Source organism: Neorhizobium sp. PAMB6716 (assembly GCF_058242805.1).
Map to the genome: position 1 here is coordinate 1914549 of NZ_CM177835.1, position 225288 is coordinate 2139836.

The following is a 225288-nucleotide window of genomic DNA, read 5'->3' on the forward strand; positions in this document are numbered from 1 at the left end:
CGTGGCGAAAAACGCCAGCGACACCAGAAGCAGGCAGACACTGTAGAAACGGTTGGCGGCCAAGGGCGTTACGCTCGCGGATGGTTAACAATCTGTTAACGGCCAATGTAGGCCTTGCCGTGCCCTAAGCAACGCAAACCCCGCGACATGGTTAATCGCGGGGCGAAGACTGTGGACAACAGGGGTTTTGGAAGCCGGCAGGCTGGTCAGTTCGCCGCCGGATAAAGCAGGTCGACGATGTAGGAGGCATCAAAGCGCGAATCGAGCATGCCATAGGTGGCGCGCCAGCCGCCGGCGAGGCGCGTTTCGAGAAACGCATCGGCAATCTTGCCTGCACCCAGCCGGAACAGTTCGGCAGCACCGGCCGCCAGCGCCAACTGCTCGACCAGAAGACGCGAGGCACCCTCGTCGCGTTCGGCAAGCGCCATGGCGGCCCGCAGCACGTCGGTGGTCTTGCGCCCGCTCGGGCCGAGATCCCGCTCGATGCCTGCAAGAACCAGATCGAACAGATCCTTGCCGCGCCCGAGAACCCGGAGCACATCCAGCGCCATCACGTTGCCGGACCCTTCCCAGATGGCATTGACCGGGGCCTCCCGGTAATGGCGCGCCAGTGGGCGCTCTTCCACATAACCGTTGCCGCCAAGGCATTCCATCGCCTCGTAGATCAGCGATGGCGCAATCTTGCAGGTCCAGTATTTGATAACAGGCGTCATCACGCGGGCGTAAGCCGCATCGGTCGGGTTGCTGCCGGCCTTGTCGAAGGCTTCCGCCAGACGATAGGAGAGTGCCGTCGCAGCCGCCACATCGAGCGCCATGTCGGCGAGCACCCGCGTCATCAGCGGCTGGTCGATGAGGTTCTTGCCGAACACCGAACGGCCCCGGCAGTGATGCACCGCTTCGGCAAGCGAGGCGCGCATGATGCCGGAGGAAGCGAGCGCGCAATCGAGCCGTGTCAGCGTCACCATGTCGAGAATGGTGCGCACGCCGCCGCCAGGCTCGCCGAGCAGATAACCGAACGCATCGGTGAACTCGACTTCCGAAGAAGCGTTGGAGCGGTTGCCGAGCTTGTCCTTCAGCCGCTGGAACTGCAAGCCGTTGGCGGTACCGTCTTCCAGAAGGCGCGGCACGAGAAAGCAGCCGATGCCCTCATTGGTTTTGGCGAGCATGATGAAGCCGTCGCTCATCGGCGCCGACATGAACCATTTGTGGCCGGAGAGGCGGTAGACGCCCTCGCCCACGCGCTCGGCGGTGGAACGGTTGGCGCGCACATCGGTGCCGCCCTGCTTTTCCGTCATGCCCATGCCGATGGTGATGGCATTCTTCTGCATGGCAGGCCGGTTGGACGAATCATATTTGCGCGAGAGAACGCGCGGCGCCCATTCCTTGTGAACCCGCGGCGAAGCCATCATCGCAGCCACCGATGCGCTCGTCATGGTGAGCGGGCACAGATGCCCGCATTCCAGCTGCGATGTGAGATAAAAGCGGGCAGCGCGGGCGCGGTGCTGGGCATTGCGTGATTCGGGTGCGTTTTCCCAAATCGAGGAATTCAGCCCCGTTGCCATCGAGCGGCGCATCAGCGCGTGCCAGGCCGGATGGAATTCCACCGTGTCCAGCCGCTCGCCGCGCGGTCCGTGCGTCTTCAGCTTCGGCGGGCTTTCATTGGCCATCCGCGCCAGTTCCTGCGCCTCGGGCGAGGTGACGTAACGGCCGAGCACGTCGAACTCCTCGCGCACGGTGCGGTGCAGGCCGGCCGTCAGATCCACCATCAGCGGATCGGTGCGATAGGCGTTGATGCCGGACCAGAGGCTTGGCTGGTTCAGCTCGGATAAGGTGTCGTCGGTCCGGGTGATCTGATTCATAGGGTGCTTCTAATCGAATTTTTGGCAAATTGCATGGGGATCGGAATTTCTGGTCGCCTGCTCCGCTTGCTCCCCGCGCGCTCGTTCTCTATAGACCGCGTGAAACCAGCGGAGGACAATTTCGTGGTCTTCTTTCCCCACCGCCATCTCCTCGGGATCAAGGGCCTGACCGAGCAGGACATTACGTTCCTTCTCGACAAGGCAGACGAGGCGGTCAAGATCAGCCGGCAAAGAGAAAAGAAAACCTCGACGCTGCGCGGTCTGACCCAGATCAATCTTTTTTTCGAAGCCTCAACCCGCACACAATCGTCTTTTGAACTGGCAGGCAAGCGTCTTGGCGCCGATGTCATGAACATGTCGGTCGGAAACTCGTCGGTCAAGAAGGGCGAAACGCTCATCGATACGGCGATGACGCTGAACGCCATGCGCCCGGACGTGCTTGTCGTGCGCCATTCATCAGCCGGCGCTGCAGCGCTTCTCGCGCAAAAGGTCGCCTGCTCGGTGGTCAATGCCGGCGATGGCCAGCATGAGCATCCAACGCAGGCGCTTCTCGATGCGCTGACGATCCGGCGTGCCAAGGGCAAGCTGTCGCGCATCATCGTTGCCATCTGCGGCGATGTGCTCCACTCGCGTGTCGCCCGCTCCAACATCCTGCTCTTGAACGCCATGGGCGCAAGGGTCCGGGTCGTTGCCCCTGCAACGCTGCTTCCCTCCGGCATCTCCCAGATGGGTGTGGAAGTCTTCCACTCCATGGAAGAGGGCCTGAAGGATGCCGACGTGGTGATGATGCTGCGTCTGCAGCGTGAGCGCATGTCGGGCTCCTTCGTGCCGTCGGTGCGCGAATATTTCCACTTCTACGGTCTCGATGCTGAAAAGCTGAAAGCCGCCAAGGACGATGCGCTTGTCATGCATCCGGGACCGATGAACCGCGGCGTCGAAATCGCCTCGGAAGTCGCTGATGGCCCGCAGAGCGTCATCGAAAGCCAGGTCGAAATGGGCGTTGCCGTGCGCATGGCCGTGATGGAAACGCTTCTGGTCTCGGAAAACCAGGGCCCGCGCAGCGAGGGATGGGGCGCATGAACACTTCGCTTGTCTTGAAAAATGCCCGCATCCTCGATCCCTCCCGCAACCTCGATGAGATCGGCACCATCATCGTCGGCGCCGATGGCGTGATCCTTGCCGCCGGCCGCGACGCCCAGAACCAGAGCGCTCCAGACGGCGCGACCGTTCGCGATTGCAGCGGCCTCATCGCCGTGCCCGGTCTTGTCGATGCTCGCGTTTTCGTCGGCGAGCCCGGCGCCGAGCACCGCGAAACCATCGAATCGGCCAGCCGCGCGGCAGCCGCCGGCGGCGTCACCAGCTTCATCATGATGCCCGATACCGATCCGGTGCTGGATGACATCGCGCTGATCGAATTCGTCAAGAAGACGGCGCGCGATAAGGCGCTGGTCAATGTCCATCCGGCCGCCGCCCTGACGCGCGGCCTGAAGGGCGAGGAAATGACCGAGATCGGCCTTCTGTCCAAGGCCGGTGCCGTTGCCTTCACCAATGGCCGCCATTGCCTTGCCGATACGCAACTGCTGCGCCGTGCCATGACCTATGCGCGCGAATTCGGTGCCGTGGTCTCGCTCGAAGCCCGCGACCCCTACCTTGCCGTCAACGGCGTGATGAACGAGGGCCTGTTTGCCAGCTGGCTCGGCCTCTCCGGCGCTCCCAAGGAAGCAGAACTCCTGCCGCTCGAACGGGACCTGCGCATCGCGCAGCTCACCGGCGCCGATTATCACGCAGCAAAGATTTCCGTGCCCGAATCGGCAGAAGCCATGCGGCTTGCCCGCCAGCGTGGCGCCAAGGCCACCTGCGCCATCTCGATCAACCACCTGTCGCTCAACGAAAACGACATCGGCGAATACCGCAGCTTCTTCAAGCTGTCGCCGCCGCTGCGCACCGAAGATGATCGTCAGGCCATGGTCGATGCGCTCGCCGACGGCACGATCGATATCATAGTCTCCTCGCATGATCCGCAGGATGTCGACACCAAACGTCTGCCGTTCGCCGATGCCGCCGATGGCGCGATCGGTCTTGAAACCATGCTGGCGGCCGCCCTTCGGCTGCACCATGCCGGCCGCGTGCCGCTGATGCGGCTGATCCACGCGCTCTCGACCCGCCCTGCCGAAATTTTTGGCCTGCCCGCGGGCACGCTGAAGCCGGGCGCGAAGGCCGATATCACGCTGATCGATCTCGATGAGCCGTGGCTCGTCTCCAAGGACACCATCATCTCGCGGTCGAAGAACACGCCATTCGAGGATGCGCGCTTCAGCGGCCGGGCTGTCGCGACCTATGTCGCCGGCCGGCTCGTCCATCAGCTTTAAGGAGCGCCATCATGACAGACCTTCTGACCTGGCAGATCACGGCGCCGATTGCGCTGGCAGCCCTTGCCTTCGGTTACCTGCTCGGCTCCATCCCCTTTGGCCTTCTGCTGACGAAGGCGGCCGGCCTTGGAGATATCCGCTCCATCGGCTCCGGCAATATCGGCGCGACCAATGTGCTGCGCACCGGCAACAAGAAACTGGCCGCTGCAACGCTGCTGCTTGATGCCTTCAAGGCAACAGTCGCCGCCCTTCTCGTTGCGGCCTATTTCGGGTCGGAGCTTGGGGCGGAAGCTGGCGTTCTTGCAGGCTTTGCTGCCTTCCTTGGCCACCTCTTTCCCGTCTGGCTCGGCTTTAAGGGCGGCAAGGGCGTGGCGACCTATATCGGCACGCTGCTCGGCGTGGCGCCTGCCATGGTGCTGGTCTTTGCCTTCGTCTGGCTGACGATTGCAAAACTCAGCCGTTATTCCTCGCTTGCCGCACTGGTTGCAACGCTTGTCATTCCGGTTGCATTGTGGATAGTGGGCGAACAGAAGATCGCGCTGGTGATGGCCGTGATGACGCTGATTTCCTACTGGAAACACAAGGCGAACATCGAGCGGCTGATCAACGGCACCGAAAGCAAGATCGGCCAGAAGGGATAAACATCCAATGCCATCCGACAGCGCAAGACGACAGGGTATTGCGCTATCGGACAAACAGAGGATCGCCTGGCTGCGGCTGATCCGCAGCGACAATGTCGGCCCCTCCACCTTTCGCGACCTCATCAACCATTTCGGTTCGGCGGAAGCGGCCCTTGCAGCGCTTCCGGAACTGTCGCGGCGCGGTGGCGCTGCCCGCGCCATCCGCATCGCCTCCGCAGACGAGGCCGAACGCGAGCTGGACCGCGCCCATAAACACGGCGCCCGCCTCGTCGGCATCGGCGAGCCGGATTATCCCCCTGCCCTTCGCCAGATCGATGGCGCCCCGCCGCTTCTGGCCATGAAGGGTGCCTTCACCTCTGCCACGCCACCTTCGGTCGGCATTGTCGGCTCGCGCAATGCCTCGATTGCCGGCGCCAAGTTTGCAAGCCTGATTGCCCGCGATTGCGGCCGCGCCGGTTATACGATCACCTCAGGCCTTGCCCGCGGCATCGATACGGCCGCCCACCGCGCAAGCCTCGAAACCGGCACGATTGCCGTTCTCGCCGGCGGCCTCGACAAGCCTTACCCGCCCGAAAACATTGCCCTTCTGGATGAAATCACCGGCGGCAACGGCTTGGCCGTCAGTGAAATGCCCTTCGGCTGGGAGCCGCGGGCGCGCGATTTTCCGCGTCGAAACCGATTGATTGCAGGCATTTCGCTCGGCGTTGTCGTTATCGAAGCGGCTGAACGCTCCGGTTCACTGATTACCGCACGCCTTGCCGGCGATTTCGGCCGTCTCGTTTTTGCCGTGCCCGGCTCGCCGCTTGATCCGCGCTGCCACGGCACCAACGGTCTTTTGAAACAGGGCGCCATCGTCACCACCGGCCCGGCCGATGTCATCGATGCGCTGGCGCCCCTCTCCCAGCTTGACCTTCTCGACCAGTCGGTGATCGAGGAACCGGGTGGCGAGCGCACCCCCGCCGATATGCTGCCGCCCGATGACAGCGACCGCGAGCGTATCGCCTCCTCGCTTAGCCCCACCCCTGTCGATATCGACGACATCATCCGCCACACCGGACTTGCACCAGCAACCGTTTACCTGGTGCTCCTGGAACTGGATCTCGCCGGCCGGCTACATCGGCATGTCGGCGGGCTTGTGTCCCTGTCCATGCTGGATTGAAAGGCCGCGACGCCCCTGCTGCAGGTCGCCCGCCTCCACGAAGGCCATCTCGATGAGGTAACACAGCATGTCGGCGCCCTCGGTGTGGGCGACGTGGCGCAACTCGCCGAGCATCTGTCTGATATAGGCGATATTGGCCTTGGTCTGCTCGCTGCTTCTGAAATTGGCGCTATCCGAAACCATCGTCCCCAACTCATCCCACTGGCAGAGTTTCATCCTCTGCGTGTAAATAATAATCAACACTCGCAAATCTACATTGTTTATCCTTGATTGCAATACTGATTAGGACTTGCATGGGTTGCAGTGCCGGGATTGGAGAAAATGAGGCTTCCCCCTTGACCGCGAGGCAAACGCCCGCCATGTCGGGAGGTCAGTTTCCCGGTGAAGGCGTGTTGTGACAACGCCGTTTTGCCCGCTTTAGAGAACAAAGATGAATGTTGTAGTTGTAGAATCTCCGGCAAAAGCCAAGACGATCAACAAGTATCTTGGCCCAGGCTACAAGGTTCTCGCTTCGTTTGGCCACGTCCGTGATCTTCCCGCCAAGGATGGATCGGTGCTTCCCGACCAGGATTTCGAAATGTCCTGGGAAGTGGATCCGGCATCCGCCAAGCGCATGAAGGACATTGCCGATGCCGTGAAGGCCTCCGACGGTCTCTTCCTCGCGACCGACCCGGATCGCGAAGGAGAAGCAATTTCCTGGCATGTGCTCGATCTCCTCAAGAAGAAGAAGGTGATCGGCGACAAGCCGGTGAAGCGCGTCGTCTTCAACGCCATCACCAAAAAGGCCGTGCTCGATGCCATGGCCAACCCGCGCGATATCGATACGCCGCTGGTGGATGCCTATCTTGCCCGCCGCGCGCTCGATTATCTCGTCGGCTTCAACCTTTCGCCGGTGCTCTGGCGCAAGCTGCCGGGCGCCCGCTCGGCCGGCCGCGTGCAGTCGGTCGCCCTTCGTCTCGTCTGCGACCGCGAAAGCGAGATCGAACGGTTCGTCCCCGAAGAATACTGGAACATCTCCGCCCTCCTGAAGACCCCGCGCGGCGATCAGTTCGAGGCCCGCCTCGTCTCGGCTGACGGGAAGCGCGTGCAGGCGCGCGGCATCAAGAACGGCGAGGATGCCGGCCGCATCAAGGCGATACTGGAAGGCGCTGCCTATAGCGTCGATACGGTCGAGGCAAAGCCCGTCAAGCGCAATCCCGGCCCGCCCTTCACCACTTCGACGCTGCAGCAGGCCGCCTCCTCCAACCTCAGCTTTTCGGCGTCGCGCACCATGCAGGTGGCGCAGCGTCTTTATGAAGGTGTCGATATCGGCGGCGAAACCGTCGGTCTCATCACCTATATGCGTACCGACGGCGTGCAGATGGCGCCGGAAGCCATCGATGCTGCCCGCAGTGCCATCAACGGCCAGTTCGGCCCGCGTTACCTGCCGGAAAAGGCCCGCTTCTATTCCACCAAGGCGAAGAACGCGCAGGAAGCGCACGAAGCGATCCGCCCGACCGATTTCAACCGCACGCCGGACCAGGTTCGCCGTTATCTCGATGGCGATCAGCTGCGCCTTTACGAACTGGTGTGGAAGCGCGGCATCGCGAGCCAAATGGCCTCTGCTGAAATCGAACGCACCACGGTCGAGATCCTTGCCGCCAATGGCGCAGATCGCGCCGGCCTTCGCGCCGTTGGCTCCGTCGTCCGCTTCGATGGTTTTCTCGCAGCCTATGTGGACCAGCGCGAGGAAGGCGAAGGGGGCGATGACGATGAAGACGGCCGTCTGCCGGAAATCAACGCCCGCGAAAAGCTCGACAAGAACAAGGTGAATTCCAGCCAGCATTTCACCGAGCCGCCGCCGCGTTATTCGGAAGCCTCGCTGATCAAGAAGATGGAAGAGCTGGGCATCGGCCGCCCGTCCACCTATGCCGCGACGCTGAAGACGCTGAGCGACCGCGAATATATCGTCATCGACAAGCGCAAGCTGATCCCCCATTCCAAGGGACGGCTGGTGACGGCCTTCCTCGAAAACTTCTTCACCAAATATGTGGAGTATGATTTCACCGCCGACCTCGAAGCCAAGCTCGACCAGATCTCTGCCGGCGAGCTGAACTGGAAACAGGTGCTGCGCGAGTTCTGGGACGATTTCTTTGCCCAGATCGAGGACACCAAGGAACTGCGTGTCACCAACGTGCTCGATGCGTTGAACGAAGCACTGGCGCCGCTGGTCTTCCCGAAACGCGACGATGGTTCGGATCCGCGCATCTGCCAGGTCTGCGGCACCGGCAACCTCTCGCTGAAGCTTGGCAAATACGGCGCCTTCGTCGGCTGCTCGAATTACCCCGAGTGCAATTTCACCCGCCAGCTCTCCTCCGATGGCAATGAAGCGGAAGCCTCGGGCCTCAGCGAGCCGAAGGCGCTCGGTGCCGATCCGATGACCGGCGAGGAGCTGACACTTCGCTCCGGCCGTTTCGGGCCCTATATCCAGCGCGGCGATGGCAAGGAGGCCAAACGCTCCTCACTGCCCAAGGGCTGGAAGCCCGAGGATATCGACCACGAGAAGGCGCTCGCCCTCATCAGCCTGCCCCGCGATGTCGGCCAGCATCCGGAAACGACCAAGATGATTTCCGCAGGCCTTGGCCGTTACGGACCCTTCCTGCTGCATGATGGCACCTATGCCAATCTGGAAAGCATCGAGGACGTGTTTTCGATCGGCCTCAACCGCGCCGTGACCGTTCTCGCCGACAAGCAGTCGAAGGGTCCCGGGCGCGGTCGTGCGGCCGCGGCCCTGAAGGAGCTTGGCGAACATCCAAGCGGCGGTGCCATGACGGTGCGCGAGGGCAAATACGGCCCTTACGTCAACTGGGGCAAGGTCAACGCCACGCTTCCCAAGGGCAAGGATCCGCAGAGCGTCACCGTCGAGGAAGCGCTCGCCATGATCACCGAAAAGGCCGGCAAGGCGCCGGTCGCCAAGGGCAAGGCGAAGAAGCCGGCCGCCAAGGCTTCCGCCTCCGCCGAAGGTGCCGAGAGCGCGCCAAAAGCCCGCAAGCCTGCGGCTAAGACGGCGGCCAAAACGGCCACCAAGACGAAATCCGCCGCCAAGCCCAAGGCGGCCCCCAAGGTAAAGAAGACAGGCACGTGACGAGAGAACCGCGCGAAGGCAAACGCATCAAGGCCGGTGGCCGAACCCTTTCCCTTCGTGCGGAGAAATCCGCACCGACCGAGCGGGCGACCATCATCCAGGGCGTCGTGCCGCCGCGTGACGTGCTTCTGGAATTCATCGCCGACAATCCCGAGCGCGCCTCCAAGCGCGAGATCGCCAAGGCCTTTGGCCTGAAGGGCGAAACGCGCGTCGAGTTGAAGGACGTGTTGCGCGATCTCGAAGACGAAGGCCTTCTGCAGAAAAGCCGCAAGACGCTGACGCGTCCCGGCGCGCTGCCGCCGATGACCGTGCTCGACATCACCACCCGCGACAAGGATGGCGATCTGATCGCACGGCCGACGGAATGGCCGGAAGATGCAGGCGTCGCCCCCGCCGTCCTGATCCGCCAGTCGTCTGACGCCCGCAGCAAAAGCAAGGCACCGGCCGCCGGTCTTGGCGACCGGGTGCTTGCAAAAATCTTTCCGAACAAGGACCGCGCCGGCCCGGCCTATACTGCCCGCGTCGTCAAAGTCATCGACAAGCGCCGCAATGCCGGCCTCGGCGTCATCCGCCTGATGCCGGAGGGTGGCGCGCGCCTGATGCCCATCGACCGGCGCGGCGAAGAAATGCAGATTGCCGCCGGTGATCTCGGGGATGCCAAGGACGGTGACCTGATCGAGGCTGACGTCCTGACCGGCGCCCGCTTCGGCCTGCCGCGCGCCAAGGTTTTGTCCGTCGTCGGTTCGGTCGCCTCCGAAAAGGCGATCTCGATGATCGCCATCTATTCGCACGGCATTCCCCATATCTTCCCGCAGGCGGTGATGGATGAGGCAGACGCTGCAAAGCCCGCCAGCATGGCCCATCGCGAGGACTGGCGCCACGTGCCGCTGGTCACCATCGACCCCGCCGATGCCAAGGACCATGACGACGCGGTCTATGCCGAGCCCGACCCCTCGCCCGACAACGAAGGCGGCGTCATCGTCACGGTCGCCATTGCAGATGTGGCCTATTATATCCGCACCGGCTCGCCCATCGACCGCGAGGCGTTGAAGCGCGGCAATTCGGTCTATTTCCCCGACCGCGTCGTGCCCATGCTGCCGGAGCGTATCTCCAACGATCTCTGTTCGCTGCGCGAAGGTGAAGACCGTCCCGCACTTGCCGTGCGCATGGTGTTTTCCAAGGATGGCCGCAAGGCAAGCCACACCTTTCACCGCGTGATGATGAAGAGTGCCGCAAAACTCTCCTACCAGCAGGCACAGGCCGCTATCGACGGGAAGCCCGACGACAAGAGCGGCCCGCTTCTGGAGCCCATCCTGAAGCCGCTGTGGAGCGCCTACGAGATCATGAAGCGCGGCCGTGACCGCCGCCAGCCGCTTGAACTTGATATGCCCGAGCGCAAGATCAAGCTGAAGCCGGATGGCACTGTCGATACCGTCATCATTCCAGAACGCCTCGATGCCCACAAGCTGATCGAGGAAATGATGATCCAGGCCAATGTCTGCGCCGCCGAAACGCTGGAAAAGAAACGCCAGCCGCTCGTCTACCGCATCCACGATGCGCCGACCCTCTCCAAGCAGGAAGTGCTGCGCGAGTTTCTGGCAACGCTTGGCATTCCCATGGCCAAGGGTGGCCAGATGCGCTCCAACTCGTTCAACGGCATCTTGGCGAAAGCGCAGGATACGCCGCACCAGATCATGGTCAACGAGATGGTGCTGCGCAGCCAGAGCCAGGCCGTCTACAGCCCCGACAATATCGGCCATTTCGGCCTCAACCTGATGAAATACGCCCATTTCACTTCGCCGATCCGCCGTTACGCCGATCTTATCGTGCATCGGGCGCTGGTCGGTTCGCTGGGGCTTGGCGAAGGCGCCATCACGCCGGAACAGGAAGCCCAGCTCGAAGATATCGCGGCTGAAATCTCCACCTTCGAGCGGCGCGCCATGGCCGCCGAGCGCGACACCATCAACCGGCTGATCGCCCATCACTTGGCAGAACGGGTCGGCCAATCCTTCGAGGGCCGCGTGTCGGGCGTCACCAAGGCGGGACTGTTTGTCGCACTGCCCACCTATGGCGCCGATGGTTTCGTGCCCATATCTACGCTGGGCACCGATTATTTCCATTATGACGAAAGCCGTCAGGCGCTGGTCGGTGACAGAACGGCCCTCGGCTTCCAGTTGGGCGATACGGTGGACGTGAAGCTCGTGGAAGCCATTCCGCTTGCCGGTGCGCTCCGGTTCGAGATGCTGAGCGAGGGCCAGAAAATGGGCGTTGCCACGCGGTCCTTCCACAAGTCGGGCCGCAGGGCCGGCCAGCGGAGCGGCAAGATGCCGGGAACGCGCCCCCCACGCCGCGGGCGCTAGGAGACAGCGACATGACAGCCAAGATCGCAGCATCGGGTGAGGACACCAATCCGGTCCGCTATGGGCAGGCCGAAAAGCCCGAGCGTCCGCTTGGCCGCTCCATCTGGCGCGGCCTCTGCTGCACTTGTCCGTCCTGCGGCGAGGGAAAGCTGTTCCGCGGCTTCCTGAAGCCGGTGGACCGCTGCGCCGCCTGTGGCGAGGATCTGCACCACCAGCGGTCCGACGACCTGCCGCCCTATCTGGTGATCTTCCTCATCGGCCACGTCACCGTTGGTGGCTTCATGATGACGGATATGGTGTGGCAGTTGTCCATCTGGACACATCTCGCCATCTGGACACCGATCACCATCGCGACGGCGCTTTTATCCATGCAGCCGATCAAGGGCGGCGTCATCGGCCTGCAATGGGCGCTGCGCATGCACGGCTTTGGCGATGAGGATGAAAACTTTGATCCCGGCAGGGGTGGTCCCATCGAATGATCGAGGGCCATGGCCGTCCGCCGACCGGTGGAGAGAAGCCTTTGCGGCAAGCCCCCCTGCGAGGCCTGCGGCCACGCCCCTCCGCATCGCTTATCCTGATCGACCGCTCCAGGCAAAGCCCCCGCATCCTGGTCGGCCGGCGCGGCAGTGGCCATGTCTTTATGCCCGATGTTTATGTGTTTCCAGGCGGTCGACGCGACCCGCGTGATTTTGCCTTGCCTTTTTCAAAGGATCTCGACCCGGCCGTCCTCCAGAAACTGCAGGCGGGATCGTCCGCTCCCGTATCCACGGCCGGTGCCCGCGCTCTGGCACTCGCCGCCGCACGCGAGCTTTACGAGGAAACCGGACTGACACTCGGTCGCCCTGAGACGGCAGCCGAATACGGCGCCGATCTCTCCAGCCTGCGCTACATCGCCCGCGCTGTCACGCCACCCGGTGCCATCAGGCGCTTCGACAACCGGTTCTTTGCCACATTTATCGATGAAGCTGGTATCGATACCGGCCAGTTGCGGGAAAGCGACGAACTCAGCGACTTCCACTGGCTCGATCTTGACGACTTGCGCGCAGTGAAACTGCCGGAAATCGTCTTCGCCGTGGCCGATGACTTGAAAATATCACTTGAGTCCGGTCGCTGTTTGCCGTTTGGAAGCGATGTCAGCGTATACACTCATCGCAACGGTCAGTTCCTGCGTAGTCGGTTGTAAGAAAAATGGATATTCATACCAAGGATGGCCCTATGCCCGATGTGGCGGGTGGCAGTTGCCGCCACCCCGAAGAGATCCATTGGCCGTCTCTCATCGCCGCGATATCGGCGATCAGTGCCGTCGGCATTGCCATCGGTCTTGGCCTGCCGCTGCTCAGCGTCATCCTGGAAAAGCGCGGCATCTCGTCCACGCTGATCGGGCTGAATTCAGCCATGGCCGGCGTCGCGGCGATGATTGCCGCCCCGATCACCACCCGGCTTGCCCATGAATTCGGCGTTGCCCGCACCATGCTGTGGGCCGTGGTACTGTCTGCCATCAGTGCGCTCGGCTTCTATTATGCCACCGATTTCTGGATGTGGTTTCCGCTGCGCCTCGTCTTCCATGGCGCCACCACCACGCTGTTCATCCTGTCGGAATTCTGGATCAATGCGGCCGCACCGCCAAAACGGCGCGGTCTGGTGCTCGGCATCTACGCAACAGTGCTTGCCATCGGCTTTGCCATGGGGCCGCTCATATTTTCGGCCATCGGCAGCGAGGGCGTTCTGCCCTTTGTCATCGGCGCCTGCGCCATCATGCTCGCCTTCGTGCCGATCTATATTGCCCGCGCCGAAAGCCCTGACCTGGACGAGAAACCGCAGAAGCATTTTCTGCGCTACGTCTATCTGGTGCCGACGGCGACCGCGGCCGTTTTCGTTTTCGGTGCGGTGGAGGCCGGCGGCCTGTCGCTGTTTCCGGTCTATGCCAACCGTTCCGGCCTTCCCGAATCGAGCGCAGCCCTGCTACTGACGGTCATGGGCATCGGCAACATGGTCTTCCAGATCCCCTTCGGCATGATTTCCGACCGTCTGAAGGACCGCCGCCCCATGCTGTTCCTGATGGCGCTGACGGGGCTTGCAGGCGCCCTGGCGCTGCCCTCGCTGATGGGCAACTGGTGGCTGATGGCGGGCCTGCTGCTCGTCTGGGGCGGCTGTGTGTCCGGCCTCTACACCGTCGGCCTTGCGCATCTGGGCTCGCGACTCACCGGGGCAGACCTTGCAGCGGCCAATGCGGCCTTCGTTTTCTGTTATGCGATCGGTACGGTTGCCGGCCCGCAAGCCATTGGCGCTGCCATCGATATCAGCGGAAATGACGGCTTTGCCTGGGCCTTGGCCGGCTTCTTTGCCCTTTATGTGCTGATATCCATCGGCCGAATGGTTTTCGGACGAGATCAGGCTTGACTTTTCGGGCGCGATTTGTAGTTTCGCGCCAGATTTGGCCGTGGACCGCGTGAGGCGTCCGCGGCATGATTTTTATTTAGAGGCAGGAAGACCATGGCGAAAGCTACGACCATCAAGATCAAGCTGCTGTCGACGGCCGATACCGGTTTCTTCTACGTCACGACGAAGAACAGCCGTACGATGACCGACAAGATGACCAAGACCAAGTACGACCCGATCGCACGCAAGCACGTCGACTTCAAGGAAACCAAGATCAAGTAATCCTGATCTTTTTCCTTTCATCAAAAGGCGCGGCGCCCCTGGCACCGCGCCTTTTTTCATGCGCGCCCTTGCCGGATCATGCTCTGCTCGGAGCGTTTCACAGGCACGACCAGACCGAATACGACGACAGCCGCCGGACCGGACCTCCCCTCGCCCAAATCTTTCATGAACTGCCGCAGCCAATGCGCAAACGCCCGGTTCAGGGTGGACGGCACCGGCCGCCTATAGTTGGCGGCCCAGAGGGCATGGAGCTGCCTTGCAGGCGCTCTGGCGGGCCACAGGCGTGGATGAACGCGCCGTGCCGGCGCTGCCTCTCCCGGGCCAACCTCCGGTCATTGCCAAAAGCCTGGTATCAGGCCGGCTTCGCCCATGCCTGCCTCCCGACGAGGCAGAGGTTGCCTATCGCATGCGCACATCGGTGGCCGTGCCCCGCTTACCGTGGGCATACCGTTTTATCATTCACAGGGGAGAGGTTTAGGGGGTCGGTCGGCGCGCAAAGCGGCACGAGGAACCGCGTGATATGCGAACCGACCGACCGACCCCACGACCCAGGAGATGCGGCGGACCTGAGCATCATGGGGTATCTGAGTTCCCGCACCCCTCGAAAGGAGGCAGAAACAATCTGGCATGTGCTAAACTTGCCTAGTTCAGAAATAAAATCAACCTATTCTTAACCAGCCAGCGGTTTTCCACATGACATGGTTAAAAACAACAAGGCCATTGCTATATGCGCAGACAATATCGGTAAGTAAATTCTTGCCGGTTCTTGACGCGTTCGGCACCGGTCAAAGTTCATCCATGGCTGGGAAAAGTGCTGGAAAGCAAGCTTTGCAGCTCACAAGCGTTGAACGAAGGTATTCAAAAAACAGAATAATACACGCGAGCGCGGAAACCTGTCTACCTTACATATTTTAGCTTGGCATAACCTGATGCACAATATTTTGGCCTTCTCGACGGCAGTCCTGCCGGATATTGAGGCGAATCACTACGCTGCGGCGGCAACCACGCGATTGCGCCCACCGGTCTTGGCTGCATACAGCGCGCGGTCGGCCTGTTTCAGCAATTGCTCGGGCGTCTCGATGCCTTGCGTATTGGTGGAAATGCCGAGCGAGGCGGTTATGGCAAGGCGCAGGCCGGAGCGTTCCAGCACGAAAGGTTCGTTTTCGATACTGGCGCGCAGCCGCTCGGCAATCGCTGCCGCAGACGTCGCATCCGTATCCGGCATCACCACGACAAACTCCTCGCCGCCGTAGCGACAGGCAAGGTCAGCCCCACGCACCGTGGAGCGGACGCGCCGCGCAAACTCGCGCAGCACCTCATCGCCCACATCATGGCCATAACTGTCATTCACCTGCTTGAAGCGATCGATATCGGTCATGCAGACCGAAAGCGCCCTGCCGCGCGTTGCTGCCCGGGTAAACAGCACCTTCAACTGGTTGTCGAGGTAACGGCGGTTGTTGAGGCCGGTCAGGCCGTCGGTCACGGCCAGCTCAATCGTCTGGCGCACATTGGCGCGCAGACGGTCATTGTAACGCTTGCGCTTGATCTGCGTCAGCGTGCGGGCCACCAGTTCGTTGGGATCGATCGGACGCACGATGTAATCGTTAACGCCGAGATCGAGCGCCCGCACGATCACGTCCTCATCGCCAAGCTCCGTCACCAGCAGCAGCGGCAGGAAGCGGGTACGCTCCAGAAGACGCAACTGCGCGCAGAGCCGCAGCGGATCATAATCGTCGCCGGTGCCGTTGATGATCACCATGTCGACGGGGTTTTCCGCTGCTTCAAAGAGCGCCGCCTGCGGATCGGACATGGCGATGACTTCTGCAACGGGCTTCAGTGCCCTGACGATGCGCTCCTGCGAGCTTGCGCGGCTATCGACCAGCAGTACCTGTCCCGGCCCTTCCATCGCATCCAGCCGCAGCGGCTCGTCCATGCCCATGGTACGCGCGGTTTCGGCACGCAGGCGCAACTCGTCGCCCAGTGTCTTCAGCCGCACCAGGCTCTTGACCCGCGAGATCAGTTGCAGGTCGTTCACGGGTTTGGTCAGAAAATCGTCGGCACCGGCTTTGAGGCCGCGCACGCGGTCTGCCGGCTGGTCCAGCGCCGTCACCATCACGACAGGGATATGGGCGGTGCGCGGATCGGTCTTCAGCCGCTCGCAGACCTCAAACCCGTTCATGCCAGGCATCATCACATCAAGCAGGATGATGTCCACATGGGTTTTCTGCACGATATCGAGCGCCTTGAAGCCGTCCTCAGCCGTCAGCACGTCGAAATATTCGGCAAGCAGCCTGGCTTCCAGCAGCTTCACGTTCGCCGGAATGTCATCAACCACCAGGATCCGTGCCGTCATCTGTCAAAAGTCCCGTTCAGGCGTCGCCCAGATATGTCTTGATGGTCTCGATAAATTTCGGCACGGAAATCGGCTTGGAGACATAGGCCTCGCAGCCGCCCTGGCGAATGCGCTCCTCGTCTCCCTTCATCGCAAAGGCGGTGACGGCAATGACCGGAATGACGTGCAGTTCGTCGTCTTCCTTCAGCCACTTCGTCACCTCCAGCCCCGACACTTCCGGCAGCTGGATATCCATGAGGATCAGATCCGGTCGATACTTTCGAGCCAGATCCAGCGCTTCCATGCCGTTGCGCGTCTGGATCGTCGTATAGCCAGAGGCTTCGATCAGATCGCGGAAGAGCTTCATGTTCAGCTCATTGTCTTCGACAATCATGACCCTTTTGGGCATAACATCATCCCTATCCAGCCTTGCAAGCTTCACCTTGAGATATAAGCTCGCATCATGGCCGATTCCATTCATTCGGCAGGATGGAGACTAAAGGCATTTGGTTGAAGAAAAGGTAATTTATAAACATATGCGCCTCGACACGGGAAAAACATCGGCATTGCCCAAGCCGGAGGAAACGGCCGCTGCCGTTCTTCAATGGCTGGCGGAGGAGCCGGACATGTTCGGCCGCTTTCTGGCGCTCTCCGGCCTGCAGGTGGACCAGCTGCGCAATGCCATCGGCGACCCTGGTTTTCTGGCCGGCATGATCGATTTCATCATGGCGCATGAACCGACGCTTCTCGCCTTTTGCGAAGCACGCCAGTGGAAGCCGGATGCGGTGGTGGCGGCCTGGCATCACTATTCCGGGCCGGGCCTTGCCTCGGGAGATTACGAGTGAGCGAGATTGTCGACCTCGATCATGTGCACCTCACCGACCGACCGCTGGCCGTCTGCGACGTGGACGACGTGGTGCTGGAATTCCTCACCCCGTTTGAAAGCTACCTGACGAGCCTCGGGCACCGGCTGGTGCCGCGCTCCTACCGGCTGCAGGGCAACATCGTCTCGGCGCTTGATGAGGCACCGGTCGAGGATGCGCTGGTGAGCAAGCTGATCCTCGATTTCTTCGAGGCGCAGGAGACCTGGCAGGTTCCCTTCGGCGATGCCGTCTCGGCGCTGCAGCGCATCGGCGAGACGGCCGACGTTGTGTTTCTGACAGCCATGCCGCCGCGCTACACGCAGATGCGCCGCCGCCTGCTCGACCGGCTGGATCTCACCTTTCCGCTGCTCGCCACCGAAAGCCCCAAAGGCCCTGTCATCGAGCGCCTGCACGGCAACCGCTCCCTGCCCGTCGCCTTCATCGATGACATGGCGCATAACCACGTGTCGGTCGCAGACAGCGTGCCGGAATGCCTGCTCGTTCACCTGATGCCCGCAAGCGAGATGCACCGCCACGCGCCAAAACCCGGCCCGCATGTGGTGCAGGCCAGCGACTGGGCCGATGCCGAAGGCCATATTCTTCGCCATTTTCAGACCGTCTAGCCGGCCAGATCGGATTCAGTTGCCGCCATCCACAAGCCTGTCGCTAAACGTCCTCTGGCAGTGCTTGTGCGCGGGGCTTGCCACACGTATGGTGCAGATGTTCAACATTTGTTCCCGGCCATGACCCAACCTGCTGCCCATGATCCCGGCTTCTGCCGCGACTGCCTGACCGGCCAGCCGGCCGGCAACCGGCGTTGCCGCGCCTGCGGCAGCCCGCGCCTTGTCTACCATCCGGAACTCTACGACCTGACGCTGGCCCATATCGATTGCGATGCCTTCTACGCCTCCGTGGAAAAGCGCGACAATCCTGATCTCGCCGACAAGCCTGTCATCATCGGCGGCGGCAAGCGCGGCGTCGTTTCCACCGCCTGTTACATTGCCCGCATCAGCGGCGTGCGCTCGGCCATGCCGATGTTCAAGGCGCTGGAGGCCTGTCCCGATGCGGTGGTCATTCCCCCCAACATGGAAAAATACGGCAAGGTGGGCCGCGAGGTGCGCACGCTCTTTCAGGAACTGACGCCGCTGGTGCAGCCGATTTCCATCGACGAGGCATTCCTCGATCTCTCCGGCACGGAACGCCTGCACCACGATCCACCGGCACGCATTCTGGCAAGGCTTGCCAAGCGCGTGGAACAGGAAATCGGCATCACGCTGTCGGTCGGCCTCTCCTACTGCAAGTTCCTCGCCAAGGTCGCCTCAGACCTCAACAAGCCGCGTGGCTTTTCGGTGATCGGCCAGGCGGAGGCCGTGGCCTTTCTTGCGCCCCGCCCCGTCACCACCATCTGGGGTGTGGGACGCGCCCTTGCCACCACGCTGGAGGCCGATGGCATCCGCACCATCGGGCAGCTGCAGGTGATGCAGGAGGCCGACCTGATGCGCCGTTATGGCGCCATGGGTCAGCGGCTGTCGCGCCTTTCCCGCGGTATCGATGAGCGCACCGTGCATGCCAATGAAGCCGCAAAAAGCGTTTCCGCCGAAACCACCTTTTTCGAGGATATCTCGCGATTCGAGGATCTGGTGCCGATCCTGCGCCGTCTCTCCGAAAAGGTGTCGGCCCGGCTGAAACATCAGGAGATTGCCGGCCAGACAGTGGTGCTGAAGCTGAAGACCGCCGATTTCAAGAGCCGCACCCGCAACCGCCGGCTTGAAGACCCGACTCAGCTGGCAGACCGGATCTTTCGCACCGGTCTCAGCCTGCTGGAAAAGGAAACCGACGGCGCGAAATTCCGCCTGATCGGCATCGGCGTGACCGACCTCAGCGACCCCACGCGGGCCGATCCGCCCGACCTTGTCGATGAGCAGGCGGGGCGGCGGGCAGCGGCGGAAGCGGCGATGGACAAGCTTCGCCAAAAGTTCGGCAAGACCGCCGTCGAGACGGGTTACACATTTGGTGCCGTGCGTCCAAAACGCTGATGGCGTGTTCCATCACCGCAACGTGATGACGACGTCCACACTCCAGCCAAACGACCGCCGGCTTTTCTAAAACTTCGTTAAACTTGTCTGCATAGGCTGCTTCTCTGTTTACTGCGTAAAGAGGTTTGCCATGTTGAGATCCGCCGCAATCGCGCTTGTGCTGATGTCAGGGGCGGCCCTTCCGGCAGTGGCGGCCGATGAGGCCCGTACCCTGCAGATCATCGTCTCCACCGACAGCCAGCGCCTGACGGTTTATGACGGCGATATGATCGTCGCGACCTCGAAAGTATCCACCGGCAAGCCGGGGCACGACACGCCAACGGGCATTTTTTCCGTGCTCGAAAAACGCAAGTACCACGAATCCAACATCTATTCGGCAGCCCCGATGCCGTGGATGCAGCGGCTGACCTGGTCGGGCATTGCGCTCCACGAATCAAACAGCGTGCCGAACTACCCCGCATCGCACGGCTGCGTGCGGATGCCGGCGGAGTTTGCCCGCACGCTTTACCGCATGACGAGCCGCGGCGTGCATGTCATCATCAACGACACAGCCGTTGCGCCGCAACCGGTCAGCCACCCCGCACTGTTTTCTCCCCTCGCAGAGCAGCCACCCCGCGAACTCCTGTCCGACGTTCCGCTGCGCCCATCCGCATCCCACGGCGGTGCGGGCGAGGTTCAGGTGGCGATGGCCATGCCATCCCCGCCGGTCACCGCCACACCGCCGGGCAACACAGACAAGAGCGGCAATCCGCCAAAGGTCGGCAAGGCCCCACAGGCTGCGGCAGACAGCGAACCGGCGCCTCTACGAATTCTGATAACCCGCCGGGACCAGCGCGATACGGTGCGCGACGTGCAGGACATGCTGACCGAACTCGGCTTTGACGCGGGCGCTGCCGATGGCATCATGGGGACGACGACGCGCAGCGCGCTCGCCGGGTTCAAGCGCTGGAAGGCGCTGCCGGCCAAGGGGCCGCAGCTGACGCCCGACCTCATCGCTGCCCTCTATGCCTCTTCCGGCCGCACCCCGCCGCCGGCGGGCCAGATACTGGTGCGACAGGGTTTTGAAGACATTCTTTCCGAGCCGGTGGCCTTCAAGGAACCCGAAAAGGCGCTTGGCACCCATTTCCTCAGCGTGATCGGCATCGACAGGGACAAGGGCGATGCGCAATGGCGCGGCCTTTCACTGCCGAACGATCTGTCTGACGCCGACAGAAAACGCCTCGGAATCACGCAAGGAACCCTTGAGGGGCCGAATGCCTTGAACGCGGTGCTCGACCGGATCAGCATTCCCGAGGACGTGCGGATGAAGATCAGCACAACGATGTCGACGGGGACGTCGCTGACGATCACCGATACCGGTACCGGCCTTGAGACGACCGCTGGCACCGATTTCATTACCCTGACCCACCGCGGCCCCCGCGCCTGACGAGAGGCTACTCAAGGCGTCGACAGGGCTGCCAGACCGATCATGACACCGGTCAGACCAGACAAGGCCCGGCAGGACGCCGAGCGACGAGCATCAGACCAGTTCGACATCCAGCACGCCGGGGGCGGCGCGAAGGGCTGCGGCGATTTCCGGGGAGATGCGGTATTTTTCCGTCAGTTCCACCTCGATCTCGCGCCGGCCGTCATCCTTGATGACGACAAAGGAGACAAGGCCATCGCCGCGGGCGTTAAGATGACGGGCGACGGTTTTAAGCGGACCGGAATCGCGCACATAAACCCGCAGCGCCTTCTGCATCTGCACCGACTTTTCCTCCAGCGATTGCGCTGTCTGGATGCGAAGGCCGATGCCTTCCGGCCGCTCGTCGGCCTGCACGGTGATGACAAGCGATTTGCCGGGCTCCAGCAGGTCGCGGTACTGGGCAAGCGCTTCGGAAAACAGCACCGCCTCGAACTGACCGGTGGCATCGGAAAAGGTGACGATGCCCATCTTGTTGCCGGTGCGCGTCTTGCGTTCCTGTTTACCCGTCACCGTGCCGGCAAGGCGTCCGGCATTGGCGCCGGCTTTGACGGCGGCGGAGAACTCGGCAAAATTCTGCACCCGCATCTTGGCCAGCACATCCTTGTAGCTATCAAGCGGATGGGCCGAGAGATAAAAGCCGAGCACCTGATATTCGCGCATCAGCATTTCCGACGGAAGCCAGGGATTGAAGGCGGGAAGGCTGAGGCGCTCGGGCGAGGCGCTGCCGCCGCCGGAGCCAAACATGTCCGACTGGCCGCTCGTCTTGTTTTCCGCCGCCCGCTGCGCATACCCCATGATGCGCTCCAGCCCGCCGATCAGTTCGGCGCGGTCGCGGCGGAAACAATCGAAGGCGCCGGCTGAAATCAGGCTTTCGAGCACACGGCGGTTGACCTGTTTCGGATCGATGCGCAGGCAGAAATCCTCGATGCTCTCGAAGGGTTTTTCGCCGCGCACGGCAACGATGTGTTCCACCGCCGATTCGCCGACACCCTTGATGGCGTTCAACGAATAGAAGATGCAGGCATCGCCGGTTTCGAACATGCGAAACGAAGTCTGGATGGACGGCGGCACGACCTTGATGCCGAGGCGCCCGGCATCCTGACGGAAATCGTTGAGCTTTTCGGTGTTGGCCATATCGTAGGTCATCGAGGCCGCGAGAAACTCGACGGGATAATGCGCCTTCATATAGGCCGTCTGGTAGGAGACGATGGCGTAGGCTGCGGCGTGCGATTTGTTGAAGCCGTAATTGGCGAACTTGGCCAGAAGCTCGAAAATGTTCTTCGCCTGCGGCTTCGACACGCCGTTCTTCACGGCGCCATCGATGAAGCGCTCGCTCTGCTGGTCCATCTCCGCCTTGATCTTCTTGCCCATGGCGCGGCGCAGAAGATCGGCTTCGCCGAGCGAATAACCGGAGAGAACCTGGGCGATCTGCATCACCTGTTCCTGGTAAACGATAACGCCCTGCGTTTCCTTCAGGAGATAATCGATGGTCGGGTGGACCGATTCGATCTCTTCCTCGCCGTGCTTGCGGGCGTTGTAGGTGGGGATATTCTCCATCGGGCCGGGGCGATAGAGCGCCACGAGCGCAATGATATCCTCGATACAGTCAGGCTTCATGCCGATGAGGGCTTTTCGCATGCCCGCACTTTCCACCTGGAACACGCCGACCGTTTCGCCCCTCGACAGCATCTCATAGGTCTTGGTGTCATCGAGCGGGATGGTGGCGAGATCGACATGGATGCCGCGCTTGGCAACGAAATCCACTGCAGTCTTCAAGACGGTCAGCGTCTTCAGGCCGAGAAAGTCGAATTTGACGAGGCCGGCCTGTTCGACCCATTTCATGTTGAACTGGGTGACCGGCATGTCCGAGCGCGGATCGCGGTACATCGGCACCAGTTTTGACAGCGGCCTGTCGCCGATCACGATGCCGGCGGCGTGGGTGGAAGCGTGGCGATAAAGCCCTTCGATCTTCTGGGCGATATCGAGAAGGCGGGCGACAACAGGCTCCTTGTCCGCCTCTTCCTGAAGTTTCGGTTCTTCCTCGATCGCCTTCGACAACGGCGTTGGCGCGGCTGGATTGTTGGGCACGAGCTTGCAGATCTTGTCGACCTGGCCATAGGGCATTTCGAGCACGCGGCCGACGTCACGCAGCGCCGCACGGGCCTGCAGCGATCCGAACGTGATGATCTGCGCCACCTGCTCGCGGCCGTATTTCTGCTGCACGTAACGGATCACCTCTTCGCGGCGATCCTGGCAGAAGTCGATATCGAAGTCGGGCATCGACACGCGTTCCGGATTGAGGAAGCGTTCGAAGAGAAGCGAGAAACGCAAGGGATCGACGTCGGTGATGGTGAGCGCATAGGCAACCAGCGAGCCGGCACCCGAACCACGGCCCGGGCCGACGGGGATATCGTGCTGTTTTGCCCATTTGATGAAGTCGGCAACGATCAGGAAGTAACCGGGGAACTTCATGCGCTCGATGACCGACAGCTCAAAATCCAGCCGTTCGCGGTATTGTTCCTCGGTATAACCCGGCGCCATGCCGAGTGCCTTCAGACGGCTTTCCAGACCTTCGATGGACTGGCGACGCAGTTCGGCCGATTCGGCGCGTTCCGCCTCTTCCGCATCGTCGGTGGCGCCGGTGAAGCGTGGCAGGATCGGCTTTCGTGTCTTCAGCACGAAGGTGCAGCGGCGGGCGATCTCGATGGTGTTGTCAAGCGCTTCCGGCAGATCGGCAAACAGCTTTGCCATCTCGGCGCGGCTTTTCAGGTAATGATCCGGCGTCAGGCGAAAGCGGGTGTCATCGGAAACGATGGCATTGTGGGCCACCGCCATCAGCGCGTCATGGGCATCGTAATCGGACTTGGCCGGGAAAAAGGCCTCGTTGGTGGCAACGATCGGCAGATCATGGGCGTAAGCGAGATCGAGCAGCTTGCGCTCGTGGCGGCGGTCGTAATTGCCGTGGCGCTGAAGCTCGACATAAAGCCGGTCGGTAAAGACGCCGCGAAGCCGCAGCAGACGCTGTTCTGCCTGCGCCGTGTGGCCATCCTTCAACAGCGGGTCGATGGGACCTGAGCTGAAGCCGGTGAGCGCGATGATACCGTCTGCACCGCCCTCCTCCAGCCAGGACATGCGGATATGCACCGCCTGATTGCCACCTTCGCCGCTCAGATAAGCGCGGCTGACAAGATCCACCAGCCGCTCATAACCCACGGCATTGGCGGCCAGCAGCACTAGTGACGGCAGCTTGACGAGGCCGTGGTTCGGGCCGCCGCGCTTTTCATCGCCCTGATCTTCCATGTCGATGGAGACCTGGCAGCCGATGATCGGCTGGATGCCATCGCCAACCGCCTTTTCGGAAAATTCGAGCGCGACGAAGAGATTGTTGGTGTCGGTAATGGCAATCGCCGGCTGGCTGTCAGAGGTTGCCTTGCCGAGGATCTTTTTGAGCGGCAGCGCGCCCTCGAGAAGCGAGAAGGCCGAATGCACGCGCAGATGCACGAAGTGTGGCGTTGTTTCCGCCTGCCCGCCCGTTTCCGTCATTGCGCCCAAGTCCGCCATGTCTTGCCGTCTCGCATTTCTGAATCGGCGTGATTGTCGGGCGGTGGCGTCCAAGAGTCCAGTAAAGCTTCAGACCATCAACGGAAAACGGCTTCTGGTCACATCGCCATGACGAGAATACCGAGGCTTGCGACAAAGGTCATGATGGAGGCGAAGGCTGCGACATCGCGGAGGAAATCAGTCATGATAGTGTCTCCTTTTCCGTTATGTTTTCTATTTGTTCTTATTTTGTTTTCGTTGTCAACAGCATTTTGTAAACAAGCAAAACGCGATACTTCAAAGAGGTATCAGCTTTTACGGGTGCCGCCTGATGCCAGCCTTCGCGGCGGCCGGCAGGCGGACAACGGGTTTTATCCGGGCGGCGTGAACGCTCCCGGTTTTGGATGACAGATGGACCGGACGCTGAAAGCTGCCGGATTGGGGGTAGAATTTTATGACACCTTTCAGCGCCCTGTTCGGCGGTTTTTGCTCGCGCGTGGGGTCCCTCTGCCTGACGGAAGTTTTTTAGGTTTTTGCCATCGCCGCACTCCCAAAAGCCGGGAGCAGACAGCGGGCGATGAAACCCAAAAATATCCTGCCCCATGTGTGCCGCACAGACACGCCCGGCGCGCTTGCTGGGAATGAAACGGCAAAGCCTGTCCGGGGCCTGCCATTTCCCCCTTGTCGCCGGAGGGAGACCAATTTCCGCGAGCCCGGAGCATGAGGTTTTGCGTCGCCCCCTCATGCACCGCGCCGGCCCCGCATCGCCAGAACGCCTTCTGGTGTATCCGCTGCGAGACGGGGCTATTGTAGGCCGGGCTTTGCGGGGTGGGGATGGGAAAAAGCTAACCCGTTGATCTCACAGATGCAGGGCGTCTGGATATCCCCGCCTTGCCCGGCTGCGGGAAGAAACCACCGTTTACATCCCGGCCCGCCTCGCCTACTGCAGGGGCCGATAAAAACCACAACAGGCGAGCCCCGAAAAACATGTTGATCAAGCAGAGCGACTACCAGCGGATATACCGCGTCATCAACAGCCTGCTGATCAACGAGAACGCCGATCCATCCACCGCCGCCATGTATTTTTCCACCTTCGGGGCCTTCATCCTGAAGCAGCATTTTGGCGTGAGCGCCACGCCGAAGGGCGGGCTTGCGGCCTATAATCTCGGGGGCACTGTTGTGCTGTTTGCCGATCACCGCGAGGATGGGTTCGTGACCGGCGCCGGTGAGAACTTTCACTGCTGGGTGGAGGCCGACGGCTGGGCCATCGACTTCATGGCGCCGGCCTTTTCGGAACGGGCCGCAGGTTTGGCCGTGCCGTCAAAGATGTTCCAGAAGCCGCTCGCCACCATGGCCGGCTCCATCAACGATTTGAGCCAATCGGGCGATTTCTTCTACCAGTCGGAGCCGCAGGCGACGGCCGCCCGATTTGCCACCTGGCGCAACCAGGCGATGATCGGCGATCTCGCAACCGTTGCCGCACAATGGTTCCGCAAGTCGCCGAAGCAGATGCAGGCGGCGCTTTCCGTGAGTGACCGGAGTGGGGCGAAGCGGAGCATTCCTCTGGTGGGGAATGGGTTGTCCGGGAGCTGGTGAGGTTTGGGCGGCGGGAGTAATAAGGGCCCTCTCTGCCCTGCCGGGCATCTCCCCCACAAGGGGGGAGAATCGCAGAACTGGAACGGTGTTCCGCTCACATTGGCTGTCGGTACGCGAACATCACATATGAAATGTAGGGCTCTGCAATCAACCGCTCTGCGGTCTCCCCCCTTGTGGGGGAGATGGCGGCAGCCAGAGAGGGCCTTACTTCATAGCCCCAAAGCCCACTCTCAGAACTCGACGATCCTGCCGCCTTCGATCGTCACGCGGCGGTCCATGCGCGACGCGAGGTCGTGGTTGTGGGTGGCGATGAGGGCGGCAAGGCCGGATTGGCGCACCAGCGCTTCCAGCGCATCAAAGACGTAGGATGCGGTTTCCGGATCGAGATTACCGGTGGGCTCGTCGGCCAGAAGCAGAAGCGGTGCGTTGGCAACGGCGCGGGCGATGGCCACGCGCTGCTGTTCGCCGCCCGACAGTTCCGAGGGGCGGTGCGTGCCGCGATGGCCGATGCGCATGTAATCGAGAAGCTGGGCTGCCCGTTCCTGCGCATCCTTTTTGGACAGGCCACCGATCAGTTGCGGCATCATGATGTTTTCAAGCGCTGAAAACTCCGGCAGCAGGTGGTGGAACTGGTAGACGAAGCCGATATCGCCGCGGCGGATGGCCGTGCGGCGCTCATCCGGCAGATTGCCGCAGCTTTCACCATTGATAAAAATTTCGCCGGCATCGGGATGTTCGAGCAGGCCGGCCAGATGCAGAAGCGTCGACTTGCCGGTGCCTGACGGCGCGACCAGCGCGACGATCTCGCCGGCGCGCAGCTCGAAATCCGCCCCCTTCAGGATCGACAGCACGGTATCGCCCTGACCATAATGACGGTCGACGCCGGAGAGCTTCAGAACTGTTTTGCGTGCCATGGATTTAAACGGGATCCTATTCGTAACGCAGCGCCTGCACCGGATCGAGCCGGGAGGCCCGCCATGCGGGGAAGATGGTCGCGATGAACGACAGGACAAGGGCCATGATGACGACGGTGACGGTTTCGCTGAGACTCATTTCGGCCGGCAGCTGGCTGAGGAAATAAAGCTCCGGGTCAAACAGCACGGTGCCGGAGACCCAGGAGAAGAACTGCCGGATCGATTCGATGTTGAGGCAGACGAGTACGCCGAGTGCCACGCCGGCAAAGGTGCCGACAATGCCGATGGCGGCCCCTGTCATGAAGAAGATGCGCATGATGGCACCCGCTGTCGCCCCCATGGTGCGCAGGATGGCAATATCGCTGCCCTTGTCCTTCACCAGCATGATGAGGCCGGAGATAATGTTGAGGGCGGCGACCAGCACGATCAGCGTCAGGATCATGAACATCACGTTGCGCTCCACCTGAAGGGCGGAGAAAAAGGTCTGGTTGCGCTGGCGCCAGTCGGTGATGAAGATCTGGCGACCGGCCGCCTCCTCCACCTTCGGGCGCATCTCATCCACCGATTCCGGATGGGTGAGGAACAGCTCAATGGACTGCACGAGGCCATCGGCGTTGAAATAGGCCTGCGCTTCGGCAAGCGGCATGTAGACGATGGAGGAATCATATTCCGACATGCCGATCTCGAAAATGCCTGAAATGACATAGGATTTGACGCGGGGGCTGACGCCCATCGGCGTGACATCGCCTTCCGGCGAGACCAGCGTGATGCGGTCTCCGGCGGCAAGGCCAAGCGAGGCTGCCATGCGCGAACCAACGAGCACACCATCGCCGGTAGCAAAACCGGTGAGATCGCCCGAGCGGATATTGGTGGAGACTTCCTTCAGCTTTTCCAGATCCTCGGCGCGGATGCCGCGCACCAGAGCGCCGGAGCCGGCGCCCTGCTTGCCCGATGCGAGCGCCTGGCCTTCGACCAAGGGCAGCGCCATGGTGACGCCGGGAATGGCGGAGAAGCGCTTGGCAAGATCGGCGTAATCATTCAACGGCTGGTCAATCGGCTGGACGATCATGTGGCCGTTGATGCCGAGGATGCGCGAGATCAGCTCGGTGCGAAAGCCGTTCATCACGGCCATGACGATGATGAGGGTGGCGACCCCCAGCATGATGCCGACAAAAGAAAAGCCGGCAATGACCGAGATGAACGCTTCCTTGCGGCGCGAGCGCAGATAGCGCCAGGCCACCATGCGCTCGAAGGCCGAGAAGGGCCCGGCGGAAGGAATGACTTCCGCCTGCTGTTCCGTTCCGGTCACCTTTGCGGCCTTGGCCATTGTCGCTCCTGTCGCTCCCGCCTCAGGCGGTGTTGTCGTCCTGGCCTCAGGCCGCCGTCAGGCGGTTGAGGGCTGCTTCGACGGTCATCGTCTCGCGCTGGCCGGTCTTGCGATCCTTGACCTCCACCTCGCCGGTGGCGGCCGAACGCGGACCGACGATCAGCTGCACCGGCACGCCGATGAGGTCGGCCGTTGCGAATTTTGTTCCGGCACGATCATCCGTATCGTCGTAGAGCACATCTTTTCCAGCCTTGCCGAGACCGGCATAGAGGCCGCCGCATATGCGGTCACAGTCTCCGTTGCCCGGTTTCATATTGATAACTACAACATCGAATGGCGCGACCGAGGCCGGCCAAATGATTCCGTTCTCGTCATGCGAGGCTTCGATGATGGCGGGAACAAGGCGCGTCGGGCCAATGCCATAAGATCCCATGTGGACAAGGTGTTCCTTGCCATCCGGTCCCTGCACCTTTGCGCCCATCGGCTCGGAATATTTGGTTCCGAAATAGAAGATATGGCCGACTTCGATACCACGGGCAGAAATCCGAGCCGCGTCTGGTATCGCGTTATACGTTGCTTCATCGTGCATTTCTGATGTTGCGGCATATTCAGATGTCCAATCGTCGAAGATTTCTTGCAGTTCGCCGACGTCATCAAAATCGGTGTTTTGACTAGGCACTTCCCGATTAAGGAAACTCCGATGGCAGAACACTTCGGATTCACCGGTGTCAGCTAGAATGATGAACTCGTGGCTGTGGTTGCCGCCAATCGGGCCGGTATCGGCGCGCATGGGGATGGCGCGCAGACCAAGCCGGTCGAAGGTGCGGAGGTAGGCGGCGAACATCTTGTTGTAGGAGTGGATCGCGCCTTCCTTGGTCAGGTCGAAGGAATAGGCGTCCTTCATCAGGAATTCGCGCGAGCGCATGGTGCCGAAGCGCGGACGGATCTCGTCGCGGAATTTCAGCTGGATATGGTAGAGGTTGAGCGGCAGGTTCTTGTAGGATTTGACCGACGAACGGAAGATATCGGTGATCATCTCCTCGTTGGTGGGGCCATAGAGCATGGGGCGCTCCTGGCGGTCCTTGATGCGCAGCATTTCCTTGCCGTAATCGTCATAACGGCCGCTTTCCTGCCAAAGCTCGGCCGATTGCAGCGTCGGCATGGACAGCTCGATGGCGCCGGCGCGGTTCTGTTCCTCGCGCACGATGGCGTTGACCTTGTCGAGAACCCGCTTGCCGAGCGGCAGCCACGAATAGATGCCCTGGCTCTGCTGGCGGATCATGCCCGCACGCAGCATCAGGCGGTGCGAGACGATTTCCGCTTCCTTGGGATTTTCCTTCAGGATCGGCATGAAATAGCGGGATAGACGCATCACGGGTTCCAGGGCTGAGGCCGTTCCTGTGGGGTGAGGAATCGACGCATGAATGGCTGACAATGGGCTGGCTTCATAGCGGTTTCGAAGCTCCAAGGGAACCCGCATCCGCAGATGGTACACGCGCCATCCCACCGCTTCGCCAGGGAACGCCACCCGGATTGCGCCGTGATTGTGACAAGAGGGGATTTTTTTCCGTCAACAGAATAATTTTAGCGAAGTGTAGCAAAACTGCCAATTTTGAGGGTGACAAAGCCCAAACGTTAAGCTAGTTTCGGCTCATAAAAGAGGCAGGGAGTTCAAATTTCTGCCATTCGCGGTCAAGTCTTGGGAGGATCAGATCTTAGGCGCGCACGCACGCTGCCCCGGCAACGGTTAAGGATCACGCGACATTTAAAACAAGGCTGCAAAGCCTTGTTTTTTTTTGTTTATCACAGACCCAACCAAGCGATTGATCGGTCTTTGAAGGCGTCAAGTGCGGCCGAAATCGGGCACGATGCGCGGCAGCGAATTCATCGAGAATCCGTAGTAATTGGACAGTACGAACCAGGCGCCATAGATGAGCGCCGAAGCGACGGTGGTCATCAGAACCACCCGCCCGCCGCGAAATTTCGCCGGCGCACTTTCAACGGTTCCCAGCACCACCTCCTGCTCATCACCTTGCGTCCGCAAGCCGATCGGCAGGATGAGAAACAGCGTGATCCACCAGATCACGAAATAGACGGCGAAGGCCGATAAAAACTGCATTTTTGAAAATCTCCTGCCCGCTGATCTCTAGCACGAGGCAGAGAGGTCGCGAAAGGGCGCATGGCCGGACGCGGTGTCACACCTGCGTCAGTCCCTGGTGTCGATCACACCTCTTCCAGTTCCACCAGCGTGCCCAGAAAATCCTTGGGGTGGAGGAAGAGGACCGGTTTGCCATGGGCGCCGATTTTTGGCGTTCCATCGCCGAGCACGCGGGCGCCGGAGGCGACCAGTTGATCGCGAGCAGCCAGAATATCGGCGACTTCGTAGCAGATGTGATGCATGCCGCCCGCGGGGTTCTTGGCGAGGAAGGCTGCGATGGCAGATTGTTCGCCAAGCGGTTCCAGCAGTTCCACCTTGGTATTCTCAAGTTCGACGAAAACGACGGTGACGCCATGCTCCGGCAGTGCCTGCGCCTGCGAGACGCGCGCGCCGAGCACGTCGCGATAGACAGTGGTGGCGGCGGCCAGATCCGGGACGGCGATGGCGATGTGATTGACGCGGCCGAGCATGGTGTTTTCTCCCTGGAATCCGTTGGTTTAGGCGTCGGAGTGCAGCCAGCCCCTACTCTGCCAAACTTCCCCGCCCTTACAAGGTCAAGTCAATCGATAGGAAGAAAGGCCCCTCCCAAACCCTCCCCACAAGGGGGAGGGCTTAACCCGGCCGCACCCTCTGATGCGGGAACGGGGATGCGGGAACGGGACGCTTGCCGCGCTTTTTCTCCCCCCTTGTGGGGGGCCCGAAGGACGGGGCGAGACCCGTGGCTCGACCCCGGTTGGCCCGGCAGGGCAGAGAGGGTCTTTTTTCAAATGCGATAGCCCCCACACGGGAGAAATCAGACGGGGTAACGCCCTCACCTATCCCATCGGCGACGAAATCAGACCTTTGAAACGAACACCGTTACGATCGGCTTCTTGCCCCAGGCGATATTGGCCGTGGAGCGGATGGCGCGGCGGACGGCTTCCTTCAGCGTGGCCAGATCCTTGCGGCGGCTGCGCGGAATGCTTTCGACGGCACCCAGCACGGCATCATAGAGCGTATCGGCCATGTCCTCGCCCTCGTCATCGAATTCCGGCAGGCCAAAAGGTTCGACATCGGGATCGGCGAGGAAATCATACTTGGCGTCGAGCAGGATATTGACCGAGACATGGCCAACATAGGCCAGTTTCTTGCGGTCGGATATTCCCATTTCGTCGATATCGCCGATGAGCTTGCCATCCTTGAAGACGCGGCCGTGCGGCACGTCATCGATGACCTGAACCGGGCCGGGGGCAAGCCGCAGCAGGTTGCCGTTGCGCACCTTCGGCACGGTCTTGATGCCGGCCGACAGCGCAAGTTCGGTCTGCGCCGTCAGATGCGCTGCCTCGCCATGGACGGGCACGAGAACTTCCGGGCGAACCCAGTCATACATCTGCAAAAGCTCGTTGCGGCGGGGATGGCCCGACACGTGCACGAGGCCCTGTTGGTCGGTGACGATCTTGACGCCCTGCTCGATGAGGCCGTTCATGATTTCGAGGATCGGCTTTTCGTTGCCGGGAATGGCGCGCGAGGAAAACACCACCGTATCGCCGGCGGTCAGCGCCACATGGCGCATCTCGTCGCGGGAGATCTTGGCAAGCGCTGCACGCGCCTCGCCCTGGCTGCCGGTGAGGATGATGACGACCTTGTCGCGCGGGATATAACCGTACTCGTCTTCGGCGATGAAGGGTTTGAGGCCTTCCATGATGCCGATATCGCGGGCAACGCCGACGACGCGCTTCAGTGACGAGCCGAGCAGCAGCACTTCGCGGCCGGCCGCTTCCGCAGCTTGGGCAATCGACCGGATACGCCCGACATTGGACGAGAAGGTGGTGATCGCGACGCGGCCTTCGGCGCCCTCGATGATCTGGCGCAGGCCTTCCGAGACTTCCTGCTCCGACGGCGACACACCTTCCCGCATGGCGTTGGTACTGTCGCACATCATGGCGAGCACACCCTCTTCGCCCACGGCGCGGAAACGCGCTTCGTCGGTGAGCGGCCCGAGCGACGGATCGGCATCGATCTTCCAGTCACCGGTATGGACGATATTGCCGAGCGGCGTGCGGATGACCAGCGACATCGGCTCGGGGATCGAGTGGTTGACGCCGATCGCCTCCACCTCGAACGGGCCGATCTTGATGCGGTCTCCGGCATTAAACAGCGTGATCGGGATTTCCGCGCGCGAGCCTTCATAGTTACGCTTGGATTCCAGCATGCCGGCGGTAAAGCGCGAGGCAAAAACCGGCACGTTGAGGCCCGGCCACAGATCATTCAGCGCGCCATAATGATCTTCATGGGCGTGGGTGATGATGATGCCCTTCAGCCGGTCGCGCTGCTTTTCGAGAAAGCGGATATCGGGCAGCACGAGATCGACGCCCGGAAGATCGAGCCCCGCGAAGGTGACACCGCAGTCGACCATGATCCACTGGCGCTGGGAGGCTGGCCCATAGCCATAGAGTGCGAGATTCATGCCGATCTCGCCAACTCCGCCCAACGGCAGAAAAACCAGTTCGTCCTGTTTGGCCATTCACATACTCATTTCGAATTCAAAGGAAAAAGACATCGCCGGCCGCAATGGGCATCATGGCGTTTCCAGTATCGAGTATCAGAAGTCCTCGATCATCGATACCGGCAAAACGCCCCTCGATGGAGCGATCCGGCAGATTGACGCGGATCGGTTCCCCGATACCACAGGCGACACTGCGCCAGCGGGCGGTAACATCGGCCACGGCCCGGCCCTCGTCCCAGAGGTTCAGAACCTCCGTCATCTCCCGGTAGAGATGGGAGAACAATTCCTCCGGCGAGATATCGCAGCCCTGCTCCTGCAGCGAGGTGACGCCATAGGGGCCGTCCTCCGGGCGATGGCGCATGTTGATGCCGATGCCGGCGACCAGCGCGCGGCGGCCATCCGATAGCCCCTCGCCTTCCAGGAGAATGCCACAGGATTTTTTCCGGCCGATCAGTACATCGTTCGGCCACTTGATCTCCAGCTTTTCGGCGCTCTGCGGCAGCACCGAGCGCAGCGCGCCATGGACGGCAAGTGCCACGGCAAGCGGCAGGGAGGCCAGTTGCTCCGGCGGCGCCGGATCGATGAGGAGAAGCGATGCGTAGAGATTGCCGGTCTCAGACGTCCAGGCACGGCCGCGGCGACCACGACCGGCCGTCTGGCGCCGTGCGGTGACCCAGAGATTGCCCGGGTCACCCTGCCTGGCGCGCGCCAGGCATTCGGTATTGGTGGAGGTCACCTCGTCCAGTGCCTCGTGACGGAACGTGTCGAGGGAGTAACGGCCCCCTCGCCTTGTCGTGCTCAAAAGAACGCCCTTGCGGCAGCCGTTGCTGCACTGCCGACCGGGCCGCCGAAGAGGACATAACCGGTGACGAAGAGGCCGGAGAGGCCGAACACCAGCCGCAACTCGCCGGCCGTGCGGCCGAACTCGCCTGTCGGCGCATCGAACCACATGACCTTGATGACGCGGATGTAGTAGTAGGCACCGACGACCGAGGCGAGCACGCCGATGATGGCGAGCATATAGAGCTTGGCTTCAATGGCGGGCAGGATCACGAACCACTTTGCCCAGAAGCCCGCAAACGGCGGAATGCCGGCCAGCGAGAACATCAGCGCGGTCATGACCAGCGCCATGAACGGGTTGGTGGAGGAGAGGCCCGCGAGATCATCGATATTTTCGACAGCCCCACCATCCTTGCGGCGCATCGCCATGATGCAGGCAAACGTGCCGAGCGTCATGACCATGTAGATGAGCATATAGAGAGCAACGCCGGAAATGCCGGTTTCGGTGCCGGATGCGAGACCGACAAGCGCATACCCCATGTGACCGATGGAGGAATAAGCCATCAGTCGCTTGATGTTTCGCTGCCCGATAGCGGCAAACGAACCGAGCAGCATCGAGGCAATCGAGATGAACACGATAACCTGCTGCCAGTCATGGAAGATCGGCATGAAGGCTTCGGTCACGACGCGCACGAGAACCGCCATGGCGGCGACCTTCGGGCCGGAGGCGAAGAAGGCGGTGACCGGGGTCGGTGCGCCCTCGTACACATCCGGCGTCCACATGTGGAAGGGAACGGCCGAGATCTTGAAAGCAAGGCCGGCCAGCATGAAGACGAGGCCGAAAACGACGCCGAGCGAGCGGGTTTCAGCCGTCAGCACGGCAGCGATGTTATCGAGGCCGGTATTGCCGGTGAAGCCGTAGATCAGCGACATGCCGTAGAGCAGCATGCCCGAGGACAGCGCGCCGAGGACAAAATATTTGAGGCCCGCTTCCGTGGAACGCAGGCTATCGCGGTTGATGGCGGCAACGACATAAAGCGCCAGCGACATCAGCTCGAGGCCGAGATAGACGGCAATCAGGTCGTTGGCCGAGATCAGCAGCATCATGCCAAGCGTGGCCAGAACAAGCAGGACCGGGAATTCGAACCGATCAAGCTGTTCGGAGCGCGCATTGCCGACCGTCATCACCATGGCGGTGATGGAGCCGATCAGCGCGATCACCTTCATGAAGCGGCTGAACGGATCGAGGATAAAGACGCCGCCAAAGGCTTCGCCTTCCACGGGCACGAGAACGAGCCAGAGGCCCGCGGCAATGAGAATTGCCACGGCAAGGCCGGTGACCGTCGGCGCCGACCGGTCACCCGAGAAGACGCCGATCATCAAAAGCGCCAGCGCGCCGACCGCAAGGATCAGTTCGGGCGTCGAGATCTGCAGGCTCGCAAGCAGGATTTCAGCAGTCATGTCCAGTCGTGTCCCGTCTCAGTGCACCAGGAGTGCAAGTTTCTCGGCAGCCTGCAGGGCAGCGGAGTAGTTATTGATCAGCATGTCGACCGAAGCGGCAGTGGCATCGAAGACCGGTGCCGGATAGACGCCGAAGAAGATGGTGAGCGCGGCCAGCGGATAAAGAATGATCTTTTCGCGGGTCGACAGATCGAGCAGGCCCTTCAGGCTTTCCTTTTCGAGCGCACCGAAGATGACCCGGCGATAGAGCCAGAGCGCATAGGAGGCCGACAGGATGACGCCGGTGGCGGCAAAGAGAGCCACCCAGGTGTTGACCCGGAAGACGCCGATGATCGTCAGGAATTCGCCGACGAAACCGGAAGTGCCGGGAAGGCCGACATTGGCCATGGTGAAGATCATGAAGGCGACGGCATATTTCGGCATGTTGTTGACGAGGCCGCCATAGGCCGCGATGTCGCGGGTGTGGAGACGGTCATAGATCACGCCGACGCAGAGGAAGAGCGCACCCGACACGATGCCGTGCGACAGCATCTGGAAAATGGCACCCTGCAGACCCTGCTGGTTTGCCGCAAAGATGCCCATCGTGACGTAACCCATGTGGGCGACGGAGGAATAGGCGATCAGCTTCTTGATGTCTTCCTGCATCAGCGCCACCAGCGAGGTGTAGATGATGGCAAGAACCGAGAGGCCAAAAACGAAGGGCGCGAAATAATCAGACGCCAGCGGGAACATGGCAAGCGAGAAACGGATGAAACCGTAACCGCCGAGCTTCAGCATGACGCCGGCCAGAATGACCGAGCCTGCCGTTGGCGCCTGCACGTGCGCATCCGGAAGCCAGGTGTGGACAGGCCACATCGGCATCTTCACCGCAAACGAGGCAAAGAAGGCAAGCCATAGCCAGGTCTGCAGACCGGCGGGGAAGCCGAACTTCAACAGTTCGGTCATGTCGGTCGTGCCGGCCTGCCAGTACATGGCCATGATGGCGACCATCATCAGCACGGAGCCGAGCAGCGTATAGAGGAAGAACTTGTAGGAGGCGTAGACGCGATCCTTGCCGCCCCAGACGCCGATGATGATGAACATCGGCACGAGTGTGGCTTCAAAAAAGACGTAGAACAGAACGATATCCAGCGACACGAAGACGCCGACCATAACCACTTCCAGAAGCAGGAAGGCGATCATGTATTCCTTGAGGCGCTTCTCGATCGATTCCCAGCTTGCCAGCACGCAGAACGGCATGAGGAAGGTGGTGAGGATGACGAACAGCATGGAAATGCCGTCGACGCCGAGATGATAGGAAATGCCGGTGCCGAGCCAGGAGTGCTTTTCCACCATCTGGAAACCGGGGTTGGAATTGTCAAACCCGATCCAGATGGACAGCGAGACGACGAAGGTGAAGACGGTCGTCAGCAGCGAGACGTTCAGAATATTGCGGCGGCCGAACGGGCCGTCCTCCCGGGTGAGCAGGAGAAGCACCACACCGACGAGCGGCAGGAAGGTGACCGTGGAAAGAATAGGCCAGTCGGTCATCAGATTGAACTCCCGAGCATCATCCAGGTGACGAGGGCGGCGATACCGATCAGCATCGCGAACGCATAATGATAGAGGTAACCGGTCTGCAGGCGGACCACACCGCGGGTGATGTCCGCGACGCGTGCTGCAATGCCGTTTGGTCCGTAGGTGTCGATGACGCCGACATCGGCCTTCTTCCAGAGGAACTTGCCAAGCGCCTTGGCCGAACGCACGAAGAGGAAATCGTACAGCTCGTCGAAATACCACTTGTTCAAGAGGAACTGGTAGAGGACGCGATGGTTTTCAGCCAGGCGCTTGGGCGTGGAAGGCGACTTGATGTACATGTACCAGGCGGTGACGAAACCGGTCAGCATGGCAATGAACGGGCTCCACTTCACCCAGACAGGCACGTGGTGGAACTCTTCGAGGATCTCGTTATGCGCACCCGTAAACAGCGCGCCCTTCCAGAACTCGGCATATTCCTCGCCGAAGAAATGGCCCTCGAAGACGACGCCCGCGAATACAGCACCGATGACCAGGACGACCAGCGGCAGAAGCATGATCATCGGGCTCTCATGCACGTGATGCATGACATCCGAGGAGGCGCGCGGCTTGCCGAAGAAGGTGAGGAAGGCCAGACGCCAGGAATAGAAGCTGGTGAAGAGCGCAGCAATCACAAGCAGCGTGAAGGCAAAACCCGACAGCGCCGAATGCGAGGCGTAAGCCGATTCGATTATGACGTCCTTGGAGAAGAAGCCGGCAAAACCGAACATCGTGCCTGGGATGCCGACACCGGTCAGCGCCAGCGTGCCGATGGTCATCGCCCAGAACGTATAGGGGATGTGCTTCCGGAGACCGCCCATGTAGCGCATGTCCTGCTCGCCATCGACCGCGTGGATGACGGAGCCGGCGCCGAGGAACAGCAGAGCCTTGAAGAAGGCGTGCGTGAAGAGGTGGAAGACGGCCGCACCGTAAGCACCGACGCCGAGCGCCACGAACATGTAGCCGAGCTGCGAACAGGTGGAATAGGCGATGACGCGCTTGATGTCGTTCTGCACGAGGCCAACGGTTGCCGCAAAGAAGGCGGTGATCGCACCGATGAGGGTGACGACGAGCAGCGCGTTCGGCGACAGTTCGAAGATCGGCGACATGCGGGCGACGAGGAAGACGCCAGCGGTGACCATGGTTGCGGCATGGATGAGGGCCGAGACAGGGGTCGGGCCTTCCATCGCGTCCGGCAGCCAGGTGTGCAGCAGGAACTGCGCCGACTTGCCCATGGCGCCCATGAAGAGCAGCAGGCAGACGCCGGTGATCGCGTGGCCCTTGTCGAGCTGCATGCCAAAGAGGTTGATGACGGCCTGGCCGGCATCGGCAGCCCCTTCCGCCGGCAGGTAGATCGCGGCAGAGGCAAAGATCGTGTCGAAATTGATCGAGCCGAACAGCACGAAGACGCCGGAAATGCCAAGCACGAAACCGAAGTCACCAACGCGGTTGACGATGAAGGCCTTCATGGCGGCAGCAGAAGCCGACGGCTTCTTGAACCAGAAACCGATGAGCAGGTAGGACGCAAGGCCCACGCCTTCCCAGCCGAAGAACATCTGCGCCAGGTTGTCCGACGTGATGAGCATCAGCATGGCGAAGGTGAACAGCGACAGATAGGCAAAGAAGCGCGGCCGATGCGGATCGTGGTGCATATAGCCGATCGAATAGAGATGGACGAGCGTCGAGACCGTGTTGACGACGACGAACATGACCGCCGTCAGAGTATCAATGCGGAAGGCCCAGTCGAATTCGAGGCCGCCGGACTGCACCCAGCGCAGCACCGAGACCTTGATGACCTCATGGCCTTCGCCGCCATGGGCGAGCGCCACGTTGAAGAAGACCACCCAGGAGAGGATGGCCACAACGATCATTAGACCGCTGGTGACGTATTCCGATGCCTTGGCGCCGATCTGGCGGCCGAACAGGCCGGCAATCAGGAAGCCGATCAGGGGAAGAAAGACGATAGCCTTGTAGATCATGACCTGATCAGCCCTTCATCATATTGATGTCTTCAACCGCGATGGAGCCGCGGTTGCGGTAGAAGACCACGAGAATTGCAAGACCGATGGCAGCTTCCGCCGCAGCAACGGTCAGAATGAACAGCGCAAAGACCTGGCCGGTGATATCGTTGAGGAAGGACGAGAACGCGATCATGTTCAGGTTGACCGAGAGCAGGATGAGTTCCACCGACATCAGGATGATGATGACATTCTTCCGGTTGAGGAAGATGCCGAAGACGCCGAGCGTGAAGAGGATGGCGCTGACGGTCAGGTAGTGAGAAAGTCCGATTTCCATATTCGCTGTTCCTTGATCGCGCTCAGATGCCCTGGCCCGGCTTGACCTTGACCACCTCGACAGCCGTTGCCGGCGTGCGGGCGACCTGCTTGGAGATATCCTGGCGCTTGACGTTTTCCCGGTGACGCAGCGTCAGCACGATCGCGCCGATCATGGCGACGAGCAGCACGAGGCCGGAGACCTGGAAGAAATAGACGTAATGCGTATAGAGCACATCGCCGAGCGCTGCCGTATTGGTGCGCACCGCCGGCGACGGAATGGGCATGGTGATCGACTTTGCCGCTTCCGGGGACATGACGCTGCCGCCGATGACCAGCACCAGTTCGGCTGCGAGAATGAGCCCGATCAGCGCACCGACCGGCGCATATTGCAGGAAGCCCGAGCGCAGTTCGGCGAAATCGATGTCCAGCATCATCACGACGAAGAGGAAGAGAACCGCCACCGCGCCGATATAGACGACGAGCAGGATCATCGCGAGGAATTCAGCGCCGGTCAGCAGGAAAAGGCCTGCGGCGTTAAAGAAGACCAGGATCAGGAAGAGCACGGAATGCACCGGGTTCCTGGCCGAGATGACCATGAACGCCGACGCCACCGCGACGAAGGCGAACAGATAAAAGAAAACAGCCTGCAAACCCATAGTGGTGCCTTTTCGTCTTCCCCGGCAAGGCTCTTGTCCCCGCCGTCAAAACCCGGCGGTCGCATACCAGCCAGGTCTCATGCTTGTGGTCGATCCGGCACCTTTTTCAAGCGCCGGCAGTGTCAATCAGAACCGCGATCGGGCGATCAGCGGTAGGGTGCATCGATCGACAGGTTGCGCGCGATTTCGCGCTCCCAGCGGTCGCCATTGTTGAGCAGGCGTTCCTTGTCGAAATACAGCTCTTCGCGGGTTTCCGTCGCGAATTCGAAGTTCGGGCCTTCAACGATGGCATCCACCGGGCAGGCTTCCTGGCAGAAGCCGCAATAGATGCATTTTACCATGTCGATATCGTAACGCACCGTGCGGCGCGTGCCGTCATTGCGGCGCGGACCGGCTTCGATGGTGATCGCCTGGGCAGGACAGATCGCCTCGCACAGCTTGCAGGCGATGCAGCGTTCTTCGCCGTTGGGATAACGACGCAGCGCATGCTCGCCGCGGAAGCGCGGAGAGATCGGCCCCTTTTCGAAGGGATAGTTGATCGTGGCCTTCTGCTTGAAGAAATAGCGCATCGAGAGGAAAAACGCCCCGACGAATTCCTTCAGAAACAGCGAACTGACGGATTGTGCCAGACTTGCCATGTTAGTCTCCAATTCAGCCGGGAGGCAGCGCCCAGATCAGGCGCCGGCCGTCAGCTTCAGAACGAATGCAGTAATGATGACCATGACCAGCGAGAGCGGCAGGAAAACCTTCCAGCCGAGACGCATCAACTGGTCATAGCGATAGCGCGGAACGAAGGCCTTCACCATGGCGAACATGAAGAAGATGAAGGAGGCCTTCAGCAGGAACCAGATGATCCCCGGAACCCAGTTGAGGAACCAGACATCCACCGGCGGCAGCCAGCCCCCGAGGAAGAGAATGGTGGTCAGCGCGCACATGAGCAGGATGGCGGCATATTCGCCGAGCATCAGCATCATGTACGGGGCCGATGCATATTCCACCATGTAACCGGCAACCAGTTCCGATTCGGCTTCCGGAAGGTCGAAAGGCGGACGGTTGGTTTCGGCAAGGGCCGAGATGAAGAAGATGATGAACATCGGGAACAGAACGAGCCAATGCCAGTCGAGGAACGACGACGGCAGGCCAACCATGGTGCCGATGCCCGACTTCTGGGCGAGCACGATATCGGTGAGGTTCAGCGAACCTACGCAGAGCAGAACGGTGACGATGACGAAGCCGATCGAGACTTCATAAGACACCATCTGGGCGGCAGACCGCAGCGCGCCGAGGAACGGGTATTTCGAGTTCGATGCCCAGCCGGCCATGATGATGCCGTAGACTTCGAGCGACGAGATGGCGAACACATAGAGGATGCCGACATTGATGTTGGCGATCACCCAGTTTTCGTTGAGCGGGATGACCGCCCAGGTGGCAAGTGCAAGCGTCACCGATACGAGCGGTGCCAGCAGGAACACGCCCTTGTTGGCGCCCGACGGAATGATCGGCTCCTTGAAGACGAACTTCAGAAGGTCTGCGAACGACTGGAACAGGCCGAAGGGGCCAACCACGTTCGGGCCGCGGCGCAGCTGGACGGCAGCCCAGATCTTGCGGTCGGCCAGAAGGATATAGGCGATGAATACCAGGAGGCAGACGAGCAGCAACAGGGACTGACCGATCATCACGATCGCCGGCCAGAGATAGGTCGAGAAGAAAGAGTCCATGATTGTGCCTTTACTCTGCCGCAGCCTGGAAATTGTTGCGGGCCAGTGCCGAACACTCCGCCATCACCGCCGAAGCGCGTGCGATCGGGTTCGTGAGATAGAAGTCTTTGATCGTTGACGCAAACCCGGACTTGCCCAAGCTCACCGGTTTTTTGGCAAGCGTTGCAATATCATCCGCGGATCCTGCGGCAATGCCGTCGAGATCGGCGAAATGCGGGTATGCGGCATAAAGCTTGGCGCGCAGCTGCGACAGCGAATCAAACGGCAGCTTCTTGCCGAGAACATCCGAGAGCGCCCTGAGGATCGCCCAGTCTTCGCGGGCTTCACCCGGTGCAAACCCGGCACGGTTGCCCATCTGGACGCGGCCTTCAAGGTTGACCCAGGTGCCGGACTTTTCCGTGTAGGTCGCGCCGGGCAGGATGACGTCGGCATGGTGCGCGCCGGCATCGCCGTGGCTACCGATATAGACGGTGAACTTGGCGTGCTTGGACGTGAATTCCATTTCGTCTGCGCCGAGCAGGAAGAGAACATCCATCGAGCGCAGCATGGTCGCGGCATTCGAGCCGTTCGGGCCCGGCACGAAGCCGAGATCGAGACCACCGACGCGCGAGGCTGCCGTGTGCATGACGCCAAAGCCGTTCCACTCTTCCGAGACAGCACCGACGGAGGCAGCAAGGCTTGCAGCGGCGGCGAGAACGCCTTCGGCATCATCGCGCACCAGCGCGCCCGAGCCGACGATGATCATCGGCTTCTTGGCACTGCGCAGCTTTTCAAGGAAGCCATGCGATCCGTTGACGAGATCCGACAGCGTATCCGTGCCGGCGCCGAGATATTCGTAACCGTAACGCATGTCGCCCCCCTCCCCGATCACGCCGATCGGGAAGTTGCCGCGACGCCAGCGCTTGCGGATGCGGGCGTTCATCACGGCCGCTTCGTAACGCGGGTTGGCGCCGATAAGGAGAAGCGCGTCGGCCTGCTCGATGCCTTCGATTGTGGGGTTGAAGATGTAGCTGGCGCGACCAAGCGACGGATCGAGTTTGGCGCCATCCTGGCGGCAGTCGAGATTCTGCGAACCGAGCGCGGTCAGCAGTTCCTTCATCGCGTACATTTCTTCGACGGAGGCGAGATCACCGGCGATTGCGCCGATGCTGTTGCCGTTCGTTGCCGACACGGCCGTCTTGATGGCGGCGAAGGCTTCGCTCCAGCTGGCCGGCTGAAGGCGGCCGTCACGGCGCACGTAAGGCCGGTCGAGGCGCTGCGTCTTCAGGCCATCCCAGATGAAACGGGTCTTGTCGGAAATCCATTCCTCGTTCACCGCCTCGTTGACGCGCGGCATGATGCGCATGACTTCGCGGCCACGGGTATCGACGCGGATGGCGGAACCGACAGCGTCCATGACGTCGATCGATTCGGTCTTGCCAAGCTCCCACGGACGCGCCGTGAAGGCGAACGGACGCGAGGTGAGCGCACCGACCGGGCAAAGGTCGATGACGTTACCCTGCAGTTCCGACGTCATGGCATGTTCGAGATAGGTGGTGATCTCGGCATCCTCGCCACGGCCGATGAGGCCCAGCTCCGAAATGCCGCCGACTTCGGTGGTGAAACGAACGCAGCGTGTGCAGTGAATGCAGCGGTTCATCACGGTCTTGACGAGCGGGCCAATATACTTGTCTTCTACGGCGCGCTTGTTTTCGGTGTAGCGCGAGGCATCCATGCCGAACGCCATCGCCTGGTCCTGCAGGTCGCATTCGCCGCCCTGGTCGCAGATCGGGCAATCGAGCGGATGGTTGATGAGGAGAAACTCCATCACCCCTTCGCGCGCCTTCTTGACCATCGGCGTGTTGGTGAAGACTTCCGGCAGTTCGCCGTTCGGGCCACCGCGGACGTCGCGCACACCCATGGCGCAGGAGGCAGCCGGCTTCGGCGGTCCACCCTTCACCTCGATCAGACACATACGGCAGTTTCCGGCCACCGAAAGGCGTTCATGGAAACAGAAGCGCGGCACTTCGGCGCCGGCTTCCTCGCACGCCTGCAACAGCGTGAAGTGATCCGGAACCTCGATCTCTTTACCGTCAACCTTGAGCTTTGCCATCGTCACTTACGTCCTGTTTCCAGTCCCCTGCCCTCATAACGAAAAGGCAGCGACACATTCGTCACCGCAGCAGGTTTTTTGCCTGCGCGATCCAACCATCTTTCGCAATGCGGCCATCGAGCTGAAGCTCCTGGTCGAAATGCTCTACATCCTTGTCCGTCCAAGCGGCGATATGCGCAAACCGCGTCACACCCATGCCGTTCAGCAGGTCTGCCAGTTTCGGGCCGATGCCGGTGATCGTCTTCAGATCGTCGACGGCCTTTTGTCTCTTCGGCTGTGCCTTTGCGGCAGCCTTTGTCGTTGCCGGCTTTGCAGCCTTGGCGGGAGCAGCCTTTGCAGGCTTGGCCGCCGTCTTCACCGGTTCAGCCTTGACGGGCAGAGCGCCGGTATCAGCGCTTGCGGCCTCAGGCTTTACCTTTGCAATCCTTGCCGGCTTTGGCTTTGCCGGGGCTTTCGCCGTCTCAGCAACCTTGGCGGCCGGCTTTTCAGCCTTCTTGACCACGGCAGGCTTTAACTCGGCAGGTGCTGCCTGCGGGGCAGCCTCCTCTTGCGCCTTGGATGCGGCTGCCGCCTCAGTTTTTACGTCCGGCTTCACGTCCGGCTGAGGTGCCTTCTCCGGTGCTGCCGTTTTGGCCTCCGGGGTCGGCCGTGTCGCCGCCTCCATCGAGGCCTGCATCATCCCGAAGAACGCCTGGGCAAACTGGGCGCCGATCGCCATGCCGGCGGCCGTTGCTGCAGCCATGGCCGCCATCGGATTGTGGAGTGACTTGGCAGAGGTCTCGTCGGCAAAAGGCAAAGTGAAACCGAGCGGCGGTTTCTCCGCAGCCTGATCCTTGTCCTTGTTGTCCGATCCGCTTGCCATGATGTTACTCCGCAGCCTCCAGAACAGCACCCTCGCGGGTGGCATTTGCCGAATACTGATCGATGCGCGCTTCAATTTCCGGACGGAAATTGCGGATGAGGCCCTGGATCGGCCAGGCCGCGGCATCGCCCAGCGCGCAGATCGTGTGACCTTCGATCTGCTTCGTCACCTGCAGCAGCATGTCGATTTCGCGCTTCTGGGCATTGCCCTTCACCATGCGCTCAACAACGCGCATCATCCAGCCCGTGCCTTCGCGGCACGGCGTGCACTGACCGCAGCTTTCATGCTTGAAGAAGGCAGCGATCCGCCAGATTGCCTTGATGATATCCGTCGACTTGTCCATGACGATCATGCCGCCGGTGCCGAAGGAGGATTTCACCTCGCGCATGCCGTCGAAGTCCATGATGGCATCCTTCATGTCCTCGCCCTTGACGACAGGACAGGACGCGCCACCGGGGATGACGGCGAGAAGATTGTCCCAGCCACCGCGGATGCCGCCGCAATGATGCTCGATGATCTCACGGAAGGTGAGGCCCATCTGCTCTTCGAAGGTGCAGGGCTTGTTGACGTGGCCGGAGACCATGAACAGCTTGGTGCCGACATTGTTCGGGCGGCCGAAGGACGAGAACCAGGAAGCGCCACGACGCAGGATGGTGGGTGCCACGGCAATCGATTCGACGTTGTTGACGGTGGTCGGGCAGCCGTAGAGGCCCATGTTCGCCGGGAACGGCGGCTTCAGGCGCGGCTGGCCCTTCTTGCCCTCGAGGCTTTCGAGAAGGGCTGTTTCTTCGCCGCAGATATAGGCGCCGGCGCCGTGGTGAACGTAGATGTCAAAGTCCCAGCCGCACTTGTTGTTGGCGCCAAGGATGCCCGCATCATAACATTCGTCGATGGCAGCCTGCAGGGCTTCGCGTTCGCGCATATATTCGCCGCGCACGTAGATGTAGGCGGTGTGGGCACCCATGGCGAAACCGGCGATCACGCAGCCTTCGATCAGCGTATGCGGATCGTGGCGCATGATTTCGCGGTCCTTGCAGGTGCCAGGCTCCGATTCGTCGGCGTTGACCACGAGATAATGCGGCCGGCCATCCGATTCCTTCGGCATGAAGGACCATTTGAGACCGGTCGGGAAGCCGGCGCCGCCGCGGCCGCGCAGGCCCGACGCCTTCATCTCGTTGATGATCCAGTCACGGCCCTTTTCGATGATCTCGTTCGTGCCGTCCCAGTGGCCACGGCTCATGGCGCCTTTCAGCGACTTGTCCTTGAGCCCGTAGATGTTGGTAAAGATGCGATCCTGATCTTTCAACATGACCTATTCCACCAGTCCGCCGCCACATCGGGTCGGCTTGTCAATTCCGTGATGCGCCCGGATGCCGGGCGCGGTGCAAGGCTTTTTAAAAACCTTACGCTTCGTCTTTCCCAGGCTTTTCCGTGCCGGCAACAGCGCTGCCTTCCGCGGGTGCGCCTTCGGCCGTGCTGCCGACAGCCTTCGGATCCGGCTCGCTCTTTTTCGTCGCCGATCCTGCTTCCGCAGCCTTGTCATTGGCTTCCGACGCGGCCGGAGCCGTGACCGGCGTCTTCACCGACGGATTGGTCTCAGTCGCGGTATCCTTGGGACGCGCCGCTTCCGCCGGCGGAACGGACGTGCCTTCGGCTGCGGGTGCTGCCGGCTGCGGATCAAGATTGGTGCGCACCGGCTTGATCTCGTCGTTCAGCGTCACCGGGCCACCTTCAGGTGCCGATGTCAGGCGGTCGATCTGCGGGCCGGTTTTGACTTCGGCGCCCTTGCCTGCCTCGAACGCATCGATGATCTCTTCCAGACGCTCCGGCGTCAGGTCTTCATAGGCATCCTTGAAGATGATGACCATCGGCGCGTTGACGCAGGCGCCCTGACATTCCACCTCTTCCCACGACAGCGTGCCCGCCTCGTTGCGGTGCAGCGGATCGTGATGGATCTTGCGCTTGCACACATCCATCAGCGCTTCCGAACCGCGCAGCATGCACGGCGTGGTGCCGCAGACCTGGATATGGGCCTTGGTGCCGATCGGCTTCAGCTGGAACTGGGTGTAGAAGGTCGCCACTTCGAGCACCCGGATATAGGGCATCTCGAGCTTCTGCGCGACGAATTCGATCGTCGCACGGGTGACCCACCCTTCCTGTTCCTGCGCGCGCATGAGCAGCGGGATGACCGCCGATTGCTGGCGGCCTTCGGGATATTTCCGGATCGTCGCCTCAGCCCACGCGGCATTATCCGCAGTGAAGGCAAAGGCTGCCGGCTGGAACTGATCTTCGGCTAGTCGACGAACGGACATTCTTTCTCACGCCTTATCAATTGACAGAACCGCACCGCGATTTCGTGAGGGTCACGAATTCGCAGGCATAGGCAGATGCACCCTTTTGCAGGAAAACGATGAACTTCGTTCCATTGGGCACGGCCGCCTTGATTTCATACTCTCTGGAAACGAGTTCCGCCATGGTCGCCGTCGATCTGCCTGACGATGTCGACGGCTGTTCCGCCGTCTGCGCAAGCGCAGACGGGGCAACAGCCACAAGACAGGCGATGATCGACAGGCGTCGCATCAGCGGTCCACCTCTCCAAACACGATATCGATAGAGCCGAGGATGGCCGAGACGTCAGCCAGCTGGTGGCCGCGGCAGAGGAAATCCATCGCCTGAAGATGCGCATAACCTGGCGCGCGGATCTTGCAGCGATACGGCTTGTTGGTGCCGTCGGACACCAGATAGACGCCGAACTCGCCCTTCGGCGCCTCGACGGCCGCATAGACCTCGCCTTCCGGCACGTGGAAACCTTCGGTGTAGAGCTTGAAGTGGTGGATGAGTGCTTCCATCGACCGTTTCATCTCGCCACGCTTCGGCGGCACGACCTTGCCATCCAGCGCCGATACCGGGCCGGTCTTGGCATCCGACAGCAGGCGGTTGACGCACTGCTTCATGATCTTCACCGATTCGCGCATTTCAATCATGCGGATCAGGTAACGGTCGTAGCAGTCGCCGTTCTTGCCGATCGGAATGTCGAAATCGAGATCCGCGTAACATTCGTAAGGCTGCGACTTGCGCAGGTCCCAGGCAGCGCCCGAGCCGCGCACCATCACACCGGAAAAGCCCCAGGCCCAGCAGTCTTCGAGCTTCACCACGCCGATATCGACGTTACGCTGCTTGAAGATACGGTTGCCGGTGATCAGGCTGTCGATGTCATCAAGGGCTGCCGGGAAGGCATCACACCACTTGCCGATATCCTCGACCAGTTCCACCGGCAGATCCTGGTGGACGCCGCCGGGACGGAAATAGGCAGCGTGCATGCGCGAGCCGGAAGCGCGCTCATAAAACACCATCAGCTTTTCGCGCTCTTCGAAACCCCAGAGCGGCGGCGTCAAGGCGCCGACGTCCATGGCCTGCGTGGTAACGTTCAGAAGATGCGACAGGATGCGGCCGATTTCGGAATACAGCACGCGGATCAGCTGGCCCCGGATCGGAACCGTGATGCCGAGCAGCTTTTCCACCGCCAGACAGTAGGCATGCTCCTGGTTCATCGGCGCGACATAATCGAGCCGGTCGAAATAGGGCAGCGCCTGCAGATAGGTTTTCGTCTCGATCAGCTTTTCGGTGCCGCGATGCAGCAGGCCGATATGCGGATCGACACGCTCGACGATTTCGCCGTCCAGCTCCAGCACAAGACGCAGAACGCCGTGGGCCGCCGGATGCTGCGGACCGAAGTTGATGTTGAAATTGCGAACGTCGTGTTCAGTCATCAATGCGCTCCGCGCCTGGGGCCAATAGCCAATAGGCAATAGGCAGTAGGGCTTTAATCAGTGGTTCGACCATTGCGTTCTTCCTGCAGGCTTCGGATCAGCGCACGCAACATTTTTCCGATTTCCTCGCTCATCGTCAAAACGATCTGGATTCTGTCTCTGGAGACGAACCCGAGGCGGGAACTGAGAATAAAATGCGTCTCCAACTCCTTCAGAGAACCCTGAGCGATTTTCAAATGCTGGACATAGGCGCCCGTCGCATTTCGACCGTGACCTTCCGCGATGTTGGCGGGAACGGAACTTGCCGACCGCCTGATCTGCGAGATGAGGCCATATACCTCTTCTCGCGGGAAGCTCTTGGTTACCTCATAGCCCTCCACTGCAAGATCCATAGCGCGTTGCCACACTTTCAGATCCTGGTAGGAGTTGATCGTCGTCGGCCTGATCCTTCTCGTCTATTGGCTACTGCCTATTGCCCAAATCCTACTTCGCCGCCTTCTCATCCCCCGGAAGCACGTAATCCGTGCCTTCCCAGGGGCTCAAGAAGTCGAAGCTGCGGAATTCCTGTCGCAGTTCCACCGGTTCGTAGACAACGCGCTTGGCGCTGTCGTCGTAGCGAACCTCGACGAAACCGGTCGTCGGAAAGTCCTTGCGCAGCGGATGCCCCTCGAAACCGTAATCGGTAAGGATGCGGCGCAGGTCCGGGTGGCCGGTGAACAGGATGCCGTAGAGATCCCAGGCTTCGCGCTCGAACCAGTCGGCACCCGGAAAAAGACCGGTCAGCGACGGCACGGCGACGTCTTCGGCGGTTTCCACCTTGATGCGCACACGCATGTTCTGGCGCGGCGACAGGAAGTGGTAGACCACATCGAAACGCTTTTCGCGCTTGGGCCAATCGACGCCGCAGATGTCGATGAAATTGATGAACCCGCACTGCACGTCGTCACGCAGGAAGGTGACGAGCGCGATCAGCTTGTCGGCATCGGTCTTCAGCGTCAGTTCACCATAGGCAACCGACGAGGACGACACGAGACCCGGCCGCGCTTCGGCAAGGTATGCGGCAAATTCGTTCAGGGCTTCACTCATGATCTGTCCTTGCCCTCAACGTTCGATCGTGCCGGTGCGGCGGATCTTTTTCTGCAGCAGAAGCACGCCGTAGAGCAGCGCTTCGGCCGTGGGGGGACAGCCGGGAACATAGATATCCACAGGCACCACCCGGTCGCAGCCACGCACCACCGAATAGGAATAGTGGTAATAGCCGCCACCATTGGCGCAGGAGCCCATGGAGATCACGTAACGCGGCTCCGGCATCTGGTCATAGACCTTGCGCAGAGCCGGCGCCATCTTGTTCGTCAGCGTGCCAGCAACGATCATCACATCGGACTGGCGCGGCGAGGCGCGCGGCGCAAAACCAAAACGCTCCACGTCGTAACGCGGCATGGAGACCTGCATCATCTCGACCGCACAGCAGGCAAGACCGAAGGTCATCCACATCAGCGAGCCGGTGCGCGCCCAGTTGATCAGCTCATCCGTCGAGGTGACGAGAAAGCCCTTGTCGGCCAACTCGTTGTTGATCTCGCCGAAGAAGGCATCGTCGCTGCCGATGGGCTTGCCGGTATTGGGATCGATGATCCCCTTCGGGCTTGGCGCGATCATGGTCGTGTTGTTATCCACTACTCCCATTCCAGCGCTCCTTTCTTCCACTCATAAATGAAGCCGATGGTGAGGACGCCGAGGAACACCATCATGGACCAGAAGCCGAACCAGCCGATTTCACCGAAGGACACGGCCCAGGGAAACAGGAAGGCGACTTCCAGATCGAAGATGATGAACAGGATCGACACCAGGTAAAAACGAATGTCGAATTTCATGCGCGCATCGTCAAATGCGTTGAAACCGCATTCATAGGCCGACAGCTTTTCGGCATCGGGCGCCTTGTAGGCCACGGCAAACGGCGCAATCAAAAGCGCCAGGCCGATCACAAGGGCAATACCGATAAAAATCGCGATCGGGACATAGGAACTGAGGAGTTCTGTCATGGTATTCGATCCCTGCTTGCCAAGCAGTGCCCGGGCGGCACTTAAGCGAATGCGCGGCAAGCGAACGTGCATTGCAACAAGCCGTGACTAGCGCAGCCAAGAGCCGCGCGCAAGACTTTTGACGGCCACACCTCGAACCAAAACGGGACAAAATGCCGCCACCGAACGGTGTTGATTTAGACTCAACTTCCGGCGCGCCGAACAGCAACCATTTTTACGACGGCGAAAATAAAGTTGATCTTTTTCATCAAGATAGACCGCAGCAGCTGAGCTGCAACTGATATGCACGCCGACCCCGGCGACAGCACCCGATCCAAAACCCGCCCGCGGGCGGCGTCGAAGCTCATTTAGGGTCCGGCCACACCGGTTTCAACGCGGTTTGCAATATATTATTAGCTTTTTCTTGAGGACCTGTGCCCGCCCTGGCGCGCGCGAATGGCGCAGACGCCCGGCACCTTCCGGCAACGGTGGTCTTCGCGTTAACAGATGAACAACACAGAAAACCGCAAAGACAGGATCACGAGAAAATGACTGGCAGCCGCACCGGCCGGGGACACGCAACACCGACGCCTCAAGGAGTGACGTAACAGCGACAAACCAGTGCAGGAGGCCACTTGCGCCGTGCGACACAGCAAGCGGCAGAACAGTCGGCGCGCATCGCGACATGATGCAGCGCAGCAAAATTGTTTTCCACAGCCCTCCCCCGCCACAAGGGCCGGATGACGCAGCAATGGGAAAGCACACCGGCAAACGCCACCGCCTGCCAGAGGCAGAAGACGGCGCAATGACGGGCGCCTTTACGGCGCCACACACTGCAAAAAATATTGGAGGAGAAATGAAAAATGGCGCGAGTGACGGGGCTCGAACCCGCGACCTCCGGCGTGACAGGCCGGCACTCTAACCAACTGAGCTACACCCGCGCATTTTTCGTAATGCCGTTCGGCATTCGTCGGCCCGAAGGCCTGTTTCTTTTTTATCAGGAATGGCGCGAGTGACGGGGCTCGAACCCGCGACCTCCGGCGTGACAGGCCGGCACTCTAACCAACTGAGCTACACCCGCTTATTCCTGAGAGAGGAAGAAACTTCCCCGTCGACCGGCGTAACCAGTCGATGAGCGGCTCTCTAAGGGGTTCTCCAAAGGGTGTCAAGCAGGTTTCAAGACAAAACCGTGACGCAGCGAAATTTGTCTGCCTTCCCACCGCGACCACCAACCACTCCTGTGGACGGTTGATCATGACCATCTGCTCAAATAGCCGGATTCTAAAGGGTTTTGGCTTCTTCTCTTCCGGTCGCGGCAAAAAAAATCAAAAAAACTTCACAAACACTCTTGCGTCTTTTCCGCGATCCGCATAGATCACGGCCACCGACGCAGCGGACACAAACCGCGGGGACGTCAGGGCGATTAGCTCAGTTGGTAGAGCGCCTCGTTTACACCGAGGATGTCGGCGGTTCGAGTCCGTCATCGCCCACCATTTTCCTTTTTTTTTAAATTTTGTTGCGGTCGCTGGCGCTTTTACGCGTTGCTTGGGTGCCGCTTGTCCGTGCGCGGAAGCGCGTGCGGCCCCCTCACCCTGCCTCCGCTTTGCTCGGCAGACCTCTCCCCGAGGGGAGAGCGACTGTCTTTGCAGTCAAGCGTTTTGCCATGGTTTTTGGTCCCGGATGATGGCGTTGAGCATGGTGAGGAGTTTGCGCATTGTTGCGACGATGGCGACGATCTTGGGTTTGCCGGCTGCGACGAGACGGTCACGAAAGGCTTTGAGCACGGGGTTGTGCCGGCTGGCGACGAGGGCTGCCATGAACAGCACGGCCCGCACTTTGCCCCTGCCGCCGCCAATGAAGCTCTTGCCTTTCCACGTGCCCGATTGTCGGGTAAAGGGTGCCAGACCCGCCAGCGATGCGATCTGACGTCGATCGAGACTGCCCAGTTCCGGCATCTCGGCGAGCAGCGTGCGAGCGGTGGCGGCCCCCACCCCCGGCACCGATGTCAGCAGCTGCTCGCGCACCCGCCACAGCGGCGACCTGCGGATATGTTCATCGAGATCGGCGTCGAGACTTTCCAGCTCGCGCTTGAGGGCTTTCAGCAACCGCGTAATGCTCTTCTGGGCCTCTTTCGCCAGAACCATGCGCGCCCGGTTTTCCTCGGCCACGATCATCTGGACGATCTGCCGCCTGCGGGCCACAAGTGCCGACAAAGCCTGGGTTTCCAAGTCTTTGAGCGGTCTCAGCTCTGGCTGGGTCGCAATCACGAAAGCGGCAATCACTGCCGCATCGATCGGATCTGTCTTGGCGCGACGGCCGATCGCATTGGCATAAGAACGCACCTGCGCCGGATTGACCACGAGGACGGCAAAGCCCGCCGAAGACAGCGCCGCCACCGCCAGCATCTCAAACCCGCCGGTTGCTTCCATGGCAACGGCATCGGCTTTGATCGATTGCAGTCGCGAGACCAGATCTTCGACGCCCGCATGCGTATTTTCCACCGCAAACGTCACACCGGATGGCGCCACGGCGATATCCAGACGATCCTTCGAAACATCGATCCCAACAACGATATCCATCTTTTCCCATCCTTGCCTAAACGGACTTTGCCTGCGCAAGCGGTCCTGGCGACTGTTCGGGTTCGATGGAACGGCGGACGGAGACCCTTGCTCTCCCACGGGCTTGGTGTCCCAAAGGTTTGTCGGTCTCCCATCCGCCACCGCATCGGGCAGTACACACCCAAATGCGGCTATTGGGAAGTTACAAGGGGATCACTGGCGCCGCGGTGCTGTCCCATCTTTTGTTTGTCACCGGAAGAATTACAGGTCCCACGCCATTAGGCCCGCGAGAGAATCGCAGGGCGCGTCACAGCTCCCCTTCTCCCCAGCGGGGAGAAGGTGCCGGCAGGCGGATGAGGGGGCGGCCCGGCGTTTCGCGTCAATCAGCGAGCCCCCAACACACACCTCTGGACACCCTGCCCCGCCTCTGGCACAAGCGCGCCAGAACGCGACTGCCGTTATCTTTAGAACGGGGTCGGGCGGCAGATTGACGTCACGCTGCTGCCACGAGGATACGTGGCCGTTCTTTTTCCCTGAAATTTTTTGATTCGATTCGACCCGCAGAGCCGCCACCGGCGACCGCTCGATGACGCGATGGCGGCTTTACAGCTGTAAAGCTGCCCGATGTTCGACATACCACTCGACAAAGGCCCGCACGCCCTCTTCCAGGCAGATCTCGGGCTTCTGACCGGTCAGTGCCACCAGAAGGTCCGGACTTGCGTAGGTGCGCGGCACGTCGCCCTGCTGCATGGGCAGCATTTTCTTGGCGGCGGGTTTTCCCATCACCTTTTCGATCGTATCGACAAAATCCATGAGGCCGATCGGCTGGCCGCCGCCGATGTTGACGACGCGGAACGGCGCCTGGTGCGACAGCGTGTCCTCGATGCCTGAGGTCGTGACACGGTTATCTTCGGACGGCACCACATGCGACAGCCCGATGATACCGGAGACAAGGTCGTCGATATAGGTGAAATCGCGACTCATCAGGCCTTCGCCGTAAATCTCGATTTCCGCGTCTTCCAGCATCGCCTTGACGAACTTGAACAGCGCCATGTCCGGCCGGCCCCAGGGGCCGTAGACGGTGAAGAATCGAAAGGCGGTCGTCGGCACCTTGTAGAGATGGGAATAGCTGTGCGCCATCAGCTCCATCGCCTTTTTGCTGGCGGCATAAAAGGTCAGCGGCTCATCGGCCTTGTCGCCTTCGCCGAACGGGATCTTTTCATTGGCGCCGTAGACCGATGAGGTGGAGGCGAGCATCAGGTGGCGCACGCCGGCATTCTTGGCCAGTTCCAGCACGTTCCATGATCCGACAAGGTTCGAATCAAGATAGGCTTTGGGGTTTTCCAGGCTGTAGCGCACGCCCGCCTGGGCCGCGAGATGGATGATCACTTCCGGCGCCCCGACATCCGCAGAGGTTTCCAGCGTGCTCTCCAGCAGGCGCTGGTCCTCCAGCATGCCGATGACCGGGCGAAAGGCGGGAAACTGCGAGAGCGCCGCGTGGCGGGCTTCCTTCAGGTGCAGGTTGTAATAGGGCGTCATGCCATCAAAGCCGGTAACGTGGTGCCCCTCCTCCAGAAGACGGCGGGCAAGATGAAAGCCGATGAAGCCCGCGGTTCCGGTGATGAGGTAATGCATGAGGTCACTCCAGTCTGTGGCGGCGGATAGAAAAGCATTCGCCGCCGATATGCAACCGCATCGGTCATCTTGTCGATGCCCGACAGGGTGTCAGGCCGACCTGCGCTCAGCGGGCGGGTTTATTGCGGCCTGGATTTGTCCCGCTCGCCGCGCGCCTCCTTCAGCATCAGCGTCAGCGAGGCCGACAGGATCAGCAGCGCGCCGATCCATAGCGAGCCGCTGGGCGCATAACCGAAGACAACAAAACCGGCGAGCACGTTAAGCGGCAGCTTCAGATCGTCAAAGGGCTGCACATAGGCCGCATCCGCCGCATTATAGGCAAGGGTCAGCAGATACTGGCCAAAGGCCGTCAGCAAGCCCGCCAGAAGCAGCAGCCAGAAGACCGGGCCGGTCGGCACCACAAAACCTTCCGCCAGCGCCAGGCCCGCATTGATGGGCGTCAGCAGCACCAGCAGCCAGACGGTGACGGTTTCGGCACTCTCGTAGCGCGTCAGGTTCTTCATGATGAGCGAGGACCCGCCCCATAAAAGCGCCGAGAGGATGGGCAGGAGCGCTTGCGGCGAAAACTGGTCCGACCACGGCTGCAGGATGATCATCGCGCCACAGAAGCCGGCAAGCGTGGCAAGCCAGCGATGCAACCCCACCTGTTCGCCGAGAAACAGCCGCGCACCGACGATGACGAAAAACGGCGAGGTCATGACCAGCGCAATGGCCTGCCAGATCGGCACCGTGGCAAGCCCCATGATCCAGGCCTGAACGCCAAGGGCTGCCAGCACCACGCGCACCGCATGGCGGCCGGGATAGGCCGTGCGCATGGCCGACAATCCAAGGCGCCGCAGCAACGGCAGAGACAGCAGAAGCGCCAGGCCATATTGCCAGAAGGCGATGGAAGCCGGCGCCACGGCAAGACGCATGGAGAGCCACTGCGTGACGACGTTCAACGCCGCAAAGGCAATGCCTGCCGCGACCATAAAGGCGGCGCCAGCAAAGGCCCTTGAGCGGACAAGGGAGGTAAATTTCGACGTGCTCATGCCATTCCTCTTCGAACCTGCTGGAAAACGCCAACAGGGACGGCGGGGACGACAAGGCGATGCGCGCCGCCTCTTCATGAGACAGACGCGCACGTCTTGCGGCCGCCACACCGGCAGATGCCGATGCAACAGCCGGGCACAGCCCAGCGCAAACCGCATGGGCTGGCCTTCCCCGCTCTCTTTCATCCGGACTGTGACCGTCGGCTCCGGCATCTGACCGGATCTGCTGACCCCGCATGGCGACAAGACACCGTGCGGGCGCTCGCGGGCTTGAAGCATCATGCTTCCTACCGCCGGTGGGGAGTTTCACCCCGCCCCGAGAACGTTGCCGGAGAACCGGCACTGTCATGGTTAAGCGCCGCAACAGAAGATTGCAAGGTTGCCTATCCTGCGGGCAGACGGGCCGGCGCAAATCTTGGCCGTTTTCGAAACAGCCGTCGTATAAAAAACTTCGGCCCAGGAACGGAAGAACCGATCCTGGGCCGAGGGGTATTTCTAGGTTTGGCGAGGCGCTGGCCGTACGACCGGAACGATCGCGGGCGGGCCTTGCCAAAGAGGCGGCCGGGGCAGACGCCACCGGCGACCGCTGTCGACAGCTTAGCTGTTGACGGCGTCCTTCAGGCCCTTGCCGGCCGAGAACTTGGGAACGTTGCGGGCCGGAATATCGACTTCGGCGCCGGTCGAGGGGTTACGGCCCTTCGAAGCTTCACGGCGGGAGACGGAGAAGCTGCCGAAGCCGGCGAGGCGGATATCGCCACCGTTCTTCAGTTCGCCCTGGACCGTCTCGAACACGGCGTCAACAGCAGAAGCTGCATCAGCCTTGGAAAGACCGGCCTTTTCAGCAACAGCAGTCACCAACTCGTTCTTGTTCATGTTTCCACCCCTTTCAATGGTTTCACACAATGGATCTGACGGGGCGACAACGGAACGCCGACCCCTTCGCAAACCCAAAAGCTCCGCGATCGCCTGAAAAACAAGGGGCTTTAGCGAATTTGCACAAAAAAGGCCGGCGTTTTGCCGGCCTTTTTTTCGTTCTGCAGTGGTTTTGCACAGGTTGGCGCCATCAGTGGGCGACAGCTGCCCCGGTCTCGTCCACCCCGTCCACCGTGGCGATGACAGGCGTTTCCACCGTGCCGTCCCATTCGATGGGCTGTGGTTCGCGAACCAGCGCGTGGCGGATGACTTCACCCATGCGCGAGACCGGGATGATTTCCATGTTGTTCTTCACGTTATCCGGAATCTCCGCCAGGTCCTTGGCGTTTTCTTCCGGGATCAGCACCGTCTTGATGTTGCCGCGAAGGGCAGCCAGCAGCTTTTCCTTCAGGCCACCGATGGGCAGCACGCGGCCGCGCAGCGTGATCTCGCCGGTCATCGCGACATCCTTGCGAACAGGAATGCCGGTCATGATCGACACGATGGCGGTTGCCATGGCAACGCCGGCCGACGGTCCATCCTTCGGGGTTGCCCCTTCCGGCACGTGAACGTGGATATCCGACTTATCGAAGCGTGGCGGCTCAATGCCGAAATCGACGGCGCGCGAGCGGACATAGGATGCCGCTGCCGAAATCGATTCCTTCATCACTTCCTTCAGATTGCCCGTCACCGTCATACGGCCCTTGCCGGGCATCATTACGCCTTCGATGGTCAAAAGCTCGCCGCCGACTTCCGTCCAGGCAAGACCCGTGACAACACCCACCTGATCCTCGCCCTCGGCTTCGCCGTGGCGGAAGCGCGGAACGCCCAGATAGTCGTTGATATTGGTCGCAGTCACCTCGATCGATGTCGACTTGCCCTTGATGATCTCGGTCACCGCCTTGCGGGCGAGCTTCATCAGTTCACGCTCGAAGTTACGCACGCCGGCTTCGCGGGTGTACTGCTGGATGATCACCATCAGGGCCTCGTCCGTCACCGAAAATTCTTCCGGCTTCAGGGCGTGTTCCTTGATCGCCTTCGGCAGCAGGTGACGCTTGGCGATTTCGCGCTTTTCGTCTTCCGTGTAACCGGCGATGCGGATGATTTCCATGCGGTCCATCAGGGGCGCCGGAATGTTGAGCGTGTTGGCCGTGGTGATGAACATCACGTCGGACAGGTCGTATTCCACTTCAAGGTAATGATCCATGAAGGTGGAGTTCTGCGCCGGATCGAGCACTTCGAGCAGTGCAGACGACGGATCGCCGCGGAAATCCTGGCCCATCTTGTCGATTTCATCGAGCAGGAAGAGCGGGTTGGACTTCTTCGCCTTCTTCATTGACTGGATGACCTTGCCGGGCATCGAGCCGATATAGGTGCGGCGATGGCCGCGGATTTCGGCTTCATCCCGCACGCCGCCAAGCGCCACGCGCACATATTCGCGGCCGGTTGCTTTAGCGATCGACTGGGCAAGCGAGGTCTTGCCGACGCCCGGAGGGCCAACGAGGCACAGGATCGGGCCCTTGATCTTGGTGGCGCGGGCCTGCACGGCCAGATATTCGACGATGCGTTCCTTGACCTTGTCGAGACCGAAATGATCCAGTTCCAGGACCTTTTCGGCGCTGTTGAGGTCGGTCTTGATCTTCGACTTCTTCGACCACGGAATGGTCAGCAGCCAATCGAGATAGTTGCGCACGACGGTGGCTTCCGCCGACATCGGGCTCATCTGCTTCAGCTTCTTCAGCTCGGCATCGGCCTTTTCCTTGGCTTCCTTGGAAAGCTTGGTCTTGGCGATGCGGTCTTCCAGCTCGGCCATCTCGTCGCGGCCGTCCTCGCCGTCGCCAAGCTCCTTCTGGATCGCCTTCATCTGCTCGTTGAGGTAATATTCGCGCTGGGTCTTTTCCATCTGGCGCTTGACGCGCGAGCGGATGCGCTTTTCCACCTGCAGAACGGAAATCTCGCCTTCCATGAAGCCGAGCGCCTTTTCGAGGCGCTGCTTGACGCTCACGGTTTCCAGCATTTCCTGCTTTTCGGTGATCTTGATGGAGAGATGCGAGGCTACCGTATCGGCAAGCTTCGAATAATCCTCGATCTGGCTGGCAGCGCCGACGACTTCTGGAGAAATCTTCTTGTTGAGCTTCACGTAGTTCTCGAATTCCGAGACGACGGAGCGCGACAGGGCTTCCACCTCGACGGCTTCATCCTCGGGTTCTGCGAGAACGTCGGCGTGGGCTTCGTAAAATTCCTCGCGGTCGGTATAGCTGCCGATTTTTGCGCGGGCGCGGCCTTCGACCAACACCTTCACAGTGCCATCGGGCAGCTTCAGCAGCTGGAGAACATTGGCAACCGTGCCGACCGTGTGGATCGCGGACGGTGCCGGATCGTCGTCGCCGGCATTGATCTGGGTGACCAGCATGATCTGCTTGTCGGAACCCATGACTTCTTCCAGCGCGCGAATGGATTTTTCGCGTCCGACGAACAGAGGTACGATCATGTGGGGGAAGACCACAATGTCGCGCAAAGGCAGGACCGGATAGGTATCACCGCCAGGTGCCGCAGACGTTGTATTCGTCATGTCATTTCCTTTCACTCGTCCCGCTTTTACGGGATCTGGCCCAGAAACAAATCTGGACTCATCTTGTCCCTCCAAACGTGGAGGTTTCGAATGGAGTTTTCAAGCCTTGAACATCTGCACAATCGCGACGACGTCCAAGCAATCAACTGTAGAACGGGATGCTTACGCGTAACTGTAGGCTGTCGTGCCGTCTTAAGAGCGGGCCTCGGGTGTCCGGACCATTGACCGGATCTGCAGCGCTACAGGAAAAGAACAGGAGCCACCGGTCCGGGGCTCGCGTTTCCACCTGATCCTGCCGCATCGGCCAGAGCAAGGCGGAGCGGGAAAGGAGAATAATCCCCTTCCCCGGCAATCGTCGTTATCAGGCCGAAACGTTGGCCTTCTCGTCCTGGCGGTCGGCATAGATGTAGAGCGGACGGGCAGTCCCGCGCACCACTTCTTCCGAGATCACCACTTCGCGCACGCCTTCGAGCGTCGGCAGTTCGAACATGGTGTCGAGCAGGATCTTTTCCATGATCGAACGCAGGCCGCGCGCGCCGGTCTTGCGGGTGATCGCCTTCTTGGCGATTTCGCGCAGCGCGTCCTCGTGGAAGTTCAGTTCCACGTCTTCCATCTCGAACAGGCGCTGGTACTGCTTGACGAGCGCGTTCTTCGGCTCCGACAGGATCTGGATCAGTGCATCCTCATCGAGATCCTCGAGCGTTGCCAGAACCGGCAGACGACCGATGAATTCAGGAATGAGGCCGAACTTGACCAGATCTTCCGGCTCCAGTTCGCGCAGCACTTCGCCAACGCGACGATCATCCTCGGCCTTCACCGTGGCGCCAAAACCGATCGAGGTCTTTTCGCCGCGTGCCGAGATGATCTTGTCGAGGCCGGCAAAAGCGCCGCCGCAGATGAACAGAATGTTGGTCGTATCCACCTGCAGGAATTCCTGCTGCGGATGTTTGCGGCCACCCTGCGGAGGAACGGAGGCAACCGTGCCTTCCATGATCTTCAAAAGCGCCTGCTGCACGCCCTCGCCCGACACGTCACGGGTGATCGACGGGTTGTCGGACTTGCGCGAGATCTTGTCGACTTCGTCGATATAGACGATGCCGCGCTGCGCACGCTCGACATTGTAGTCGGCAGCCTGCAGAAGCTTCAGGATGATGTTTTCCACGTCCTCGCCGACATAACCGGCTTCGGTGAGCGTCGTCGCATCAGCCATGGTGAAGGGAACGTCGATGATGCGGGCCAGCGTCTGGGCAAGATAGGTCTTGCCGCAGCCGGTGGGGCCGACGAGCATGATGTTCGACTTCGCCAGTTCCACGTCGCCGTTCTTGGAGGCGTGTGCGAGGCGCTTGTAATGGTTGTGGACGGCAACCGACAGGATCTTCTTGGCCTGTCGCTGACCGATCACATATTCATCGAGAACCTTGATGATATCCTGCGGCGTGGGAACGCCGTCACGGGACTTCACCATGGAGGTCTTGTTCTCTTCGCGGATGATGTCCATGCACAATTCGACGCATTCATCGCAGATGAACACCGTCGGTCCGGCAATCAGCTTGCGGACTTCGTGCTGGCTCTTGCCGCAGAACGAACAATACAACGTATTCTTGGAGTCGCCGCCGTTGCTGCCGCTGACTTTGCTCATATCACTTCCCTTCCAGCACACCGCTCGCCCGTCATCGGGGCGCGGACACTTCTTTCGCCGGCTGGCAGGCTTCCGCCGGAAGACCTGCCTGCTTCGCTCTTGAGGGTACTCTGCCGGTTGGGAACCAGAATGTCCCCGGCCCGGCGGCAACGAACCCCTTCCAGACCGATGCTATGTCATAAGAGTTCAACACAGCATTAATATCAACTCTTAGCGCTTTCCTCGCGAGATAAAACCCCTGTTTTCGGTCACAACGGGGTGAAGCTTCGCGCGGCATGCCCGCCTCAGGCGGCGGGAGCGCCTTCCAGTTCAAGCCTGGAGGTCAGGATCTTGTCGACCACGCCCCAGTTCAGAGCTTCCTCACTGTCCATGAAGTGGTCACGATCGAGGGTTTTTTCAATCTCCTCATACGTGCGGCCGGTATGCTTCACGTAAACGTCGTTCAGACGTTTTTTCATCTTCAATATGTCACGAGCGTGGCGTTCGATATCCGAGGCCTGGCCCTGGAAACCGCCCGACGGCTGGTGAACCATGATGCGCGAGTTCGGCATGGCAAAACGCATGCCCTTTTCGCCGGCTGCCAGGAGCAGCGAGCCCATGGACGCAGCCTGGCCGATGCACAGCGTCGACACGGCCGGACGGATGAACTGCATGGTGTCGTAGATCGACATGCCGGCCGTCACAACGCCGCCCGGCGAATTGATGTAAAGCGCGATTTCCTTCTTCGGGTTTTCCGATTCGAGAAACAGAAGCTGCGCGCAGACCAGCGAAGCCATGTGATCTTCCACAGGCCCCGTCAGGAAAATGATCCGCTCCTTCAGGAGGCGCGAATAGATGTCATAGGAGCGCTCGCCGCGATTGGTCTGCTCCACGACCATCGGCACCAGAGCCATGGCGGTATCAACGGGATTTCTCATGTTGTTCCTTTGTTTCATCGGGCGCCCGACGGCGTTGCCGCGCCAGGAATCGTCTACACTTGCTCAACTCCCTACATAGAGTGTGCAAGGGCCGCACTTCAAGACGCGCTAGCGGATATCCTTAATCCCTCCCCGACGAAGCTAACAATTCGAAAATGCCCCGACCCGACCTTTTTTGATACAAGGGCTTCTTAATTGATAGCCGATTATGTTACCCAAGGAGAAGTTCGCGCAGGGGTTTTACTTGGATATCAAAACGGCAATGCTACTCTGGGCAGTGGAATCCCTCACGCTTTCAGTATTGCTGATTGCGATGTGGCTCCATGACCGTGCGCAGAAAGTGGTTCTCGCCTGGGCTCTTGGGTTTGCGGCGCATGGTATTGGCATCGCACTTGTCGGCGCCCGTGGACTGGTGCCGGACATACTGTCGATCATGGTGGGAAACCAGCTGATGCTGCTCGGCATTATCTGCTGGTGCGCCGGCATGCGTCTTTATGATGGTAAAAAACTGCACGCCTTGCTTCTGGCGCCTGTCATCATCTGGCTTTCTGCCATGCAATGGCCTCTGTTCAACGCACAATTCTGGACGCGCGTGCTGGTTTTCCAGATGTGTGGTGCTCTATGCTATATCATGCTCGCATACCTGATGCTGCGGGGCGCACCACAGCCGCGCGGCCCGCGCCGCGTTTTTGCCGGCGTCTGCGCGCTCCAAGCGACGACCATGTCCCTGACCGCGCTGTCCAGCCCCATCGTGCGCCCGCAGAATTTCAGCGAGTTGCCGAACCTGACGCTCTATACGGTGATCGGCATATTTTGTCTTGTTTCGGGAATCCTCCTCGGGGCGCGGCTCTTGATGGTGCGCGGCGAGGAAAGGTTGCGGCAGCTTGTCATCTCCGATCCGCTGACGGGCGTCCTCAACCGGCGCGGCTTTCTGGAACAGTTCGAGACCATGCGCAGCCACCCTCCGGCGGGCAAGCTGATGCTGGCGCTCGCCGTCTTCGATCTCGACCATTTCAAAGACATCAACGACCGCTTCGGCCATACCTGTGGTGATGCGGTTCTGGTGACCTTCTGCCGGGCAGCCCAGCAGTGCATCGGCACCCGCGGCACATTCGGGCGTATCGGTGGCGAGGAGTTTGCCGGTCTTCTGCACGTGGCAAGCGCCGAGGAGGCCGTGCAGATCACCGAATCGGTGCGGCTTGCGCTGATGCGCCAGGCCATCGAGACAGGCGGCATCGAGCCTGTGGTCACGGCAACGGTCAGCGCCGGCATCATGCTCGCACCTGTGATGTCGGCCGGCATAGACCATATGCTGTCGGTGGCGGATCGGGCGCTTTATGCCGCAAAAAGTGCCGGCCGCAATGCCACGGTACTGGACGACGGGATGACCATCACGGTGATCGGGGCAACGGAAACGCGCCAGGTGCAGGACACGTTTGTCGATACCGGCCAGACCGTGACGCCCTTCCCGCCCCAGACGCTGTCAGCCTGACGCATAGGCGGCGATTTTTTCCAAAAGGCCCAATTCCGGTTTCCGGGATTTTGCAGTAGACCGCGTGGCATGACCGAGATTTCCCCTTCCCCCGCGCCCTTCGCCCCGGATGTCCTGAAGCTTGATGCAGCCGCGCGCCGGGTCCGCCTTGACGGGCGAAACCCCGCCTTCTTTTCGCAGCCGAACGCCGTTTACGCAGCACTTCATGCAAACTGTCCGACCTTCTACTGGGAAGACCAGCGGCAGTGGTTTTTTACCGGCTACGACCACGTCAATGCGTTGTTGCGCGACCGTCGTTTTGGTCGGCAGATCCTGCATATCGCCAGCCGCGAGGAACTGGGCCTGCCGGAGCCTTCCGCCCACACGCAAAATTTCGATCTGGCCGAGCGCCATTCGCTGCTGGAGATCGAGCCGCCGGAACATACGCGGCTGCGCACGCTGGTTAACCGCGCCTTCGTCTCGCGCCATGTGGACAAGATGAGTGGCGAGATCGAGGCGCTGGCCAACCGGCTGATCGACGGTTTTGAGGCGGATGACGAAACGGAACTGCTGTCGCGTTTTGCCGACATCATTCCCGTCACCATGATTGCCCGCATGATCGGCATTCCCGAAGAGATGGGGCCGCAGCTTCTGAAGTGGAGCCATGACTATGTCGGCATGTACATGTTCAAGCGTTCCCGCGCCGACGAGGAGGCCGCCGACCGCTCGGCAAAGGAATTTGCCGATTACGTCAAGACGGTGATCGCCGAGCGGCGCCAAAACCCGCGCGACGACCTGTTGAGCCACATGATCCACACCGAACACAAGGGCCAGTATCTAAGCGACGACGAGCTGGTCTCGACCACTATCGTGCTCTTGAACGCCGGCCATGAGGCAACCGTTCACCAGATCGGCAATTCCGTGCGGGTGATTCTGGAGAGCGGGCTCGATCCGGCCGTGATGTTTGCCGATGCCAAGGCGACCGAGCGCACTGTGGAGGAAACGCTGCGCATCTGCGCGCCCGTCCACATCTTTCAGCGCTGGGCTCTGGAGGATGTCGAGGTGGATGGCGTCAGCCTGAAACGCGGCGACAAGGTGAGCCTCATCCTTGCCGCGGCCAATCTCGACCCGAATAAATTTTCCGATCCGCTCACCTTCAAGCCGGATCGCAACGAGGGCGCCAACCTCTCCTTCGGCGCCGGCATCCATTTTTGCATCGGCGCGCCGCTGGCAAGGCTCGAACTGAATATCGCACTGCCGCTGCTGTTCCGCCGCCTTCCCGGGCTTCGCATCGCGCGACCGCCGGTGGTGAAGGACGTCTATCATTTCCACGGGCTGGAACGGCTGGATCTGGCCTGGGGCTAAAGCCGGATGACGTAATCCTTGCGAGTCGTTTCAAGGACTTCCCAGCTTCCCGTGAAGCCGGGCCTGAGGATCATGCGGTCACCGGCTTTCAGGTTATGTTGCGTGCCGTCCTCTTCCGTCACGATGGAATAACCTTCGAGAATGGAAAAATATTCCCATTCGTCATAGGCGATACGCCACTTGCCGGGGGTTGCTTCCCAGACGCCCGCATAGATGCCGCCCTCGGCCTCCTCGACACTCCAGGTGCGAAATTTCGGGGTGCCGGAGATGACCCGGTCGGGTGCGGGGGCGCCGTCTTCCGGTTCGATGGCCGAAAGATCGAAAGCAAGCGCGTGGAACATCGCAGTCTCCTCATGTCGGCCGGGCAAATCACGGCGCTTGTCGGTGGGCTGGCAAGTGATGGGCCGGGCGTCTCAAAACGCCCCTGCCCGCCCTTGTGCCTCAGCGGAGGCTTTGCAGCCAAGATTATTTTTCACCGGGATACTGGTTGTCTTTCAAGAGTGCGGCGAGATGCACCGTGTTGCGCGCCAGCATGTCGACCGCCGTCACCACGACCTCCGGCACCTCCTCCAGATCGACGAAATTGGTGCTGCCCATCGCTTCCCCGACCCAATAGGCAACTGCGTTGGCGGGAATGGTAAAGCCGACATCGCTCAGCGCCTGGTAAAGCTCCGCAGACACGTGATGCGCGCCGTCTTCATTACCGACCACGGCAACCGCTGCCACGCGCCCGTAGCACACCATACGGCCGGCATCATCGGTTTCCGACAGGAAGGCATCCATCCGCTCCAGCGCACGCTTCACCACGCTGGACGGCTGCCCCATCCAGATCGGCGAACCAAGCACAAGGATATCGGCATTCAGTACCGTGCGGCGGATCGCGGGCCAATCATCGCCGGCTCCCTCGTCGGATGAAACGCCCGGCAGGATATTGTGGTCGGCAAGACGGATCGTTTCGGTCTGAACGCCCTCTTTAGCCATCGCCTCGGCAATCAGGCCCAGCATGCGATCGGTGGAAGACGGGTCGCCGCCGCTGCGTTTCAGGGTGGCATTGAGGGCAACAGCCTTCAATGCCGTTTTCGTGTCCGTCTGCGGGGCCATGAACATCTCCTCGTATCGCGCGCCTTGAGGCGTCGGTTGGGCAAAGGGTGGAGACTGCCCAACCCGATACGAGGTGCCGTTGTTCCGCAAGACCCGCGCCGGCGGATCAGACCTTGGCCAGCGACTGCTCGAGATCGGCGATGATATCGGCGATATCCTCGATGCCGACGGAGAGGCGCACGACATCCGGGCCGGCACCGGCCGCCACCTGCTGATCGGCCGTCAACTGACGGTGCGTGGTGGAGGCCGGGTGGATGACCAGCGAGCGGGTGTCGCCGATATTGGCAAGATGCGAAAAGAGCTTCAGCCCCTCGACAAAATTCTTGCCCGCCTCATAACCGCCCTTCACGCCGAAGGTGAACACGGCACCGGCGCCTTTGGGTGAATAGCGGGTCTGAAGCGCATGGTTCGGATCGTCGGCCAAACCGGCGTAATTGACCCAGGACACCTTGTCATGGCCCTTCAGCCATTCCGCAACGGCGGCCGCATTGTCGCAGTGGCGCTGCATGCGAAGCGGCAGGGTTTCGATGCCGGTCAAAATCATGAAGGCGTTGAATGGCGAGATCGCCGGACCCAGATCGCGAAGGCCGAGCACGCGGGCGGCAATGGCAAAGGCGAAATTGCCAAAGGTCTGGTGCAGCACGAGGCCGGCATATTCCGGCCGCGGTTCCGACAGCATGGGATAACGCCCCGACGCCGACCAGTCGAACGTGCCGCCATCAACGAGAATGCCACCCATGGAATTGCCGTGACCGCCTAAAAACTTGGTCAGCGAATGGATGACGATATCGGCACCGTGTTCGAGCGGGCGCAGCAGATAGGGGCTTGCCATCGTGTTGTCGACGATGAGCGGCAGGCCATGGGCCTGCGCCACCTCGGCAATGGCTGCGATATCGACAAAGGTGCCGCCGGGATTGGCCAGGCTTTCGATGAAGATGGCTTGCGTGTTCTCATCCACATGCGCGGCAAAACCTGCCGGATCTGCCGGATCGGCCCAGCGCACCTCCCAGCCAAAATTCTTGAAGGCATGGCCGAACTGGTTGATCGAGCCGCCGTAAAGCCGCTTGGCCGCGACGAAATTGGCGCCCGGTTTCATGATCGTGTGGAAGACCAGCATCTGCGCCGCGTGGCCAGACGCGACGGCAAGGGCTGCCGTTCCGCCTTCGAGCGCTGCCACCTTCTCTTCCAGCACCGCCTGCGTCGGGTTCATGATGCGGGTGTAGATATTGCCGAATTCCTTCAGGCCAAACAGGGCGGCGGCATGATCGGCATCGTTGAAGACAAAGGACGACGTCTGGTAGATGGGCGTTGCGCGGGCACCGGTTGCCGGATCGGGCTTGGCGCCCGCATGGATGGCGAGTGTGGAAAAGCCCGGATGTTTCGTGGTCATGTCTGTCCTCCCGAAAATTCTTGATGCCTGCTCCATTGGTCAAAGGCCGGCAGGTCAGGCTGGACTATAACCCGCACCCTGCGGTGGCAACAGCCTCTGGAACAGCCAAGTCGCGCCTTGGCAAAGAAGGATTTTGCGGCAAGCGGGCATCGGTTGCAAAAAACAGCTCCGACTTTCGCCGTCCCGTCCCGAAAGCTTGATCCGGATCAATGCGGCGATGCCAATCCGTTTTCATCCTGTTTTCCAGCTGAAGGGAGAACGGCCATGAAAGCCTTGACGACGGCCTCGACACAGACATCTGCGGGATTTGCCGCCCGCCTTGCCCATCTTTACGGCAATATCCGCAACTGCTTTTCGAGCGATGACGAATTTCAAAAGCTCGACCGCGATCTTCAGCGGCAAACGGCACTGGATCTTGGCATGGCACCGGAGCGGCTCGCCGCCATCAGCCGCAAGGGCGAACACGGCGCGGACGAGATGGAGGCGCTGATGCATGCGCTGCACATCGACCCGGTGGAAGTGCGCCTGCTGCAACCGGCCGCCTACCGCGACATGCAGGCCAGTTGCGCGCTCTGCGCATCGAAAGAGACCTGCCGGCACGATCTTGGCGAGGGCAAGGCCGCCACGCACTTTGCCGGTTATTGCAACAATGCCGTCCCCATGAACGGCCTGCGCGCCGAGCCGGACCTGCTGGAAGACTGAAAAACCTTCGGCTCTCAGAGATGGCTGCGCAGCCGCGGATATTCCATCGCCGGGCACCGGTTCATCACAACCCTGATGCCGGCAGCCTCCGCCTTTGCCGCGGCCGCATCGTCGCGCACGCCAAGCTGCATCCAGAGAACCTTCGGCAGTTTGTCCAATGCCAGCACCTCGTCGACGAGAGCCCCGACATGGGCCGAGGCCCTGAAGACATCGACCATGTCGATCGGTTCGGCAATGTCGGAGAGATGCGCAATCACGGTCTGGCCGAGGATGACCTTGCCCGCCTGCCCCGGATTGACGGGAATGACGTGATAACCCTTCGCCAGCAGAAAAGCAGAGACACCGTGGCTGGGCCGCGAGGGATTGATGGACGCGCCGACCACGGCCACCGTCTTCACGGTCTTCAGGATGTCGGCCAGATAACCGTCGTCATACTGCTCATGGTTCATCGTATTTCCTCCCGGCGCAACACTTGGCCGTCAACGGAGTGTGCGCTAGTTACGTTCCCGGAGCTTTAAAAGGGAACAGACAATGCGAAAGATTCTTGCCCCTGCGACCCTTGCCTTGCTGGGTGTCAGCCTCCTCACCGGGACACAGGCGCAGGCGATTTCGCGCTACAATTCCACGGGCATGTCCTGTGCCGCCGTGCAGGATGCTATTTCCCGCGAGGGGGCCGCCATCCTGCGTTATCCCGGCCGCACCGGCGTTACCCTCTATGACCGTTACGTTGCCTCCGGCCGCCTTTGCGCATCCGGCGAATTTGCCAAGGCCTCCAGCGTGCCGACGAAGGATTTGCGCAATTGCCCGGTGCGCCACTGCGAGCGCCGCCCGGACCCGGAGGATTGCCATAACTTCCTCGAGCCCGGCTGTTTCGGCCTCGATTGAAGCGTTTTCGGCACGGGAAAGACCGTCCAGGGTGGCGATATTTTGTGGTATCACGAAACCACACTCTTAAGCCATTGAATTACATGAAGAATATTTCAGACCCTGCCAATAGCCCTTCTTGACGCTTGCCGGCGCCATCCGTATAAGCCGCGCCAGGAAGCGGATCCTATCGGGATGCGCAGCCTTGGGCGTGAAAACGCCTTTTCCAAACAAGCAACAAGAAACGCCTGGGGCTGGGGCTTGCTCCGCCCGGGATTATCGAGAAGAGAGCAACATATGTCTACCTTCGTTCAGAAGCCCGCTGAGGTGGAGAAGAAGTGGGTGCTGATCGACGCCGAAGGTCTCGTCGTCGGACGCCTCGCTACCATCATTGCTACCCGCCTGCGCGGCAAGCACAAGGCCACCTACACCCCCCACGTTGACGACGGCGACAATGTCATCGTCATCAATGCCGACAAGGTGGTTTTCACCGGCAACAAGTACAACGACAAGAAGTACTACTGGCACACCGGTTACCCGGGTGGCATCAAGGAGCGCACCGCGCGCGCCATCATCGAAGGTCGTTTTCCGGAACGCGTCGTTGAAAAGGCTGTCGAGCGCATGATCCCGCGCGGCCCGCTCGGTCGTCGCCAGATGAAGAACCTGCGCGTTTACGCCGGCTCGAACCATCCCCATGAAGCACAGCAGCCCGTCTCGCTTGACGTCGCCTCGCTGAACAGCAAGAACGTAAGGAGCGCCTGATCATGGCCGATCTCTCCTCCCTGAAGGATCTCGCTTCGGCGACCGAATCCCAGGCTCCGGTTCACGTCCGCAAGGTCGATGCACAGGGCCGCTCCTACGCAACCGGCAAGCGTAAGAACGCCGTTGCCCGCGTATGGGTCAAGCCGGGCTCCGGCAAGATCATCGTCAACGGCAAGGAATTTGCGGAATATTTCGCACGTCCGGTTCTGCAGATGATCCTGCAGCAGCCGCTCGTTGCCGCTGCCCGCACCGGCCAGTTCGACATCATCGCAACGGTTGCCGGTGGCGGTCTTTCCGGCCAGGCCGGTGCCGTTCGTCACGGTGTTTCCAAGGCCCTCACCTACTTCGAGCCGGGCCTGCGCCCTGTTCTGAAGAAGGGTGGCTTCCTGACCCGCGACAGCCGCGTTGTCGAACGTAAGAAGTACGGCAAGGCAAAAGCCCGTCGTTCGTTCCAGTTCTCCAAGCGTTAATCCGCTCGGATCTCTTGCAGATATGGAAAAGGCGGAGTTTCGGCTCCGCCTTTTTTTATTGCCTGAATTTTTCGTCCCCTTCAGCCCAGAAACTCGACCGTACCGGTGTCGAGGTCGTAACGGCCGTAGACGACCTTCACCTTGCCCTCGTGTACGAACTCGGCAACGATCGGGCTTTCGGTAGCAATCTTCTGCGCGGTGCGGCGGGCGCTTTCCTTGACGACATTATCGACAAAGTCACCCGGCTTGCCGAGAAGGTCGCGGGCGGCAGGAACCATCGCTTCGACCATAGGGCCGATGGAGCCGGGTAGTTTCGTACCCTTTTCCGCCACTTCGCAGGCCGCCGAAATGGCGCCGCAGCGTTCATGGCCGAGCACCAGGATCAGCGGCGAGCCGAGATGTTCGACGCCGTATTCGATCGAGCCCATCACCGCCGTATCGGCGGTATTGCCGGCATTGCGGCAGACGAAAAGTTCACCCAGATTGACGCCGCCGAACAGAAGTTCCGGCGACAACCGGCTGTCGGCGCAGGTCAGCACCGTCGCCCAGGGTTTTTGGCCCTTGGCGACCGTCGTGCGCGTGGCACCGATATCGGCCGCGCACAGTTGCGGGGCGGAGACGAACTTGGCGTTGCCGGCCTTCAGCCGCGCCAGTGCTTCGTCCGGCGACAAGCCCTTTGCCGCCTCGGTCGCGACAGCCGGCCGGCCAAGACCACCGAATAGCGCAAGCCCCAGGCCCGCCGCCCCTGCAACCGTCATCATGCGACGACGGCTCATCGTCATACAGTCAAGACACATGGAATTTCCCCCGGATTACATCAGCAGACCCCAAAATCTCTCCGCCAACACATCGAGTTTATTCCGACTACAGCCCATGTAAATCTGTTTTTTCTAATAGATAGTTTCCGCTTCCTTTCTTGTGTCACGGCGCTTCATTCGAATTTCTGAAAGTAGAGTGAGTGTAATTTTATTTTACAACACCGTTTCTATATTTCAGACGGCGCAGGTTTTTCGCAAGTTTCTGATGCAGAATCATGTTCAACGGACAGTGCGGCGCCCTGGACCAGGATAAAGCCCGGATGCTGCCTCTCAAATAGGCTGGCAATTGCCGAAGCCCCTCTTTCGGGATGCGGATGGCGCGGCTACAACCGGTTTGCCTGCGCTTGCAGCAGGCCATCGTGACGCGCCCCTGAAGGATACCGTTATGGCCAGCAAAACCATCGACCACGCCTTTTCCGCCACCGGCAACCGGGGGGCTGCGACCGACCCGACCTATGCCGGCGCCTTGTCTTTCATGCGCCGGCGTTTTTCCAAGGATTTGACCGATGTCGATGCGGTGGTGCTGGGCATTCCCTTCGATGCGGCCACCTCCAACCGGCCCGGCGCCCGCTTCGGGCCACAGGCGATCAGGCGTGCCTCCGCCATCTTCGACAATGACCCGCAGTACCCGTTTGCGCGTGATCTGTTTCAGGACATGGCGGTGATCGATTACGGCGATGTTCTCCTCGACTATGGCAATCACCAGACGACGCCCGGCCGCATTCAGCAGGAGGCGGAGCACATCCTTGCCTCGGGTGCCTACCTGCTTGGGCTCGGTGGCGATCATTTTGTCACCTGGCCGCTCCTGAAGGCGCATGCGGCAAAACACGGGCCGCTGGCGCTGGTGCATTTCGACGCCCACCAGGACACCTGGGAGGATGACGGACAGCGCATCGACCACGGCTCGTTTGTGGCACGCGCCGTGCGCGAAGGTGTGATCGATGCCAGCCGCTCGATCCAGATCGGCATCCGCACAGAGGCGCCGGAGGATTTTGGCATCCGCATTCTCAAGGGCGATACGGTGGAGGACATGAGCACGACCGAGATCGCAAAAACGATCCTCGACCATGTCGGCACTGCCCCCTGTTATCTCACCTTCGATATCGATTGCCTCGACCCCGCCTTTGCGCCGGGCACCGGCACGCCGGTTGCAGGCGGCCCGTCTTCGGCAAAGATCCTCTCGGTGCTGCGCAAGCTCGGTCCCCTTGATATCAGGGGCTCCGACGTGGTGGAGGTGGCGCCGGCCTATGATCATGCCGATATCACCGCCATTGCCGGTGCGACGGTCGCCATGTATATGCTGGGGCTGCGAGCCGAACGATTGGCGGGCGGCTGTTAACAAACTGAATCAAGAGCCAGGTAAACTGAATCCGGTTCTTCTTCCAACGCACTGATTTCACGGGTAGATACAATGAGCGCGAAAATCTTCATCGATGGCGAACACGGCACCACGGGGCTGCAGATCCGCACCCGCATGGCCGACCGCCGCGATGTGACGCTGCTCTCGATCCCCGAGGCCGAGCGGCGCAATGCGGCGCTCCGCGAAGAGCTGCTGAACAGCGCCGACATCGCCATTCTGTGCCTGCCCGACGAGGCCTCGAAAGAGGCCGTGTCGATGCTCTCCGGCAACAACAATGTGCGCATCATCGATACCTCGACGGCCTATCGTGTTGCCGAGGACTGGGCCTATGGCTTTGCCGAGATGGATGCAGCGCAGGGCGACAAGATCCGCTCGGCACGCTCAGTTGCCAATCCCGGCTGTTATCCGACCGGCGCCATCGCCCTCATCCGGCCGCTGCGCGAGGCTGGCATCCTGCCTAACGGCTATCCGGTCTCGGTCAATGCGGTCTCCGGTTATACCGGCGGCGGCAAACAGTTGATCGCGCAGATGGAAGACCAGAACCATCCCGAGCATCTGGCTGCGAACAATTTTCTCTACGGCCTGCCGTTGAAGCACAAGCACGTGCCGGAGATGACCGTGCATGGCAAGCTCGATCGCGCACCGTTGTTTGCCCCTTCCGTTGGCCGGTTTGCCCAAGGCATGATCGTGCAGGTGCCGCTGTTCCTCGACCATCTGGCTGAGGGCACGACGCTGGAGACGATCCATGCCGCCCTCGTTTCGCATTATGCCGGGCAATCTGTGGTGAGCGTGGTGCCGCTTGAGGACAGCGCAAAACTGCCGCGCGTCGATGCGGAAGAACTGGTGGGCCGCGACACGATGAAACTTTACGTGTTCGGCACGCCCGGTGGCGCGCATGTGAACCTCGTGGCCGTGCTCGACAATCTCGGCAAGGGCGCGTCGGGCGCTGCCGTGCAGAACATGGACCTGATGCTCTCGGCCTGAGCATTCACGCAAGGAGGAGGATGCCGCATGCTGGATCATATCGGTCTTTCGGTGGCAGACCTTGCCCGCTCCCGCACCTTCTATGACGCGGTCATGCCGACGCTCGGTGCCGCCTGCCAGATGGCGGTGACGGCCTCGGAGACCGGCGGTTATGAGGGTTTTGGTTATGGCATGGCGGGCAAGCCGTCTCTCTGGATCGGCAATGGCGGCCGCACCAAGGGCAGCCTGCATATTGCCCTCGTTGCGCCTGATAGGGCGGCTGTCGACGCCTTTCATCAGGCGGCCCTTTCGGCCGGTGGAATCTGCAACGGTGCTCCGGGGCTGCGCCCGCATTATCATCCGAACTATTATGCCGCCTTCGTGCTTGATCCCGACGGCCACAATGTCGAGGCCGTCTGCCACCGGCCGCCGGACGGCGCGTAAGCATGGACGACAGGCCCCAGTCAGATGATCCGCTGCTGCGACCTGACCTGCTGGCCGGCTGGAAGCTCGGTGCGCCGCGCCTTCTCGCCGATACGCATTCCAGCCGCCTCTACCGCGTGGCGCGCGCAGATGGCAGCGACGCCATCCTCAAGCTTCTGAAGCCGGAGGGCCTTCGCGAACGTGCCGGCTTTGCCTATCTCGCCTGGCGCGACGGCCAGGGTGCCGTGCGACTGCTGGAGCAGGCGGACGATGCCTGCCTTCTCGAAGATGCCGGCGCGATCAGCCTCGCCGACCTGCACAGGATGGAGGGCGATGCGGCAGCAACGCCGATCCTGTGCCAGTTGTTGCCGCTCCTGCACGCGCCGTCTGACCGGACACCGCCCCCGCACCTGATAACGCTGGAGCGGCACTTCCGCTGCCTGTTCGAACTGGCGGAACGGGACGGCCCGCACCGGGAGATGGCCATCTGGGCGGCAGCGGAGGCGCGCGACCTGCTTGGCCGCCAGACGCGGCAGATCCCCCTGCACGGCGATCTGCACCACGACAATGTCATGAAGGACGCACACGGCACCTGGCGCGTCATAGACCCACAGGGCCTGATCGGCGATCCCGCCTATGAGGTGGCCAATGTCTTCGGCAATCCCGGTGGCGCTCACCTGTTCGAACCGGCCCGCGTGGTGCGATTGGCGAAGGCCTTCGCCCTGGTTCTGGGCTGCAGCCCGCTCACGGTGCTGCGTTATGCCGGCGCGCATGCCATGCTCTCGACCGCCTGGTCGCTGCGCCCGCCGGAAAGCGCGGATGCGGCCGAAAACATCCGTGAGCGCACGGCCGTCGCCAGCTTCATTCGTTCACTAATTGCACAACAATCTGTTTAATATTCGACGGATAGTGTGAACAATCGACTGTTGTTATGATGGCTCAACAATCAGAGAGCACGTTCATGCCGCAGACACGGTTTCCCGTCTATTTCATCCCCCATGGCGGCGGCCCCTGGCCCTTTATGGAGTTCCCAAGGGATAGCGAGGGCAAGGGCCCCTGGGACGCGCTGGGCGCTTTCCTGCGCGGGCTCGATGCCGAGATCGGCCGGCGTCCTAGGGCGGTTCTCGTCATCTCCGGCCATTGGGAAAAGGAACCGGTGCCGACGCTCAGCACCGCGCCAAAACCGCCGATGCTGTTTGACTATTACAATTTCCCACCGCACACCTACGAACTGTCCTACCCGGCCGAAAACTCGCTGGCGCTTGCCGCACGCACCCGTGCGGTTCTGTCGGAGGCTGGCATTGCCTCTGCGGAAGATGACACACGCGGCTTCGACCACGGTGTCTTCGTTCCCTTCATGCTGATCTATCCGGATGCGGATGTGCCGATCACCATGATGTCGCTGAAAAATACGCTGGACGTCGAAAGCCATGTGGCGATCGGCAAGGCGCTGGAACCGCTGCGCGATGAGGACGTGCTGATCATCGCGTCCGGCATGACCTATCACAATATGCCAAAGTTTCGGAAGGCCGATGCCGAGCATGTGGCCGAGGCGGTGCGTTTCGACGACTGGCTGGCCGATGTGATTTCCGATGCCGATCCAGAGGCGCGGGCCGAGCGTCTAGCAACCTGGGAGGACAATCCCGATGGACGGGCCTGCCATGTACCCGATCATGACCATCTGGTGCCGCTGTTTGTGGCAGCAGGAGCTGCCGGCAACGACCGGGGCGCCCGCATTTTCACCGCGACATATCTCGGCAAGCCTTATTCCGGCTACCGCTTCGGCTAGGATTTATCCGCGTGCGGACACGGCTTCGTCACGCGGAAACTCGCCATAAAAGCCGCGCCAGTGGCTGATGGCATAGGCGAGCACGATGAGGCCGCCGGCCTGGTGCAGAAGCCCCGCCTCGATCGGCACATGCGTCAAGAGCGTGACGATGCCGATCACCGCCTGGCCGCAGACGAGGCCGAACAGCATCATGGCGCCCTTGGCATGCGTGCTGCCGGGCGTCTTGTTGACCGAAACGATCATGTGGATGAAGGTCAGCGTCAGCAGAAGATAAGCGCCGCAGCGGTGGACGAACTGCACGGTCTTCGGGTTTTCAAACAGGTTGATCCACCACGGGTTATGGGTGAAGAGATCGCCCGGCACCAGCGCGCCATCCATCAGCGGCCAGGTATTGTAGGAAAAGCCGGCATCGAGACCCGCCACCAGCGCGCCGAGATAGATCTGGAACAGCACGAGGAAGGCAAGGCCGGCAGCTGCCAGATGCGAGCGGGACGTCGGCGGCACATCGACCTTCTGCGGTGTGAGACCGCGCATGATGAAGGTAGAGGCGGCAAAGATCAGGCAGGCGATGGTGAGATGGGTCGCCAGCCGGTACTGCGAGACGTCAACCCGCTGCGTGAGGCCGGATGACACCATCCACCAGCCGATAAAACCCTGGAAACCGCCGAGCGCCAGAAGCCCGACCAGCGGCCAGCGCAGGCGACGCTCGACGCGGCCGGTCAGCCAGAAATAAGCAAGCGGCAGAGCAAAAACGAGGCCGATGGCGCGCGCCAGCAGCCGGTGCGCCCATTCCCACCAGAAGATCGTCTTGAACTCGTCCAGCGACATGCCGCGATTGATCTCCTGGTATTGCGGGATCTTGCGGTAGAGAGCGAGTTCCTCTTCCCATTCGGCAACCGAGAGCGGCGGGATGACGCCGTGGATCGGCTTCCATTCGGTGATCGACAGGCCCGAATCGGTGAGACGCGTGGCCCCGCCGACCAGCACGAGACAGAAGAGCGTGAAAAGAACGACCTGCAGCCAGCGCCGCAGCAGGGTGCGATTTTCCGCCACGCGTGCATGGGCGCCGCCAAGGCTCGTCTGATCCAAGATCACCATTTGCTCTCCTGACATTTATCAACAATGTCTGCTTTGCGTTGATTTGCCCGAGGCGCCCGTGCAAAACAAGCCCTCAGGGTTTGCGGCATGCCGTCGCGGCCTTGCAGACTGTTGCGATTTCGGGAGGATAACGATGCCCCTGCGGCTCAAGAAGTTCATCGGCACGATCCTCATCATCATCCTGGTGCTGACCTATGCGCTGCTGGCCACCACGATTGCCTCGCTGACGCTCGCTACCTCGCCCTGGTGGGTGCATCTGCTCTATTTCCTCCTGAGCGGGCTCTTGTGGATCCTGCCGGCCATGCTGATCATCAAATGGATGGCCGGCCCGCGCCCGCGAACCTAAACACACTGCATCAGCGACACCTTATATTAACCACACGTAACGGATGGGCGCGTCAAACCAGTGTGATTAACTGTCTTGTTTCGACCACGCCGCTAGGCTGTCCCGGATGTTTGAGGACAGCAGGCTGGAAGGGTGTCGACGAATGCAGGTACAGGACATTGTGCGAGACGCGCGCGCGCAAACCGGAGATCGCTCCCTCGAACGGTCAGACAAGCCGGCGGCACCGGCCCTTGCGATGGACAGGATGGAGCTTTTCGTTGTCCCCGACATGGCCGCACTAGAGCCGGTGTGGCGGCAATTGCAGGCACTGCCTCGCAATTCCCTGCATCAGGGCTATGACTGGTGCAAGGCCTGGGTGGACAGCCACAAGCCGGACCTTGCAGTTGTCGAGGGCCGGATCGATGGCCGTACCGTGATGATCCTGCCGCTCGAGATCGAGCACCGCGCCAGCATCCGCACCGCCTATCCGCCGGCGCGTGGCCATAATAACCTGAACAGCGGCCTGTTTTCACACGATTTTGCGCTGACGGCGGAAGGACAATCGCTGTTTTGCCAGAAGCTGGCGGCCTGCCTGAAGAACCGCGTCGATCTGGTGGTGATCGATACGGTGCCGCTGGTCTGGCGCGGTCTCAGCCACCCCTTTGCCGGCCTCACCGCCGTCGCCCATCAGAATCACTCCTTCCAGCTGCCGATCCTCGATACGTTCGAGAAGACGATTGGGCAGCTGAACGCCAAACGCCGGCGCAAGAAATTCCGTGTCCAGGTGCGGCGCATGGAAGAGGCCGGCGGTTACGAACACTACATCCCGCAGACGCGTGAAGAGCGTCATGCGCTGCTGGAGACCTTTTTTGCCCAGAAGCGGGCGCGATTTAAGGCGCATGGCCTGCCCGATGCGTTTGGGCGAAAGGGAGTGCGAGATTTCTTCCATGCTCTGCTCGATGTGCCCCCGTACGGACATGACCAGCCGCTTTTCCTGCATGCGATCCGCCTCTCGGGCGAGCCGGGAAAACCGGTGGTCGGCATTTCCGGCATGTCGCGCAAGGGCGATCACCTGATCTGCCAGTTCGGCTCCATCGATAGCGTGCGCGTGCCGGAGGCAAGTCCAGGCGAGCTTCTTTACTGGCTGATGATCGAACAGGCAGGGGTTGAGGGCATCAAGCTGTTTGATTTCGGCGTCGGTGACCAGGGTTATAAACGCAGCTGGTGCCCGATGGAGACACCGCTGTTCGATATCCTCATTCCGCTGACGCCGAAGGGACGGATTGCCACCCATGTCTATGCGGGTCTCGTGCGCCTGAAGACGCGCCTCAAGCACCAGCCAAAACTTTACCGGCTGGTGCAGCGCCTGCGCGCCGGCCGGAACCGGCTATCCGCTGAGGAATAATGTTGGCCGGTCAGGCCGCTGTCTGGCGGCCCCGCGGTGGCAGATAACCGGAGAGGTCGGCCGTCATGATAAGCGCATCGGGATAACCGGCTTTCTCATATTGCACCTTCGCCTGCTCAATCCTTTCAGCTGAAGCGCCACCCATAGAAAGAACGATCTGCGCCTGATGGGCGCGCATCAGGCGGTCGAGATTGTCGGTCTCGGTCGCCCCGCATTCCACCAGCACGATCTCATAGGCGCCGGCGAGCGCATCGATGATCATGCCGAGCCGGTCGGCAGCGCGCATGGCGTCTGTCGGATCAGCCTGGCCTTTGGGAACGATATGGGCGCTGGACAGCCGGTCCGGGTGAATGGTTTCGCCGAACGCCGCTGAACCGCAGAGAAGGTCGGTAATGCCGGCCTGTTGCAGCGTCTGCGCCATCAGGCGTGTCGGACAGGCGGTGGCCGAGAGATCGAGCAGCACGACGGACCGGCGCTGCCCGGCAAGCTCACGCGCCAGGATGACGGTGGCCGTCGAACCGTCGTCCCCTTCAGGCGAAACGATGATCGCCACCGCATCTCCGCGCCGCATCAGATATTCCCGCACGGGGGCGAGCCCCGGCAGCGGCCCTTGCGGGTTCAAGAGTTCCGTACGCCGCTCGGCCGCTGCAACGGCACCGGCGTCGGGCAGAGCGGCAGGCTGCGATACCGGCTGCGGCTCGACAGATACGCGCTCGTCTGCGGGGCGAAGGCCACGCCCGGAAAACAGCGCCACGACGATCAAGCCGACGGCCTGCAGGATGAGACTTGCCAGCACCAGAACGATGGTGATCGGGATGACCTTCGGGAAATACGGTTCGGCCGGTTCGATGGCCGTGGAAACGATACGCGCATCGGCCGGCATGGCATTGCCCTCGACGCGTGACGCCGCCTCGCGGTAGCGCGCCAGATAGGTTTCCAGCAACTGGCGTTCGGCGGCTGCCTCCCGTTGGAGCACGCGAAGCCCCACTTCCTCCTCCCCGGCGCGGGCCGAATCGGCCTTCAATCCGCCCAGCTGCTGCATCAGCTGCTGTTCACGCAGGCGCGCCACCGATGCCTCGCTTTCAATGCTTGCAAGGATCTTGCGGCTTTCGGTCTCGATCTGCCGGCGGATGCCGGACAGCTGCGCCCGAAGCGCCTTCAGGCGCGGATGGCCTTCCAGAAGCGTGATGGAGGCCTGCGAAATCTCGCCCTCCACCAGCGACTGGTTTTCCTTCAGCCTCTGGATCATTGCCGAGCCGACAATGTCACCCATCGTATCGTAACCGCTGCCCTTTTCCAGAGCGGCGCGCACATTCTGCGCCCGTGCCTCGGCATTCGCCCTCTCGCCGCGCACGCGGGCAAGCTCGCTCGACATGCCGCTCAGCTGCTGGGCCGAAAAGCTGGTATTGTCGCCCGACTGGAAAAGCCCGGCGGAACTGCGGTAATCGGCCACCTTGCGTTCGGCCTCAGCCACCCTTGTGCGCAGCGCAGCAATTTCCGGCTCCAGCCAGCCCGCCGCCTCAGACAGCGTGTCGCGTTTGGATTTGCTCTGCATGGAAAGGTAGACATCCGCCATGCGATTGGGGATCTCGGCCGACAGCTTCGGATCTGCCGAGCTGAATTCTACCGCGATGACGCGTGAGCCCTCCAGCGGATAGACCTGCAGCTTTTCGCGAAATGCCTTGAGGACCCGGTCTTCCGCCGGCAGGTCCAGCGGGTTCTGCTTGAGGCCGAGCAGCACCAGAAAATCCGGCAGCAAGGCAGAGGCTTCCGGATCAAACTCCTTACGCGCTGACAGATTGAGGTCGCGTGCGATCTGGCGGATGAGATCGGCCGATTGCAGCAGTTGCACCTGGCTTGCGATGTTGAACTGGTCGAGCACCGGCTCATTGGCGCCCTGCGCCGGCTCGCCGGTGCCGCTGCCGCGCGCCTCGATGAGGACACGCGTTTCGGCCTTATAAGCGGGCGTCATCAGGCTTGCGCCGGCAAAGGCAAACACGGCCACCAGCGCCGTGGTGGTGAGAATACGCCGCCGCCGCTCCCACACAGCACCGAACAATTGCCCGATGTCGATATCCGCATCCTGATTGGCGCCCATGCCGGACATCGCCCACTCCTCTTGTCTCTCGTGGGTCAGAAACTAGGCGAACATGGTAACCCGACCGTTAATGAGAGAGCCTGAATGTTCGTGGGGGCTGACGCTTTATCGACACATGCCCAAAACCTGCACAGCCTCTTTACCGGCCATTAACCATGATCAGCGGATAAGGATGACACTTGCTTTTTCCCAGCCGGAGTTTCGCGCGAAATGTGGTTCGCACGACCAAGACCTGTTCTGACCATGGCTCTTGCAGCCTGCATTTCGGCAGGCCTTGCCAGTTGCTCGTCCTATGCGCCGGCGCCAAAGGCCTTTCACGAGGCGACCATCCAGCCCTACCGGCTGGACAGCGGAGACCGATTGCGGGTGGCCGTATTCGAACAGCCGAGCCTCTCCAACACCTATACGGTCGATCAGGCCGGTTATATCTCCTTCCCGCTCGTCGGGCAGGTGCCGGCGCGTGGCCAGACCATCGCAGCGCTTGAGGGGGCCCTCGCCACCAAACTCAAGAAGGGATACCTGCGCGATCCCGATGTGACCATCGAAGTGGACCGCTACCGTCCCGTCTTCGTGATGGGCGAAGTGGGCCGCCCCGGACAATATGCCTATGTGCCCGGCATGACGGCGCAGAATGCCATTGCCATTGCCGGCGGCTTTACGCCGCGCGGCAACCAGCGCGATGTGGATGTGACCCGCAAGATCAACGGAGAAGTGCTGACAGGCCGCACCACGATTTCAAGCCCGGTTCTGGCCGGCGATACGCTTTACGTACGTGAACGGCTGTTCTGAACATGGATGCGGGCCGGCCTCTTCGGATCATTCACTGCTTTCGCTCGCCGGTTGGCGGCATTTTCCGGCACGTGCGCGATCTCGTGGAGGAACATCATGCCGCCGGCCACGAGGTCGGTATTCTCTGCGACAGCTCGACGGGCGGGGCGCATGAGGAAAAACTGTTCGAGACGATCCTGCCCAAGCTTTCGCTGGGCCTGACGCGCCTTCCCATACGCCGCTCGATCAGCCCATCGGATCTCGCGGCGCTCTACAGAAGTTATAGTCATATCAAAAGTTTGCGGCCGGATGTCTTGCACGGTCACGGCGCCAAGGGTGGCGTTGTCGCAAGGCTGATCGGCTCATTGCTGCGGGTGAACAGGTATTGCGTAGCCCGCCTCTATTCGCCGCATGGCGGCAGCCTGCATTACGACCGGAAAAAGCTGTCCGGCCAGGTGGTGCTGCGCCTCGAGCGATTGCAGGAACGGTTGACCGATAATCTGGTCTTCGTCTGCGATTATGAAAGACGCACCTATGCGGAAAAGGTCGGCACGCCGAGACCGCCGGCGCGGGTGATTTATAACGGGATCCGGGACCGGGAGTTCAAACCGGTTCCGCTCGCGCCGGATGCTGCCGATTTTCTCTATATCGGCATGATGCGCGACCTGAAGGGTCCCGACGTGTTTTTCGACGCCTTTGCCCGCACTGAGCGCGCGCTGCAACGGCCGCTTTCGGCCGTGATGGTGGGCGACGGCCCGGACCGCGATCGTTACCGTGAGAAAATTACCGAACTCGGGCTTGGCCGGCGTATCCGTATGCTGGATGCCATGCCGGCAACGGATGCCTTTGCGCTGGCCCGCACCGTTGTCGTGCCCTCGCGCGCCGAAGCCATGCCCTATATCGTGCTGGAGGTTCTCTCAGCCGAAAAGCCGCTGATCGCCACCCGCGTCGGCGGCATTCCGGAGGTGATGGGGACCGACAGCGCTGCACTTGCAGCCCCCGGCGACGCGAATGATCTTGCCGCCCGCATGGTCGAATCGATGACGGATGCAAAATGGCAGGAGCGGGTCATGCCGAAACCGCATGCATTTCGCGCAAAATTTTCCGCAAGCGTGATGGCGGGTGACATGCTGGCGCTCTACCGCGAGCTGACGGCACAGCGCCCGGGCGCATAACCGGCGCAAACCTTTCTTAGCATCTTGCTGATATTGCTCGCATCAACGCGCAAGGGCCGGTGTTTGCCCTTAAGCCAGCGACGGGCGGGATCAGAGACGATGAGCGGGCCGGTACAGCAGGATGAGTTGAACGTGGAGGCGCTGCGCCAACGGGTTTCCTCCCCGCCGTCGATGGAGACGCCTGCAGGGGCAGACACTGACGCCGGAGCGTACATCACCAGCTCCTCCGTACCTGTCGAACTCAATCCGTTTGCGCGCGAGATCGCCGAGCAGTTTCGCCACCAGACCATGGCGCCTGCCCTGCTGATAGGCCAGTTCCGGATCCTCGAACTGCTTCTCCTGCTGGTCCTCGGCCTCGGCATCGGTTTCCTGCATGGCTTTGCCGAGAACAGCGCGTTCCCCGTCTATTTCCTCGTCACCACGGCCTCATCCACGCTCACCGTGCTTCTGCTGCAAATGGCGGATGCCTATCTGATCCCGTCGCTGCGGGCGCCCGCCCGCATGGCGCGGCGCGTGGTGGTGGCCTGGGGGCTGGGCTTTCTGGCGCAGGTCGTCGCCATGCATCTGTTGCACGACCTCACCTTCCCGCCGTCGACGCTGGTGGTCTGGGCCATTGCAGGCGCCGGGCTTCTCATGGCAACCCGATACCTGACGGCCTTCGGTATCCGCCACTGGGCGCGCAACGGCACGATGGAGCGGCGCGCCGTGATCGTCGGTGGCGGCAAGCCTGCCCGCGATCTCGTGCGGGCGCTCGAACGGCAGGCCGACAACGACATCCGCATCTGCGGCATCTTTGACGATCGCGGCGATGCCCGATCGCCCGATGTGGTGGCCGGTTATCCGAAACTTGGCACCTTTGCCGAACTGGTGGAATTTGCCCGCCTTGCCCGCATCGACATGCTGATCATCGCGCTGCCGGCAACGGCCGAGGAGCGCATCCTGCAGCTGGTGCGCACGCTCTGGGTTCTGCCGGTGGATATCCGCCTTGCCGCCCATGCAAGCCAGCTGCGGTTTCGCCCGCGCGCCTATTCGCACGTTGGCAGCGTGCCGATGCTCGATATTTTCGACAAGCCGATCCGCGACTGGGATCAGGTTGCCAAGCGCATTTTCGATATCGGTTTTTCCCTGCTGGCGCTTGCCCTTGCCTGGCCAATCATGCTGGCGGCGGCGATTGCCGTGAAGACAACCTCGAAAGGCCCGGTTCTTTTCGTGCAGAAGCGCCATGGCTTCAACAACGAGGTGATCCACGTCCTGAAGTTCCGCTCGATGTATACGGAACTGTCCGATCCCACGGCCAAGCGCGCCGTGACGAAAAACGATCCGCGCGTCACCCCCGTTGGCCGCTTCCTGCGCAAATCATCGCTGGATGAACTACCGCAGTTCTTCAACGTGCTGCGCGGCGAACTGTCGCTCGTCGGCCCGCGCCCCCATGCGGTGCACGCCCAGACCGGCGACCGGCGTTATGTCGATGTGGTGGAGAGCTATTTTGCCCGCCACCGCGTCAAGCCCGGCGTCACCGGCTGGGCGCAGATCAACGGCCTGCGCGGCGAGCTTGACAGCGACGACAAGATCCGCGCCCGCACCGCCTTCGATCTCGATTATATCGAGAACTGGTCGCTGCTGCTCGATCTGAAGATCCTGTTCCTCACCCCCATCCGGCTGCTCAACACGGAGAATGCCTATTGAGCGCGCTTGCCGCACAACAGCCGTTCCACCCGCAAAGGGCAGAGCTGCGGCTGATGGGCTCGGCTATGGTGGCGATCGGTGTGTTTCTCTCCGGCTTCGTGATTTCGGAGCCGGCGCCTTACGAACTGATGCTGGCGGTGCAGATCGGCCTGTTTTTCCTGCTCGGCCTGAAGATTTCCAGGGCGGTCGGGCCCCTTCTCATCCTGCTCCTGCTGTTTAACGTCGGTGGCATGCTGTCGCTGACTGTCATGGCGGATCTCTCCGGCGCGCCGATGTATATGGCGGTCTCGCTGTTTTTGGCGCTTACCTCCGTGTTTTACGCCGCCATCATCGAGGATGACCATCGGCGGCTGGGGCTGATCTTCCGGGCCTGGGTGGCGGCTGCGGTGATCACGGCACTTCTGGGAATTCTCGGTTATTTCCACGCCTTTTCCGGCTCCGAGGTCTTTACGCTTTATGACCGGGCCAAGGGTGCCTTCCAGGATCCGAACGTGTTTGGGCCCTATCTGGTCGCGCCGGCGCTTTACCTGATGTACCGGCTGCTCAGCGGATCGCTTGCGGCAGCCCCGCTTGCCCTTGCAGGGCTTCTGGTGCTGACGCTTGGCATCTTCCTGTCGTTTTCCCGTGCGGCATGGGGGCTTTACCTGTTTTCAGCCTTGGCGCTCGTCATCGTGATGCTGCTGAAGGAACGCACGGCGGCCTTTCGCCTCAAAATCTTCATGCTGACGCTTGCCGCCCTTGTTCTGTTGATGCTGGCGCTTGGCGGCGCCATGCAGTCGAAAAAGGTCTCCGACCTTTTTCTCAACCGCGCCAAGCTGGTGCAGGATTATGACGGCGCACGACTCGGCCGCTTCGAGCGCCATAAGATCGGTTTCCTGATGGCCATGGAGCGACCGCTAGGCCTTGGCCCGATGGTGCTCGGAAAAATGTTCGGCGAGGACGAGCACAATATCTGGCTGAAGTCGCTCACCACCTATGGCTGGCTCGGGTTCGTGTCGTACATTCTGCTGATCTGGTCGACCCTTGCCATCGGCTTTCGGGCCTTGCTGCGCGATCGCCCCTGGCAGCCGTATCTGATGATCGCCTGGATCGTGCTCGCCGGCCATGCGATGATCGGCAATGTCATCGACCTTGATCACTGGCGCCATGTCTACCTGCTGTTCGGCGTGATCTGGGGCTGTTTTGCGCTGGAACAGCGGCATCGTCGCAGCGCTCGCGCAATTTCCATGCCTTGACATCACCGCGACCTGTGCCACTTTTTCCCGTATGATGACAGCAGAACAAATTCGCGCCGCACGCGCCATGATCGGTCTTTCGGTGGACGAACTGGCAGCAGAGAGCGAACTTTCCAGTGACGAGATCGAGACGATCGAGCGCGGCGGAACCGCCGGTGCCGGACGTCTGCGACAGTGCCTTGAACACCGCGGCATCGTGTTTCTCGCGGCCGGGGAAGACGATCCCGGTGTCGGCCCGGGGATCCGCCTACGCCATGCGTCCTCGGACGAAGGCATGCGGCCGGAAAACCTCAATGCCGACAACGACGGCTGACAATCCCGATCCCGGCCGCGCCCACACAGCCTGACGCTTTTATGACAGCCCCCTGATCGCACAGTGATGCGACTATCCCGCCGGTGCGCGCCCTGCCCGCCCGCGCGGGCCGCTTCTCCTGTTGTGTGCAGCCAACAATCACGGAAATTCCCGGGAACAAAATCGCCCTTGCGTCGTTGTCGGGCGCAATCACGCAAAGGAATTTTCATGGCCCGCAGCAACAGCCTTTATTTCGTCATCGGCGCCCTCGTCATCGCAGTCGCTGCTCTTGGCGTTTACGTCATCCGCGAAGAAACGAAGCCAAAGGGCGTCGAGATGAGCATCACTGGAAACGGCGTCAAAGTGGAACAGAATTGACGTCGATCAATGAAACCCCGTTTGCGAACATGTCTATATTCGGATATACAATCTGACGGGGAATAAAAGAAAGCCTTACGCGCTTTCAAAAAAGAGGGTGGCAGATGAGCAAACATATCGACCAGCAGGCGACGGAAAAGTCCGGTTTCAAAAAAGTCTGGAACGTCAGCGAATTTGCGCGACGTTACCGGCTGGATGCCCGCGAAGAAAACCGTCTCCTGAAGCTGCTCGGTCCGTTTGCCTCCGAACAGGAGCTTCTGATGAATGCCACCCGCACGCCGATGTTTCGATAGGCATTCTTTCCACAGCAACCCAATTTGTTCTTGCGCCCTGCGCGGCAAGTCAGTAATGAGGGCGTGCTTCGAAAGAAGCGGGTCGGGGCGTAGCGCAGCCCGGTAGCGCACTTGACTGGGGGTCAAGGGGTCGTCGGTTCAAATCCGGCCGCCCCGACCATTTAAAATCCGAACCGCCGCATCCCCCAGATGCCGGTTCACTCTCTCCCACGATTATGAAGACTTGAAGTCGCAGGCACCGGTTTGGGTGTTGAAGCGTACGAGGCCACATAGCAGGCTGTTTCGCTGCATGAGATAACCGGCGCGCACCTGCAAGCGCCAACGACGCGCGCACGCGCCGAGCCCTCCCCCGCACAGAAAAACAATAAAAGAGAATCAGCGAACCTGATCGAGCAGGCGCTTGCATTCCAGGAGGTCGAACAGCGCCTCCTGCAGAAGCGCGCGGTCTTCCTTGGCAATCGAGCTTTTACCAAGCGACACTTCCAGCCCGTCATCCTCTGCTCCGCCGCCGAAGCCGAAAAAGCGGCCGCTGGGCTTGGCCTTGGGACGGCCGACGATCTGGTCGTCCTCGGGGTTTGCCACCTTGGGCTCTGCCGGCCGGTCGGCATTGGCAGCCATGATGGCTTCCATCGTGGCGAGATCGCCGGATGCGATGGCCGAGACGAACTTGTTGCCATTGGTGCGCAGCAGCTTCTGCACGCCCTTGATCGTATAACCATGGTCGTAGAGCAGGTGGCGGATGCCCTTGAGGAGATCGACATCTTCCGGGCGATAATAACGCCGGCCGCCGCCACGCTTCATCGGCTTGATCTGCGGAAACCGAGTTTCCCAGAAACGAAGCACGTGCTGCGGCAGATCGAGGTCGTCGGCAACTTCGCTGATCGTGCGAAAGGCGTCCGGGCTCTTGTCCACGTCTTCATCTCCAACAGTCTGCGACTCAACGCGACGTCACGGGTATTCGATAGACCGTATTTCAACGGTTTGCGGCGTCGAACTCAAGCGGTTTGAGAGAGAATGAACAGCTAACTGGCTGGCCGTGCCACGCCATGCGGACGAAAATACCGTCCGGGCAACTTCAGGTGGCAGGGTTGGCCGGCTTGGTCTTGGCCTTGCGCTGCAGGTGCGACTTCAGGATACGCTGTTTCAGCACGTTGGAGGCCTTGAACGTCATCACCCGACGCGGCGAGATCGGCACTTCCTCACCGGTCTTCGGATTGCGGCCGATTCGCTCGTTCTTGGAGCGCACCTGGAAGGTGGCAAAGGACGAAAGCTTGACCATTTCGCCGCGCACGATGGCGTTGCAGATTTCGTCAATCACCGTTTCGACAAGCTCGGCCGACTCGGTTCGCGAAAGCCCGACCTTGCGAAATACCGATTCCGCCAAGTCTGCGCGTGTCACTGTCTTGCCGGCCATGGACCCCGCCCGTCAACGTTCGATTTCTAACGAGTGCAAACTCTATGTCCCTTGGTCTTTCGGGTCAAGCACTTGTAAACGCGAGATTACCAGCGAATCAGCAGGGCGCCCCAGGTAAAGCCGCCGCCCATGGCTTCCAGCATCACCAGATCGCCCTTTTTGATCCGCCCGTCGGCGGCGGCAACCGAAATTGCCAGCGGAATGGAGGCAGCCGACGTGTTGCCATGCAGGTCCACCGTCACCACAACCTTCTCGGGGGGAATGCCGAGTTTCTTGGCGGACCCATCGATGATGCGGCGATTGGCCTGGTGCGGCACCAGCCAGTCGAGATCGTCAGCCGTCGTGCCGGTGGCGGCGAATGCCGCCTCGATAACGTCGGTGATCATGCCGACGGCATATTTGAACACTTCCCGGCCTTCCATGCGCAGATGGCCGACCGTGCCTGTGGTGGACGGGCCGCCATCCACATAAAGCTTGTCCTTGTGCGAGCCGTCCGAGCGCAGGTGCGCGGTCAGCACACCGCGGTCAGCGATGGTGCCTTCGCTTTCCTGCGCTTCCAGAACAAGCGCGCCCGCGCCATCGCCGAAAAGAACGCAGGTGGTGCGATCCGTCCAGTCGAGAATGCGGGAGAAGGTTTCAGCGCCGATCACCAGCGCACGCTTGGCAAGGCCGGCCTTCAGATGCGCATCGGCCGTTGCCATGGCATAAACGAAGCCCGTACAGACCGCCTGCACATCGAATGCATAACCATGCGTCATGCCGAGCCGGTTCTGGATGTTGACGGCCGTTGCCGGGAACGTGTTGTCCGGCGTCGATGTCGCGACGATGACGAGGTCGATATCGGCAGGTGTCAGGCCTGCATTGTCGAGCGCGGCACGGGCCGCCTGCTCGCCGAGCGAGGCGGTGGTTTCCCCCTCGCCGGCAATGTAGCGCTGACGGATGCCCGTGCGCTGCACGATCCAGTCATCGGAGGTTTCCACGAGGCTTTCGAGTTCCTTGTTGGTGACCTGGCGCTTTGGCAGCGCCGCCCCGAAACCCAGAACCACTGATCGGATCATGCGCGTCATTCCTGCTTCCTTACGCCGCTTCTTCCGGACCTGCCGGCGGCAGGTGGCGGGCATGATAATCTTTGAGATCCTGCAGGATCTTGTCGTTCAGCTGATTGCGCACCATGTCGTAGCCGACGTCGATGGCCGAGGCATAACCTTCCGCATCCGTGCCGCCATGGCTCTTGATGACAATGCCGTTCAGCCCGAGGAAGACCCCGCCATTAACCTTGCGCGGGTCCATTTTTTCGCGCAACCGGTCAAACGCGCCCTTGGCGAAGAGATAACCGATCTTCGACATCAGCGTGCGTGACATGGCAGAGCGCAAAAGCTCGGCCATCTGCTTGGCGGTGCCTTCGGCTGTCTTCAGCGCAATATTGCCGGTAAACCCTTCGGTGACCACCACGTCGACCACGCCGCGGCCGATATCATTGCCCTCGACAAAGCCATGATAGGCGATGGTCGACAGGTTCGCCTCGCGGATCATGCGGCCCGCCTCGCGCACGTCTTCCTGGCCCTTGACCTCCTCGACGCCGACATTGAGGAGGCCCACGGTCGGGCGCTCGATCTCAAACAGCGAGCGGGCCATGGCCCCGCCCATCAGGGCGAAATCCAGAAGCTGGCGGGCATCGGCCCCGATGGTGGCGCCGATATCCAGCACGATGCTTTCGCCGCGCAGCGTCGGCCAGATGCCGGCAATCGCCGGGCGTTCGATGCCAGACATGGTGCGCAGGCAAAACATCGCCATCGCCATCAGCGCGCCGGTATTGCCGGCAGAGACCACCACATCGGCGTCGCCGGTCTTTACCGCATCGATCGCGCGCCACATGGACGAGACATGGCGACCGCGCCGGAGTGCCGCGCTTGGCTTTTCGTCCATGGTAATGGCGACGTCACAGTCATGAAAGACGGTCTTGGCGGCAAGCTTGGGGTATTTGGCAAGAAGCGGCTCGCACAGCGCCTTCTGGCCGAAAATGAGGAAAGTCACATCGGGGTGACGGTCCATCGCCTTGGCAGCGCCGGGAATGACGACTTGCGGACCGAAATCGCCACCCATGGCATCGAGAGATATCCTGATCACGCGTTCCTGATCCTTCTGTCCCGCGCTTGGCGAAATCGCGGCCAAAATACTGTTTCTGCCGCCGCATACAACTCATTACTGGGGAAATGCAAACGCTATTCCTTGGTTTTCCAGTCCTTGAGCACCGCAAAGGGGTTTGGTTTGCCCCCGTTGGGCGTCTCGTCGGCCTCGATATGATCGGTGAATTCATGGCCGGCCTTGCGCGGATAGGGATTGATCGCAAGCGCTGCAAACTCCGCCACCACGGCGCCGGCATCGATCGTATCGCCGACAAAGGTCTCGGGAAGATCCGGTCCATCGGGATCGAGCACCATTTCAGCGGTATCGCCAGTGATCATGCGGGCAAGCTTGGAACCCTCCGGCACGAAGATCTGTTCCAGCTCTTCGTCGATATCGGCTTCCACCGGATCCAGCGAAACAACGCAGGCCTGAACGATATGCGCCTGGACGCGGCCCTTCAGCCGTACGCCATCCTTTTTCCAGCGCGCAATCTGCAGCTCTGCCTTCAGCGAACCGACCGAGACCACCTGCCAGAGTTTGGCAAGGGCTTCGCGCTCACGCTCGTCTGCCTCCACACGCACAGTGACGGCATTGGCCGAGATATTGCCGACCTTTACCGGATAGGAGAAAGGCGGTTTTTCCTTGTGGTCGAGGGGTGTATTCATGACTGTTCTCCCTTTCCGGGCTCGGGCAACATCAGCATGCCGCGTGCGATGTCGTCTTCGGAGACCGCTGCAAGCGCTTCCTGCGCCTCAAGCATCCAGCGTCCGAGACCGTCCATCGTCGGGGCTTCAGCGCCAGACGGATAAAAATTGCGCCGCAGGGCGGCAGACAAAGCCGGTTCATCACCGACTTCCAGGGCGTTTCCATAAGCTTCCAGCCGGCCGTAAAACATGCCAGCCAGTTTTTTCATGCGCTTGGGCACGGCCTGATCGCCAATGCCCAGTTCCCGGATCGAATGGTCGATGTCCTGGAAAAACGCATCAACAATCTCTTGCGCCAGTTCCTGACCGCTGGTGCCCGATTTCGCAGTGCGGCGGAAAAACAGGATCATGACAGCCGACAGCATCTCGAAGCGGCCCATGACGGTATCAGGCACATCGAGGTCTGTATAAAAGAAAGGAATGCGGGCAGCCGCCGTCAAGGTCGCATATTGCCGATCGACAATGGCGCGGTTTTGATTTTTCTGACGGAAAAGACCGAAGATCATGAAAGCCTGCACTTCTTGGCCGCCAAAGCGGATGCTGGTCAAGCCAGCCGTGTTGCATGGAAACGAAAGCTGGTTTACCGAAGCAGGCACGAATTGCAATGCCGTTCCGGCGTCGCAGCGATGAGGCAGGCGGATTTCAGGCCCTCGCCGACTGAAACATGCCGGTGTTCGCGGAATAGCCACAATGCTATCGCAGCAACGGTCGGATTGGTTGGTGGGATGGAACACATGAGGACAGGGTGTTGAAGAAGCGGGTGTTTGGGTCTCATTTTGATAGGGCCGGCAAGGCTGCGATCGTGGCGGTCACCGTCACCCTTGGTCTGTCCGGCTGCACGACAGGGATCGGCGAAACGCTCCACAACGGCTATGTGCTGGACAAGGATGCGCTGGACCTGACACCGGAAGGTTCGAGCCGCGAGCAGGTTCTGCTCTCCATGGGCACGCCCTCCACGACCGCGACCTTCGACGGCGAAGTGTTTTATTACATCTCGCAGAAGCGCGAGCGCCCCGTTGCTTTCATGAAACCGCAGCTCGTCGAGCAGACGGTGGTCGCCTTCTACTTCAACAAGGAGGGTGTCGTTGCCCGTCGCGCGGTCTATACGCTGAAGGACGGCCAGGTTTTCGACACGATTTCGCGCACGACGCCGACCGGCGGCCGCGACCTCACCTTCCTGCAGCAGCTGCTTTCGGGCGGCGGTGGTGCCGGTGGAGCAGCCTCGACCTTCCGCAACATGATGGGCGGCGGCAATACCACGGGCGGCTACTGACGCCTCCAGCCCCTGCCCGTGCGGCAGACGGATCATTCGAAAAGGCCCGCGGCATTTTTGTGCCGCGGGCCTTTTCCGTTTCGCCAAAAGTTAGTCCTAGCGGTCAGGCGGCAAGCACCGCCAAGAGCAGGAGCGCCACGATATTGGTGATCTTGATTGCCGGATTGACGGCAGGGCCTGCCGTATCCTTGTAGGGGTCGCCCACAGTATCGCCTGTCACGGAAGCCTTGTGCGCATCCGAGCCCTTCATGTGGCGATGGCCGTCCTTGTCGACAAAACCGTCCTCGAAGCTTTTCTTGGCATTGTCCCAGGCGCCGCCGCCCGATGTCATGGAGATCGCGACAAAAAGGCCGTTGATGATGACGCCGAGGAGCGAGGCGCCAAGCGCTGCAAAGGCCGAGGCCTTGGAGCCGGAGATGAGCAACACGCCGAAATAGACCACGACAGGTGCCAGCACCGGCAGAAGCGACGGCACGATCATTTCCCGGATGGCAGCCTTCGTCAGAATATCGACGGCGCGGCCGTAATCCGGCTTTTCGGTGCCGAGCATGATGCCGGGATGGTTGCGGAACTGGGCGCGCACCTCTTCCACGATGGAGCCCGCCGCGCGTCCGACGGCCGTCATCGCCATGCCGCCGAAGAGGTAAGGAATGAGACCGCCGAAGATGAGGCCGGCGACGACATACGGATTGGCAAGGCTGAAGGAGATTTCGCCGACATCGGCAAAATAAGGATATTGCGCACCGTTTGCGGCAAAGTAAGCCAGATCGTTCGAATAGGCGGCAAAGAGCACGAGCGCGCCAAGACCGGCAGACCCGATGGCATACCCCTTGGTGACGGCCTTGGTGGTGTTGCCGACCGCATCCAGCGCATCGGTGGACTTGCGCACTTCCGGCGGAAGGCCCGCCATTTCCGCGATGCCACCGGCATTATCCGTGACGGGGCCGAAGGCATCAAGCGCCACGATCATGCCGGCAAGGCCAAGCATGGTGGTGACGGCAATGCCGGTGCCGAAGAGGCCGCCGAGCTGATAGGTGGTGATGATGCCGCCAACGATGACGATGGCCGGCAGCGCCGTCGATTCGAGCGAGACGGCGAGGCCCTGGATGACATTGGTGCCGTGGCCGGTGACAGAAGCCTGGGCGATGGAATTGACCGGGCGCTTGTTGGTGCCGGTGTAATATTCCGTAATCACCACGATGAGCGCGGTGACAACGAGGCCAAGGATGCCGCAGAAAAACAGGTTGGTGCCGGTGATATCCATGCCGGCGACCGTGCCGATCGAGCCCCAGCCGATGGTGAAGGATGTGGCGACCGCAAGGCCGACGATCGAAAGTGCGCCGGTGGCGATCAGCCCCTTGTAGAGCGCGCCCATGATCGAGCCGTTGGTGCCGAGCTTCACGAAGAAGGTGCCGGCAATCGAGGTGAGAATGCAGACCGCGCAGATGGCGAGCGGATAAACCATGATGACGCCAAGCGCCGGTACACCGGCAAAAAAGATCGCCGCAAGCACCATGGTTGCCACAACGGAGACGGCATAGGTTTCGAAAAGGTCTGCCGCCATGCCGGCGCAATCGCCGACATTGTCGCCGACGTTATCGGCGATGGTCGCGGGGTTGCGCGGATCGTCTTCGGGAATACCGGCTTCGACCTTGCCGACGAGATCGCCGCCGACGTCTGCGCCCTTGGTGAAGATGCCGCCGCCGAGACGGGCGAAGATGGAGATGAGCGAGGCGCCGAAGCCGAGCGCCACCAGCGCATCGATGACATGCCGGCTGCCCGGCGCATTGCCGAGACCGTGGACCAGGATGGCGTAATAGATGGAGACGCCGAGAAGCGCGAGGCCGGCCACCAGCATGCCGGTGATGGCACCGGACTTGAAGGCGATATCAAGGCCTGCAGCAAGGCTATGCGAGGAGGCCTGTGCCGTGCGCACATTGGCGCGCACCGAGACATGCATGCCGATAAAGCCGGCCGCCCCTGAGAGAACCGCGCCGATGACGAAACCGATGGCCGCAAGCCCGGACAGAAGCGCCCAGGTGCCAACGGTGACCACAGCGCCGACCACGGCGATGGTCATGTACTGGCGCGTGAGATAGGCCTGTGCGCCCTCCCGGATATAGCCGGCAATTTCCTGCATACGCGCGTTACCCTGATCGGCCGCCAGCACCGAGCGCGTCGCCCAGGCTGCATAAGCGATCGACAGGAGACCGCAAACGATCACACCCACTATCACTGTCATACGATGTTCCTCTCCCAAAATACCGGCCGCAGCATTTGCGCCGGACGAGAACCACGCGCCTCCCCTCCCAAGGAGCCTGTGACGTGATCCAGAGCCCAAGAGTGCGGCGATGACGAAATGGCGTCAAGGGCTTACCCGGCAAGGGTGGCCCTTCAGCCTAACTTCGTCTGTATTTGAAGGATGTGAGGCAGATCAAACGGTCTGCGCGCGGTTCTGGCGCAGAATCAGTGCGCCGATGAGGCTCAGGCAGAGGATGGCGACCGGCCAGATGGCAAGGTTGATGAATGACCAGCCATAAGAGGTGAACACCTTGCCGGAGGAAAACGACGACAGCGCCACCGAGCCGAACAGCACGATATCATGAAACCCCTGCACCTTGTCGGCCTCATGCGGCCGGTAGGTGGAGGCGATGATGGCGGTGGATCCGATGAAGCCAAAGTTCCAGCCGATGCCGAGCAGCACCAGCGCACCCCAGAAATTCCACAGCTCGATGCCGAGATGGGCAATGATCGCGCAGGCCATCAACGTGACGAGACCGAGCGCCACGACCCGTTCGGCGCCAAGGCGGGCAATGATCATGCCGGTAAAGAAGCTCGGCCCGAACATGGCAAGCACATGCCACTGGATGCCAAGCGTGGCGAGTTCCGTTGGAAAACCGCAGCCGACGACCATGGCCAGCGGCGCCCCGGTCATCACAAAGGTCATCAGCGCATAGGTGCCGATGCCGCAGACCATGCCGGTGGCGAAACGCTGCGTGGTGATGATCTCGCGCAGCGGCCGTGCAGCCCCGCTCTGGGCCGTGACCTTGGCCGGCTGCGGCAGCTTCAGGAAGGCAAGGATGGCGATGGCGATGAGGCTCAAGGGCAGGATGGCGAGAAACGTGCCGGCAAAGGTGACCGGCTCAAAAACATCCTTTGCCCAGATGGCAAGCTGCGGCCCGATGATGGCCGAGACAATGCCGGCGCCGAGGATCCAGGAAATGGCCTTGGGCTTGAACATAGACGGCGATGCATCGGCTGCGGCAAAACGGATTTTCTGGGTAAAACCGCCACTGATGCCGATCATCATCAGGGCAAAGGCAAACAGCCAGAAATTACCCTGGAAAAGCGCAATCGCTGCCAGCACGCCACCGGTGGCACCAACGAGTGCGCCGGTCATGAAGGCAGCCTTGCGCCCAAGGAAACGGGAGACAAGGGCAATGCCGATGGCACCGAGCGCCGTCCCGACATTAAAACCGGTCACGGGAGCGGTTGCCAGCGACTTGTCGGCGGCCAGAAGCTGGTAACCGGCAAGCGCGCCGACAGAGATGGATAATGGTGCCGCAGCACCCAGCACGGCCTGCGCACCGGCCAGCAGGAAAACATTGCGCCGCGCGGCGGAAAGCTGCCGTTCCAGTCCCTCGCCGCCGACACGATCCATGGTTCTTCCGCCTACTTCTTGATCTCGACGCGGACCTGCTTGGCAATGCGGTCGAGAACCGCATTGACGATCTTGGGTTCTTCACCGTCGAAGAAGGCCTGGGCGATCTCGACATATTCCGTGACGATGACGGCGACCGGCACATCCTTGCGCTCGACAATCTCGAACGTGCCGGCACGCAGGATGGCGCGCAGCGTCGAATCGAGACGGGACAGCGGCCAGCTTTCGAGAAGCGAGGCGCGCACCAGCGGATCGATCTTCGTTTGGTCGCGCACGACGCCCGCAACGATGGAACGGAACCAAGACGGATCGGCCTTCAGATAGGTTTCGCCGTCAAGCTCCTGGCCGAGACGATGGGCCTCGTATTCGGCCACGACCTCCAGCACACCGGTGCCGCCGATATCCATCTGGTAAAGCGCCTGCACGGCGGCAAGCCGCGCCGCGCCACGCTGGTTGGCCGGTTTTACCGGCTGCTGCAGATCCTTCGCCATGGCTCAGGCGCCCAGCTTTTCGCGCAGTTCGATCATGGTGAGCGCAGCGCGGGCGGCAAAACCACCCTTGTCCTTTTCGCTCTTCTTGATGCGGACCCAGGCCTGTTCATCGTTTTCAACGGTCATGATGCCGTTGCCGATGGCAAGCGATTCCGACACGGCAAGATCCATCAGCGCGCGCGAGGATTCGTTGGAGACGATGTCGAAGTGATAGGTCTCGCCACGAATGACCATGCCGAGCGCAACAAAACCGTCGTAGTTGACGCCGCCCTGCTCGGCAGCATCGAGCGCCATGGCAATTGCCGGCGGGATTTCGAGTGCACCGGGAACCGTGATGACGTCGAAGGTCGCGCCCGCTTCCTTCAGCGCCGAAGTGGCGCCATCGAGCAGCGCGTCGGCCATGTCGTCATAAAAACGGGCTTCGACAATGAGGAGGTGAGGCTTCAGAGAATCGGTCATGGGTCGTCCTGGTCGCAATTCTGCGAAATGATCTGTTGGGAATTGCGGCGGTCAAACCACGCCACGCGCGCCTTGGCAAGCGATTTTCGAAAAGACACGCTGTTCAGGGCATTGCCAAGCCTTATAGAAAGACGGGAAACCCCGCCACGGTTCAATCGGAATGCAGACCATGAAGCCCATCCCGACCATCGAAACACCCCGCCTGAGGCTTCGCGCCTATCACGTCGATGACTTCGAGAGCTTCTTTGGCCTCTGGGCCGATCAGGCGGTGGCGCGTTATGTCGGCGGCAAGCCCGCGACGCGCGAAGAAGCATGGCAGAAACTGATGCAGCGCGCCGGCATGTGGCACCACATGGGCTTCGGCTTTCTGGTGATCGAGGAGAAGGCAAGCGGCCTACTGGTCGGCGAAGCCGGTTTTCACGAGGCCATGCGCCCGATTAGCCCCTCCGTCGAGGGCACGCTCGAAACCGGCTGGATGGTTTCGCCCGGCCATTGGGGAAAGGGTTATGCGAGCGAAGCGGTCGCCGCTCTCATCGGCTGGGGCGAGCAGCATTATCCGGCCATGGACATGAGCGCGCTTGTTCACCCCGAAAATGCGGCCTCGCTTGCGGTGGCGCGCAAGGCGGGATTTTTCGAAATTGCCCGCACCGAATACAAGGGCCCCTGCTTGGTGCTGCTGCGCCCACGCCGGGAAGCGGCCGCCTGAGAGGCGGCCACGCAGAAACATGCCTCAGCGCGCTGCGGGAAACTCCGCAAGACGGGCAGCATAACGCGCCATCGTATCCACTTCGAAATTGACGAAGTCGCCGGCCTTGAGGTCGCCCCAGGTGGTGACCTCGAGTGTGTGGCGGATGAGAAGCACGTCAAAATCGGTGCCATCGACGGCATTGACGGTGAGCGACGTACCATCGAGCGCGACGGAACCTTTTGGCGCAACGAAGCGGGCAAGCGCTTCGGGCGCGCGAAGACGAATACGCACCGCCTCGCCTTCATGGGTGATAGACAGCACCTCCGCCTTGCCATCGACATGGCCGGAGACGATATGGCCGCCGAGTTCGTCGCCGATTTTCAGCGCGCGTTCCAGGTTGATGCGGCGGCCGGTCGTCCAGGACGAGATGGTGGTCAGCCGCAGCGCCTCTTCCCAGGCTTCCACCTCGAACCAGCGCTCGTTGCTGCCCTCGTCCGGCAGCTTCGTCACGGTGAGGCAGACGCCGGAATGCGAGATGGAGGCGCCGATATCGATGGTTTTCGGATCATAAGCGGTGTTGACGCGCAGGCGCACGCCTTCATCCAGCGGCTTCAGGTCAGCCACGGTGCCGACATCGGTCACGATACCTGTAAACATTGAAATTCCCTCTCGTAATCGGAGCAGCAGTCATCGCCGAAGCGAAGCCGGCGGACGGGCGTGTAATCTCTCGGGATATCGGTGCGGGAGAGCGGCGATTCAATGCCGTCGCCACCGATCTCGCCCGGTCCTTCGAACAGAAGAATGCGATCCACCAGCCCGGCATCGAGGAAGGAGCGGGCAACCGTGGCGCCGCCCTCCACCAGCACGGAGGAAATGCCGCTCGCGGCAAGCTGCGTAAGGAGTGCTGCGAGATCGTCGGCCTCAAGGATTTCCAAGCCGGCTTGCGTCAAATGCTGGCGGCGGGTGGAAAGGTCCTGCTCGGTGACAGAGCCTCTCGTCGGCGCAGAAGGGGGTGTGCGCAGCATGGCCACGATCACCGGCACGTCACGCGCGGTCTTCACCAGCTTCGACGTCAGTGGCAGGCGCAGATGCCGGTCGAGGATGATGCGGATGGGCGAGCGATCCTTCAGCCCTTCAAGTCGCACCGTCAGTTCCGGATCGTCGGCGATGGCAGTGCCGATGCCGACGAGGATGGCATCCATTTCCGCGCGCAGCGTATGCACCTGCGCCCGCGACAATGGCCCGGTGATCGCCACTTGCCCTGCCCCCTTGCGGCCGATCATGCCGTCCCGGGAGACAGCAAGTTTCAGCGTCACATAGGCGCGACCCTTGGTCTGGCGCATCAGGTAGGCGGCAAGTGCCCGGCGCCCTTCAGCCTGCAGCACGCCGGTCTCCACGGTGATGCCCGCCTCGCGAAGGATCGCAAGGCCGCGGCCGGAGACACGCGGATCGGGATCAGGAAGGCAGACGACAACGCGGGCAATGCCTGCAGCGACCAGCGCGTTCGCGCAGGGCGGCGTGCGGCCATAGTGGGAACAGGGTTCCAGCGTCACGTAGGCGGTCGCCCCGCGCGCAGCGTCGCCGGCGATATCAAGCGCCTGCGTTTCCGCATGCGGGCGCCCGCCGCGCGCGGTGACGGCGGAGGCCAGAATAACGCCGTCCTTGACGATGAGGCAGCCGACGGAGGGGTTGGTGCTGGTCTGGCCGGTATGGTGGCGCGACAGGCGGATGGCGGCGGCCATGAAACGCTGGTCTTCGGAAAAACCGTCCTCAAGACCCTCGCCATCAGGCAGGCACATATCGGCTGCCCCGCCCACGGCTCAGGATTCCACGATGGAATCGCGGCCGATGCGGGCGCTGATCTCGGCAATCACCTTCTCGAAATCTTCCGCATGGGAGAAATCGCGGTACACCGAAGCATATCGCACGAAGGCGACGTCATCGAGGCTCTTCAGCGCTTCCAGAACCTGGAGGCCGATCTGTTCGGACGAAATTTCGCTTTCGCCTGAACTTTCCAGCCGGCGCACGATGCCGGACACCGCCCGCTCGATACGGTCGTTATCAACCGGCCGCTTGCGCAGCGCGATCTGGAACGACCGCACCAGCTTGTTGCGATCAAACGGCACCTTGCGGCCGGTCTTCTTCATCACCATGAGTTCGCGCAGCTGCACGCGCTCAAACGTGGTGAAGCGACCGCCGCAATCCGGGCAGATGCGCCGCCGGCGGATGGAGGTGAAATCCTCGGCCGGACGCGAATCCTTGACCTGCGTGTCTTCGGAACCGCAATAGGGGCAGCGCATACCAGTATCGGCCTCTTACATATAAGGGTACATCGGGAAACGATCGGTGAGCGTGACAACCTTGTCGCGCACCGAGGCTTCCACGGCGGCATTGCCTTCGTCGGAATTGGCAACCTTCAGGCCATCGAGCACTTCCACGATCAGATTGCCGATCTCGGCGAATTCGGCTTCCTTGAAGCCGCGCGTCGTACCGGCCGGCGAACCGAGACGGATGCCAGAGGTGACGAAGGGCTTTTCAGGATCGAACGGAATGCCGTTCTTGTTGCAGGTAACGAAGGCGCGGCCAAGGGCTGCTTCCGCCCGCTTGCCGGTGGCGTTCTTCTTCCGAAGATCGACCAGCATCAGATGGTTGTCGGTGCCGCCGGAGACGATATCGAGATTATGGCTGATCAGCGTATCGGCGAGAACTTTTGCATTCTTCACCACCTGAGCGGCGTAATCCTTGAATTCCGGCTGCAAAGCTTCACCGAAGGCGACGGCCTTGGCGGCAATCACATGCATCAGCGGGCCGCCCTGCAGGCCGGGGAACACGGCCGAATTGAACTTCTTCGCCAGCGCCTCGTCATTGGTGAGGATCATGCCGCCGCGTGGGCCGCGCAGCGACTTGTGCGTGGTGGTGGTGGCCACATGGCAATGCGGGAACGGCGACGGATGCACGCCACCGGCGACGAGACCGGCGATATGCGCCATGTCGACCATCAGATAGGCGCCAACGGAGTCGGCGATCTCGCGGAAACGCTGCCAGTCCCAGATACGGGAATAGGCGGTGCCGCCGGCGATGATCAGCTTGGGCTTATGTTCTTCCGCCTTGCGGGCGACTTCGTCCATGTCGAGCTGGTGGTCTTCCTCGCGCACGCCGTAAGAGACGACGTTGAACCACTTGCCGGACATGTTGACGGGCGAACCATGGGTCAGGTGACCGCCGGAATTCAGATCGAGGCCCATGAAGGTGTCGCCCGGCTGCAGGAGCGCCAGAAACACGGCCTGGTTCATCTGGGACCCGGAATTGGGCTGCACATTGGCAAAGCCGACGCCGAACAGCTGCTTGGCGCGCTCAATCGCCAGTTCTTCAGCGATATCGACGAACTGGCAGCCGCCATAATAACGCTTGCCCGGGTAACCTTCGGCATATTTGTTCGTCATGATCGAGCCCTGCGCTTCCAGAACGGCGCGCGAGACGATGTTTTCCGAAGCGATCAATTCGATTTCGTGACGCTGGCGACCCAGTTCCTTCTCGATCGCGCCAAAGATATCCGGATCTGTATCGGCGAGCGAACGGGAGAAGAATGCATCTCTATGCGACATGTCGGGGCTCCTGGAAGAAACTGATGCGATGGCGTCTTAGCGGCACGCCTTCATAAGGGCAATACGCAGCGTAATATTTGCAGATCAATCCGCAGTGTCGGGCTCTATCAAAGCCAGTTTCCCGCCCGATTGCGACACTATGCCCGCGCCGCCTGCGCTTTTCCGCCAAAAGCAGGCGAGCCGTAACGGAAAACGGCGGCCTCTCTGCAAAGAGGCCGCCGCAAGAGAGGGGCTGCGGGCTAAAGCCTGCACAATTTTATTGCGGCAGCAGATCGTCGTCGATGGAACCGGCCGGCTGTTCGATGCCCGTCTTGGTCTGAAGCGCAAGTTCGGTTGCGCCATCGCGCTGGTAGATGTCGTCGCGGAACTGCACGACACCGTCCTTTGCCGACCAGGCGGTGATGTAGACGAAATAAACAGGCACTTCCTGCGCAAGCTTGATCGGGTTGTTCTGGCGAAGCGCAATCACGCGCTCGATCTCCTGACGGGTCCACGGCGCGGTGTCGCGCAAGAGCCAGGTGATGAGGTCGCGCACGTTCTGCACACGCACACAGCCGGACGATTCAAACCGCATCAGCTTGTTGAACAGGCCCTGCTGGGGCGTGTCGTGCATATATTCGTTGTTCGGGTTGTGGAAGTTGATCTTGGTGGACGCCATGGCGTTGTTCTTGCCAGGATCCTGGCGGAACATCAGGTTGGGGGCCTTCGGCGCATTCCAGTCCACCGCTTCCGGCGGCACTTCCGTGCCCTTGCCATCGAACAGGCGGATATTGTTGCGCGTGAGGTAGGTCGGGTCCTTGCGCATCAAGGGCACGATGTCCTTCTCGATGATCGAGCGGGGTGCCGTCCAGTACGGGTTGAGGATGACTTCGTAGATCTTCGAGTTGATGATATGCGTCGGACGGTCAATGCGGCCAACGACGGCGGTGTTGCGCAGCACCACGCGGTCGCTTTCCACGGCTTCGATCGAGGCGGCAGGAATGTTCACCATCACATGGCGCAGACCCAGATCGCCCGACATCGACTGCAGGCGAACCAGGTTCGTCTGCAACTGACCAAGGCGGGTTTCGGCCGGAATATTAAGCGCCTTCAGCGTGTATTCTCCAAGAACGCCATCCGTCGGCAGGCCGTGGCGGGCCTGGAAACGCTTGACCGCGCTATCGACATAGCTGTCGAAGGAGGAGGACATGCCGGCCGACTGCGGCAGGTCGCCCACCACCATCAGGCGCTGGCGAAGCTGCTGTACGACCGGATCGGCATTGCCGATGCGCATGCCGGCCTGGCCCGGCGTGACCTGTGGCCAACCGCCATTGGCGACGATATTCTGGTATTCGAGAATGGCCTGCTGGATATAGGCAGGTGAGCCCTGCCCCAGCACCGGATTGTTGGACATGACGTTGACGGCCGAGCGGGAGGAGGCATTGGCGTCGAACTGATCATCCCAGGTGCCGCGCTGCGGCGCGGAAATGATATCCTGCAGGGCGCTTTGGGCCAGCACCGGTGCGGCCAGAGACACGGCCCCCAGCGACACCGCCGAGCGCAGAACGGCGCGGCGGGACAAAAATTCGGATTCGCTCTTTTTCGACATCATTCGATCCACGTTATCCGTCATCACTTCAGGCCAAAGTGACTACAAGGATATGGTTAATAAAGCGTCGCGGACCTCTTTTCATCCACACGCACCCGGCGGCCCGGCCAGGCCTTCGACAAAAGCTTTGAGAGCCGGATTTTCCCACCATATTTAGGCTTTGCGGTCCCATAGCAATATGGCCAATTCTTGTCAGCAGCCATGCGCTCACAGCAGCGTGTATCAACGTGACTTTTTCGCTTCAGTTGCAAACGCGGCAAAATAAAGCCAGCCGCAACGGAAAAACCGGACGCGCGGGAGCGCATCCGGTTTTGAAGGCGACTGGAGGGGTGCCTGTCAGGGGAGAGCCGCAAGGTCCGGTGGATCAGAGCCTTGAGCTGCCGAAAGGTTTTTTAGAGGCGATACATGATCTGGTCGTTCCAGAAGCGGTCGAGGCGCTGAAGCAGCTTGTTCATCTGGGCAAACTCGCCCTCGCCGATGCCACCGACCTTTTCGATCGAACCGATATGGCGCTCGTAAAGTTTGGCAACCACTTCGGCGATATCCTGGCCGGTCTTGGTCAGGCTGATGCGGACCGAGCGGCGGTCGATGCGCGAACGCTGGTGATTGATGAAGCCGAGATCGACCAGTTTCTTGACGTTATACGAAACGTTAGAACCAAGGTAGTATCCACGGGAGCGCAGTTCACCGGCAGTCAGCTCGGAATTTCCGATGTTGAACAGCAGGAGGGCCTGCACGGCATTGACGTCGTCGCGACCCTGGCGGTCGAACTCGTCCTTGACGACATCGAGAAGGCGGCGGTGAAGACGTTCCACGAGGTGGAGCGATTCCATGTAAAGGCCGCGGATGGTTTCGTCCTGAGCGTCGGCTACCGTTGCAGCCTGCGGCTTGATCTTGGTGTTCAACATGTCTGCCTCACTGTTTGTTTGGCGGTGTGTTTGTTGTCTCCCGCCTTGTGAGTGACACTACCCGGAGCCCATAAAATTCGACTTAAAACATAGGGCTAACGGTGGCTTAACAGGATAAACCCTGTGCCGGACGGCCAGTTCAAGCCTGTCGATTCCATAGATCGGATTCAGCGATTTCAATGACTTAGGTTGGGAAATTGCGTCGAATATCCGCTAAAAAGCGTGGGAATCAGGGTAAATCAACCCTTACCCTCTCTTCCATCTTGCGGCGCTCATCGAGGAAGATGGCCAGCCGGAAGACGAGATAGAGAGCCGCGACCAGCCCATGCATCAGCGGCACCAGAATGTTATGGCCAAAAACCTCCGGCCAGACCTGGTACATGAGCAACTGGCAGCCGGCGGCGATAACCCAGAGCACCGGCCCCCAGGAGACGGCAAGCCAGAGCCCAAGTGCTGCCACCGGAAAGACCACAGCAAGAACCGAGGCCGCCGACCGCCAGGGCAGGTTCAAAAGATCAAAGCGCGCCCGCCCATCAAAGGAATATCCGACGAGCATGGCCCAGTATTGCAGGCCGAACCACAGGCACACGCCCGCAATCAACCGCAGGAAGATCACGAACAGGATTTCGGTGAGGCTGAGTTTTGGCTGGGCGAGTGAATCAGGTTCCATGCCGGTAAGGATAACCCGGTTCGACGCCCCCCGCCAGACACGCACCGCACGCATCGCCTGCGGCAGCCTGACCCTTCGCAAATTTTGTCGCGCCGTGTTAAGCCACGGCAAAATCCAGATGCAGAAAGCGAGACCCGCCATGACCGACAAGACCCATCTCGTGGACGAAATCACCGGCCACCGCCGCATGCGCCGCAACCGCAAGGCCGACTGGACGCGCCGGATGACGCAGGAGAACCGGCTGTCGGTGGATGACCTGATCTGGCCGATCTTCATCGTGCCCGGCGAAAACATTGTCGATCCCATCCGCGCCATGCCCGGCGTCAACCGCATGAGCGTCGACAAGGCTGTCGAGGCGATCCGGGAAGCCGCCGATCTCGGCATTCCCGCCATTGCCCCCTTCCCCGACGTGGAGATGGACAAGCGCGACGCAACCGGCTCGCAGATCCTTGATCGCGACAACCTCATCAACCAGTTTACCCGCGCCGTCAAAAAGGCCGTGCCGAATATCGGCCTAATCACCGACGTGGCGCTCGATCCGTTTACCAGCCACGGCCATGACGGCATCTTGCGCGACGGCGTCATCGTCAATGACGAGACCGTGGATCAGGTGGCGCGTGCCGCGGTAATGCAGGCCGATGCCGGTGCCGATATCATCGCGCCGTCTGAAATGATGGACGGGCGCATCGGCGCCATCCGCCGCGCGCTTGATGCGGCCGGCCATCAGGATGTCGGCATCATGTCCTATGCGACGAAATTCTCGTCCGGTTTCTATGGCCCCTATCGCGAGGCGATCAACACCGGCGGCCTGTTGAAGGGCGACAAGAACAGCTATTACATCAGCCCGGCCAATGGCACGGAAGCGCTGCGCGACGCGGCGATGGACGTGGAGGAAGGCGCCGACATGCTGATGGTGAAACCCGGCATCGCCTATCTCGACATCTGTTGGCGCATGAAGGAAGCCTTTGGCCTGCCCACCTTCGCCTATCAGGTGTCCGGTGAATACACGCAGATCAAGGCGGCGGCGATGAACGGCTGGATCGACGGCGAACGGATCATGATGGAGACGCTTCTCTGCTTCAAGCGCGCCGGCTGCGACGGCATCCTGTCTTATTTCGCCGTAGAGGCCGCCCGCAAGCTGAAGGGCGTGTAGACCGAGCCCCGGCGGCACCGTCTCAAAAAGCCGGCGCCGCAGACGGCGGGCCCATTGTGAAGACGGCCGGGATCTCCCATATTGTGTTGGGAACACAAAGGAGAACCCAAAAATGTCGTTCGACAACACACCCGCCGTTGCAGCACCGGAAGACTGGCGCGCCTATAGTGGTGTGCTGTCGCGCCGGATCTTCGCCTTCATTATTGACTATATGATGGTGCTGCTTTTGTGCATTCCGGCCGCTGTCGTGGTGTTCTTCCTCGGCATTATCACGCTGGGGCTAGGCTTCTTCCTTTACCCGATCCTTTTCGTCATCGTAGCGCTTCTGTATTTCGGGTTTTCGCTCGGCGGCGCTGCCCAGGCAAGCCCCGGCATGCGCATGATGGGCATTGCCATGGCCCGGCTGGACGGTCGGCGGATGGATTTCATGACAGCGCTCGTCCACATGGTGCTGTTCTGGATCCTCAACTCCGTGCTGACGCCGCTTATCCTGCTGGCTGGTCTTTTCATCGATCGGTCTCGCCTGGTGCATGACCTTTTGCTGGGCACGGTGGTGGTGCGCACCACCTGAGTTGCTGCGATTGCATCTCGACATGGTTGACGTTTTGCGAACTTGCGCCATGCTATTCTTTAACCGGCGACGCAGTTTGCAACAGGTGCGCACGGCCAGACCAGCCTTATCCCTTGCAGCGAAGGTCCATTTGCGCGGATGAACACCCAGGCGACGCCATCTCCGCAGTTTTATCTGACGGCACCGGCTACGTGTCCTTACCTTCCCGGCGAGTTGGAGCGGAAAGTCTTTACCCATCTGGTCGGCCAGCGTGCCGCCGAGATGAACGACCTCCTGACGCAAGGCGGCTTTCGTCGCTCGCAGAACATCGCCTATCGTCCCGCCTGCGAGGGCTGCCGCGCCTGCGTTTCGGTGCGCATCCTCGCTGGCGAATTCGAGCCGGGGCGCACGATGCGCAAGTTGATGGCCACAAATAGCGACCTGATCAGCACCATGATGCCGCCGCAGCCATCGACCGAGCAGTTTTCCCTGTTTCGCCGTTATCTCGATGACCGCCACCAGCGCGGTGGCATGTCGGACATGTCGGCGCTTGATTATGCCATCATGGTGGAAGACACCCACGTCAACACACGCCTGATCGAATACCGCGTCCGCGTGCCCGGCGCCGGCATCGGCGATAAACCAAAGGGCGAACTGGTCGCGGTGGCGCTCACCGACATGATGACCGACGGCCTGTCGATGGTCTATTCCTTCTTCAACACCAAGCTGGAGAAACGCTCTCTCGGCACCTACATGATCCTCGACCATATCAAGCGTACCCAGACGCTTGGCCTGCCGCATGTCTATCTCGGCTATTGGGTCAAGGGTTCGTCCAAGATGAACTACAAGACCCGCTACCAGCCGCAGGAACACCTGACACCGCGCGGCTGGGAGCGTTATCGCCCCGACGAACAGGAAGATATCGCGTTTTTGCGGTGATTGCAGCGTGCAACGCGCCATGTTATAACGCCGTTACAACATGGAGGTTCAGATGAACATCATCGTGCGTAAAATCGGCAATTCCGAAGGCATCATCATTCCGAAGGAAGTTCTGGACCGCGTTGGCGTGCGCGCCGGCGACAGCCTGGAACTGCGCGAGGAGGACGGGAAAATCGTTCTCGTCTATCAGGATGCGGATCTGGCGGAGCAGCTGAAGGCTGCCCGGATTGGCATGGAGAAGTATAAGGTCGCATTGCGCGAGCTTGCCAAATGAACGAGATCCGTTGGCTGAGCCGCGACGCGGTCGAGCGGATGCACGACGAGCAGCTTGCCGAACATGGAGGCCTTCCCGGGCTGAAGGACGACAACGCGCTGGAAGCAGCGCTTGCGAGGGCGCGTCACAAATATGCCTATGGCGAAGAGGATGTGGTGACGCTCGCCGCCGCCTACCTGTTCGGGCTGGCGCGTAATCATCCGTTTTCGGATGGCAACAAGCGCATCGCCTTCCTGGCAGCCTTCACGTTTCTCTACCTCAACGGCTTCCTCTTGGAGGCGGAGCAGGCCGATGTCATCGCCTTCGTGCTTGCCGTTGCAGCCGGCGAGATCGACGAGGACGGCGCCACGCGCTTTCTGCGCGATCATATCGTGCCGCTCGGCGCCTGACGGGGCCGAGCGGGCAAAACGTCAGCCGCTGAACTTGCCGCTGCGGGGAAAGCCCTTTGGCACGGCGCGGCCGGCGGTAGCGCGGTCGCCCAACCATTCCAGCAGTTCGTCCTTGTTGCGGGTGAACACCCGTCCGGCGGTATCTTCCCACGTCAGGCCACCTGCCAGCACAAAGCATTTTACGTCGGAAATGCCGCCATCCTTGTAGCGTTGCAGGCGCACACCCTTGCCGCGCGTCATTTCCGGCAGCTGCGACAGCGGGAAGACCAGAAGCTTGCGGTTTTCGCCAACCACGGCCACATGATCGCCGGCGACGGGGATCACCAGCTTTGCCTCGTCGGGCATCGCCACATTCATCACCTGCTTGCCCTTGCGGGTATTGGCCACCAGCTCGGTTTCGGCCACCACAAAGCCGTTGCCGGCGGTGGAGGACAGGATCAGCTTGCGCTGCGGATCATGCACGAAGGCGGTCAGCACATCCTGATCGTTTTCCATGTCGACCATGATGCGGATCGGCTCGCCATGGCCGCGCCCGCCGGGCAGCTTGTCAGCGCCGAGCGTGTAGGCCTTGCCGCCGGTGGTGAGCAGCAGCAGTTTGTCTGTCGTCTGCGCCGGGAAGGCCAGCCGCATCGCATCGCCTTCCTTGAAGGTCAGCGTCGAGGTATCGGCGATATGGCCTTTCAGCGCGCGGATCCAGCCCTTCTGCGAAATGACGATGGTGACCGGTTCCTTCTCGATCATCGATTGCTGGATGGCATCGAGATCAGCTTCCGGGGCATCGGCAAACTGCGTGAGGCGCGCAAACGGCTTGCCGCGACCCTTGGCGAATTTCTTGCGTACGTCCTGGATTTCGTGCTCGACCACCTTCCACTGCTTCTCGTCGGAAGCGAGCAGCGATTCGATATCGGCCTTCTCCGCCGTCAGCGCGTCGAATTCCTTGCGGATCTCGAATTCTTCCAGCTTGCGCAAATTGCGCAGGCGCATGTTGAGGATGGATTCGGCCTGCACGTCGGTCAGCTGCCACTTGGCAATCATCACCTGTTTAGGCTCATCCTCCTCGCGGATGATGCGGATCACCTCGTCGAGGTTGAGATAGGCAATCAGCAAGCCGCCCAGAATTTCCAGACGCCGGTCGATGGCGGCCAGACGGAACCGCGAGCGGCGGATTAAAACGTCCTTGCGGTGCGCCAGCCATTCCAGCAGCACCTCGTTCAGCGCCATCACCTTTGGCACGCGCCCCATTGAGAGGACGTTCATGTTGAGCGGGATGCGGTTTTCCAGTTCCGTGAGCCGGAACAGCGATTCCATCAGAAGCGTCGCGTCCACCGTGCGGCTCTTCGGCACCAGCACGACGCGGATGTCTTCCGCCGATTCGTCGCGCACGTCTTCCAGAAGCGGCAGCTTGCGGGCAATCAGCAGTTCGGCGATCTTTTCGATCAGCCGCGACTTCTGCACCTGATAGGGAATTTCGGTGATGACGATCTGGTAACCGCCGCGCCCGAGATCTTCCATCTCCCACTTGGCGCGCACGCGAAAACCGCCGCGGCCGGTGCGATAGGCCTCGATGATCGACTCGCGGTTGTCGATGATGATGCCGCCGGTCGGCAGATCGGGGCCGGGAATGAAGTCGACAAGCTTTTCGATCGTCGCATCCGGATGGCGGATGAGATGAAGGGCTGCGTCGCAGAGTTCATGGGCATTGTGCGGGGGTATGGAGGTGGCCATGCCGACCGCAATGCCGGACGCCCCGTTGGCGAGCAGGTTCGGGAACGCCCCCGGCAGAACCGTCGGCTCCTCGTCTTCCTCGTTATAGGTGGCGCGAAAATCCACCGCATCCTGATCGACGCCTTCCAGAAGGAGGGCCGCGACTTCCGTCATGCGGGCTTCGGTGTATCGATAGGCAGCCGCACTGTCGCCGTCGATATTGCCAAAGTTCCCCTGCCCGTCGACGATCGGATAACGCTGCGAAAAATCCTGCGCGAGGCGCACCAGCGCATCATAGACCGACTGGTCACCATGCGGGTGGAACTTACCGATGACGTCACCGACGATACGGGCGCATTTCTTGAACGCCGAGTTGGGGCGGATGCCCATCTCGCTCATGGCGTGGATGATGCGCCGGTGCACAGGCTTCAACCCGTCGCGCACATCCGGCAGAGCACGGTGCATGATGGTCGACAGCGCATAGGCGAGATAACGCTCTTCGAGCGCCGCCTTCAGGTCAATCGGCAGGATATTGTCGCCGCCATCGTCACCGGGCGGAGGTGTCAGATTTTTTCCCATGGCTCTTGACTACCGGAAAGCCTGATTCCCGGCAAGAAATCAGGGCAAAGCGCCTGTGGATGAAGGCCCCTTATAGGTGTCCGGCTGACGATTTTCGTCTTTGAAAAGCCGTGGACGTTGACCACCCTATGCATATAAGAACTTTTGCGAATGAACAGCGGCTGCACGGCAGGCCGTAAGGAGGACACCTGATGACATTGAACAACTCCACCCGCATGCTGCTTGCCAGCGCCGTGATGGCAATTGCGACCACGCCGGCCTTTGCTCTCGATGGCAACGACCTGCTGCGCAAGCTTTCGGCGGCCGCCAATCTGCAGCCGGGCAATCTGGAGGTGGCGGGCGTGGATGTCACGGGCTCCACCGTGACGCTGAAGGGCCTTTCGATCGGTGACGGCGACCCCGCCAAGCGGGTCACCGTGGGTGACGTCGCACTTCAGGGCGTCGTTGAAGAGACGGATGGCAGCTACACGATCGAAAAGGCGGTTTTTCCCGATATCAACCTGACGGAAGACAAGACCGTCATCACCGCGTCGGACATGTATCTCTCGGGCATCGTCGTTCCGGCCGAAGCTGGTGGCACTTCGCTCGATTCGATGTTCTTCTACGAAGAAGCCCATGCCGGACCGATGAAGATTGCCGTCGAGGGCCGCGACGTTGCCTCCATCAACGAGGTCCTTGCGACCATGGAGCGCACCGAGGACAATTCGGGGCTCAGCTTCGACGCCAAGGTCGACGGCTTCTCGGCGGATCTGTCCATCGTGGATGATCCGAAATCGCGCGAGGCCATCGACAGCCTCGGTATCCAGACCCTCAAGGGCACGATGACCATGAAGGGCAGCTGGGAAGCAGAACCCGGCACGGTCGACCTGGAGGAATACGCCATCGATCTCGACAAGATCGGCCGCCTGAACCTGGCAGCCAGCCTGTCGGGTTACACGCCGGCCTTTATCAAGTCGATGCAGGAAACCACGCGCGCAATGGAGGCCAGCACCAACAAGGAAGCGGCCCAGCAGGCGCAGATGCTGGCGCTTTTCGGCCTTCTGCAGCAGCTGAACTTCAACAGCGCCGAATTGAGCTTCACCGACGCCGGCATCACCAAGCGCGGCCTGTCCTATGCCGGCAAGCAGCAGGGCGTCAACGGTGACCAGATGGCCATGATGCTGAAGGGCATGGTGCCGCTGGTGGTGGCGCAGTGGAACATTCCCACGCTGCAGAACAGCCTGTCTTCGGCGCTGAACAGCTTCCTCGATAACCCGAAGAGCTTCACCGTGACGGCTGCACCACCGGCACCGGTGCCGCTGCCGATGATCCTTGGTGCAGCGCAGGCGGCTCCGAACACGCTGCCGGACGTTCTGGGCGTGACCGTCTCCGCCAACCAGTAAGGTTTGAAGGCTTCCAGCGCCGCAGAAAACACGGCGCTGAGTACCTGTTTCAGGTTGGGCGAACAACGAAGGCCGGATACGGACGGACTTCAGCAGACAGTTTCTGGCAAGCGCTGCGGCACGGCCTGCTCTTCAAGCAGCATAGCCTCCAGTCCTGCCGCCGGCAGCGGCCGGCTGTAGAGATAACCCTGCAATTCGTGACATCCATTGGCATGGGCCCAATCAGCGGCACATTGCGTTTCGATACCCTCGGCCACGATCGTGACCTGCATGAACTTGCACATGGCAATGACGAGCCGGACAATTTCCTCGTTGCGCGGCAGGCCGCTCACCAGGCTGCGGTCGATCTTGATACAGTCCACGGCCATTTCGTTGAGGCGGGCGAGATTGGAATAACCGGTGCCGAAATCATCGATGGCAATACGGATGCCGAGCGCGCGCACCTGTTCCAGATTGTCATGCACTGTCGGATTGCTTTCGAGCAGCAGCGTTTCCGTCAGCTCCAGCTCCAGCATGGCCGGGTCGCAGCCGTAAAAGGAAAGCAGGCGCCGCACCATGCCGGCAAAATCCACTTCGCACAGCTGGCGGATCGAGACGTTGACGGAGACGGCGATATGGAAGCCCTTGGCCGCCCATTCACTTTGCTGGCGGATCGCCTGTTCGAGCATACAGGCGCCGATCTGGTTGATCAGCCCCGCCTTTTCGGCCAGCGGAATGAAAATCGCCGGCGATACCATGCCGCGTTCGGGATGCACCCATCGCGCCAGCGCTTCTGCAGACACGATGCGTTGCTCACTCGGTGAAACGCGCGGTTGGTAATGGGCTTCGATCTGTCCGCGGCGCAAAGCTTCGCGCAGATCCGCCAGCATTTCCACCTCGTCTTCACGCCGGTTGCGCATGCCGTCGTCATAGATGCGGTACTGGTTGCGCCCGTCAGCCTTTGCCTCGTACATGGCCAGATCCGCCCGCTGCATGAGGATCTGCACATCTGACCCGTGTTCGGGAAAGCTTGCGATGCCGACGCTTGGCGTCACCATCAGCTTGCGACGCTCGGCCTGCACAGGCACGGCAAGCCGCTGCAGCATGCGCACGGCCAGCGCCTCTATGCGGCCTTCATCGCCTTTTTCTTCGGTCGCCAGGAACAGGAACTCGTCGCCGCCCAGGCGAATGACCGCATCGTCCTTGCCGCGCAGTTCGAACAGCCGGCGCGCGACGTCCATCAGCACCGCATCCCCCTGGAGATGGCCAAGCGTATCGTTGATGACCTTGAACTGATCGAGATCGATGAACAGCACACCGATGCGCGCGCCGGTGCGTTCCGACTGGCGCAGAAGGCGCTCGAACAGCGCGGGCATGGCAAGGCGGTTCGGCAGGCCGGTCAGAGGATCGTGATTGGCGCGCATATGCGCCAGCGCCTCCGCCTCCTTCAGCCCGCTGACATCGGTTTCACTCACCAGCACGGATGGCCGCCCCGATGCCGGATCATGGCAGGAGCGGGCCGTCAACTCATGCCAGCGAACACCCTTCGACGTGTAGACCTCGGCAATCAGGCTGATTTCGCCCGTCGCACGAATGGCCTCCATCAGACGGCGGAAATCGTCCTTCGCCACGAAGCGCGAGGCCAGGTGGTCATTGCCTTCAAAGCTTGCCCGCGCGGATGGATTGCAATAGAGCGTGCATCCTTCGAGATCATGTAGCGAAATCATCAGCTGTGTGTGCAAAAGTGCATCGGCGCTGCGGATTGCTTCCGGCTGCTGGCCGGTTTCGTCGCTCCCCTCGCACAGCATCGCCATGCGGCCATCACTCAGCCGGATGCCACTGAAACGGACCCGCAACGGACGTGGCACGCCGCGCGGATAAAGCGTCCACATCTCGGTAAAGGTCGCGTCGCGCTCGATGAAATCCGTCTGGTACTGTTTCAGGCGCCGCGCGACGGCGGGCGACATGTCGGGCTTCATCGGGCGGGCACGCAGTTCCTCCACCGTATCGGCCGCCCATATGTCGAGTGCGGAGGCATTGGCCCAGACGACCAACGCCGCGTCGATGTCGAAAATCCACACAGCCGTACTGAGCCGGTCGAGCATCCACCGGCTGCTCTCGGACGCGCCACAGCCAGGCGTGACGTGGTCGTCCAGCGGCTGATACAGAGTGTTGGTCATGCAGCATGCTCGTCTGCCAGAAAAGGCCGCGCCCTGTCACACAGCGCCGATAGCGGCACGAAGCCCGGCGTCTGGCGCACCCGCTCGATCCAGGCCACGACGTTCGGGAAAAGGTGCATATCGATGCCGGCCTCGTCGGACACATGCACATAACCGAAAAGCGCGATATCGGTGATGCCGTAACGGTCGCCCAGCATGAAATCGCGATTGCTCAGATGCGCATCCAGCACGGCAAGGCCGGCGCTGGCCTTGTCGCGCCAGGCGATGATGTCGGCCTCGCGCCCGACGCCCAGATGTGGCGCAATGCGACCGAGGAAACGGGCGGGGGAGATGAACGGCTCAAGCCTGGACTGTTCGAAGAACATCCATTGCAGGCTCTGCGCCCGCAAAAGCGCAGTCTGCGGCATCAGCCCGGAGCCATCCGCCAGCAGCCACAGCATGGCATTGGACTCACCGACGCCAACACCGGGCTCTGTGACAAGGTAGGGAACCGCACCGGCGGGATTGATGGCGCGAAAGGCTTCGCTGCGTGTTTCGCCGCGGAGAACATCAACGTCAAGAACATCGAACCCGATGCCAAGCTGACACATAGTTACGAACGGTTTGAAGCAGTTGCCGGAACCTTTTGTCGCGTAAAGCCTGTACATTCCCAATCTCCCGCGGAATGATTTTTTAGACTATACACGGAGCCAATTGAACATTCATTGTTAAATATCGTCGATCACATCTAAGCGTTTTGAGGGATTATTAAGATTTTCAAGACCGATAGAAGACCAATATACAGATTTACATAAACAAAAAGATCCCACGGAGGCCAAGCCGCCGTGGGATCTTTCTCGGGGCCCTATCCGAGACCCGACGGTTCAGTGGCTGGCGACGCTCATCACCGCATGGTCCTTGTCGTGCAGGGCGTAGCGGTCGATCATGCCGGCGCTTGCATCATTGAGGCCGATGACATCGACGGCAACGCCGTGGCGGCGGAATTTCAGCACGACTTGATCGAGCGCACCGACCGCCGAAATATCCCACAGATGCGCATCCGACACGTCGAGCGTCACCCGCTGAAGCCGTTCTGCAAAATCGAACGAGGCGACCAGCCCTTCCGTCGAGGCAAAAAAGATCTGGCCATCGATGCGGTAGGTGCGATGCGTAGCGTCTTCGCTGAGCGTCGAGCGCACATGGAAAAGCTTGGCCACCTTGCCGGCAAAGAAGATGCCCGACAGGAGAACGCCGGCGAGAACCCCGAGCGACAGGTCGTGCGTGGCAACCACGGTGACGACAGTTGCCAGCATGACGATGGAGGAGGACAATGGATTGCGTCTCAAATCCGGGATGGAACGCCATGAGAAGGTGCCGATCGACACCATGATCATGATCGCCACGAGCGCTGCCATCGGAATGATCTTTACGATATCATCCAGCACCAGGATGAGGAAAAGCAGGAAGGCGCCGGCGACGAAGGTGGAGAGACGGCCACGGCCGCCCGATGTGACGTTGATGACCGACTGGCCGATCATGGCGCAGCCGCCCATGCCGCCGATGAGGCCGGCTGCAATGTTGGAAGCCCCCTGCCCGATGCATTCCTGGCTCTTGCTGCTGGTCGTGTCCGTCATGTCATCGACGATACGCGCCGTCAGCAGCGATTCGAGCAGGCCGACGGCCGCTAGCGCTGCCGAATAGGGGAAGATGATCTGCAACGTTTCCCAGGTGAACGGCAGGTCCGGCAGCGAAAAGATCGGCAGGCTGGATGGTAGTTCGCCGAGATCGCCGACGGTGCGCAGGTCAAGCCCTGAATACACCGACACCAACGTCAGTGCGACGATGGCGACAAGCGGCGACGGGATGACTTTCGTGACGTAGGGGAAAAGGTAGATGATCGCCAAACCGGCTGCGATCATCACATAGGTTGCAACCGGCACCCCGATGAGTTCCGGCAGCTGCGCCATGAAGATGAGGATGGCAAGCGCATTAACGAAGCCGGTCATCACCGATTTCGACACGAAGCGCATGACGCGGCCGAGCCTGGCCAGGCCGGCCAGGATCTGCAACAGGCCCATCAGCAGCGTTGCGGCAAACAGATATTGCAGGCCGTGTTCCTTGACCAGCGTCACCATCAGCACGGCGGTGGCAGCCGTTGCCGCCGAGATCATGCCCGGGCGACCGCCGACAAAGGCGGAAACGCAGGCGATGGCGAAGGAGGCAAACAGCCCGACCTTCGGATCAACGCCGGCGATGACCGAAAAGCCGATGGCCTCAGGGATCAGCGCCATGGCAACGACAATGCCGGAGAGAATATCCCCGCGAATATTGGAAAACCATTCGCGGCGGTAGGTGGAGAAAGACATCATGATTTTGAGATTTTTCGCAAACTGAACGCATTGGCCGGGAATGAACCAGGTCTGAAAAGGGCCAATGCTTTGCGTTGTCCGGCGGATCGGCGGCCGGAAGAGCCACCCGGGGATCGCACCCGGGTCCTTGTGATAGGCCAGTTCATAGCCCCAGAATTGACGCAAGGCAATATAAGCAGCGCAAAACTTCAATCGCCGCCATTAGGGCTTCCTAGGCACAAAAAAGGGGCAGCATACGCCGCCCCTTTCTTTCATCCTGTCAGTGCAGACAAAAATCAGTCGAGAACCTGGATCACTTCGCGGGTCTGCGGATCGACCACGACGCGGCGCTGGTTAACGACGGTGTAGGCGTAATCGCCATAACCATCGACGACATGCACTTCCACATCCTGCGGAAGAACGCGGCCGACGAGAACGTCACCTTCATAAGGCACGGACTGGACGTCCTGCTCCATCACATAGGTGCGCACTTCGCGCGGCATTTCGCGCACGATGACAGCGCCCGGCGGCGGCGGGGCCGGCTGTTCGGTGACGATGACGGTCGACTGCGCAAAAGCGGTGGTCGAGATGAAAATGGCCGCAGATGCGGCCATGAGGGTCTTCAGCATAATGCTCTCCTCGGGGGCGTGATTGCTGGGCAGACAATGCCCGGCCCCGAAGAAGGTTCCCGCCCGCAAAACCGGGCGGGAGGAGAGATCAATCCTTTTTCAGCGGCGGCAGAACCCGAAGCGACAGTTCCATCAACTGCTTCGGCTGGGCCGGTGCCGGCGCGTTCATCAAGAGATCCTGTGCCTGCTGGTTCATCGGGAACAGCGTGATTTCACGCAGGTTCTTGGCTCCGACCAGAAGCATGACCACGCGGTCGATGCCGAACGCGCAGCCGCCGTGCGGAGGTGCGCCATACTGGAAGGCACGGTACATGCCGCCGAAGCGCTCTTCCACGTCCCCCTTCGACAGGCCAACCATTTCGAACGCTTTGACCATCAGTTCCGGCGACTGGTTACGGATGGAGCCCGAGGCAATCTCGAAACCGTTGCAGACGGCATCGTACTGATAGGCCTTGATCGTCAGCGGATCCTGCGTTTCCAGAGCCTCAAGTCCACCCTGCGGCATGGAGAAGGGGTTGTGGGCAAAATCGAGCTTCTTGTCTTCGTCGCTCCATTCGAAGAACGGGAAATCGACGATCCAGCACAGCTCGAACCGGTCGCGATCGACAAGGTTCAGTTCTTCGCCGGCGCGGGTGCGGGCTTCGCCGGCAAACTTGTAGAATTTTGCGGGTTCGCCCGCGACGAAGAAGCAGGCGTCACCGGCTTCAAGGCCAAGCTGGGTGCGCACGGCTTCGGTGCGTTCCTCGCCGATGTTCTTGGCAAGCGGGCCGGAGCCGGCAATCTTGCCGTCCTCTTCCTTCCAGAAGATGTAGCCGAGGCCCGGCTGGCCCTGACCTTGAGCCCAGGCGTTCATGCGGTCGCAGAAGGCTCTGCTACCACCGGTCTTGGCCGGGATCGCCCAGATCTCGACCTTCGGGTTCGACGCGATCATGCCGGCAAACACCTTGAAGCCGGAGCCGGCAAAGTGTTCCGTGACATTTTCCATGACGATCGGGTTGCGCAGGTCCGGCTTGTCGGAGCCGTATTTGCGGATCGCCTCGTCATAGGGGATGCGCGGCCAGTCCTTGGTGACAGGCTTGCCATCGGCAAACTTTTCAAACACGCCGGTGATGACAGGCGCCATCGTGTTCCAGACGTCTTCCTGCTCGACAAAGCTCATTTCGACGTCGAGCTGGTAGAATTCGCCCGGCAGGCGGTCGGCACGCGGGTCTTCGTCTCGGAAGCAGGGCGCGATCTGGAAATAGCGGTCGAAACCGGCCACCATCAAAAGCTGCTTATACTGTTGCGGCGCCTGCGGCAGCGCAAAGAACTGGCCGGGATGGATGCGGCTCGGCACGAGAAAGTCGCGCGCGCCTTCCGGCGACGAGGCGGTGAGGATCGGCGTGGTGTATTCGGCAAAACCGATTTCGTTCATGCGGTTGCGCATGTCCGACACGATCTGCGTGCGCTTGACGATGTTCTTGTGCAGCGTATCGCGGCGAAGATCGAGGAAGCGGTATTTCAGGCGCACGTCTTCCGGATACTCGGGCTCGCCGAACACCGGCAGCGGCAGTTCCTTGGCAGCGGACAGAACTTCGATCTCCTGCGCGTAAAGCTCGATCTCGCCGGTTGCCATCTGCTTGTTGATGGTATCTTCCGAACGGGCCTTGACGACGCCATCGATGCGGATGACCCATTCGCCCCGCACGGTTTCGGCCACCTTGAAGGCAGGGCTATCCGGGTCGGCCACGACCTGCGTCATGCCGTAATGGTCGCGCAGATCGATGAAGAGAACGCCGCCATGGTCACGGACGCGATGAACCCAGCCGGACAGGCGGACGGTCGCGCCGACATCGGACTTTTTCAGGGCGGCACAGGTGTGGCTGCGGTAACGGTGCATGTCGAAATCCTGGAATCACATGTGCCGGCACAAGGCGCTGGTGTCCCGGCCGGCAAGGGGAAAATCGGGCGGAAAAGCGCATGGCCTGCCGGCTTTGTCAAGGCTGGCGGCAGGTTGCACGGTTTTTCGGCGGATTTCGACTGTTTTTCATCGGCCGCTTGGTTAGACTGGCGATACGGTTCGCCCTTCGATGGATCGCCCCACCTTTCCCGTCGTTGCGGCCCCGGCCGCCGGATATCCCCGCATGAGCCAGATCCGCCCGCTGATTCCCCTTCTCGTCACCGCGGGCATCCTGATCGGCGGCAATGGCTTGCAAGGCACGTTTATTGCGCTGCGCGGCACGGCGGAAGGGTTTTCGCCTTCCACCATCGGGTTGATCGGTGCCGGCTACAGCATCGGTTTTGCCATCGGCTGCCTTTATGTCACCCGCATCCTGCGCGCCATCGGCCATATCCGCACCTTTGCCGCCATGGCCGCCATTGCCGCCTGCTGTTCCATCCTGATGCCGCTCATCACATCGCCTTTGTTCTGGGCGCTGATGCGCTTCATCATCGGCATATCGGTCGCAAGCCTGTTCGCCGTGGTGGAAAGCTGGATCAATGCCAAGGTCACCAACCAGAACCGGGCGCGCACCCTCTCCATCTATCGTCTGGTGGACCTCAGTTCCGTGACGGCTGCTCAGTACCTCATCCCGACCGTCGACATCGAGGGACCGGTGATCTTTTCGCTGGTGGCGATGGCCATGGCGCTGTCGCTGGTGCCGATTTCCGTTCTCGACCGGTCAAGCCCTGCCCCGCCGGAAGCGATCAGCACCGATATCCGCGCCGTCTGGCGCATCTCGCCGCTGTCGGTCGTCGGCGTCATCGCGGTCGGCCTCAGCATGGCGGCCTTTCGCAATATCGGGCCGATCTATGCGCAGCAGATCGGCATGAGCGTGACGGCGATTGCCACCTTCATGAGCGCCGGCATTATCGGCGGCGTCGTGCTGCAATATCCGCTCGGGCTTTATTCCGACCGGCTGGACCGGCGAAAGGTGATCATCTGGGCAACGATCGGCGCAATCCTCACCGGCGGCTACCTGTCGTTTTTCGCCGGCACGGATGAGACCGCCAATATCATTGGCATTTTCGTCTATGGCGCCTTTGCCATGCCGCTTTATTCGCTGTGTTCGGCCCACGGCAATGATTTTGCCAAACCCGGCGAACATGCGCTGGTCTCGGCGGGCCTTCTGTTCTTCTGGTCCATCGGCGCCACCATCGGGCCGCTTTTGGCCTCCGTGCTGCTGCAGTTCATCGGCCCGCAGGTGTTCTTTATCTACACCTCGTTCATTTTCATGGGTTTCCTGTTTTATACGGTGGTGCGCATGCGCACACGGCCCGCCGTGCCGCCGGACGCACGGCCGGGGCGGTTTCGCGCGCTGCTGCGCACATCCGCCTATTTCAACCGCATGGCGGGCGCACCCGGCGATGAGCGCAAGGATGGCCGCACCGACCGGCGGTAGCAGCCTGCGGCAATATCGCGGTTCGCGCCGTATTGCTGATCAACTTTCTCAGGTTTAAGCAGGATCAGGAACAACAGCCGCCAGAGCATGCCCATGGTCCAGATGTCGCGCCGAACCCTTTTGAAGACCGCCGCCGGTTTTAGTGGCGCCTATGGGCTGGGCCTTGGGGCAGCCGGCCTGTTCGGCGGTCCCGCGTCTGCGGCAAACGCCGTTCATCTGGAAGCGAGGACCACCGATGCGCTGCTCGACGGCCAGCACCTGACGCGCGGCGTGATGAGTTATGGCATGGCCGGTTCCCCCGGCACCGTCATGCCGCCAACACTTCGCCTGCGCCGTGGCGAGCGGATCGACGCCAAACTCACCAACCGGCTGGACGAGCCGACGACCGTTCACTGGCACGGTCTTCGCATTGAAAACCGCATGGATGGCGTGCCCTTTCTCACCCAGCCTTACGTCTATACCGGCGATACGTTCGACTACAGCTTTACCCCGCCCGATGCCGGCACCTTCTGGTATCACCCCCATTGCAACACGCTGACGCAGATGGGACGCGGCATGACCGGGCTGCTGATCGTCGAGGATCCGAAGGACCCGGTGTTCGACGCCGAAGTCGACATCAACCTGCGCGACTGGCGGCTTGGCGGCGACGGGCAGTTCATCGAGCAGTTCAAGCCGCGCGATGCCGCCCGCAACGGAACCTTCGGCACCGTGCGCGGCGCCAACTGGCAGGTGGAGCCGGCCTTTGATGCGCCAAGCGGCGGGCTGGTGCGCGTGCGCATCGCCGACACCGACGTGACGCGCCTCTACCAGCTGTCGTTGTCGGGCGCCAAGGCCCTCATCGTGGCGCTCGACGGACAACCGCTGCCGCAAGCCATTCCCCTCGACAGCCTCGTCATCGGCCCCGGCCAGCGGCTGGATCTCGTTCTGCTGATGCCGGAGAGCGAGGGAGAGATCGTGACGCTCACCGACACAAGACCCTCCACCGCCAAGGCTGTGGCGACCTTTCGAAGCGTCGGTGCAAACCTGAAGCGCAGCCTTGGCGACGTGCCGCCGCTGGCGCAAAACCCCTTCGAAAAACCGGACCTTTCATCGGCTGAGGAAATTCCGCTGGTGTTAAGCGCCACCGCCGAAAATGCGGCGCGTGATTCGATCTGCGGCACGCTTGGTTATTCCTTCTGGGCGATCAACAAGGTGCCATGGCCGGGTGACACTGCCGATCCCTCCGCGCCGCTGGCCGAGATGAAGCTGGGCAAAACTTACGTGTTCAACCTCACCAACAACACGCCGCACCTGCACCCGATCCATTTGCATGGCATGAATTTCCAGGTGGTCGCGTCGTCCGCGCGCGCGGTCACTCCGCTGATATCAGATACCTATCTGGTGGCGCCAGACGAAAAGGTGCAGCTTGCGCTGGTGGCCGACAATCCCGGCGACTGGGTTCTGCATTGCCACATCATCGAGCACCAGAAGACCGGCATGACGAGTTATGTCCGGGTTGTCTGATCCCTGTCTCCAAGCCTGTGGATGCCGCCATGACGGACCTCTGCGCCACCCTTCGCATACTCGAGCCCTATCCGGGCCTGTTTGCCTATTATGACGGCCGTATCGCCGGCAAGCGCCTGCACGGGCCGGAGCGCAACTGGCTGGATGACGGCGCCTATGCGTTGGGGATCGCCAGCTACGCGCTCGTTTCGGGCAACGAGGCGCTCGTCTACGATACGCATATGTCGCTCGAACACGCCCGTGCTATCCGCAGCCATCTCGAAGGGCGCGGCGTCTCCCGCCTCACGGTGATCCTCAGCCACTGGCACACCGACCACATTGCCGGAAACGCCGTTTTTGCCGATTGCGACATCATCGCCAACCGGCTGACGCTGCAGGCCATAACCGATAACGAACAGGCGCTCGCCGCCAAGGACCCGCCGATCCATCCGGTGGTGATGCCGAACCGCATCTTTGACGACAGGCTGGAGCTTCGGCTCGGCGGGCGGTCGGTGCATCTCCTGCAGTTCGATATTCATAGCGCCGATGGCACCGTGCTGTGGCTTGCCGACGAACAGTTGCTGCTGGCCGGCGATACGCTGGAAGACACGATCACCTATATCTCCGAACCTTTGGGCATTGCCCGCCATATCGAGGAACTCGACCGCCTCTCAAAACTGCCGATCAGGCGCATCCTGCCCAATCACGGCAGCGAGGAACGCATTGCAGACGGCGGATACGGGCCCGCGTTGATCGACGCCAACCGCGCCTATCTCAAGCGGCTGCTGGAACGGATCGCCGATTCTCAGATCGACACGATGCGACTTGAAGAATTTGTGGCGCCGGAAATCGCAGAGGGTTGGATCGACTATTTCGCGCCCTACGAGATCGTTCACCGCGACAATATCGAGGCGCTGCGTACCGGCCGGTCGGATGAGGATGCCCCGGTTACCGCGGAATAATTGCTGCGACTTTGCAATGATGGTGCGCAAGACTTCCGTCTCTGTTGACATCGGCAGGTGAAAGGGAAAGGAAGGTTAAACGATCTTTCCTCTGTGCCTGACGACCGAAGCTGATGATTGAAACAACTGCCGCTCTTCAAGATGCCTGCCGCAAGCTCGCCCAATCCGAATTCGTCACCGTCGATACGGAGTTTTTGCGCGAAACCACCTTCTGGCCGATTCTCTGCCTCATCCAGATGGCAAGCCCGGATCTCGAAGTCATCGTCGATCCGATGGCCAAGGACATCGATCTGACGCCCTTCTTCGAGCTGATGGCCGATACATCTGTTGTCAAGGTGTTCCATGCGGCGCGCCAGGATCTGGAAATCGTCTATCACCTCGGCAAGCTGATCCCGCATCCGATCTTCGATACGCAGGTCGCCGCCATGGTCTGCGGTTTTGGCGATTCGATTTCCTACGACCAGCTCGTCCAGCGCACCAAGAACGTCCAGATCGACAAATCATCGCGTTTTACCGACTGGAGCCGCCGGCCGCTGTCGGACAAGCAGCTGGATTATGCGCTGGCCGACGTCACCCATCTGCGCGACATCTATCTCAGCCTCAAGGCAAAGCTCGAAAGCGAAGGCCGCACCACCTGGGTTGCCGAGGAAATGGCGGTTCTCGAATCGACCGAGACCTATGACATGCATCCCGACGATGCCTGGCTTCGGCTGAAATCGCGCCTGCGCAAGCCGCAGGAACTGGCGGTGCTGAAATATGTCACGGCCTGGCGCGAACGCGAGGCGCGCAGCCGCAACGTGCCGCGCTCGCGCGTGCTGAAGGACGACGCAATCTTCGAAATCGCCCAGCAGCAGCCTCGGGACAGCGAGGCTCTCGGGCGCCTGCGCACCATTCCCAAGGGCTGGGAACGTTCGTCGTCGGGCACGGCGATCCTCGATGCCGTCAACACCGCCCTTGCGCTTCCGAAAACCGACATGCCACAGGCGCCAAAACATTCGCATACGCCGGAAGGCGCGCAGTCCGCTGTCGAGCTTTTGAAGGTGCTGCTGCGCCTGATCTCTGAAAAACATGGCGTGGCGGCAAAAGTCATCGCCAACAGCGACGATCTCGACAAGATCGCCACCGAAGGCGAAAAGGCCGAGGTGCCGGCCCTTTCCGGCTGGCGGCGCGAACTGTTCGGGGAACCGGCCCTGAAACTCATTTCCGGCGAGGTCGCCCTGCGCTTCATCGACAAGAAGGTCGAGACCGTGGACATGGCTGCCGGATCGGTGCCAGCCTGATCCCGCCCGGCCTGTTCAGGGCCGGCAAACTGCCCGCATGACCCAGTTGGCCAGGCAAGCGGTTCTGTCATTGAAATTTCATCGGAATTTCAATCAGGCGTGATGGTGGCGTCATCTGCTGCACGTAGGAGGAGATTGTTCTCTTCTCTCATGCACAGGTGTTCCATGATCCGAACTCTCCTTGCCTCCGTCGCACTGGTTGCCGTTTTGGCGGTACAGTCCCACGCCGAAGAAAAGGCCTTTCCGGCCAAGCTCGTCTCGCAGGCCGTGCTGCCGGCCAACACGATGATTGCAGCACCCGCCGATGCTCCGGCAACGCTCAAGACCTCCGGTAAGTTCACCACCGCCGACCGCAAGCGCACCGAAAAACTCGCCAGCATTCCCGGCAAGGACGGCGTGCGCCTCACCGGTCTTTCGCTGCCCTTCGATGGCCAGCCCCTGCAGGGTTTTTCCGGCATCAAGACGATGGCCGACGGTACGTTCTGGACACTCTCGGACAACGGTTTCGGCTCGAAAAACAATTCGAGCGACACCATGCTGATGCTGCATCACATCAAGATCGACTGGGCCGCCGGCAAGGTGGAACGTCTCGGCACCGTGTTCCTCTCAGACCCGGACAAGAAGGCCCCCTTCCCCATTGCCATGGAAGGCGCTGACAAGCGTTATCTCACCGGCGCCGATTTCGACGTCGAATCGATCCAGCCGGTGGCAGATGGCTTTTTTGTCGGCGAAGAATTCGGCCCCTACGTGCTGAAATTCGACATCGAGGGCCGTCTGACCGATGTCATTGCAACCGTGGTTGATGGCAAGCCGGTGACCTCGCCCGACAATGCACTGGTGAGCCTGCCGGCCAACCCTGCGGCAAAAATGCCGGTGTTCAACCTGAAGCGCTCCGGCGGCTTTGAAGGGTTTGCGATGTCGAAGGATGGCGCCAAGCTTTACGGCCTGCTGGAAGGTCCGCTGTTCCTGGAAGACGGTTCGGTGGAAAAGACCGACGGCCAGACGGCACTGCGCATCATCGAGCTGGATGCCGCCTCCAAGGCCTGGACCGGCCGCAGCTGGCTTTATCCGCTGAGTGAAGGCGGCGTTGCCATCGGCGATTTCAACATGGTGGATGCCACCACGGCCCTCGTCATCGAACGTGACAATGGCGCCGGCTCCCCGTCCAAGGCCTGCGCCGACCCGAAGAAGCCGGAGCCGACCTGCTTTGATGCACCGGCCAAGCACAAGCGTATCTACAAGATCGAGATGTCGGATGAAAACGTCGGCAAGGCCGCCCGCAAGATCGGTTATATCGACCTCATGAACATCGCCGATCCCGACAAGAAGGCCATGCAGGGCAGCGAGAACGGCGTCTACACCATGCCCTTCGTGACGATCGAGAATGTCGATGTGGTGGATGCCACCCACATCATCGTCGGCAATGACAACAACCTGCCCTTCTCGGCCGGCCGCGCGCTGGACAAAGCCGACGACAACGAATTCGTGCTGCTCGACGTCGGCACGTTTCTGACGGCCAAGTAAGCCTCTGGAAAGACTGACAATGGGCGCTGCCTGCCGGCGCCCATTTCTGCACTTGCGCGAACCGGCCGGTCCCTTATCGTGGCGTGACCGGCGTCGACCTCACAGTGGGATCCCGCCCGAGGGAGACCGTGCCACGGGAGGCTCATGCGCGAACCTGTCAAAACAAGCGTGCACGGGAGGCCGTTGTTTCGGGTCCTGCGTTGGACACTGCTGATCGCCATCATCGCCTGTACGGGCGTGATCTACATCCTGCTGTTTGAAGCGCGGGGCCCGCTCTATATCGGCTCCATCTATGCACTGGCCTGCAGCCTTCCGCTCATTGCCTTCGAAAGCGGGCTGCTGATGCCGCGACTGCTGGAACGTGTGCGGCGACTGGCCACTCCCGCTTACATCCTCTCCAGCCTTGGCCTCTTTTTCATCCTGTCCGGCAGCGGCTTTGCCTTGACCGGCGCATTGATGAAGACACTTGGGCTGCTCGACGCCGGCTGGAAGGATGTGCTTCTCATTCGCCCGCCGGCGTTTCTTTACACTCTGGTCATGTTCTTCTTCGGCATTACCGTCCTGCGCATCCGCCAATTGCTGGGGCGCCGTGTGTTTCTGAGCCTGCTGACCGGCCGTTACCGGCACCCGGTCGAGGAGGAGCGGGTGTTCCTGTTTCTCGACGTCGTGGGCTCGAGCGCCTATGCCCGCCAGTTCGGCGACCTCAAGGCGCAAGCCTTCCTCGGCGCGGTGTTTGCAGCCCTTGCCCAGCATGTCCGGCACCACCAGGGCGAGATTGACGATTATGTCGGCGACTGCGCCATCGTCACCTGGGCGATGAAGGAGGGTGTGGAAGAGGCACGCTGCGTGCGGTGCCTCTACGACATGCTCGACGAGATCGACCGTGACCGCGACTGGTGGGTGGAGAAGTACGGCCTTGTTCCGCAACTGTCGGCAGCGCTGCATGGTGGCTCTGTCGTGACGGCAGAGATTGGCGTCTTCCACCACAAGATCACCTATTTCGGCGATGTCGTGAACACGACCTCCCGCATCGAGAGCCTCTGCAAGACGCTGAAGCAACCGCATCTGGTGTCGGCTGATCTTCTTCAGCGGCTGGTCTTGCCGCCGGATGTGGTGGCAGAGCCGCAAGGGGAACATATGGTCAAGGGCCGCGACGAGCCGGTCGGCGTTCTGGCCTTGCGGCGGATGACAGCTGGCGCAACAGGCGCGGACCTGCCCCGCGCCTCCTGACCGAACCGGCGTCTATTCGAAGACGAAGGCCAGCCGCTTGCCGGTCAGCTTCGAGAGTTGCTGCAACCGGCCATCCAGCCGCTCGCCGGCAAAATCGGCATGCTCGTGCGGCACGACAAATTCCAGATCGAGATCCGGATTGCTGGACCGGCGGAACGACAGATGGTCGACGATGCCGGGCATCGAGGCCGAGAAGAGATAAACGACGCGCAGCAGGCCGCCGAGCAGTTTTGCAAGGCTGAGCAGGCGCGGCGTGGAAATCTGCGACAGCGGGCCGGTGGCGCCGTCGTCGTGCAGGCCTTCGAAACGGTAATAATTGGCGAGCGCCAGATAGGCCCGACCGGGATGCGTGATGCCGGCAAGCGAGGAATGGGCAATCAGGTTCAGCGCCTGCAGGCCCCGGTAATCGGGATGTGCGCGCCAGCTGATATCGGCGAGAAGGCAGGCCGCCTGGCGATAGCGGGTTTCTTCCTCGGTTTCCTCGATGCCGAAATGGGCGACCATGCGGCCGGTCCAGTCGGCAAGCTCGCGGGCATGTTCGGGTGAGCGGGCACGCAGGATCGCCAGCTGGTCTGCCGCCACCAGCAGCGGGTCCAGCTGCTGTTCGTCATCCGGCAGCTGCGCGTAGAGATAACCTTCGCGCACGCCTTGCGCGGAAAACACCACGCGGGACGGCTTCATGGCGGACAGCACTTCCTGCATGGCAATCGCGCCGAAGGGCAGAAGCGCCCGGCGGTTCTTGGACACCGACTGCCAGGCACCGTCCTTGCTGTCCCTGGCGGTCAGCACCAGTTCGAGGAAATTCTGCATGTCGGCCAGCGGCAGCTCATAACCCTGCATCATGTGCAGCGGATACTGCGTCATTTCCATGTGCAGCTTGGCGATGTTGCGCCACGTGCCGCCGACGGCATAAAAGATGCGCCCCTCGCCGCGCGAAAGAAGCTTTGCATCCTTCAGCTGGGCGCGCGCCAGCGTGCGCGCCTTGGTGAGCGAGCCGCCGGATGTTTCCGACAGGCGAAGCCCGCCGAGCGGAAGCGTGATGCCCTTGCCGCATTCGCGGCCCTTGACGTCAATGAGTTCGAGCGAGCCGCCGCCGAGATCACCGGCAATACCATCAACGCCGTTGAAGCCGCTGATGACGCCGAGCGCCGAATAATAAGCCTCTTCCTCACCGGAGAGAACCTGCACGGGCTGGCCGAGAATGGATTGCGCCTCGGCGATGAAGGCCGCGCCATTGCTTGCCTCGCGGGCAGCAGCGGTTGCCAGCACGAAGATCCGCGTGGCCCGCGCCTGATCCGACAGCGCACGAAACCGATGGAGGGCATGCAGCGCGCGCGCCACCGCCTCCTCGTCCATGCGCCCGTTGGAGCCGAGCCCCTTGCCGAGACCGCACAGAACCTTTTCGTTGAACAGAACGGCAGGCGCGCGCGACAGGTCTTCGTAAACGACCAGACGGACCGAGTTGGAGCCGATGTCGACAACGGAAACAGGAGCGCTTCCGGGGAGACGCCCCTGAGCTTCAGATCGTACCATGCATCACTATTTCTTGCGTCCGGACATGACGCCGGCAATGAGCTTCGGCGCACTTGACTTCAGGGCTTCCCCACGCCCCGAAAGGCTGGGATTGGTCATAAAATAGTGTTGCGCGTTGAAAGGTTCCTCGCCCTTTCGGACTTCCATACGGCGCGACGTTCCATCGGCCAATATCTCGTAGCTCTGCTGGTTGTCAATCAGGTTGCCCAGCATGATCTGCGACAGCACCTGCTCATGCACAGTCGGGTTGATCAGCGGCACCAGCGTTTCGACGCGCCGATCGAGATTGCGCGGCATCATGTCGGCCGAGCCGATATAGACGAGCGCGTTTTCCGACGGCAGGCCCTGACCATTGCCGAAGCAGAAGATACGGCTGTGCTCGAGGAAACGCCCGACGATGGATTTGACCCGGATATTGTCGGACAGGCCGGGCACCTGCGGGCGAAGGCAGCAGATGCCGCGGATGACGAGATCCACATCAACGCCGGCGCGGCTTGCCCGGTAGAGCGCATCGATGATTTCCGGATCGACGAGCGAGTTCATCTTCATCCAGATCTGCGCCGGACGGCCCTCCTGCGCATGCACGATCTCTTCCTCGATGTGGCGAAGGATGCGCGGGCGCAGCGTATAAGGCGAAACGGCAAGTTTCATGCTTTCGGCCGGCTCGCCGTAACCGGTGATGAAGTTGAAGATGTTCGACATGTCATGGGCAATCTTCGGATTGCAGGTGAAGAAGGACAGGTCGGTATAGATCTTGGCGGTGACCGGGTGGTAATTGCCGGTGCCGAGGTGGCAATAGGTGCGCAGCTTGCCGTCTTCGCGGCGCACGACCATCGACATCTTGGCATGGGTCTTCAGCTCGATAAAGCCGAACACCACCTGCACGCCGGCACGCTCCAGATCGCGTGCCCAGCGGATATTGGCCTCTTCGTCGAAGCGCGCCTTCAGCTCCACCAGCGCCGTCACCGACTTGCCCATTTCGGCGGCATCGATCAGCGCACGCACGATCGGGCTGTCGTTGGAGGTGCGGTAGAGCGTCTGCTTGATGGCGAGCACATCCGGGTCGCGAGCGGCCTGGATCAGGAACTGCACCACCACGTCGAAACTTTCGTACGGATGATGGACCACCATGTCCTTTTCGCGGATGGCGGCGAGGCAATCTCCGGCGTGTTCGCGCACACGTTCGGGAAATCGCGCATTGTAGGGCTCAAAGCGCAGGTCGTCGCGCGGCGCCTTGGTGATTTCAGACAGCGTGTTGAGGGCAAGAAGCCCCGGCAGGACGGCGACGCGATTGTCCGGCACGCCGAGTTCCTGCACCACGAACTGGCGCAGCGATGCCGGCATTTCCGAATCGGTCTCGATGCGGATGACCTTGCCGCGACGGCGGCGCTTCAGCGCCGTCTCGAAGAAGCGCACGAGATCTTCCGCCTCTTCCTCGACTTCCAGATCGCTGTCGCGAATGATTCGGAACGTGCCGGCACCCTTGACCTCGTAACCGGGGAAAAGCCGGTCGATGAACATCGAGACCACATCTTCCAGCGTGATGTAGCGGATCGTCTGGCCTTCGTCGGGCAGGCGGATGAAGCGATCAAGCGCCGTGGGCATGCGCAGAAGGCCGGTCATCGGCTCGCGACCGCTCTTGCTGTCGAGCTGCAGGCCCATGGTGAAGCCAAGATTGGGAATGAACGGAAACGGATGCGCCGGATCGATGGAGAGCGGCGTCAGCACCGGGAAGATATCGTCCTCGAAATCCGTGGCCAGCCAGTTGCGGTCCTCGTCGGAGAGCGCTGCCGGGCGCACGATGAGAATGTCTTCCTTGGCCATGTACTGCTGGAGAACGGCGAGCGACGCCTGCTGCTCCATCTGCAGGTTGTCGATTTCCTTCAGGATGTCTTCCAGCTGCTCAGCCGGCGTCTTGCCATCATGGCTGCGCACGACGATGCCCTGGCGCACCTGTCCCTCAAGACCCGCGACGCGCACCATGAAAAATTCATCGAGGTTGGCTGCGGAAATGGAGAGGAAGCGTACGCGCTCCAGAAGTGGATGCGCGGTGTTGAGCGTTTCCTCGAGAACGCGGCGATTGAACTGCAACCAGGAAAATTCGCGATTGATGAACCGCTCGGGGCTGTTCAGCAGGTCGACGGTGTCAGCTGCGGACTCTGTCGGCTGCGTTTCGGAAATCTGGTCCATCAATACCCCCTGTTGAGCCGGGCTGCGGCGTGGCCGGCAACTGCATGGCCCCTATAACTTTTCAACGACGAAACAATGACAGTCAATCATCGCCCTCGTTTCTGGCGAGGCTTTCCATCACTTCGGCTGCAAGCGTGCGCGTGATGCGCGTGCCGCGCGCCAGCGCCAACCGATCAAGACGATCGACCACCCCTTGCGCTGCCTCCATCGAGCGTTCCATGCGCTGGACGATATAGGCAACGATCCGGTCGTCGATATTGAGCTGACGGTCGGCAAACAGCTTTATGATGACCTGGCCGAGCAGGTCCTCGTCCGGCTCGCCGATTTCAACGACGGTTGCCGCCTTCAGACGCGAGCGCAGGTCCGGCAGGCTGACCGACCAGGACATCGGCCAGAGCCGCGCCGTCATCAAAAGGCTGGTGCGGTTTTCCTTGACGCTGTTGATGACGTGGAACAACTCGTTCTCGTCAAAGCCGCGCCGGTCGGCATCTTCAAACAGCACCGGGCCGGCAGCCGCCTGCATTGCTGCATCGGCACCCGCTTTCGGATGAATGGCGGTTGCGCCGGATTTTTCCCGCCAGATGCTGGCCAGATGCGATTTACCGCTGCCGGCCGGTCCCGTCAGGATAACCACCGGCGAGGGCCAGTGCGGCCAGGCATCGATGATGGCGACGGCAGCGCTGAGCGGTGCTGCAATCAACAGGTCATCGCGACCGGTGGCAGCATCATGGGTCAGCGCCAGCGGCAATTGCTCCGCGCGCTGACGCTTCAGTTTTTCAAGCGTTTCAGTCATGAGATTTTCGGGGGCTCGTCACGCTCACTCAGAACCTTTGCCTCCACACTGCGCTTGTCGTCCCAGGGCAGTTCGGAGGAATGGCCGAAATAGATGTCGCTCTGAAGATACCGCGAGATGGCGAACCGAACAAGCACGCCGACGACGGCCGCCGCCGGCACGGCGATCAACAGGCCTACGAAACCGAACATGGCACCAAAAGCCAGAAGCGCAAACATCAGCCAGACCGGATGCAGGCCGACACTGGAGCCGACGAGCTTGGGCTGCAGGATATTACCCTCGATGAACTGGCCGAGGAAAAACACGCACATGGTGGCAATCACCCAGCCATAGTCCGGCCAGAACTGCATCAGCGCCACGCCAACCGACAGAACCAGCCCGACCAGCGAACCAATATAGGGGATAAAGCTGATCATGCCGGCAACGAAACCGATGAGCAGGCCGAAATTGAGCCCGACCAGCGACAGGCCGACCGCATAAAAAATGCCGAGGATCAGGCAGAGCGACCCTTGGCCTCGAATAAAGCCGGAGACCGCCTGATCCATCTCATGCGCCAGCTGGCGCACGGTTGCCACCTGATCGCGCGGGATCCAGCTGTCGACCTTGGACACCATACGGTCCCAGTCGAGCAGAATGTAGAAGGCAACGACCGGCGTCACGACCAGCAGCGAGATCACATCCACAATGGTCTTGCCGGAATTCCAGATCTGGTTGAGCAGGCTGCCGAGAAAGCCGGCGCCTTCGGTCATCAGGCTTGAAAAATTTTCCTTCGCAGCTTCGATCTGCGTCACCATCCACTTGGGCAGGAAGGAGTTTTCGGGGCTTGCGATCAGTTGCTGCAGCTGCGTCACATATTGCGGCAGGCTCTGGGCGAACTGGTTGAACTGGCTGATGATCAGCGGGATCAGTACCATCAGCGCCACGGTGAACATCAAAACGAAGCTGATGAGGATGACGACGGTTGCCATCAGGCGGCTGAGGCCCCGCCGCTCCAGCCAGTCGGCCACCGGATCGAGGAAATAGGCGAGCGCCATGCCCGCCACGAAGGGCAGAAGAATGGTGCGGAAGGCCAGCAGGAAGATGATGAAAGCGACGAGCGCGAAAACCCAGAAAAGCACGTAACGTCGCAGGCTCGCACCACTGATATGATAGGCCATTGCATCCGTCCCTTTGCGTCAGTTCAGTAGGAAGTGGGATAGGACGGTGCCCAAGGCAAGGTCAAGGCGGTTGCGACCCCGCGTGGCAATCACGATTGGACACCTTGGAAAACAGGGGTTTCCCCGGCCAGACGCTTGCATCTGGCCGCGTGCCGTGCAATGGCGACCGCTTCCGGGCAGATCCCGCGACCGGCCGGCGTTTGCGCGCCTGGCTTCCGGAGGCGGAATGCCTTTGTTTATTGGCGCAGGTTCTTGTCGCACCCGCGAGCGCTGCCTTTAAGAACCTGCCGGGCACGAGCGGAGACAGGCGATGAGCGAAGCAGGCAAAAACGGTCTCACCTACAGCGATGCGGGCGTCGATATCGATGCCGGAAACCTGATGGTGGAAAAGATCAAGCCGGCCGTGCGCTCGACGCGCCGCCCCGGCGCCGATGGCGAAATCGGCGGTTTTGGCGGGTTGTTCGACCTGAAGGCTGCAGGTTTTACCGATCCGGTTCTGGTGGCCGCCAATGACGGCGTCGGCACCAAGCTGAAGATCGCCATCGACGCCGACCGCCACGACACCGTGGGCATCGATCTTGTCGCCATGTGCGTCAACGATCTGGTCGTCCAAGGTGCCGAACCGCTGTTCTTCCTCGATTATTTCGCAACCGGCAAGCTTAACCCGGAACAGGGTGCCGCCATCGTGCTCGGCATTGCCGATGGCTGCCGCCAGGCAGGCTGCGCGCTGATCGGTGGCGAGACCGCCGAAATGCCCGGCATGTACCGCGATGGCGATTACGATCTGGCGGGTTTTGCCGTGGGTGCTGCCGAACGCGGCCAGCTTCTGCCGACCGGTGACCTTCAGGCTGGCGACCTCATTCTCGGCCTTGCCTCCTCGGGCGTGCATTCCAACGGTTATTCGCTGGTGCGCAAGATCGTCGAGCTTTCGGGCCTTGGCTGGGATGCGCCGGCACCGTTCATCGAGGGCAAGACGCTCGGCGAAGCGCTGCTGACACCGACCCGCATCTATGTGAAGCCGCTCTTGAAGGCGATCCGCGAGACGGGCGCGCTGAAGGCGCTCGCCCATATCACCGGCGGTGGTTTTCCCGACAATATTCCGCGTGTCCTGCCGGATCATCTGGCGGCCGAAATCGATCTCGACAGCATTCCCGTGCCGCCGGTCTTTTCATGGCTTGCCAAAACCGGGGGCGTCGAGGCGCATGAAATGCTGCGCACCTTCAACTGCGGCGTCGGCATGATCGCTGTCGTTTCGCCGGAGCATGCGGCAACCGTGACCGAGGTTCTGAACGCCGAAGGCGAGATCGTCGTGCCGCTCGGGCGCATGGTGGCGCGCACGGAAGGGGCAGCCGGCACGATCTACAAGGGCACGCTTTCCCTATGAGCCCGGTCCGTAAGCGCGTCGTCGTTCTGATTTCCGGCGGCGGCTCCAACATGCTGGCGCTGGCGGAGGCGATGGCGGCTGCGGATTTTCCAGCCGAAATCGTCGGTGTGATCGCCGACAAAAAAACCGCCGGCGGCCTTTCGAAGGCCGAGGCGCGCGGCATAAAAACCTTTGCCTTCGAGCGGCGCGATTTTGCCGACAAGGCGGCGCATGAGGCGGCGATTCTTTCAGCACTTGCGGGGCTTCAGCCGGATCTCGTCTGCCTTGCCGGTTATATGCGGCTTCTGTCCGCCGATTTCATCCGGCCCTATGCCGGGCGGATCCTCAACATCCACCCTTCCCTCCTGCCGCTGTTTCCCGGCCTGCACACGCATCAGCGGGCGCTCGATGCCGGCATGCTGATCACCGGCTGCACGGTGCATTTCGTCACCGAGGGCATGGACGAAGGTCCGGTCATTGCCCAGTCCGTGGTGCCGATCCTTCCCGGCGACAGTGCCGAAACGCTGGCGGCCCGGCTGCTTGCCGTCGAACACCGCACCTATCCGCTGGCGCTGAAGCTTGTGGCAGAGGGCCGCGTGCAGATGCTGACGGATGGCAGCGTCCGGCGCGACGGCGCCGTGGTGGATGCCGGCGCAAGCCTGATCAGCGCCTGAGAAAACCTCAGGCGCCAAGCGCGCCGAGGCTGCGATAGATCACATAGGCGGCAACGACAAAGATGACGCCGGCAAAGATACGGTTCAGCACGTTTTTGTAGGTGCAGAGCCAGGTCGACGCGATTGTGCCGATGACACCTCCGATCACGCCGCCCAGAATGAATTCGCCGGCAAGAGGCCAGTCGACAAGCCCCGAGAGCGAGTAATTGCCGGCCGTTGCAAGGCCGAACGCCGTTACCGCCATCAGCGACGTGCCGATGGCATCGATCATCGGCATGCCCGTTGCAAACATCAGCGCCGGAACAATCAGAAAGCCGCCGCCGATGCCGAAGAAGCCGGAGGCTGCCCCGGTTGCGACGGCCACGACCGCCGTCAGCGCGCAGGTGGCAAGGTCATCCTTGCGCACAACGGTATCCACCGCGACAGCGCGCTTGCGCAGCATCACCACGCCGACGACAATCATGACGAGGCCGAAAAGCAACAGAAGCTTCGAGCCGTCTATGGCCTTGCCAAGCGTCGAGCCGCCAAAGGCGCCCGCCACGCCGAACACCGAAAATATCAGCCCGCAGCGCCAGCGGACATGGCCCTTCATGGCATGGTTCAAAAAATTGGCAGCCGCGTTGACGGCAACCGCCAGCGCGCCGGTGCCGATTGCCACATGCGGCGAGGTCACCCCCACGACGTAAAGCAGGAGCGGCGTGGCAAGGATCGAACCTCCACCGCCGAGAAGCCCGAGCGTGAAACCGACGAGACTGCCCGAGCCGATGGCGGCCACCAGCATATCCGACATTACACGCGTCCCGCCAAAAGACGGTCATGGATGACCATGCCGGCGACCATGGAGAGAACGAAGACGGCAACCGGCATGAGGCCGAGAGAAAGCGCTGCAAGCGCCGGCCCCGGGCAGAGGCCACCAAGCCCCCAGCCAATGCCGAAGATTGCCGAGCCGAGAACCAGCGGCCGGTCGATCGTCCGGTTCGTCGGGATATGAAAGCTGTCTGAGAGCACCGGCTTTGCCATACGGCGCACCAGAACCATGCCGGCCATGGCCACAGAAACGGCACCGCCGAGCACGAAGGCAAGGCTTGGATCCCAGGCACCGAAAAGATCGAGAAAACCTTGGACGCGGGCCGGATCGAGCATGCCCGACAGCGAAAGCCCGAAGGCAAACAGGGCGCCGCAGCCAAGGGCGGCGAGAGGTTGGCGAAAATCGATGCTCATCCGATGATCCTCAACAGGGTGACGGTTGCGATACCGCTTGCAAGGAAGGTGGCGACGGCGACCATCGACCGTGGCGAGAGCCGGGCAAGGCCCAAAACGCCATGGCCGCTGGTGCAGCCGGAGCCCATGCGCGAGCCAATGCCGACGAGAAGACCGGCAACGATGAGAAGTGGCGTGGAGGCGACGAGCGTGACCTGCGGGAGCGCGCCAAACACCAACGCATAAATCAAAGGCCCGGCCATCAGGCCAACGACAAAGGCACCGTTGACGAGAACCGAATGCCCGCCGGCCAACCGGCCCAAAATGCCGCTGATGCCGGCGATACGGCCGGTCAGGATGAGATAGGAGATGGCGGACAATCCGATCAGCAGGCCACCGGACAGGGAAGCAAGATAGCCGGTCATGGCGCAATCTCCTCGGCGCAGAAGATGGTGAAGAGAGCGGCGATCAGTTGTGCCGTCTTTGCCTCCGTCAGGCGATAGAATACCTGCTTTCCTTCCCTGCGGGTTTCCACAATGCCGGCTTCGCGCAGCACGGTCAGCTGCTGGGAGAGTGTCGGCTGATGCAGATCGAGCTTTTCCTCCAGCCGACCAACCGCGTGTTCCCCCTCGATCAGGGTGCAGACCAGCATCAGGCGGGCCGGATGGGCGAGCACCTTCAGATGGCCGGCCACTTCCGTGGCGCGCGCCTCCATGGCCTGCGGCGTCATGCCGGACATGGCCTTCAGGGTTGAGAAATCCATCACCATGCGGCCCCTTCCAGTGTGTTGAGCGGGATCTTGAGGTAGCGTCGGCCGTTGTCCTCCGGTTCCGGCAGACGCCCGCCGCGCACATTGACCTGCAGTGCATGCAGGATAAGCTTGGGCATGGGCAGGGTGCGGTCGCGCGCATCCCGCAGCGCCACGAAGGCAGCCTTGTTGATGCCGGCCAGATGCGGGTTCTGCGCCTTTTGTCGGGCAACCGTGCTTTCATAACGCAGATGGCGCCCGCCCGGCTGGTAGTCATGGCCGGTAAACAGCCGCGTCTCATCCGGCAGCGAGAGGATCGCGGAAATCGAGGCAAACAGCGCCTCCGCACTGCCACCCGGAAAATCGGCGCGGGCCGTGCCACTGTCGGGCATGAAGATCGTATCGTGGATGAAGGCGGCATCGCCGATGACATAGGTGATGGAGGCGAGCGTATGGCCGGGCGAAAACAGGACCCGCGCCGAAAGCGTGCCGATGGAAAAGGTTTCACCGTCGCCAAACAGCCGATCCCATTGCGAACCATCCGTGGCGAGAGAAGGCCAGTTGTAAAAACCCTTCCAGAGCTTTTGCACCTCGACCACATGATCGCCGATGGCAGACGGCGCGCCGGTTTTTTGCTTCAGGTAGAAGGCTGCGGAAAAATGATCGGCATGCGGATGCGTGTCGAGGATCCACTCTACCGTCAGCCCTTCGGCGCCAATGTAGGCCAGGATACGGTCGGCGTTTTCGGTCGAGGTCTGGCCGGATTTTTCGTCATAGTCGAGAACCGGATCGATGATGGCGCAGCGGCGGGTCGCGGGATCGGAGACGACATACTGGACGCTCCAGGTACGAGGATCGAAGAAGGCCTTGACCCGGGGGCTCTTGCCGGCACGGTTTTGCAGCCAGTTGACGGCAGGCGAAAGGTCGAAACCATGGCTCTCGCCAAAGGCTGTAACCTCCTCCAGCGCCATGCGCCCGTCGATCACCTCGACCAGAACATAAAGCAGAAGCGCCCGCATGCCGCTTTTGCAATGGGCAAGCACCGGCCCCTCGCTCTTTGCAAGGGCTGTGCGAAAGGCATCGACATCAGCTTCAGTCAGATCGGCAACGGTCACGGGAATGAAGCGGTAGTTGAGGCCTGAATCATCGGCCACCCGCTTTTCCGCCTTGCTGCCGGGCGCACCCTCCTCCGCATCCGGCCGCAGGTTGATCAGGCAACGGGTGCCGTTTGCGCCAAGGTCTGCAATCTCCGCCAGCGCCGGCTGGTCGGAAACGCTAAAGCGTGGATTGACGACAATGGTCTTCATGGCGGCGTCCTCAATATACATTATATAATTTCATATAACATATATCGAGGTGAAGAGCAACCCCGATGTCAAACGGAAGCGGCCCGCCTCAAGGCGAGCTGCCAGACCGCTGACAAAGGGCCGTGACCCTTCTTCCGTCATGCTCGGGCTTGTCCCGAGCATCTACAACGTTCTGATTTTATTGGGTCCTCGTAGATCCTCGGCACAAGGCCGTGGATGACGCCGCGCTGGAAGACAACTTTGTCATCAAGCTGATGGTGGACCGCACCGCTGGCAACTGGCGTTTTCCGTACCGTGCCCGGTTCAGGCAAACATCTGGCGGTTCAGCATCAGCCAGTGGATGAGCATGATGGTCTTGCCGTCGCAGATCTCGCCGCTCTCGATCATCGAAAGCGCCTGCGAGACCGGCACTTCCATGACTTCGATATCCTCGTTCTCGTCGTCCAGGCCGCCACCTTCGGCAACCCGGTCGCTGGTATCGATGGCGGCGGCGAAGAAATGCACCAGTTCGGTGACGGCACCGGGAGACATGAAGCACTTGAACAGGAATTTAACGTCACGCACCTGATAGCCGGTTTCCTCGATCGCCTCGCGGCGGATCGCCTCTTCCGGCTGGTCGCCATCGAGAAGGCCGGCCGGCGTCTCGATCATCCAGCCGGAATGGCCGTTGAGGAAGGCGGGCATGCGGAACTGGCGCACCAGCACCACCACATCGCGCCTGGGATCATAAAGCAGGATCGTGGCGCCATTGCCGCGATCATAAACCTCGCGATCAAGCCGGTGAGTGCGGCCTTTGGCATCGGTGTAATCGAAGGTGACCTTGTTCAAAAGATACCAGTTGTCGGAAAGAAGCTTCTTCTCGACGATCTCGATCTTCACCTTATTCTCATTGGTCATGCAGTGTCCTTTGAAAGCCAGACGCGATTGTCATGCACCGCAGCTCCACCATAAGGGGCCACCGGATCGGCGCCGGTCAGGATATTGATGCCCTCGCCGTCGAGATGCGCCTTGTTCGGCCAGAGCCCTTCGGCCACCAGCACGCCACGTCGGGCGCCTGATGTCACCTTCGCATGGAGCCGCAGGGAACCGCGGGGATTGCCGATGCGCACGATGTCGCCCTCTTCAATCAGAAGCGCGGCGGCATCGTCGGGATGCACCATCACCTCCGGCCGTCCCTCCTTGTCGCGCGAGGTTTTTGTTTCGGCAAAGGTGGAGTTCAGGAAGTTGCGCGCCGGCGACGTGGCAAGGCGGAACGGATACGCCTCGTTTGCCACCTCGATCACGTCCACCTGGTCGGGGAATGGCGGAAGCTGGTCGTAGGGGCCAAGTGCCCCAAGGCTTGCCGGCGTCTTGTTCGGAGAGGGACCATTTTCCCAGTCGGGCCGGAAGCGGAACTTTCCGTCCGCATAACCAAAGCCGTTGAGATAATGCGCATCCTCGAAGGCCGGCTGACAGTCGATCCACTTGTCGACAAGAAGCTGGTCATAACCCGGATAACCGTTCGGCAGCAGCATGCGGTCGATATGCTCCCGCTCGCTCAGGCCAAAGCCCGGATAATCCGACACGCCAAGGCGCTTTGCCAGTTCCTCGATGACAAAAAGATTGGTGCGCACCGTCTCCGGCGGCTCGACCAGTTTCGGGCCGAGAAGAATGTGGTTCTGGCCGCCGGCGCGGTAGAGATCGTCATGTTCGACGAACATGGTGGCGGGCAGCACGATATCGGCCATCTCGGCCGTTTCGGTCATGAAATGTTCGTGGACGGCGGAAAACAGGTCCGGCCGGGCAAAGCCCTCGCGCACCAGCCGTTGTTCCGGCGCAATATTCATCGGGTTGGTGTTCTGGATGAGAAGCGCCGTCACCGGGCCGCGATGGCGAAGCGCCACCGCATCACCGGTCAGCACGCGGCCGATCTGCGACTGGTCGAGCATACGCACATCCGGGTCCATGTAGGACGTGCCCATCAGCTCGCGTTTGTCGAGCTTGAAGATTTCGCCATTGTTATGAAAGGCGCCGCCGCCTTCATATTGCCAGGAGCCGAGAACGGTGGCGACAGACAGCGCCGCATGCATGGCGACGCTGCCGTTGCGCTGGCGGGTAAAGCCATAGCCGAGGCGGAAGAAGGTCTTTTTCGTTGCGCCGACCAGCCGGCCGAACGCCTCGATCTCTTCCACCGAAAGCCCTGTTATAGCCGAGGCCCATTCCGGCGTCTTCGTTTCCAGATGCGCTTCAAGCCCTGCCGGATCGTCGGCGAATTTTTGCATATAGGCGCGGTCGGCATAGCCGTCGCGGAAGGCGATATGCATGAGCGCGCAGGCAAGCGCGGCATCCGTGCCGGGCTTCAGCACGATTCTGATGTCTGCCTGCTTCATAGTCGGGCTGTCATAGACATCGACCACGACAATCTTTGCGCCGCGTTCCTTGCGGGCCTTGATCGCGTGGGTCATCACATTGACCTGGGTGGCCACGGGATTGGTGCCCCAGATGACGACGCAATCGGATTTCGCCATTTCTCTGGGATCGGGACCGCGAAGCGCGCCGGTTCCCATCACATAACCGGTCCAGGCCATGTTGGTGCAGATCGAGCCGAAGAAACCGGAATAGTGCTTGGCGTGGCGCAACCGCTCGATGGAATCGCGCTGCACCTGCCCCATCGTGCCGGCGTAGAAATAGGGCCAGATGGCCTCTGCCCCATGGGCAGCTTCGGCCTTGACGAAGGCGTCGGCGATCTCGTCGAGGGCCGCCTCCCACGTCACCTCCTGCCAGGCACCCTCGCCCTTTGCGCCAATGCGGCGCTTGGGTGTCATCAGGCGGCCGGGATGGTAGAGGCGCTCGGCATAACGGGCGACCTTGGCGCAGATGACGCCCGCCGTATAACTGTTGGCATTGGCACCGCGCACCCGGCCGATGCGGCCATCGGGCGTCAGATCGACATCGAGCGCACAGGCGGAGGGACAGTCATGCGGGCACACCGTATGACCAATGGCAGATTTGGCGGAGATCGGGGTCGTCACGTTCATGCCTTTCCTATAGGACAGGACAAGCGTCGCCAAAAGCGCATTTTGCGATGCATCAATTCTATTGACGCGACCCAGCAGGCTTTCTCATGAACTATCGGCATATCTATCACGCCGGCAATTTTGCCGATGTCCTCAAACACGCGGTGCTGTGCCTTCTGGTGCGCCACATGCAGAAGAAGGACAAGGCCTTTCGCGTGCTCGATACCCATGCCGGCATCGGGCTTTACGACCTCTCATCGGAAGAAGCCCAGAAAACCGGCGAATGGCGTGATGGCATCGGGCGCCTGATGGCGGCAGAGCTGCCGGCACCGGTCGCTGCCGTTCTGTCTCCCTATCTCGACGCCGTGCGCGAACTCAATCCAACCGGCGACATCTCTCGTTATCCCGGCTCGCCGAAACTGGCGCGCATGCTGTTTCGCCCGCAGGACCGGCTGGCGGCGATGGAACTGCACCCCGACGATTACGGCCGCCTGTCGCGCCTGTTCGAGGGCGATTATCAGGTGCGGGTCACCGAGCTGGATGGCTGGCTGTCGCTCGGCGCCCACCTGCCGCCGAAGGAAAAGCGCGGCATCGTGCTGGTCGATCCGCCCTTCGAGATCGACGGCGAATATGACCGGCTGGTGAACGGGCTTGCGACCGCCTATCGCCGTTTTCCCGGCGGCACCTATTGCCTGTGGTATCCACTGAAGAAGGGCGCACCGATCCGCCGCTTCCACGAGGATCTGCAGGCGCTGGAAATTCCAAAGATGCTGTGTACGGAACTTGCGGTGAAAAGCGACCGCGATGGCACCGGTCTCTCCGGTTCGGGCCTTGTCATCGTCAACCCGCCCTTCACGCTGAAGGCCGATCTGCACACGATCCTGCCGACACTGAAGGACGTGCTGGCGCAGGATCGCTACGCCTCGCAGCGCGCCTTCTGGCTGCGCGGCGAAGAGGCAGCCGAAGAGACCTGACCGGGTGACTTGACTGGGTGTGACTTGACTGGTGACTTGACCGGGTGGCCCGGCCTGGGACATGGTGCCGGCATCTCTGGGGAGGCTTATCCATGATCCGCCGTCTCGTTTCCGCTCTGCTGATGGCGCTTTCGCTTGCAGCAGCCCCCGTTGCACATGCGCAGGATCGCCCATCCGGCTTTGACTTTTACGTGTTGTCTCTGTCCTGGTCGCCGACGTTCTGTGGTTCGGCCAAGGGCAAGAACAGCAAGGAGCAATGCGGGCCGGACAAGAAGTTTGCCTTCATCGTGCATGGCCTCTGGCCGCAGAACGAAAAGGGCTATCCGGAAACCTGCGCCACCACCGAACCGCGCCGCGTGCCGGAAGAGCTTGGCCGCGCCTATTTCGACATCATGCCGTCGATGGGCCTGATCGGTCATGAATGGCGCAAGCACGGTTCCTGCTCCGGCCTCTCCCAGAAAGCCTATCTCGACACCACCCGCGCCGCCTTCGAGCGCATCAAGCTGCCCGCCGACATTCTGGCCGCCGACAGTGCAAAGACCTTTACGGCAGAAACGATTGAACAGAGCTTCATCGCCGCCAATCCGGAGCTTCGCCCGGAGGGTATTGCCGTTGCCTGCGAGGGCAGCCGGCTCGAAGAAGTGCGCATCTGCCTTGCCAAGGACCTTTCCTTCCGCACCTGCCCGGAAGTGGACGCCAAGGCCTGCACGCTCAAACGGATCACCGTGCCACCGGCACGCTGACTTTAAGCCCCCACAGGAACACACCCGATGAAACTGCTCTATTCCCCCGCCTCCCCCTATTCGGCCAAATGCCGCATGGCCGCCCGCCATCTCGGCATTACGCTTGAGGAGGTGAAGACCGATACCGGCGCCGAACCTGCCGACCTTCTCGACAACAACCCGCTCGGCAAGATCCCGGTGCTGATCCGCGACGGCGAAAGCCCGGTCTATGACAGCGTCGCGATCATGCATTACCTTGACCGTGTCTCGGAGGGAAAACTCTATCCGGCAAAGGACGATAAACGCACGGATGCGGAAGTTCTGGAAGCGCTCTGCGACGGCATCACCGATTGCCTGCTGGCCATCGTCTACGAGCGCCGCGCCCGGCCGGCCGAGATCGTCCACCAGCCCTGGATCGACAAGCAGTGGTCAAAGGTGCTGCGCGGGCTGGATTACCTCGAAAACAACCTGCCGAAGACGGAAAAGAAGCTGAATGGCGGCCATTTCGCGCTCGCGGCCCTCATCGGTTATCTCGACCTGCGTTTTGCCGGACAATGGGCAGACGGCCGACCCCAGCTTGCGGCCTGGCCGCAGAAATTCGCACAGCTGTTTGCTGATTACGACAGCATGAAGTCTGTCGCATAAGAGACGCACCGCGTCTCTCAAGGGGTGCCCAGGTTTTCCCGGTGCCCCCATATCTCCCGATTTCGACATCCTCAGGGGAAAGGCAGTGCGCGACATTGCCTTTCACACCTGCACAAAGCACCTCCCCAACGGGAGCTGCACAACCGCGCGCAACCCAAATGGCACAAAAAACCTCAGTTGCGGCAGAAGATCGGCCCGCCTCTGTCGGATCTTGATACACGCGACGCAGCCATTCTTGACGCAAGTATTATTCCGAAACATCCGCCTATATTTTAATAAATATTCCGCACTGCACAATAAATTCAAATAATCACGGAACTCCACAAGTAAAACTGTGTTTTATTTAAAAACACTGTATTCGCCTTGGCATACGCAGTATATAAGAGAAGGCAGAACAACAATTGCCAGGATCGTGTCGTGCGTCTTCTCTACACCCCTTCTTCGCCATTGTCGGCAAAATGTCTGATGGCAGCCCGCCATTTGAGGATTGCAGTTGCGGAAGTGAATGCAGCCGTTTCCGCGCCGCCGCCGGAACTGATCGGGAGCAATCCGCTTGGCAGGTTTCCCATGCTGATCCGCGATGGCGAACTGCCGCTCTGCGATAGTGTCGCCATCATGCATTTCTTTGATCGGCTGACGGAGGGGCAACTTTATCCGCGCAACCCGATGAAGCGGGCAGAGGCCGACATGCTGGAGGCGCTTTGCGACGGCATTACCGAAAGCCTGATGCTCATCACCTATGAGCAGCGGTTCCGCCCGGAAGAGAAGGTTTACCAGCCCTGGCTCGACCGGCACTGGATCAAGGTGGCGCGGGGCCTCGATTTTCTGGAATGCCACGTGCCGAGAACCGACAAGAAGCTGAACGGCGGTCATTTCGCGCTGGCAGCCCTCATCGCCTATCTGCATGTGCGCTACGTCGGACGATGGGATGTCGGGCGCCCTCAGCTTGCGGCCTGGCCACGCGCGTTTTCGCGACTGATCAACGAGCGCATCAAGACCGCTGCCTGACGCGGGCAGCATCGATGGCGGCAGCCGGACATGAAAAAAGGCCGGAGGTTTCCCCCCGGCCCTTTTTGACTATCTGACGATCGAAGATCAGAACTTCACGCCGATGCCGAGCTTGACCGACTGGTCATCGAAGCCGCGCGATACGTTGGTGCCACCCAGGTTGTAGTCCTTGTCCTGGTAGTCGGTGTAACGGTATTCGACGCGTGCGGTGATGTTCTTGGTCACCATGGTTTCGACACCGGCGCCGACCGTGTAACCGACCGAGGTGTTGTTGTCGGAACCGGCAGCACTGGAGACCTTATGGTCTGCAATGGCCACACCGCCCGTGCCGTAGATCATGAAGGGGTTGAAGTCGTAACCGAGGCGGGCGCGAACCGAACCGTTCAGCTTTTCTTCGCCGGTGATGCCGTTCGACGTGCCCTTCTGGTCGTTGTAACCGAGGTCGGCTTCCGCACCGTATACGATCTGGCCGCTCTGCCAGTTGTAACCGCCGTAGACGCCACCGCCCCAGCCGTCAGCGCTCGGCTCGCCGGAGCCGCCCTTGACCTTGCCCCAGTCGTAGGAGCCGGTGCCGCCGAGGTAGAAGCCGGACCAGTTGCTGACGGCAACCGGGGCGTCATAGGCAGCCGGGGCTTCCGGGATCTGGGTGACAGCGTCGGCTGCATGTGCCGATACGGCAGCAAGGCTTACGGCAGAAACCATCAGGGTCGCAATGAGAGTACGCATACTTTTTCTCCTTTTCGATGCCGGCCGGGAGGCGCCTTTTCACTCAATGACAGCGCCATTGCTCCCTGCTCGTTGAGGAGGAATTTGGTGGGCAATTGAGGAATTGAAAGTACCGAATTGTGAATTGATTGCGGCAACGCGATGGCTGAATCTGGATGTTGCTTCACAGCCACAGGCAGTTTGTTAACCCTACCGAAAGCTTAACGTCAGTATAAAAATGCGAATAGTTCTCACGCCGACGTGAATACATAAATACGATTGCGTGATGAAAAGGATCGGCATAACGGCCAATCCAGCCCCTTGATCTTCCCGTAAAGCACTTGCAAGCAATGGCGCCGGCGCAACAGGCTAATAAGCAGGATAGAGCATGGAACATTCCCCGACCGTACTTGTGACCGGAGCCGCGCGCCGCATGGGACGGGCCATTGCCGAGGATCTCGCCCGCAATGGCTATGGCGTTGCCATTCATGCCGACCGCTCGTTTTCCGAGGCCGAGCAGCTTGCGGCGGCTCTGCGCGCCGAAGGACACCGGGCGGCAGCCGTAAAGACCGATCTTCTCGATTCGCAGGCGACCGATGCCTTGATCGATGAGTCGGCGGCATTGCTCGGGCCGATCACCGGTCTTGTCAACAATGCCTCGCTGTTTGTCGGCGATACCGCAGACGTGTTCGACGCGCAGTCGTTCGACCGGCACTTCGCCATTCACGTGCGCGCACCCTCTATCCTGTCGGCGGCCTTTCTGCGCCAGTTGCCGGAAGCTGCCAACGCCCTCATCGTCAACATCATCGACCAGCGGGTGTGGAAGCTGACGCCGCAGTTTTACTCCTACACCTTGTCCAAATCGGCACTGTGGACGGCGACGCAGACGCTGGCGCAGGCCTATGCACCGCGCGTGCGCGTCAACGCCATTGGCCCCGGCCCCTCGTTCAAAAGTGCGCGCCAGTCGCCCGAGGATTTTAAGGGTCAGATCGAAGCGCTGCCGCTGAAACGCGGTCCCGCGCCGGATGAATTCGGCCGCACGATCCGATTTCTTTTTGACACTCCGTCCATCACGGGCCAAATGATAGCCTTGGATGGAGGCCAGCACCTGGCCTGGGAAACGCCGGATGTGGCGGAGATCATTGAATGAATGGAACGAAACTGCCTGACGGCGGCGTTCTTTATGACGAGACGGATGAGGATGACGACGAGGTTGTAGCAGCCCCTGGCGATGCCGCACGCATGCTCTCCGGCATCGAATGGAACGCCGGCCTTCGAAACGAAAGCGGCCTCAAGGGCGCTGACCTGATTGCCGAATTCGTCAAACACCTGCCGAACGCGCCGGGCGTCTATCGCATGTTCAACGAGGCGGGTGACGTGCTTTACGTCGGCAAGGCCCGCAGCCTGAAGAAGCGCGTGACGAATTATGCGCAGGGGCGCGTGCATTCCAACCGTCTGACGAAGATGGTGCGCGAAACCGCGCAGATGGAATTCGTCACCACCCGCACCGAGACCGAAGCGCTGCTGCTTGAGGCAAACCTGATCAAGCGCCTGCGCCCGCGCTACAACGTGCTGCTGCGCGACGACAAGAGTTTTCCCTATATCATGCTGACCGGCGACCACCGGGCTCCCGCCATCTACAAGCACCGCGGCGCGCGTGCCCGCAAGGGCGATTATTTTGGCCCGTTTGCCTCGGCAAGCGCCGTCGGGCGCACGATCAATTCGTTGCAGCGCGCCTTTTTGCTGCGCACCTGCACCGACAGCGTCTTTGAGGCGCGCACGCGGCCCTGCCTGCTCTACCAGATCAAGCGCTGTTCCGGGCCCTGCACGCACGAGATTTCGGATGCCGATTATGCGGGGCTGGTGGGGGAGGCCAAGGATTTTCTCTCCGGCCGCAGCCAGGCGGTGAAGGCGACGATTGCCCGCCAGATGACGGAAGCCTCCGACGACATGGATTTCGAACGCGCCGCCGTCTACCGCGACCGGCTGTCGGCGCTGTCGCATGTGCAGAGCCACCAGGGCATCAACCCGGCCGGCGTCGAGGAAGCGGATGTGTTTGCGATCCACCACGAGGCGGGCCTTACCTGCATCCAGGTGTTCTTCTTCCGCGCCGGGCAGAACTGGGGCAACCAGGCCTATTTCCCAAAGGCCGATCCGCAACTGACCGGCGCCGAGGTGCTGAACGCCTTCCTCGCGCAGTTTTACGACGACAAGCCGGTGCCGCGCCAGATCCTGCTGTCGGAGACGGTGGAGGAGCAGGAGTTGCTCAGCCTTGCGCTGTCTGAAAAATCGCCCACCAAGATCACCATTCAGGTGCCGCAGCGGGGCGAGAAGAAGGATCTGACCGACCATGTTCTGGCCAATGCCCGCGAGGCACATGGCCGCAAGCTTGCAGAAACCGCCTCGCAGGAACGCCTGCTGAAAGGTTTTGCCGAAACCTTTGGCCTCACTTACGTGCCGCGCCGCATCGAGATCTACGACAACTCCCACATCATGGGCACGAATGCCGTGGGCGGCATGGTGGTGGCGGGGCCGGAAGGTTTTGTGAAGGGCCAGTATCGCAAGTTCAACATCAAATCGACCGACATCACTCCCGGCGACGATTTTGGCATGATGCGCGAGGTGATGACGCGGCGGTTTTCACGCCTTCTGAAGGAGGAAGGCCTGCCGGACCGCAGCGCTGCGGCCACACAGCCGGCGGACGGGCCGGACGAGGTGATCGAAAGCGGCTTTCCCGCCTGGCCTGACGTTATCCTCATTGATGGCGGACAGGGGCAGATGTCGGCGGTTCGCAAAATCCTGGACGAGTTGGGCATCCGCGACGTGGTGACCGCCATCGGCGTTGCCAAGGGCGTTGACCGCGATGCCGGCCGCGAGCGATTTTTTGCCGACGGCCGAAGCGATTTTTCGCTGCCGCCGCGTGACCCCGTGCTCTATTTCGTCCAGCGCATGCGCGACGAGGCGCACCGTTTTGCCATCGGCTCGCACCGGGCACGACGCAAGAAGGAAATGGTGAAGAACCCGCTCGACGAGATTTCCGGCATTGGGCCGGGAAGGAAACGGGCGCTTCTGCAACATTTCGGCACCGCCAAGGCCGTTTCGCGCGCCGGCATCTCTGATCTGATGGCTGTCGAGGGAATTTCAGAGACGGTGGCAAAGCAGGTCTATAACCACTTCCACGAAAACCGCAGCGGCTGAGAATACAAAGCCGCCACATTTCACGTCGAGGGTGTTGACGCTTCGTCTCTGGCGTATCACTTAACAGCACACATCAGGGTAAGGTCCGTCATGGCATCGCGCGCATACAATATTCCCAATCTCCTGACCTATGCGCGTATCATTGCCGTGCCGATCATCGTCGGCTGCTTCTTCATCGAGGGGCAGCTGGAAAGTTCGGATGTGGCGCGCTGGACAGCGCTTGTGCTGTTTGCGGTCGCCTCGATCACCGATTATCTCGACGGATACCTCGCCCGCATCTGGAACCAGACCTCCAATATCGGCCGCATGCTGGATCCGATTGCCGACAAACTGCTGGTGGCGGCCGTGCTTCTGCTGCTGGCCGCAGACCAGACGATTGCCGGCTGGTCGCTCTGGGCGGCCATCACGATCCTCTGCCGCGAAATTCTGGTGTCGGGCCTGCGCGAATATCTGGCGGCGCTGAAGGTTTCCGTGCCTGTGACGCGTATTGCCAAGTGGAAAACGACGATCCAGATGGTCTCGATCGGCTTCCTGCTGGCAGGCCCCGCCGGCGACAAGGTTTTGCCCTACACGACTGAAATGGGCATCGTTCTTCTCTGGTGTGCGGCCATCCTGACATTCTACACCGGCTATGATTATTTCAAGGCGGGCGTCAAACATCTGGCGGACGACGAATGAGAGTGAAAATCGTTTATTTCGCCTGGGTGCGCGAGCGCATCGACAAGCCGCAAGAAGAGCTGGACCTGCCCGACACGGTGGTGACGGCCGGCGACCTGCTCAACCACCTGAAGACCCTGGGTGAAGGTTATGAAGCGGCGTTGCAATATCCGCATGTCATCCGTGTTGCCGTGAACCAGGAGCATGTCGACCACGACGAACCGATTGCCGGCGCCCGCGAAATCGGCATTTTTCCGCCGATGACGGGTGGCTAAACCATGGACGTCGCGGCAAAGAACACCATCGCTTCGAGCCGACAGGTGAGGTTATCCGTGTGACAAACCCCGCCCCCACCATCCGCGTCCAGAGCGAAAATTTTGACCTGCAGACGGAAATCCACGCGCTGACGACGGGGCGTGCTGATATCGGCGCGGTCGTGACCTTCACCGGTCTTTGCCGGGACGAAGGTTCAAGCCTTGATGCGCTGGAACTGGAACATTATCCCGGCATGGCGGAGGCGGAGATGCAGCGTATTGCAACGCTTGCCATCGAGCGCTTCTCGCTGCTGGGGCTGACCGCCATTCACCGCTATGGCAGGATCCTGCCGGGGGAAAACATCGTTCTCGTCATCGCCTGCGCCCCGCACCGGCAAGCGGCTTTCGACGGCGCAAACTTCGTCATGGATTTTTTAAAAACCGCCGCTCCCTTCTGGAAGAAGGAACATCTGGCAGACGGCTCCATCGGCGGCTGGGTCTCGGCCAAGGACGCCGACGATGCGGCGCGGGAGAAGTGGACAAAAGACTGAACCGGCTCAAACCAGAACCCGTTCCCGCCGGCCCAACACCAGCAGTGCGGTGAGCGCGCAAAGCATGACTGGATCGCGCCAGACCACCGGGCCGTAGCCGCTCCACAGCGTCTCGCAAAGACCAAACAGGGCCGCACCGGCGGCTGATCGCAGCGGATGAGCATGCCCTCCCGCAGCGGCAATCAGCACCACTTTCAGGCCAAATACCACACCCGCGCCAAAATCCATCGTGCCGTAATGGGCGGTGGCAAGAAGGCCGCAGAGAGACGCAAAAAGTGCCGCAAAACCATAGGCGCCGGCGCAGATGCGGGCGGATGGCACGCCGCACAGTTCGGCGGCCAGGGGATCATCGCAGACGGCGCGCCAGTTGCGGCCCCATCGACTGGCCGCCAGAAACCATGCGCCGCCGACCACCAGGAAAACAAGAATGGCGCTGTTGAGAGCCTGCAGGCGCGTGAGGCTTGCTGCGCCGCCAAAGAGCGTGATCGGTGCATTGAGAAAGGGCGGCAGCCAGAGTTGGCGCGTGCCCGAAAGAAGCCGTGCCGCCTCCATCAGCACCAGCAGCAGCCCGAGCGACGCGACGGTGAGCGCGTTTGGCGAGACGCGCGACAAGGGCGCCACCACCCGCCGCCCGATCAACACGCCGCCCCCCGCCCCCACCATGACGGCGAGAAGTGCGCCAAGCGCAAGCGCTGCCGGGAAAATCAGGAAAAGCCGGTCCCACCCCCAGTGAGCGCCCAGCAGAAACACGTGGCCGGAAAAGGCAAAGAGCGCACCATAGGTGATATCCGCCCGCCGGGTGACGGCAAAGGCAATCGCATAACCAAAGGCCAGCGCTGCATAGAGGCTGGCAATCGGCACGGCGTTGAGCAGCTGTTGCAGGGCGTAGGACATGGCACCTCCACGCCTGCAATATAACTGGCAAAACCGTTTTTACCAGTTATATTGCGGCATGACCTTTTCCTGGACCCCTCACCGTTTTGCCGGCGGCGCGCTGGCGCTCGATGTCGCCAACAGCGTGATCCTGCGGTTTGACCCTGCCCGCAGCATCGACCGGTTTGCCGATCCAGCGCATTTGCAGGCCTTCCCGCAGGCCGCCTCAGCATTTTCCGCCGAACGGGCCCTGTTTGGTGACCTGAAACCGATACATCCTGCCAGTCGCGAAACCTTCCTTTCGCTGCGTGAAGCTATCGACCGGCATTTTCGCGCTGAGGTGCAGGGGACATCACACCCGCTTCTTCTGGCCGATCTGCTGGACAACGCCGCCCGCCTGCTGCGGCAGAACCCCGATCCAGACGGGCTTGAGGCGGCCACCGTGCATTCGGCGCTGCGGCTGCTTTCCCTTCCGGAAAAGCAGCGCCTGAAAATCTGCGGGCATTGCGGCTGGCTGTTTGTCGACCGTTCCAAGAACAAGAGCCGCTTCTGGTGCGACATGACTGTATGCGGCAACCGCGCCAAGGCCGCCCGCCACTACAAACGAAAAACGACAGGAGGAACTGCAGGATGATGAAAGGAACCTTTAAGGCCAGAGCAACGGGCCTTGCGCTTTGCGTGGCAACCCTTGTCGGCTGCCAGCGCGAAGCGGCAAACCTTGCGGAGTTTTCCGGCCATATCTTCGTTTTCAACTACCGGCTTTCCCGGGCCAATTACGTGGTGACGCTGCGCCCGACCGCGCCTCTTCCCGAAGGCGGCGTGGCGCTTGCACGGTTTGACAATCCGCAGGGCGGCGCGCCGCTGATAACGCGACAGGCACTTTACCCGAAGATGGACAAGGTGGTGCTGGAAAGCCCGGACGTGCAGTGCGTGCGCGAAGGCCAAAGCTACGGCGTCCATATCGAGCTTGCCGATCGCGATGGCAAAGTGCTGCAAGAGCTGGAAACAAGTGTGCTTGCCACCATCGACCAGAGCATCCTGCCCGCCAATTCCATCGTGGTCGGCCCGGCCTATGACATGAACCCGAAAGTGTTCAAGGCGGGTGGCGTGGTGGATCTTTCACCGGTCCCGTGCCCGACATAAGGCGCTTCACGACGCCCCGGTGCGGTGTTACGACTTGGGTCAAGCCGTAACCGAGGATGCATTATGCTGCGTGGTCTTTCCGCCTTCCCGCCCACACCGACCGACATGCACGGCGCCGTTGATGCGGATGCGCTGTCCCGGCTGATCGAACGCCTGACGAGCGCGGGCGTCGATTCCATCGGCCTCCTTGGCAGCACCGGGGGCTATGCCTATCTGACGCGCGCTGAACGGCGCCGCGCCGTGGCAATTGCCGCCGAAACCCTTCAGCGCCGCACGCCGCTCATCGTCGGCATCGGCGCACTGCGCACCGATGAGGCGCAGGCTCTGGCACACGATGCGGCAGAGGCTGGTGCAGATGGCCTGCTTCTGGCGCCTGTCTCCTACACGCCGCTCACCGAAGACGAGGTGTTTGCGCATTTTTCCGCCGTCTCCGGCGTCACCGATCTGCCGCTCGTCATCTACAACAATCCGGGCACGACGAAATTCACCTTCAGCCCGGATTTGATCGTCCGCCTGGCGGACCTGCCCAATATTGCGACCGTGAAGATGCCGCTGCCGGTGGATGCCAGTTTCGAGGCGGAAATGGCCTCGTTGCGCGCGCGCCTTCCGAACAGGTTTCCCATTGGCTACAGCGGCGATTGGGGTGCAGCCGAAGCGCTGCTTTCAGGCGCAGATGCCTGGTACAGCGTCGTCGCCGGGCTCCTGCCCGCCCCCGCGCTGGCGCTGACCCGCGCAGCCCAGGCCGGAGATAATGACGAGACCCACCGGCTGAACGAGCGTTTCCAGCCGCTCTGGGCGCTGTTTCGCCAGTACGGCAGTTTTCGCGTCATGTATGCGATCGCCGCCGAACTCGACCTGTTTCATGCCGCACCGCCCCGGCCGGTTCTGCCAATCCCGGCTGAGGCGATACCGCGGGTGGTTGATGCGCTGGCGGCTCTCGACGCCTGATTTTTCGTGAGCAGGCGGATGGGCCCTGCCCTTAGCCGCCTGCCCACAACTTCACGCCCGCCTCAAAACCCTTCCAGCACGATCTTGCCGCGCGCCTTGCCGCTTTCGAGGATGGCATGGGCTGCTTTCAGATTTTCCGCATTGATCGGCTGCAGAACCTCGGTGACGGTGGTGCGGATGCGGCCGGCATCGATGAGCGCCGAGACGTCATCCAGCAGCTTGCCCTGCGCATCCATGTCGGGTGTCTGGTAGAGCGAGCGGGTAAACATCAGCTCCCAGTGCAACGAGACGGATTTGCGCTTGAAGGGCATGGCGTCCAGCACGGCGGGATCGTCGATCAGGCCGAAGCGGCCCTGCGGCGCAATGAGATCGGCGATGTCTGCGAGGTGCAGATGCGTTTCCGTGGTGGAAAACACGAAGGCGGGCGAACCGAGCCCCAGTGCTTCCACCTGCGGGGCCAGCGGCTGTGCGTGATCGACCACGTGATGGGCGCCCAGTTCGCGCACCCAGGCCTGCGTTTCCGGCCGTGAGGCGGTGGCGATAACCGTCAGATCGGTCAGTGCCCGCAACAACTGGATGGCAATGGAGCCGACGCCGCCGGCCCCGCCGATGATGAGCACGGCGTTTGCCGCCCCCGCCACCTGCCGGCGCACATCCAGCCGTTCGAACAGCATTTCGAAGGCGGTAATCGCCGTCAGCGGCAGGGCAGCCGATTGGGCATCCGACAGCGTCGCCGGCTTCTTGCCCACCAGCCGCTCATCCACCAGATGAAACTGGCTGTTGGCGCCCGGCCGGTCCAGCGCGCCGGCATAAAACACCTGATCGCCGGGCTTGAAGCGGGTGACGGCTTCGCCGGTCTCGGTCACTTCGCCGACGGCATCCCAGCCGAGCACTTTCCAGCCATCGGGAGCTGCGGACACGCCGCGGCGGATTTTCGTATCGACGGGGTTTACCGAGATAGCGCGGACGGCAACCAGCAGGTCCCGCCCCTTGGCCATCGGCTTTTCCTGTTCGATATCGACGAGTGCTTCTGGCCGATCGAGCGCACCTGCGGCCTGATATGCAACTGATTTCATCGGGTGGTTCCCTTTCAAAGCGTTGTGTCACCCCTCATATGTTTCTATGCTGCGAAAAAGCTATACGCACAAAATTAGCCTATAGTGTCGAAAAGGATACCATCATGGCCAAGGCCCGCCATTCCCGCTTCGATTGCAGCCCCGGCTGTGCCGTGGAGGCAGCCGTCGGCCTTATCGACGGCAAATGGAAATCGGTGATCCTTTACCATCTGCTGTCCGGCACGCTGCGCTTCAGCGAGATCCGCCGCATCATCGCAAACGTCACGCCGCGCATGCTGACGAACCAGTTGCGCGAGTTGGAAGAGGATGGGCTGATCATCCGCACAGTGTATGCGCAGGTACCGCCGAAGGTGGAATACAGCCTGTCGCCGCTCGGGCGCAGCATGGAGCCGGTGCTGGTGGCGCTGAAAAGCTGGGGCGATGCCCATATCGGGCTTTACGGCAAGCCGAAGGGGCATGATCCGCGCGAGGCGGATGAGGCAGCCTGAAAGGCAGGCCTCAAACGCAAAACGCCCGCGACAGCATGTGTCACGGGCGCTTTGGAATTCCTTGCAGGCGCCTTTTGGAAGGCGCCCAAAGGTCAAAAAATTCAGCCGACGATTTCGGTTTCAGCGAACCAGTAGGCGATTTCCTGGGCAGCGGTTTCCGGAGCATCCGAACCGTGAACCGAATTTTCGCCGATGGAGAGCGCAAACGTCTTGCGGATGGTGCCTTCGTCAGCGTTGGCCGGGTTGGTCGCGCCCATGATTTCGCGGTTCTTCAGGATGGCGTTTTCGCCTTCGAGAACCTGAACGACGGTCGGGCCGGATGTCATGCCTTCAACCAGTTCGCCGAAGAAGGGGCGTTCCTTGTGAACGGCGTAAAAACCTTCGGCTTCGCGCTGGCTCATCCAGACGCGCTTGGAAGCGATGACGCGCAGGCCATTCTCTTCAAAAACCTTGGTGATGGCGCCGGTCAGGTTGCGCTTGGTTGCGTCGGGCTTGATCATGGAGAAGGTGCGTTCGATCGCCATTGCCAGAAATCCTTGTTTTCTAGGGATAAGTGGGCGGTGTTTAGCCGCCCCGAATCACGAAGACAAGAGGGCCTTTTCGAATTTCACGCCGCTGTCATGTTGAAGCCTTGGCCTGATCAGGCCACCGCGCGGGCCATGGCGCCGTGGAGATCAAGGCATCGCTCGAACCAGAGATTGACCGGATCGTCCGCCCCCAGCGCTTGAAGCCCGGTTGTGATGCGCAACCATTGCAATGCGCCGAACAGGATATAGTCGGCAAACAGCGGGCTTTCGCCACCAAGGAAGGGCTGGAACTTCAGCATATAGCGCAGCGGCTCCAGCCGGGCTGAGAGAACGGCGATCTCCGCCTCGCGTTCAGCCTCGAAATCCTCGAGCTTGCGCCCGAGGCGCGGCTCGCGGCTCTCGCGGAAATAGATCTGGTCGGTTTCGGCCAGCATGTCGTGGATGTTCTTCACCGCAAGCTTGGTCAGCACCGGATGCACCAGCGTTTGCGAGACACCTTCCACAAAGCGCGACAGCGCCTTGCCACCCTCCCCGCCAAACAGCGTCGGATGGTCTGGATAGGTGTCTTCCAGATAGAGCGCGATATCAAAACTGTCGCGCACCAGCATCTGGCCATCGCGCAGGATCGGCACGGTTTTCGAAAAGCCGTTTTCGATTTTCGGCACGTCTGTAAACGGCACCGGCTTTTCGACGAAATCCAGCCCCTTATGGGCCAGCGCCATCGACACTTTCCAGCAATGGGGCGAAAACGGGCGGTGCTCATCACGGCCGCAGAGCGAATAGAGAATTCTGGTCATCGGGATCCCTCATTGCAAACAGCATCCATTGAACCCTTCGCACTGCCAAAGATCAAATCAGGAAATTTCATGGAAGCGATCACCCCCTTTTGCGTTTGGGCGTCATAAGATCCGATTTAACGAAGGACTGGAGAAACCCATGGCCCAGCATTTCCGCATGTTTGCCGATTACAACCGCTGGGCCAACGCCCGCGTTTACGAGGCCTGCGGGCTCTTGAGCGACGAGGAGTTTCGCGCCGACAAGGGTGCCTTCTTCGGCTCGGCACAGCGTACCCTGAACCATCTTCTCGCCGCAGACCGGATCTGGCTCAAGCGCTTCACCGGCGAAGGCGTCGTGCCTGCTTCGCTTGATGCCCCGCTCTATGAGACGTTTGACGACTTGCGCGCTGCCCGTGTCGCAGAAGACCAGCGCATCACCGACTGGGTGGATACTCTGACCGAGGCCGACCTTTCGGCGATCATTTCCTATAAACCCGTCACAATGCCTGACAAAATCGAGCTGCCGCTTGGTCCGATCCTCTCCCATGTCTTCAACCACCAGACCCATCACCGTGGGCAGGTTCACACCGTCCTGACGGCGCTTGGACGCCCTTCGGTGGTGCTCGATCTCGTCTATTTCCTGCTTGGAGACGGCAAGCGCTGGCAATAGGCGCCCGTCTCTCTTGCATCGCAGCAGGACTTCGGCCAAAACGCCCGCATGATCACCATCACAGACCTTTCCGCGCGCATCGCCGGCCGACTTCTTCTCGACCACGCCAGCATCAGCCTGCCGACGGGCATCAAGGCTGGCCTTGTCGGCCGCAATGGTGCGGGTAAATCCACGCTGTTTCGCGTCATCACCGGCGATCTCGGCTCCGAGAGCGGATCGGTGTCGCTGCCCAAGGCCGCCCGCATCGGCCAGGTGGCGCAGGAAGCGCCGGGCACGGAAGATCCGCTGATCAACATCGTGCTTGCCGCCGACAAGGAACGCACCGCCCTGATGGCGGAAGCCGAGACGGCAACCGACCCGAACCGCATCGCCGATATCCAGATGCGGCTTGTCGATATCGACGCCCATTCAGCCGAAGCCCGCGCGGCAAGCATTCTCGCCGGTCTCGGTTTTGATGCCGAAGCCCAGCTCCGTCCGGCGTCTGCCTTTTCCGGCGGCTGGCGCATGCGCGTGGCGCTGGCAGCCGTGCTGTTTGCCGAGCCCGACCTGCTGCTGCTTGACGAGCCCACCAACTATCTCGATTTGGAAGGCACGTTGTGGCTGGAAGATTATATCCGCCGCTATCCGCACACCGTCATCATCATCAGCCATGACCGCGACCTTCTGAACAATGCCGTCAATGCCATCGTGCATCTCGACCAGAAGAAGCTCACCTTCTATCGCGGCGGCTATGACCAGTTCGAGCGCCAGAAGGCCGAGAACGACGAATTGCAGATGAAGTCGAAGGCGAAAAATGACGCCGCGCGCAAACATCTGCAGAGCTTCATCGACCGGTTCAAGGCGAAAGCCACCAAGGCCAAGCAGGCGCAGAGCCGCGTGAAAGCGCTGGAGCGCATGGGAACGGTTGCCGCCGTCATCGAAGACCACGTGCAGCCGATCACCTTTCCGGAGCCGGAAAAGCAGCCGGCCTCGCCGATCATTGCCATCAATGGCGGTGCCGTCGGTTACGAGCCGGGCAAACCGATCCTCAAAAACCTCAACCTGCGCATTGATGCGGATGATCGCATCGCGCTTTTAGGCTCGAACGGCAACGGCAAGTCCACGTTTGCCAAATTCATCTCCGGCCGTCTGCCGCCGGAAACCGGCGACCTCAGGCTGGCCCCGAGCCTGAAGATTGGCTTTTTTGCCCAGCACCAGCTGGACGATCTCGTGCCGGAAGACACGCCGGTGGAGCATGTGCGCCGCCTGATGCCGGCAGCGCCGGAAGCCAAGGTTCGCGCCCGCGTGGCGCAGATGGGCCTAGCAACGGAAAAGATGAACACGGCGGCCAAGGATCTTTCCGGTGGCGAAAAGGCCAGGCTTTTGATGGGCCTTGCCGCATTCCACGCACCAAACCTGCTGATCCTCGACGAGCCGACGAACCATCTCGACATCGACAGCCGTCGCGCCCTGATCGAGGCGTTAAACGACTATGACGGCGCCGTCATCCTCATCTCGCATGATCGGCACCTGATCGAGGCGACCGTCGACCGTCTCTGGCTCGTCAACAACGGCACCGTCACTACATTCGAAGGCGACATGGAGGAATACCGCGATCTCATCGTCTCCTCGGGTAAAAAAAAAGAAGAAAAAGTTGACCTAGCTGCCGACGCCGGAAAAAAGGCCGAGCAGCGCAAGGCGAATGCCGAAAAGCGCGCCTCGTTGGCGCCTTTGAAGAAAAAGATCAACGAAGCCGAGGCCTTGACGGCGAAACTGGAAAAACTGATTCAGGCTCTTGATCAAGAGCTTGCAGATCCGGTGCTCTACGAAAAATCTCCGGCGAAGGCTGCGGAAAAGGTCAAGCAACGTGGTGAGGCAGCTGCCAAACTGTCGCAAGCGGAAGAGCAGTGGCTGGAGCTTTCGGCCGAATATGAAGAGGCGATGGCCGGCTGAGCCTTGCTTGTAGCAGGGCTGAATATACACTATCGTGGTGACGTATATTCAAACGGGTGACGCCATGCCGCTTTACGTGCGCGATGAACAGGTGAACCAGCTCGCCGAGCAGGCCCAAAAAATCCTGAAAGCCCCAACCAAGACCGATGCCATCCGCCAGGCGCTGGAGCGCGTGGTGAAAGAGGAAGAGCAACGCCCGCCGCTCGCCGAACGGCTGGAGAAGATCAAGCAGCGTTACCAAGGCATGGGCACCGCTAATCCTGAATTCGACGAGAAGGCCTTTCTCGACGAGATGTGGGGCGACACGTGATGTTCCTCGATACCTCCGCCATCATCGAATATTTTATTGAAGGCCCCGATTACGAGCGGATATCGGCGGCATTGGCAGATCCGACGTCACGGTTTTTCGTCTCGCCCACGGTGATTTTCGAGGCGACGGTGGTGCTCGCAGGAAAACGCCAGATCGGTGTCGATGATGCGACAAAGGTGATCACTGATTTTCTCGCCGAACTGAACGCCGATATTCTGCCGGCCACCCGCGATACAGCGCTCACCGCCCTTGATGCGTTCTCCCGTTATGGCAAGGGCCGCCATCCGGCGCGCCTCAATTTCGGCGACTGCTTTTCCTATGCAGGCGCCAAGGCTGCCGGTGCCGCCCTCCTTTATGTGGGCGAGGATTTTCGCCGCACCGATCTCGCCTGAACGACTACACATCAGAATACAAAAGGAGCAGCGCCATGGATCTCTTTCTCGAAAAGGACGACGATCCCCAGACGCTGGCCTATGTCGCCGCGCGCAACGCCGCTTCGCAAGAGGCGCTGACGACGCCCGCCATGGAGGCCGATGCGGCAGCGCTTCAGGCGATGATGGAGCGCCAGGACAGGCTGATCATCCCCACCCGGCGCGGCAACTGGCTGTTTGATTTCAACCGCTCCCGCGACAACCCGCTCGGCGTGCTGCGCCGCCTGCCGGCAGATCTTGCCCCGCGCGCCGATGCCCCCTGGGAAACGGTATTCGACGTCGATAAGTTCTGCGCAAGCGAAGGCAAGCGCTGGATCTTCGGCGGCTCCGTTACCTGCCCCTTCGAGCCGACGCGCGTGCTTTTGCGCCTGTCGGACGGCGGCTCGGACCTGACGCGGTTTCTGGAATTCGATCTTGAGGCCAAGGAGATCGTTAAGGGCGGCTTCGATACGCCGGCTGTACGCGCCCACGCCAACTGGCTGAGCCGCGACGAGATTGCCTATTTCGGCTCGATCGACGCATTTTCTGCCACGCAATCCGGCTGGCCACGGGTTGGACGGCGGCTGCGGCGCGGCGAAGAGCCGGCAGAGGCCGAGGTGATCTTTGCAGCCGCCGAAACGGATGTGACCGGCTATGGCTTCATCATCGACCCTGAACTTGGCGGTTACGAGGGGCCGGACAAGCGGCAGATCCGCGTGTTCGGCATAAGTCACGAGATCGGCAAGGTCAGCGTGCAGGTGGAGGACGCCGCGGGTATCGCCCGGCGCCTGCCGCTTCCCACAGAGATCGGTTTCGACCTCAATCACAGCCATTGCCTGTGGCTCGCCAAGAACGATGAGCAGGTGGCAAGCGGCAGTCTTGTGCTGCAGGCGTTGACGCCCTTTGGCGAGGAGCCGCTTTCCCCCACGCGCCGCATTCTGGTGGAACCGGCACCGGGACGCGCCGTGCATCATTTCGCGCTGCTGCGCCATTTCGCCGTCTATTCGGTGGATGACCGCCTGTCACCATCGCTTTACGTGCTGGATCTGACGCGGCCGGAGGCGGAGCCCCAGCGCATTGCTCTGCCTGAGGGCGTCGAAGCGCTTTATTTCACGCCTGTTTATGCCGACTTGCATCTGGGCGATGACACGCTGTCGGTGATCGGCTCCGGTTTCCTGGTGCCGCCGACCCGGTATACGCTGTCTCTGTCCGACAAGGACCGGCGTCCGATCTCCGCCCCGCCGGTTCTGGTGGCGGAAGATACCTCGCCCGCCTATTTCGATGCTGAGGGCATGACGAGCGAGCTTCTGGAAGCGACCTCGGAAGATGGCACCAAGGTTCCGTATCACCTTGTGCTGCCGAAAGAGTGGACCAAAGGCGAGCTGCCGGTGCTGATCTATGGTTATGGCGGCTTTTCCGCTTCGCTTGCCCCGCATTATTCCGGCACCACCGGCCGGTTTCTCGAACAGGGCGGCGCTTATGTGCAGGCCTATATCCGCGGTGGTGCAGAGCTTGGGCCGCAATGGCACACACCCGCCAAGCGCCACGGCCGCCACAAGGCGTATGAGGATTTCGTCGCCATTTCCCGCGATCTGGTCAAGCGCGGGTATTCGAAACCGTCGCGCATTGCCTGCACCGGTGGCAGCAATGGCGGTCTTCTGACGGGCGTGATGCTGACGCGTTATCCGGATGATTTCGGCGCCATCTGGTGCCGTGTGCCGGTCATCGACATGACGCGCTTCCACCTGTTTCCCGCCGGAAAGGCCTGGATGGACGAATATGGCAACCCGGATGACGAGGCCGACCGCGCCTATCTCCTCAGCTATTCGCCGCTGCACCAGATCAAACCGGCGGCAGAACAGGCTTACCCGCCGCTCTACATCGAAAGCTCCAGCAATGACGACCGGGTGCATCCGTCTCACGCGCGCCGCTTTGACAAGGCGCTTGAAGAGGCCGGCCACACGCCCCTGTTTCATGAATATGGCTCCGGTGGTCACGGCGGCGCCGGCAATTCTGCCGAAATGGCAAGGCGCACAGCGATGGGCTACAGTTTTCTGCGCCAGACCATTTTGAAATGACCATCCGCCTGCGACCCCACCATCTCCTTTGCCTGCTAACCTATGCAGGCAAAGGATACAGCGCGCCCTTTGTCGCCAATTACGATCGGATCGCTGCGCGCCTGTCGCAAGGTGAGGATATTTTGATCGTCGAGGGGCCGGACGACATCTGTGCGACGCTACTAGGCGAGGCTGATCCGCATTGCGGACGAAAAAGCGTGCGCGAACGCGATGAGAAGGCAGCGCATGACGTGGGCGAACTGCTGAACCATTCGATTAAAGCCGGTTCACGCCTCAGCATAGATGAAGCGTGGCTGCACCAGATGCGCGGCGCGTTTACAGAAGGTCGAACGCGCCAAGCGTGCGCAGGCTGCGAATGGTCTGACCTGTGCAGCGCAATTTCGGCCGAGGGTTACTGCCAGGTACGCATCAGGCCACCGGCCTGACGCAGTTTTGCATCTCCTCCCGCGGCCCTGCCCCTCTGTCTTCGATAGAAGAAGGGGTCGCGAACCTTCAGTTTAGGCAGCAGCCAGAGCTTTTTCGATATCCTGGATCGAATGGCCGGTCAGGTCCTTGTCGAGTTCACCGATCAGCACGTCGGACAGTGACTTGTGGTAACCCTTGCGCATTTCGCCAAGCGTGCGGGGCGATGCGACAATGACGAGGCTCTTGATCTTGCCGCTGAGAACATGGCTGTTCAGCATGGAAATCACCCCGGAACCAAAGGCATCCTCGTTCTGCTGGCTGTCATCGGGATTGGCAGCACTGCTGGGATGGCGGGCACCGGATGAGATGACCGAGTCATCGATGACGTCCGAATCCATGGCCTTCAGCTTCGGATTTTGCGCATCGCCATTGTTCTGGAAAAGGCTGAGCTTTTCGCCGTCGGCGACCGCAATCACAGTGTTCTGGGGAAGTTGCATCTGGGTTCTCCATGTTCAGCAAGGCCTGTCCCGTTCGGGAGGCTTTTGCCGCGTGCAGTTGCAACTGTAATCCTTGGGACAGCGATCCGTTCCTTGCGGCAAGCGGTTTCCTTCGCGGGTGGCGGTTGAACAAGGCAGGGGCGTTGGTCGCCGGCTTCGGAACGGCTGACGTTCCAATGAGCGAAAATGCCGGCAGCGTTGGCGCAGACCGAAGCCGTTTTGGCCGGCCCGGACGCGGATGGAAAACCGGAAAACGGTTTTCCATCCGATCTCATCGGTCCATGATCTCGTTGACGATCCGGATCAGGCTTTGAAGGCGCCGTGGACGGCAAGCGTATCGAGCGGCTGGCGCGGGCTTGGCACTTCGCGGGCCTGAAGCGCTTCCGGCAGGAGCGATGCCTCCCCTTGCGTGCCGATGGCAACGGCTGCGTGCAGCACATGGTCTTCGGGCAGGTTCACGGCCTTGGCCATGGCGGCCTTGTCAAAACCGGCCATGGCATGGGCGGCATAGCCGGACATATGGGCCTGCAGGGCAAGATAGCCCCAGGCGGTGCCGGCATCAAACGTGTGGCTGCCGTTATCGCTGGCTTCCGTCTTGCCGGGCGCTGTAAATTTCGTCGCGCTGGCGATGATGACAAGCGCCGAGGCGTTCTTGGCCCAGGACTGGTTGAACGGCATGATGGCATCAAGGATCGGCTGCCAGCCGGCATCGCCACGCAGCGCATAGATGAAGCGCCAGGGCTGGGCATTGAAGGCAGACGGCGCCCAGCGGGCGGCTTCCAGAAGGACAAGCAGCTTTTCTTCGCTCATCGTCGCATCGGTAAAGGCGCGCGGCGACCAGCGGGCGGGAAAGACATCTGCGACCGGATGGTCGGCGGTGCGGGTATTGACCGGGGCGTTCGCGTTCATGGCATCCAAACTCCGAGTTTCGAGGATACCTACCGCTAGCAAGGCATGCTGCGATGCACAAGTAGCCGTAGCGAGAGCAGACTGGCTGGCGGCATGCAGGGCGTGTCGCTCACGCCTTCTTGACCCAGCGCCCCTCTTCAGACTGCTGCCAGTAGGTGAGCTGGTGACCTTGCATCTTCAGCTGCTTCCAGTGCCCCCGCGCGCCCTCCAGCTGGGCAGCGTCATAACCATCGAACATGAAGACCACGCGCTCATAGGGCGAAAGATCGGCCGGCTCGGCGCCATCCACCATGAAGCGAACCGTGGCGCCGTTCGCATTGGCGCCGGTGACCGTCAGAAGCACCGGCTGGTGTTCCGCCATATCCCCCTGATCGGTGCCATGCGGGAGGAAACTTTCCTCCCGATAGGTCCACAAATGAAGGTCGAGCGCATCGCGGCGCGCCTCTCCCACCGTCTGAAGCACAACGCGCCAGCCCCGCTCGACGCTTTTTTCGAGAAGCGCCGGCAGCGCCTCCTCAAGCTTCGATTCGGTCAGATGGTAGAAGAGAACCTCGGTCATTCAGCCGTCACGCCTCGTAGCGATCGCGCACCAGCTGGTCGAGCAGGCGAACGCCGTAACCGGAACCCCAGGACTGGTTGATCTCGTTGAAGGGCGAGGCCATGGCGGTGCCCGCGACATCCAGATGCGCCCAAGGGGTTTCACCAACGAAGCGCTTCAGGAACTGGGCAGCCGTGATCGATCCGGCATAACGCCCGCCGCTGTTCTTCATGTCGGCAAACTTCGAATCGATGATCTTGTCGTACTCCTTGCCGAGCGGCATGCGCCACAGCTTTTCGCCACTTTCCTCGCCGGCGACAAGAAGGCCGTTGGCCAGTTCGTCATCGTTGGAGAAGAGGCCCGCCTGCAGATTGCCGAGCGCCACCAGAATGGCACCGGTAAGCGTGGCCAGATTGATCATGAAGCGCGGCTTGAAGCGTTCTTTCGTATACCAGAGCGCATCGGCCAGCACGAGGCGGCCTTCCGCATCGGTGTTGATGATCTCGATGGTTTGGCCGGACATGGAGGTGACGATATCGCCGGGGCGCTGGGCATTGCCGTCGGGCATGTTTTCCACAAGCCCGATAATGCCGATGGCATTCACCTTGGCCTTGCGGGCGGCAAGCGTGTGCATGAGGCCGGTGACGGCAGCCGCCCCGCCCATGTCGCCCTTCATGTCTTCCATGCTGGCGGCCGGCTTGATCGAGATGCCGCCGGTATCGAAGACGACGCCCTTGCCGACGAAGGCGAGCGGCGCCTCGCCGGCTGTTCCGCCGTTCCACTGCATGATGGCCATGCGGGCCGGACGCGACGAGCCTTGAGCAACGCCGAGCAGCGCGCCCATGCCGAGTTCACTCATTTCGGTTTCGGTGAGAATTTCCACCTCAACCCCAAGCGATTCGAGCGCCTTGGCACGATCGGCAAATTCGACGGGGCCAAGCACGTTCGGCGGCAGGTTGACGAGTTCGCGGGCAAGATTGACGCCGCCGGCGACTGCCTCAGCCGAAACGAGTAGCTCTGTTGCCGCCTGATGGGCTGATGTGACGATGGTAATCGTGACGGCTTTTGCCGCCTTGTCCTCGTCGTCCTTCTTTTTTGTCTTGTAGGCATCGAAACTGTAGGCGCGCAGCAGAAGGCCGGTGGCAAAATCCACAGCCTTCTCAGGCGTGATCTCAGTGCCCGGTGCATCGAGGAACACGGTTGCGGTTTCGGCGCGCTTGATCACGCTGGATGCCTTGCCGCCGGCGCGCAGCCAGTCATAGGCCTTCAGTTCGTCCGGCTTGCCAAGCCCGATCACCACCACGCGGTCGAATGGAGACTGGTGCGGCGCCAGAAGCTCCAGCACACCCATCTGCTTGGCCGAAAAGCCCGAAATCCCGGCGGCGCGCGCAATCACACCTGCCGGATCGGCGACCGAAAGCCCTGCAGGCGCATGATCGCCCGACAGCTGCAGGGCAATGGCAAGGCCACCATCGGCAGGTGCGGATGGTGCGAAACGGATCGTGTACTGAACAGACATTTTATCTCCGGATGCAGAGGATGTGGTAATACGTCAGGGCCAATCTGGGACAATGGCACTTGAACGGCAAGGGTGGCGGCACAAAGGTTCCACACCAGCGTCGCAATATTGTCATTGAGCACTCTTAACGGCTAAAGTCACCTGCACCGCTCACCGAAGGCTTAACCGTTTTGGCATACACGTTCCAGTCACGCGGTCAGTTTTCCGGGCGCCGCGCCCGGGTTCTCTTTCGCCGTCCAGCGACGTGGCTGATCACGCTCATGGGCGCCTGGTGGTTGCTGCTTGCAATCTTCTATGTCTTTCCCGGCCTCGACATCGATGTCGCGCGGACCTTCTTCCGGGAAACGGCCTGTGGCGCAGAGCTTGCGGCGGGCCGCATCTGCGGGCTGTTTCCCTATTCGCAGCAATGGCTGCTGGTGATGATCCGCAAGTTCTTCTTCTATCTGCCGGTCTCCGTTGCCGGGGTGATCCTGATCCTGCTGATCCGCAACCTCCAGCACCATGGTGCGACCTACAGTGCAGCTGCCACGCGCCGCTACTCGATTGCACTCATTTCCTTCGTCGCCGGCCCCTATGTGCTGGTGAACCTTGTGCTGAAGACGATTTCCGGCAGGCCGCGCCCCTACCAGACGGATCTTTTCGGCGGACCGGATCTCTTTACCGCCGCCGGCACGCTGGACGGCGCCTGTACAAACAACTGCTCGTTCATTTCGGGCGAGGCGGCGGGCGCCGGGTGGCTCGTCTGCCTGATCGTGCTTCTGCCGCCGCCGCTTCGACCGATCCTCGGGCCGCCGATGTTTGCCATCTGCCTCATCCCGCCGGCGCTCAGGATTTCGTTCGGCGGGCACTATCTGTCCGATGTGATGCTGGGCTTCCTGTCGTCCTGCGTCGTTTATGCCGCGGTTGCCACATACTTCCAAATGACACAGCCGGAAAAAAAACAGTGACCACAAACAGTTTTGTGAAAAAGTCACTGTCGCCATGGCGCGGCAAATTGCATAGAACGCCAATCGTGGCCGCAGTGAAGCGACGTACCGGATCAGAATGAAGCTCCTCGAACTCTACATATTGCGGCGATCCTTCCAGATGTTCCTGGTCACCCTCGTTCCGGTGCTGACCATCATCTGGACCATACAGGTGCTCGGCCGCATCAATCTGGTGACCGACACGGGCCAGTCGATCGGCTCGTTTGCGACGCTTGCCACCTTCATCCTGCCCACCATCATCCCGGTCGTTCTGCCGTTTGCTGTCGTCATCGGCATCACGCAGACGCTGAACGCGATGAACAACGATTCGGAAATGGCCGTCATCGACGCCGCAGGTTCGCCCCGCATGGTGCTCTACCGGCCGGTGATGATGATGGCGCTCGGCCTTGCGGCGCTGTCCTTCCTCATCAGCAATTTCGTCGAGCCTGCGTCACGCACCAGTGCGCGCGAAATGGTGGCGGAAGCCTATGCCGACCTGCTCTCCTCCGTCATCGAGGAAAAGACCTTCCGCAGCATCGAGGACGGGCTTTATGTGCAGATCTCGGAGCGCCATTCGGGCCGTGTGCTGAAGGGCCTGTTCCTGGTCGATTATCGCGACCCCAACTGGGACCTCATCTATTACGCCCGCGAAGGCTCCATCGACGACAGCGGCACGACGCTGACCATGCGCGACGGCGAAGTTCACCGCAAGGCAAAGGACGGGCGCATTTCCGTCGTCAAGTTCCTCTCCTATGCCTTCGATCTCTCGACCATGACCGAATCGACCGGCAATGCCACGATCTATGCTGGCGACCGCAGCCTTGGCTTCCTGCTCAACCCAGACCCGACCGACAAGGCATTCCTCGCCTCGCCCGGCAGTTTCCGGGCGGAAATCCATCGGCGCCTGTCGGACTGGATGCTGCCGGTGGTGTTTGCGCTCGTGTCCCTGGTGGTGGCCGGCAGTGCCCGTTCCAGCCGCCGCGCCCGCCTGCATCCCATGGTGTCGGCGCTGATCATCGCCTTTGCGATCCGCTGGCTAAGCTTTTATGTGTCGAACGGTTCGAAAAACGATGCGAGCTTCGTGCCGCTCGTCTATCTCGTGCCGATCGGTTCGGGTCTCATCGCCATCTTCATGCTGGCCACCAACCGGCAACTGCGGATGCCCTCTTTCGTGGCGAATTTTGCCGGGCACTGGATGAACCGCGCCGAACGGCGCCTGGCACGGGTGACGGCGGGCAAGGGGAGCGACAGCCCATGATTTCGCGCACCCTCAGCTGGTACTTTTTCAAACGCTACATCGTGACCGCCGGCTGGTTCTTCCTCGGCGTCTGCGGCATCATCTTTCTCGCCGATTTCTCCGAGACGAGCCGGCGCATGTCGAACTTCGTCGGTTATACGGTGCCGGGCGGCCTGCTGATGAGCCTGCTTCGCCTGCCGCTGATCTTCCAGCAGACCATCCCGACGCTCACCCTCTTCATCGGCATGACGACGCTGATCACGCTCAACCGCCGCTCCGAACTGGTGGTGGCGCGCGCGGCCGGACTTTCCGTCTGGCAGTTCATCATGCCCTTCGTCGCCGGCGCCTTCATGATCGGCCTGTTTGCCACCATGGCCATCAATCCGCTGGCGGCCTGGGGACAGAATCAGGCCACCAATATCGAGACCGACTGGCGCAAGGCGAGCAATGCCGAACGCGGCTCCAACTTCCTGCCCTGGCTTCGCCAGATCAGCAAGGATGACGACACGATCATCGGTGCCAAGAGCTATACCAAGGGCGGCAGCGAACTGAGCGACGTGGTGCTTTTCCACTTCGACCAGAAGGGTCGCGTCATTCTGAGACAGGACGCAACGAGTGCGACCTTGGAGGATGGTTACTGGAAGCTTAACAACGTTCTGGAAACGCGCACCGATGCACCACCGTCACGCAAACCGGAAGCCGAAGTGCCGACCAACCTTCGAAAAGAGTTCCTTCAGGAATCCCTCTCGAAGCCGGATAGCGTTGCTTTCTTTGACATTTTAAGAAAAATTGATGTAGCCCGCACGTTTGGTATTTCCACCAAGCCGCTGGAAACGCAGTTTCACTCGCTTCTGTCGATGCCACTTCTTCTGGTGGCAATGACGTTGATCGCTGCAACCGTTTCTCTCCGTTTCAGCCGCATGGCGCAGTCGCGCTCGGTGATTCTGGGTGGAATCGTCTGTGGCTTCGTGCTTTATGTTGTAACCGTGCTCGTAAGGGCATTCGGGAGCAGCGGAGTTGTTCCGCCATTCGTCGCCGTCTGGATTCCAGTCGTCGTCGCCATGGCGCTCGGAGCAACAATTTTGCTTCATCAGGAGGATGGCTAGTGGCGGTAATTGACCGCGGGAATATCAGACGGCTTTTTGCGGCCCTGCTGACAAGCACGGCTGTAGCACTTGTTGTCGTTGGCCCCTCACCTGTTCTGGCCCAGAGCGCACCTCTGGCGCCTGAAGTCGCCGACGGAGCGAAAATGCTCCTGCGCGCCAATGAACTGACCTATAACCAGGATATCGAGCGTGTCACCGCCGTCGGTGGCGTGCAGATCTATTACAATCGCCACCGCATGGTCGCCCAGCGCGTGGAATACGATCAGAAGACCGGTCGCGTCATGGCGACGGGCAATATCGAACTGATCGAGCCCGACGGCGCGCGCATCTATGCCGATTCGATGGACGTCACCGACAATTTCGGCGAAGGCTTTGTCAATTCGCTGCGCGTCGAGACGACGGATAACACGCGCCTGGCCGCCGAAAGCGCCGAACGCCTGCCCGACGACAAGATGGTGCTGAACAATGGCGTCTACACCGCCTGTCTGCCCTGTGCCCAGCGACCCGACAAGGCACCGCTCTGGCAGGTGAAGGCGCAGCGCGTCATCCGCGACGGCAAGAACCACACGATTCGCCTGGAACATGCCAAGTTTGAACTGTTCGGAATGCCGATCGGTTATGTGCCTTTCGTCACGGTTCCCGACGAAACGGTCGAACGCAAATCGGGTTTCCTGTTTCCGCGCATGAGCCTGACCGACAAGCTCGGCTTCGGCACGACCATACCCTACTATCAGGTCTTCTCGCCCAGCATGGACGCGACGATCAGCCCGACCTACTATACCAAGCAGGGTCTGCTGTTGCAGGGCGAGATCCGCAACCGTTTCGAGACGGGCGATCACATTTTGCGCTTTGCCGCCATCGATCAGCAGAGCCGCAGTGCCTTTGACGCCGGGACAAGCGACGAACGCGCCAGCACGCGCGCCATGGTGGCCTCCAAGGCACATTTCCAGATCAATCCGCGATGGACCTTCGGCTGGAACGTGATGCTCCAGACGGACAATAATTTTTCCAAGACCTACCGGCTGACCGGCGTCAATTCGACGCCCTTCACCAACGACATCTACCTGACGGGCCTTGGAAACCGCAATTCCTTCGATCTGCACAACTACTATTTCGACGTGCAGGACAACACCGCTTCGCGGCTGGCCGAAAAGCAGCAGGCGATCGTCTACCCGGTCATCGACTACAAATATTATGCCCCGGAGCCGGTGTTTGGCGGGCAGTTGTCGATCACGTCGAACTTCACCAACCTGTCGCGTCGTGAAGATGATTTCTACTCCGAAGGTGGCGCCACCCGCTTCCGCGGCCTGGAAGGCAGCTATAGCCGCTTCACCACCGAGGCCGAGTGGGAACGCACCTTCACCACCGACGAAGGCCTGCTGCTGACGCCGCTTCTGGCGGCGCGCGGCGATGCGCTTCGCGCCACGGGCTCGGACGCGCCAAGCTTTACCAGCAATGGCATTACCACCAACTATGACGGTGACTTCAGCGGTGGCAATGCCGATACACGCTACATGCTGACGGCCGGTCTGGAGGCGCGTTACCCGATCCTCCTCAGCACCGACAACAGCACGCATGTCTTTGAGCCGATCGCGCAACTTTACGTGCGCCCCGACGAACAGATGGCCGGCGGCCTGCCGAACGAGGATGCGCAAAGCTTCGTTTTTGACGCGACCTCGCTGTTCGACCGTGACAAGTTCTCCGGTTACGACCGCGTCGAGGGTGGCACGCGCGCCAATGTCGGCATCCGCTACAATGGCTCCTTCGACAATGGCATCGGTCTTCGCGGCATCGTCGGCCAGTCCTATCAGCTGGCGGGCCTCAACTCGTTCTCGACGCCTGACCTGGTTAATGTCGGCGCCGATTCGGGCCTTGAATCGGACGTCTCCGATTTTGTCGGCATGGCCGCCATCGATCTGCCCAAGGGTTACAGCCTTTCAGTGCAGGGCCGGTTCGATGAAAAATCGCTCGACCTTCGCCGCGCCGATGTGGGCTTCAACTACAACCTGGCGCGCACGAGCGGCTCGCTGGTCTACACCAATATCCAGCCACAGCCGGAATACGGGTCGGTGGACAAGGGCGAATACCTGAAGTCCAGCAACAACCTGCGCGTCAACGAAAACTGGTCTCTGGCGACGTCTGCGACCTGGGACATGAACAAGCAGGAAGTCATCCGGCGCGGCATCGGCATGACCTATGCCGACGAATGCACGGTGTTCACGGTGGCCTACAGCGACGAGCCGGCCAATACCGATCCGAACGACTGGACGGTGACGGCCCGCCTCACCTTCCGCACGCTCGGCGAAATCGCCATCGGTTCGGAAGACAGCAGCGACAATTGAACGGATCTGGCACTGACCGGAGCTTTTGCGGAGCCTGCGGGCGAAACGCAGGCGCTCCGGCTTGCCGGCCCTTGCGAAGGTCATTGTTTCGCCGCATGAATTATGCAATCGAACGCGATGTACATTACCGGATGAGCGGGTGACCCTTGAAGGTGACGCCCCACCGCAGGAGGAACGAATGATGTTTGCCAGCATAGCCTTGCGCCGGGCGGCCCTTGCCGCGACCGCACTCGCTGTCTCCTTCGTCGTGACACCGGCACCGCAGCAGGCCTTTGCCGCAAGCCAGGTGGTGGCGGTGGTCAACAAGACGCCGATCACCAGCACCGACATCACCAAGCGGGTCGCCTTCCTCAAATTGCAGCGCAAGACAGGCAACCTCGAGAAGATGGCCCGCGACGAACTGGTCGAGGAAGCCCTGAAGCGCGAGGAAATCGCGCGCGTGCGCATGTCGGTCAGTACCGACGAGGTGGACAAGGCTTTTGGCCGCTTTGCGGCAAGCAACAAGTTGTCACCTGACCAGATGGCACAGATCCTCGACAAGGCCGGCGTCGGCGTCGATCATTTCAAGGCCTTCATCGCCATTCAGATGAGCTGGCCGCGCCTCGTCAACGCGCGTTATGGCTCTGGCGGCAAGATGTCGTCGGAAGAGCTGGTGAAGCGTATGATGCAGAACAAGGAAAAGCCGGTTACCACCGAATATTTCCTCCAGCAGATCATTTTCGTTGTGCCACCGGCCAAGCGCGGGGCAATCCTTGGCAAGCGCAAGGCGGAAGCCGAATCCTCGCGCTCGCGTTATCCGGGCTGCGACCAGGCAAAGGATTTTGCCAAGACCATGCGCGATGTGTCCGTGCGCAGCCTCGGCCGCGTCATGGAGCCGGAACTTCCCCCTGAATGGAAACCGTTGATCGAGAAGGCGTCTGCCAATGGCACGACGGCAACCCGCGAGACCGAGCGCGGCATCGAATTCCTGGCGATCTGCACCAAGCGCCAGGTATCTGACGATACGGCCGCCGAAGTCGTCTTCCGCGCCGAAGATATCGGCAAGCAGGAAAAGAACAGCGAGAACCCCAACGACGCCAAGTATCTTGAGGACCTGCGCAGCAAGGCGCAGATCGTCTATCCTTGAGCGGCCTTCGGGACGTCTCCTCGACCGGTCTTCATGGCGATGATCGCCCGCTGGCGCTGAGCCAGGGGGATCCGGCCGGCATTGGCCCGGATATCGCCCTTGCAGCCTGGGCAAAACGCCGGCAGCTTGGCCTGCGGCCCTTCCTCTACATCGGTGATCCCGCAGTCATTGCCGCGCGCGCGCGTCTGATCGGCCTCGACGTGGCGTTTCGCGAGGCGGATACGGATACGGCATCCGCGATCTTTGCCGATGCCTTCCCTGTTCTGCCGGTTGCCATCGGCGCGGAAATCGAGGCCGGGCGGCCGCATGTGGCCTCTGCCCGCAGCACGATTACCGCCATCGAAACGGCCGTCGCACTCTGCCTTGCCGGCAAGGCCTCTGCAGTCGTCACCAACCCGATTGCGAAATCCGTGCTCTACGAAGCCGGTTTCGGCTTTCCCGGCCATACCGAATTTCTGGCTGATCTCGCGGCGAAGGCAACCGGAACGTCCTTTACACCTGTCATGATGCTGGCTGGCCCCAAGCTGCGCACAATCCCGGTCACCATCCACATTCCGCTGAAGGATGTCGCGACGGCGCTGACGCAGGAGCTGATCATCGAGACCTGCCGCATTGCCGACCATGACCTGCGCACGCGCTTTGGCATGGCGCATCCGCGTCTCGCCGTTGCCGGCCTCAACCCGCATGCGGGCGAAGACGGTGCCATCGGCCTTGAGGACCGCGATCTGATCGAACCCGCCATCAGCACACTGCGCCAGCACGGCATCAACGCTTTCGGACCGCTGCCCGCCGACACCATGTTCCATGACGAGGCCCGTGCCCGTTACGACGTGGCGATCTGCATGTATCACGATCAGGCGCTGATCCCGGCGAAGGCGCTCGGCTTTGACGATTCGGTCAATGTGACGCTTGGCCTGCCCTTTATCCGTACTTCCCCCGACCATGGCACAGCCTTCGGGCTTGCCGGACAGGGTGTAGCGCGTGAGACGAGCCTCGTTGCCGCATTAAAGCTTGCCGCAAGCCTTGCCGACACGGCCAGGGACGCATCCTGACCATGGCGACACTTGACGGTCTTCCGCCGCTGCGCGATGTCATCGATCGCTTTGGTCTTGATGCGAAAAAGGCGCTCGGGCAGAACTTTCTGCTCGACCTCAACCTCACCCAGAAGATTGCCCGCACCGCAGGGCCGCTGGAGGATGTGACCGTGATCGAGGTCGGCCCCGGCCCCGGCGGCCTCACGCGCGCTATCCTGTCGCTGGGGGCAAAGAAGCTGATCGCCATCGAGCGTGATGCCCGCTGCCTGCCGGCGCTGGCCGAAATCGGCGATCATTATCCAGGTCGCCTCGAGGTGATCGAGGGCGACGCGCTGAAAACGGATTTCCAGTCGCTTGTTCCTGAGGGCCCGGTGAAGATCATCGCCAACCTGCCCTATAATGTCGGCACGCAGCTGTTGATCAACTGGCTGCTGCCGCCGGTCTGGCCGCCCTTCTGGCAATCGCTGACGCTGATGTTCCAGAAGGAAGTCGGCCAGCGGATCGTCGCCAAGGGCAATGATGACCATTTTGGCCGGCTCGGCGTGCTCTGCGGCTGGCGCACGGAGGCGCGTATGGCCTTTGACGTGCCGCCGCAGGCCTTCACCCCGCCGCCGAAGGTCACCTCCACCGTGGTGCATCTGACGCCGCGCGAAACGCCGATGCCCTGCGATGTGGCAAAGCTGGAGCGGGTAACGCTTGCAGCCTTTGGCCAGCGCCGCAAGATGCTGCGCCAGAGCCTGAAACCGGTCGGAGGCGAAGCGCTTCTCAACCGCGCCGGCATTGATCCCGCCCGGCGGGCCGAGACGCTGTCGGTCGAGGAATTCGTCACGCTCGCCAATCTCATCTGACGGCACCGAAACCATACGAAAAGGGCACCGCATCCAAAGATGCCGGTGCCCTTTTGTCTGTTGGCGAATGATGCTTCAGGCGCGGGCGGAAAGCTCCGGCTCTTCCTGCAGCAGGTTCTCGACAAAATCGAACAGGCCGTAACGACGGTCACGGCGGATGCGTTCGGCATTTACGATGCAGCTGACATGGCCAAAGGCCTCGTCGAGATTGTCGTTGACGATGACATAGTCGTATTCGCGCCAGTGGGCGATTTCCGAACGGGAATTGAGAAGGCGCGTGCGGATGACCTCTTCGGTATCTTCGGCGCGCCGATGCAGGCGCGACTGCAGTTCCGTCATCGATGGCGGCAGAACGAAGATCGAGACGATGTCCGCCTCCATCTTGTCCTGCAGCTGCAATGCGCCCTGCCAGTCGATATCAAACAGCATGTCGCGGCCGTCCGCCATCGCTGCTTCCACCGGCTCGCGTGGGGTGCCGTAGAAATTGCCGTGGACTTCCGCCCATTCCAGCAGTTCGCCATTGTCACGCATCCGCTCGAACTGCGGGATGGTGATGAAATGATAGTGCTTGCCGCCGATCTCGCTCGAGCGCTTGGCGCGCGTGGTGACGCTGACGGAGATTTCGAGGCTATGATCGTCACGCAGCAGGTTGCCGGCAATGGTGGATTTGCCCGCGCCTGAGGGCGAGGACAGGACCAGCATCAGGCCCCGACGGGCGATTTTGACGGGCGATGACGGCGCCGGGCTCATGCGCTACTCCAAATTCTGGATCTGTTCTCGGAACTGATCGATGACCACTTTCAGCTCTATACCAGCAGCCGTGACCTGAGCCGAGTTGGATTTGGAACAGATCGTGTTGGATTCACGGTTAAATTCCTGGGCCAGGAAATCCAGCCGCCGGCCGATGGGTCCGCCCTTGGCCAAAAGCTCGTCGGCGGCAGCCACATGCGCTTTGAGCCGGTCCAGTTCCTCGCGCAGATCCGCCTTTGTGGCAAGAAGTGCCGCCTCTGCATATAGCCGGTCGCGGTCCAGCCCACCTGCCCCATCGATGAGGAGCGCAAGCTGCGCGGAAAGCCGCCGTGCCGTCTCTTCCGGTGTGCGCGAGGGATCCTGTTCGATCACCTGCGTCAGCTGTTCTATGGTGCGCACCTGCTGGTCGAGGATAGCGGCAAGGGCTGCCCCCTCGCCAAGCCGCATTTCAACGAGATCGTCGAGCGCTGTTTCAAGCCCCGCCATCACGGCTGCATTGCGCGCCTCGGCAGCCTCTGGCCCGTCTTCGGCTTCCTTGATCTCCACCAGGCCGCGGATAGACAGAAGGCTGTCGAGCCTCAGCGGCGCCGGGTCCACGAGGTCACCCAGTTGCTGCCGCAGCGCCAGCACCGCATCCAGCGCATCGCGATTGACGACCGCTTCCACGCGCGCCTCGGCAACCGACAAAGACAGGCTTGCCTGGATGTTGCCGCGGTTGAGGCGCGCCGCAACCTGCTTGCGGATGTCGTTTTCGAGAAGCTCGAGACCGGGCGGCAGGCGCAGGCGCATGTCCAGACCCTTGCCATTGACCGAGCGTAGTTCCCAGGCAAAGCGATAGCGCCCGACGACGCCCTCATGCCGGGCAAAGCCGGTCATGGACTGAACGTTCATGCCACATTCCTCAAACGCTGACGGCTGCCGGACGGCAGCCGCGACCTTAATTGTTGTTGGCCGGCTTTTCCGCCTCGGCGCCGCCCGGCTGGCCGTCGATCACTTCGGAATCAGCTGCACCACCTGCGGGACGCTGCGCCTCGATCTGGCGCCAGCGGCGCACATTGGCGTTGTGCTCGTCCAGCGTTGCCGCAAAGGCGTGGCCGCCGGTGCCGTCGGCGACGAAATAGAGATCCTTCGTGCGCCACGGATTGGCAACGGCCTCAAGCGCAGCGCGGCCCGGATTGGCGATCGGCGTCGGCGGCAGGCCCTTGATCTGGTAGGTATTGTACGGCGTCTGCTTGTCGAGGTCGGCGCGGGTGATCGGACGGTCGGATGGCTTTCCGGCGCCGCCGAAAATGCCATAGATGATCGTCGGGTCCGACTGCAGGCGCATGCCCTTGTTGAGACGGTTGATGAAGACGGATGCGACATGGGCGCGCTCGTCATCCTTGCCGGTTTCCTTCTCGACGATGGAGGCGAGGATGATAAATTCCTGCTTCGTCTTGATCGGCAGGTCCGGATCGCGCTTTTCCCAGATCTGGTCGATCAGCCGCTCCTGCGCGGCGCGCATCTGCGACAGGATTTCGGTCCGCTTGGTACCGCGCGAGAACTTGTAGGTATCAGGCCGCAGGCTGCCTTCCACCGGCTTTTCCTGCGGCAGGTCGCCTTCCAGCACCGGATCGTCGGAGAGGCGCGCAAACATCTGCTGCACGGTCAAACCTTCCGGCATGGAGACCGAATAGAGGATGGACTTGCCCGATTCGAGCAATGCCGCCACTTCCTTCATCGAAGCGCCCGCCTTGATCTCGTATTCGCCGGCCTTCAGCGTCTTGGTATCGCCGAGATAGGTATCGGTGACGTAACGGAAGATGCGGGCATCCGAGACGATGCCGTTGCGCTCCAGCGTCTGGGCAATCTCGACCAGACCGGCCCCCTGGCGGATGATGACATGGCTGTTGGTTTCAAGCGGCCCGGGCCGCTGATAGGTGGTGATGACATAATAGAAGCCGGCGACACCGACGACACAGGCAAGCACCACCATCGTCATCAGGAAGTTGAGGAAGATGACGATCTGGCTGCGGGCTTTTTTGGAACGACGCGGCGGTTCAGGCACGCGTTCCGGCTTCAGCGCCTCGTTGGGCGATTTCGGAATGAAGGGGCCGCCGCCGGATGAACCGGTGCCGCGGCCCGAAGCCATGTCGCTGCTGTTGTTCGTGTCGGTCACCGGCACTCCTTCTGAGACTTGCGTATTGCTTGCGCTTTTGCTCAAGCAATACGGCAAAAACACGGTTCAGAAGACGACAGCCCGGCACAGAAGCCCGGCAGACCCGTCTGTCGTTCAGCCTTCGTAGCGGCGCAGCACGAGGGAGGCGTTGGTGCCGCCGAAACCGAAGGAATTGGAAAGTGCCACGTTGATCTCGCGCTTGCGCGCCACATGCGGAACGAGGTCAATTTTCGTTTCGACATCCGGGTTGTCAAGATTGAGCGTCGGCGGCGCGATATTGTCACGAATGGCAAGCACGGAGAAAATTGCCTCGATAGCGCCCGCGGCTCCCAGAAGATGGCCGACGGCCGACTTCGTGGAGGACATGGAGACCTTGGAGGCGGCATTGCCGACAAGACGCTCAACCGCGCCAAGCTCGATGGTATCGGCCATGGTGGAGGTGCCGTGGGCATTGATATAGTCAAGATCAGCCGGCGTGAGGCCTGCCCGCTTGACGGCAGCGCTCATGCAGCGGAAGGCACCATCGCCATCCTCGGATGGAGCGGTGATGTGGTAGGCGTCCCCCGTCAGGCCGTAGCCGACGACTTCCGCATAGATCTTGGCGCCACGCGCCTTGGCGTGCTCAAGCTCTTCCAGAACCACGATGCCGGCCCCCTCGCCCATGACGAAACCGTCGCGGTCGCGGTCATAAGGGCGCGAGGCCTTGGTCGGATCGTCATTGTGCTGGGTGGACAGCGCCTTGCATGCGGCAAAGCCGGCCAGCGAAATGCGGCTGATCGGGCTTTCGGCACCGCCGGCCACCATCACATCGGCATCGCCGAACGCAATGAGGCGGCTTGCGTCACCGATGGCGTGCGCGCCCGTCGAGCAGGCGGTGACGACCGAATGGTTCGGACCGCGCAGCTTGTGCTTGATGGAAACATGGCCGGAAACGAGATTGATCAGGCGTCCGGGAATGAAGAAAGGCGAAATGCGGCGCGGGCCCTTGTCGCGCAGCGTATAGCCGGCGTCCACAATGCCTTCGATGCCGCCAATACCCGAGCCGATCAGCACGCCGGTGGCGCACTGGTCTTCATAGCTTTGCGGATGCCAGCCGGCATCGGCCAACGCCATGTCGGCAGCGGCAATGCCATAAACGATGAATGGATCGACCTTGCGCTGCTCTTTCGGCTCGACCCAGTCGTCGGCAATAAAAGCGCCTTCCGTTGCGGGATCCGTGGGGATGCGGCAGGCGATTTTGGCAGGAAGATCTTCGGTTTCGAATTCGGTAACGCGGCGCGCAGCATTATGGCCAGCGATCAGCCTGGACCAGCTGATTTCCGTGCCGCAGCCAAGAGGAGATACCATTCCGGTACCGGTGATAACGACACGCCTCATGCCAGCGTCCCACCCCGCATGTATTATGTTATATCACAATATCGAAGCGGCCCGAGCATGCCGGGCCGCTCATGAACAATCACCCGAAGGGCGTGTTCGTCAGATATCGATCGAAATCAGGCCTGGGCCTTCTCGATGAACTTGACGGCGTCGCCGACCGTCAGGATCGAGTCAGCAGCGTCGTCAGGAATTTCAACGCCGAATTCTTCTTCGAAGGCCATGACGAGTTCGACGGTGTCGAGCGAGTCGGCGCCCAGATCGTCGATGAAGCTCGCGCCTTCGACAACTTTGTCGGCATCGACGCCGAGATGATCAATGACAATTTTCTTAACGCGCTCTGCGATATCGCTCATGTCGGTTTCCTCGACCTTTATCTTTCCGGATTGCCTCACCGGCATCCGCACCCTGTTGAAACCCTTGACCGCCTTTTTTTTGAAGAGGCCGGCTTAAGGGCAAACTCGCTCACCCGAAACAAGACTGTAAACTTTAGATGCGCAAATTGCACCAAGTCCATCAATATTCGGGGTGACTGTTCACAGTCAATGGCCCGCTTAACACGGTTTTATCGTGTCGCAAAGCCAGAAATTGTCCCGCCACCCCGCCACCAACAGGCAATACTGCTGGAGGGCGTGGCGGACCCAACCCATTCAGATCATTGCCATGCCGCCGTTGACGTGCAGCGTCTGGCCCGTAACATATCCGCCTTCATTGGAGGCGAGGTAGAGAACGGCAGCGGCGATATCGGCACCCGCCCCCATCCGCTTCATCGGGATGGCACCGAGAATGCCGTCCTTCTGCTTGTCATTGAGCTTGCCGGTCATCGCGCTTTCGATGAAACCCGGCGCCACGCAGTTGACCGTGACGTTGCGGGACGCGATTTCCTGCGCCAGCGACTTCGAAAAACCGATCATGCCGGCCTTGGAGGCACAGTAATTGGCCTGGCCCGGATTGCCGGTGACGCCAACGATCGACGTGATGTTGATGATGCGGCCGAAGCGGCGGCGCATCATCGGATGGGTCAGCTCGCGCGTCAGGCGGAAGGTGGCGGTGAGGTTCACTTCCAGAACCGCATCCCAGTCGTCGTCGCTCATGCGCACGAAAAGGCCGTCCTTGGTGATGCCGGCATTGTTGACGAGAATGTCGACGCCACCCATGTCGGCTTCGGCCTTTTCGCCCAGCGCCTTCACCTCGGCGCGGTCGGACAGGTTGGCCGGAAACACAAAAACGCGCTCGCCAAGCTCCGTGGCCAGCGCCTGAAGCTTTTCGGCGCGGGTGCCGTGCAGGCCAACGGTTGCGCCCTGCTTATGAAGCATGCGGGCGATTTCCTCGCCGATGCCGCCGGTGGCGCCCGTTACCAGGGCCTTGCGGCCGGTCAGATCAAACATGGTGTATCCCTTTGCATTCAGCCGAGGAGTGTCTTCAAAACGGTGTCGATATCGGCGGGCGTATTGACGGCAATGCCGGTGACCGACTTGTCGATGCGGCGCGCCAGGCCCGTCAGCACCTTGCCGGTGCCGATCTCATAAAGCGTGGTGACGTCGTTTGCACCAAACCACTCGACGGTTTCGCGCCAGCGCACCTGGCCGGTGGCCTGGCTGACGAGCAGCTGGGCGATCTCGTCGGCATCACGAACGGGCGCGGCGCGCACATTGGCAATGAGCGGCACGACCGGATTGTGTTTTGCCACCTTGTCCAACGCGTGGCTCATGGCGTGGGCGGCCGGCGCCATCAGGTCCGAATGGAAGGGAGCAGAGACCGGCAGGATGATGGCGCGCTTGGCGCCCTTTTCGGTTGCAAGCGCTGCTGCCTTTTCGACAGCCGCCTTGGAGCCGGAAATGACCAGCTGGCCGCCGCCATTGTCATTGGCGATCTGGCAGATGCCGCTATCGCGGGCGGCAAGGCAGACCGCTTCGACATCGGCATGTTCAAGCCCGATGATGGCAGCCATGGCGCCTTCACCGACGGGAACCGCCGACTGCATGGCATCGCCACGGGTGCGCAGCAGGCGCGCCGTATCGGAAAGCGAGAAGGTGCCGGCAGCACAGAGCGCCGAATATTCGCCAAGCGAATGGCCGGCGACATAAGAGACCTTGTCGGCAAGCGACAATCCGCCTGCTTCCAGCACGCGCATGACGGCCATGGAGACCGCCATCAGCGCCGGCTGCGCATTGGCCGTCAGTGTCAGGGCCTCTTCCGGACCGTTCCACATGATGTCGGTCAGCTTCTGGCCCAGTGCCTCATCGACTTCGTCGAAGACGGCACGGGCTTGCGGAAAGGCGTCCGCCAGATCCTTGCCCATGCCGACGGCCTGGCTTCCCTGGCCGGGAAATGTGAATGCAATGCTCATGGGATGTAATTTCCTTCCCTTTTTTGCCTTTCCATTCACATTCTCTGCGCCCAAGTCAAGGCCGGGCGCCATTTCCGCCCTATGCGATGAGCCCGATCACCTCGTTGATGCACAGGACAATGAACAGAAGAGCGGCAATGCCGAGCAGTCCGTTCGACAGCCAGCCGCTGCGCCACTCTGCCGGAACGCGCGACGAATTCAACAGCCAGATCAGGGTGAGCGCCAGAAACGGCATGAAGAAGGCGCCGAGCGCGCCATAGATGATGACCAGCAGGAATGGGCGGCCAAAATAAAGCAGCACCATCGGCGGGATCGTCAGCCAGAACAGGTAGAAGCGGAAGGCCGGCGTCTTCTCAAGACCGGCCCGCGTGCCCGTTTCGCCCTGGATATGGTTGCGCACGAAATCGGCAAACAGCAGCGATACGCCATTCCACACACCAAGGATCGACGAGACGGACGTAGCGAAGAAGCCGACGAGAAACAGTTTCGACACGAAGGGGCCAAACCGCTCTTCCAGAACCCGGTCGAGATCAAGCAGGCCCCGGTCACCGGATGACAGCGCGATCTGCGCGGAATAGAGCATTTCGGCGCCGATGATCAGCATGGCGATGACAAAAATGCCGGTGACGACATAGGCGACGCGGTTATCGAGCCGCATGACGCCCATCCAGGCCGGCGTGCGCCAGCCCTTGGCGTTCACCCAATAGCCATAGGAGGCCATGGTGATGGTGCCGCCAACGCCGCCGATGAGGCCGAGCGTATAAATGGCCGAGCCTTCCGGGATAGTCGGGATGAGACCGGTCAGCGCATCGCCGATATTGGGACCCACCATGATGGCCACACCGACAACGATGACGAACATGATGCCGATCAGCACCTTCATGACGTTTTCGAACATTTCGTAGCGATTGAGCGCCACGAAACTGGCGCAGGCCAGACCGGAAATCATCGCCCAGGCCCAAAGCGGCAGGATGGGAAACAAAGCAACCAGCGGCAGCGCCGTGGCGCTCATTGCCGTTGCGCCATAGACGAAACCCCAGACGAGGATGTAGATGCCGAAATACCAGCTGGTCCAGCGGCCGAGCGAGCGCCAGCCGTCGAGCATGGTCGAACCGGTGGCGAGATGATACCGCGCCGACCCTTCAGCCAGCGCGATCTTGACGATACAACCGATGACGGCGGCCCAGAGCAGCGCATAACCAAACCGCGATCCGGCAATCAGGGTGGCCACAAGATCGCCGGCGCCAACACCGGTGGCGGCCGCCACGATGCCGGGACCGATGAGCTTCCACTGCCCCCGTTTCGGCGGCACGCCGGCATCTCTCACCTGTTCGCCCATCTCGCCCGGTTTCGTCACATCCGTCATCCAGTCCTCCCATCCTCTTCAAAAGGCCACGCTTTTGGCTAAAAAAGACAGAATGTTCCCGGGCAGGATTGGTTGCATGAACCGGCCGGCTCATGCTTTGCCGCGCAATAGCGGTATTCCGTGCTTGTTTGTCTTGCGTTGCAGCAAAACCGGCCTACATTCGCCTCGCTTTTCACCACAGCCTGCCAGGACGGGACCGCTCTCATGAAATTCAAGACACTCGGCCGCACGGACATCTCCGTGTCCGAAATCTGCCTCGGGACGATGACCTGGGGTTCGCAGAATACAGAAGTCGAAGCCTTCGAGCAGATGGATTACGCGCTCGATCACGACGTCAACTTTTTCGATACGGCTGAACTTTACCCGACAACGCCGCTCTCTCCGGAAACCTATGCCGACACGGAACGGCTGATCGGCAACTGGTTTGAAAAAACCGGCAAACGCGACAAGGTGGTGCTGGCCACCAAGGTTGCCGGTGCCGGCCGCCCCTATATTCGCGGCGGCGCGCCGATCACCGCCAAGGCCATTCACGAGGCGGTGGATGCGAGCCTTTCGCGCCTGAAGACGGATTATATCGACCTCTACCAGGTCCACTGGCCGAACCGCGGCCATTTCCATTTCCGCGGCGCCTGGGGCTATAACCCCTTCAATCAGGACAAGACGCAGACGCTGGACGAGATCACCGAAAAGCTCGAAGCACTCGGCGATTGCGTGAAGGCCGGAAAGATCCGCGCCATCGGGCTTTCCAACGAAACCACCTGGGGCACGCAGAAATTCCTGACGCTGGCTGAACAGAAAGGCCTGCCGCGGGTTGCCACCGTGCAGAACGAATACAGCCTGCTCTACCGCCACTTCGATCTCGACATGGCGGAAATGTCCCATCACGAGGATGTCGGGCTTCTCGCCTATTCGCCGCTCGCCGGCGGCATTCTCTCGGGCAAATATCTGGATGGGCAAAAGCCTGCGGGCTCGCGCGGTTCGATTAACGGCAATATCGGCGGTCGGCTGGTGCCGGAACAGGATGCGCCGACGCGGGCCTATGTGGAGCTTGCCAAGGCCCACGACCTCGACCCCTCGCAGATGGCGCTTGCCTTCTGCCTGACGCGCCCCTTCATGGCCGCTGCCATCATCGGTGCCACCTCGATGGAGCAGTTGAAGCTGAACATCGGCTCGGCCGATATCACGCTCTCCGACGAGGTGATGACGGCAATTGCCGCCATTCACCGCCAGTATCCAATGCCGATCTGACCTTCAGACTTGCGCTCGCCGGGCCGCTTCGGTGGCCCGGCGCTCACCTTCCGCACGCCACAGCGCGGGAATGGCGCTCCAGACTGGCACCTCATCCGTCAAAAAGCCGAAGGAATGGCCGGTGCCGATCTTCGGAAAGACCCGCATCGCCTCCAGATGGGCCGCGGACCCGCGATAGGCGCTCATCGCCGCGCGGTCTTGCCAGACGGAAAGCGTATGCTGGACGCCATTGATCCGGCGCGCGTCCACCGACAGATTGCCCGGCGCGGTTTGGGCCTGACGCATCGAGCCGAGGGCATGCCACCAGAAACGTGGCACCGTCCAGATGGACAAAGGGCGAAATCCGGTGATTGAAACGTAGACCATGGCAGGGGATCCGGTAAGGACGTCAGATAATGCCCCTCTACGCCGCAACCCGTCGGCCGGACTTCTCACCTGTGCCAGAATCGCGCTTTCGGGTCGATGTTCATATCCCGCTAACGCCACTGGCAATCGTAGATCGCATCGGGTTCGAACATTCTGTTTAAGTGTCTGCTTAAGGCTTTGCCGGTACCATGGCGGCAGAATGCGCTTGGCCTCTTGACCGGCGCGCGATCAAGGCGAACGAGATGAGCGCGATCAGCAGCTTCTTTTCCGGCGCAAACGCCGCCTATACCGTCGATACGCTGTTTTCGACGGCAAAACCCGTTTCCGCTGCTGGTACATCGCCCCGCGCGCCCTTTGCCACGTCAGGGGGAACGGCAGCCCCCGAACAGACGGCCGGCCAAAAGGCGCTTGCCCGCATCGTCGAGATCCTCACCTTCGGCTCGCCTGATGCGACCGCCGCCTCTGACGTCAAGGAACAGCTCGGCTACATCACAGCTGCCCGAGGCACGGAAGCGGACGATACGCTGACGATGACCGGGCGCGCCCTTTATGATATTGAGACCGGCGCCGGGAATGACAGCCTGACACTCAAAAGCGCCAGCATATCCGGCATCGCGCTGGGCGATGGCAACGACACTCTGCAGGCGGCCGGCGGCTTCATCGGCTCCGTTGATGGCGGCGCGGGCGACGATACGATCAAGATCAAGGCCCAGCTGGCGCTCGACGTGCTCGGCGGCGCGGGCAAGGATACCATTGCGGTCTCCGCCGACACCATCATCGGCCTCGATGGCGGTGACGGCGATGATACGCTGAACCTTGAAGGCAATCGCATCTTTGCAACCGGCGGCGCCGGCAACGACACCGTGACACTTCGCCAGACCGGCACCGATGCCGTGATGGACTATGCATTCGGGCGCGGCGGGGGCAAGGATACGATTGCCAGCAACGGCCCCCTCTCCATCCGCTTCGATGGTTTGAGCGAAAAGGACGTAAGCGTTTCCGTCTCCGGCAATACGCTGACGGCGCGCATCAACGGCAGCGAGGATGCGATTTCCGTGACGCTGGACGGCACAGCGCCGAGCAGCCGCTTTGCGATTGAAAACGGCCGCACCGTTCTGAAGATCGGCTGATCTCTCCTCTCGAAATTCCGGCCCTCCCCTTGCCTTTGGCGAAAATGCGCGTATAAGCCGGCCTGTTCGAACCGCCCGGTCTTCTGGCTGGTGGCTGTACGGAGGGCAGGCGCGCCGATAAGGCGTACCGCAGGAACCAAAAGGGTTCCGGTCTCCCGTGTCTCCGCTCTCGACCGTCTCGATCACACGCTTTTCTTGCCGGGGGCAACCCCATCCAAGACCAGTCGTTGAGGCTTAGCCGCCGAATTCCGGGCACACGACAACAGCAAGAAAGGCAAAGCTACCATGGCTCTTTACGAACATGTATTCCTTGCCCGGCAGGATATGTCCGCACAGCAGATCGACGCCCTGGTCGAACAGTACAAGGGTGTTCTGGAAGCAAACGGCGGCAAAGTCGGGCGTGTAGAAAACTGGGGCCTCAAGTCCCTGACCTACCGCATCAAGAAGAACCGCAAGGCTCATTACGCCCTGATGGACATCGATGCACCGGCAGCTGCCGTGCATGAGATGGAACGCCAGATGCGCATCAACGAAGACATCCTTCGCTACATGACGATTGCCGTCGAGAAGCACGAAGAAGGCCCGTCTGCCATGATGCAGAAGCGCGACCGTGACGACCGTCCGCGTCGTGATGGCGACCGTCCGGAACGTTCGTTCGGCGACCGCGATCGCGGCCCCCGTCCTGACCGTGGCCCGCGCGAAGATCGTGGTCCCCGTGAAGGTGGCTTCGAGCGTCGTCCGCGCGAAGACCGCGCGTAATTGAGCACAAGGAGAAAACACAATGGCTGATACATCCTCTGCTCAGGCACGCCGCCCGTTCCATCGCCGTCGCAAGACGTGCCCCTTCTCCGGCGCAAACGCTCCGAAGATCGACTACAAGGACGTCCGTCTCCTGCAGCGCTACATTTCCGAGCGTGGCAAGATCGTACCGTCGCGCATCACGGCCGTTTCCCAGAAGAAGCAGCGCGAACTGGCCCAGGCCATCAAGCGCGCCCGTTTCCTCGGCCTGCTGCCCTACGTAATTTCCTAAAAACAGCTTCGGGGAAGGCATTCGTGCCTTCCCCTCTCCCTTTCGCGTTGGGCGCGGATCGGAACTCCTTCTAAAACCCATGTTGGGGATAACGGGCTGAAAAGCCTCTCCCCTAACTGCTCGACAGCAGGACAGCGAGACGTGACCGGATTGAACCAGACAGTGCTGACCACCGGCATCCTTGCCGGCATTGCCGCCGCCCTGCTTGTGCTGGGCGCCAATGCGCAGCCGTCCTTTGCCTCCGTCCTCTACGCTTCCTCCGCCCTTCCCGTTCTGGTCGCCGGCCTTGGCTGGGGCAACCGCACTGCCATCATCGCGATCCTGACGGCCGCCGTCATCGGCGCTTTGCTGATCTCGCCGCTGTTTGCACTGGCGATGGCGATCTTCACGCTGATCCCGGCCGGCTGGCTGTCGCATCTGGCAAATCTTGCCCGTCCGGCCTCTGAACTCGGCGGCCCCGATGATCTCGTCGCCTGGTATCCGATCTCCGATATTCTCCTGCATCTCTGCGGCCTGGTCACCGTTGCGGTGATCATCCTGGGCGCCGTGATCGGTTATGGTCCTGAACTGACCAACCGCATGGTCGATGCCATGGTGGAAAACTTCAACCAGCAGAATTCCGCAATGGTTCCGGATGCAGCCGCCCTTGCGCAGACCAAGTCAATGATCGTGCTGATGCTGCCGCTGATCCAGGGTGGCATCTGGGTGCTGATGCTGTTTGCCGCCTTCTATTTTGCCGTGCGCATCGTCTCGCGCAGCGGCCGGGCGTTGAGGCCCCGCGAAGACATGCCGTCGGCGCTGCGCATGAACCGCAACGCGATCTTCGTTTTCCTCGTCGGCATTGCGCTCACTTTCATCGGCGGCGTGCCCGCCATGGTCGGCGCCACCATCTGCGGCACATTCGGCGCCGGTTTCCTGATGGCAGGTTTTGCCGGCCTGCATTTTCGCCTGAAGGACAAGGACTGGCGCCTGCCGGGCCTCATCCTCGTTTACCTCTCCACGCTGCTGCTGTTTCCGTTGCTCGCCATTCTCTTCGTTGGCCTCTCCGATACACGCCGCACCATCGCGCTTACCCCGACACGGACGCCGGACAAACCCGGCTCCTGATCAGGCCACAGATAGACCCGCATACAAACACACCGACTGACACTGAAAGGATATCCACATGAATGTCATTCTTCTTGAACGCATCGCCAAGCTTGGCCAGATGGGCGAAACCGTAAAGGTTCGCGATGGTTACGCCCGTAACTACCTGCTGCCGCTCGGCAAGGCCCTGCGCTCGAACGCTGCCAACAAGGCCCGTTTCGAAGCTGAGCGTTCGACGCTCGAAGCTCGCAACCTGGAACGCAAGTCGGAAGCCCAGACGGTTGCCGACGTTCTCAACGGCAAGTCCTTCATCGTCGTGCGCGCTGCCGGCGAAACCGGCCAGCTTTACGGTTCGGTTGCTGCCCGTGACGTCGTTGACGTTCTGGCTGCCGAAGGCTTCAACATCGGCCGCAACCAGGTTGACCTCAACAACCCGATCAAGGCCATTGGCCTGCACACGGTTGTTCTGCACCTGCATGCCGAAGTTGAAATCACCGTTGAACTGAACGTTGCCCGTTCGGCCGAAGAAGCTGAGCGCCAGTCGAAGGGCGAAAGCCTCACCTCGGCCGACGCCATCTACGGCATCGACGAAGACGCGCTTCGTCCGGAAGACTTCTTCGATCCGGACGCAGACCGTGACGACGAAGGCGACGACGAATAAGATCAGGCCTTTTCGGCCCCGATCGAGCGCCCGGAGTTTTCTCCGGGCGTTTTTTTGTGCGCCGTCCTGTAAAACGCCCTAAAGCCTCTGGCGATTCGCACCCGTGACAACAGTCAAACGAAATCGTGCAGAGCGCCAATAATGCCGTTGATGGCCTGTGAACTTCTGTGTGTAGAGGATCGGGACATTCCCCCCCTGCCCTCTGGGATCTAGGGTGCCACCGGCAACCGATGAAATGGATGATGTTGATGAATGAAAAGCTTGGCAATGTAGCGCCGCATTACCGCGAAGCCCCGAGCAATATCGAGGCGGAACAGGCTCTTCTGGGTGCGATCCTCGTCAACAACGATGCCTATTACCGGGTGTCGGACTTCCTGAAGGCCGTGCATTTTCAGGAACCGCTGCACCGCAAGATCTTCGAGGTGGCCGGCGATATCATCCGCATGGGCAAGATCGCCCATCCGGTGACGATCAAGACATTCCTGCCGGCCGATACCAAGGTCGGTGACCTGACGCTTGCGCAATATCTCGGCCGTCTTGCGGGCGACGCCGTCACCATCATCAATGCCGAGGATTATGGCCGCGCCATCTACGATCTGGCGCTGCGCCGCGCGCTGATCACCATCGGCGAGGACATGGTCAACATCGCCTATGACGCGCCACTCGACATGCCGCCGCAGACGCAGATCGAAGATACCGAACGGCGCCTGTTCGAGCTGGCCGAAACCGGCCGTTACGACGGCGGCTTCCAGGCGTTTTCCGATGCGGTGGCGCAGGCCATCGACATGGCCGGTCAGGCGTTTGAGCGCGACGGACATCTTTCAGGGATTTCGACCGGCATCATGTCGCTCGACAGCAAGATGGGCGGTCTGCAGCGCTCCGACTTGATCGTGCTTGCCGGACGCCCGGGCATGGGTAAAACCTCGCTTGCCACCAACATCGCCTACAATATCGCTGCCGCCTACGATCCGGAGGTTCAGCCGGATGGGTCCTACAAGGCCAAGAACGGTGGCGTCGTCGGCTTCTATTCGCTCGAAATGTCCTGCGAGCAGCTGGCCACCCGTATCATCTCCGAGCAGACGGAAGTTTCGTCGTCAAAAATTCGCCGCGGTGACATTACCGAGGCCGATTTCGAAAAGCTCGTTGCCTGCAGCCAGATGATGCAGAAAGTGCCGCTTTATATCGACCAGACCGGTGGTATCTCGATTGCGCAGCTGTCGGCCCGCGCCCGCCGCCTGAAGCGCCAGCGCGGCCTCGATTGCCTGGTGGTGGACTATATCCAGCTGATGACCGGTTCCGGCAAATCCGGCGAGAACCGCGTGCAGGAAGTAACCCAGATCACCACGGGCCTCAAAGCGCTCGGCAAGGAACTCAACGTGCCGATCGTGGCGCTTTCCCAGCTGTCGCGTCAGGTGGAAAACCGCGAGGACAAGCGCCCGCAGCTCTCCGACCTTCGCGAATCGGGTTCGATCGAGCAGGACGCCGACGTGGTGCTCTTCGTGTTCCGCGAGGAATATTACGTAAAGAACCTCGAGCCGCGCGACATCAACGACCCGAAATACCCGGAATGGGAAGCGCTGATGGACAAGGTGAAGGGCACGGCCGACGTGATCATCGCCAAGCAGCGTCACGGACCGACCGGCACCGTCAAACTCGCCTTCCAGTCGGAATACACCCGCTTTGCCGATCTCGCCGACCCGAGCTTTACCCAGTACGAAGAGCATTAAGCCTTCCAGGACCAGTCCAGCAAAAGGCCGGCGCCCTCTGGGTACGCCGGCCTTTTCATGTCGTGTTACGACAGATCAGAATTCCTGCCAATCGTTGCGATCAACGGCCATGGCCGCATTGCCACGCATCGCACCGACGATCTTGCGGCCAAGTGCGTGAACCGGCGAGGCGACCGGCGCTTCGCTGGCCCGTGCAGGGCGAAGGGTCGCCGGCTGCTCAAGCGTGCTCAGCTTGAACTGCGCCAGCATCTGGTTGAGGGAGGCGACTTCCATCGACAGGCTATGGCTGGCGGCAGTGGATTCCTCCACCATGGCAGCATTCTTCTGGGTATCCTGGTCCATCTGATTGACCGCCGTGTTGATCTGCTGGAGGCCTGACGACTGCTCCTGCGCCGATTCGACAATGGCGAGCACATGCCGGTTGATTTCCTGCACCTCGCTTACAATCGTCTGCAGCGCACGCCCGGTTTCGCCGACGAGCTGTACACCCTCCTTGACCTGACCGTTCGACGTGTTGATCAGCGACTTGATTTCCTTGGCAGCCGTTGCAGAACGCTGCGCAAGTTCACGCACTTCCTGTGCCACCACGGCAAAACCCTTGCCGGCCTCACCTGCCCGTGCCGCCTCGACACCGGCATTCAGCGCAAGAAGGTTCGTCTGGAAAGCGATCTCATCGATAACACCGATGATCGAGGAAATTTCGCTCGAGGACTTTTCGATTTTTTCCATGGCAACCACTGCCTGGCGCACGACATCACCGGACTGTTCGGCACCGGTACGGGCGCGGGCAACCAGTTCGCCGGCCTCCTGCGCACGCCTTGTAGAATCGCGAACCGTGGTGGTGATTTCCTCCAGCGCTGCCGCGGTTTCTTCGACGGCTGCCGCCTGCTGTTCCGTGCGTTTTGCCAGATCGTCTGCAGAAGACTTGATCTCGTTGGCGCCGGCATCGATGCCGCGAGCATTCTTGGCAACCCGCGTCAGCGCCTCCTGCAACTTCTCCGCAGAGCCGTTGAAATCGCGGCGCACGCCGTCGAGCTTTTCGACAAACGGGCTTGCGATGCGATAGGACACATCGCCTTCCGATAGATGCGACAGGCCTGCGGCCAGATTGTCGACGGCAAACTTGATGTTGGCGGCATCTTCGGCGGCAATCCGCTCGCGCTCCAGCCGCTCCGTTTCGGACAGGCTGCGATTGGCCTCCGCCTCGGCTTCCAGGCGCTGGCGTTCGATGGCATTGTCACGAAACACCGATACGGCCTTGGCCATGTCGCCCACTTCATCACGGCGCTCCAGGCCCGGCACATCGGCTGCCGTCTCGCCGTTGGCGAGCGACAGCATCCGGGTCCGTAGCCCATCGATGGGACGGGTGATGCCACGCGCGGCAACCAGCAGCGCTATCAGGATGCCGGCGGCAAAGATGATCCCGAGCGTAAGCAGGCTATAGAAGATCGCCGCATCGGTCTGGTCAGTCAGCTCACCCGATTTCGCCAGCATTGCGTCGAGGCTTTTCTGGTTCCAGTTGCGGATATCGGCACGCAGGCCGCCGACAATAGGGCCAAGATCGATCAGCAGCCGGCGTGCCTCGTTGAAGCGACCCTGGCCGATGAAGCTGACAATTTGATCCGAGCGTGTGGTGACGTCGGCGATGCGGGCCGAAAACGCATCGATTTCGGCCGCCTTTTCCGGCGTCAGGTTTCGCGACACAGCAAGTTTTTGCCCGACCGTTTCGATATCCGTCTTATAACTTTGCACCAGATCGGAGACATTGCGCGACATTTCGGCCTGGATGAGCATCTGGCCGAGATCGGAAGACACGGCCACCAGCGCGATGTTGGCGCGTGCCATCTCGACGGCCACCACGGCGTCCGAGGCAATAAACTTTGAATAATCCGTATCAGCCGACTTGTAGCTATAGGCAACCGTGCCGACACCGGCGATGCCGACGAGGGAGAGTGGCAGGATGAGGGACAGGACCTTGGTGCGGATCTTGGCATGGGTCAGGAAGGACATGGGGTCTCCGATGATTGGCAAAACGCTTAAACCGCTTCCTCTCATCATGAGACTTGCTGTGTTCGTGAGGTCCGGCCCATCATTGCCGGACAGATCCGCCGACAGCGCTCCATGAGAGCGATGCCCTGCGCCGAACGGGCACGAGGATTTAAAACCTGATAGTTGCAGGGGTGGGAAAGCGGCTGCAGACAATACATCCTGAAGCGACGGGACGATGCGCGCCCTGCCCTGTCATCAGCCTTCTACACTCTACAATCAGCCTGACGGTTCAAAAACCTCGTCCAAGCGATCGGGATTTCCTATCCCAATTCTTGGACCGTTCGGGACGCTGAAATGACGACAGGCGAAAAAGGTTCCGCGCATTTTTTTCAATTTTCGCATTTTCATCGTAAGGCACGCAAAATACATCCTCGCCGCGAAGATATGGATTGCACACGGTTTTCAAGGCGCAGCCTGAGGGTGAGCCGACCGTTATGACGCGGTAGCTGCAGCAACAGCCCGCACCGAGTGGCCGCGGTGGAAACGATGTCGTGCAAGCGGGCGAAACCTCGTCTGCGATATGAGGCGGCTGGAGTTTCGGCGGCGTGCGGCTGCGAAACATTGTGCATAGAGCCAAATTCTCGTGCTTCGTCATGGTCGCCATGAACAAAAGTGATAGTTTCCGGCCATGGCCCGAGAGGGCGCCGAACGGGATGATGCAGGCGATGACCGGATTTGACGAGAACCAGTGGGACGACGGCGAAGATGCAGGCCCGCAGGTGCCGGTCGAGGATTTCGACGTGGCGCCACTACGCCTGACCGTGGATCTTGCAGCGCTTTCGGAAAACTGGCGCGACATGTCGCGTCTGTCCGGCCGTGCCCGCGCCGGTGCTGTCGTGAAGGCCGATGCCTATGGGCTCGGCATAGAAGATTGCGGCGCCACTCTCTATCACGCTGGCGCGCGGGATTTCTTCGTGGCGCTCGCCTCTGAAGGCGCGACACTGCGCGCTTACGCGCCGCAGGCCCGGATCTTTGTCCTGTCGGGCATATGGCCGGGCCAGGAAGCGCTGTTTTTCGAAAACGATCTGGTGCCGGTTCTTGCCTCGCAGGAACAACTGGCCTTCTGGATGTCGGTTCTGTCTGAACGCGGCGAACACCCATGCGCCCTTCAAGTGGATACGGGCTTCAACCGGCTTGGCCTTTCGCCGGAAGATGCGGTGGAACTGGCTGAGGATGTATCGCGGCCCGCAAGCTTTTCACCCGTCCTCGTGCTTTCGCATCTCCTTAGCGGCGATACGCCTGAAGCAAGCGCCAACCGCGCCCAGCTCGATCTATTTCGCCACGTCAGCGGCGCATTCGAGGGTGTCGAGGCAAGCCTTTCGGCCTCGGCCGGCATTTTTCTCGGTGCCGAATACCATTTCGACCTGACCCGTCCCGGCATCTCGCTTTACGGCGGGGCAGCGGTGGGCGGCGTGCCAAACCCTATGCGACCCGTGGTGACGGCTGAAGCGCGCATCCTGCAGATCCGCGACGCAAAAGCCGGCGAAACGGTAAGTTACGGCGCCGCCCAGACGCTCTTGCGCGACAGCCGTTTGGCCGTCGCAAGCGTTGGTTACGCGGATGGTTATCTGCGCAGTCTTTCCGGCGCAGGCGTGCCGTTACGCCAGAACGGGTGCCAAGGCGCCTTCGGTTTTATCGCCGGCCACGCCGTTCCCGTTATGGGGCGCATCACCATGGACATGACCATATTCGACGTGACTGACCTTCCCGCAGGCCTCATCTCCACCGGCGACTATATCGAACTGTTCGGCGAAAACCTGTCGCTTGACGCCGTGGCGCGCGCGGGCGGCACCATCGGTTACGAACTCCTCACCGGCCTTGGCCTGCGCTACGAGCGCCGCTACCTCGACTCCTTGATTTGACCTCTGGTCAGCGGTCCCCGGCCGCGCTATAAGAGAACAAAAGGAGATCGAAATGACCGAGATCCAGCTGACAGAGGAAGACCGGGCCTTCATCGAGGCCAAGCTGCGCACCGGCGTCTACAAGAGCGCCGAGGATGTGCTGCGGGCGGGGCTTCGCTCGCTTGAGCGCGAGGAAAATGACACGCAGGAACTGCGCCGCCTCGTCGGGCAGGGCCTGGACGACGTCAAGGAAGGCCGTGTGTATGAATACGCGTCGGCGTCCGGGCTGCTGCAGGACGTAAGGCAACTTGCCGCAGAAAAACCGCGGCAAAAGAGGCAGGCCGCGAAGGGAAGCAGTTATTAAACCCCGCCGGCTCCTCTGGACTGAAACCGCGCGCACCGATCTCGCCAGCATCTACCGTTATCTCGCGCTGGACAATACGGACGCCGCCGATCGTTTGATCCTGGGGCTGGAGGAAAAGGCGAGATCGCTTGCCGAAAGTGGCCTGAGCGGGCGCGAGCGCAGCGAACTGGGGGCGGATATCCGCAGTGTCGCCTATCGATCCCGCATTCTTTTCTTCCATGTGACGCCTGCGGCCATCACGATCCTGCGTGTGCTGCACGGCCATCAAAACCTCTCCTCCGATCTTTTTCCACAAGAACAACAAGAAGACTGACATTTCATGGCAAAGCCAAAAACCCAATTCGTCTGCCAGAACTGTGGCACGGTGCATTCCCGCTGGGCGGGCAAGTGTGATGGCTGCGGCGAATGGAACACCATCGTTGAAGAAGACCCGATGGGCGGTATCGGCGCCGGGCCCGGCAAGGTGCCGAAAAAGGGTCGCGCGGTGGCGCTGACCACGCTGTCGGGCGAAACCGAGGAAGCGCCGCGCATCTTCACCGGTATCAGCGAGCTTGACCGGGCAACCGGAGGCGGTTTCGTGCGCGGCTCGGCGGTGCTGGTCGGCGGTGATCCCGGCATCGGCAAATCGACGCTTCTGATGCAGGCAGCCGCTGCCCTGTCGCGGCGCGGACACCGCGTCATCTATGTCTCCGGCGAAGAGGCGGTGGCGCAGGTTAGGCTTCGCGCCCAGCGGCTGGGCGCTGCCTCCACCGACGTGCTGCTGGCCGCCGAAACCAATGTCGAGGATATTCTCGCCACCATCGGCGAAGGCAAACGGCCGGATCTCGTCATCATCGATTCCATCCAGACGCTGTGGAGCGACACCGCCGACTCGGCACCCGGCACGGTGACGCAGGTGCGCACCGGCGTGCAGGCGATGATCCGCTTTGCCAAGCAGACCGGAGCAGCGATGGTGCTGGTCGGCCATGTGACGAAGGAAGGCCAGATTGCTGGCCCGCGCGTGGTGGAACACATGGTGGATGCGGTGCTTTATTTCGAAGGCGACCGCGGCCACCATTACCGCATCCTGCGCACGGTGAAGAACCGCTTTGGCCCGACCGACGAGATCGGTGTGTTCGAAATGTCCGATATCGGTCTTCGCGAAGTCTCCAACCCGTCCGAACTGTTTCTCGGCGAGCGCAATTCCAAGGCGCCGGGCGCGGCGGTCTTTGCCGGCATGGAGGGCACGCGGCCCGTTTTGGTCGAGGTACAGGCGCTGGTCGCACCGACGTCGCTCGGCACGGCGCGCCGCGCCGTCGTCGGCTGGGATTCCTCGCGCCTGTCGATGATTCTGGCCGTTCTCGAAGCCCATTGCGGCGTGCGGCTTGGCCAGCACGATGTTTATCTGAACGTCGCCGGTGGCTACCGGATTACTGAACCGGCCGCCGACCTCGCTGTCGCTGCCGCCCTCGTTTCATCGCTTGCCAACACGCCGCTTCCGGCCGAATGTGTCTATTTCGGCGAAGTCAGCCTGTCCGGCGCTGTGCGCCCGGTTTCGCAGACGGCGCAGCGCCTCAAAGAGGCTGAAAAGCTCGGCTTTTCTTCAGCGGTTCTGCCCTCCTCGTCCGCCGAAATTCCGAAAGGCGGCAAGAGCCGCTGGGGCGAGATCGATGGCCTGCCGGATCTCGTCGTAAAAATAGCCGGTTCTGCGAAGAACCTGGGGAAACAGCCGGATGAGGATTGATCTTCCACCGGCGGGCTCGCTGTTGTAAGAGGTGCCGCAAAGGCGGGCCGCAAGGCATGTTCTTGCGCCCGTTCAGCCACCAGTGTACCCCTTGGCCTTAAGGCCGGGTCAGTCTTGGAGTAGACCATTTATGCCCATCACGATTTTCGACGGCATTGTCATCGGCGTCACCCTGTTTTCAGCAGTGCTCGCCATGGTGCGCGGCTTTTCGCGCGAGGTGCTGTCGATTGCCAGCTGGGCAGGCGCGATTGCCACAGCCTATTACCTCCACCCGCTTCTGCTTCCCTATGCGAAGAACTACACGACCGATGACCGCATTGCGCTGGCGGGTTCTGCCGGCGTTATCTTTCTGATCGCGCTGATCATCATCACCTTCATCACCAGCCGCATTGCCGATTTCATCATCGACAGCCGCATTGGCGCGCTGGATCGCACCTTTGGTTTCCTGTTCGGTGCAGCCCGCGGCATCCTGCTTCTGGTCGTTGCCGTGGCCTTCTGGAACTGGCTGGTGGATGCCCGTTCGCAGCCGGCCTGGATCATGCAGGCGAAATCCAAGCCTTTCCTCGATGGTCTCGTCGGCCGTCTGGAAGCCGTGCTTCCCACCGATATGGAGCCGCAGATCCGCGCCCGCATTCTCGGCCATGGCGACAAGGTCCAGGCGCCGGGCAGCGAACAGACGCCGTCCGATGACGCTCCGGCAACCACGACGCCAAATAATTGACGCTTTGTAACCATTCCAAGGGAAGCCAAGCATCGCTATTTGTGGTAAAACATAGCTTAGAAGGCCGGATGAGAGGATGAAGCGTTAACGCTCCCCGCCGGCCTCTTTCCGTTTCAACCGATAACACCCATATTCGCAACACACCCCGTTCCGAACCAGCCCCCAAGGACCTGCAGACATGAATCAGCCGGTTGCACATGATGTTTTTCTCGATCTGGATGGTGATACGCTGCATGAGGAATGCGGCGTGTTCGGCATTCTCGGCCATCCCGACGCGGCAACGCTGACGGCGCTTGGCCTGCATGCCCTGCAGCACCGTGGCCAGGAAGCGGCCGGCATCGTGTCCTTCGATGGCACGCAGTTTCATACCGAAAAGCATATGGGCCTTGTCGGCGACCACTATACCAACCCGGTGACGCTGGCAAAGCTTCCGGGCAATATGTCAATCGGCCACACGCGTTATTCGACGACCGGCGAAGTGGCGCTGCGCAACGTGCAGCCGCTGTTTGCCGAACTGGAAGTCGGCGGCATTGCCGTTGCCCATAACGGCAACTTCACCAACGGCCTGACGCTGCGCCGCCAGTTGATCGCCGGTGGCGCCATCTGCCAGTCCACCTCCGATACCGAAGTGGTGCTGCACCTGATTGCCCGCTCGCGTTATGCCTCCACCACAGACCGCTTCATCGATGCCATCCGCCAGATGGAAGGCGGTTATTCGATGCTCGGCATTACCCGCACCAAGCTTATTGCCGCGCGCGACCCCACCGGTATCCGTCCGCTCGTGATGGGTGAACTCGACGGCAAGCCGATCTTCTGTTCGGAAACCTGCGCGCTCGACATGATCGGCGCGAAGTTTATCCGCGACGTGGAAAACGGCGAAGTGATCATCTGCGAGATCCAGCCAGATGGTTCCATCGAGATCGAATCGCGCAAATCCACCAACATGCAGCCGGAACGGCTCTGCCTGTTCGAATATGTCTATTTCGCCCGCCCCGATTCCGTCGTCGGCGGCCGCAGCGTTTATGTCGCGCGCAAGAACATGGGCATCAACCTTGCCAAGGAATCGCCTGTTGAAGGCGATGTTGTGGTGCCGGTGCCCGATGGCGGAACGCCGGCAGCGCTGGGATATGCGCAGGAGAGCGGTATTCCCTTCGAATACGGTATCATCCGCAACCATTATGTCGGGCGCACCTTCATCGAGCCGACTCAGCAGATCCGCGCCTTTGGCGTGAAGCTGAAGCATTCGGCCAACCGCGCCATGATCGAGGGCAAGCGCGTCATTCTGGTGGATGATTCGATCGTGCGCGGCACGACCTCGCTGAAGATCGTGCAACTGATCCGCGATGCCGGCGCCAAGGAAGTGCATCTGCGTGTGGCCTCGCCGATGATCTACTATCCTGACTTCTACGGCATCGCCACGCCGGATGCCGACAAGCTTCTGGCCAACCAGTATGATGATATGGAAGCCATGTGCCGCTTTATCGGCGCCGATTCGCTGGCCTTTCTCACCATCGACGGGCTTTACCAGGCCGTTGGCGGCGAAGCCCGCAACAATGCCCGGCCGCAATTTACCGACCACTATTTCACCGGCGACTATCCGACGCGCCTGCTTGACAAGCATGGGGAACCGATGGGACGGAAAGTCTCGGTTCTCGCCAGCAACGGTTGAGGAGGACCGGCGAAGGCCAAGGCTTTCGCCGGACAGGAAGTGACGGGACGGGTAATGACGATTGATCTCAAGGGACGCATCGCGCTGGTCACCGGCGCCTCGCGCGGCATCGGTTATTTCACGGCACTGGCTCTGGCCAAGGCCGGCGCGCATGTCATTGCCTGCGCCCGCACGGTGGGCGGGCTGGAAGAGCTGGATGACGCCATTCAGGCGGCAGGCGGCACGGCAACCCTCGTTCCCTTCGATTTGACCGACATGGCCGCCATCGACAAGCTCGGTGCCTCGATCCATGAGCGCTGGGGCAGACTTGATATTCTCGTTGCCAATGCCGGCATTCTTGGCGTTATCTCGCCGGTCGGCCATATCGAGGCAAAAGTCTTCGACAAGGTGATGCTGACCAATGTGACGGCCACCTGGCGGCTGATCCGCTCCGTCGAGCCGTTGCTTCTGCAATCGGATGCCGGCCGCGCGCTTATCCTGTCGTCGAGCGTTGCAAACGATGCGCGCCCCTTCTGGGGTGCCTATGCCGCCTCCAAGGCCGCCGTCGAAATGCTCGGCCGCATCTGGGCTGCCGAAACGCAAAAGACGAAACTGCGCGTCATCAACGTCAACCCCGGCGCCACCCGCACTGCCATGCGGGCGCAGGCCATGCCCGGCGAAGACCCGGCAACGCTGCCGCATCCTTCCGAGATTGCCGCAAAACTTCTGCCGCTCTGCGCACCCGACATGACGGAAACCGGCCGGCTTTTTGTCGTGCGCGACAATAAATTCCTCGATTACCGCCTGCCGGAATAATCCGGCAATCCTCACTTCTTTTCTCTAGCGGAACTTTTCCCGCATGCGCCCCCGTGACATTGCCGCCTATGTGTTTCTGGCTCTCGCCTGGGGCCTTTCCTTCGTGCTGCTTCTCAAGGTCGTGGCAGCCTTCGGCTGGGTCGGCGCTGTCACCTTCCGCTGCTTCATTGCCGCTGCCATCCTTGTCATCCTCGCACGCAGCACTGGCCGAAAACTGTCGTTTCCAGCAAGCTGGATACCGCTTGCCGTGGTGGGTGCCACGACCGTTGCCGGGCAGTTGATCGGGCTGTCCTATGCGGCACCGCGCATCGGCACGGCAATGGCGGCGATTTTCGTTGCCTCCATTCCGCTGTTTTCCATGGTGATTGCGCAGGTCTGGGGGCTGGAGCGGATTACACCGGCGCGGGTTGTGGGCCTGTTGCTCGGCACGCTCGGCATTGTCATGCTGGTTGGTTTTCCAGCCGTGCCTGTCACCTTCGCCTTCGTGCTCGGCTGCCTTGCCATGGTGTTTTCCACCTTCTGCGCCGCCTTCGGCAGCAATTATGCGAGCCGCTTCCTCAAAGACACCGGCCCTTGGGAAGTCACCATCGGTGCGTTTCTGGCGGGCGGCGTCATTGCGCTGCCGCTGATATTTGTGGTGCCGGTGCCGGTTTCGCCGCAGCCGATCGATTATCTTTATCTCGTGGCGCTGGCGGGCCTGATGAGTTCGCTCACCTACGTGCTCTATTTCGGGCTTGTGGCCAGCATTGGCGCAACGCGGGCCATCAGCGTGGAATTTGCCGTGACCGTCGTGGCGGTGCTGGTCGGCGCGCTCATTCTCGATGAGCCGCTGACGGTGATGCAGGTGGCAGGTGGTGCCGTCATCATTGCCGGCTGCGCGCTGGTTCTCGGCCTTCTGCCGGCGAAAGACAAGATACCGCTGCAGCCTTGACCATTCGCACGGCGCAAAGCTCCCGAACGAATATTTCGCTTTGGCGCCAGCCGACGAACAATTACGCCTTGCCCTCCCCTTGACCGCGGCTTTGGCGCGCGCCATAACCGTGTCCATGAAAAACGGCCTCTGCATCATCTGCGGGAAAATTATTCGCTAGCGCACCGCTGGCCTGGCCGTTCTCGTCTCTCGAAATTCAAAGAAGACACAGGAACCGGGCCGGCGGGTCCATACCTGTTTCGGGAGAATTTCGATGAGCGACACGCTCAAGCTCACTAATACGCTGACCCGCGAGAAGGCGGAATTCCAGCCCATCGACCCCGAAAACGTGCGCCTTTATGTCTGCGGCCCCACGGTTTATGATTTTGCCCATATCGGCAATGCCCGGCCCGTGATCGTGTTCGACGTGCTCTTCCGGCTGCTGCGCCACGTCTATGGCGAAGACCATGTCACCTATGTGCGCAACATCACCGACGTCGATGACAAGATCAACGCGCGGGCGCTGCGCGATTTCGGTCCAAAAATCGCCGATGGCTCGATGAGCCTCAACGAGGCAATCCGCGCCGTGACCGGCACGACGGAAAGCCAGTTCAAGGCGGATGTGGCGCGCCTCGGCTGCCTTGCCCCGACGCATGAGCCGCGCGCCACCGAAAACATTCCCCAGATGATCGCCATCATCCAGCGCCTGCTCACCCAAGGCCACGCCTATGTGGCCAAGGGTTCGGAAGGCCATGAGGTGCTGTTTGCCACCGCCTCCATGGCCGATTACGGACAGCTTTCCAAACGCCGGCTGGAAGACCAGCAGGCCGGTGCGCGCGTGGCCGTGGAAGCCCACAAGATGAACCCGGGCGATTTCGTGCTTTGGAAACAATCGGCCGACACCGAACCCGGCTGGCCCGCCGATTTTACCTTCGAGGGCGAGACCTTTGCCATCTACGGCCGCCCCGGCTGGCATATCGAATGCTCGGCCATGGCCGACCGTTACCTCTGGGAAGAAATCAAGGACAGGCTTTCACCCAAGGGCAAGGCGCGCCCGCACCAGTTCGACATCCACGGCGGCGGGCTGGACCTCATCTTCCCCCACCACGAAAACGAAATCGCCCAATCCTGCTGCGCCTATGACACCGACGTGATGGCGACTGTCTGGATGCACAACGGTTTCGTGCAGGTGGAAGGCCGCAAGATGTCGAAGTCGGACGGCAATTTCGTGACGATCAATGAGCTGCTGGAGACGGAGACGTTTGGCGGACGCAAATGGCCGGGCGAAGTGCTGCGGCTGGCCATGCTGATGACGCATTACCGCGAGCCGATTGATTTTTCGGTGAAGCGGCTGGAGGAGGCGTATCAGATCAACTTAGGCTTTCACAATGTTATGCGGCGGCACGGGCCGGATACAGGTAAAGTAATCCCCGAAGTTATCGCAGCACTTAACGATGACTTGAACACGCCTCAGGCCATACAAGCGATACAAAAAAGTAGCGCATCGGGCGAGGATCTGGCTGCATCGCTTTACTTCTTGGGCCTTGAAAATAAACAGCTGGCAAGCATCGTTGCGAATGTCCGCGCGCACCAAAAATCGGAAATCACCGGAGCCATTGAGCGCGCAGTCTTGGCTGTTGAGTTGAACGAGCTGGGAATAGATTCAGAACATCTGGACGCGGCAGTGCAAGCACGCCTCGAGCTCCTTAAAGCCAAAAGCTTCACCGAAGCTGACAAGATCCGTGACGAGCTGCTGGCCAAGGGCATCCAGTTGAAGGATGGCAAGGATCCGGCAACCGGTGAGCGGGTGACGACCTGGGAAGTGAAGCGGTAGCCATGGCTCTCTTGCCCCGCCATGCCCCTCTCTGCCCTGCCGGGCATCTCCCCCACACGGGGGGAGATCGGCAGAGTGGATGGCGTTTTGCCAAACAAGAGGAAGCAGGACGGCGCGGCATTCTGATCTCCCCCCGTGTGGGGGAGATGTCCGGCAGGACAGAGGGGGGTAACGGCACGAGCGGCGCCAGCCATTGCGAGGACCGGACGCCGGCATCTGCGATGGGCGTAATCCTCCTTGAGGTGAACCTGCCGATAGCACACTCTCGCGCAACGGGATCGTTTCGGAGGAAAAACCTCATGCCGCACACTCCGGTGCCACCGCAGCGTCGAGCCAATGCGAAACGCATGCGAAGTGCCATGACGGATGCGGAGCTGAAGCTTTGGAATGCGGTGCGCGGGCACCGTTTGATGGGATTGAGTTTCCGGCGGCAGATGCCCATCGCCGGCTATATCGTTGATTTTACTTGCCCTCTGCATCGGCTGATCATCGAGATTGACGGCTTTCAGCACAACGAGGATTCAGCGATCCGCTATGACGCCGCGAGAACGGCACGTCTGGAGGCCGATCATTGGACGGTGATCCGCTTTTCGAACGAGGATGTTCTGCGCAACATCGACAATGTCTGCCTGCATATCCTGGCGGCGATCAAGGAGCGTGTGGGATGAGGAAGGGCGGACATCATGCCGTGTGATCTACCCCCCTCTGCCCTGCCGGGCATCTCCCCCACACGGGGGGAGATCACGATGCCGTTGCGCTTTGCACATCGATTTTAACCTCAATGCGGATTGCGCTGCCTGCGGAGGAAAACAGGACATGACCAGCACCTATACCGGCGGATGCCAGTGCGGCGCGATCCGCTTTCGTGTGAGCGGCGCCTTGAAGGCTGCGTCGATCTGTCATTGCCGCATGTGCCAGAAGGCGTTTGGTGCCTATTACGCGCCGCTGGTGTCGGTTCGCGGCACAGACTTCCAGTGGACGCGCGGCGCGCGAAAAATCTTCCGGTCGAGCAATGTCGTCTCCCGCGGCTTCTGCGGCGATTGCGGCACGCCGCTCACCTATGAGGCGCCGGATGGCATGGCCATCGCGGCCGGTGTTTTTGACGATCCGGCAGCCTTTCCCCCGACCATGCAATTCGGCACCGAGGGGAAAATCGCCTTCGTGGACCATTTGCATGAGCTGCCGGGGCACCCGACGGAGGAGGACCTGGAACAGGCGCCGTTCCTGTCTGACATCGTCTCCCACCAGCATCCCGACCATGACACGGCCGAGTGGCCAGAGAAGGGAACGCAACCATGACCATGACAGGTGTGTTTACCGGCGGCTGCCAGTGCGGCGCGGTGCGGTTTCGGGCGGAAAAGCTCGGACGTCCGTCGATCTGCCATTGCCGTATGTGCCAAAAGCAGTTCGGCAGCTTTTTCGGCGCCTTCGTCACCGCCGATCAGGCGCATCTGACCTGGACGCGCGGCCAACCAAGCCTCTATCGATCCTCGGTCAAGGTAAAGCGCGGCTTTTGCAGCAAATGCGGCACGCCACTCGCTTACCTGCATCCCGGCGGCGTGGAGCTTGCCATCGGCGCGTTTGACCAGCCGGAAATGCTCGAGCCGCAGGTGCAGGTCAACCACGACAAGCGGTTGCCCTGGATCGACCGGCTGTTCGACAAGCCGGCCCATACCAGCCCCGAAATGGAAGCCTTCTTCGCCTCGATCGAAAGCTACCAGCACCCCGACCATGATACGGACCAGTGGCCACCGGAAGACGAATGAACCGATTTCTTCAGCAGGACGCATGAGATGACCAACGAGTTGCGCACATTCTATCCCGAGATCGAACCCTATGAGACCGGCTTTCTGGATGTCGGCGACGGCCACCGCGTCTATTTCGAACGCGTCGGCACCAAGGGGGCAAAGCCTGCCGTGTTCCTGCATGGCGGCCCCGGCGGCGGCAGCGGGCCGACGCAGCGGCGGCTGTTTGATCCGGCCCTTTACGATGTGATCCTGTTTGACCAGCGCGGCTGCGGCAAATCCACGCCGAACGCCTCGCTGGAGGCGAACACCACCTGGCATCTGGTGGCCGATATCGAGCGGCTGCGCGAGATGATGGGCGTGGAGACATGGCTGGTGTTCGGCGGCTCCTGGGGCTCGACGCTGGCGCTGGCTTACGCCGAAACGCATCCCGAACGGGTGTCGGAACTGGTGCTGCGCGGCATCTACACGCTGACGAAAGCCGAACTGGACTGGTATTATCAGTTTGGCGTCTCAGAGATGTTTCCCGACAAGTTCGAGCGTTTTCAGGCGCCGATCCCTGAAAACGAGCGCCACGAGATGATGGCCGCCTATCGCCGCCGGCTGACCGGCGACGACCGCGCGGAACAGGTGCGGGCAGCGCTCGCCTGGAGCCTCTGGGAGGGTGAAACCATCACGCTTCTGCCCAACCCGGATTATTCCGGCCCGTTTGGCGAGGCGGAGTATGCGCTGGCTTTTGCGCGTATTGAAAACCATTATTTCGTCCATGCCGGCTGGCTGGAGGAAGGGCAATTGCTGCGCGATGCCTATAAGCTGAAGGACATTCCCGGCGTCATCATCCACGGCCGCTACGACATGCCCTGCCCGGCCAAATATGCCTGGATGTTGCACAAGGCCTGGCCGAAGGCGGATTTCCACCTGATCGAAGGCGCCGGTCATGCCTATCTGGAGCCCGGCATTCTCGACCAGCTGATCCGCGCGACGGACCGGTTTGCGGGCAAGAACTGAGACTGAAGGACCCCCTCTGGCCTGCCGGCCATCTCCCCCACAAGGGTACGGCTATCGCAATTGAAAGAAGACCCTCTCTGCCCTGCCGGGCATCTCGCCCACAAGGGGGGAGATACGATACGGCAAGCGTCCCGTTCCCACATCAGAAGGTGCGGCCGGGTTAAGCCCTCCCCCTTGTAGGGAGGGTTTGGGAGGGGACTACTTCATATGCGATAGCCCTGCACAGGGGTGGAGATGTCCGGCAGGACAGAGAGGGAAAAACACGGCAAGACACTGCTGCCTGGGGAGGCACCGACATGACACGGGAAAAGATCCATCTCTTCGACACGACGCTTCGCGACGGCCAGCAGACGCCAGGCGTGGATTTTTCCGTCGAGGACAAGATCGCCATCTCCAAGCTGCTGGATGATTTCGGCATCGATTACGTGGAAGGCGGCTATCCCGGCGCAAACCCGACGGATACGGCATTTTTTGCAGAAAGACGCACGCGCGCGGCCAAATTTACCGCCTTTGGCATGACCAAACGCGCCGGTGTCTCCGCCGCCAACGATCCGGGTTTGGCAGCGCTTCTGCAATCGAAAACCGATGCCATCTGTCTTGTGGCGAAAAGCTGGGATTATCACGTGCGCGTGGCACTCGGCTGCACGAACGAAGAGAACCTCGCCTCGATCCGCGAGAGTGTGGCCGCCGTCATCGCGTCCGGACGCGAGGCGCTGATCGATTGCGAACATTTTTTCGATGGCTACAAGGCCAATCCGGATTATGCGCTCGCCTGCGCCAAGACCGCGTACGAGGCCGGCGCGCGCTGGGTGGTGCTTTGCGATACCAATGGCGGCAGCCAGCCGCAGGAGGTGCGCGACATTGTATCATCCGTCATCGCCGCCGGTATCCCCGGCACCTCGCTTGGCATCCACGCCCATGACGATACCGGACAGGCGATTGCCAATTCACTGTCGGCCGTGGAGGCCGGTGTGCGCCAGATCCAGGGAACGCTGAACGGCATTGGCGAACGCTGCGGCAATGCCAATCTCATCACCCTCATCGCCACACTGGCGCTGAAGGACACCTATACCGACCGTTTCGAAACATCGATCGACCGCGACCGGCTGACCGGCCTCACGCCGCTCTCCCATGCCTTTGACGAGTTGCTGAACCGCTCGCCGAACCACCAGAGCCCCTATGTCGGCGCCTCCGCCTTTGCCACCAAGGCCGGCATCCATGCCTCGGCGCTGCTGAAGGACCCGCGCACCTATGAACATGTGCCACCGGAAACCGTGGGCAATTTCCGCAAGGTCATGGTGTCGGATCAGGGCGGAAAGTCCAACTTCCTCAACGCGTTGAAGCGGCGCGGCATCGAGGTGGCGAAGGACGATCCGCGCCTCGATACGCTGATCACCATCGTCAAGGAGCGCGAGGCCGAAGGTTATGCCTATGAAGGCGCCGACGCGAGCTTTGAACTTCTGGCCCGCCGCACGCTCGGCACCATCCCGGATTTCTTCGCCATCGAAGGGTTCCGCGTCATGGTGGAGCGGCGTTTTGATGCCAATGGCCAGATGAAGACGGTTTCCGAAGCCGTGGTGCGCCTCGTGATCGACGGCGAACGGGTGATGTCGGTGGCGGAAGGCGATGGCCCGGTCAATGCGCTCGATCTGGCGCTGCGCAAGGATCTTGGCAAGTTCAACGCCGAAATCGTCGATCTGGAACTGGTGGATTACAAGGTGCGTATCCTCAACGGCGGCACCGAGGCCATCACCCGCGTTCTCATCGAATCCACCGATGGTGAAGGCACCCGCTGGTGGACGGTCGGCGTATCCGAAAACATCATTGATGCCTCCTTCCAGGCGCTGATCGATTCCATCGTCTACAAGCTGATGAAGAACCGCCACATGGCAGGAAGGCTTGCGGCGGAGTGAATTTTCAAGCGGCTTGCAGGGATAGCCCTGTCAGACCCGCGAATAGATGCTTCAGCGAAATGAATTGGTCAGCGGCGTGCATCAGTCGTAGACGGGCCGCACTGACGTGAAGGAATGACATCATGGCGACCGAGACCGCTGCACCGAAAGCCCCGGCGGGCGATACGCCGCGCGGATTTGCCTATGCCTTTGCCGCCTATGCGTTCTGGGGCATCCTGCCGCTTTACTTGAAGGCGCTCGGTCATCTCTCGCCATTCGAGGTGCTGGCGCACCGGGTCGTGTGGTCGGTGCCCTTTGCAGCAGTCATCCTGCTCGTCACGCGCCGCTTCGGGGATATAGCAACGGCGCTGCGCTCCCCGCGCACCATGGTGATGGCGGCCGTCACGGCAACGCTGATTACCGTCAACTGGGTGACTTACGTCTACGCGGTCGGTTCCGGCCATGCGATCGAAGGCGCGCTCGGTTATTTCATCAATCCGCTGTTCAGCATCCTCTTGGGCGCCATCCTGCTCAAGGAACGGTTGGCGCCGGTGCAGATGGCTGCCATCGTGCTGGCATTCGCAGCCGTTGCCCTCTTGACCTGGGACGCCGGACGCCTGCCCTGGATTTCGCTGACGCTGACCTTCAGCTGGGGTGCCTATTCCTTCCTGCGCAAGACGCTGCCGGTCGGCCCCAACCAGGGCTTTTTTCTTGAAGTGGCGATCCTGTCGGTACCAGCCCTTCCCTATATCATCTGGATGGAAATGAGCGGTGCCGGCCACCTCACCCACGGCACCACGACCGATGCCTGGCTTCTGGCCGCTGCCGGCCTTGCCACCGCCGTGCCGCTGATGATCTATGCCAATGCGGCCAAGCTTTTGCGGCTCTCGACCATCGGCATCATGCAATATCTGACGCCGACGATCATTTTCCTCATCGCCGTCTTCGTTTTCCACGAACCGATGAGCCCGTTGAAACTGTTTGCCTTCTCGCTGATCTGGGTGGCGCTTGCGATGTACACCTGGTCTATGCTGCGCGCCTACCGCGCCCGCTGATAGAGGATCCTTCGATGCGCATCTCCGACATTCCCTTCGGCACTACCGACTGGGCAAGCATAACCCCCACCGAACATGCGGGCGACACCGGCATGGCAACGTGGCGCACACAGAAATTCGCAGATATTCGCGTGCGCATGGTGGAATACACGCCGGGTTATCTGGCGGACCACTGGTGCGAGAAAGGCCACATTCTGCTCTGCCTGTCCGGCGAACTGACGACGGAACTGGCTGACGGGCGTATCTTCGTGCTCAAACCCGGCATGAGCTATCAGGTGGCCGATGGCGCCGAGCCGCACCGCTCTTCGACAGAGACCGGTGCGACGCTGTTCATCGTGGATTAGCTCAGAGCTTTTCGATGACCGACGACTTGCCCTGATCAACCGGCTCGTCACCGGCCGCATCGAGAATGGCGGGCACGATGTCATCCACCTCGCCGATGATCAGCGGGCGCACCAGACTGGCGTTGTGGATGAAGCCTTGGCCGCGCATGTGATCGACCAGCTGCAGCATCGGATCCCAGAAGCCGCCGATATTGGCAAACACCATCGGCTTGCGGTGACGGCCGAGCTGGCCCCAGGTCATGATCTCGACGATCTCCTCCAGCGTGCCGATGCCGCCGGGAAGCGTCACGAAAGCGTCCGACCGCTCGAACATGGCATGTTTGCGTTCATGCATGTCCTTGGTGATGATCAACTCGCTCAACTGCCCGAGAGAATGGCGCGTTGCCTCCATATCGACAAGAAATTCGGGAATAATGCCGGTAACGCTTCCGCCGTTTGACAGGACGCCGGCCGCCACCGCGCCCATGATGCCCTTGGTGCCGCCGCCATAGACGAGTCGCAAGCCATGGGCGGCGATGGATTTGCCGAGCGCCCTGCCCGCTGCCACATAGGCAGGGTCACGGCCGGGCTGCGAGCCGCAGTAAACACAAATGGATCGAATTGGCACAAGATTCTCCGTCATGCATACTCATCAGAGGCAAAGCAGCGCCCCGACCTGTAAAAGTGACGGGAAATCAAGCTTCGAGCAAGCGGAAAAGGGCCTAAAAGCTTGTTAACACGGCATGAAACCTGTAATTCCGTGATGTTTGACGGGTTTCCGTCTGGAGAGGTCTGATAATGAAAAACCGTGCCGGCTGGCTGGCTGTATCCGTACTCGTCGTTGCAACGCTCCTCATGGTTTTTTTCGTCATGCCCCGTCTCACGACGAATGACCAGCCGGTGGGCGACGCCATCAACAATGCCGGACAGGAAATCAAGCAGGCCGTAAACGGTACCGGCGATGCCGCCCGCCAGCTGGTGGACCCGACACCGGAGACCGCGCCGGAAAAGGCGCCTGCAACGACGGCCAAGAGCGATCTCCCGGCTGAGCCGAAGGCTGCCAACGCTTCCACCGAACTGAAGCCGCTCATCGTGCCGACCTTCGACGTGCTGCGTGTGGAGCCGGATGGTACCGCAGTCATCGCCGGACGGGCCGAACCGGAGGCTCGGCTTGATGTCAACGACCAGGCCGTGACGGTTGCCACGACCTCTGTCGACAAGGCCGGTGAATTTGTCGCCATCATCGACAAGCCGCTTGCACCCGGCGATCACCAGCTGGTGCTGAAGGCAACGGCCAAGGATGGCCGCACGGTGATTTCCGAAGAGATCGCCACCGTCTCCGTGCCGGAAAACAAGAACGGCGAACTGCTGGCCATGGTCACCAAACCCGGCGAGGCGAGCCGCCTGATGGCGCTGCCGAACATCAACCAGAAAACCAAGACGGAGCGCGTGGCGCTTTCCGCCAGCGAAACGGCTGCCGTTCAACAGGCGCCGGCAACCACTTCCCTTGCCACAACGACGCCGGCACCGACCACGGCACCCGCCGCTGCGGCACCCGCCGACACGCAGGTGGCAACGGCACCCGTGCCGCAGGCCCCGGCCGGCGCCGTGACGGAAAAGCCGGCGCTGCAGGTCAGCGCCGTCGAAATCGAGGGCGATCGCATTTTTGTCGCCGGCATTGCGAAGTCGGGCGCCAAGCTGAAGGGCTATGCTGACACGACCGTCATCGGCGAAACGCTTGCCGGCGCCGACGGCCATTTCGTCATCGACGGAACCGTTGCCTTGTCGATTGGCGAGCATCGCATCGCGGTCGATCAGATCGGTCCGAATGGCCAGGTGATCGTGCGTGTCGAAGTGCCCTTCAACCGTCCGGCCGGCGATCAGGTGGCAGCCGTTGCGAGCCCGCTGTCGGGCAATACCGGCCTTGCCCAGATCGATGGCGGCGCCTTCGACCGCCTGCGCAACGAAGTCTCGCGCGGCTTTGATCTGTTGCAGAAGCTCTATGCGAACGGCGCAACGCCCTCCGACGAACAGGTGGCGGCGGCCCGCTCCTCCACAGTGATCGCGCTGCGGTCGCTCACCGAATACCGTCTGCCGGCCGGTGCCGATGAAACGACACGCATGATTGCCGACAATACCGTGCGTGAGGCAGCAGCGGCACTTTCCTCGCTCGACGCGCTGCCGCGCGACGTCAACTCCGTTGGCGCCAAGCTCGGCTCGATCGGTGAGATGATTGCCCGCGCCGTCGGCCCCATCCTGCCAAACGGCACGGTGGCGCCTTTGCCGGCAGCGGCTGCGCAAGCGCAGGTTGAGGCCGGTGCCCGCACCATTGCGCAGGCACCGCTGACGCAGAGCGAGGCCGCCTCCGTCATCATCCGGCGCGGCGACACTTTGTGGCAGATCTCACGCCGCGTTTATGGCGGCCAGGGCGTGCGCTACACCACGATCTATCTGGCCAACCAGGACCAGATCGCCAACCCTGACGTGATTCAGCCCGGCCAGATTTTTGGCGTGCCGAAAAAGGCCATGCCGGATCCCGAAGCGGAAAAGATCCACCGCGAGCGCCTGAAGAAAGGCTGATCGCGCAAAGCCGCAGCCGGCAGGGACATGATCTTTGCCGGCCGGACCGAAGCTGCGTTGCAAAGACAACGCATGCAGCCTATGTGCTGGGTTCCTTCCGGAGGCAGCCATGGCAGACCGACAAAAGACCGTTGCGGCGGATACCAGCAATCCGCTGACAACCATCGTGAACCTCTGGCCCTATATGTGGCCCTCCGACCGGCCTGACCTCAAGGCCCGCGTGGTCTGGGCAACGGTTCTGTTGCTTGCGGCAAAATTCGTGCTGATCGGCGTTCCCTATTTCTTCAAATGGGCAACCGATGCGCTGAACGGCAAGCTGGATCTGGCAGGCCTCGTGCCGGCCTTCCTGCTCGGCGCCGTGGTTCTGGTCATCGCCTATAATTTTACCCGCATCGTGCAGCTTGCCCTCAACCAGCTGCGTGACGCGCTGTTTGCAAGCGTTGGCCAGCACGCGGTGCGCCAGCTTGCCTACAAGACCTTCGTTCACATGCATCAGCTGTCGCTGCGCTTCCACCTGGAGCGCAAGACAGGCGGATTGTCGCGCATCATCGAGCGCGGCACCAAGGGCATTGAGACCATCGTCCGCTTTACGATCCTCAACTCGGTGCCGACGCTTGTCGAGTTCGTGCTAACGGCGGTGATCTTCTGGGTGTCCTACGGGTTTGCCTATGTGGCGGTGACGGCCGTCACGGTCGCTGCCTATATCTGGTTTACCATCCGCGCCAGCGACTGGCGCATTGCCATCCGCCGCTCGATGAATGCCAGCGATACTGACGCCAACACCAAGGCGATCGATTCGCTGCTCAACTTCGAAACGGTCAAATATTTCGGCAATGAGGACATGGAGGCAAGCCGCTTCGATGCCTCCATGGCACGCTACGAGAAAGCCGCCACGCAGGTCTGGACCTCGCTCGGCTGGCTGAACTTTGGCCAGGGCCTGATCTTTGGCGCCGGCACGACCGTGATGATGGTGATGTCGGCGCTTGCCGTGCAGCGCGGCACGCAGACGATCGGTGATTTCGTCTTCGTCAACGCACTGCTGATCCAGCTTTCGGTGCCGCTCAACTTCATCGGTTTCGTCTACCGCGAAATCCGCCAGGGGCTGACGGATATCGAGCAGATGTTCGATCTGCTGGAAGTGGATGCCGAGGTGGTGGACCGTCCCGGTGCCGTGCCGCTTGCCGTTCGCGAAGCTAGCATCGCCTTTCGCGACGTACATTTTGCCTATGATCCGGAACGGCCGATCCTGAAGGGCGTCTCGTTCGAGGTGCCTGCCGGCAAGACGGTCGCCATCGTCGGCCCATCAGGGGCTGGCAAGTCCACGATTTCGCGCTTGCTCTATCGCTTCTACGACGTGCAGCAGGGTTCTGTCGAAATCGACGGCCAGGACGTGCGCGACGTCACGCAAAAGAGCCTGCGCGCCACGATCGGCATGGTGCCGCAGGATACGGTTCTGTTCAACGATACCATCGCCTACAACATCCGCTACGGACGCCTGACCGCGACGGAAGAAGAGATGCTGGCGGCCGCAGATATTGCCCAGATCGGGCATTTCATCACCAGCCTGCCGGACGGTTTCCAGACCATGGTGGGCGAGCGCGGCCTCAAGCTGTCGGGCGGTGAAAAGCAGCGCGTGGCGATTGCCCGCACGGTTCTGAAGGCCCCGCCGATCCTCATTCTTGACGAGGCAACCTCGGCGCTCGATACGACGACGGAACAGGAAATCCAGGACGCGCTGGAACTCGTCTCCAAGAACCGCACGACGCTTGTCATCGCCCATCGCCTCTCCACCGTCATCAATGCCGACGAGATCATCGTGCTGCGCCATGGCGAGATCGCCGAACGCGGCACGCATGCAAACCTTCTTGAGCAGAACGGCCTCTACGCCTCGATGTGGAACCGCCAGCGCGAGGCAACGCAGGCTGAAGAACACCTGCGCCAGGTGCGCGAGAGCGATAACGAGGGCGTGGTGGTGCGCAAGACGCCGGCAGTGTGAGCAGACAGGCGACTGCCATCCGCCCAAAAATGTGACAAGGCATCGCTAATATTCACGGCATCGTGTATAGAGCCGTCGCTAATTTTAAGGCGCACCTCAAAGAGCGATCTCGGCCCGTAACCCGGTCTGGCCGTCGCTCAAGCATCGAATGGGAAGGGATACCTCATGATCATCTGGAGCGGTCTTGGATTTCTGGTAGCAGTCATCGTGTTCGCTATATCTCTGGCGATGAACATGATCGTTGACGGGATCTATGGAGCCGGAACCTATGGCGCGCAGCCGTTGTGGTTCGCCGTCACGCTGCTGATTTCCAGCCCCTGCATCTGGGGCCTCGGCACCGCCCTCCAGAAGAACACCGACCAAGTCGTCATCGACAAGCAGACCGGCCAGGAACTGACTATCAACCGGTCAAACCACAGGTTTTTCTTCATTCCCATGAAATACTGGGCACTCGCAGCTCTGGCCGGCGCCGTGATCATTCTGGGCAAGACCGCACTCGACCTTTGAAATTCAGACCGGAACCGTTCGCGCAAAACGGCGTGTTCTGCCTATGCGACCGCTGCGGCGACCATATCCGGATGCTGCGCAATCACCCGCACATAGGCGATGGCGAAATCCGGCGCTGTTGCCCGTGCCTGCTCCCAATCGCGCAGCGTCCCGACAGGCACACGAAACCGGCTGGCAAACTCGGCCTGTGACAGGCCGAGCCCTGTCCTCGTCCTGCGGATCAGGCGCGCTCGCTGGCCGCGATCAAGGGCTTCGAAGGTCACTTCGAAATCCTCGGCATCGGCGGGGTCAGCCGGTACTGTGATACGCTCGTTCTTCACCCTTGTTACGCCTTCTGACCGAGATAAACCGTGGTAGATGCCCACGCCAGACAAACGCACCGGTGAACAGCTTCTCCCCGACGAGACCGACCACCTTGAACCGATCCTCGCCATCGATCTCCCGCATGGATGGAATGATCAGATGGTTCTCGTCATCTAAGATCCGATCACCAAACCCCAGCGGAAGCTTGTGCTTGCGCCAGTTGGCTGCATCCTTGTCAGGATCGAACCTGTTGTGCGTCATGCAAAACACTATACGGGATTTCCGTATCTTGATCAATTGAGCCAGTTCTTGCGTCAAATTTGTTTTCAGCACGCGGCGACATTGACCAACCTCCTATCCCCGTTTACGTTACATGTAACAGTTCGACGGAGGCAGACATGCCAATACCTCTCGGTCAAAGGGTTCAAAAGCGACGCGATGCCTTGCGCGCAGCAGGGCTGCGTCCCGTGCAGATATGGGTGCCGGATACGCGCCGTCCCGGCTTTGCCGACGAGTGTCGCCGACAAGCCCGGATCGTTGCGGCAGCGGATCGCGCAGATCAAGACCTGGACGTTCTGATCGACCAAGCTCTGGCCGATATCGAGGACGAGGACGGCGCGTGAAGCGCGGCGATCTGGTAACCGTTGCGGTTTCTGGGGATTTCGGAAAGCCACGTCCTGCGATGATCATCCAGGCAGATTCATTTGAAGACACCGATACGGTGACAATCTTGCTCCTGTCCGGAACACTGGTGGATGCACCATTGCTGCGCCCCACGGTCCATCCCGCCCCTGTCAATGGCCTTCGCAAAGCTTCTCAGGTGATGATCGACAAGGCCATGTCCGTAAAGCGCGACAGGATCGGCCCGGTTTTCGGACGACTGGACGATGAAACAATGCTCTCCGTCACACGCTCGCTGGCGGTATTTCTAGGGATCGGCTAAAACAGCTGCCATCGGAACCACATTGCTCCCAAAACGGTTTGCCTGTAGTCAGCTATGATAAAAGCTGGACAATCTGGAGAGACCGTTGATCAATCTGTTCGACACCATCCGCAACACGCTCGTGCCGATCCACAAGGAAGGCTATATCTTTGTTATCGCCTTTTTCGTCGTATCTCTGGTCGCGGGCCTGATTGCAGCACCGCTGTTCTGGATCGGCCTCGTGCTGACGCTGTGGTGCGCTTATTTCTTCCGCGATCCCGAGCGCGTTGTCCCGCAGGATGACGATGTGATCATCAGCCCGGCTGATGGCCGGGTCTCTTCCGTGCAGATGGTGGTTCCACCGGTGGAGCTTGATCTCGGAAGCGAGCCGATGCTGCGCATTTCCGTGTTCATGAACGTGTTCGATTGCCACGTAAACCGGGCCCCTGCCCGCGGTCGCGTGTCGCAGATCGTCTACCGCCCGGGCCAGTTCGTCAACGCCGAACTGGACAAAGCAAGCGTCGATAACGAGCGCAACGGCATGGTGATCGAGACCAAGCATGGCAAGCTCGGCGTCGTCCAGATTGCAGGTCTGGTTGCTCGCCGTATCCTCTGCTTTGTGCATGCCAACGAGCCGCTTGATGCCGGCGAACGTTTTGGCCTCATCCGATTCGGTTCGCGTCTTGACGTCTACGTTCCGGAAGGCGGCCAGCCGCGCGTTTCGCTCGGTCAGCGCACGGTCGGCGGCGAAACCGTCATCGCCGAATTCGGCTCCTTCAAGGGCCCGACCGTCAGCCGTCGCAGCTGACATAAACTGGAGAATGCCATGCAGCCGCTGGACGATCACCGCGACGCAACCCACGATGCGCACCAGACGAGTGCCGAACACCGCACGGATGACGATGCGGCACGCGGACCTCGCCTGCGGGAAATCCCCCTGCGGCTGATGGTGCCCAACCTCATCACGGTTCTGGCCATCTGCGCCGGGCTCACCGGCATCCGGCTGGCCTTCGAAAACCGCTTCGAGCTGGCCGTCGCCATGGTTCTGCTCGCAGCCTTCCTCGACGGGATCGACGGACGCGTGGCGCGCGCGTTGAAGGCCACGTCGAAATTCGGCGTGCAGATGGATTCGCTCGCCGACATCATCAATTTCGGCGTTGCCCCGGCCCTTGTACTTTATGTCTTCGTGCTCGATCAGGTCGGCTCCATCGGCTGGATCGCGGCGCTGATCTATGCAATTGCCGCCGGCCTGCGGCTTGCCCGCTTCAATGTGATGGCGGACCGTGAATACAAGGCCAAATGGCAGTCGGAATTTTTTGTCGGCGTGCCCGCGCCGATGGGTGCACTTCTGGTTCTGCTGCCGGTCTATCTCGGTTTTCTGGGGCTTGAGAGCAATCGTGGCATCGCCTGGTGTGCCACGGCCTATACCGTTCTGATCGGTTACCTTCTGGTCTCACGCCTTCCCGTCTGGTCGGGCAAATCAGAAACCCGCGTGCGACGGGACCTGATGCTGCCGGTCATTCTGTGTGTGGTGATCTATGTCGCCCTGCTGATGAGCTACACATGGGAGGTTCTGGCTGTCACCACCGTTGCTTACCTGCTGGTGCTACCGTTCAGTGCCCGGGCCTGGAAGCGTCGTTACGGTACGTTGACCATCGAAGACGATCACGCCAACGTCTGATCCAAGCCGTTGCTGCATTGCAATATTAGGTTGCGGTGCGGCGCAAATGCGCTTTTTCAACAACAGTTTCCCGCAAGTCTGCGTCTCTAGATTTCATGCTGACCGCTTCTTGTGCCGCGCGCCAAATTTCCGCCCTGATTTCTGCGGAGATGCGCGGCCAGACATTGTTAGCAAAGAGAATCGCGCAAGTTCAGGGGAACGTCATGAGCGAACAGAAGACCATCACCACCGTCGAAACTGCAAAGCAGGATTTGCACGCACCGCTGCGCCCGCTCGGCATCAAGGCCGTTGTCGCAGCAGCGCTGATGCTGAAGCGCAAGACGCTGAAGCCGGCCTGATCGGCCAGACAGCCGCCCTCACGTCAGAACAGCGAGAGTTGACCGGAACTCTTTTTCGGCGCGACAGCTTTCGGCGCGAAAACCGGTTCGACCGGCGTCTGCACGTCCGGCCCCATGTTGGAGACCTTGTTGACGCGGTCAGACACCGGGATCATCTCGAAGAGATCCTCCTGCGCCGGCTTCATCAGGTCGGCGATCTCCCTTGGCTCCTGCGTCTTGCAATCAAGCCAGCGGGTGAAATCCTGGGGATCGATGACCACGGGCATACGCTCGTGGATGGATCCGATCAGCGCGTTTGCGCGTGTGGTGAGGATGGCCACCGTATCCACCTCGGAACCATCGGAGGACGACCACGTCTCCATAAGGCCGGCAAAGGCGATGATGCCGCCCGATTTCGGGCGGATGAAATAGGCCTGCGCCTTGCCGTCTTCGCCCTTGGCAGGCCGATGCCATTCGTAAAAGCCGGTGGCTGGAATGAGCACGCGGCGGTGGCGCATGGCGGCGCGAAACGAGGCCTTGCCGATGGCGGTTTCGGCACGCGCATTGTTGAGCAGCGGAAACTCCTTCGGATCCTTGACCCAGCCGGGCAGAAAACCCCAGCGGGCCAGAACCGCCTGCCGCTCCGGCAGGTTGCTGCCGGGCGCCTGCCTGTCGCTGGCGGTCACCAGCAGGATCGGCTGCGTCGGCGCAATATTGTAGCGCCGGGGAAAATCGTCGATCTCGATGACGCTCAAAAATTCCAGAATGTCTTCCGGCGTCGCGGTCAGGGCGTAACGTCCACACATGACCTTTTGATCGCACCCAGGCGCAAGCCCGTCAAGCGCCCCCCCGGGTGGAGCGGATCAGGTGCTGCGCGGCGCCAGCAGGATAACCGCGCAGCCGAGCAGGCAGAGTGCGCCGCCCGACAGATCGAAGCGGTCCGGCGCCTTGCCTTCCACCAGATAAAGCCAGCACAGGGAGGCCGCCACATAGAGCCCCCCATAGGCGGCAAACGTGCGCCCGGCCCCATCGCTTTCGACCAGGGACAGCAACCAGGCAAACAGCACCAGCAACAATAGGCCGGGCGCCAGCCACCACGCCGATTTTTCCAGCCGCCACCAGGCATAAAAGGCAAAACAGCCGGAAATTTCGGCAAGTGCCGCCAGGCCAAACAGGAAAGTGCTCTTCATGTCTCATCTGTTGCAGAGCCCGCATGCTTGCGCAAGACGCAAGGCCCGCTAAGGTGGCCCGATGACGATGACCGACAAGACCGCAGACGGCCCACGCGCCGCCTCCTCCGCCATCCTGGAACGCGAAGGGCGTTACCTGCTGATCCGACGCCGCAATCCCCCCTCGCTGGATCTTTTTGCCTTTCCCGGCGGGCGCGCCGAACCGGGCGAAACACCGCAGGAAACGGCGCTGAGGGAGTTTTTTGAGGAAACCGGCATTGTCGCACGCGACGCTCAACTCTTTGCCACCTATGACCTTCAGACCCACGATGCGGCCGGCCATCTGGAGAGCCACTTCTTCCTGTCGGTGTTTCTGGTGAAGGCCGATGCCGATCGCGAGGCCATCGCCGCCGATGATGCAGCCGATGCCGGCTGGTTCACGCTGGAAGACATCCGCGCGCTTGCCGTTCCAGAGAGCGTTCTGGACTGCGTCGAACGGCTGGCAGCCCAATCCCAATCCCAATCCCGCTCCGCCCTTTGAAAAGGCGCGTCTGGCGCCTCCATAGAGCACATGATGACCGTGAAGCCTTTCCTCCCCCTCCCGATCCTGCGTGTTCTGGCCTTGGGCCTTGGCCTTTTGCCCATGGCGCCATTTCCGGATCTGCCGGGCTTTTCTTCCGTAGCGTTTGCGCAAAAAAAGGCAGCTGAACCGCCGGCCGCACCGCAGGCTGCCGAACAGCCGACGGAAAAGCCAGCCCCCTATGACGCGCAACTGTTGCGGCTTGCAGAAATCCTTGGCTCCGTCCAATACCTGCGCACGCTCTGCGGGACTGATTCGGATGAATGGCGGGCTTCCATGCAGTCTCTGCTGGATGCTGAAACCGCCAATGAGCCGAAGCGACGGGAAAAACTGACGGCCTCGTTCAACCGGGGTTACAGGGCTTTTGCTGCGGTGCACACCACCTGCACGCCGGCGGCCCGGGTTGCGGAAGAACGCTACCGTAACGAAGGTGCAACACTGTCGGGCGAAATCGCGGCACGCTACGGAAATTAGGCTTTTATTTACCTCTTTCGCGCTGGGGGCGTGTGGTTTCGATAAAAGACTGCTAGTGTTGTTAACGTGCCGGTAACAACGGACACCCCTTGCAAGAGGAATAAAAATGCAGACAGCGCGCAACGACATCGACGACATGATTGTGCACGAGAAGATGCAGGCGGCGCTCGAATACCAGAATGAAGCCTGGGCCGACGGCCGTGCAGACGGCATCGAGCCGGAAATCATTGCCGACGCGGCCATCGCGCTTGCCATGCGGGAAACGATCCGCATGCATGGCGAAGACGGCGCGGAAGCCATGCTGGAATCGCTGCGGGCCCGCATGCTTGCCGGTGAATTTTCACCCGAGCGGACCGTTCAGTAAACGTCACGGGCTTGCACATCCAATGGCTTTAACTCCAAGGGCTGAATAAAATCACCTGCCGGATCCAAAAGTCTGGCGGATTAAACGGCCCTGACGCTCCAAGCCTGAAGAAACCGAGGCTTTTTCATGAAGACCCAAGCGGCGACAATTGCTCGCCCCTCCTCTCTGCAGATACTGCTGGCTGCGGCAGGTCTTGTGCTTGCCGTGACAACTGGCCCTCAAGGGGCTTATGCCCTTTCTGACACGACAGTCAGCCAGGCGGGCGATCCGCCGGATGCCACAAAGTCCGATACGGCACCAATGCAGGCGCCCGGCCCGCTGTTCAGCCCTCCCGCCAATGGCACGGCTGCCCCACCGGCCGTCGATTCCCCGGATGCGCAAGCCGCAGCCCCGGCGCCAGCCGAGATCATCCGCGATCTGGAACGCCTTCCAGAACCGGTGAAGGCCGCCCGGTCTGCGCTTGTCGAAGCCGCCGCTTCCGGCGAGTTCGAGCGCCTGCGGCCGCTGGTGCATTTCGACGCAGACCAGATGCGCCAGCTTGGCGCGGATGGTAGTGACGCGCTGGACGCGCTGAAAAGCCTGTCCGGCGATCCGGAAGGGCTGGAAATCCTCGCCATCATGCTGGATCTTCTGCAGACCGGTGCGGCCCGCATCAATGCCGGCACGCCGGACGAGATGTATGTCTGGCCCTATTTCGTCGGCAAGCCGCTGGATACGCTGTCAGCACCCGAGCGCGTTGAACTGCTGCGCATCATCACGGCCGGCGACCTTGCGGCGATGGAAGAGACCAACAATTACAATTTCTATCGCCTCGGCATCGCACCCGATGGCCAGTGGAAGATGTTTACCGGCGGCGATTGAACCGCGTTGCCGGCCCTTCCTGTCAAACCTCTCCTGATGCCAAATTGCCCTCTCCACCTTGCCGTTGCATTTTGAAAAATGCGAGCAGCACTATATGTCTGGCATTGAGAACCAGACAGGATTGCTATGACCACTGCCACTCTCCTGACCCGCAGCCTGATCCGCATCGAAGGCGCTGACGCGCAGTCTTTCCTGCAGGGCATCGTCACCACGGATATTGACGGCCTTGCCGCAGATGAGGCCCGCCCCGGCGCGCTGCTGACACCGCAGGGCAAGATTCTCTTTGATTTCATCATCTGGCGCACGGACGGCGGATTTCTGCTGGAATGCGACTCGTCGCTCTGCGAGGCCTTTTCGCGCCGGCTTTCCATGTACAAGCTGCGCGCCGCCGTGACCCTCACGCAAGGGCAGGCAGGCGTCAGCGTCACCTGGGGAGACGCGGCAGACTCTGCGGCAGGCATGACCGACATGGCGTTTGCCAAGGCCGGCATTCTCTTGAGGCGCGCGCCTGCAGGCCCGGACGCGGCAGCCGATGCGCCCGGCGAGGCCGCTTATGATGCCTTGCGCATCGAGGCGGGCCTTGCCAAGTCGGGCAAGGATTACGCGCTGCAGGACGCTTTCCCGCATGATATCCTGCTTGATCTCGATGGCGGCCTCTCCTTCCGCAAGGGATGTTATGTCGGCCAGGAAGTGGTGTCGCGCATGCAGCATCGCGGTACCGCGCGCCGGCGTCTGGTACAGGTTTCATCTGAGACGGCCCTGCCCTTATCAGGCACGGAACTGACGGCCGGCGGCAAGCCGCTTGGAACGCTCGGCACCGTGGTAGAAGGCAAGGCGCTCGCCATTGTGCGTACAGACCGGGTGGGCGATGCGCTGTCGCGCGATCTGCCGATCCTTGCCGGCGACCAGCCTGTCAGGCTCACACTGCCGGCCTGGACCGGACTTTCCTTCCCGTCCGACGCCGCCGAGGCAGACGCGTGACCAGCCTTTCTTCCGCGCGCGCCTGGCAGCGCATGTTGTCCGGTCGCCGTCTCGATCTTCTCGACCCCTCGCCGCTCGATGTGGAAATTGCCGATATCGCCCACGGCCTTGCGCGCGTGGCCCGCTGGAACGGCCAGACGCACGGCGACCACGCCTTTTCGGTCGCCCAGCACAGCCTGATGGTGGAAGAGATCTTTTGCCGGACGAACCCGGCCGCTTCGCCTGTGGACCTGATGATGGCGCTGCTGCATGACGCGCCGGAATATGTCATCGGCGACATGATCTCGCCCTTCAAGGCTGTCGTCGGCGGCGGCTACAAGGGGGTGGAAAAGCGCCTGGAAGCAGCCATCCACCTGCGCTTCGGGCTGCCCGCCCACCCGAGCCGCGACCTGAAGGTCCGCATTAAGAGGGCCGATACGGTGGCGGCCTTCTTCGAGGCAACCGAGCTTGCCGGATTTTCCGTAGCCGAGGCGCAGAAATTTTTCGGCCTGCCGCGCGGCATTACAAGCGACATGCTTGCAATCGAACCAATGGCGGCAACCGAAGCGCAGACGCGGTTCCTTGAGCGCTTCCATGCTCTGGATGCCCTGTGCCCGACCGGCAAGATGCCATGACCGGCATTGTTGTTGGACCGCTGGAAAAAATCGCCGAACTTGCCGTGCGCCACAAGGCGCGTGAAATGGTGAGCCTGATGGCTGAGAAGCAGAATTTTCACCGTCCCGGCGTCATTTCAGGGGATCGCCACCTGAAGCTTGCGATGAACGACATCACCTTTGCCGGCACCGGCAATCTGGTGGCGCCGAGCGAGCAGCATGTGGAAGAGTTGATTGCCTTTGTGCGAGGCTGGGACCGCGCGGCACCGCTCCTCATCCATTGCTGGATGGGGGTCTCCCGCTCACCGGCAGCCGCCGTGATTGCGGTGCTCGCGGTCGATCCGGATCAGGATGAATTTGTGCTGGCCGCACGCCTGCGCCAGGTTGCCCCGCATGCCACCCCCAATACGCGGCTGATCGAGATCGGCGACCGCGCCCTGCAGCGCAACGGCCGCCTGATTGCCGCGATCAAATCGATCGGCCGCGGGGCAGAGACGGATGGTCGGGCCACGTTCGTGCTGCCGCTTTACGCATCCGCGGACCAGCCCCTTCCCGCCTCGGAAAAAGCTTGACCTCGCCCCCTGCCGCGCCAGTTACCCCCTCTCGTCTGCTGAAGAAGGAGTAATTTCGGCCATGGAGGATCAGGCATCGCAATTGGTGGTGGCCACACAAGCGGCTTTGGCGCAACTTTCGGCGCTCGCTGTCCAATATTCGTTTTCGGTCGTTGGCGCGCTCTTGCTGCTGGTGCTTGGCTGGGTGGCATCGGGCCTGCTCAGCCGCTGGGCGCGGCGCGGGCTCGGCCGAATTCATGGCATCGATGCGACGCTGGCGCAATTCTTCTCCAACGTCATCCGTTATGCGGTACTGATTATCGTTCTCGTGATGGTGCTTGGCCAGTTCGGCGTTCAGACGGCCTCGATCCTTGCAGCCCTTGGCGCCATCGGTCTCGCCATCGGCCTTGCGCTTCAGGGCACGCTGCAGAACATCGCGGCCGGCATCATGCTTTTGGTGCTGCGGCCGTTTCGCGTCGGCGAATATATCGATACCGGCAGCGTAAACGGCATCGTGCAGGATATCGGCCTGTTTGCCACGGAGCTTAAAACCTATGACGGGCTTTACCGGCTGGCACCCAACTCGCTTTTGTGGAACGTGCCGGTGACCAATTACAGCCGTCTCTCCACCCGCATGCACGATTTCAAGGTTGGCATCGCTTATGAGGACGATATCGACCGGGCGCTCGCCATCCTTCTCGATCTCGCCACCAAGGACGAACGCGTGCTGAAGGATCCGCCGCCGTCCGCCTTCGTCATGGATCTCGGCGACAACGCGGTCATCCTTGCGCTGCGTTACTGGGCCAACAGCAGTGTGTGGTGGATGACATCCCGCGACATGACCAAGTGGACCAAGGAAGCCTTCGACGCAAACGGCATCAGCATCCCCTTCCCGCAGGTGACCTACCACCCCGCAGACACGAAACAGGATGACGCATCGCCGCCGCCAACGATGGTGTGAGGCGGCTCCCCCCTGACGGGAAGGCCGCGTCACGAGCGCCCTTTCCGGGTTCCTTATTGCGCCATTGTGGAGCGATGCGCCCAGCCGGTCATGCGGCGTTCCAGCCAGGCCATCAGCGCGTACATGACGATGCCTTCGACGGCGAGCATCAGCAGGCCGGCAAACACCAGGGGCACGTTGAACTGGCTTTGGGCCGAACTCATCATGTTGCCGAGGCCGTAATTGGAAGCGACCGTTTCCGAGACGACCGAACCGACGAAGGCGAGCGTAATCGCAATTTTCAGCGAGCCGAAAAAGTAGGGCATCGAGCGGGGAATACCGACCTTCAGCATGATGTCCATCTTGCGGGCACCAAGCGCGCGCAGCACGTCTTCCGTCTCCGGCTCGATGGTCGCAAGCCCGGTCGCGACGTTGACGACAATCGGGAAGAAGGAAATCAAAAAGGCCGTCAGCACCGCCGGCACCGTGCCGATGCCGAACCAGATAACGAGGATCGGCACCAGCGCCACTTTGGGGATGGCATTAAACCCGATCATCAACGGATAAAGCCCGGCATAGATGGTCTTCGACCAGCCGATGAAGAGCCCGATCGCAAGCCCCGCCACCACCGCAATCGCAAAACCAACAGTGGTTGTGTAGAGCGTCTGCAGCGAATTTTTCCAGATCGGCGACCAGTATTGCACGATGGCCTGAAACACCCGCGTCGGCGACGGCAGGATGGTGGGGGGCATGTCGAGCGCCAGCACCAGCCCCTCCCAGAGCACGAACAGCGCCAGCGTATAGAGGAAGGGTGCGGCGCGCACCCAGTTGATCCGCGCCGAAAGCGGCTTCTTCGGCAGTGTTGCGGCGGGGGTTTCGGTTACGCTCGTCATGCCACAACCCTCGCCTTGGCAATTTCACCGTGTAATTCATGCACCATATCGTTGAAATCGCTGTGGTACATGATGTCGAGGTCGCGCGGGCGGGCGAAGGGCACATGATGTTCCTTCAGAATGCGGCCGGGCCTTGCGCTCATCACGAAAATCTTGTCGGCCAGAAACACCGCCTCGCGCAGATCATGGGTGACCAGCACGATGGTGACGCCCTGGGCCGCATGCAGATCGCGGATGACACACCAGAGTTCTTCCCGCGTAAAGGCATCGAGCGCGCCAAAAGGTTCGTCGAGCATCAGAAGGTCCGGCTCATGGATCAACGCCCGGCAGAGATTGGCGCGCTGCTGCATTCCGCCCGACAATTGCCAGGGAAACTTTTGGCCAAAGCCTTTGAGGCCGACGGTTTCGAGCAGGTGTTCGGCCTTTTCAACGTATTCACGTTTGTTCGCTCGCAGGCGATGGCGGTGCCTCTCGACGATCTCCAGCGGTAGAAGAATGTTTTCGAGCGTCGTGCGCCACGGCAGCATGGTCGGGTTCTGGAAGGCCATGCCGACGATGGAGACCGGTTTCGTCACCTGAGCACCCGCCACCACCACGACACCCGCCTGCGGAATATGCAGGCCGGTGACGAGTTTCATCAGCGTGGATTTTCCGCAGCCGGAGGGACCGACAACGGCTGAAAACTCGCGCTTGTCGACGCACATGGTGAGGCCGGAGACGGCAAGCGTGCCATCGGCACCGCCATAGCGCATGTCGACATTATCGATGGAAACGAGGTGGGACAAAATAAGTCTCCTTGAACGACAACTTTGCCTTCTTCCCAGCGGGGAGAAGTGCCGAGCGTATGCGAGGCGATGAGGGGGCGACACGGCACAGAGTTGGCGCAAGGAGCCCCCTCATCCGCCCTTCGGGCACCTTCTCCCCGCGGGGGAGAAGGGAGATGCCGACACGCCCAGATCCTCGTTCAGGTAAGGGTTAGAGGCAGTGGTCCCCTCTCCCCGCATGCGGGGAGAGGGCCAGGGTGAGGGGCAGCCCGTTAGGGCAATATGCGCGCCCCTTAAGGCAGCATGCGCTCGGCCTTTGCAGGCAGGAAGCTCGCGTCAAACACCTGCTCGGCCTTCACCGCGCCCTTGAGCCCCATCGACACTTTCAGCGTCTCGATGGAGGCGGCAAGGCGGGTCGGGTCAATGCCGCCAAAACCGTTTGCGACCACATAAGGCGTCTTGATGTTCATGGCATTGGCCATGTTGAGGCGTTCCAGTTCGATGGCGCTGTCGAGCGTTTCGTTGCGCTTGAGGACTGCGGCAACACCCTCTTCAGGCTTGGCGACCGAGGCAATAAAGCCCTTGGTGAGCGCCTTGAGAAAACCCTTGACGGCCTCGGGGTTCTTCTGGGCGAAATCGGAGTTCACCAGAACGGCGTTGCCATAGAGGTTGAGGCCATGTTCGGCCATCAGGATGGTGGCGATATCCTCGTCCTTGATGCCCTGCTTCTTGAGGTTGAGGATGACCGAGAAGGCAAAACCGAAGACGGCATCGACATCACCCTTGGCGAGCATCGGCTCACGCACCGGAAACCCGATCGATTCGATCTTGATCTTGCTGTCATCGATCTTGGCGACCTGCTTGAAGGCCTTCCACTGGGCAAAGGCGCCATCCGGCGGCGGTGCGCCGAGCTTCTTGCCTTCCAGCGATTTCGGATCGGTGGTGATGCCGAGCGACTTGCGGCCGACAACCGCAAAGGTCGGGCGCTCATAAACCATCATCACGGCCTTGATCTTCTGGCTCGGGTCCTCATCGAGGAATTTGATCAACGAGTTGATATCGCCAAAGCCCATCTGATAGGCGCCGGTCGCCACGCGCGGAATGGCCTCCACCGAGCCATTGCCGCTGTCGATCGTCACATCGAGGCCTTCCGCCTTGAAATACCCCTTGTCGAGCGCCAGCAGGAAGCCGGCGGCAGGGCCTTCGAATTTCCAGTCGAGCGTGAACTTGATGGCCGTATCGGCAAGCGCCGGCGCGGACAGGCCGGCGGCAAGTGCAAAGGCTGCAATAGCCGGAAGCCGGGTAAAGAGGCGGCGCGTGATCATGAACTGTTTCCCCCTGGACTGATGCTGATGCGCGCCATCAAAGCCACTCTTGGCCTCGCACGCAAGTCAAAATTGCACAGAATATGACCACAATAAGTCTAATGACTAAAATAAAGACATATGGTCGATATAGAGGCAAGTCCTGCCGAAGATTTAACCTCGAAGCGCCGATTGTCCGACCTCGGGACTGCGACCTTTCCTTTGCCGCGGCTGCACCGATATAAGCAGACCCAAACCATATGGCGGAGCATTCATGCTGGAACTTTTATTTCTCGTCCTGCTGCTGGCGCTCGTCGTATCACACCGGCGGCTGGCGCAGCGACTGCAGGTGCTGGAAAAGAGTGTCACGGCGCTGCGCGAGGCCATGGGCGGCGATGCTGTGCCGCTTGCCGAGACAGCCTCTCCCGCCCTGCGCATCATGAACGACAAGGACGAGCCGGCTCCGGGGCAGACGCAAACCTCCCAAGCGCCTGAAGAGCCCGAGGTCGCGGAGGATGAAGGGGAGCGCATTCAGGAAGCCCCGGCAACACCTGGCGTTGCAAAACCGCGCGAAAGCCTGGAAAGCCGGCTTGGGGCGCGCTGGACGGTGTGGGTCGGCGGGCTGGCGCTGGCGCTCGGCGGCGTTTTCCTGGTGCGTTATTCGATCGAAAGCGGGCTGATTGGCCCGAAAACCCGGCTGCTGCTGGCCACCCTGTTCGGGCTCCTGCTGGCGGCCTTCGGCGAGATCCTCAGGCGCAGATCCTTTCCGCAGCGCCTGGAAGCCTTCTCCAATGCGATGATCCCCGGCATACTGACGGCTGCCGCCAGCGTGACGCTGCTGGCAACCATTTATGTTGCCTACGGCGTCTATGCGTTCATCGGCCCCCTGCCCGCCTTTTTTCTGCTGGCAACCGTCTCGCTTGCAACGCTTGCGCTTTCGCTGCTGCACGGACAGGCGCTGGCCGGCCTTGGCCTTGCAGCCTCCCTTGCCACGCCTGCGCTGGTGACGACGGATGCGCCGGATATCATGGCATTGTTCGGTTTCCTCTCCATCGTCTGGCTTGCCGCCAATGGGGCCGCGCGCCTGCGCCGCTGGCACATGCTGCCGATCCTGTCCAATGCCGGCCTGTCGCTCTGGGTGATTGCCTACTCGCTCTATGCCGATATGCGCGATCCGTTTCCGCCGGGCATCGCGCTTCTGGTGATGATTGCCGGCTCAGCTTTCCTGTGGCCCGGCCGCCTGTTTGACGACATGGCCGACGCCCCGGCCCATGCTGCCGGCAGGTGGCAACGCATCCGCCATCTGCTCGGTCGCCGGCCGCGTGGCATCATGCTGTCGGTCTCGCTTGGCACGCTGCTTTGCGTGATGACGCTTCTTGCCACCAGCAACGGATCAAACGGCGACCCGATGCTGATCTTCGTTGCGGCAACAGGCATGCTGGCAAGCCTTGGCGCAGGCCGCAGACCCGGCGCCTGGCCGGCATTGTTTTCTGCCCTGGCTGCCGTTTGGGGCACGGCTCTCTTGGCCCTGATGAACCTCAGTGGCGGCCTGTCCGAACCGCTGATCGTCACCGGCACCGCAAGCTGGCTCCCCTCGCCGGGCACCACCGTGCTTGGAGGCCTTGTTCTTGCCGCCATCCTTGCCGCCTGCGGCCTGCTGTTCCAGCACCGCCGCGGCCGGCAGGACCGGGACATGGCCGTTGTCTGGGCCGTGATCGTGGCCATCGTTCCGGCAACACTCGCCACCATCACCTTTCTGACCGAAGGGGCGCTCGGCCGCGACTGGCTGCATGGCGGCTTTGCCCTGGCACTCGGCCTTGCCATCCTGTCGACCGTCGAGCGGACGGAAAAACCACAGACGCAAAGCTCGTCCAGCGTGCTTGCGCGCGACATCCTCATTCTGGGCTCGTTCGGGGCCTTCACGCTCTGCCTGCACACGCTGACCCACGGTCTTGTCACCACCTTGGGCATTGCCATGCTGGGCTTTGTCTACGTTCTTGCAACGCGCCTGCGCCCCTGGCGTGGCCTGCCGCTGGTGATGGTTGCAGCAACCCTGGTGGTGATGGCGCGCATTGCCTATGAGCCGACCATCGTTGGCCCGCTGCATCTCTCCACCACGCCGGTCTTTAATGCGCTGCTGCCGGGCTACGGTGTGCCGGCGCTGCTTCTCGTGGCTGCCTGCTGGCACCTGCGCCACTGGCCCGGCCGGCGGGCGCTTAACGCGCTGCAGGGACTTGCCGCCCTGATCGGGCTGCTGACGCTTGCCATTCTGGTGCGCCATGCGGCTTCCGGTGGCGTTCTGGATGACCGGGTGCCGACGCTTGGCGAGCAATCCATCTATACGCTGCTGACCATCGGCCTTTCAGGCGTGCTGATGACGCTCGACATCAAAAGCCCGAGCCGCGCCTTGCGTTATGGCTCGATGCTGGCGGGGGTGGTTGCCACGCTCAATGTGCTGTCACTGCATCTCGGCGCGCTCAACCCGTATTTTTCCGGCGAAAACACCGGCAGTTGGCCGTTCCTCAACCTGCTGGTGCCCGGTTACCTGCTGCCGGCGCTCGCCTATGGGGGCCTTGCCGCTTATGCACGGCAGAGACGGCCCGCGCCCTACGTGACCATGCTTGCAATCACCGCCGCCATCCTCGGCTTTGCCTGGGCAACGCTGTCGGTACGCTGGTTCTGGCAGGGGGAAAACATCGCCTCCTGGAAGGGCTTTTTCGAGGGCGAGACCTACACCTATTCGGTGGTCTGGCTGCTGATCGGCGTCGGACTTCTGGCGGTCGGTTCCTGGCGCGATCT

General features: G+C 61.2%; 223 protein-coding genes, 4 tRNA genes, 1 pseudogene, 1 riboswitch and 1 other annotated feature (2 of these 230 running past the window's edge). Of the genes and pseudogenes, 119 read left to right on the top strand and 109 right to left on the bottom strand.

Annotated elements, in window-relative coordinates:
* Positions 1–63, bottom strand: partial view of a hypothetical protein gene (locus tag AC4CWH_RS09370; RefSeq protein WP_491281777.1) — the start only. The gene continues 123 nt to the left of window position 1, outside the view; 63 of the gene's 186 nt are visible here — the first part of the coding sequence; it begins with the start codon at positions 61–63; its stop codon lies off the left edge, out of view.
* Positions 64–206: 143 nt separating this feature from the next.
* Positions 207–1859, bottom strand: coding sequence for an acyl-CoA dehydrogenase family protein (locus AC4CWH_RS09375; protein ID WP_491321304.1), 1653 nt, complete (start codon positions 1857–1859; stop codon positions 207–209).
* A 123-nt stretch (positions 1860–1982) separates the two neighbouring features.
* On the opposite strand from AC4CWH_RS09375, the gene AC4CWH_RS09380 reads away from it, so the two are divergent.
* From AC4CWH_RS09380 to dprA, 4 genes are read left to right on the top strand one after another with little or no spacing between them, the layout of a single operon-like run.
* Positions 1983–2939, top strand: a complete 957-nt coding sequence (locus AC4CWH_RS09380; RefSeq protein WP_491321305.1) for an aspartate carbamoyltransferase catalytic subunit — start codon at positions 1983–1985, stop codon at positions 2937–2939.
* A complete protein-coding gene (locus AC4CWH_RS09385) occupies positions 2936–4228 on the top strand; it encodes a dihydroorotase (RefSeq protein ID WP_491321306.1) in 1293 nt (430 codons plus the stop codon). The genes AC4CWH_RS09380 and AC4CWH_RS09385 overlap by 4 nt, the downstream gene beginning before the upstream one ends.
* A gap of 11 nt (positions 4229–4239) precedes the next feature.
* On the top strand, positions 4240–4869 hold the full coding sequence (gene plsY / locus AC4CWH_RS09390) for a glycerol-3-phosphate 1-O-acyltransferase PlsY (protein ID WP_491321307.1): 630 nt from the start codon (positions 4240–4242) through the stop codon (positions 4867–4869).
* A gap of 7 nt (positions 4870–4876) precedes the next feature.
* Positions 4877–6028 carry a DNA-processing protein DprA gene (gene dprA / locus AC4CWH_RS09395; RefSeq protein WP_491321308.1) on the top strand — a complete coding sequence of 384 codons (1152 nt, stop codon included), beginning with the start codon at positions 4877–4879 and terminating at the stop codon, positions 6026–6028.
* Here dprA and AC4CWH_RS09400 read toward each other — a convergent pair.
* On the bottom strand, positions 5981–6211 hold the full coding sequence (locus AC4CWH_RS09400; RefSeq protein ID WP_491321396.1) for a hypothetical protein: 231 nt from the start codon (positions 6209–6211) through the stop codon (positions 5981–5983). The genes dprA and AC4CWH_RS09400 overlap by 48 nt on opposite strands.
* Before the next feature lie 247 nt (positions 6212–6458).
* Between AC4CWH_RS09400 and topA the strand changes: the two genes are divergently transcribed.
* The 6 genes from topA (at position 6459) to rpmG (ending at position 14173) form a co-directional block, all read left to right on the top strand.
* On the top strand, positions 6459–9152 hold the full coding sequence (gene topA, locus AC4CWH_RS09405; RefSeq protein ID WP_491321309.1) for a type I DNA topoisomerase: 2694 nt from the start codon (positions 6459–6461) through the stop codon (positions 9150–9152).
* The gene (gene rnr, locus AC4CWH_RS09410; protein WP_491321310.1) at positions 9149–11512 is read left to right on the top strand and encodes a ribonuclease R; all 2364 of its coding nucleotides are present in this window, start codon (positions 9149–9151) and stop codon (positions 11510–11512) included. Before topA ends, rnr begins: the two co-directional genes overlap by 4 nt.
* 11 nt (positions 11513–11523) lie before the next feature.
* On the top strand, positions 11524–11991 hold the full coding sequence (locus AC4CWH_RS09415) for a DUF983 domain-containing protein (protein ID WP_491321311.1): 468 nt from the start codon (positions 11524–11526) through the stop codon (positions 11989–11991).
* Positions 11988–12695, top strand: a complete 708-nt coding sequence (locus AC4CWH_RS09420; protein WP_491321312.1) for an NUDIX hydrolase — start codon at positions 11988–11990, stop codon at positions 12693–12695. Before AC4CWH_RS09415 ends, AC4CWH_RS09420 begins: the two co-directional genes overlap by 4 nt.
* Before the next feature lie 32 nt (positions 12696–12727).
* Positions 12728–13912 carry an MFS transporter gene (locus AC4CWH_RS09425; protein ID WP_491285364.1) on the top strand — a complete coding sequence of 395 codons (1185 nt, stop codon included), beginning with the start codon at positions 12728–12730 and terminating at the stop codon, positions 13910–13912.
* A 93-nt stretch (positions 13913–14005) separates the two neighbouring features.
* Positions 14006–14173, top strand: coding sequence for a 50S ribosomal protein L33 (rpmG, locus tag AC4CWH_RS09430; protein ID WP_137133030.1), 168 nt, complete (start codon positions 14006–14008; stop codon positions 14171–14173).
* Between the two features lie 985 nt (positions 14174–15158).
* On the opposite strand, the gene AC4CWH_RS09435 is transcribed toward rpmG, so the two are convergent.
* Entirely contained in the window at positions 15159–16526 is a 1368-nt protein-coding gene (locus AC4CWH_RS09435) for a PleD family two-component system response regulator (RefSeq protein ID WP_491318535.1), read from the bottom strand.
* A 16-nt stretch (positions 16527–16542) separates the two neighbouring features.
* Positions 16543–16914, bottom strand: a complete 372-nt coding sequence (locus AC4CWH_RS09440; RefSeq protein ID WP_491281789.1) for a response regulator — start codon at positions 16912–16914, stop codon at positions 16543–16545.
* Positions 16915–17041: 127 nt separating this feature from the next.
* On the opposite strand from AC4CWH_RS09440, the gene AC4CWH_RS09445 reads away from it, so the two are divergent.
* The 4 genes from AC4CWH_RS09445 (at position 17042) to AC4CWH_RS09460 (ending at position 20830) form a co-directional block, all read left to right on the top strand.
* Positions 17042–17350, top strand: coding sequence for a DUF3572 domain-containing protein (locus tag AC4CWH_RS09445; RefSeq protein WP_491318536.1), 309 nt, complete (start codon positions 17042–17044; stop codon positions 17348–17350).
* A complete protein-coding gene (locus tag AC4CWH_RS09450; RefSeq protein ID WP_491318537.1) occupies positions 17347–17991 on the top strand; it encodes a hypothetical protein in 645 nt (214 codons plus the stop codon). The genes AC4CWH_RS09445 and AC4CWH_RS09450 overlap by 4 nt, the downstream gene beginning before the upstream one ends.
* A 120-nt stretch (positions 17992–18111) precedes the next feature.
* On the top strand, positions 18112–19404 hold the full coding sequence (locus AC4CWH_RS09455) for a DNA polymerase IV (RefSeq protein ID WP_491318538.1): 1293 nt from the start codon (positions 18112–18114) through the stop codon (positions 19402–19404).
* 130 nt (positions 19405–19534) lie between these two features.
* Positions 19535–20830 (top strand): L,D-transpeptidase family protein, encoded by a 1296-nt coding sequence (locus tag AC4CWH_RS09460; RefSeq protein WP_491318539.1) that lies wholly within the window; start codon positions 19535–19537, stop codon positions 20828–20830.
* 93 nt (positions 20831–20923) lie between these two features.
* On the opposite strand, the gene dnaE is transcribed toward AC4CWH_RS09460, so the two are convergent.
* Entirely contained in the window at positions 20924–24430 is a 3507-nt protein-coding gene (dnaE, locus tag AC4CWH_RS09465) for a DNA polymerase III subunit alpha (RefSeq protein ID WP_491318540.1), read from the bottom strand.
* 223 nt (positions 24431–24653) lie between these two features.
* Complete coding sequence (locus AC4CWH_RS09470; protein ID WP_491318541.1) at positions 24654–25013, bottom strand: hypothetical protein; 360 nt, start codon at positions 25011–25013, stop codon at positions 24654–24656.
* A 383-nt stretch (positions 25014–25396) separates the two neighbouring features.
* Between AC4CWH_RS09470 and AC4CWH_RS09475 the strand changes: the two genes are divergently transcribed.
* Positions 25397–26005: a DUF2026 family protein gene (locus AC4CWH_RS09475; protein WP_491318542.1), complete on the top strand. Its 609-nt coding sequence runs from the start codon at positions 25397–25399 to the stop codon at positions 26003–26005.
* A gap of 230 nt (positions 26006–26235) precedes the next feature.
* On the opposite strand, the gene AC4CWH_RS09480 is transcribed toward AC4CWH_RS09475, so the two are convergent.
* The 27 genes and pseudogenes from AC4CWH_RS09480 to AC4CWH_RS09610 form a co-directional block, all read right to left on the bottom strand.
* Positions 26236–26919, bottom strand: coding sequence for an ABC transporter ATP-binding protein (locus AC4CWH_RS09480; protein ID WP_491318543.1), 684 nt, complete (start codon positions 26917–26919; stop codon positions 26236–26238).
* Positions 26920–26935: 16 nt separating this feature from the next.
* Positions 26936–28246 (bottom strand): lipoprotein-releasing ABC transporter permease subunit, encoded by a 1311-nt coding sequence (locus AC4CWH_RS09485; RefSeq protein WP_491318544.1) that lies wholly within the window; start codon positions 28244–28246, stop codon positions 26936–26938.
* Positions 28247–28292: 46 nt separating this feature from the next.
* Positions 28293–29618 carry a proline--tRNA ligase gene (gene proS / locus AC4CWH_RS09490; RefSeq protein ID WP_491318545.1) on the bottom strand — a complete coding sequence of 442 codons (1326 nt, stop codon included), beginning with the start codon at positions 29616–29618 and terminating at the stop codon, positions 28293–28295.
* Positions 29619–30089: 471 nt separating this feature from the next.
* On the bottom strand, positions 30090–30365 hold the full coding sequence (locus AC4CWH_RS09495; RefSeq protein ID WP_491318546.1) for a DUF1467 family protein: 276 nt from the start codon (positions 30363–30365) through the stop codon (positions 30090–30092).
* 104 nt (positions 30366–30469) lie between these two features.
* Positions 30470–30874 (bottom strand): methylmalonyl-CoA epimerase, encoded by a 405-nt coding sequence (mce, locus tag AC4CWH_RS09500; RefSeq protein WP_491318547.1) that lies wholly within the window; start codon positions 30872–30874, stop codon positions 30470–30472.
* Between the two features lie 365 nt (positions 30875–31239).
* Positions 31240–32907: a ribonuclease J gene (locus AC4CWH_RS09505; protein WP_491318548.1), complete on the bottom strand. Its 1668-nt coding sequence runs from the start codon at positions 32905–32907 to the stop codon at positions 31240–31242.
* A gap of 19 nt (positions 32908–32926) precedes the next feature.
* Positions 32927–33691, bottom strand: a complete 765-nt coding sequence (locus AC4CWH_RS09510; RefSeq protein WP_491318549.1) for a biotin--[acetyl-CoA-carboxylase] ligase — start codon at positions 33689–33691, stop codon at positions 32927–32929.
* Positions 33688–35130, bottom strand: a complete 1443-nt coding sequence (gene nuoN, locus AC4CWH_RS09515; RefSeq protein ID WP_491318550.1) for an NADH-quinone oxidoreductase subunit NuoN — start codon at positions 35128–35130, stop codon at positions 33688–33690. Before nuoN ends, AC4CWH_RS09510 begins: the two co-directional genes overlap by 4 nt.
* A gap of 18 nt (positions 35131–35148) precedes the next feature.
* A complete protein-coding gene (locus tag AC4CWH_RS09520) occupies positions 35149–36660 on the bottom strand; it encodes an NADH-quinone oxidoreductase subunit M (RefSeq protein ID WP_491318551.1) in 1512 nt (503 codons plus the stop codon).
* Positions 36660–38663, bottom strand: coding sequence for an NADH-quinone oxidoreductase subunit L (nuoL, locus tag AC4CWH_RS09525; protein ID WP_491318552.1), 2004 nt, complete (start codon positions 38661–38663; stop codon positions 36660–36662). The genes AC4CWH_RS09520 and nuoL overlap by 1 nt, the downstream gene beginning before the upstream one ends.
* 7 nt (positions 38664–38670) lie before the next feature.
* Positions 38671–38979 carry an NADH-quinone oxidoreductase subunit NuoK gene (gene nuoK / locus AC4CWH_RS09530; RefSeq protein WP_210102845.1) on the bottom strand — a complete coding sequence of 103 codons (309 nt, stop codon included), beginning with the start codon at positions 38977–38979 and terminating at the stop codon, positions 38671–38673.
* A 22-nt stretch (positions 38980–39001) separates the two neighbouring features.
* A complete protein-coding gene (locus AC4CWH_RS09535; RefSeq protein WP_491318553.1) occupies positions 39002–39616 on the bottom strand; it encodes an NADH-quinone oxidoreductase subunit J in 615 nt (204 codons plus the stop codon).
* 146 nt (positions 39617–39762) lie between these two features.
* On the bottom strand, positions 39763–40254 hold the full coding sequence (gene nuoI, locus AC4CWH_RS09540) for an NADH-quinone oxidoreductase subunit NuoI (RefSeq protein ID WP_491281808.1): 492 nt from the start codon (positions 40252–40254) through the stop codon (positions 39763–39765).
* A 36-nt stretch (positions 40255–40290) separates the two neighbouring features.
* Positions 40291–41334 (bottom strand): NADH-quinone oxidoreductase subunit NuoH, encoded by a 1044-nt coding sequence (gene nuoH / locus AC4CWH_RS09545; protein WP_491281809.1) that lies wholly within the window; start codon positions 41332–41334, stop codon positions 40291–40293.
* Between the two features lie 10 nt (positions 41335–41344).
* Entirely contained in the window at positions 41345–43426 is a 2082-nt protein-coding gene (nuoG, locus tag AC4CWH_RS09550; protein ID WP_491318554.1) for an NADH-quinone oxidoreductase subunit NuoG, read from the bottom strand.
* 61 nt (positions 43427–43487) lie between these two features.
* On the bottom strand, positions 43488–44288 hold the full coding sequence (locus AC4CWH_RS09555) for a helix-hairpin-helix domain-containing protein (protein ID WP_491318555.1): 801 nt from the start codon (positions 44286–44288) through the stop codon (positions 43488–43490).
* A 4-nt stretch (positions 44289–44292) separates the two neighbouring features.
* On the bottom strand, positions 44293–45597 hold the full coding sequence (gene nuoF / locus AC4CWH_RS09560) for an NADH-quinone oxidoreductase subunit NuoF (RefSeq protein ID WP_491318556.1): 1305 nt from the start codon (positions 45595–45597) through the stop codon (positions 44293–44295).
* 112 nt (positions 45598–45709) lie between these two features.
* Positions 45710–46600, bottom strand: a pseudogene (gene nuoE / locus AC4CWH_RS09565) (NADH-quinone oxidoreductase subunit NuoE); the annotation flags it as partial.
* Between the two features lie 16 nt (positions 46601–46616).
* Positions 46617–46868, bottom strand: a complete 252-nt coding sequence (locus AC4CWH_RS09570; protein WP_491281813.1) for a hypothetical protein — start codon at positions 46866–46868, stop codon at positions 46617–46619.
* Complete coding sequence (locus AC4CWH_RS09575) at positions 46868–48058, bottom strand: NADH-quinone oxidoreductase subunit D (RefSeq protein WP_491281814.1); 1191 nt, start codon at positions 48056–48058, stop codon at positions 46868–46870. Before AC4CWH_RS09575 ends, AC4CWH_RS09570 begins: the two co-directional genes overlap by 1 nt.
* Before the next feature lie 53 nt (positions 48059–48111).
* On the bottom strand, positions 48112–48504 hold the full coding sequence (locus AC4CWH_RS09580) for a four helix bundle protein (RefSeq protein ID WP_491321397.1): 393 nt from the start codon (positions 48502–48504) through the stop codon (positions 48112–48114).
* Between the two features lie 37 nt (positions 48505–48541).
* A complete protein-coding gene (locus AC4CWH_RS09585) occupies positions 48542–49144 on the bottom strand; it encodes an NADH-quinone oxidoreductase subunit C (protein ID WP_491318557.1) in 603 nt (200 codons plus the stop codon).
* A 15-nt stretch (positions 49145–49159) separates the two neighbouring features.
* On the bottom strand, positions 49160–49741 hold the full coding sequence (locus AC4CWH_RS09590; protein ID WP_210102856.1) for a NuoB/complex I 20 kDa subunit family protein: 582 nt from the start codon (positions 49739–49741) through the stop codon (positions 49160–49162).
* The gene (locus AC4CWH_RS09595; protein ID WP_062552634.1) at positions 49732–50097 is read right to left on the bottom strand and encodes an NADH-quinone oxidoreductase subunit A; all 366 of its coding nucleotides are present in this window, start codon (positions 50095–50097) and stop codon (positions 49732–49734) included. The genes AC4CWH_RS09590 and AC4CWH_RS09595 overlap by 10 nt, the downstream gene beginning before the upstream one ends.
* 182 nt (positions 50098–50279) lie before the next feature.
* Positions 50280–50444 carry a hypothetical protein gene (locus AC4CWH_RS09600; protein WP_491318558.1) on the bottom strand — a complete coding sequence of 55 codons (165 nt, stop codon included), beginning with the start codon at positions 50442–50444 and terminating at the stop codon, positions 50280–50282.
* A gap of 496 nt (positions 50445–50940) precedes the next feature.
* A tRNA-Asp gene (locus tag AC4CWH_RS09605) sits at positions 50941–51017 on the bottom strand.
* Positions 51018–51080: 63 nt separating this feature from the next.
* A tRNA-Asp gene (locus AC4CWH_RS09610) sits at positions 51081–51157 on the bottom strand.
* Positions 51158–51493: 336 nt separating this feature from the next.
* On the opposite strand from AC4CWH_RS09610, the gene AC4CWH_RS09615 reads away from it, so the two are divergent.
* Positions 51494–51569: transfer RNA gene (locus AC4CWH_RS09615), tRNA-Val, on the top strand.
* Between the two features lie 156 nt (positions 51570–51725).
* On the opposite strand, the gene AC4CWH_RS09620 is transcribed toward AC4CWH_RS09615, so the two are convergent.
* From AC4CWH_RS09620 to clpP, 7 genes are all read right to left on the bottom strand, one after another.
* Positions 51726–52655, bottom strand: coding sequence for an IS110 family RNA-guided transposase (locus AC4CWH_RS09620; RefSeq protein ID WP_491318559.1), 930 nt, complete (start codon positions 52653–52655; stop codon positions 51726–51728).
* Between the two features lie 582 nt (positions 52656–53237).
* The gene (locus AC4CWH_RS09625; RefSeq protein WP_491318560.1) at positions 53238–54269 is read right to left on the bottom strand and encodes an NAD-dependent epimerase/dehydratase family protein; all 1032 of its coding nucleotides are present in this window, start codon (positions 54267–54269) and stop codon (positions 53238–53240) included.
* Positions 54270–54388: 119 nt separating this feature from the next.
* A complete protein-coding gene (locus tag AC4CWH_RS09630) occupies positions 54389–55300 on the bottom strand; it encodes a DMT family transporter (protein WP_491318561.1) in 912 nt (303 codons plus the stop codon).
* 170 nt (positions 55301–55470) lie between these two features.
* Positions 55471–55628, bottom strand: a riboswitch (FMN riboswitch).
* 269 nt (positions 55629–55897) lie between these two features.
* A complete protein-coding gene (gene hupB / locus AC4CWH_RS09635; protein ID WP_245365502.1) occupies positions 55898–56173 on the bottom strand; it encodes a DNA-binding protein HupB in 276 nt (91 codons plus the stop codon).
* 190 nt (positions 56174–56363) lie between these two features.
* Positions 56364–58784, bottom strand: coding sequence for an endopeptidase La (gene lon, locus AC4CWH_RS09640; RefSeq protein WP_491281820.1), 2421 nt, complete (start codon positions 58782–58784; stop codon positions 56364–56366).
* Between the two features lie 361 nt (positions 58785–59145).
* A complete protein-coding gene (gene clpX, locus AC4CWH_RS09645; protein ID WP_491281821.1) occupies positions 59146–60423 on the bottom strand; it encodes an ATP-dependent Clp protease ATP-binding subunit ClpX in 1278 nt (425 codons plus the stop codon).
* Positions 60424–60707: 284 nt separating this feature from the next.
* Complete coding sequence (clpP, locus tag AC4CWH_RS09650) at positions 60708–61340, bottom strand: ATP-dependent Clp endopeptidase proteolytic subunit ClpP (protein ID WP_491281822.1); 633 nt, start codon at positions 61338–61340, stop codon at positions 60708–60710.
* Positions 61341–61602: 262 nt separating this feature from the next.
* Between clpP and AC4CWH_RS09655 the strand changes: the two genes are divergently transcribed.
* Together AC4CWH_RS09655 and AC4CWH_RS09660 are read left to right on the top strand one after the other, a co-directional pair.
* On the top strand, positions 61603–62832 hold the full coding sequence (locus AC4CWH_RS09655) for a sensor domain-containing diguanylate cyclase (protein WP_491318562.1): 1230 nt from the start codon (positions 61603–61605) through the stop codon (positions 62830–62832).
* A 69-nt stretch (positions 62833–62901) separates the two neighbouring features.
* Positions 62902–64176: a cytochrome P450 gene (locus tag AC4CWH_RS09660; RefSeq protein WP_491318563.1), complete on the top strand. Its 1275-nt coding sequence runs from the start codon at positions 62902–62904 to the stop codon at positions 64174–64176.
* Here the strand turns inward: AC4CWH_RS09660 and AC4CWH_RS09665 are convergent.
* The 3 genes from AC4CWH_RS09665 to AC4CWH_RS09675 form a co-directional block, all read right to left on the bottom strand.
* A complete protein-coding gene (locus tag AC4CWH_RS09665) occupies positions 64173–64517 on the bottom strand; it encodes a cupin domain-containing protein (RefSeq protein ID WP_491318564.1) in 345 nt (114 codons plus the stop codon). The two genes, AC4CWH_RS09660 and AC4CWH_RS09665, sit on opposite strands and share 4 nt — an antisense overlap.
* 124 nt (positions 64518–64641) lie before the next feature.
* Complete coding sequence (locus AC4CWH_RS09670) at positions 64642–65277, bottom strand: flavodoxin family protein (RefSeq protein ID WP_491318565.1); 636 nt, start codon at positions 65275–65277, stop codon at positions 64642–64644.
* Between the two features lie 106 nt (positions 65278–65383).
* Positions 65384–66667: an O-acetylhomoserine aminocarboxypropyltransferase gene (locus AC4CWH_RS09675; RefSeq protein ID WP_491318566.1), complete on the bottom strand. Its 1284-nt coding sequence runs from the start codon at positions 66665–66667 to the stop codon at positions 65384–65386.
* A 264-nt stretch (positions 66668–66931) separates the two neighbouring features.
* Between AC4CWH_RS09675 and AC4CWH_RS09680 the strand changes: the two genes are divergently transcribed.
* Positions 66932–67369, top strand: a complete 438-nt coding sequence (locus tag AC4CWH_RS09680) for a hypothetical protein (protein ID WP_491318567.1) — start codon at positions 66932–66934, stop codon at positions 67367–67369.
* Between the two features lie 14 nt (positions 67370–67383).
* Here AC4CWH_RS09680 and AC4CWH_RS09685 read toward each other — a convergent pair whose 3' ends face one another.
* Entirely contained in the window at positions 67384–67818 is a 435-nt protein-coding gene (locus tag AC4CWH_RS09685; protein ID WP_491318568.1) for a CoA-binding protein, read from the bottom strand.
* 82 nt (positions 67819–67900) lie between these two features.
* On the opposite strand from AC4CWH_RS09685, the gene AC4CWH_RS09690 reads away from it, so the two are divergent.
* The 3 genes from AC4CWH_RS09690 to rpsI all read left to right on the top strand — a co-directional run bounded on the left by AC4CWH_RS09690 (position 67901) and on the right by rpsI (position 69465).
* Positions 67901–68254: a hypothetical protein gene (locus tag AC4CWH_RS09690; RefSeq protein ID WP_491281830.1), complete on the top strand. Its 354-nt coding sequence runs from the start codon at positions 67901–67903 to the stop codon at positions 68252–68254.
* A 276-nt stretch (positions 68255–68530) separates the two neighbouring features.
* Entirely contained in the window at positions 68531–68995 is a 465-nt protein-coding gene (gene rplM / locus AC4CWH_RS09695) for a 50S ribosomal protein L13 (protein ID WP_491281831.1), read from the top strand.
* Positions 68996–68997: 2 nt separating this feature from the next.
* Entirely contained in the window at positions 68998–69465 is a 468-nt protein-coding gene (gene rpsI / locus AC4CWH_RS09700) for a 30S ribosomal protein S9 (protein ID WP_491281832.1), read from the top strand.
* Positions 69466–69545: 80 nt separating this feature from the next.
* On the opposite strand, the gene AC4CWH_RS09705 is transcribed toward rpsI, so the two are convergent.
* Positions 69546–70262: a carbonic anhydrase gene (locus tag AC4CWH_RS09705; RefSeq protein ID WP_491318569.1), complete on the bottom strand. Its 717-nt coding sequence runs from the start codon at positions 70260–70262 to the stop codon at positions 69546–69548.
* Between the two features lie 406 nt (positions 70263–70668).
* Here AC4CWH_RS09705 and speB point away from each other — a divergent pair, with 406 nt between their 5' ends.
* The 5 genes from speB to AC4CWH_RS09730 all read left to right on the top strand — a co-directional run bounded on the left by speB (position 70669) and on the right by AC4CWH_RS09730 (position 74818).
* Positions 70669–71622, top strand: coding sequence for an agmatinase (speB, locus tag AC4CWH_RS09710; protein ID WP_491318570.1), 954 nt, complete (start codon positions 70669–70671; stop codon positions 71620–71622).
* Between the two features lie 72 nt (positions 71623–71694).
* Entirely contained in the window at positions 71695–72627 is a 933-nt protein-coding gene (argC, locus tag AC4CWH_RS09715) for an N-acetyl-gamma-glutamyl-phosphate reductase (protein WP_491318571.1), read from the top strand.
* Between the two features lie 27 nt (positions 72628–72654).
* Positions 72655–73050: a VOC family protein gene (locus tag AC4CWH_RS09720; protein WP_491318572.1), complete on the top strand. Its 396-nt coding sequence runs from the start codon at positions 72655–72657 to the stop codon at positions 73048–73050.
* 2 nt (positions 73051–73052) lie between these two features.
* Positions 73053–73925, top strand: a complete 873-nt coding sequence (locus AC4CWH_RS09725; RefSeq protein WP_491318573.1) for an aminoglycoside phosphotransferase family protein — start codon at positions 73053–73055, stop codon at positions 73923–73925.
* 65 nt (positions 73926–73990) lie between these two features.
* Positions 73991–74818 carry a DODA-type extradiol aromatic ring-opening family dioxygenase gene (locus tag AC4CWH_RS09730; RefSeq protein ID WP_491318574.1) on the top strand — a complete coding sequence of 276 codons (828 nt, stop codon included), beginning with the start codon at positions 73991–73993 and terminating at the stop codon, positions 74816–74818.
* Positions 74819–74821: 3 nt separating this feature from the next.
* Here AC4CWH_RS09730 and AC4CWH_RS09735 read toward each other — a convergent pair whose 3' ends face one another.
* Complete coding sequence (locus AC4CWH_RS09735; protein ID WP_491318575.1) at positions 74822–75916, bottom strand: COX15/CtaA family protein; 1095 nt, start codon at positions 75914–75916, stop codon at positions 74822–74824.
* A gap of 133 nt (positions 75917–76049) precedes the next feature.
* Between AC4CWH_RS09735 and AC4CWH_RS09740 the strand changes: the two genes are divergently transcribed.
* Both AC4CWH_RS09740 and AC4CWH_RS09745 read left to right on the top strand, forming a co-directional pair.
* Entirely contained in the window at positions 76050–76262 is a 213-nt protein-coding gene (locus AC4CWH_RS09740; protein WP_491318576.1) for a DUF2842 domain-containing protein, read from the top strand.
* Between the two features lie 142 nt (positions 76263–76404).
* Complete coding sequence (locus AC4CWH_RS09745) at positions 76405–77646, top strand: GNAT family N-acetyltransferase (RefSeq protein WP_491318577.1); 1242 nt, start codon at positions 76405–76407, stop codon at positions 77644–77646.
* 10 nt (positions 77647–77656) lie between these two features.
* On the opposite strand, the gene AC4CWH_RS09750 is transcribed toward AC4CWH_RS09745, so the two are convergent.
* The gene (locus AC4CWH_RS09750; protein WP_491318578.1) at positions 77657–79753 is read right to left on the bottom strand and encodes a GumC family protein; all 2097 of its coding nucleotides are present in this window, start codon (positions 79751–79753) and stop codon (positions 77657–77659) included.
* Positions 79754–79954: 201 nt separating this feature from the next.
* On the opposite strand from AC4CWH_RS09750, the gene AC4CWH_RS09755 reads away from it, so the two are divergent.
* From AC4CWH_RS09755 to AC4CWH_RS09790, 8 genes are all read left to right on the top strand, one after another.
* Positions 79955–80533, top strand: a complete 579-nt coding sequence (locus tag AC4CWH_RS09755) for a polysaccharide biosynthesis/export family protein (protein WP_491318579.1) — start codon at positions 79955–79957, stop codon at positions 80531–80533.
* Between the two features lie 2 nt (positions 80534–80535).
* Positions 80536–81687 (top strand): glycosyltransferase family 4 protein, encoded by a 1152-nt coding sequence (locus AC4CWH_RS09760; RefSeq protein WP_491318580.1) that lies wholly within the window; start codon positions 80536–80538, stop codon positions 81685–81687.
* 171 nt (positions 81688–81858) lie between these two features.
* Positions 81859–83373 (top strand): undecaprenyl-phosphate glucose phosphotransferase, encoded by a 1515-nt coding sequence (locus AC4CWH_RS09765; protein WP_491321398.1) that lies wholly within the window; start codon positions 81859–81861, stop codon positions 83371–83373.
* Positions 83370–84608, top strand: a complete 1239-nt coding sequence (locus tag AC4CWH_RS09770) for an O-antigen ligase family protein (RefSeq protein WP_491318581.1) — start codon at positions 83370–83372, stop codon at positions 84606–84608. The genes AC4CWH_RS09765 and AC4CWH_RS09770 overlap by 4 nt, the downstream gene beginning before the upstream one ends.
* 31 nt (positions 84609–84639) lie before the next feature.
* Positions 84640–84921: a helix-turn-helix domain-containing protein gene (locus tag AC4CWH_RS09775; protein WP_491318582.1), complete on the top strand. Its 282-nt coding sequence runs from the start codon at positions 84640–84642 to the stop codon at positions 84919–84921.
* 207 nt (positions 84922–85128) lie between these two features.
* Positions 85129–85278, top strand: a complete 150-nt coding sequence (locus AC4CWH_RS09780) for a hypothetical protein (RefSeq protein WP_491281847.1) — start codon at positions 85129–85131, stop codon at positions 85276–85278.
* Positions 85279–85382: 104 nt separating this feature from the next.
* Positions 85383–85571: a hypothetical protein gene (locus AC4CWH_RS09785; RefSeq protein ID WP_491318583.1), complete on the top strand. Its 189-nt coding sequence runs from the start codon at positions 85383–85385 to the stop codon at positions 85569–85571.
* 83 nt (positions 85572–85654) lie between these two features.
* Positions 85655–85731 (top strand) — tRNA-Pro (locus AC4CWH_RS09790).
* A gap of 215 nt (positions 85732–85946) precedes the next feature.
* Here the strand turns inward: AC4CWH_RS09790 and AC4CWH_RS09795 are convergent.
* The 6 genes from AC4CWH_RS09795 to AC4CWH_RS09820 all read right to left on the bottom strand — a co-directional run bounded on the left by AC4CWH_RS09795 (position 85947) and on the right by AC4CWH_RS09820 (position 90322).
* The gene (locus tag AC4CWH_RS09795) at positions 85947–86483 is read right to left on the bottom strand and encodes a MerR family transcriptional regulator (protein ID WP_491318584.1); all 537 of its coding nucleotides are present in this window, start codon (positions 86481–86483) and stop codon (positions 85947–85949) included.
* Positions 86484–86646: 163 nt separating this feature from the next.
* Positions 86647–86985, bottom strand: coding sequence for an integration host factor subunit alpha (locus AC4CWH_RS09800; protein ID WP_491281850.1), 339 nt, complete (start codon positions 86983–86985; stop codon positions 86647–86649).
* A gap of 86 nt (positions 86986–87071) precedes the next feature.
* Positions 87072–88043 (bottom strand): beta-ketoacyl-ACP synthase III, encoded by a 972-nt coding sequence (locus AC4CWH_RS09805; protein ID WP_491321399.1) that lies wholly within the window; start codon positions 88041–88043, stop codon positions 87072–87074.
* 19 nt (positions 88044–88062) lie between these two features.
* On the bottom strand, positions 88063–89112 hold the full coding sequence (gene plsX / locus AC4CWH_RS09810; RefSeq protein WP_491281851.1) for a phosphate acyltransferase PlsX: 1050 nt from the start codon (positions 89110–89112) through the stop codon (positions 88063–88065).
* Between the two features lie 95 nt (positions 89113–89207).
* Positions 89208–89777: a YceD family protein gene (locus AC4CWH_RS09815; RefSeq protein WP_491281852.1), complete on the bottom strand. Its 570-nt coding sequence runs from the start codon at positions 89775–89777 to the stop codon at positions 89208–89210.
* Entirely contained in the window at positions 89774–90322 is a 549-nt protein-coding gene (locus tag AC4CWH_RS09820; RefSeq protein WP_491318585.1) for a ubiquinol-cytochrome C chaperone family protein, read from the bottom strand. The genes AC4CWH_RS09815 and AC4CWH_RS09820 overlap by 4 nt, the downstream gene beginning before the upstream one ends.
* Positions 90323–90564: 242 nt before the next feature.
* On the opposite strand from AC4CWH_RS09820, the gene AC4CWH_RS09825 reads away from it, so the two are divergent.
* A complete protein-coding gene (locus AC4CWH_RS09825) occupies positions 90565–91089 on the top strand; it encodes an outer membrane protein assembly factor BamE (RefSeq protein WP_491281854.1) in 525 nt (174 codons plus the stop codon).
* Positions 91090–91192: 103 nt separating this feature from the next.
* Here the strand turns inward: AC4CWH_RS09825 and AC4CWH_RS09830 are convergent, their stop codons facing one another.
* The 4 genes from AC4CWH_RS09830 to ribH all read right to left on the bottom strand — a co-directional run bounded on the left by AC4CWH_RS09830 (position 91193) and on the right by ribH (position 95700).
* Positions 91193–93331, bottom strand: a complete 2139-nt coding sequence (locus tag AC4CWH_RS09830) for a sodium-translocating pyrophosphatase (RefSeq protein ID WP_491318586.1) — start codon at positions 93329–93331, stop codon at positions 91193–91195.
* A gap of 192 nt (positions 93332–93523) precedes the next feature.
* Complete coding sequence (locus AC4CWH_RS09835) at positions 93524–94750, bottom strand: MFS transporter (RefSeq protein ID WP_491318587.1); 1227 nt, start codon at positions 94748–94750, stop codon at positions 93524–93526.
* An 11-nt stretch (positions 94751–94761) separates the two neighbouring features.
* The gene (gene nusB / locus AC4CWH_RS09840; protein ID WP_491318588.1) at positions 94762–95241 is read right to left on the bottom strand and encodes a transcription antitermination factor NusB; all 480 of its coding nucleotides are present in this window, start codon (positions 95239–95241) and stop codon (positions 94762–94764) included.
* Between the two features lie 3 nt (positions 95242–95244).
* Complete coding sequence (ribH, locus tag AC4CWH_RS09845; protein ID WP_491318589.1) at positions 95245–95700, bottom strand: 6,7-dimethyl-8-ribityllumazine synthase; 456 nt, start codon at positions 95698–95700, stop codon at positions 95245–95247.
* A 169-nt stretch (positions 95701–95869) separates the two neighbouring features.
* Here ribH and AC4CWH_RS09850 point away from each other — a divergent pair, with 169 nt between their 5' ends.
* Positions 95870–96406 carry a GNAT family N-acetyltransferase gene (locus AC4CWH_RS09850; protein ID WP_491318590.1) on the top strand — a complete coding sequence of 179 codons (537 nt, stop codon included), beginning with the start codon at positions 95870–95872 and terminating at the stop codon, positions 96404–96406.
* Positions 96407–96430: 24 nt separating this feature from the next.
* Here the strand turns inward: AC4CWH_RS09850 and AC4CWH_RS09855 are convergent, their stop codons facing one another.
* The 7 genes from AC4CWH_RS09855 to AC4CWH_RS09885 form a co-directional block, all read right to left on the bottom strand.
* Positions 96431–97045, bottom strand: coding sequence for a riboflavin synthase (locus AC4CWH_RS09855; RefSeq protein WP_491318591.1), 615 nt, complete (start codon positions 97043–97045; stop codon positions 96431–96433).
* Positions 97027–98187, bottom strand: coding sequence for a bifunctional diaminohydroxyphosphoribosylaminopyrimidine deaminase/5-amino-6-(5-phosphoribosylamino)uracil reductase RibD (ribD, locus tag AC4CWH_RS09860; protein ID WP_491321400.1), 1161 nt, complete (start codon positions 98185–98187; stop codon positions 97027–97029). The genes AC4CWH_RS09855 and ribD overlap by 19 nt, the downstream gene beginning before the upstream one ends.
* Positions 98188–98208: 21 nt before the next feature.
* Positions 98209–98688: a transcriptional regulator NrdR gene (gene nrdR, locus AC4CWH_RS09865; RefSeq protein WP_491281861.1), complete on the bottom strand. Its 480-nt coding sequence runs from the start codon at positions 98686–98688 to the stop codon at positions 98209–98211.
* Between the two features lie 15 nt (positions 98689–98703).
* Positions 98704–99993, bottom strand: coding sequence for a serine hydroxymethyltransferase (gene glyA, locus AC4CWH_RS09870; RefSeq protein ID WP_491318592.1), 1290 nt, complete (start codon positions 99991–99993; stop codon positions 98704–98706).
* Between the two features lie 256 nt (positions 99994–100249).
* Positions 100250–101581, bottom strand: a complete 1332-nt coding sequence (locus AC4CWH_RS09875; protein ID WP_491318593.1) for a L,D-transpeptidase family protein — start codon at positions 101579–101581, stop codon at positions 100250–100252.
* Positions 101582–101973: 392 nt separating this feature from the next.
* Complete coding sequence (ldtR, locus tag AC4CWH_RS09880; protein ID WP_491285374.1) at positions 101974–102486, bottom strand: transcriptional regulator LdtR; 513 nt, start codon at positions 102484–102486, stop codon at positions 101974–101976.
* Between the two features lie 232 nt (positions 102487–102718).
* Entirely contained in the window at positions 102719–103159 is a 441-nt protein-coding gene (locus tag AC4CWH_RS09885; protein ID WP_491281863.1) for a DUF6163 family protein, read from the bottom strand.
* 139 nt (positions 103160–103298) lie between these two features.
* Between AC4CWH_RS09885 and hemB the strand changes: the two genes are divergently transcribed.
* The 5 genes from hemB (at position 103299) to AC4CWH_RS09910 (ending at position 106464) form a co-directional block, all read left to right on the top strand.
* Positions 103299–104312 (top strand): porphobilinogen synthase, encoded by a 1014-nt coding sequence (gene hemB / locus AC4CWH_RS09890; protein WP_491318594.1) that lies wholly within the window; start codon positions 103299–103301, stop codon positions 104310–104312.
* A 112-nt stretch (positions 104313–104424) separates the two neighbouring features.
* Positions 104425–104883, top strand: coding sequence for an RDD family protein (locus AC4CWH_RS09895; protein ID WP_491318595.1), 459 nt, complete (start codon positions 104425–104427; stop codon positions 104881–104883).
* Positions 104884–105021: 138 nt separating this feature from the next.
* Entirely contained in the window at positions 105022–105801 is a 780-nt protein-coding gene (locus AC4CWH_RS09900) for an arginyltransferase (RefSeq protein WP_491318596.1), read from the top strand.
* A 52-nt stretch (positions 105802–105853) separates the two neighbouring features.
* Positions 105854–106075 (top strand): AbrB/MazE/SpoVT family DNA-binding domain-containing protein, encoded by a 222-nt coding sequence (locus AC4CWH_RS09905; protein ID WP_491318597.1) that lies wholly within the window; start codon positions 105854–105856, stop codon positions 106073–106075.
* A complete protein-coding gene (locus tag AC4CWH_RS09910; protein ID WP_491318598.1) occupies positions 106072–106464 on the top strand; it encodes a type II toxin-antitoxin system death-on-curing family toxin in 393 nt (130 codons plus the stop codon). Before AC4CWH_RS09905 ends, AC4CWH_RS09910 begins: the two co-directional genes overlap by 4 nt.
* 21 nt (positions 106465–106485) lie before the next feature.
* Here the strand turns inward: AC4CWH_RS09910 and parC are convergent, their stop codons facing one another.
* On the bottom strand, positions 106486–108747 hold the full coding sequence (parC, locus tag AC4CWH_RS09915; RefSeq protein WP_491318599.1) for a DNA topoisomerase IV subunit A: 2262 nt from the start codon (positions 108745–108747) through the stop codon (positions 106486–106488).
* A 191-nt stretch (positions 108748–108938) separates the two neighbouring features.
* On the opposite strand from parC, the gene AC4CWH_RS09920 reads away from it, so the two are divergent.
* The gene (locus AC4CWH_RS09920) at positions 108939–110129 is read left to right on the top strand and encodes an aq_1923 C-terminal domain (protein WP_491318600.1); all 1191 of its coding nucleotides are present in this window, start codon (positions 108939–108941) and stop codon (positions 110127–110129) included.
* 89 nt (positions 110130–110218) lie between these two features.
* Here AC4CWH_RS09920 and AC4CWH_RS09925 read toward each other — a convergent pair whose 3' ends face one another.
* The 5 genes from AC4CWH_RS09925 to aspS all read right to left on the bottom strand — a co-directional run bounded on the left by AC4CWH_RS09925 (position 110219) and on the right by aspS (position 117123).
* Positions 110219–112288, bottom strand: coding sequence for a putative bifunctional diguanylate cyclase/phosphodiesterase (locus AC4CWH_RS09925; RefSeq protein WP_491318601.1), 2070 nt, complete (start codon positions 112286–112288; stop codon positions 110219–110221).
* Positions 112285–112935 (bottom strand): glutathione S-transferase family protein, encoded by a 651-nt coding sequence (locus AC4CWH_RS09930; protein WP_491318602.1) that lies wholly within the window; start codon positions 112933–112935, stop codon positions 112285–112287. The genes AC4CWH_RS09925 and AC4CWH_RS09930 overlap by 4 nt, the downstream gene beginning before the upstream one ends.
* Before the next feature lie 216 nt (positions 112936–113151).
* Positions 113152–114636: a SulP family inorganic anion transporter gene (locus AC4CWH_RS09935; protein ID WP_491318603.1), complete on the bottom strand. Its 1485-nt coding sequence runs from the start codon at positions 114634–114636 to the stop codon at positions 113152–113154.
* A gap of 72 nt (positions 114637–114708) precedes the next feature.
* Positions 114709–114766: a sequence feature (sul1 is cis-regulatory element that is thought to sense ions involved in sulfur or methionine metabolism; They are found in Alphaproteobacteria), on the bottom strand.
* A gap of 145 nt (positions 114767–114911) precedes the next feature.
* A complete protein-coding gene (locus AC4CWH_RS09940; RefSeq protein ID WP_491318604.1) occupies positions 114912–115244 on the bottom strand; it encodes a DUF1236 domain-containing protein in 333 nt (110 codons plus the stop codon).
* Between the two features lie 88 nt (positions 115245–115332).
* Complete coding sequence (gene aspS, locus AC4CWH_RS09945) at positions 115333–117123, bottom strand: aspartate--tRNA ligase (RefSeq protein WP_491318605.1); 1791 nt, start codon at positions 117121–117123, stop codon at positions 115333–115335.
* Positions 117124–117367: 244 nt separating this feature from the next.
* On the opposite strand from aspS, the gene AC4CWH_RS09950 reads away from it, so the two are divergent.
* The 6 genes from AC4CWH_RS09950 (at position 117368) to AC4CWH_RS09975 (ending at position 125102) form a co-directional block, all read left to right on the top strand.
* The gene (locus tag AC4CWH_RS09950; RefSeq protein WP_491318606.1) at positions 117368–118624 is read left to right on the top strand and encodes an MFS transporter; all 1257 of its coding nucleotides are present in this window, start codon (positions 117368–117370) and stop codon (positions 118622–118624) included.
* 93 nt (positions 118625–118717) lie between these two features.
* Positions 118718–120127: a multicopper oxidase family protein gene (locus AC4CWH_RS09955; protein ID WP_491318607.1), complete on the top strand. Its 1410-nt coding sequence runs from the start codon at positions 118718–118720 to the stop codon at positions 120125–120127.
* Positions 120128–120156: 29 nt separating this feature from the next.
* A complete protein-coding gene (locus AC4CWH_RS09960; RefSeq protein WP_491318608.1) occupies positions 120157–121068 on the top strand; it encodes an MBL fold metallo-hydrolase in 912 nt (303 codons plus the stop codon).
* A gap of 113 nt (positions 121069–121181) precedes the next feature.
* Positions 121182–122348, top strand: a complete 1167-nt coding sequence (gene rnd / locus AC4CWH_RS09965) for a ribonuclease D (protein WP_491318609.1) — start codon at positions 121182–121184, stop codon at positions 122346–122348.
* Between the two features lie 165 nt (positions 122349–122513).
* On the top strand, positions 122514–123872 hold the full coding sequence (locus AC4CWH_RS09970; protein WP_491318610.1) for an esterase-like activity of phytase family protein: 1359 nt from the start codon (positions 122514–122516) through the stop codon (positions 123870–123872).
* A 183-nt stretch (positions 123873–124055) separates the two neighbouring features.
* Complete coding sequence (locus AC4CWH_RS09975; RefSeq protein WP_491318611.1) at positions 124056–125102, top strand: adenylate/guanylate cyclase domain-containing protein; 1047 nt, start codon at positions 124056–124058, stop codon at positions 125100–125102.
* Between the two features lie 12 nt (positions 125103–125114).
* On the opposite strand, the gene ppx is transcribed toward AC4CWH_RS09975, so the two are convergent.
* The 4 genes from ppx to AC4CWH_RS09995 form a co-directional block, all read right to left on the bottom strand.
* Positions 125115–126635: an exopolyphosphatase gene (gene ppx, locus AC4CWH_RS09980; RefSeq protein ID WP_491281882.1), complete on the bottom strand. Its 1521-nt coding sequence runs from the start codon at positions 126633–126635 to the stop codon at positions 125115–125117.
* 6 nt (positions 126636–126641) lie between these two features.
* On the bottom strand, positions 126642–128825 hold the full coding sequence (locus AC4CWH_RS09985) for an RNA degradosome polyphosphate kinase (protein ID WP_491318612.1): 2184 nt from the start codon (positions 128823–128825) through the stop codon (positions 126642–126644).
* Positions 128826–128907: 82 nt separating this feature from the next.
* On the bottom strand, positions 128908–129618 hold the full coding sequence (gene hdaA, locus AC4CWH_RS09990; RefSeq protein WP_491318613.1) for a DnaA regulatory inactivator HdaA: 711 nt from the start codon (positions 129616–129618) through the stop codon (positions 128908–128910).
* On the bottom strand, positions 129615–130775 hold the full coding sequence (locus AC4CWH_RS09995; RefSeq protein WP_491281885.1) for an AI-2E family transporter: 1161 nt from the start codon (positions 130773–130775) through the stop codon (positions 129615–129617). Before AC4CWH_RS09995 ends, hdaA begins: the two co-directional genes overlap by 4 nt.
* 310 nt (positions 130776–131085) lie before the next feature.
* Between AC4CWH_RS09995 and purM the strand changes: the two genes are divergently transcribed.
* Positions 131086–132159: a phosphoribosylformylglycinamidine cyclo-ligase gene (purM, locus tag AC4CWH_RS10000; RefSeq protein ID WP_491318614.1), complete on the top strand. Its 1074-nt coding sequence runs from the start codon at positions 131086–131088 to the stop codon at positions 132157–132159.
* On the top strand, positions 132156–132812 hold the full coding sequence (gene purN / locus AC4CWH_RS10005) for a phosphoribosylglycinamide formyltransferase (RefSeq protein WP_491318615.1): 657 nt from the start codon (positions 132156–132158) through the stop codon (positions 132810–132812). Before purM ends, purN begins: the two co-directional genes overlap by 4 nt.
* 7 nt (positions 132813–132819) lie before the next feature.
* On the opposite strand, the gene AC4CWH_RS10010 is transcribed toward purN, so the two are convergent.
* The 7 genes from AC4CWH_RS10010 to AC4CWH_RS10040 all read right to left on the bottom strand — a co-directional run bounded on the left by AC4CWH_RS10010 (position 132820) and on the right by AC4CWH_RS10040 (position 139084).
* Complete coding sequence (locus tag AC4CWH_RS10010) at positions 132820–133602, bottom strand: sulfite exporter TauE/SafE family protein (RefSeq protein WP_491318616.1); 783 nt, start codon at positions 133600–133602, stop codon at positions 132820–132822.
* On the bottom strand, positions 133602–134033 hold the full coding sequence (locus AC4CWH_RS10015; protein WP_491318617.1) for a DUF6691 family protein: 432 nt from the start codon (positions 134031–134033) through the stop codon (positions 133602–133604). The genes AC4CWH_RS10010 and AC4CWH_RS10015 overlap by 1 nt, the downstream gene beginning before the upstream one ends.
* Positions 134030–134437: a YeeE/YedE family protein gene (locus tag AC4CWH_RS10020; RefSeq protein WP_491318618.1), complete on the bottom strand. Its 408-nt coding sequence runs from the start codon at positions 134435–134437 to the stop codon at positions 134030–134032. The genes AC4CWH_RS10015 and AC4CWH_RS10020 overlap by 4 nt, the downstream gene beginning before the upstream one ends.
* The gene (bigR, locus tag AC4CWH_RS10025) at positions 134434–134775 is read right to left on the bottom strand and encodes a sulfite-sensing transcriptional repressor BigR (protein WP_491318619.1); all 342 of its coding nucleotides are present in this window, start codon (positions 134773–134775) and stop codon (positions 134434–134436) included. The genes AC4CWH_RS10020 and bigR overlap by 4 nt, the downstream gene beginning before the upstream one ends.
* Positions 134775–136067, bottom strand: coding sequence for a bifunctional sulfur transferase/dioxygenase Blh (gene blh, locus AC4CWH_RS10030; RefSeq protein WP_491318620.1), 1293 nt, complete (start codon positions 136065–136067; stop codon positions 134775–134777). Before blh ends, bigR begins: the two co-directional genes overlap by 1 nt.
* 303 nt (positions 136068–136370) lie before the next feature.
* The gene (gene nudK, locus AC4CWH_RS10035; RefSeq protein WP_491281892.1) at positions 136371–136964 is read right to left on the bottom strand and encodes a GDP-mannose pyrophosphatase NudK; all 594 of its coding nucleotides are present in this window, start codon (positions 136962–136964) and stop codon (positions 136371–136373) included.
* Positions 136961–139084 carry a molybdopterin-containing oxidoreductase family protein gene (locus AC4CWH_RS10040; protein ID WP_491318621.1) on the bottom strand — a complete coding sequence of 708 codons (2124 nt, stop codon included), beginning with the start codon at positions 139082–139084 and terminating at the stop codon, positions 136961–136963. The genes nudK and AC4CWH_RS10040 overlap by 4 nt, the downstream gene beginning before the upstream one ends.
* Positions 139085–139170: 86 nt before the next feature.
* On the opposite strand from AC4CWH_RS10040, the gene AC4CWH_RS10045 reads away from it, so the two are divergent.
* The 4 genes from AC4CWH_RS10045 (at position 139171) to AC4CWH_RS10060 (ending at position 142412) form a co-directional block, all read left to right on the top strand.
* On the top strand, positions 139171–140037 hold the full coding sequence (locus tag AC4CWH_RS10045) for a 23S rRNA (adenine(2030)-N(6))-methyltransferase RlmJ (protein WP_491318622.1): 867 nt from the start codon (positions 139171–139173) through the stop codon (positions 140035–140037).
* A gap of 92 nt (positions 140038–140129) precedes the next feature.
* Positions 140130–140780: a ribonuclease T2 family protein gene (locus AC4CWH_RS10050; RefSeq protein ID WP_491318623.1), complete on the top strand. Its 651-nt coding sequence runs from the start codon at positions 140130–140132 to the stop codon at positions 140778–140780.
* Positions 140781–140807: 27 nt separating this feature from the next.
* A complete protein-coding gene (locus tag AC4CWH_RS10055) occupies positions 140808–141404 on the top strand; it encodes a glutathione S-transferase (RefSeq protein ID WP_491318624.1) in 597 nt (198 codons plus the stop codon).
* A 417-nt stretch (positions 141405–141821) separates the two neighbouring features.
* Positions 141822–142412: a glutathione S-transferase family protein gene (locus tag AC4CWH_RS10060; protein WP_491318625.1), complete on the top strand. Its 591-nt coding sequence runs from the start codon at positions 141822–141824 to the stop codon at positions 142410–142412.
* 87 nt (positions 142413–142499) lie between these two features.
* Here AC4CWH_RS10060 and AC4CWH_RS10065 read toward each other — a convergent pair whose 3' ends face one another.
* Positions 142500–143138, bottom strand: a complete 639-nt coding sequence (locus AC4CWH_RS10065) for an outer membrane protein (protein ID WP_491318626.1) — start codon at positions 143136–143138, stop codon at positions 142500–142502.
* 367 nt (positions 143139–143505) lie between these two features.
* Between AC4CWH_RS10065 and AC4CWH_RS10070 the strand changes: the two genes are divergently transcribed.
* The 5 genes from AC4CWH_RS10070 to AC4CWH_RS10090 all read left to right on the top strand — a co-directional run bounded on the left by AC4CWH_RS10070 (position 143506) and on the right by AC4CWH_RS10090 (position 147777).
* A complete protein-coding gene (locus AC4CWH_RS10070) occupies positions 143506–144267 on the top strand; it encodes an SDR family oxidoreductase (protein ID WP_491318627.1) in 762 nt (253 codons plus the stop codon).
* Entirely contained in the window at positions 144264–146315 is a 2052-nt protein-coding gene (gene uvrC, locus AC4CWH_RS10075) for an excinuclease ABC subunit UvrC (RefSeq protein ID WP_491318628.1), read from the top strand. Before AC4CWH_RS10070 ends, uvrC begins: the two co-directional genes overlap by 4 nt.
* 90 nt (positions 146316–146405) lie before the next feature.
* Positions 146406–146993 (top strand): CDP-diacylglycerol--glycerol-3-phosphate 3-phosphatidyltransferase, encoded by a 588-nt coding sequence (pgsA, locus tag AC4CWH_RS10080; RefSeq protein ID WP_491281901.1) that lies wholly within the window; start codon positions 146406–146408, stop codon positions 146991–146993.
* Positions 146990–147247: a molybdopterin converting factor subunit 1 gene (moaD, locus tag AC4CWH_RS10085; RefSeq protein ID WP_491318629.1), complete on the top strand. Its 258-nt coding sequence runs from the start codon at positions 146990–146992 to the stop codon at positions 147245–147247. Before pgsA ends, moaD begins: the two co-directional genes overlap by 4 nt.
* Before the next feature lie 59 nt (positions 147248–147306).
* Positions 147307–147777, top strand: a complete 471-nt coding sequence (locus AC4CWH_RS10090) for a molybdenum cofactor biosynthesis protein MoaE (protein WP_491318630.1) — start codon at positions 147307–147309, stop codon at positions 147775–147777.
* 6 nt (positions 147778–147783) lie between these two features.
* On the opposite strand, the gene AC4CWH_RS10095 is transcribed toward AC4CWH_RS10090, so the two are convergent.
* Complete coding sequence (locus AC4CWH_RS10095; RefSeq protein ID WP_491318631.1) at positions 147784–148671, bottom strand: branched-chain amino acid ABC transporter permease; 888 nt, start codon at positions 148669–148671, stop codon at positions 147784–147786.
* Positions 148672–148729: 58 nt separating this feature from the next.
* Here AC4CWH_RS10095 and AC4CWH_RS10100 point away from each other — a divergent pair, with 58 nt between their 5' ends.
* From AC4CWH_RS10100 to AC4CWH_RS10110, 3 genes are all read left to right on the top strand, one after another.
* Positions 148730–149284, top strand: a complete 555-nt coding sequence (locus AC4CWH_RS10100; protein ID WP_491321401.1) for a CGNR zinc finger domain-containing protein — start codon at positions 148730–148732, stop codon at positions 149282–149284.
* Positions 149281–149793 (top strand): hypothetical protein, encoded by a 513-nt coding sequence (locus tag AC4CWH_RS10105; RefSeq protein WP_491318632.1) that lies wholly within the window; start codon positions 149281–149283, stop codon positions 149791–149793. Before AC4CWH_RS10100 ends, AC4CWH_RS10105 begins: the two co-directional genes overlap by 4 nt.
* 63 nt (positions 149794–149856) lie before the next feature.
* Positions 149857–150741, top strand: a complete 885-nt coding sequence (locus AC4CWH_RS10110) for a dihydrodipicolinate synthase family protein (RefSeq protein WP_491318633.1) — start codon at positions 149857–149859, stop codon at positions 150739–150741.
* Between the two features lie 62 nt (positions 150742–150803).
* Here AC4CWH_RS10110 and AC4CWH_RS10115 read toward each other — a convergent pair whose 3' ends face one another.
* The gene (locus AC4CWH_RS10115; RefSeq protein WP_491318634.1) at positions 150804–151817 is read right to left on the bottom strand and encodes a zinc-binding alcohol dehydrogenase family protein; all 1014 of its coding nucleotides are present in this window, start codon (positions 151815–151817) and stop codon (positions 150804–150806) included.
* 104 nt (positions 151818–151921) lie between these two features.
* Between AC4CWH_RS10115 and AC4CWH_RS10120 the strand changes: the two genes are divergently transcribed.
* A complete protein-coding gene (locus AC4CWH_RS10120; protein ID WP_491318635.1) occupies positions 151922–152305 on the top strand; it encodes a winged helix-turn-helix transcriptional regulator in 384 nt (127 codons plus the stop codon).
* Positions 152306–152406: 101 nt separating this feature from the next.
* Here AC4CWH_RS10120 and ndk read toward each other — a convergent pair whose 3' ends face one another.
* Positions 152407–152829, bottom strand: a complete 423-nt coding sequence (ndk, locus tag AC4CWH_RS10125; RefSeq protein WP_491281909.1) for a nucleoside-diphosphate kinase — start codon at positions 152827–152829, stop codon at positions 152407–152409.
* Positions 152830–152945: 116 nt separating this feature from the next.
* Complete coding sequence (locus tag AC4CWH_RS10130) at positions 152946–153629, bottom strand: glutathione S-transferase family protein (RefSeq protein ID WP_491318636.1); 684 nt, start codon at positions 153627–153629, stop codon at positions 152946–152948.
* 139 nt (positions 153630–153768) lie between these two features.
* On the opposite strand from AC4CWH_RS10130, the gene AC4CWH_RS10135 reads away from it, so the two are divergent.
* From AC4CWH_RS10135 to AC4CWH_RS10160, 6 genes are all read left to right on the top strand, one after another.
* A complete protein-coding gene (locus tag AC4CWH_RS10135) occupies positions 153769–154278 on the top strand; it encodes a DinB family protein (RefSeq protein ID WP_491318637.1) in 510 nt (169 codons plus the stop codon).
* Between the two features lie 48 nt (positions 154279–154326).
* Complete coding sequence (locus AC4CWH_RS10140) at positions 154327–156210, top strand: ATP-binding cassette domain-containing protein (RefSeq protein WP_491318638.1); 1884 nt, start codon at positions 154327–154329, stop codon at positions 156208–156210.
* Between the two features lie 64 nt (positions 156211–156274).
* Complete coding sequence (locus tag AC4CWH_RS10145; protein ID WP_491318639.1) at positions 156275–156520, top strand: type II toxin-antitoxin system VapB family antitoxin; 246 nt, start codon at positions 156275–156277, stop codon at positions 156518–156520.
* On the top strand, positions 156520–156912 hold the full coding sequence (locus tag AC4CWH_RS10150; protein WP_491318640.1) for a type II toxin-antitoxin system VapC family toxin: 393 nt from the start codon (positions 156520–156522) through the stop codon (positions 156910–156912). The genes AC4CWH_RS10145 and AC4CWH_RS10150 overlap by 1 nt, the downstream gene beginning before the upstream one ends.
* 35 nt (positions 156913–156947) lie before the next feature.
* Positions 156948–159008, top strand: coding sequence for a prolyl oligopeptidase family serine peptidase (locus tag AC4CWH_RS10155; protein ID WP_491318641.1), 2061 nt, complete (start codon positions 156948–156950; stop codon positions 159006–159008).
* Positions 159005–159433: a DUF1284 domain-containing protein gene (locus tag AC4CWH_RS10160; RefSeq protein ID WP_491318642.1), complete on the top strand. Its 429-nt coding sequence runs from the start codon at positions 159005–159007 to the stop codon at positions 159431–159433. The genes AC4CWH_RS10155 and AC4CWH_RS10160 overlap by 4 nt, the downstream gene beginning before the upstream one ends.
* A gap of 72 nt (positions 159434–159505) precedes the next feature.
* On the opposite strand, the gene AC4CWH_RS10165 is transcribed toward AC4CWH_RS10160, so the two are convergent.
* From AC4CWH_RS10165 to AC4CWH_RS10180, 4 genes are all read right to left on the bottom strand, one after another.
* Positions 159506–159910: a host attachment family protein gene (locus AC4CWH_RS10165; protein ID WP_491318643.1), complete on the bottom strand. Its 405-nt coding sequence runs from the start codon at positions 159908–159910 to the stop codon at positions 159506–159508.
* 303 nt (positions 159911–160213) lie between these two features.
* The gene (locus AC4CWH_RS10170) at positions 160214–160819 is read right to left on the bottom strand and encodes a nitroreductase family protein (RefSeq protein WP_491318644.1); all 606 of its coding nucleotides are present in this window, start codon (positions 160817–160819) and stop codon (positions 160214–160216) included.
* Between the two features lie 109 nt (positions 160820–160928).
* Entirely contained in the window at positions 160929–161378 is a 450-nt protein-coding gene (locus AC4CWH_RS10175) for a DNA polymerase III subunit chi (RefSeq protein ID WP_491318645.1), read from the bottom strand.
* Between the two features lie 7 nt (positions 161379–161385).
* Positions 161386–162876: a leucyl aminopeptidase gene (locus tag AC4CWH_RS10180; protein ID WP_491318646.1), complete on the bottom strand. Its 1491-nt coding sequence runs from the start codon at positions 162874–162876 to the stop codon at positions 161386–161388.
* Positions 162877–163046: 170 nt separating this feature from the next.
* Between AC4CWH_RS10180 and AC4CWH_RS10185 the strand changes: the two genes are divergently transcribed.
* The 7 genes from AC4CWH_RS10185 (at position 163047) to rsmA (ending at position 171534) form a co-directional block, all read left to right on the top strand.
* Positions 163047–163823: a phosphatase PAP2 family protein gene (locus AC4CWH_RS10185; RefSeq protein ID WP_491281921.1), complete on the top strand. Its 777-nt coding sequence runs from the start codon at positions 163047–163049 to the stop codon at positions 163821–163823.
* A 97-nt stretch (positions 163824–163920) separates the two neighbouring features.
* Positions 163921–165099, top strand: coding sequence for an LPS export ABC transporter permease LptF (lptF, locus tag AC4CWH_RS10190; protein WP_491318647.1), 1179 nt, complete (start codon positions 163921–163923; stop codon positions 165097–165099).
* Positions 165096–166184: an LPS export ABC transporter permease LptG gene (lptG, locus tag AC4CWH_RS10195; protein WP_491281923.1), complete on the top strand. Its 1089-nt coding sequence runs from the start codon at positions 165096–165098 to the stop codon at positions 166182–166184. The genes lptF and lptG overlap by 4 nt, the downstream gene beginning before the upstream one ends.
* Positions 166184–168526, top strand: coding sequence for an LPS-assembly protein LptD (locus AC4CWH_RS10200; protein WP_491318648.1), 2343 nt, complete (start codon positions 166184–166186; stop codon positions 168524–168526). The genes lptG and AC4CWH_RS10200 overlap by 1 nt, the downstream gene beginning before the upstream one ends.
* Before the next feature lie 178 nt (positions 168527–168704).
* Entirely contained in the window at positions 168705–169652 is a 948-nt protein-coding gene (locus AC4CWH_RS10205; RefSeq protein WP_491318649.1) for a SurA N-terminal domain-containing protein, read from the top strand.
* Positions 169649–170704: a 4-hydroxythreonine-4-phosphate dehydrogenase PdxA gene (gene pdxA, locus AC4CWH_RS10210; RefSeq protein ID WP_491318650.1), complete on the top strand. Its 1056-nt coding sequence runs from the start codon at positions 169649–169651 to the stop codon at positions 170702–170704. Before AC4CWH_RS10205 ends, pdxA begins: the two co-directional genes overlap by 4 nt.
* A 2-nt stretch (positions 170705–170706) precedes the next feature.
* Positions 170707–171534, top strand: coding sequence for a 16S rRNA (adenine(1518)-N(6)/adenine(1519)-N(6))-dimethyltransferase RsmA (gene rsmA, locus AC4CWH_RS10215; RefSeq protein WP_491318651.1), 828 nt, complete (start codon positions 170707–170709; stop codon positions 171532–171534).
* Positions 171535–171609: 75 nt separating this feature from the next.
* On the opposite strand, the gene gmk is transcribed toward rsmA, so the two are convergent.
* The 8 genes from gmk to AC4CWH_RS10255 all read right to left on the bottom strand — a co-directional run bounded on the left by gmk (position 171610) and on the right by AC4CWH_RS10255 (position 179532).
* A complete protein-coding gene (gmk, locus tag AC4CWH_RS10220) occupies positions 171610–172284 on the bottom strand; it encodes a guanylate kinase (protein WP_491318652.1) in 675 nt (224 codons plus the stop codon).
* A gap of 3 nt (positions 172285–172287) precedes the next feature.
* Positions 172288–173175 carry a YicC/YloC family endoribonuclease gene (locus AC4CWH_RS10225; RefSeq protein WP_491318653.1) on the bottom strand — a complete coding sequence of 296 codons (888 nt, stop codon included), beginning with the start codon at positions 173173–173175 and terminating at the stop codon, positions 172288–172290.
* 46 nt (positions 173176–173221) lie between these two features.
* Positions 173222–174442: an endolytic transglycosylase MltG gene (gene mltG / locus AC4CWH_RS10230; protein ID WP_491318654.1), complete on the bottom strand. Its 1221-nt coding sequence runs from the start codon at positions 174440–174442 to the stop codon at positions 173222–173224.
* A 114-nt stretch (positions 174443–174556) separates the two neighbouring features.
* Entirely contained in the window at positions 174557–175819 is a 1263-nt protein-coding gene (fabF, locus tag AC4CWH_RS10235) for a beta-ketoacyl-ACP synthase II (protein WP_491318655.1), read from the bottom strand.
* Between the two features lie 116 nt (positions 175820–175935).
* Entirely contained in the window at positions 175936–176172 is a 237-nt protein-coding gene (locus AC4CWH_RS10240) for an acyl carrier protein (protein ID WP_003502080.1), read from the bottom strand.
* Positions 176173–176466: 294 nt separating this feature from the next.
* The gene (gene fabG, locus AC4CWH_RS10245; RefSeq protein WP_491318656.1) at positions 176467–177204 is read right to left on the bottom strand and encodes a 3-oxoacyl-[acyl-carrier-protein] reductase; all 738 of its coding nucleotides are present in this window, start codon (positions 177202–177204) and stop codon (positions 176467–176469) included.
* A 17-nt stretch (positions 177205–177221) separates the two neighbouring features.
* Positions 177222–178166, bottom strand: a complete 945-nt coding sequence (fabD, locus tag AC4CWH_RS10250; RefSeq protein ID WP_491318657.1) for an ACP S-malonyltransferase — start codon at positions 178164–178166, stop codon at positions 177222–177224.
* A 79-nt stretch (positions 178167–178245) separates the two neighbouring features.
* Positions 178246–179532, bottom strand: a complete 1287-nt coding sequence (locus AC4CWH_RS10255) for an Nramp family divalent metal transporter (protein ID WP_491318658.1) — start codon at positions 179530–179532, stop codon at positions 178246–178248.
* Between the two features lie 204 nt (positions 179533–179736).
* On the opposite strand from AC4CWH_RS10255, the gene AC4CWH_RS10260 reads away from it, so the two are divergent.
* Positions 179737–180780: an aldo/keto reductase gene (locus tag AC4CWH_RS10260; protein WP_491318659.1), complete on the top strand. Its 1044-nt coding sequence runs from the start codon at positions 179737–179739 to the stop codon at positions 180778–180780.
* A 3-nt stretch (positions 180781–180783) separates the two neighbouring features.
* Here AC4CWH_RS10260 and AC4CWH_RS10265 read toward each other — a convergent pair whose 3' ends face one another.
* Complete coding sequence (locus AC4CWH_RS10265; RefSeq protein WP_491318660.1) at positions 180784–181146, bottom strand: hypothetical protein; 363 nt, start codon at positions 181144–181146, stop codon at positions 180784–180786.
* 242 nt (positions 181147–181388) lie between these two features.
* Between AC4CWH_RS10265 and AC4CWH_RS10270 the strand changes: the two genes are divergently transcribed.
* The 6 genes from AC4CWH_RS10270 (at position 181389) to AC4CWH_RS10295 (ending at position 186780) form a co-directional block, all read left to right on the top strand.
* Positions 181389–182276 carry an RTX toxin gene (locus tag AC4CWH_RS10270; protein ID WP_491318661.1) on the top strand — a complete coding sequence of 296 codons (888 nt, stop codon included), beginning with the start codon at positions 181389–181391 and terminating at the stop codon, positions 182274–182276.
* A gap of 285 nt (positions 182277–182561) precedes the next feature.
* Complete coding sequence (gene rpsF, locus AC4CWH_RS10275; RefSeq protein WP_491281938.1) at positions 182562–183035, top strand: 30S ribosomal protein S6; 474 nt, start codon at positions 182562–182564, stop codon at positions 183033–183035.
* Positions 183036–183057: 22 nt separating this feature from the next.
* Positions 183058–183306: a 30S ribosomal protein S18 gene (gene rpsR, locus AC4CWH_RS10280; protein ID WP_491281939.1), complete on the top strand. Its 249-nt coding sequence runs from the start codon at positions 183058–183060 to the stop codon at positions 183304–183306.
* A 141-nt stretch (positions 183307–183447) separates the two neighbouring features.
* Complete coding sequence (locus AC4CWH_RS10285) at positions 183448–184413, top strand: DUF2232 domain-containing protein (RefSeq protein WP_491318662.1); 966 nt, start codon at positions 183448–183450, stop codon at positions 184411–184413.
* A gap of 58 nt (positions 184414–184471) precedes the next feature.
* Positions 184472–185053 carry a 50S ribosomal protein L9 gene (rplI, locus tag AC4CWH_RS10290; protein ID WP_491281941.1) on the top strand — a complete coding sequence of 194 codons (582 nt, stop codon included), beginning with the start codon at positions 184472–184474 and terminating at the stop codon, positions 185051–185053.
* A 248-nt stretch (positions 185054–185301) separates the two neighbouring features.
* Entirely contained in the window at positions 185302–186780 is a 1479-nt protein-coding gene (locus AC4CWH_RS10295) for a replicative DNA helicase (protein WP_491318663.1), read from the top strand.
* 75 nt (positions 186781–186855) lie between these two features.
* On the opposite strand, the gene AC4CWH_RS10300 is transcribed toward AC4CWH_RS10295, so the two are convergent.
* A complete protein-coding gene (locus AC4CWH_RS10300; RefSeq protein ID WP_491318664.1) occupies positions 186856–188790 on the bottom strand; it encodes a methyl-accepting chemotaxis protein in 1935 nt (644 codons plus the stop codon).
* 704 nt (positions 188791–189494) lie between these two features.
* On the opposite strand from AC4CWH_RS10300, the gene alr reads away from it, so the two are divergent.
* The 16 genes from alr to AC4CWH_RS10380 all read left to right on the top strand — a co-directional run bounded on the left by alr (position 189495) and on the right by AC4CWH_RS10380 (position 204730).
* Entirely contained in the window at positions 189495–190691 is a 1197-nt protein-coding gene (gene alr, locus AC4CWH_RS10305; protein WP_491318665.1) for an alanine racemase, read from the top strand.
* A 52-nt stretch (positions 190692–190743) separates the two neighbouring features.
* Positions 190744–191034, top strand: a complete 291-nt coding sequence (locus tag AC4CWH_RS10310) for a type II toxin-antitoxin system ParD family antitoxin (protein ID WP_491318666.1) — start codon at positions 190744–190746, stop codon at positions 191032–191034.
* On the top strand, positions 190979–191347 hold the full coding sequence (locus AC4CWH_RS10315; RefSeq protein WP_491318667.1) for a type II toxin-antitoxin system RelE/ParE family toxin: 369 nt from the start codon (positions 190979–190981) through the stop codon (positions 191345–191347). Before AC4CWH_RS10310 ends, AC4CWH_RS10315 begins: the two co-directional genes overlap by 56 nt.
* 6 nt (positions 191348–191353) lie before the next feature.
* Positions 191354–192757, top strand: a complete 1404-nt coding sequence (gene radA, locus AC4CWH_RS10320) for a DNA repair protein RadA (protein ID WP_491318668.1) — start codon at positions 191354–191356, stop codon at positions 192755–192757.
* 130 nt (positions 192758–192887) lie between these two features.
* Entirely contained in the window at positions 192888–193478 is a 591-nt protein-coding gene (locus AC4CWH_RS10325; RefSeq protein WP_491318669.1) for a CvpA family protein, read from the top strand.
* A gap of 178 nt (positions 193479–193656) precedes the next feature.
* On the top strand, positions 193657–195147 hold the full coding sequence (purF, locus tag AC4CWH_RS10330) for an amidophosphoribosyltransferase (RefSeq protein WP_491281947.1): 1491 nt from the start codon (positions 193657–193659) through the stop codon (positions 195145–195147).
* 54 nt (positions 195148–195201) lie between these two features.
* Positions 195202–195942 (top strand): SDR family NAD(P)-dependent oxidoreductase, encoded by a 741-nt coding sequence (locus tag AC4CWH_RS10335; protein ID WP_491318670.1) that lies wholly within the window; start codon positions 195202–195204, stop codon positions 195940–195942.
* 43 nt (positions 195943–195985) lie between these two features.
* Entirely contained in the window at positions 195986–196873 is an 888-nt protein-coding gene (locus AC4CWH_RS10340) for a DMT family transporter (protein WP_491318671.1), read from the top strand.
* Between the two features lie 247 nt (positions 196874–197120).
* Positions 197121–198686 carry a cysteine--tRNA ligase gene (gene cysS, locus AC4CWH_RS10345; protein WP_491321402.1) on the top strand — a complete coding sequence of 522 codons (1566 nt, stop codon included), beginning with the start codon at positions 197121–197123 and terminating at the stop codon, positions 198684–198686.
* Positions 198687–198985: 299 nt separating this feature from the next.
* Positions 198986–199354, top strand: coding sequence for an endonuclease domain-containing protein (locus AC4CWH_RS10350; RefSeq protein ID WP_491318672.1), 369 nt, complete (start codon positions 198986–198988; stop codon positions 199352–199354).
* Between the two features lie 148 nt (positions 199355–199502).
* The gene (locus AC4CWH_RS10355; protein WP_491318673.1) at positions 199503–199985 is read left to right on the top strand and encodes a GFA family protein; all 483 of its coding nucleotides are present in this window, start codon (positions 199503–199505) and stop codon (positions 199983–199985) included.
* The gene (locus tag AC4CWH_RS10360) at positions 199982–200452 is read left to right on the top strand and encodes a GFA family protein (RefSeq protein ID WP_491318674.1); all 471 of its coding nucleotides are present in this window, start codon (positions 199982–199984) and stop codon (positions 200450–200452) included. The genes AC4CWH_RS10355 and AC4CWH_RS10360 overlap by 4 nt, the downstream gene beginning before the upstream one ends.
* Before the next feature lie 27 nt (positions 200453–200479).
* Entirely contained in the window at positions 200480–201439 is a 960-nt protein-coding gene (gene pip / locus AC4CWH_RS10365; RefSeq protein ID WP_491318675.1) for a prolyl aminopeptidase, read from the top strand.
* Between the two features lie 296 nt (positions 201440–201735).
* The gene (gene cimA / locus AC4CWH_RS10370; RefSeq protein WP_491318676.1) at positions 201736–203352 is read left to right on the top strand and encodes a citramalate synthase; all 1617 of its coding nucleotides are present in this window, start codon (positions 201736–201738) and stop codon (positions 203350–203352) included.
* A gap of 122 nt (positions 203353–203474) precedes the next feature.
* Positions 203475–204386 (top strand): EamA family transporter RarD, encoded by a 912-nt coding sequence (gene rarD / locus AC4CWH_RS10375; RefSeq protein WP_491318677.1) that lies wholly within the window; start codon positions 203475–203477, stop codon positions 204384–204386.
* Between the two features lie 14 nt (positions 204387–204400).
* Complete coding sequence (locus AC4CWH_RS10380; protein WP_491318678.1) at positions 204401–204730, top strand: DHCW motif cupin fold protein; 330 nt, start codon at positions 204401–204403, stop codon at positions 204728–204730.
* Position 204731: 1 nt separating this feature from the next.
* Here the strand turns inward: AC4CWH_RS10380 and AC4CWH_RS10385 are convergent, their stop codons facing one another.
* Positions 204732–205352: an LOG family protein gene (locus AC4CWH_RS10385; protein WP_491318679.1), complete on the bottom strand. Its 621-nt coding sequence runs from the start codon at positions 205350–205352 to the stop codon at positions 204732–204734.
* Positions 205353–205504: 152 nt separating this feature from the next.
* Between AC4CWH_RS10385 and AC4CWH_RS10390 the strand changes: the two genes are divergently transcribed.
* The 3 genes from AC4CWH_RS10390 (at position 205505) to AC4CWH_RS10400 (ending at position 209792) form a co-directional block, all read left to right on the top strand.
* The gene (locus tag AC4CWH_RS10390; protein ID WP_491321403.1) at positions 205505–207289 is read left to right on the top strand and encodes a LysM peptidoglycan-binding domain-containing protein; all 1785 of its coding nucleotides are present in this window, start codon (positions 205505–205507) and stop codon (positions 207287–207289) included.
* Positions 207290–207398: 109 nt separating this feature from the next.
* On the top strand, positions 207399–209285 hold the full coding sequence (locus tag AC4CWH_RS10395; protein ID WP_491281957.1) for an ABCB family ABC transporter ATP-binding protein/permease: 1887 nt from the start codon (positions 207399–207401) through the stop codon (positions 209283–209285).
* Between the two features lie 165 nt (positions 209286–209450).
* Entirely contained in the window at positions 209451–209792 is a 342-nt protein-coding gene (locus AC4CWH_RS10400; protein WP_491318680.1) for a hypothetical protein, read from the top strand.
* Between the two features lie 41 nt (positions 209793–209833).
* On the opposite strand, the gene AC4CWH_RS10405 is transcribed toward AC4CWH_RS10400, so the two are convergent.
* Together AC4CWH_RS10405 and AC4CWH_RS10410 are read right to left on the bottom strand one after the other, a co-directional pair.
* On the bottom strand, positions 209834–210112 hold the full coding sequence (locus AC4CWH_RS10405) for a helix-turn-helix domain-containing protein (protein ID WP_491318681.1): 279 nt from the start codon (positions 210110–210112) through the stop codon (positions 209834–209836).
* Entirely contained in the window at positions 210081–210356 is a 276-nt protein-coding gene (locus tag AC4CWH_RS10410; protein ID WP_491318682.1) for a BrnT family toxin, read from the bottom strand. The genes AC4CWH_RS10405 and AC4CWH_RS10410 overlap by 32 nt, the downstream gene beginning before the upstream one ends.
* A 137-nt stretch (positions 210357–210493) precedes the next feature.
* On the opposite strand from AC4CWH_RS10410, the gene AC4CWH_RS10415 reads away from it, so the two are divergent.
* The 5 genes from AC4CWH_RS10415 (at position 210494) to AC4CWH_RS10435 (ending at position 213036) form a co-directional block, all read left to right on the top strand.
* Positions 210494–210718, top strand: a complete 225-nt coding sequence (locus AC4CWH_RS10415) for an antitoxin MazE family protein (protein WP_491318683.1) — start codon at positions 210494–210496, stop codon at positions 210716–210718.
* Positions 210715–211038 carry a type II toxin-antitoxin system PemK/MazF family toxin gene (locus AC4CWH_RS10420; protein ID WP_491318684.1) on the top strand — a complete coding sequence of 108 codons (324 nt, stop codon included), beginning with the start codon at positions 210715–210717 and terminating at the stop codon, positions 211036–211038. The genes AC4CWH_RS10415 and AC4CWH_RS10420 overlap by 4 nt, the downstream gene beginning before the upstream one ends.
* An 88-nt stretch (positions 211039–211126) precedes the next feature.
* A complete protein-coding gene (locus tag AC4CWH_RS10425; RefSeq protein ID WP_491321404.1) occupies positions 211127–211825 on the top strand; it encodes a phosphatidylserine decarboxylase in 699 nt (232 codons plus the stop codon).
* Between the two features lie 18 nt (positions 211826–211843).
* Positions 211844–212698 carry a CDP-diacylglycerol--serine O-phosphatidyltransferase gene (gene pssA, locus AC4CWH_RS10430; RefSeq protein WP_491281960.1) on the top strand — a complete coding sequence of 285 codons (855 nt, stop codon included), beginning with the start codon at positions 211844–211846 and terminating at the stop codon, positions 212696–212698.
* A gap of 203 nt (positions 212699–212901) precedes the next feature.
* Positions 212902–213036, top strand: a complete 135-nt coding sequence (locus AC4CWH_RS10435) for a hypothetical protein (RefSeq protein ID WP_491281961.1) — start codon at positions 212902–212904, stop codon at positions 213034–213036.
* A 23-nt stretch (positions 213037–213059) separates the two neighbouring features.
* Here AC4CWH_RS10435 and AC4CWH_RS10440 read toward each other — a convergent pair whose 3' ends face one another.
* Positions 213060–213821, bottom strand: coding sequence for an SOS response-associated peptidase (locus tag AC4CWH_RS10440; RefSeq protein ID WP_491318685.1), 762 nt, complete (start codon positions 213819–213821; stop codon positions 213060–213062).
* Positions 213822–213878: 57 nt separating this feature from the next.
* The gene (locus AC4CWH_RS10445; protein ID WP_491318686.1) at positions 213879–214205 is read right to left on the bottom strand and encodes a YnfA family protein; all 327 of its coding nucleotides are present in this window, start codon (positions 214203–214205) and stop codon (positions 213879–213881) included.
* A 61-nt stretch (positions 214206–214266) separates the two neighbouring features.
* Between AC4CWH_RS10445 and AC4CWH_RS10450 the strand changes: the two genes are divergently transcribed.
* From AC4CWH_RS10450 to AC4CWH_RS10485, 8 genes are all read left to right on the top strand, one after another.
* Positions 214267–214725 (top strand): NUDIX hydrolase, encoded by a 459-nt coding sequence (locus tag AC4CWH_RS10450; RefSeq protein WP_491318687.1) that lies wholly within the window; start codon positions 214267–214269, stop codon positions 214723–214725.
* A 30-nt stretch (positions 214726–214755) separates the two neighbouring features.
* Positions 214756–215238 carry a TIGR02301 family protein gene (locus tag AC4CWH_RS10455; protein ID WP_491318688.1) on the top strand — a complete coding sequence of 161 codons (483 nt, stop codon included), beginning with the start codon at positions 214756–214758 and terminating at the stop codon, positions 215236–215238.
* A gap of 106 nt (positions 215239–215344) precedes the next feature.
* Positions 215345–215602 carry a hypothetical protein gene (locus tag AC4CWH_RS10460; RefSeq protein ID WP_491281966.1) on the top strand — a complete coding sequence of 86 codons (258 nt, stop codon included), beginning with the start codon at positions 215345–215347 and terminating at the stop codon, positions 215600–215602.
* Positions 215603–215728: 126 nt separating this feature from the next.
* Positions 215729–216463, top strand: coding sequence for a hypothetical protein (locus AC4CWH_RS10465; protein WP_491318689.1), 735 nt, complete (start codon positions 215729–215731; stop codon positions 216461–216463).
* 126 nt (positions 216464–216589) lie between these two features.
* The gene (ygfZ, locus tag AC4CWH_RS10470) at positions 216590–217444 is read left to right on the top strand and encodes a CAF17-like 4Fe-4S cluster assembly/insertion protein YgfZ (RefSeq protein ID WP_491318690.1); all 855 of its coding nucleotides are present in this window, start codon (positions 216590–216592) and stop codon (positions 217442–217444) included.
* A gap of 32 nt (positions 217445–217476) precedes the next feature.
* On the top strand, positions 217477–218058 hold the full coding sequence (locus AC4CWH_RS10475; protein ID WP_491321405.1) for an HD domain-containing protein: 582 nt from the start codon (positions 217477–217479) through the stop codon (positions 218056–218058).
* Positions 218055–218609, top strand: coding sequence for a tyrosine phosphatase family protein (locus AC4CWH_RS10480; RefSeq protein ID WP_491318691.1), 555 nt, complete (start codon positions 218055–218057; stop codon positions 218607–218609). The genes AC4CWH_RS10475 and AC4CWH_RS10480 overlap by 4 nt, the downstream gene beginning before the upstream one ends.
* Positions 218610–218670: 61 nt before the next feature.
* The gene (locus AC4CWH_RS10485; RefSeq protein ID WP_491318692.1) at positions 218671–219549 is read left to right on the top strand and encodes a mechanosensitive ion channel family protein; all 879 of its coding nucleotides are present in this window, start codon (positions 218671–218673) and stop codon (positions 219547–219549) included.
* Between the two features lie 53 nt (positions 219550–219602).
* Here AC4CWH_RS10485 and AC4CWH_RS10490 read toward each other — a convergent pair whose 3' ends face one another.
* The 3 genes from AC4CWH_RS10490 to AC4CWH_RS10500 form a co-directional block, all read right to left on the bottom strand.
* Entirely contained in the window at positions 219603–220421 is an 819-nt protein-coding gene (locus AC4CWH_RS10490) for an ABC transporter permease (protein WP_491318693.1), read from the bottom strand.
* Positions 220418–221206, bottom strand: a complete 789-nt coding sequence (locus AC4CWH_RS10495) for an ABC transporter ATP-binding protein (protein WP_491318694.1) — start codon at positions 221204–221206, stop codon at positions 220418–220420. The genes AC4CWH_RS10490 and AC4CWH_RS10495 overlap by 4 nt, the downstream gene beginning before the upstream one ends.
* 272 nt (positions 221207–221478) lie before the next feature.
* On the bottom strand, positions 221479–222510 hold the full coding sequence (locus tag AC4CWH_RS10500; RefSeq protein WP_491318695.1) for an ABC transporter substrate-binding protein: 1032 nt from the start codon (positions 222508–222510) through the stop codon (positions 221479–221481).
* A gap of 253 nt (positions 222511–222763) precedes the next feature.
* On the opposite strand from AC4CWH_RS10500, the gene AC4CWH_RS10505 reads away from it, so the two are divergent.
* Positions 222764–225288: the 5' portion of a DUF2339 domain-containing protein gene (locus AC4CWH_RS10505; protein WP_491318696.1), read on the top strand. It continues 217 nt past the right edge of the window; 2525 of the gene's 2742 nt are visible here — the first part of the coding sequence; the start codon lies at positions 222764–222766; its stop codon lies off the right edge, out of view.

Excerpts from the sequence above, each read along its gene's own strand:
- AC4CWH_RS09375 (WP_491321304.1), bottom strand. The coding sequence starts at position 1,859 with ATGAATCAGATCACCCGGACCGACGACACCTTATCCGAGCTGAACCAG.
- AC4CWH_RS09385 (WP_491321306.1), top strand. The coding sequence starts at position 2,936 with ATGAACACTTCGCTTGTCTTGAAAAATGCCCGCATCCTCGATCCCTCC.
- plsY (WP_491321307.1), top strand. The coding sequence starts at position 4,240 with ATGACAGACCTTCTGACCTGGCAGATCACGGCGCCGATTGCGCTGGCA.
- dprA (WP_491321308.1), top strand. The coding sequence starts at position 4,877 with ATGCCATCCGACAGCGCAAGACGACAGGGTATTGCGCTATCGGACAAA.
- AC4CWH_RS09400 (WP_491321396.1), bottom strand. The coding sequence starts at position 6,211 with ATGGTTTCGGATAGCGCCAATTTCAGAAGCAGCGAGCAGACCAAGGCC.
- topA (WP_491321309.1), top strand. The coding sequence starts at position 6,459 with ATGAATGTTGTAGTTGTAGAATCTCCGGCAAAAGCCAAGACGATCAAC.
- AC4CWH_RS09415 (WP_491321311.1), top strand. The coding sequence starts at position 11,524 with ATGACAGCCAAGATCGCAGCATCGGGTGAGGACACCAATCCGGTCCGC.
- AC4CWH_RS09420 (WP_491321312.1), top strand. The coding sequence starts at position 11,988 with ATGATCGAGGGCCATGGCCGTCCGCCGACCGGTGGAGAGAAGCCTTTG.
- AC4CWH_RS09425 (WP_491285364.1), top strand. The coding sequence starts at position 12,728 with ATGCCCGATGTGGCGGGTGGCAGTTGCCGCCACCCCGAAGAGATCCAT.
- rpmG (WP_137133030.1), top strand. The coding sequence starts at position 14,006 with ATGGCGAAAGCTACGACCATCAAGATCAAGCTGCTGTCGACGGCCGAT.
- AC4CWH_RS09435 (WP_491318535.1), bottom strand. The coding sequence starts at position 16,526 with ATGACGGCACGGATCCTGGTGGTTGATGACATTCCGGCGAACGTGAAG.
- AC4CWH_RS09440 (WP_491281789.1), bottom strand. The coding sequence starts at position 16,914 with ATGCCCAAAAGGGTCATGATTGTCGAAGACAATGAGCTGAACATGAAG.
- AC4CWH_RS09445 (WP_491318536.1), top strand. The coding sequence starts at position 17,042 with ATGCGCCTCGACACGGGAAAAACATCGGCATTGCCCAAGCCGGAGGAA.
- AC4CWH_RS09455 (WP_491318538.1), top strand. The coding sequence starts at position 18,112 with ATGACCCAACCTGCTGCCCATGATCCCGGCTTCTGCCGCGACTGCCTG.
- AC4CWH_RS09460 (WP_491318539.1), top strand. The coding sequence starts at position 19,535 with ATGTTGAGATCCGCCGCAATCGCGCTTGTGCTGATGTCAGGGGCGGCC.
- dnaE (WP_491318540.1), bottom strand. The coding sequence starts at position 24,430 with ATGGCGGACTTGGGCGCAATGACGGAAACGGGCGGGCAGGCGGAAACA.
- AC4CWH_RS09470 (WP_491318541.1), bottom strand. The coding sequence starts at position 25,013 with ATGGGGCAGGATATTTTTGGGTTTCATCGCCCGCTGTCTGCTCCCGGC.
- AC4CWH_RS09475 (WP_491318542.1), top strand. The coding sequence starts at position 25,397 with ATGTTGATCAAGCAGAGCGACTACCAGCGGATATACCGCGTCATCAAC.
- AC4CWH_RS09480 (WP_491318543.1), bottom strand. The coding sequence starts at position 26,919 with ATGGCACGCAAAACAGTTCTGAAGCTCTCCGGCGTCGACCGTCATTAT.
- AC4CWH_RS09485 (WP_491318544.1), bottom strand. The coding sequence starts at position 28,246 with ATGGCCAAGGCCGCAAAGGTGACCGGAACGGAACAGCAGGCGGAAGTC.
- proS (WP_491318545.1), bottom strand. The coding sequence starts at position 29,618 with ATGCGTCTATCCCGCTATTTCATGCCGATCCTGAAGGAAAATCCCAAG.
- AC4CWH_RS09495 (WP_491318546.1), bottom strand. The coding sequence starts at position 30,365 with ATGCAGTTTTTATCGGCCTTCGCCGTCTATTTCGTGATCTGGTGGATC.
- mce (WP_491318547.1), bottom strand. The coding sequence starts at position 30,874 with ATGCTCGGCCGCGTCAATCACATCGCCATCGCCGTCCCGGATCTGGCC.
- AC4CWH_RS09505 (WP_491318548.1), bottom strand. The coding sequence starts at position 32,907 with ATGGCCAAACAGGACGAACTGGTTTTTCTGCCGTTGGGCGGAGTTGGC.
- nuoN (WP_491318550.1), bottom strand. The coding sequence starts at position 35,130 with ATGACTGCTGAAATCCTGCTTGCGAGCCTGCAGATCTCGACGCCCGAA.
- AC4CWH_RS09520 (WP_491318551.1), bottom strand. The coding sequence starts at position 36,660 with ATGACCGACTGGCCTATTCTTTCCACGGTCACCTTCCTGCCGCTCGTC.
- nuoL (WP_491318552.1), bottom strand. The coding sequence starts at position 38,663 with ATGATCTACAAGGCTATCGTCTTTCTTCCCCTGATCGGCTTCCTGATT.
- nuoK (WP_210102845.1), bottom strand. The coding sequence starts at position 38,979 with ATGGAAATCGGACTTTCTCACTACCTGACCGTCAGCGCCATCCTCTTC.
- AC4CWH_RS09535 (WP_491318553.1), bottom strand. The coding sequence starts at position 39,616 with ATGGGTTTGCAGGCTGTTTTCTTTTATCTGTTCGCCTTCGTCGCGGTG.
- nuoI (WP_491281808.1), bottom strand. The coding sequence starts at position 40,254 with ATGGCAAGTCTGGCACAATCCGTCAGTTCGCTGTTTCTGAAGGAATTC.
- nuoH (WP_491281809.1), bottom strand. The coding sequence starts at position 41,334 with ATGGACTCTTTCTTCTCGACCTATCTCTGGCCGGCGATCGTGATGATC.
- nuoG (WP_491318554.1), bottom strand. The coding sequence starts at position 43,426 with ATGGCAAAGCTCAAGGTTGACGGTAAAGAGATCGAGGTTCCGGATCAC.
- AC4CWH_RS09555 (WP_491318555.1), bottom strand. The coding sequence starts at position 44,288 with ATGGCAAGCGGATCGGACAACAAGGACAAGGATCAGGCTGCGGAGAAA.
- nuoF (WP_491318556.1), bottom strand. The coding sequence starts at position 45,597 with ATGTTGAAAGATCAGGATCGCATCTTTACCAACATCTACGGGCTCAAG.
- AC4CWH_RS09570 (WP_491281813.1), bottom strand. The coding sequence starts at position 46,868 with ATGCGACGCCTGTCGATCATCGCCTGTCTTGTGGCTGTTGCCCCGTCT.
- AC4CWH_RS09575 (WP_491281814.1), bottom strand. The coding sequence starts at position 48,058 with ATGACTGAACACGACGTTCGCAATTTCAACATCAACTTCGGTCCGCAG.
- AC4CWH_RS09585 (WP_491318557.1), bottom strand. The coding sequence starts at position 49,144 with ATGAGTGAAGCCCTGAACGAATTTGCCGCATACCTTGCCGAAGCGCGG.
- AC4CWH_RS09590 (WP_210102856.1), bottom strand. The coding sequence starts at position 49,741 with ATGGGAGTAGTGGATAACAACACGACCATGATCGCGCCAAGCCCGAAG.
- AC4CWH_RS09595 (WP_062552634.1), bottom strand. The coding sequence starts at position 50,097 with ATGACAGAACTCCTCAGTTCCTATGTCCCGATCGCGATTTTTATCGGT.
- AC4CWH_RS09600 (WP_491318558.1), bottom strand. The coding sequence starts at position 50,444 with ATGAGCTTCGACGCCGCCCGCGGGCGGGTTTTGGATCGGGTGCTGTCG.
- AC4CWH_RS09620 (WP_491318559.1), bottom strand. The coding sequence starts at position 52,655 with ATGGATATCGTTGTTGGGATCGATGTTTCGAAGGATCGTCTGGATATC.
- AC4CWH_RS09625 (WP_491318560.1), bottom strand. The coding sequence starts at position 54,269 with ATGCATTACCTCATCACCGGAACCGCGGGCTTCATCGGCTTTCATCTT.
- AC4CWH_RS09630 (WP_491318561.1), bottom strand. The coding sequence starts at position 55,300 with ATGAGCACGTCGAAATTTACCTCCCTTGTCCGCTCAAGGGCCTTTGCT.
- hupB (WP_245365502.1), bottom strand. The coding sequence starts at position 56,173 with ATGAACAAGAACGAGTTGGTGACTGCTGTTGCTGAAAAGGCCGGTCTT.
- lon (WP_491281820.1), bottom strand. The coding sequence starts at position 58,784 with ATGACGAATACAACGTCTGCGGCACCTGGCGGTGATACCTATCCGGTC.
- clpX (WP_491281821.1), bottom strand. The coding sequence starts at position 60,423 with ATGAGCAAAGTCAGCGGCAGCAACGGCGGCGACTCCAAGAATACGTTG.
- clpP (WP_491281822.1), bottom strand. The coding sequence starts at position 61,340 with ATGAGAAATCCCGTTGATACCGCCATGGCTCTGGTGCCGATGGTCGTG.
- AC4CWH_RS09655 (WP_491318562.1), top strand. The coding sequence starts at position 61,603 with ATGCTACTCTGGGCAGTGGAATCCCTCACGCTTTCAGTATTGCTGATT.
- AC4CWH_RS09660 (WP_491318563.1), top strand. The coding sequence starts at position 62,902 with ATGACCGAGATTTCCCCTTCCCCCGCGCCCTTCGCCCCGGATGTCCTG.
- AC4CWH_RS09665 (WP_491318564.1), bottom strand. The coding sequence starts at position 64,517 with ATGTTCCACGCGCTTGCTTTCGATCTTTCGGCCATCGAACCGGAAGAC.
- AC4CWH_RS09670 (WP_491318565.1), bottom strand. The coding sequence starts at position 65,277 with ATGGCCCCGCAGACGGACACGAAAACGGCATTGAAGGCTGTTGCCCTC.
- AC4CWH_RS09675 (WP_491318566.1), bottom strand. The coding sequence starts at position 66,667 with ATGACCACGAAACATCCGGGCTTTTCCACACTCGCCATCCATGCGGGC.
- AC4CWH_RS09680 (WP_491318567.1), top strand. The coding sequence starts at position 66,932 with ATGAAAGCCTTGACGACGGCCTCGACACAGACATCTGCGGGATTTGCC.
- AC4CWH_RS09685 (WP_491318568.1), bottom strand. The coding sequence starts at position 67,818 with ATGAACCATGAGCAGTATGACGACGGTTATCTGGCCGACATCCTGAAG.
- AC4CWH_RS09690 (WP_491281830.1), top strand. The coding sequence starts at position 67,901 with ATGCGAAAGATTCTTGCCCCTGCGACCCTTGCCTTGCTGGGTGTCAGC.
- rplM (WP_491281831.1), top strand. The coding sequence starts at position 68,531 with ATGTCTACCTTCGTTCAGAAGCCCGCTGAGGTGGAGAAGAAGTGGGTG.
- rpsI (WP_491281832.1), top strand. The coding sequence starts at position 68,998 with ATGGCCGATCTCTCCTCCCTGAAGGATCTCGCTTCGGCGACCGAATCC.
- AC4CWH_RS09705 (WP_491318569.1), bottom strand. The coding sequence starts at position 70,262 with ATGTGTCTTGACTGTATGACGATGAGCCGTCGTCGCATGATGACGGTT.
- speB (WP_491318570.1), top strand. The coding sequence starts at position 70,669 with ATGGCCAGCAAAACCATCGACCACGCCTTTTCCGCCACCGGCAACCGG.
- argC (WP_491318571.1), top strand. The coding sequence starts at position 71,695 with ATGAGCGCGAAAATCTTCATCGATGGCGAACACGGCACCACGGGGCTG.
- AC4CWH_RS09720 (WP_491318572.1), top strand. The coding sequence starts at position 72,655 with ATGCTGGATCATATCGGTCTTTCGGTGGCAGACCTTGCCCGCTCCCGC.
- AC4CWH_RS09725 (WP_491318573.1), top strand. The coding sequence starts at position 73,053 with ATGGACGACAGGCCCCAGTCAGATGATCCGCTGCTGCGACCTGACCTG.
- AC4CWH_RS09730 (WP_491318574.1), top strand. The coding sequence starts at position 73,991 with ATGCCGCAGACACGGTTTCCCGTCTATTTCATCCCCCATGGCGGCGGC.
- AC4CWH_RS09735 (WP_491318575.1), bottom strand. The coding sequence starts at position 75,916 with ATGGTGATCTTGGATCAGACGAGCCTTGGCGGCGCCCATGCACGCGTG.
- AC4CWH_RS09740 (WP_491318576.1), top strand. The coding sequence starts at position 76,050 with ATGCCCCTGCGGCTCAAGAAGTTCATCGGCACGATCCTCATCATCATC.
- AC4CWH_RS09745 (WP_491318577.1), top strand. The coding sequence starts at position 76,405 with ATGCAGGTACAGGACATTGTGCGAGACGCGCGCGCGCAAACCGGAGAT.
- AC4CWH_RS09750 (WP_491318578.1), bottom strand. The coding sequence starts at position 79,753 with ATGTCCGGCATGGGCGCCAATCAGGATGCGGATATCGACATCGGGCAA.
- AC4CWH_RS09755 (WP_491318579.1), top strand. The coding sequence starts at position 79,955 with ATGTGGTTCGCACGACCAAGACCTGTTCTGACCATGGCTCTTGCAGCC.
- AC4CWH_RS09760 (WP_491318580.1), top strand. The coding sequence starts at position 80,536 with ATGGATGCGGGCCGGCCTCTTCGGATCATTCACTGCTTTCGCTCGCCG.
- AC4CWH_RS09765 (WP_491321398.1), top strand. The coding sequence starts at position 81,859 with ATGGAGACGCCTGCAGGGGCAGACACTGACGCCGGAGCGTACATCACC.
- AC4CWH_RS09775 (WP_491318582.1), top strand. The coding sequence starts at position 84,640 with ATGATGACAGCAGAACAAATTCGCGCCGCACGCGCCATGATCGGTCTT.
- AC4CWH_RS09780 (WP_491281847.1), top strand. The coding sequence starts at position 85,129 with ATGGCCCGCAGCAACAGCCTTTATTTCGTCATCGGCGCCCTCGTCATC.
- AC4CWH_RS09785 (WP_491318583.1), top strand. The coding sequence starts at position 85,383 with ATGAGCAAACATATCGACCAGCAGGCGACGGAAAAGTCCGGTTTCAAA.
- AC4CWH_RS09800 (WP_491281850.1), bottom strand. The coding sequence starts at position 86,985 with ATGGCCGGCAAGACAGTGACACGCGCAGACTTGGCGGAATCGGTATTT.
- AC4CWH_RS09805 (WP_491321399.1), bottom strand. The coding sequence starts at position 88,043 with ATGATCCGATCAGTGGTTCTGGGTTTCGGGGCGGCGCTGCCAAAGCGC.
- AC4CWH_RS09815 (WP_491281852.1), bottom strand. The coding sequence starts at position 89,777 with ATGAATACACCCCTCGACCACAAGGAAAAACCGCCTTTCTCCTATCCG.
- AC4CWH_RS09820 (WP_491318585.1), bottom strand. The coding sequence starts at position 90,322 with ATGATCTTCGGTCTTTTCCGTCAGAAAAATCAAAACCGCGCCATTGTC.
- AC4CWH_RS09830 (WP_491318586.1), bottom strand. The coding sequence starts at position 93,331 with ATGACAGTGATAGTGGGTGTGATCGTTTGCGGTCTCCTGTCGATCGCT.
- AC4CWH_RS09835 (WP_491318587.1), bottom strand. The coding sequence starts at position 94,750 with ATGGATCGTGTCGGCGGCGAGGGACTGGAACGGCAGCTTTCCGCCGCG.
- nusB (WP_491318588.1), bottom strand. The coding sequence starts at position 95,241 with ATGGCGAAGGATCTGCAGCAGCCGGTAAAACCGGCCAACCAGCGTGGC.
- ribH (WP_491318589.1), bottom strand. The coding sequence starts at position 95,700 with ATGACCGATTCTCTGAAGCCTCACCTCCTCATTGTCGAAGCCCGTTTT.
- AC4CWH_RS09850 (WP_491318590.1), top strand. The coding sequence starts at position 95,870 with ATGAAGCCCATCCCGACCATCGAAACACCCCGCCTGAGGCTTCGCGCC.
- AC4CWH_RS09855 (WP_491318591.1), bottom strand. The coding sequence starts at position 97,045 with ATGTTTACAGGTATCGTGACCGATGTCGGCACCGTGGCTGACCTGAAG.
- ribD (WP_491321400.1), bottom strand. The coding sequence starts at position 98,187 with ATGTGCCTGCCTGATGGCGAGGGTCTTGAGGACGGTTTTTCCGAAGAC.
- nrdR (WP_491281861.1), bottom strand. The coding sequence starts at position 98,688 with ATGCGCTGCCCCTATTGCGGTTCCGAAGACACGCAGGTCAAGGATTCG.
- glyA (WP_491318592.1), bottom strand. The coding sequence starts at position 99,993 with ATGTCGCATAGAGATGCATTCTTCTCCCGTTCGCTCGCCGATACAGAT.
- AC4CWH_RS09875 (WP_491318593.1), bottom strand. The coding sequence starts at position 101,581 with ATGTCGAAAAAGAGCGAATCCGAATTTTTGTCCCGCCGCGCCGTTCTG.
- AC4CWH_RS09885 (WP_491281863.1), bottom strand. The coding sequence starts at position 103,159 with ATGGAACCTGATTCACTCGCCCAGCCAAAACTCAGCCTCACCGAAATC.
- hemB (WP_491318594.1), top strand. The coding sequence starts at position 103,299 with ATGACCGACAAGACCCATCTCGTGGACGAAATCACCGGCCACCGCCGC.
- AC4CWH_RS09895 (WP_491318595.1), top strand. The coding sequence starts at position 104,425 with ATGTCGTTCGACAACACACCCGCCGTTGCAGCACCGGAAGACTGGCGC.
- AC4CWH_RS09900 (WP_491318596.1), top strand. The coding sequence starts at position 105,022 with ATGAACACCCAGGCGACGCCATCTCCGCAGTTTTATCTGACGGCACCG.
- AC4CWH_RS09905 (WP_491318597.1), top strand. The coding sequence starts at position 105,854 with ATGAACATCATCGTGCGTAAAATCGGCAATTCCGAAGGCATCATCATT.
- AC4CWH_RS09910 (WP_491318598.1), top strand. The coding sequence starts at position 106,072 with ATGAACGAGATCCGTTGGCTGAGCCGCGACGCGGTCGAGCGGATGCAC.
- parC (WP_491318599.1), bottom strand. The coding sequence starts at position 108,747 with ATGGGAAAAAATCTGACACCTCCGCCCGGTGACGATGGCGGCGACAAT.
- AC4CWH_RS09920 (WP_491318600.1), top strand. The coding sequence starts at position 108,939 with ATGACATTGAACAACTCCACCCGCATGCTGCTTGCCAGCGCCGTGATG.
- AC4CWH_RS09925 (WP_491318601.1), bottom strand. The coding sequence starts at position 112,288 with ATGACCAACACTCTGTATCAGCCGCTGGACGACCACGTCACGCCTGGC.
- AC4CWH_RS09930 (WP_491318602.1), bottom strand. The coding sequence starts at position 112,935 with ATGTACAGGCTTTACGCGACAAAAGGTTCCGGCAACTGCTTCAAACCG.
- AC4CWH_RS09935 (WP_491318603.1), bottom strand. The coding sequence starts at position 114,636 with ATGATGTCTTTCTCCACCTACCGCCGCGAATGGTTTTCCAATATTCGC.
- AC4CWH_RS09940 (WP_491318604.1), bottom strand. The coding sequence starts at position 115,244 with ATGCTGAAGACCCTCATGGCCGCATCTGCGGCCATTTTCATCTCGACC.
- aspS (WP_491318605.1), bottom strand. The coding sequence starts at position 117,123 with ATGCACCGTTACCGCAGCCACACCTGTGCCGCCCTGAAAAAGTCCGAT.
- AC4CWH_RS09950 (WP_491318606.1), top strand. The coding sequence starts at position 117,368 with ATGAGCCAGATCCGCCCGCTGATTCCCCTTCTCGTCACCGCGGGCATC.
- AC4CWH_RS09955 (WP_491318607.1), top strand. The coding sequence starts at position 118,718 with ATGGTCCAGATGTCGCGCCGAACCCTTTTGAAGACCGCCGCCGGTTTT.
- AC4CWH_RS09960 (WP_491318608.1), top strand. The coding sequence starts at position 120,157 with ATGACGGACCTCTGCGCCACCCTTCGCATACTCGAGCCCTATCCGGGC.
- rnd (WP_491318609.1), top strand. The coding sequence starts at position 121,182 with ATGATTGAAACAACTGCCGCTCTTCAAGATGCCTGCCGCAAGCTCGCC.
- AC4CWH_RS09970 (WP_491318610.1), top strand. The coding sequence starts at position 122,514 with ATGATCCGAACTCTCCTTGCCTCCGTCGCACTGGTTGCCGTTTTGGCG.
- ppx (WP_491281882.1), bottom strand. The coding sequence starts at position 126,635 with ATGGTACGATCTGAAGCTCAGGGGCGTCTCCCCGGAAGCGCTCCTGTT.
- AC4CWH_RS09985 (WP_491318612.1), bottom strand. The coding sequence starts at position 128,825 with ATGGACCAGATTTCCGAAACGCAGCCGACAGAGTCCGCAGCTGACACC.
- hdaA (WP_491318613.1), bottom strand. The coding sequence starts at position 129,618 with ATGACTGAAACGCTTGAAAAACTGAAGCGTCAGCGCGCGGAGCAATTG.
- AC4CWH_RS09995 (WP_491281885.1), bottom strand. The coding sequence starts at position 130,775 with ATGGCCTATCATATCAGTGGTGCGAGCCTGCGACGTTACGTGCTTTTC.
- purM (WP_491318614.1), top strand. The coding sequence starts at position 131,086 with ATGAGCGAAGCAGGCAAAAACGGTCTCACCTACAGCGATGCGGGCGTC.
- purN (WP_491318615.1), top strand. The coding sequence starts at position 132,156 with ATGAGCCCGGTCCGTAAGCGCGTCGTCGTTCTGATTTCCGGCGGCGGC.
- AC4CWH_RS10010 (WP_491318616.1), bottom strand. The coding sequence starts at position 133,602 with ATGTCGGATATGCTGGTGGCCGCCATCGGCTCGGGCAGTCTCGTCGGT.
- AC4CWH_RS10015 (WP_491318617.1), bottom strand. The coding sequence starts at position 134,033 with ATGAGCATCGATTTTCGCCAACCTCTCGCCGCCCTTGGCTGCGGCGCC.
- AC4CWH_RS10020 (WP_491318618.1), bottom strand. The coding sequence starts at position 134,437 with ATGACCGGCTATCTTGCTTCCCTGTCCGGTGGCCTGCTGATCGGATTG.
- bigR (WP_491318619.1), bottom strand. The coding sequence starts at position 134,775 with ATGGATTTCTCAACCCTGAAGGCCATGTCCGGCATGACGCCGCAGGCC.
- blh (WP_491318620.1), bottom strand. The coding sequence starts at position 136,067 with ATGAAGACCATTGTCGTCAATCCACGCTTTAGCGTTTCCGACCAGCCG.
- nudK (WP_491281892.1), bottom strand. The coding sequence starts at position 136,964 with ATGACCAATGAGAATAAGGTGAAGATCGAGATCGTCGAGAAGAAGCTT.
- AC4CWH_RS10040 (WP_491318621.1), bottom strand. The coding sequence starts at position 139,084 with ATGAACGTGACGACCCCGATCTCCGCCAAATCTGCCATTGGTCATACG.
- AC4CWH_RS10045 (WP_491318622.1), top strand. The coding sequence starts at position 139,171 with ATGAACTATCGGCATATCTATCACGCCGGCAATTTTGCCGATGTCCTC.
- AC4CWH_RS10050 (WP_491318623.1), top strand. The coding sequence starts at position 140,130 with ATGATCCGCCGTCTCGTTTCCGCTCTGCTGATGGCGCTTTCGCTTGCA.
- AC4CWH_RS10055 (WP_491318624.1), top strand. The coding sequence starts at position 140,808 with ATGAAACTGCTCTATTCCCCCGCCTCCCCCTATTCGGCCAAATGCCGC.
- AC4CWH_RS10065 (WP_491318626.1), bottom strand. The coding sequence starts at position 143,138 with ATGCGTACTCTCATTGCGACCCTGATGGTTTCTGCCGTAAGCCTTGCT.
- AC4CWH_RS10070 (WP_491318627.1), top strand. The coding sequence starts at position 143,506 with ATGGAACATTCCCCGACCGTACTTGTGACCGGAGCCGCGCGCCGCATG.
- uvrC (WP_491318628.1), top strand. The coding sequence starts at position 144,264 with ATGAATGGAACGAAACTGCCTGACGGCGGCGTTCTTTATGACGAGACG.
- pgsA (WP_491281901.1), top strand. The coding sequence starts at position 146,406 with ATGGCATCGCGCGCATACAATATTCCCAATCTCCTGACCTATGCGCGT.
- moaD (WP_491318629.1), top strand. The coding sequence starts at position 146,990 with ATGAGAGTGAAAATCGTTTATTTCGCCTGGGTGCGCGAGCGCATCGAC.
- AC4CWH_RS10095 (WP_491318631.1), bottom strand. The coding sequence starts at position 148,671 with ATGTCCTACGCCCTGCAACAGCTGCTCAACGCCGTGCCGATTGCCAGC.
- AC4CWH_RS10100 (WP_491321401.1), top strand. The coding sequence starts at position 148,730 with ATGACCTTTTCCTGGACCCCTCACCGTTTTGCCGGCGGCGCGCTGGCG.
- AC4CWH_RS10105 (WP_491318632.1), top strand. The coding sequence starts at position 149,281 with ATGATGAAAGGAACCTTTAAGGCCAGAGCAACGGGCCTTGCGCTTTGC.
- AC4CWH_RS10110 (WP_491318633.1), top strand. The coding sequence starts at position 149,857 with ATGCTGCGTGGTCTTTCCGCCTTCCCGCCCACACCGACCGACATGCAC.
- AC4CWH_RS10115 (WP_491318634.1), bottom strand. The coding sequence starts at position 151,817 with ATGAAATCAGTTGCATATCAGGCCGCAGGTGCGCTCGATCGGCCAGAA.
- AC4CWH_RS10120 (WP_491318635.1), top strand. The coding sequence starts at position 151,922 with ATGGCCAAGGCCCGCCATTCCCGCTTCGATTGCAGCCCCGGCTGTGCC.
- ndk (WP_491281909.1), bottom strand. The coding sequence starts at position 152,829 with ATGGCGATCGAACGCACCTTCTCCATGATCAAGCCCGACGCAACCAAG.
- AC4CWH_RS10130 (WP_491318636.1), bottom strand. The coding sequence starts at position 153,629 with ATGACCAGAATTCTCTATTCGCTCTGCGGCCGTGATGAGCACCGCCCG.
- AC4CWH_RS10135 (WP_491318637.1), top strand. The coding sequence starts at position 153,769 with ATGGCCCAGCATTTCCGCATGTTTGCCGATTACAACCGCTGGGCCAAC.
- AC4CWH_RS10140 (WP_491318638.1), top strand. The coding sequence starts at position 154,327 with ATGATCACCATCACAGACCTTTCCGCGCGCATCGCCGGCCGACTTCTT.
- AC4CWH_RS10145 (WP_491318639.1), top strand. The coding sequence starts at position 156,275 with ATGCCGCTTTACGTGCGCGATGAACAGGTGAACCAGCTCGCCGAGCAG.
- AC4CWH_RS10150 (WP_491318640.1), top strand. The coding sequence starts at position 156,520 with ATGTTCCTCGATACCTCCGCCATCATCGAATATTTTATTGAAGGCCCC.
- AC4CWH_RS10155 (WP_491318641.1), top strand. The coding sequence starts at position 156,948 with ATGGATCTCTTTCTCGAAAAGGACGACGATCCCCAGACGCTGGCCTAT.
- AC4CWH_RS10160 (WP_491318642.1), top strand. The coding sequence starts at position 159,005 with ATGACCATCCGCCTGCGACCCCACCATCTCCTTTGCCTGCTAACCTAT.
- AC4CWH_RS10165 (WP_491318643.1), bottom strand. The coding sequence starts at position 159,910 with ATGCAACTTCCCCAGAACACTGTGATTGCGGTCGCCGACGGCGAAAAG.
- AC4CWH_RS10170 (WP_491318644.1), bottom strand. The coding sequence starts at position 160,819 with ATGAACGCGAACGCCCCGGTCAATACCCGCACCGCCGACCATCCGGTC.
- AC4CWH_RS10175 (WP_491318645.1), bottom strand. The coding sequence starts at position 161,378 with ATGACCGAGGTTCTCTTCTACCATCTGACCGAATCGAAGCTTGAGGAG.
- AC4CWH_RS10180 (WP_491318646.1), bottom strand. The coding sequence starts at position 162,876 with ATGTCTGTTCAGTACACGATCCGTTTCGCACCATCCGCACCTGCCGAT.
- lptF (WP_491318647.1), top strand. The coding sequence starts at position 163,921 with ATGAAGCTCCTCGAACTCTACATATTGCGGCGATCCTTCCAGATGTTC.
- lptG (WP_491281923.1), top strand. The coding sequence starts at position 165,096 with ATGATTTCGCGCACCCTCAGCTGGTACTTTTTCAAACGCTACATCGTG.
- AC4CWH_RS10205 (WP_491318649.1), top strand. The coding sequence starts at position 168,705 with ATGATGTTTGCCAGCATAGCCTTGCGCCGGGCGGCCCTTGCCGCGACC.
- rsmA (WP_491318651.1), top strand. The coding sequence starts at position 170,707 with ATGGCGACACTTGACGGTCTTCCGCCGCTGCGCGATGTCATCGATCGC.
- gmk (WP_491318652.1), bottom strand. The coding sequence starts at position 172,284 with ATGAGCCCGGCGCCGTCATCGCCCGTCAAAATCGCCCGTCGGGGCCTG.
- AC4CWH_RS10225 (WP_491318653.1), bottom strand. The coding sequence starts at position 173,175 with ATGAACGTTCAGTCCATGACCGGCTTTGCCCGGCATGAGGGCGTCGTC.
- fabF (WP_491318655.1), bottom strand. The coding sequence starts at position 175,819 with ATGAGGCGTGTCGTTATCACCGGTACCGGAATGGTATCTCCTCTTGGC.
- AC4CWH_RS10240 (WP_003502080.1), bottom strand. The coding sequence starts at position 176,172 with ATGAGCGATATCGCAGAGCGCGTTAAGAAAATTGTCATTGATCATCTC.
- fabG (WP_491318656.1), bottom strand. The coding sequence starts at position 177,204 with ATGTTTGATCTGACCGGCCGCAAGGCCCTGGTAACGGGCGCCACCGGC.
- fabD (WP_491318657.1), bottom strand. The coding sequence starts at position 178,166 with ATGAGCATTGCATTCACATTTCCCGGCCAGGGAAGCCAGGCCGTCGGC.
- AC4CWH_RS10255 (WP_491318658.1), bottom strand. The coding sequence starts at position 179,532 with ATGACGGATGTGACGAAACCGGGCGAGATGGGCGAACAGGTGAGAGAT.
- AC4CWH_RS10260 (WP_491318659.1), top strand. The coding sequence starts at position 179,737 with ATGAAATTCAAGACACTCGGCCGCACGGACATCTCCGTGTCCGAAATC.
- AC4CWH_RS10265 (WP_491318660.1), bottom strand. The coding sequence starts at position 181,146 with ATGGTCTACGTTTCAATCACCGGATTTCGCCCTTTGTCCATCTGGACG.
- AC4CWH_RS10270 (WP_491318661.1), top strand. The coding sequence starts at position 181,389 with ATGAGCGCGATCAGCAGCTTCTTTTCCGGCGCAAACGCCGCCTATACC.
- rpsF (WP_491281938.1), top strand. The coding sequence starts at position 182,562 with ATGGCTCTTTACGAACATGTATTCCTTGCCCGGCAGGATATGTCCGCA.
- rpsR (WP_491281939.1), top strand. The coding sequence starts at position 183,058 with ATGGCTGATACATCCTCTGCTCAGGCACGCCGCCCGTTCCATCGCCGT.
- rplI (WP_491281941.1), top strand. The coding sequence starts at position 184,472 with ATGAATGTCATTCTTCTTGAACGCATCGCCAAGCTTGGCCAGATGGGC.
- AC4CWH_RS10295 (WP_491318663.1), top strand. The coding sequence starts at position 185,302 with ATGAATGAAAAGCTTGGCAATGTAGCGCCGCATTACCGCGAAGCCCCG.
- AC4CWH_RS10300 (WP_491318664.1), bottom strand. The coding sequence starts at position 188,790 with ATGTCCTTCCTGACCCATGCCAAGATCCGCACCAAGGTCCTGTCCCTC.
- alr (WP_491318665.1), top strand. The coding sequence starts at position 189,495 with ATGACCGGATTTGACGAGAACCAGTGGGACGACGGCGAAGATGCAGGC.
- AC4CWH_RS10310 (WP_491318666.1), top strand. The coding sequence starts at position 190,744 with ATGACCGAGATCCAGCTGACAGAGGAAGACCGGGCCTTCATCGAGGCC.
- radA (WP_491318668.1), top strand. The coding sequence starts at position 191,354 with ATGGCAAAGCCAAAAACCCAATTCGTCTGCCAGAACTGTGGCACGGTG.
- AC4CWH_RS10325 (WP_491318669.1), top strand. The coding sequence starts at position 192,888 with ATGCCCATCACGATTTTCGACGGCATTGTCATCGGCGTCACCCTGTTT.
- purF (WP_491281947.1), top strand. The coding sequence starts at position 193,657 with ATGAATCAGCCGGTTGCACATGATGTTTTTCTCGATCTGGATGGTGAT.
- AC4CWH_RS10335 (WP_491318670.1), top strand. The coding sequence starts at position 195,202 with ATGACGATTGATCTCAAGGGACGCATCGCGCTGGTCACCGGCGCCTCG.
- AC4CWH_RS10340 (WP_491318671.1), top strand. The coding sequence starts at position 195,986 with ATGCGCCCCCGTGACATTGCCGCCTATGTGTTTCTGGCTCTCGCCTGG.
- AC4CWH_RS10350 (WP_491318672.1), top strand. The coding sequence starts at position 198,986 with ATGCCGCACACTCCGGTGCCACCGCAGCGTCGAGCCAATGCGAAACGC.
- AC4CWH_RS10355 (WP_491318673.1), top strand. The coding sequence starts at position 199,503 with ATGACCAGCACCTATACCGGCGGATGCCAGTGCGGCGCGATCCGCTTT.
- AC4CWH_RS10360 (WP_491318674.1), top strand. The coding sequence starts at position 199,982 with ATGACCATGACAGGTGTGTTTACCGGCGGCTGCCAGTGCGGCGCGGTG.
- pip (WP_491318675.1), top strand. The coding sequence starts at position 200,480 with ATGACCAACGAGTTGCGCACATTCTATCCCGAGATCGAACCCTATGAG.
- cimA (WP_491318676.1), top strand. The coding sequence starts at position 201,736 with ATGACACGGGAAAAGATCCATCTCTTCGACACGACGCTTCGCGACGGC.
- rarD (WP_491318677.1), top strand. The coding sequence starts at position 203,475 with ATGGCGACCGAGACCGCTGCACCGAAAGCCCCGGCGGGCGATACGCCG.
- AC4CWH_RS10380 (WP_491318678.1), top strand. The coding sequence starts at position 204,401 with ATGCGCATCTCCGACATTCCCTTCGGCACTACCGACTGGGCAAGCATA.
- AC4CWH_RS10385 (WP_491318679.1), bottom strand. The coding sequence starts at position 205,352 with ATGACGGAGAATCTTGTGCCAATTCGATCCATTTGTGTTTACTGCGGC.
- AC4CWH_RS10395 (WP_491281957.1), top strand. The coding sequence starts at position 207,399 with ATGGCAGACCGACAAAAGACCGTTGCGGCGGATACCAGCAATCCGCTG.
- AC4CWH_RS10400 (WP_491318680.1), top strand. The coding sequence starts at position 209,451 with ATGATCATCTGGAGCGGTCTTGGATTTCTGGTAGCAGTCATCGTGTTC.
- AC4CWH_RS10410 (WP_491318682.1), bottom strand. The coding sequence starts at position 210,356 with ATGACGCACAACAGGTTCGATCCTGACAAGGATGCAGCCAACTGGCGC.
- AC4CWH_RS10415 (WP_491318683.1), top strand. The coding sequence starts at position 210,494 with ATGCCAATACCTCTCGGTCAAAGGGTTCAAAAGCGACGCGATGCCTTG.
- pssA (WP_491281960.1), top strand. The coding sequence starts at position 211,844 with ATGCAGCCGCTGGACGATCACCGCGACGCAACCCACGATGCGCACCAG.
- AC4CWH_RS10435 (WP_491281961.1), top strand. The coding sequence starts at position 212,902 with ATGAGCGAACAGAAGACCATCACCACCGTCGAAACTGCAAAGCAGGAT.
- AC4CWH_RS10440 (WP_491318685.1), bottom strand. The coding sequence starts at position 213,821 with ATGTGTGGACGTTACGCCCTGACCGCGACGCCGGAAGACATTCTGGAA.
- AC4CWH_RS10445 (WP_491318686.1), bottom strand. The coding sequence starts at position 214,205 with ATGAAGAGCACTTTCCTGTTTGGCCTGGCGGCACTTGCCGAAATTTCC.
- AC4CWH_RS10450 (WP_491318687.1), top strand. The coding sequence starts at position 214,267 with ATGACGATGACCGACAAGACCGCAGACGGCCCACGCGCCGCCTCCTCC.
- AC4CWH_RS10455 (WP_491318688.1), top strand. The coding sequence starts at position 214,756 with ATGATGACCGTGAAGCCTTTCCTCCCCCTCCCGATCCTGCGTGTTCTG.
- AC4CWH_RS10460 (WP_491281966.1), top strand. The coding sequence starts at position 215,345 with ATGCAGACAGCGCGCAACGACATCGACGACATGATTGTGCACGAGAAG.
- AC4CWH_RS10465 (WP_491318689.1), top strand. The coding sequence starts at position 215,729 with ATGAAGACCCAAGCGGCGACAATTGCTCGCCCCTCCTCTCTGCAGATA.
- ygfZ (WP_491318690.1), top strand. The coding sequence starts at position 216,590 with ATGACCACTGCCACTCTCCTGACCCGCAGCCTGATCCGCATCGAAGGC.
- AC4CWH_RS10475 (WP_491321405.1), top strand. The coding sequence starts at position 217,477 with ATGTTGTCCGGTCGCCGTCTCGATCTTCTCGACCCCTCGCCGCTCGAT.
- AC4CWH_RS10480 (WP_491318691.1), top strand. The coding sequence starts at position 218,055 with ATGACCGGCATTGTTGTTGGACCGCTGGAAAAAATCGCCGAACTTGCC.
- AC4CWH_RS10485 (WP_491318692.1), top strand. The coding sequence starts at position 218,671 with ATGGAGGATCAGGCATCGCAATTGGTGGTGGCCACACAAGCGGCTTTG.
- AC4CWH_RS10490 (WP_491318693.1), bottom strand. The coding sequence starts at position 220,421 with ATGACGAGCGTAACCGAAACCCCCGCCGCAACACTGCCGAAGAAGCCG.
- AC4CWH_RS10500 (WP_491318695.1), bottom strand. The coding sequence starts at position 222,510 with ATGATCACGCGCCGCCTCTTTACCCGGCTTCCGGCTATTGCAGCCTTT.